A 230,686-nucleotide genomic window follows, 5' to 3' on the forward strand; every position below is an offset into this window, starting at 1 on the left:
AGGTATGAACCGATGTGCTGATGTCCACTAGCATATTGTGGATTTTCAAATGACCGATACTGAGAATACGGTCTTTCTTTGGGTCTAACCCTGTTGTTTCTAAATCGAATACTAAAAACTCCAGCTCATTTAGCTTGGTTTCTGGCAAAGGGTAAGGTTCGCTCAGTAATTCAGCAATGGGTTTAGGCAGCTTGCCTTCTTCGACTAAGGCCGCACGCTTTTTTTCGAGCTGATGAATGGGGTGAAAACGATTGAATAAATTCTTCACAAAAATTAAGCCCCACTGAATTTAAGTTTGGCTGCATCTTGCAGGTTAGAAATAATGCGGAACGCGTCTTTTAAGTGTGTGCGTTCAAAGCTACCAAATGATTGAGGGTCGATATTGCTGTTTGGTTCATCGCCATTTTTGAGTGCTTCAAATTGGTGTGTGAAACGTAGCTGACAAATAAAGCGATAAGTACCAATGATGTTTTTCAACGCGTCTTCGCTGAGGACTTTCTTTTTATGAGCGAAGCGGAATCGCTCTTCTGTATTGGTTGAGGTGCAGCCTACGGAAATGCCGTAAATCCTCGCCAAATCCACCACCAAGGTAATGGCGTATTTCTTGATGTTGAGTGTGTTACTGTTCTCGCCGCCTTTTTCCAACACCAAATTGTTGAAAATACCTAAAGGTGGAGACACAGACGTTGCATCGTTAATGAGAATGCTCAAGAAATTTTTGTTTTGACTAATGAGTTTATGAAGGTGTTGGTGAAGAGTCTCACAAAATGATGGCTCACCATAAATACTGCGAGTTTCCAGAAATACGCTGGCGTTCAATAAAGTGTTGTGGTCTGGCGTTGTAATCCATTCCTGATAGTATTTTTTCCAAACACTGAGCTTTTGCATCCATTTTGGATTAGACGCCATAAAGTTCCCAGAACACAGGGTAAAGCCGCATTTTGCGAGAGACTGACACACAAAGTCTGCCATTTCTCTGAAGTACTCTAAGTCTTCTTCTGTAGCGGAGTCTTCGATAATCAACGCGTTGTCTTGGTCGGACGAAATATGGATTTCATTTCGAGCATGAGAGCCTGCGACAATCCAAGAGTATTTGCAGGGCGCTGGGCCAAATTTTTCTTCTGCGATTTGTAGAATGCGACGGTTGTAGGCGTCGTAAATCATCGCCATAACCTGGCCGATAATTTCTGAACGTACTTTACCTTCGACCAAGGCTTCAAAAATAGCTTGGCGCTCAGACGTCAGTTCTGCCAGTTTCTCAATGGTTTTGGTGCGCTTCATTGTGTCGATAAGGAAGATCGCTTGAACGCGGTTTTTTTGCACCATATCAAAAGGTGTTATCAAACCGTGAACCTTGTGACCACTGACAACCGGAAGGCTACGAATGTTGTTTTGCATCATCAAAGACGCTGCTGTTAGCACTAAGTCATTTGGACCAACAGTCAGTGGGGATTTTGTCATTACGTCGCTAATAGGGCGATCAATGCTGACGCCTTCGGCAATCACTCGTTTCGTTAAATCTCGGTCAGTGATAACACCGACAATTCGACCTTTATTCTTGATGACTGCTGTGGAGGTTCTCACTACGTTACGCATTTCATGGGCGACTTCTTGAATTGTCATATCAGACGTCACAACGGCTGGAAATGTCGTGGAGATTTCAGAGACTTTTTTTACAAACAAGCCTTTGTCGTTGTCAGACCAGACAACATTTAGAGCATTTTGAATCCGTATTTGTGCTTGTGATGCGAAGTGTTCTGCGTATTCGGGGTGTTCTTCCAATAGCTTTTGCAGCGCTTCATGGGGAATCAAATAAAGCAGAGTCGATTCAGCGGCAATCGCGCTGTAGCTTTCTTCGCCGTCGGCATGATCATCTAAGAAGGTAAAACCGAATAAATCCTGTGGGCCAAGCTTTGCTCGTAATACGCCATTTGGCTTTCGCTGCTCCATAACGCCAGTACGAATAATGTACAAATAACGCTTTGGGTCACCTGGGTAGAAATCGATCTTTTCACCACGGCTCAAGTAGCTAATGCTTACAGAGCCTGCGATTTTCATTTGTAATTCGGGAGGTAATTTATCGAATGGATCTATGTTGTGTATGAATTCAAGGATATTAGGCAGTAGAGATTGAATCATAAAAGGCACCAGATGACGGCCATTTCGAGACCATAATGTTATTTGTATGATGATATATACTATACCTAAATGGCGGAATCATCATCTAAATGATTGTTACAGTTTGCGTTCATTTCCTCATCCAGTGTTTCCATTTTCCTGTTATTATATTGGGTTCTTTTTAGCGCCATTTTTATGCTCCTTTTAATCAAGGGTGTGGAAGGTGGTTGCTTGTATTATCCGAATTGAATAATAGGTAAAAATAGAATGATCTGCGGTTTCGATTATGGAACATCTAATTGTGCGTTGGGGTTATCTCAAGACGCGGCAATTAAACTCGTGCCTTTAGAAGGGCAACACACATTTTTACCTTCTACCTTGTATGCGCTAGACCGTGATTTGATCACGGAATTTGTAGGCCGAAATATGCAAGAACAAAGCGCCCGCCAAGCCTTTGTTTCATCTCGCCAATCGGCTCTTGCTCGTGCCCAAAGAGCACGTCGTGAAGAAGACATCAGTGACAGTGATCAAACCTTGTTTTTTGGTCGAGCAGCGTTTGAAGAATATTTTGAATGGCCAGAAGACGGTTATTTCGTAAAGTCACCTAAGTCTTTTTTAGGCGCAACTGGATTACGTACCGAGCACATTAACTTCTTTGAAGATGTTGTTGCAGCCATGATGCAAAACATCAAACAAAGGGCAGAACAGCACCTTGGCGATGAGGTGACTCACACTGTGATTGGCCGTCCGGTGAACTTCCAAGGCATCGACTCCGAAGCCAGTAACCGACAAGCATTAGAAATACTGACCGCCGCAGGAAAGCGAGCGGGCTTCAAGGAAATAGAGTTTCTGTATGAACCTATCGCTGCGGGTTTGGATTTTGAAACCAAGTTAGAAGAGAATAAAACAGTTTTGGTTGTGGATATTGGCGGTGGTACAACCGACTGTGCCATGGTCAGAATGGGGCCGGAATATCTTAATAAAGAAGATAGATATGCAGATTTCTTAGGTCATACAGGTGAACGAGTGGGCGGTAATGACTTGGATATTCGTATCGCGGGTAAACACCTTATGCCTTTGTTTGGTATGGATTCTTTGCTGAAAAACGGTTTGCCAATGCCGACGCAGCTCTATTGGAACGCCGTAACAACCAACGATGTATCCGCCATTGCTACATTCAACAGCATGGATACAAAGCATCAGATTGAGCAGCTGCGTTTAGATGCGGCACAGCCTAAGTTGATTGAACGCTTTTTACGGATGCGAGAAGAAAAACACAATTATCATATTGTGCGAAACGCCGAAGAAGCCAAGATTGCTTTGTCAGATACCATGAATCATAAGGTGTTGATGGACTACATTGAATCAGGATTAGCGCAAGAGATTAGTCGAGGCGGACTAGCAGCTTCGATTGAGCCACCGCTTGAAAAGATGTTGAAGTTAATGACATCGGCGATTGAGCAAGCGGGCGAACAACCTGATTTGATTTACATGACAGGTGGTTCGGCTAAGTCTCCTGTTATTCGTGATGCGATACAAAAACGCATTGGTGATGTGCCTGTTTTGGATGGCGATCACTTTGGCAGTGTTGCTGCTGGTTTAACGGTTTGGTCTGATCGAATTTTTAGGTAAACCTAAGATCTTTTTAGTTAGCGTCTTTTGAATCAGGATTTTGGTTATCTTGCGGTGCTTTTTCTGGCTTTCCGTATAACCAACCCTGATGGTATTTGATGTCGATCAAGTCCAGTTTTTTCTTATCTGCGTCGTCTTCTACACCCTCTATGATGCAAGGCATTTTTAAGGTGTTGAAGACTCTTACTAAGGATAAGAAAAACTCTGTGTTTTCAAACTTCAATACGCTCTTGTCAATTTTGATGAAATCAAACTCAAACTCGAAAATATAAGAGAAGTTTGAAAAGCCCGCGCCAAAGTCATCGAGTGCAAAGCGATATTCTAGTTCTCTCAGCTTTCTCATGGCTTCTTTCACTTTAAGGCGATGTTTGAAAAGGTCTTCATCTTCGGTGATTTCAATGATGATTTCTCTTCTAGAAGCGGTCGCAATTTTAGATAAATAATTGATGATCTTTTTGTCTGTAAGGTGCTTAGCTGACAAGTTGACTTGGAAGTTTTGACAACCCAATTGCGCTTTTTCTTCTTCCAGTTTATCCAGTTGTCGTAACGTGTGCTCAACATGAAGGTTATAGTGCTTTATGCTTTTTATAATGCTGAGGGCATTATCATGGCCTTTTGCTCTGGTGAAAATTTCATAGGAAAAAATCTCACCGTTGCTGGCGTCTATGATGGGTTGATACACATTAAAGAAATCTCCTTGCATGATTCTTCTTTTGAGATTGGATTTATCAAAAGTAAATATCAAATAGGGGATAATCAGTAATTGAAAGAGCGCAAAGGAAAGAAGAAAGGTCGAAGCGTAAAATAAGCCAGAAGTATTCACTACCGCTTTGTATTGATAAACATAGGAAAGGTTAGAAATGAAATTGGAAGGTGTTTCTTTCTCCATTGGCCCTAATGACAAGTTATTAGAAGCAGTTGAGAGTTTGACACTCTGTAATAGGTTTTTGGTCGATGGTTGTTTGATTAAAGCGTTGAACTCATAATCGTCCACCGTTTTTTTGATGACAAATATTTTCTCATCGTACATGTTTGAAGTGTGAGGGCCAGAAAACAAGAATCCATCATGGCTCTTTGGTTTTTTCATTTTAAAACTGTCATTTCCCCAAGAGTTGCACACCAACATACCTTGGCTACCTTCGCTCTGAATAATGCCCAGCTCTATGACACCATCAATATTGAAAATAGACTTTCTCATGAACATCTTTAAATTGTCTGAACAGGCTCCATTGTAGAGTGTTGCTGTTTTATTAAGGGTGAGAGTAATGGATTGGAAAAGGTTTTCTAGGAAGTCGATCTGCTTTTGATTCTTTGCCATTACCAAACTGGATTCGTTTGATGACAACCGTCTGCTTTCAGCTTCTCCGAGCAATAGCGACAGCATTAAAGCGCAAACTAGGCTTATGATGAGGATTTTCACTCTTTTCAAAGGCATTATCGCTTCCATAAGATAAATAGCTTATTGATTTGTCTTAATACAAAACAATATCGCTTTTGCCGTTCTAATGAAATGTAAATTTTTCGAGAGTTTCAATTTTTTACATCTTTTAACTGCTTAATTTGAAGCAATAGGACTCAATCGCAATTAGGTTCATAAGTGTGCAGATTGAATTGCTTAAATACCGTTTAAAAAGTATTCTTCTTCGATTGACTGATTAGCTGTTTGCTTAAGGTCAACTCTTGTAAAGGTGTCAGTTTTTTACTGGTGAAACGGGAAATAGGTGCGTTCTTAACAAAGCCTATACTGCCCCCGCAACGGTGTGTAAGTTGTGTGTTTTTAGCTTGGTTCCACTGTTTTTAATGGGAAGGAATGAAGTGTTTAAAACACATGTTGAATGCTTATGAGTCCGGAGACCGGCCTTTATTGATTAGGATATTTCACTTATTGAACTGAGTGAAATATCCGCTAATTTGATTTGTACGGGTGAGTATGAGTCCTATTCGGGAAACACATTATGCATATTGAACCAGGCGTCGTTGACGGCGCAAAAATTGTTTTAAGCTACGCAACTGCTTTGGCTGCCCTTGGGCTTTCCGCGAAAGCATCGATCGAGATGATCAAAAAAGACGGCCTTATGTCTTTAATTGGGCGCAGTGCTCTGACGACTTTACTTGTTTTTGTTTTCTTTGAAGTCTTACCACACCATGCTGTTGGTGTATCAGAAGTTCACTTTATTTTAGGCTCGACGCTATTCTTGATGTTTGGCCCAGCGGCCGCTGCGATTGGCTTGAGTTTGGGCTTATTGGCGCAGGGTGTGCTTTTCGCCCCTTTCGATTTGCCTCAATATGGCATGAATTTAACAACCTTGTTATTGCCTTTGTTTGCTATGGGCGCGGTTGCGCGTCGTACGATTGCCGAAAACACCGCCTATGTAGACATCAGCTATAAGCATGCATTGCAATTATCCTTGACCTTCCAAGGTGGCATCATTGCTTGGGTGGCTTTCTGGGCCTTTTACGGACAAGGTTTTGGCGCAGAGAATATGAGCTCTGTTGCGACCTTTGGTTTGGCTTACTTGAGCGTGGTATTACTTGAGCCTGTTTTGGATCTTGCTGTCCTTGCAGGAGCAAAAAGTTTGAATCGCTTTAAGTCTTCGTCATTGCTTGAAGCGCGCTTGTTTAATTAAGTGATAAAACGCTTTTAAAACGGCCAAGCGATTCGATTGCTTGGCCGTTTTTTTATGGTGTTTATTCGCTCTTTCCATGCTCACTCACGAACTCTAAAAAGGCTTGGTTTGCCTTAGAAAGGTAACTGTCTTTGCGCCATGCGATACCTAGGTCTAGCCATATTGGTGGATCAAACGATCGCGTGATGAGTTGGTCATCCTCGTCGATAACCATATTGAGCAGAGTTGATACACCAAAGCCTTGCTGAGTAATAGATTTGATCAAAGGTATAAGATTGGTTTCAAAGCCAATCTTGGGTGTCATGTTACATTTTTTTGCCAATTTATCGACAATCCGACGGTGAAAGTAACCTTCCTTAAACATGACTAATTCTTCTTCGAAAAAAGCTTCTGGAGACACTTTTTCTAAATGACAGAAAGGGTGGTCTGTCGCCACGGTGACAAGCATTTCTTCTCGAATTAGGGCTTGCGTTTGCAAGCTGTCTGGTAAAGTTTCAGCAACAATGACACTCAAGTCTAACTCGCCGCTTTCTAACATTTGTTGCAGTTGCCATGTTCCGCCTTCAATCACTTTTAAGGTGATGGTTGGGTAGCGGTGTCGAAAAGCCATGAGAATGGGCGGAAAGTAATAAGAGCCAAGCATGCTTGGAATACCAACACGGACTTCGCCTTGATTTAAGCCCTTTAACTCACTCATTTCTAATAGTGCTTCATCCATAGATTGAATGATCTTTTCTGCATGAATGAGGAGCTTTTTACCTTCGTCCGTTAGACCTATGTTTCTGTCTGCTCGATGAATTAGCGTTAGCCCTAAATCAGCTTCTAGCTTTTTAATTGCCATGCTAACGGCTGGTTGAGCGACATTGAGTTGCTGGGCTGCCTTTGTAAAGCTTTCGGTTTTCGCAATGGCAATGAGATAGCGGAGCGGTTTTATCTCCATCATTAATCCTTATGGATTTGATAAGTTAGATATATTTTATTGATAAAAACGCTGGGCGTATAGTAGGCGGACAATATTGGTTTGTTTCGAATTATCTCGATGGAGTTTGTCTTGATTGAAGTAGGTGGTGTGGCATTTTGGCGAGGGACTTTGGCTCTTGTTATTGGCTCTTTTATGGTGTTTGCGAATGTCTATGTGACTCAGCCTTTGTTGCCAATGATTGCAAATGAGTATGCGATTAGCCCGCTTAAAGCCAGCGCCAGTTTTACCATCACCACATTAACCTTGGGAATCTCTCTGCTTTTCTATGGGCCAATCTCCGACGCCATTGGCCGCAAAGGTATTATGGTGATGACCATGGTCGGAATCACCATCACGACTTTTTGTCTTTCTTTCGTACACAGCTATGAGTATTTGCTGGCTTTACGTGGGCTGCAAGGTTTCTTTCTCGCGGGTTTACCGGCCATCGCCGTTGCATATTTGGGCGATGAATACACACCAGAAGCCTTAATGGTCGCTGTAGGTTTGTACATTAGCGGTAACAGTTTAGGTGGAATTGGCGGTCGTTTGATCGGCGGATTTTTTGGAGAGTGGATAGGGCACTCAGCGACCTTTGCTGTAATGGGTGGCATCAGTTTGATTTGCCTTTTAGTGTTCTTCTTTTTGTTACCTGCATCTCAGCACTTCGAACCCAAGCCGTTACGGATCGGCCATATTGTGAACAATATGAAAGGTCATATGCAGAACCGTCGCTTATTAACCAGTTACCTAATTGGTGGCTTTAGTTTTTTCATCTTTGTGAATCAGTACAGTTACATCACCTTCGTGTTAGAAGCGGCGCCTTATAATTTATCCGCGAAATATGTGGGATTGATCTTTCTGACTTATTTATCTGGCACTTTGGGTTCCGCGATTTCAGGTAAGCTCGCTAAGCGTTGGGACCAACCTAATATGATGGTGTTAGGAACCTGTATCTTAATGTTGGGTTCATTGGTGACTCTTGGTGATTCCTTATTTTTCATTCTGGCAGGCTTGTTGATTAACAGCTTTGGGTTCTTTTTAGGCCATTCTACAGCTAGCAGCTTTGTGAGCCGAAATGCGAAACACGCCAAAGCCAGTGCATCTTCATTGTACTTGGTGTTCTATTATCTTGGTGCGAGCTTAGGTGGGTTTTATCTTGATCCATTTTGGCAAGCGGGTGGCTGGACAGGCGTTATCATTGGTTCTTGGCTGGTGTTGGCTTTGGTCGCGTTGGCGGGTATGAGTTTAATCAAAGACAAGAAGCGGACGCTACAAGTAGAGGCTTTTAAATAAATATTGTAAAGTAGCGCCTTGTATTTCGAACGATACTCCCTGGATCAGCAGACAGGGTATAACTGAGCTGGCTATTTGATTAAATCATCATTCAAAGGAGCCTGTTTATGTTTGATAACACTGCCGCCAAAAAAACACCTCAACTTTCCCTTTCAAACGCCAATAAAAGAATCTGGATAAAGCATCCTTTAGCCTGTTTTACGGGCAATGAGTCAGACGCTCGCGGCGGCATAGTCGTTCAAGGCTCAGTGATTAAAGAAGTGCTTAGCTTGGGACAGTCGCCATTAGAGCCAGTCGATGAAGTGTTTGATGCTCGCGAGCTCGTGGTTTTACCTGGTTTGGTGAACACTCATCATCACTTTTATCAAACCCTGACACGAGCTTGGGCGCCTGTGGTTAATGTACCGCTTTTTCCTTGGCTCAAAACCTTGTATCCAGTTTGGGCGAAATTAACCCCTGAAGCCCTTTCACTTGCCACTCAAGTTGCGATGGCGGAGTTACTTTTATCAGGTTGCACAACAGCGGCTGACCATCATTACCTTTTCCCAACAGGTATGGAAGACGCTATTGATGTGCAAGTGGAAGTGGTACGCAAACTTGGCATGAGAGCCATGCTGACCCGTGGGTCGATGAGTTTGGGTGAAGACGAAGGCGGTTTGCCTCCACAACACACAGTACAAAATGGCGACACTATTTTGGCAGACAGTCAGCGTTTGATTCGCCAATATCATGAGCGAGGAGAGGGCGCACAAGTACAAATTGCTTTGGCGCCTTGTTCACCTTTTTCTGTGACCCGTGAAATTATGATGGATAGTGCTGCGCTTGCTAAACAAGAAGACGTTCGCTTACACACGCATCTGGCGGAAACATTGGATGAGGAAAACTTCTGCTTGAAGATGTTTGGGTTACGGACGGTTGATTATCTAGAAAGTGTCGGTTGGTTAAACGATCGAACTTGGCTAGCTCACGGGATTCACTTTAATGAGGAAGAGATCAAACGGTTAGGTGCCGCGGGAACAGGGATTTGCCATTGTCCGGTTTCTAATATGCGTTTGGCGTCTGGGATTTGCCCAACCTTAGATTTAAGTCAAGCGGGCGCTACCATTGGTTTGGGTGTTGATGGATCAGCGTCTAATGATGCTTCCAATATGATGTATGAAGCGAGACAAGCGTTATATCTGCAACGACTAAAATACGGCGCTGAGAAAATCACCCCAGAGCTTGTATTAGGTTGGGCGACAAAAGGTTCGGCTCGTCTTCTTGGTCGTTCTGATATTGGTGAAATTGCCGTGAACAAACAAGCGGATATTGTGTTTTATAAAATGGACGAACTGCGCTTTTCAGGTAGTCATGATCCTATTTCTGCCTTGTTATTGTGTGGCGCAGAAAAAGCAGAGTATGTGATGATCGGCGGGCAATGGCGAGTTCAAGAAGGGCGAATTGTAGGCTTGGATATTGAGAGCTTGATTGAAAAACATAAGGCGCTTGCGAAAGCTTTAGTCGCAAACTAAAGCCTGAGCCTAAGTTGGACATGGTGTTCAACTTAGGCTTTTTGTTTTTGTCGTTATGACTTTGTCGGAACTTGCTGTGTAATGCAGTGAATATTGCCGCCGCCCAATAGAATATTGCGAGTTGGAACACCAATAACGTTATGATCTGGAAAGGCTTTTTGCAATATGGCTTTGGCCTCGTCATCATGCTTTGGATCAAGTAAGGGAAATATCACCCCTTGATTACTGATTAAAAAGTTTGCGTATGATGCGGCTAATCGTTCACCTGCTTGGCGCTCCATTGAGTCGCTAGGCGCAAGTCCTTGAGCTTCTTCAGGAGCCACATAAAGAGGCCCTGGCATAGGCAATTTGATGACCTCCAAAGATCGTCCCTTTGCATCTTTTGCTTGGCTTAATACCTTGTAAGCCACTTGGCTAATGGTGTATTGAGGGTCTTCTGGGTTATCGCAATAGGTTAAAGCAACAACGCCAGGGCGAACGACATGCAAAATATTGTCTATATGGCCATTGGTTTCATCATTGTACAAACCTTGTTTCAGCCAAATAATGGTTTCGACATTGAGATAATCTTTTAGCAAGTTTTCAATTTCAGCTTTGCTTAGGTTTGGGTTCCTGCTCGGGTGAAGTAAGCATTCTTCCGTTGTATAAAGCGTGCCTTCGCCGTCTACATGTATGGAGCCACCTTCCAGAATAAGCGGTGCATCATAGAAATCATCACCTGTGACTTCAGCCATTTTTTGGGCGACTTCATTGTCTAGTTCCCAGTTGTCATAGAGGCCGTCTAATTCTCCACCCCAAGCATTAAACTGCCAATTTATTGCGCGACGTTCGCCGTTATTGTTAATGACGTAAGTGCCACCAATGTCGCGCATCCAGCTGTCGTCTGATGGTATTTCTATCAGGTTGATGTTTGCAGGAATGGCTTGGCGGGCTTGCTCAAAATCGTTAGGCCCAACAATAAAAGTCACTGGAGTAAACTTAGAGATAGCGGATGCTACATCGATAAATTCCTTTTGAGCATATAAACCCTTATGTCGCCAATTGTCCCTTCGAACAGGCCAAGCCATCCATACTTGGTCTTGAGGCTCATGTTCACCTGGCATACGAAAAACGTCAGTTTTAGGTGTTGTGTCTAATGTTTTGCTCATTATTTATCCAGTTTTAACGTGGCATTGGGTTTTGCCGAAAGTGTATCCATGAACATAGTTGAAGAAAAGTGAAATTCCTAATGATTTATTGGTGATCATGCCCAATCGGCGTCAATGTACTTCATAATAAATAAGATTGTTTAAAGCATAAAAAATTAATTGATTTAGAGAGGCAAAATGAGCACTTTAAAAGAGCAAACAGAAGCGAAAGTAGCGGCTGGCCGCGCAGCTAATCCTGAATTTATGAAAGGCGTTGATGAAGCTATTGAACGCGCCAAACAATTTGAGCAAGGTGCTGATGCTCTTGCATTAGGAGCAACGGCACCTAATTTTGAATTGCCGAATCAAAGTGGAGAAGCAACATCTTTGGCTACTTTATTGGAAAAAGGCCCTGTTGTGGTGACTTTTTACCGTGGTAGCTGGTGCCCATACTGCAACTTACAATTACGAGCGCTGCAAGCGCGTTTAGGGGAATTCAATGACTTGGGAGCCGAGTTGGTAGCTATCAGCCCACAAGTGCCAGATGATTCATTGAGTAAAGACGAAATCAGCCAAATGGCATTTCAAGTCTTGTCTGATCAAAGTGCAAAAGTCGCTGTGGAATATGGTGTCGCTTGGGAAGTTCCAGAATATCTAGTAAACCACATGAAAGTTGACCGTGGGCTGGATCTGGAAGCGATTAATAACGGCAATGGTAACGTGTTACCTATTCCGGCTACCTTCGTTATTGACCGCGATGGAAAAGTCGCATGGCGCTTTGTAGATGTAGACTACAGAACTCGTTCTGAGCCTGAGGACATCATCGAAGCTTTGAAAAAATTGGCTTAGATTCCGCTCTTTTGAGTTTCCCTAAAGGTGAAAGTTATTTCACTTTCTCCCTTTAGGGATAATCAAAGGTGTGTTGGAAATAGGGTCATTTATGATCAAGCAAGGTAAGCCAAATACGCTTTCGATGAGTTCTTCATTTACGATGTCATTTGGTGTGCCTGTGGCAATAATTTGTCCTGCTTTCATGACAATTAGGTTGTCTGCATAACGGCAAGCATGGTTTAAATCGTGAAGTACCGCGACGAGTGTGTGACCTTGTTGGCGGTTCAAATCTTGAAACAAGTCCAATAATTCAATTTGGTGAGCGATGTCTAAATAAGTTGTTGGCTCATCTAACAAGAGTAACGGTGTTTGCTGAGCAAGTGCCATAGCCACCCAAACTCGTTGTCTTTGCCCACCTGAAAGCTGATCAACATTATGGAAAGCGAACTCTTCTACGTTTGTTGATTTCATCGCGGCATTAACAGCATTTTGATCTTCTTCTCGCCAAGGTTGAAACCATTTTTGGTGAGGGAAGCGACCACGAGAAACCAAATCCACGACCTTAATTCCGTCTGGTGCAATGGCACTTTGAGGTAAAAGCCCTAACTTCTTGGCAACCTCACGGGTGGCGAGACCGTGAATGTCTTCTCCGTTTAGTAATACTCGGCCAGGTTGAGGTGCAAGCAGTCGGCTCATGGCGCGTAATAAAGTCGACTTACCACAACCATTTGGCCCAACAATGACGCTAAACTTTCCTTCAGGAATGTGAACGGAAAGATCTTTGGCGATGACATTTTGATCATAACTTAGAGTGACGGATTCTGTGGCGAGTGAAATGGCCAATTTTGATGTCATAACTTACCTTCTCGCATAATTAAATAAACCAAATAAATGCCACCTAAGCTGATGGTGACTAAACCGACAGGCAAAGTGGAGCCTTCCCAGCCATGTTGTGCGATAAAGTCTGCACAGAGTAACAAGAGAGCACCAACAAGTGCGGAAGAACCCAAAGAGACATTGGTGCTCTTTTCTAATCGACGAGCAATTTGTGGTGCTGCCAAAGAGATAAACGCGATTGGGCCTGTGACGGCCGTTGCGACTGCTGTTAAAGCGACACCGACAAACATCAACACAAGGCGAGATCGGTTGACCGATATGCCCAATGCGGCGGCTGTGTCATCGCCCATTTCGAGTAATCTCATTCGTGTGTTCATGAGAAAAGCACAGACAATAAAAACACTGATTAAGGCCGCTGCGGGCAGCACACGAGCCCAAGTCATACCGTTTAACGTACCCGCACTCCATAAAGCAGCTGTCATGGCGGTTTCCAATGAAACGGTGAGAGACAACCATTGATTGAATGCAGTCAGAGTCGCGCTGATCGCAATGCCAACTATGATAAGACGGAAGCCAGAATGACCATCTCGGTACGCGAAAATATACACAAGAATGGCAGAAAAAAGTCCGCCTAAAATCGCTCCCAAAACACTCATCCAATATAGGTTGCCAAAAAACGCGATTGATATGAGAACGCCCGTAAAAGCGCCTACATTAAAACCAGTGATATCTGGGCTACCTAATGGATTGCGAACTAAAGATTGAAAAACCGCGCCGCTTATACCGAGTCCAGCACCAATGATTAACGCCGCAAACAAGCGAGAGGCTCGCCATTGCCACACCACGATAGATTGATAACGATCAGCTTTGCCTGTCAGTAAAAGCCATATATCTTGCTGACTTTTAACAAGGTGATCTCCAATGAAAAGAGTGGCGAAAACTAATAACAGAGTGAGCAATAATAAGATGATTTTAGATGGTTTGATCATCGTGCTTTTGCTTGCCTGATGCTTGATAGACGCATGGGGAAGTGTGGTTTTCATAAGCTGGAGGCTCCTTTCCTACGCACGAGATAAATCAAGATAGGTGCGCCAATAAAAGCCGTCACAATAGAAACTCGGAGTTCTCCAGCAATCACAACTCGTCCGATGATATCGGCAACCAATAAAAGACAAGGCGTGAGGATAAAACTAAATGGAACGATCCAGCGTTGATCTGGACCTACCATCCAGCGGGCAATGTGCGGCATCATTAAACTGACAAAAGCAATGGGGCCAGCCGCTGCGGTGGCGGCGCCACACAGTAGGGTAATCGCCAATAAACCCAGTAATTGTACGCGAGCAGGATTACTGCCAAGCGCAGACGCTAAGGAATCTCCCAAGCCAAATGCGTTTAATGCCGGTGTGATGGTGATCGCTAATAAACAGCCAAAGAGCACGACAGGAGCAATGAATAATGGGACGGATAATGTTCGAATGTCTAAGCTGCCAACCACCCAAAAACGGATTTGATCAAAGGCGTTAGGGTTAAACAAAGTAATAGCCGAGCTTAAACCGCCGAAGACAGCGCCAATGGCAATTCCTGCCAGTGTAAGTTTCAGAGGGTCGGTTTTGCCTCCACCAATGCTGCCAACAAAGTAAACCAGTAAACTAGCGAGCAGGGCGCCGAACACGGCATAAACGAAAAATTCAGAAAGTTGTGTTGCACCTAAAAATACAATCGCAATGGAAACCGCTAAGCTGGCACCCAAATTCACGCCTAATATTCCAGGGTCCGCAAGAGGATTTCGAGTAATGGCTTGAATCAGAGCACCAGAAGTTCCTAATGCCATTCCAACAAATAAACCATTTAAGGTTCGAGGCAAGCGGCCTTCAAGAATGATGGTTTCCGCAAGGCCATGTTCTTCGCCCATCAGCACATTCCACAGAACTTGGGTTGACAGTGGTTTTGCGCCGATGCATAAACTGGCGATCATGATCAGCAATAGCAGACTAATAGAAACCAATAACCAGATGTATTTCTTTTTAGCAGAAACGTATTCGCTATTGGCCATTTTCGGAACGTCCAAAAAGATTCTGCAAGCGTGTTAGCAAATTACTGGCGCTGTAATAATCCAGTCGGAATGTGTCATTACCCACAGCGAAAACTTGGTTGTTTTGAACCGCGCTGGATGACTGTAAATAGTTATTGTTTTTGAGTGCTTGTTCTCTTTCTTGAGAAGCTGAGAAGAGTAAAACTGAGTTGCCATTCACTGCGTCTGGGAAGCGTTCGCCTGTGGCGATAATAATATCGTCACGTAATCCCATGCTGATGTTGCCTTTTACTGATTCTGGCACTTCAGCCAGAGTAAATCCTAGCTCTTTTAATAAACGACCTTGAGCCGATTTGGTTGTCCAAATATTTCCGCCTGTATCGTCTCGATAATAAACCATGGCCGTGGTCGGTTGAGGTGGCAGGGTAATTCTACTTTTTGTATCTGCGACTTTTTGCTCAAAGTCTTGAATCACGCTTTTTGCTTGTTCTTCTAAGCCTAATAAATCTCCAAAGATTTGAGCCAATTGCATCCAGCTTTTGTTGTCATAACCTATTACTAAGGTTGGTGCGATGTCTTTTAGTTGATCGTACAGCTTCATGGCAGAGTCGCCACCTGTTGCAGAAATAATGATCAATTCTGGGTTGGCTTTAATAATGGCTTCGGCGTTTGGCTCGGTTTGGTAAAGCGGAATGACGCCTCGCGTTTCTGCGATGGAAGCCCATTGGCGCATAAAGCCTTGTCCTGATGCCACGCTTGTATTTGGCATAGTGGCACCGGATGCGATTAAAGGCGCGTCAATGGCAAGTAAAGTGCCGGAAAGAGTAACGCTGGTGGAAACAATTCGGCTTGGGGCTTGTTCAAGCGTTAATAAGCCTTGGCTTGTCATGATGCTTCTTGGCCAACCTTCAGGGGCTTTTTCGACTTGATCGATGGCCAGAGTGTTATTTGAAGAGGTATTATCCGTCGAGGATTGAGTCTCTTCCGGCGCCTTGTCACAGCTTGCTAAGGCGAGTGCAGCAATAAAAATAATAAAGGCTCGACCAAAATAGGCATAACGGCGGATCATATTGAAGACCTTAAAGACAAAGAAATGAGCGCGCTATTATATATAGGAGATGAGTTATTTCATACTATTGATAATCATTTTCAATAATTGATAGTGGGTTTACACTTCAAAGCACCAGAAGTTGATGCTGTATGGGCTCACAATGTTGAGTTTTGAAAGCTTGGGAAAGTCTTTTAGTTTTACTTTTCCTTGTCTAAATTTTGGGCGAACACTGTTGATTCGAATTTTCTTAGAAGTAAGGGAGTCGGCAGTGATTTCAAAACGCTTTTTCTTTAGGCCAAACTCCTGACAATTAATGATTTTAGGGCTGGCGGACATATTGATAATTAACAAAGTACATTTGCCTTCTTTCTTTGCGCTGTGACAATAGGTTTGTACGAATGGGTCATTGCTTTGAACTTCGAAGACGTTCTCTCCCATTAATTTCCCCCACAACCAGCTGACCCAATAATCAGGATTCGGTTTGAGTGTTTGTCGATTAATGAGTGCGTAATCTCCGCCAATTAGGCTTTGTCTTACCATGACTTTTTGACCAGATTTTGCGCCTCGCCCTAATTGATCTGCCCACCAAAAGCAGGATACGAATCGATCTGAGAGTTTGGCTTGTCCTCCGCATTGTGCCGAGCCTGTTTCTCCTGTCCAGAGCTGTGCTTGGGGCTGATGTTGGTCCCGTAGTTTCCTAAGTTGTAAGGCGTATTTTTCGTAATATGTGAGAGAGTTTGGTGAAAGAATATTGTCGAGTGTCGCCGCACGAGTTCGAACAGGAGAGCGGCTACTTTGGAAAGGATAATAATGCCAATCAATAATGTCGATTTCTTCTTTTAAATGCTCCAAAAAAGGCGCAGAAATGTTACTAATAGGCTTAACGGCTTCTCCAATTCTTGGCCAAAAAGCACTGCCAGGGCCTGCAACTAAACTGTCTGGACTGTATTGGCGGACGCAACGAATGAAGGTGTCGTAATCTTTTGCGAGATTTTTAGCGCTGGGCTGTGAGGTAAAACCGTGGAAAGCCCAATAGGCGTTGAGTTCATTTCCGAGCTCAAAAATGTCGATTTTTTGCTGATTAGCTTGGCAATATTCTAATAAGGCTTCGACTTCATTGGTTTGCCAGCCGCCTTGTTTACGACGCTCAAAGAGGCCATATTTCATAGTGAACATCAACGCCAAATCATTGCGCTGACAAAATCTGTGAAGCTGATTCCACATCTCTTGTGTGAGTTCTAAACTATCTTCTGATGCAGGTGTTGCACTGGTAAAGTAATGGACTTTGTCGGCTTCCGAGCCACCAACACGCACATAAGCAGGGCCAAGAGCATTGACGAGATTATCTAATGCCGGTTGACTGAGGTCTAAAGGTTCAACTCGTTGCGTACCCAATCCGCGCTGAGTGCCTTTGCTGCCTTCCCACCAAAATCCGCCAGCCAACACGGAAATATCAATGGAGAAGGAAAGAAATCGAGCATCGACTTTCGCAATAGGCGAAGCCTTGTTCAGGCTAATGGAAACCGTTTTGTGTTGTCTTTGTCGGTTTCTTCTATTCCAAGGTCGGACTAATCTATAACTAAACAAGGCGCGTATTCTCAAGTTAAAGGTATTAAAAGCTTGCATCATAAATGTGACATTGTTGTTGCAGCTTCCCTAGACTAGATTGAACTTAAACAATGGAAGGTATTCGTATGAAATACATAGTTTGGCTTATGTCGGCGTTATTGATTGGTTGTACCAGCGCTCCTAAAGATATTGACCCAGTGACTGAGTTTCAGGTGGAGCGCTATTTAGGAACTTGGTATGAGATTGCTCGCCAAGATCATGCTTTTGAAGAAGGTTTGTCGAATGTGACGGCGACTTACTCAAAACAGGATGATGGTGGAATAATGGTTTTAAACCGAGGTTATTCCGCCGAAGATAAAGAGTGGCGTGAGGCAAAAGGCAGAGCCTATTTTGTTAACTCATCTGACATTGGGCATTTAAAAGTGTCTTTCTTTGGGCCTTTTTATGGGGCTTATGTGATCTTTGAGTTGGATAAAGAGAATTATCAATACGCCATGATAGTTGGCCCAAGTCGTGAATTTTTCTGGTTATTATCAAGAACGCCAACGATGCCGGAATCCGTTAGGAATCGATTGCTCAACAAAGCGGAGTCTCTGGGTTTTCACATGGATAAACTCGTTCTTGTAGACCAAGACAACACGTAATCCTTACATAACCACAGGTGTTGTAATCCTTTAAAAAAGAGAACAAGCGATGGTTTCCTTGTTTTCTTCTGTGAGACACACGGCGCTATATGCTTCGGCATTTTGAATGAAAGCATAGTGAGTGTCAGAGTCTCGGCAAAGAGCGAGAAAGTTCGCTTGCTTTGTATGGAAATTGGCTTGATTGATTTCATACGTGAGATTGGATTCGTCTCTGTTTAGCGCAAAGTCGGCTGTGTTTTCTTGCTCTTCAATAAGCCTATTTAATTCATTGTATTGTCTGCGAGTTTGATGGCAATAAGCGCTGTTCGGCGTGGTCTCTGCGCATTCTGTTATGGCTGTTTCTAAGCGTGCTTTTTTATTCTGATAATAGTCCAGATTTTCTTGTGCTTGATTGGCCTTGATGCGGTTCAGGTTCTTAGTTCGTGCGAGCTGGTCTAATCTCAGCTTCGCCTTATTAAGCTGTGCTTCCTGTGCCAAACACTGATTTCCAAAGTGAATCAAATCATTGCCATGAGCCAAATTCATTATGAAGCAACTGATGATGAGAAAACTGTATTGAATGCTTAAACGAGAAGTCATTTAAAGATTGCCTGTTTAAAAATGTATTAAAGGATAATAAGGTATCTCAGGTTGCTTTAAAAAGTTGGTAGAAAAAGAGACAAATCTAAATAAAGCTATCTATATAGTCTAAATGGCTATATTATGCAGTCGCAAGCTAGAAAGAAGTCTCTAAATTAAAAACTCTGTAATACGTTGTTTTATTCATAAATCTTCGTTCTGAAGTTTCTAACTACCAGTCTATTTTTTTGCATTTTCAGCCTTTTTAAGGCTACTTATATTTAAAAATCAGGTGATTATTTATGTCTAATAAAGTTAAAGGTACTGTTAAATGGTTCAACGAAACTAAAGGTTTCGGTTTCATCGAACAAGAGAACGGTCCAGACGTTTTTGCACACTTCAGCGCTATTGTAAGCGATGGATTCAAAACTTTGGCTGAAGGCCAACAAGTAGAATTCGTTGTAACTGACGGCCAAAAAGGCCCTCAAGCGGAAAGTATTACTGCGATCTAATTCGTAAGTAAGCATATATTAAGAAAGAGTAAGTTCCTTTGGAACTTACTCTTTTTTTTGCCTTCAAAAAGGAGAGGAGCGCTTGAGAGGCCATTGTTTTGCCACGAAAAGCAAATTACAGAATATAAAGTAAGGTGAATATTATGAATCGTCGACATTTCCTTGTGAGCGCAGCTTGTGCCGCAGCCGGTGCAAAATACTTTTCTCCATCATTGATTGCTCAAGAAGCAGATTCAACATTCGAAGTGGTTTATACCAAAGAAGAATGGCAAGCCAAGCTAACCAATTTCGAATACAAAGTCATGCGAGAAGAAGGCACAGAGCGTCCGGGCAGCAGTGATTTACTGCATGAAAAACGAGTGGGTGTTTATGATTGTAAAGGCTGTGATTTACCGCTTTATGATTCAAGCACTAAATACGACAGCCGAACGGGTTGGCCAAGCTTTTATCAAAGCCTACCAAACGCCGTGGAAACAAAAGCCGACAACAGCTTCTTTATGAGCCGTACGGAAGTGCATTGTCGTCGTTGCGGTAGTCATTTAGGTCATATTTTTAACGATGGCCCACAACCGACGGGCAAGCGTCATTGTTTGAACGGTGTTTCTTTGGTTTTCCGTCCTGCTTAATGCACTGAATTTATCTAAGCCAAATGGCGACTTCATTGAGAAGTCGCCATTTTTCCTTGTAACGTGGCCATTAACGTAGCCGCTAAAATACAAGCACCACCGATTAATTGCATAGTGGAAAAGCTTTCACCTAACCAAATGAAAGCGAACAGAGCGCCAAACGCGGGTTCAGATCCAGTAAGCAGTGCGACTCTAGATGATGTTGTGTGCTTAACACTATAATTCTGTGCGAATAGGGCAAAAATAGTACAGAAAATTACCAGATAAAAAGCCAATACCCAAAAGCTTCCTTCTGCCGGAAAGAGGTCTTTCAGCGATGCATCACTCATGACAAAAGCAAGCAAAGCACCCACGGTTACCACATTGGCTTGAATGCTAGTAATGTTTAATGCGGAAAGGCGTTTGCCTTTTAATAATACTTGAGTCGAAACCACTATGCAGGCGCGTAATAACGCCGCCAATAAAATACAATAATCCCCAATATTCAGTGTCAAAGATCCCCAGCCAAGCTCATTCTGAGTTAACAACAGCACACCAATGACAGACAACAAGGCGAATCCTAACACACTTCTGTGAGGCCATTGTTTGTGGGAAATCGCTTCTATGAAAGGCGTCATCAAAACACAAAGGCTAATCAAAAATGCGGCTTTCGAAGCGGTTGTATGGAATATTCCATAGGTTTCCGCAAGGAAAATGGAGAGTAAAACAAGGCCAGTTGGCAAGGCGTATTTCCAATCCTTTGTTAGGCCTTTTTTGTGATCTCTCCAAAAATTTGGCAAGAGAATAAGCGAGGTTAAGCCGAAGCGAATCACGATAAAGGCCAACACACTGGTATAGATAAGCGCTTCTTTTGTGATGCCGTAACTGGTTCCCCAGAAGATCGCGGTAAGCAGTAAAGACAGTTCAGCGACTGGAAGGCGATTGAAAAGAGAAGGAGTCGTTAATGTTTGAGCTTTCATGTTTCCTCACACGCCTCAAGTAAGTGGCGTACAGCTTGATAAATGGATAAAAAATTCGCTTAGGAGTTAAGAGAGGAAGTATGCTAACTTGTGTCTTATGTTGTGATAATCCTTCCAAATAGAAAAAGACTTATGACTCATGGACACAAATAAACTCATTGCCTTGTTGCCCGATATGGCGGCTTTTGTGGCGGTTGTTGAAACAGGCAGCTTCACTAAGGCCGCTGAAAAACTGGGCATTACGCCTTCAGGCGTCAGTCGCCAAGTGTCTCGTATGGAAACTCAGCTTGCAGCGATATTGGTAGAGCGCACCACTCGACGACAAACCATCACGGCCGTTGGCATGGCGGTTTACGAGCAATGTCGGAACATGTTGGACAGCGCAAAAGAGGCGGTGATTGCGTCTGAAAGCAACACGACAGAAGCCAAAGGGCGTTTACGCATTGCTGTACCAGACGCATTTGCCAAGCAAGTATTAGAGCCTTTGTTATTAGAGTTTATGGCGCTGTATCCAGCCATTTCATTGCATGTTCAGGTGACGGATTTACGCCTTGATCCAGCGTATCAAAATGTCGATTTGGTCTTTCATATTGCGGAACAGCCTCATGAACATCTGGTCTGTAAACGCTTAGGAAAAGTTCGTTCTATTTTATGCGCCAGCGCCGAGTATCTAGCCGAACGCGGCACACCCAAATCGCCTGACGATTTAGTCTCACACGACTGTTTACCACTTGGTTTTTTCGATGGCGATAATGTTTGGAGCTTTACCCAAGGAGATAAAAAAACGCAGATCACCGTAGATGGACGCTACATCATCAACGATGCGGATATGCGCTTAAAAGGTGTGAAGCAAGGTTTTGGTATCGCGCTGTTTCCAGATTTCGTTGTGCAGGAGTCACTGGAAACAGGCGAAGTGATTGAAGTGTTAAAAGACTGGCAACTGAAAAGTGATTTTCAAGGCGGGGTTTACATGCAATTTCCCGCCATGCGATTTATGCCCAATAAACTGCGCGTGTTTATTGATTTTATGATGGCGCGTTGGCATGCTCATTAAGCCTTCATCAGGCGTGTTCAGTAGCTTGCTCTTCTTGTCTTAGAGTCAGCACTTCGTAGCCCGTTTTTGTGACCAGAATCGTGTGTTCCCATTGTGCTGATAACTTTTTATCCGCGGTAACCACTGTCCAACCGTCTTTTTTGGTTTTAGTTTTGGCCTTTCCTTGGTTGATCATCGGCTCAATGGTGAAAGTCATGCCTTCTTTTAAAACGAGACCCGTTCCTGCTTTACCATAATGAAGGACTTGCGGTTCTTCGTGCATTTCTCGGCCAATGCCATGACCACAATATTCTCTGACGATAGAATAGCCTTTACCTTCGGCCAAGCTCTGAATAGCTGCACCAATGTCGCCTAACGTTGCGCCAGGTTTTACCTTTTTTATGCCGGCCCACATGGCGTCGTAGGTGGTTTTTACCAAACGTTTGGCCATAGGGCTGGCGTTACTCATTACATAGGTTTTACTAGAATCCGCAATGAAGCCACCTTTCTCTAGAGTGATGTCGATATTAACGATGTCCTTTGCTTTGAGAACCTGAGTCGCCTTTGGTATGCCATGGCACACCACATCATTGATCGAAGAATTCAGCACAAATTCATAACCGTATTGACCTAAACTCGCAGGGCGAGAATGCAGTGTATTTCGAATGTAATCTTCTACTTTATCGTTGATTTCTAAAGTCGAAATACCTTCTTTTACGAAGTCATCGAGCATATGAAAAACTTGCGCTAAAAGCTTTCCCGATGTTCGCATTAATTCAATTTCTTCTGCGTTTTTGATTTGCACCTGCATATTACTTTACCGACTTGAGAGGTGTTTCGTCGTTTGCATTGGCAAGTTCTTGAGCAATGATTTCAGCAAAAGTGAGCGTTGGATTGAGTTCAGCCAAGCGACCCATCTTCATCCAGAACTCAGCTTGAGCATTGATAGAGCGAGACATGACTTGGCAGCTTTTGCGCACGTCATCGTGAAGATCGTCGGAGATTTTGATAATACCCATAATATATGATCCGTATATGTTTTATGTATAAATTATGTGTGGATCATATGTTGAGGGTTTTATTGTTTCAAGCGGTATTTATTCGAATAGGTTTTTTATCAAGCTAATGCTGTACTGACAATAGAAACTATTCTCGCTTTTCATCATGCTTTTAAATGAAGATAGGTGTGATAGATGGGGGAAATAGTTTTCTTTGATTAGGATAGAGGTGAAAGAGTCCAAGCCACTTTTATGTGGCTCATTTACTTATTAAATTTATCCAATAACACCTAAATATTCACCAATAACTGCTAAATCTTCTTCGGGGTTGTCTAAGATTATTGGCGAATAGCCAAAGGCATTGGTATCGGGCTTTAGGGTTATTCGGGTGTTGATTTGTTCACCATCGATCGCTGTTTTTTCACTATGGTAAAGTTTAATGGTATAGCTCCCGCCGTGATCTGGGTCTTCTATTTCACGATGTTGAACCAGTACTATTTTTCCGTTTCGAGTGCCAACGGGATTTGCTCTAAATAGACACCAAGAACCATTGGCGATTCGACGATTCATAGATTCACCCACCACACGCATAACAAACATGTCATCTTTGATATTTATATGATCAGGGAGTTCAACCCAAGAACACTCTTCTAGGTTCTGCTGCTCGCTAAAGCCTCCAGCAGCGGCGTATAAATCATAAATGGGAACGTGTGTTTTGTACGGCATGGCGTTATCGAATGAGGCGATAGGTAATTCTAAGTCCTGATAGGGTTCTGAGGTAGTTTCAGTTTCTTCTTTTCTTGCGGCTAATTGTAGGAAATAGTCTCGGGTTTCAGGGTCTGTGCAAAATAGATAGCAGCCCTTTTGTCCACGAGTCATAAGGGTTCGATATGTATTCTTTATGATTTCGCCTGTTATTTTTCTAGCTTTGTCAGGCGTTTCTTTTAAAAGCTTTTTAAATCCCCGAATAGAACGGTCATTAGACGATCGGTTATTTGCGTCTGTAACGGCGATTCCATCCCGAATGACAAAATCGTCTCCTATGATGACGCCAATATAATCAAGCTCTAACCCTTGGCAGGTGTGGATACAGCCAACTTGCTCGACTGATTTTTCTGCGATCATCCATAAACTGCCGTCTTCGGTTAAATTCCATTGTGCTTCGAAATTGTATTCAGGAATAACAATATCAGAGGCCGATTTATCTTTTTTACTATTCCAATCCCAGCAATAACCTGCGACGAGTCGAGCCTTATTTGTAAGGCGATTTTTATCAACGATGGCTGCACGAAGCACGTTAGGGTCATCAAAGACTTGCACATCATAATCGATGTCATCCAAGGTTGGATTGGCGGTTTCTCTGATTTGCAGACAATTATCGACCCAAGATAGATAACCATCCGAACCATTACAGCGAAATTGTGACACCAGACTTAACTCGGTGACTTCGGACTCTAATTTCTGGGCCCAGTTTTTAATTGTCTCTACATTGCCTATGTCTTGCAGCGTAACGCGTTGAGCTTCATCAATAAAAAATATATTAAATCTTGAACCAAAAATAAGCTCTTTGATTTGGTTTTCGCCTAAGTTGCCGTATAAACCGGATTTTTCATTGAGCCGATGAGCTTCATCGATAAGCAAAGCGCCAAATTGATTAGCTTCCACCTCAGTATAAGCGCCTGATCCTTTAAACATTTGGTCGATATGAGTTTTCTTCTTACTGCCAGTGAGCTTCTTTTTAAACACTTCGCGAGGGGCTGCATTTTTAGAAACATACTGTACTAGCATGTCACGCTTGGTGAGTTCTGAGAGCAGGTTAATGGCTACTACTGATTTTCCTGTTCCCGGACCACCTTTAACAATCAAAGTTTGTTTCTTTCCTTTTTGAGCGATATGAGCGAGGCTAATTGCCGTTTCATAAACGAGTTTTTGCTCATCAATCATTAAGAATTCTGAATTACCATTTAGCATGGAAGCCAAGGCATCCGCTAAATTTTTGGAAGGTTTAATCACCCCATGCTCGATGCGATACATAATATTATCGCTGTCACCAAACTTGACGTGACGCTTCAAGAACTCAGAAAGCTTTAATGCATCTTGCGAGATGAAAACAGGTGCTTTTCCTGTGTGGTGAGAATAAAAAGGGTCATTTAGTACATCACCAGATTTCATATTATGAAGATAGGCGCAGGGTTGTAGTCGTATGGATTCCTTGCGTACGGTTTCGTTGTAATCTTCGATTAAAGCTGAATAAGACCAAGCTTGATATGATGGGTGATTGGTTTCTTTTTCACCGTGTTGAAAGCGGGTTTTTACAATGGCATCTTTATCGGTTTTCTTCGCTTCTTGCCATTGTTTCAGCTCAATAATAACGGCTGAATCATTACGATTATGATCTTTACCTGTCAGGATAAAATCTACCCGTCGATTTGTCATTGGTAGATTGTATTCTATGGAGACACCGGCTGAGGCTGGGATGTTCTCATCCCAAAGTACTTGAGACATATATTGTAGTGAATTCTCCCAAGATAAAGTTTCACTACGAGGCGAGTTGCGATTGAGCTTTCTTAATACTTCATTTTCTATAATTTCAGCAATTTTATTGGAACGGACATCATCAATAAATTCTCTCTTTGTCGCTGAATACACAATCACTGGTATTTTCCTTATTCGTATTTATTGTATTTTTTCGCACTGCCTCGTACTTTATCAGCAGGGTATTTCATTTCGTTCTTTTTCATTTTCTGCTCAACAGCATCTTGGATATTAATACCAACTTTATCGGCTAGGCGAACAAGATAAAGTTGAACATCAGCAACCTCATCGATTACCGCAGCAAGTTGATCTTCATTGAGCGAAGACGATTCTTCCTCAGTAAGCCACTGAAAGCACTCCAACAATTCACTGGCTTCGACGCTTAATGCCATAGATAGGTTTTTAGGTGAGTGGAACTGATCCCAATCGCGAGCCTTGGCAAACTCACGCATGCGCTGTTGAATAATGTCTAAATCCTGCATAAAGGTAATCCATAAATCAGTATTAAGTGAAGATGATATAAAGAAAAGCTAAGAGTTGAATAGTAAAACTTTCAGTAAATTTGATTGTTTTCTTAGCTATGATTAGGTCAAAACTTATTTAATAATATTTATTAAATTATTAGGCTTGTAAATAAAGTAATCCATTTAAACATTTTTGGAGTAGTTTAGAGGCAGATATTTTATTATCTACTATAAAATAGCGCCCCGAGAGGGATGTAAAACATCTGTCTCGGGGCTCTGTGTAGATTGTTGGTGATGCTTGGTTTAAATCAACCACAGAGACCGTAACCTTTGATTTTTGGTCTAACCTATTTCGACCTGAGTGCGATCGTCGTTTCTGGCAAACCAAAATGAGAACATTATTATTTAATGCTAAAAGTCCAACCTGTAAAGCATTTCAGAAGACCGTACGAGAGTTGAATGATTTCAGGAACAGAATTGCATATCAGCCAACTCATAACTGCAATTGGCGGATGCATTAACTGAGCAAGCTTTGTAAACATATAACCAAGGATGGTGAATTATGGCTTATGATCGCCCATGGAAGTCGTTTGAGGAGCAACTTAACTTGCTCAAACAACGAGGCATGTCCGTTACAGATGAAGTCGCCGCTAAAAACTATTTAGAACGTGTTGGCTATTATCGACTCAGTGGCTATTGGTATCCTTTTCGACAGTTCTCCATTCATCAAGACCCGAAAACCAAAGTCTTGCAGACTAATGTCAGCGATCAGTTCCATTTGAATACGCATTTTTCTGATGCGGTTGAACTGTATTTATTCGATAAAAAACTGCGCTTGCTTGTATTGGATGCCTTAGAAAGAGTAGAAGTCGCATTGCGTGTTGATATTGCCTACTTGTTAGGTCAGCGTAGTGCTTTTGCGTATCTTGATCAGCAGCAGTTTCACCCAAAATTTTCCAATCGAAAGTTCAATGGTGTTGCTGCATTTACAGCGTGGCAAAATAAATACCTAGGATTACTCAGCCGCTCTAAAAAGAAGGAAGAGTTTGTCAAACATTACCTTAGTACCTATGGCGAAAATTTGCCCATTTGGGTGGCCATAGAAGTATGGGATTTTGGTGCACTGTCTCAGTTGTTTGCGATGATGAAGGTGCCAGATCAAGAGAAAATTGCTGCTAAGTATAGGGTAAAGGATTTTAAGGTTTTTGCCAGCTGGCTTCGCTCATTGAATCATTTACGTAATATAGCGGCACATCACAGTCGTTTATGGAATCGTAATATCGTTGATCAACCAAAGTTACCTGAATTGGGTGAGATAAGGTGGTGTGATGATTTTATCGGTAAGCCAGACTTAATTGCGAAGCCTTTTCTTCTGTTTGCTATATTGCGTCATATTGTACGAGAAATTTGCCCAAATACTCAGTGGCATCAGCGATTAGCCTTGCTTTTAGATGATTTTCCAATAATACAGTCAGACAATAAGCGAACCATTGCTGATATTGGTGTTGTTGAGGGTTGGAGTACTTGGTGGTCTGATGTGGAGTGAAGCAAGGAATAAAAAACCCCCGCGTAATCTCAAAGAGACAAGAGGCAGGGGCCGTATTGAGATCAATACTAAAGTCGGTACCAGTAATGAGTCAAGCATTAACATAGACACTTAGGCTATTTTTTGTATTGGACGCTGAATAACTATGACTTAGGCATTCTAGACAGTCGAGTCTTCAATATCCTAAAAAAACAGTAACAAGGAAAGGCAGACCTCGCCCTCTGACGAGGGCGGTGTCGTAACTCTTTCTACACATGGCAGATGAGATGAGTGAATCCTAGGTACCTGAGGATATACTTGCAAGTAATAAATCGTTATTTCTATTAATTTTTTGGCTCCCAAGTATTCAAGACGTCTTTACGCATTTGAGATTTCTCAGCTGGCGATGCGCCCCAGTTGCCTTTGTACACTTTGCCTTCCCAGTCGCCGTAAGATGGGTTTGGTAGTACGATGAATTTTGTACCAAACAAGTCTTTGTTTTTCTCAACGGCTGCGTGGCTTTCTTCGATTGTTTCTACGCGGAAGTCGCTTGAGAAGTCATTCAAGTTATCACCTACGAAAAGTGCAATGTCGTAGTTTTCCGCAATAATTTCACGACGAGGTTCTTTGTTGCTGCTGGAGGTTCTTAGCATCAAATGTGCGTCGTCAACATTTGGGAAGCCTAGTTCAATAAGGTTTTTACGAGTGCCTTCTAAACCAACGATTTTACGGTTCGTCACGTAAAATACTTCACCGCCATTGTCCGCTACGTAGTTTAGGAAGTCTTTCGCACCCGGCATGGCTTTCGCTTCACTGGCTTCCATCCATTTCGCCCATGTTGAACTTGAGTAGCCGAAGTCTTTACCGATTAGCCAAGTTTGGTAAGCGCTGTTGTCGATAACGGCTTCATCCGCGTCAACCACAACGGCAATTTTTTTGCTGCCAGTGTAAGAATCAGAGAAGGCGTCGAATTGCATTTTCGCAAGGTTAAAGGCTTGGTATGACAAGGCTTTAAACTCGCCAGATGATTGCATCCATGTAGCGGCTAAAACGGACTGTTCATTTAAATCTTTGTAGGTGTATTCGTCGTGGGCTTGTGCCGATAAGGAAAAGCTACCCGCCAGAAAGACAGCAGATAAAGCCAAAGTACGTAAGCTAGAGTGAAGCATTGTAGAACTCCTATTACATTAAGGTTTGGGTTGTTGAACTTTAAAAAAACATCCGTAATCAGGTGATTAGCCAATGATAAATGCATAATGCGCTTGGGAATATATCAGGTTTTATTGCAATAGGTTAGAGAGAAATATTGCGCGCTCGGACTCGCCAGTGAGTAAGATAATGAGATTTGATGTTCTGTTATTTCCATTCATCCATATTCTGCACACATTTATTTTACCTAGCTTTACCCGCTGTTTTCTTGTTGCTTGCTTTTCCTCTCCTATAAAATTCTGGCCACATTAACCTTCGGTGTTTAAAGGGATAGATATGAATCAGTTTGTTTATAAAAGTGCGCTTTTTTTGTTTGCTGGCGCCAGTGTTTTTACGAGTAATGTTTATGCTCATCATGGTGTAAATGGTCAATTTGATGAATCCGTTACCATCAAAGTAGAAGGTGTTGTGACCAAGAGTCGTTTGGTGAATCCCCATGCTTATATTTATTTTAATGTTTTGGATGCGCAGGGTGAGTCTAATGAGTGGCGTTGTGAATTAGGAACCGGTAGCACATTAAAACGTGCTGGTTGGACATCGGGAACTTTTGCGAAAGGTACGCATATTAAGGTTGTCGGCTCTCCAGCTCGCAGCGAAGACAACGCTTGTTATGTGCATACGATTACTTTTGACGATGGTGTGACCATTAAACGTAATTCGATTTTCGATAAAGCAGGACAACTTGTGAAGCAACCAAGACAAACTGTTTTGGCTGATGGTACGCCGAATATTGATGGTACTTGGGTGGCTGAGCGACCTAAACGGGGCCCGATGCCGCCTCGTCGTGCAGAGGGTGATTCAGAAGGTAAGCGTCCAATAATACCGCCAGAAGGCGCACCAAAATTGGCGGATGGCGAACAGCGTCCACCGCGTGGCGATCGTCCTCCAATGGGCGAAGGTCGTGTGCAGTTTAATCTGACAGAAGCTGGCAAAGTTGCTGTGGCAGATTATGATTTTGCTAACTCTCCTCGTTTGCATTGTACAGCGACGAATATTATTGACGATTGGACCTTCGATCAGTTGGTCAACAAAATAGAGCAAACGGAAGAGGATATTGTGCTTTCTTATGGCTTCATGGACATCACTCGAACCATTCATCTTGATTTGGATAAGCACCCAGAAAACCTAGAATTGACTCGCGAAGGTCATTCAATTGGTCATTGGGAAGGCAAAGTATTAGTTGTCGATACGGTTGGCTTTAAACCAGGTTACATTCATGCGCCGCCAGTAAAACAAGGTGCCGCGATGCACAGCGACCAATTGCACATGGTTGAACGTTTTTATCTGAGTGACGATGGTTTGACGCTTTACCGTGAGTACACAGGAGAAGACCCTTTGTATATAGAAGGAAGTTTCTCTGGTAAGGACGAAGTGAAGTTGACGGAAGGGCATTATGAGCCTTATGACTGCGCTGATTTAACCACTGAAGTTCGCTAAGTAAGGTCGACTTGTGGACTTTTTAAACTGGGCTGAAATGTCGCCCATTGGTGAATGGGTATCTACTTCTCTTTGGGGATACCCAATTGCCTTAACCTTGCACACGATTGGCATGGGAACGCTGGTAGGACTTGCGTTGATGATTTGTTTTCGAGTGTTGGGGCTTGGTCAAGGCATGTCTCCTCGGCGATTATTGGTTTATTGGAAATTGGCGTTAATAGGCTTTGTGATTAACCTTGCTTCCGGTACGGCGCTGTTTTTCGGCAGCGCGACTACTCTTTGGGAAAGCTGGCCGTTTCGGGTAAAAATTATTTTTATCGCAGCAGGCTTAGTGGGAACTCATTACTTAGTGAAAGGCCTGACAAGAACAAAGCGTATTTCAGTAGGAAATATGCCGGAGGGTTTGATCTCATTGGGGCGAATGTCGGTGGGGCGGTGCATAGGAAAACAGAAAGCCTTGGCGTTACTTGTGATTGTTATTTGGATAACGGCTTTAGTCGCAGGGCGCTTGATCGCGTATATCTTTTAAGGTGGTTTTTACTATGCAAATCCAAACGATTGTTCAGTGGATGAGTGATACTGCGCTGAATCACTATATTGTGAATCACAGTTATGTTTGGCCAACATTAGAGAGCTTGCATTTCATCGGCTTGTGCCTACTGTTTGGGTCTTTATTATTGATAGATTTACGAGCGTTAGGCGTCGCTTCTACTGTTCCATTTTCAGCCGTTGAAAAGTTTATTCTGGTATCGATATCAGGTTTCGTTATCAACCTAACAACAGGCATTGCCTTTCTCTTTGGTGATCCAGAGAGATATTTCGAGAATCCATCATTTCAGCTAAAAATGCTGTGTATATTGTTAGCCTTGTTAAACGCCTTGTATTTTTCATGGCGATTGAAGAAACGAAGCGACACTGAAAAGTTCTCAGCAGATATGAAATTTGCTGCGGGATTCTCGCTTATTCTTTGGGTTGCTGTGATTGTCTTTGGACGTTTGATTCCATACGTTGAGTGACAATCACCCAAGACGAGACTTTTTTGAATCAAATTGGCGAAGCCGTTGCGTATCGGCTTCGCCATTTTTATTTATGTTGCAGGGTTTTCATTAGATGTTTCGTCAGAACTTTCAGTTAAACGTCCTTTTTCCGCCCAGTACATTATGCCTAGCGCAATGCCTCCCATCAGAACAAAATTCCCTGAAATAGGGACTAATGTGTTGTTGTACATTTGACCAACAAGCGTTCCGATGCCCATAGACATAAGAGAAGATATAGAACCGATGACCGCAGAGGCAATGCCTGCAACGTGTCCCATTGGTTCCATGGCTAATGAGTTAACATTGCCGAACAGCAGACCAAAGCAGAAAAAAATCACCGCCGCATAAATCAAGAACATCCATAAGCTGATGTCTACAAAAGCATGCAGAATCAAGAAAACCAGAGATGCTAAAACAGTGACTGTCATGGCTTTGAACGCGATGATTTTCGCTCCGTGTTTCTCAACAATTCTTGAGTTCATTAAAGAGGAAAAGCCGAGTACCAAAGCCAATAAACCAAAGTAAACTGAGAACATATTGCCGGTTTCAAATTGCACCTGAAAAATTTGCTGTGAAGAGTTCAAATAGCCAATAAAGCTACCAAAGAATAAGCCCATACAAACGGTGTAACTGGCGGTGATTCGATTGGTTAGAACTTCTTTAAAACCATCTAAAAAGCCTTTTTTGGAAAAGGGGATTCGATTTGATTTGGGCAAGGTTTCTTTTAATCGGAAGGCAACCCAGACAACAATCAAAATCGCATAAAACATGTAGAATTCAAAAATACTGCGCCAGTCAGCAATGAATAAAATACCTTGGCCAATGGTCGGAGCAAAAGCCGGTACGAGGACAAATATCATCATAACCAATGACATGATGCGTGCCATTTGAGCGCCATGAAACAAGTCTCGAACTAATGAAATAGCCGAAATATAAGGGCCTGCGACACCTAACCCTTGAATGAAACGGCCAAACATTAAAACTTCCAAGGAGTTCGCTTTGTAGCAAATGACGGTGCCAACAATATACAGAGCAAAACCACCAAATAAGATTGGACGTCGTCCTAGTGCGTCAGACAATGGACCACAAATTAATTGCCCTAATGCCATGCCAAGAAACAGCATACTAATGAGTAGCTGCGGTTGGTTTGCTGTTGTGGCATTCAGGTCAGAACCAATGATGCCTAAAGCTGGCAGAAGTGCATCAATTGAAATCGCAACAATCGACATTAATGATGCGACTAGGATAGTGAACTCGGTTGGTGATATTCCAGAAGAGGTCGTGTCGTTGTGAGCATTTTCCATATGATATCCAAACTAGAATGAGCCTTATGAAGGATAGCGAGCAAAATCGAATCCCTTGATGTCGCGCATTATACTTAGGCTTACTTTGTATTAGTTTGTTTCAATGTGCACAAAATAAGGAAGTGAGTTGAGGGAAATATGGAGAAAGGCTCAATGCTCTCTAGCGGAGTTATTTTAAGAATATAACCAAAATAGCTTGTGGTTAAATATAGTCGCTATGAAAATTATAGATGTGGTAAATATAAGTACGGTGACACAAGAAGCAGGCTATGTTGTCCCATTTCAATTTAGTAAAGAGCTCAAAGGTATTCACATTCCTACTCACACTTGCCTTGATAGACTGTTTCTCAGACTTCAAAAGACTTAATCGCACCTTCCCTAGGCGAGTCATTCTGAGTAGGCATTTCTTTACACATCTTTTCCTTGAAAAATATCACTAATCAGTCATGAAACTGACATGTTGGCCAGTTAACCTCTATTACGTTTCAATGCACGCGCGTGCAATCGACTGCAAACTAGACGAACTAATACGAGGAATACTCAATGTTTCGACAAACACTTATGACAGCGGCTCTTGTTGCCTCGACGGCTGGAGCAATAGCAGGCGAACTTACTATTGCGGGTCGCGATAGTGGCTATGGACAAGCCATGCAATACGTTGTGGATGAATATCAAAAGTCTCATCCCGATGCTGAAATCACTTTAGTAAAGCGCCCAAGCAAAGGCCTTTATGAAAGTGTTGTACTTTCTATGCGTGAAAAAACAGGCAACTACGACGTCATCTTAATGGACGATACTTGGGCGACGGAGTTTCTTTCTAATAACTGGCTAACACCGCTTTCTAAAAAAGTAGAAGACAAAGACTTTATCAAAGCGCCTTTTGATATTGGCCGTTACCCAGATGCTAACAGCCCAGCTTATGCTTTGCCGATGGTGGGCAATGTGGCGATGTTCGCTTGGAATAAAGCGGAGTTTAAAAAGCAGGGTTTAAGCCAACCAAAAACATGGACAGATGTACTGAACTCGGCCAAGAAAATCAGTCAATCTGGTGATGTAAATGGCCTTGTGTTCCGTGGCGTAAAAGGCAATCCAATCGTGACTGGCTTCCTGCCAATTCTTTGGGGTCACGGTGCCAGCATCATTGATGAAAATGGCAAAGCGGCGCTGGATACTCCTCAAGCAAAACAAGCTTTGGAAACCTTCTTGGCGATGAAGCAATACGCGCCACGAGGTGTGGATGTGTATAACGCAGACGAAGTGCGTGACTCTTTGCAAAAAGGCACAGCCGCAATGGCGATTGAAGTGTGGCCTGCATGGGTGCCAAACCTAGATAACCCAGAGGTTTCTAAAGTGGTGGGTGATATGGAAATTATGGCACCGCCAGCAGAAGTGGGTTTGCCATCGCCAATGTTGGGTATTTGGCAATTGGCTATTCCAGCGGATGCGAAAAACAAAACCGAAGCAGAGCGTTTCTTACAGTTTGCGACCAGCAGTGAAATACAGAAGACACTGGCTGTCGATTTCGGAATTCCACCAACTCGTAAGAGTGCTTACTACGACAAAGGCGTGGTAGCGAAATATCGCTGGTACCCACAGCAAGCAGCCGCATTGGAGACAGGTAACCCACGTCCAAGAATCCGTAACTGGGCTGAGGTGGAAAGCACGTTAGGTGATTATCTGCAATTGGCGATGACTGGACAGTTATCAGCGGAGCAAGCATTGAAGCAAGCACAACGCCGTATCAATCGCATTGTGAAGCCTTGATCTAGCTAGTTTCTGATCTATCTACGGCACTGCAAGTAATTTGCAGTGCCTTCTCTTATTGGATCTGATTATGTTATTCGAAAATCGAAAACAGCTGACTCTCTTACTGACACCGGCGCTGATTATCTTGGGTTTGCTGACGGTGTATCCGATTGTGTCTGTTATTTATAACGCTTTTGGTGAGGTGGATTTTGCTGACAAAAGCTATCGCTTTGTTGGGCTGAGTAACTTCGCCTTGTTATTTGACGATTTCTTTTTTGTGTCGGCGATCAAAAACACCTTTGTTTTCACGCTGGTGGCGTCTATTGCTCAAGTGCTTTTGGGTCTGTGGTTGGCGTTGTTGTTTAATCGCCAGTTTGGTGGTCGTCGTTATGCGCTTTCCGTAATCATTTATCCCATGATGATTTCTACCTTGGTGTGTTCCTCTATTTGGCGTTCTTGGTATCACTACGATTACGGTCTGTTAAATACGGTGCTTACTTCTATCGGTTTGCCTGCCCAAGAGTGGCTGTTTGACCCTGATCTGGCGCTACTTGCTATTGCTTTAGTCGATACATGGCAATGGACACCAATGGCCTTTTTAATCATCTTGGCAGGCTTGCAATCTGTACCAAAAGACATTGGTGAAGCGGCCATGGTGGATGGTGCAAAAGGCTGGCGAGCGTTCTTTTACATCACTCTGCCATTGATTCAAAAACAAGTCATGTTGGCTTTTTTACTGCGCTCAATCGACACCTTCAAGCTGTTCGATAAAGTCTATGTGATGACAGGCGGAGGGCCGGGTAATGCTACCGAAACCCTGTCGATGTTTGTGTACAAATACGGCTTCCGTTTCTTTGATCTGGGCATGGCAAGTGCGTCTGCGCTGGTGATGTTAGTCATCTCGTTAACCATGACATTGTTCTATGCACGTAAGGTTATAGGCAAAAAAAATGACGGGGGAGCAAAATGAACACTTATATTCACAGAGCGAGTGTCTGGCTGGCTGTTGCTTTGTTTATCATGCCGATTATTTGGATGTTCAGCACGGCGTTTAAACCTCCCGGTGAAATTTTAACGGCGGGTGCTAGCCTTTTCCCACAGCAGTTTAGCCTGCATTCTTTTCAGGCTTTGTGGCAAGGGGATCTACTGCGATTAATTGGTAATACGCTGATTATTTCTCTTTCAGCCACAGCGGTTTCTGTCATCATTGCGTTCTTTTCGGCCTATGCCTTAGTGCGTTACCGCTTTCCAGCCAAGCTAGATAATGTGTTTTTACTTGGTGTACTGATCATCAAGATGATGCCGCCTATTGTGGTTGCCATCCCTCTGTATTCTTTGATGAACCAATTGGGTCTGCTCAATACGAAATTCGGTTTGATACTCGCCTATCAGGTGTATACCTTGCCGTTTTGTATTTGGATGTTGTTGGGGTTTGTGCGTGATATACCACTTGAAATTGAAGAGGCTGGGGCAATGGATGGGGCGTTTTTATTGAAACGTTTACGTTATATTGTTTTCCCACTTTGTGCGCCTGGTTTAGTGGCGACGTCGATTTTTGCCATGATTCTTGGTTGGAATGAGTTTCTCTATTCGCTCTTGTTCCTGCACACACCAAACAACTTCACCATTCCGCTTTTTATCGCCAATTTCATGACCGAAGACGGCACCGCTTGGGGAGAATTAATGGCCATGGGCATTATTTCCTCGTTGCCAATGTTGGTATTAGCGGGTTACATGCAGCGTTATTTGCTGCGCGGTTTTTCTATGGGCCTCAAATAGGAAACAAAGACAATGAATAAACTTGTATTGCAAAACATCCACAAAGCCTATGGCGAAACGACCGTTATTCCTGATGTGAACTTAGCGGTGAACGATGGGGACTTTGTGGTATTTGTCGGTCCTTCTGGGTGTGGTAAGTCTACTTTGTTACGCATGATTGCTGGCTTGGAATCCATCACAAAAGGGATGATTGAACTCAATGGAAAAGCGTTAAATAAAGTGCATCCATCACAGCGGGAAGTGGCGATGGTGTTTCAATCTTATGCCCTTTATCCGCATATGTCGGTAGAAAAAAACATGGCGTTCCCGCTGAAAATGGCAGGTGTCAGCCAAGCGGATATTGATGAGAAAGTGCTCGAAACCGCCGAGAAGCTGCAACTTACGCCACTGTTAAAACGCTTACCGGGTGCCTTGTCTGGTGGACAAAGACAGCGCGTTGCCATCGGCCGAGCTATTGTCCGTGACCCAGAGCTTTTCTTGTTTGATGAGCCGTTATCAAACCTAGACGCTAAGTTGCGCAGTGAAATGAGACTCTACTTAAAGCAACTGCACCAGCAGCTTAATGCCACCATGATTTATGTGACCCATGATCAGGTGGAAGCCATGACATTGGCGGATAAGATTGTTGTGCTGAACAAGGGGCGAATAGAGCAGGTTGGCTCACCAGAAGCGCTTTATAACCGACCTCAAAATCAGTTTGTGGCGTCTTTTATTGGTTCGCCTGTGATGAACTTTATGGACGCTCAAGTGCTGAGTCAGTTTAGCCCAAATGCATTATTGCCTGATGGCGCTGCTACCGTTGGCATACGACCTAATCAAGTGGTGGTTGATGAGAGCACAGCTGACTGCCACATGACGATTACCCTTGTTGAGCCGCTGGGTCACGCAAGGCTTTATTACGGCACGTTAGATAGCCTGACGTTTATTGTTGAAAGCACAGCGGATTATCAGGTGGGCGATAAGCTGCCATTGAACTTGGCGAAATCTGTTTTACATTGTTTTGATGAGAAGCAACAACGTATTGACGTGGCTGGGGAAGTCGATGCCGCCTAAGCAAGAAATGCATAGAAAGTGCAATACGGATAGAGCGTTTCAGGTAGAGGTGATTGGCTGTGGTGATGCGTATGACAGCCAGCACACTAATGCCAGTGTGTTGATCAGCGAAGGGGAAGTGGACTTATTAGTCGACTGTGGCCCAACCGTGCCATCTGCGCTCTTTGCACGGGAAATGGTAGCGGAGCAGATAGATTTTATCTACCTGACTCATGCGCATCCAGATCACTGCCTTGGGTTGACTACCTTGCTGAATTGGATGGACTCGAAACAGCGCAATAAGCCTTTGACGATCATTGCTCCCAAAAGCCAATGGGCTGTGATTGAGCCACTGATTAGTTTTGCTTATTGGCCTAAGTCCTCTTTAGGTTTTGACATACACAGGCAAGACAGCGAGCGGTCTTTCTCTTTAGGGCCGTGGCAGGCGAAAACCTCGAAGACACGCCACGCTGTGCCGAATTTGAGTTTGCATCTGACCAATGATCAGGGCGCTCAGTTGTTCTATTCTGGCGATGGTTTGCTTTCTCCCGCAGGGGAAGTGCTCGCGGCGAATAGTGACTGTGTGTTTGTTGAGTGTGAGACGCTGACACATCACCCCAGCCACGGTTCATGGGAGGATATTCAGCCACTGGAGCGTAAGCCTTCTAGCCAATGGTGGGTGTATCACATTGACCCAAGTGTTCGAACATCATTATCTGAATTAACGGATGGTATCGAGGGAATATCCTTGGCTAAAGAAAGTGCCATTTTGTCTATAAAGGAGTAAATCATGTCGACTAAACAAGCGTTTTCTGAGGTCAGTAATGCCATTTTAGAGCCGACTCTGGACATCGCCCGACAGGCTGGAGAGATTGCGCTGGAATGGTTTAATAAAAGAAGCTCCCTCACCATTGATAGTAAAGGTCATCAAGATTGGGTGTCCGAAGCGGACAAATCTGTGGAGCAATACATCCGAGATGCTTTGCAACGCGAGTTCCCACAGCATCATATGTTGGGCGAAGAAACGGGTGGCGACTTTGCGCTGCCGTGTTGGGTGGTGGACCCGATTGATGGCACCACCAATTTCCTATACGGACAGGCGGATTTTGTGGTCAGCATTGCCTTGTACGATGAAGCTGGCCCAGCTTTGGGGGTGATTTATGCGCCAGCACATGGACGATTGTTTTATGGGGCCAGAGGTGTGGGGGCATTTGAATTGGTGGCAGATCAAGCGGTTCCGTTACAACCACGTAAGACGGCAAAAGAAGAGTTGGTTGTCGGGCTTAATCTGAATTATCAAGAAGGTATCGCTGAAAAGTATCTGGCGCACAGCCAATGGTTAATCAATCAAGGGCATCAAATACGCGTATCTGGTTCAGCGGCTTGGACGCTAACCCAAGTGGCCAGTGGAGAGTTAGACGGTTGTTACCTTGGCAATGTGAATATCTGGGATGTGGCCGCTGCACAAATATTGTGTGAACAAGCGGGGCTAGAAGTCAGCCTACACCTAACAGAGCGCATGGCTGGCCCTGCTTGGGCGTGGCCGTTGCAATCGCCTTTAAATGTGTTGCAACAGGATGATGAGTAATAAGTAATGCCTAATGATGAGGCCTAGGCTGTTCGTCGGCGTACCAGCGTCGGTTCTAGCTTGGTCATTACGGCGATATTTTCTTCTTCATCCCACATGGCTTGGAGTAGTTCCATGACAGTGTCGGCAATCTGTTTCACTGGCTGGGCTACAGAGGTGAGTTGATAACCTTCCCACGCCCCTTGGGGCACATTGTCACAGCCGATAATTCGGAATTGCTCAGGTATGGTGAGATCCGTGTGGTCACGACAATAATCGAACAGCCCCATTGCCAGTGCATCAGAAGCACAGAAAATACCTTCCAATTTGAGTAGTTCATTTGCCTGCTGTCGGCCTGTTTCAAAGCCAGCACTGTAGCCGTATTTGCCAGCTTCAATTACCACGGGTGGCGTTAGACCTTGTGCCAAAAGAGCGTTGTTAAATCCTTGGAAGCGTTCATTGGACGCCACACCATCGGCGCGACCTGCGAGAAAACCTAACTTGGTTAAGCCTGCCTCAATAAAGTGCTGGGCGGCTAATTCGCCCGCTTTAATATTGTCTGTTTGTACGGAAGGAATAAGCCCGCGTTTGTCAGCCCGCCCAAGAGTAATGAGAGGCAGAGCCAATTTAAGGCATTGGTTAAACTTCTCTGCGGGCAGTGAACCCATTACCGCAATCACTCCATCGACCTGATAACCAGACAAACGGAAAATCAGTTCATCCACATCGTCGACGTCTTTCACATTCAGCAGCATCGGCTGCTTGTTGTTGGCCTGTAAAACAGAGGACAGCTCTTCAAATAAATAAGATTGGTAAGGGTTGGAAAAATCACTAATCAGGATGGCCACAAGGTTAGAACGCTTACGTGAGGATGGTGTGCTCAAGGTACGAGCAAACACATTGGGCTGATAGCCTAGCTCTTTCGCGGCGGCAATAATCTTGGCTCTTTTCTCTGGGGCAACACTGGCACCCTCTGTAAAGGCTCGGGACACGGCGGAACGTGATACGCCAACATGAGCGGCAACATCGGATGCTGTAATTTTTTTATTCATAATGTCTACATTAAAAATCATGTTTAAACGATTGTTGCTCATCATACAGGGGAATTGTGTTGAGTTTTAGAGGAAGGTGCTGATGAGGCATTATAAAAAAATAAACGTCCACTATTCTCAATAGGTTAGAATAAAAGCCATAACAAACAGTGATAGTAGAGATAAAACGATGGCGAGAGGAAGACCCAGTAAAAAGGCACATATTATTGATGCGGCTTGTGGTTTATTTTCTAAACAAGGTTATCAAAGCACCAGTATTGACCAAGTTGTGTTAGCAGCAGAGGTATCAAAACCGACGGTTTACAGTAATTTTCCAACAAAACTTGTCTTGTGGGAAACTGTGCTTGAGTCTCTAATTGAGCGTGCCAAGGAAGACATGAATGCTTGCTTACATCGTTTACAAGAAAGTAATGATTCGACCTTCACAAAAGGTTGGGTAAGTCTTTGGCAAGTCTGGATTGAGAAACCTGAACGTTTGGCTGTGTATCGGGTTTTATTAGGTGAACAGCATAAACTGGAAGCGTCAACGATTGCGTTGTTTGATCAATTTGAAACGGTGTTAGAGTCCATGTTGAAGCGCTGGATTGAAGCCTGTCATGTGTCGCAAGACTCATTATTTTTGTTGAAAGCCATCAGTAAAGAGGCGCTATTAATGCCTGTGTTGTTGAACCAAAATAGTATGAGTTCAGAGCAGCTTACTCTGCTTGTCGAAAAGGTGATTGCTACCAAATAGTAAGGTTTAATGATAGTTTTATGGTGATCCTAATAGAGAGTGAAAGCGGTTTCATTACTTTTGAGGAGCCATCATGCATCATAGTGAAAAAGAGAAAATTGCGTTAGAACATGACGCCGCCAAATTGTTTATGCGTTGTTATGAGCGTAATACGAACAAGCCCATTCGCCATATTTGGCACAACGATCCTATGCGTCCAGATGTTTCTTGCTTGTTTGAAGGTGAGCGTTTGGACATTGAAATTGCTCATCTGTATGGCTCAGAAGAGGAAGCCATGGAAGTGTTAGGGCGAGATCTCAGTGAGAAAACCAAGCAAATATTAGCCCAGCTCAAAGAAGAACCTGCCGATGAACGACTGCTTAAATCTTTAAACCGCATTTTAGAAAACAAGTCGAGCAAACGTTATAAAACAGAACGTGTTTGGCTAGTCATCCGCAATACCCACCCAGCTTGGAAGCAAGAAGACATCAAAGCTTTAGAACATCTTATTACTATGCCAGAGCCTCATGTATTTGAAAAAGTCTGGATACTCGGTGACATAGAAGGAAAAAGCGGCATCGTTCGTATTTATCCTTAATTTAGTTAGATCATTTATGATTGATGAAATGAAATGTCGACCCTAGATGGCCTTGTTATTATCTAGCCAAAAAGGGAGTGATAACGGCTAAACTCCATTTGGGGTTAAGCGTTATCATGTTATGTCCCATTTTTTCAGCTTTAATATGCACGGTTTGTGCTGGCATTTTAGGTTGGTGATACTGCTGCTGAAATTCATAGCCAAATACACTGCATTCGCTACTTATCATCATGAGTTCGCCTTGATAATCTAATAGGCCATTGGTTAAGTCATGGGTGAAGCGTGCTGGATGACTCATAATTGGTTTGAGCATGGTATTAAAGGCTTCAAAGCCACCTCGAATAAAGGCGTTTTTAGGCATGGATTGACCTTGACACTGATAAGGTGAATTCGGTTTGTTCTGATTGAGTATTTTTGTCATTACATAGTCAAAACCTTCATCTCCATCTAGTTTTTTTACAAACGGATAAACACTCATGTGTTTAATTAGAGTAAAAAAATCAGCAACAGATTGAGTCCTTTTCATGACTTTTACAAATTCGTGAGCGGCTTCAGGGTAGAGCATTCCAGGTTCAATAATCACAGCATGTGATACTTTCTCTGGATGGGTAGATAGATAACCAGAAACCAGCATTCCTCCCCAGGAATGACCAATAAGCTTTACTTGGTTTCCCATAGAAAAATGATCGACCAGAGCATTAAGGTCATCAAGGTTTTGCTCCACTGTCAGTTGAGATTTCTTCACTCTAGGAGATAAACCACTGCCTCGTTGGTCATAAAAAATCACTTTATGGTTCTCAGCTAAAGCGCTCAAGGATCTAAGGTATTGAAAGTCACCACCGGGCCCTCCATGAACAACAATAACAACTGGGTTTTCATCTTTTCCTTTTATTAATGTGTGAAATGAGTAGCTATTTATGTTGGTAAAAGAGAGGGTGTTGTCATGAGTGACTGTTTTGGGGATTTTGACACAGGCAACTAAGTTGACGCCCATCAATAACGTTGTTAATAGCTTATTCATTTTTAATCCCTATATGAATCACGAAGAAAATTTATTGATTGCACCATGTTTAAATAGACTGAGTTGTTGATTGTAAGCGGCTTGTATTTCCTCTAATGGATTTTTGTGAAACATTATTGAAACGGAAAAAAAGGTGGCTGCCAAAGACACAGTTAAGGTTTTTATATCACTGTTATTGGGAAGTTCATGGTTTTCAATGGCTTGTTGGATAGTGATGGACAGTAGTGTTGTTAAGTCTTCTGTCATTACCGTTTCGATACCCTGATAGTTAGGGTAGGCGACTAGCTTATCTTCCTCGTTTAATGGTGGAAGATGGATGATTTTTGAAGCCTTGGCTTGTAATACAAGAATCTCTGCCATGAGTTGTGGTTGATTAGCACATATTTTCGCAGTGAGATCGAACAGTGCATCGATAGCGCTTAAACCTACAAGTTTTTGTTTTGTTAAAATTTGCCAGTGCATATCAACTACCCACAATTGAATGTAATAAACGAGAATGTCACTTTTCTGTGGGAAGTAGTTGTAAAAACTTGCCTGAGAAATATTTGTATCGAGGCAGAGGTCACTTATTTTAATTTTCTCAAATGCTTCTTTATGCATTCTTTGTAATAAACATTTGAGAATGGCTTGTTTGTTTTGTGCTGTTTTAGTTGCGCGTTTGTTCATTGCTTCATCTCATTTAAAATTGTAGTCAGCTATAAGTTTAATGTATCTTCGAATAATTTTAGAGTCAACTATAAGTTTAAATTGTGCGAATAGATAAATGGGCTAAGTCAAAAAATTGTGTAAGGAATGACAATACGAAATTGTGCTAAGTGGGTTTTGGAGTTCGAACTATTGCAATGCCAGCTTCCATAGCTGATTACATTAATAGAAAATGAGTGACTAAAGTCTTTCTAGTGAGAGAGACGAAGTGCAAGTGATAGACAGGACAGTCATTAATAATTAACAATGTATAGGTGTGAGATGTTATCTAAAAACAATTTAGAAACAATGGACGTTAATATTTTATTGAGTGTCGTAAATATGAAACTACGAAATGACTTTGGCTCGCTTGAATCGTTATGCTCAAGCTTTGAGGTAGATAAGGGGCAGCTTGTGGCGAGACTGAAAAAAGAAGGGTATGTGTATGATGAAGAGCATAAGCATTTTTATCATCCAGAAAAATAGAGTCAGGAACAGACATATTTTAGATTGTCTTCAGCCACTAGTCCGCCTTTTATAACGATTACACCTTTAATTCCATATTCATTAATGGCTTCAGCTAAATGTAGAGAAATGGTGAAGCCTTCTTTAACGACTTCTTTGGTTGGGTGTCGTATTTTTTGTGTAGCTTGCCCACTAACTTAACAATATCGAATGTATCCATTCAATCAGTTACTTGTCCTGTAGCGAATGCATTGGAGCCTTTTAAATACAAGAATGAAGAAACAAGAATATGACCCCGTAAAAGTGGTTTATATCTAAATCTGTTTAAGTTATCTGGAAAGGAATATGAGCCAAAGCATAGTGTTTGTATTATTACAAAACACAACATGATGAGACACTTACCGTACGCTAAAAGACTACAACTATACCTTGTTTTGTAAGACTATTTCACTTAAGAAATACTGAAAAACTCAGAGTGGAAAGAAATATGATGAACAACTTTAAAATAGTGCACAAAATATCTATGTTGACGCTAGCTCAAATCATAGTAGTTATATCTCTGGGTTGGATAACCTTGTCTCAAATGAAAAATATCGGCAAAGAGATCGTTGATATTGCAGAAATTGATGTTCCTTTAACCAATATACTTACTCAAGTTGCTGAACATCAACTTCAGCAGGTTATTTCATTTGAGAGAAGTGCTTTTGAAGCCTCTTTGGTTTTGGTTGGCAAAAGTAAGCAGGAAGCCGTTTTAAGTGAGATTGAGAGATCTAAAGCACTTTCTGCCAGTATTGAAAAAGAATTGCATGAAGCAAATACATTGGTGGAGAGAGCGATTGGTTCAGCGCAAACCCAATTTACGGCAGATAAGTTTGCTGATTTTAGTCAGGTTTTAAAAACCATTGAAGAGCATTATGTCACTTTGCATAGTGAAACTGTGGTGATTCAGGAAAAAATAGCAAAGGGGCAAGTTCTAGAGAGTGTTAATGAAATTCATTTGCTTGAAAAGCATCAGACAGAATTCGATCATGAATTGTTAAATGCTTTGCACCAAATTCAAGAGTTTACAGCAACATCGGCGAAGCATGCAGAAGAATACGAGCTGACAGCGATTTATCTGATTTCAGTAGGTTTGGTGATTTCTGTGATTGTTTCCATTTTATTAGGTGTTGTGATTGGGCGAACGATTGCGAAACCTATTAATGAATTAAAAGATCAGTTAGAGGAAGTGTCTAATGGAAATGGTGATCTTACTGTTCGTCTAAATAAAACGGGTAAAGATGAAGTGGCTGCGGTTTCTCGGTCTTTTGATAGATTTGTCGAAAAATTGGCTGTCACCATGTTGCAAATTGGATCGTCTAGTGTTGCTTTGCAAGAATTGTCTAAGATCTCTGTTGATCTAATGAATCAAAATGAAAAGAACATACAAGAGCAAGGTCATGAAACAGAAATGGTTACCCATGCAGTGACAGAAATGAGCCTTGCGACGGATGAAATATCACAAAGTACTACGCAAGCCTCAAATCTTGCCGAGAGAGTAAAGCACAGTGTGGAAGAGGGTAAAAATAGCGCTGCTACCACGCAGAAAATTATTAATGAAATGGCAGCTGAGGTGTCTAAAACATCAAACGATCTAGAAGCTTTAGCAGAAGAAACAGAAAACATAGGGACGGTTTTAGAAGCGATTCAAGGGATTGCCGAACAAACTAATTTATTAGCTTTAAATGCAGCGATTGAAGCGGCTCGTGCTGGTGAAACAGGCCGAGGTTTTGCCGTTGTGGCAGATGAAGTTCGCACTCTGGCTCAGCGTACTCAAGAGGCGACAGTAAGTATTCAAGCTCTAATTGAAAAATTACAATTAGGTGCAAAAGAGGCTGTTGCTAGTATGTTAGCAGGTAATCAAAAAACGGAAGAATGCCTTCAGTACAGCAATGAAACTGTTAGCATCTTTAATGAGGCCTTTACTGCTGTGAACAGTATTTCGGATTTGAATATACAAATTTCTGCGGCGGTTGAAGAGCAATCTCAAGTGGCGAAAAATATTCATAAAAGTATCGATAATATTCAAGAAATTTCGATAAATACGACGAAAGGTACGCAGAAGTGCTCTGAAGCGAATGGTAGCATGGCGATCAGTATTGACGAGTTAAATCAAAGCATACAGCAATTTAAAGTATAAATTATTCAACAACATGTGAAGACATTGTCTTCACATGTTGTTGTGTTTTGACCTCAGCGTTTATGTACGCACTGTCCTGCAGAGTAGGTGGCTTGTATGGCTCTGTCATCGCCAATGGTCATGAGGACAAACAAAGACTCTTCAATGCCTTTCGAAAGTGCCAAACGCGATTCCAATAATGGCGTGCCTTTGGTGTCTAAAATAAGAAAATCCGCTTCTGTTCCCACCGCAAGGTTACCAATTTTATCTTCCAAACGAAGGGCTTTCGCGCCGCCTAATGTGGCAAGGTAAAGGGATTTAATTGGGCTGAGGTTTTCGTTTTGTAATTGAATCACCTTGTAAGCTTCATTCATAGTTTGCAACAAGGAGAAACTGGTTCCGCCGCCCACGTCTGTGCCTAATCCTACGTTAACCTTATGTTCTTCAGCTTTGTTTAGCTTAAACAATCCGCTACCAATGAATAAGTTGGATGTTGGGCAGAAAGAAATGGCTGAGCCTGTTTCATGCAGTCTGTGGTATTCGCTGTCACACAGGTGAATGCCGTGAGCAAAGACTGAACGTTCACTTAGTAGCTTGTGCTGATCATAAACGTCTAGGTAGTTTTTGCTGTCAGGAAACAGCTCTTGTACCCAAGCGCATTCGTCTTTGTTTTCAGAAAGGTGTGTGTGAAGATAAACGTCGTCGTATTCGCTTAGTAATTTACCAGCAAGTTGCAGTTGTTCGTCTGAGCTGGTGGGCGCGAAACGCGGTGTAATGGCGTAGTGCAAACGGCCCTTGTTGTGCCAAGTATCGATGAGCTCTTTGCTTTCTTGATAGCTGCTTTCTGGCGTGTCCGTTAAGTAATCTGGCGCGTTGCGATCCATCATGACTTTGCCACAAATCATGCGAAGGTTATGCACTTCACTGGCTTCGAAGAAGGCGTCTACAGAAACTTTATGAACTGTGCCGAAAACCAGTGCGGTGGTTGTGCCGTTGCGCAACAGTTCTTTTAAGAATCGGTCTGCTACATCGCGAGCATGAGTTTTGTCGCTGAATTTACTTTCTTCAGGGAAAGTATAAGTGTTCAGCCAAGTTAGCAGTTGTTCGCCGTAAGAACCGATCATATCGGTTTGAGGATAATGAATGTGAGTATCAATAAACCCCGGTGTGATGATGGCGTCTGGATGATGCTCAACCACAAGGTCGTTTGGCAAATCGGCTAACAAGGTGTTGGCATCGCCAAGGGCGTGGATTGTATCGTCTTCAACGACCAATAAACCGTCTTCGAAATACTCATAAGCCGCTTGGATGCCGACGTCTTTTGGGTCTGCGATGCAATGAACAATGGCGGCGCGCCAGGCTTTTAGTTGGCTCATGATGTCTCTCTTTGATGTTTTGTAAAATAGAAATTTGACCGAGTGGTTATACTTTATCAGTTCTTTCCAATGCTTTCATTATGACAGAAAGCAAAGTGTACGAAATTTCTATTTTTCTATTGTTTGATGGGTAAGCGAAAGCTACTTCAATGAAGGAAATCGAGTCAGAATAAATCTAATAACAAAGACAATGGCAACGCCTAAGGCATCGGCATAGAAATCAAGCCATTCACCGTAACGGTTAACACTTGGTTGTATCAGTTCAATCGCACCGCCCCAAAAGATGATCAACAACGCCATATAAGTGAAACGCTTTATTGGGCCGAAAGCACACATGAGCGTCCAGCCACCGAAGCCAATGATGTGATGAAGCTTATCTGATCCTGGGGCAGGCGGGAGATTCTCCGCAGGTAAAAGCGTTGCCAAACTGATGATAAGCCCACCAAGAACAAAACCGGCAGTTTGCACTGCCGGAGAGCTGAACCATCGATAGAAACGGAAGAGTGATGCTTTATCCATGACCATAAAGCCGTTTAGCGTAAAATACGCGCGCGAATATTACGGCCTTTGATTTTCTTGTTTTCCAATTCTTTGACGACTTTTTTAGCAACATCATTATCGACAGAAACATAAGCGCGGAAATCGAAAATATCAATTTTACCTACTTGGTTTTTATCTAAACCGATACCTGCTGTGAGCGCGCCAAGAATATCACCAGGGCGTAGTTTATTTTTACGACCCGCATCAAATGATATGGTGGTTTTCTGTGGAATTAAACGATAGTGAGCGTCTGCTTGTTCAAGTTCAATAAAGTTTGCTGTAGTGGAAAAGCGCTCTTCAATGTCACGAACTTTGTAATCGTCTTTTGATGTTACCAAGTTAACGGCAACACCTGCTGCGCCAGCACGACCGGTTCGGCCAATGCGATGAGTGTGAACGTCTGTGTCGCGTGTTGTGTCATAGTTCACCACAAGGTCCACTTCTTTCACGTCGATACCGCGAGCAGCAACATCGGTTGCCACTAGAACACAGCTACTTTGGTTACTGAAACGAACCAATACTTGGTCACGGTCTCTTTGTTCAAGATCGCCATGAATGGCTTGCGCTGCAACTTTGTGATCAACCAGCCAGTCTGCGACCGCTTGGCATTCTGCTTTTGTGTTAGAGAAAACAATCGCTTGGCGTGGTTCAAAATGTTGTAGCGCCGCTAATAAAGTTTCGCACTTATCTTTGTTCTCACTACGAACAAAAAATTGTTCTATGTTGGGTTTTAAATCTTCGTCAGCTTCAACCTTGATGCTGATCGGATTGTTTTGGAATTCTGCACTGATGGCTTCAATGTCGTCCCCATAGGTGGCAGAGAATAACAAGGTTTGGCGATTACTTGGTGTTAACTCAACCACTTCACGAATGCTGTCGACAAATCCCATGTCTAACATGCGATCTGCTTCATCCAGCACTAATGTGTTTAGTGCATTCAATCGTAACGTGCCTTTACGAAGGTGTTCCATCAAACGTCCTGGTGTGCCAACAACAATGTGCGCACCGTGTTCCAAGGAGCCAATTTGTGGGCCAAAAGGCATGCCGCCACACAAACTCAATACTTTGATATTGTCTTGAAAGCGCGCCACCTTGCGAATTTCTTTAGATACTTGGTCTGCAAGTTCACGAGTCGGACACATTACTAAAGCTTGTACACCGAAAAAGCGTGGATTGATTTTCAGTAATAAGCCAATGGCAAAAGCAAGAGTTTTACCGCTGCCTGTTTGAGCTTGGGCAAGAATGTCTTTGCCATCAATAATAGGCGGTAAGCTTTGTTCCTGAACAGGCGTGAAAGAAGTGAATCCCATGTCCGATAGCAAAGCAGTCAGTTTGGTTGGGAGGAGTTTGGTTAAAGTATGGTTAAATTCGGTCACAAAATGCCTGTCTAGAATAAGAGTTGATGGGCGAAGGATAACAGAAATACACAGTAAATACTTTTCTTCACCATTTATACCGTGTTGGAGGAGAACTTTTTAGGTAAAGTAGTTGTTAAGGGAATGAAACAGTCACCCAAGTATTTTATTTAATAATAATGAGTCAATAATGATTACTTTAAAAAATTGCGTAAAAAGCAAAAAAGCCCATTATATGATTTTTCTTATTGTACTTTTGTGTGGCGTATTCAGCAGCCTTGGTATCTATTTCGAGTCTGCAAATCACATAGAAAGAGATGAAAAGTTTTCTAGCATGGCCTTTACTCGTCAGCTAGATGATGAGCTACAAAAGTATTCATCTTATGCTTCCGCTATTGCTTCTTTAATGCAATCTACTCGAGAACAAATCACGCCAGAGCATTTTGCTCATTTTACTCAAGGCCTATCAGCCCCTTCCAGCATTGGTTTTTATTTTGCTCAATATGTCCCGAATAACAAACGAGCTGAATACGAGAGCTCGCAAAAAAACATATTAGGAAATGACTTTACGATTCACCCTGAAGGCGATCGTAAGGAGTATTTGCCAATCGCATTAGGCTATCCGGATAAGCTTTCCTACGGCTCAGATATTTTGTCTCCTCTACATAAATATCTGGGGGCGGTAAAAGCGTCACGAAGCTCTCTTACTTATACCTTGTCTGAACCCATGATTGTGTCTTTCCCTGGTTGGGCTGAAAGCGCATTCTCTGATACTTTGGTAATAAGGCTGCCAGTATATTTGCCTGTCGGGTTACGTGCAGGGAAAATGACCGATCCATCAGGCTTTCATGGCATAGTTGGTGTGTACTTCAGAGTAGGTACGCTTCTTAACAGTTCCGGTGCGTTAAATAGCCAAGATTTGCTTTATCGTATTGCTGATGTGACATCAAAAGGAGATCCAGTTTGGTTCTCGAGTTCGGCAAATGTTGCAGAAACTACTTGGAATGATGACGAGTACAATACGGACTATCTTTCTTTTGCTGGTCGTCAGTGGCGAATTGACACACTTTATTCCGCTGCTGCGAGACCTAATGTTTCATGGGGATATGTTATCAGCCCCTTTGTTTTCTTTATGGTGCTTGCGTGCATTCTGGCTTTTTATACTCGAAAACTCTCTCACATCTACCATTCAGCCCTGGCAGCGGCAACTCAGCGACTTGAGATTGATGAACTGACAGGACTGTTGAGTCGTTATCGAGTGCAACAAGTTCTTGATGAGTTAATGGCTGACTGTCAGAAAGAGGATAAATGGTTAGCGACTCTGGTATTAGATTTAGATCATTTTAAAACGATAAATGACGCCTTTGGTCATGAAGTGGGCGATAAGTTGTTGGCAAAAGTGGCACAACGCTTGACGGCTTCTCTGCCAAATGAAGCGATTATTGGCTATTTAGGAGGAGACGCTTTTCTTGCTATTGTCACCGAAGATGATGCTCAAGATACAGTGAAACTCAAAGAGTTGGTTAAAGAGGTTATATTACAAATTAGTCAAAGCTATTTTGTTGACAGCCGTACTTTGAATATAGGTTGTTCGATAGGTGTGGCGTTGGCTCCAGACTTTGGTACCGATGCTGTCACCTTGATAAAAAATGCTGATATGGCGGTTTATCAAGCGAAGAATTCTGGGCGAGCAACCTATCATTTTTATGATGGAGAAATGGGTAAAAAGCTAGTTCGCAACGTACGAATTGAATCTCGCTTGAGGCATGCCTTAGCAAACGAAGAAATTGAATTGCACTTTCAGCCTAAAGTAGACATCGTGACTGAGCGCTGTGTTGGAATGGAAGCACTATTACGTTGGAATGATGAAGAGTTAGGTGCGGTATCCCCGGCTGAGTTTATCCCTCTAGCTGAGCAAACCGGTATTATCCTTCCTTTAGGTGAATGGGTTATTGAACAAGCACTCAGACATATTGTTGAGTGGCAAGAGCAGGGTATTTGTGTACCGCCAATTGCAATTAACTGTTCTGCGGCTCAGTTGAAAAGAGTCGATTTCCTACCTAAATTATTAGACTTATTAGACAGATATAAAGTAGATCCAGGCTTATTAGAAATTGAAGTAACAGAATCTATTTTGATTGAAGATGCCGAAGGCTGTGCTGAATTGCTACGACAAATTAGCCGCTTAGGAATCAAATTAGCAATTGATGATTTTGGTACTGGCTATTCAAGTTTGAGTTACTTAAAAGATCTTCCTTTCGACTATATCAAGATCGATCAAGTCTTTATTCGGGACATTATTGAAGACCATAATCACGCGGCGTTAACGCATGCGATCATTGTTTTAAGCCATAACTTGAATTTAAAAGTGATTGCAGAAGGCATTACAAATATCGACCAACTAATCATGCTGCAAGAGTTTGGCTGTGACATTGGCCAAGGTTACTTCTTTAGTAAAGCATTAGGCGCTAACTCAATGGGCACAGACCCTATGATACTTGCTTTGAATCAACAGGATTCCCTTTAGTCTAAGAGCTTCTTTCCGTCACTAAGTGACGGAATACTAAAGACTTACAATGAATTATTATTCCGTACTTTTTCTTTTAATGCTTCCCAGAATTGGGTGAGATTTGGGTTATGGTTTAGCTTGGATCGATACAAACGAATCTCTAGCGGGATATGCCAATTCTCTTCTCCTGCAATGGCAATCTTTCCATAATTTAAAGTATCCGACATAAGGCGTTGTGGAATCCAGCCAATGCCATAACCTTCTTTCACCATGGCTTTTATGCTGACTGAATGATAATTCTCAGACAAAGTTTGTAGTTGCGGTATGTCTCTTTGTCTTTGTATGTGGTGATGGATAACAGGCTGTAAAAATGAGTTTTCATAATAGCCAATATAAGGAAGAGGCTTGCGTTTTGTGCCTGGTAGGGGGAACTTGGGCTCCCCGGAATCATCTGTCGCGCTGCATGGGATAAGCGTTTCCTGTGCTATAACAATGTGCTCATATTGTTCGTCATCAAGAGCGCGAATAAAATTGATAGCAGGATGCCAATAACACAGCATGATATCGCATTGCTGATCCATTAATGAGTTAATGAAGTCGATACCTAACCATGAACTTGACTTCATATTGATGTCTAAATCCATTTCTATAGACTGGCAAAATGGCTCAATCACTTCTTTATAAAAACTCAAGAAGAGAGTTTGTGTGGTCACAAAGCGTACTTGAGACTCTTCTTGTTTTTTTATTTCCTGACAACGTTCTTTCGTGTCTCTGATTTGTCGAGTGATGAGCTCGGCACTTTGCAAAAAGACTTCGCCTGCTGGTGTTAGTGACAAAGGCAGAGTGTTTCGGTCAATTAGAATAACGCGCATTTCTTCTTCGAGTAATTTAATACGTCGACTAAATGTTGGCTGCGTTACGTTCTGTTCGTCAGCTGCACGAGAAAAATGACGTGTTTTTGCGAGTGCAATAAAATCCTCAAGCCACCTTATTTCCATGTGACCTCCTTACGGCAAACAAGAGAAAACAAATGAATCATATTCTCTCCTCCTCAACAGCATGGCAGGCGACACTGCTAGAATCACTCTGAAGGAGCATGTTTGGAGACTCTTCATAGCAACGTTGGTTCGCATAAGGACAGCGGGCTTGGAATACACATCCAATAGGCTTTTCAATTGGCGTTGGGACTTCACCAATTAATTTAATGGGTTGTGTCGCGTTGCTATCTAAGCGTGGAATGGCGGATAAAAGTGCTCGAGTATAAGGGTGCTTAGGGCGGCTAAATAAGTCATTTGTTGACGCTAATTCACATATTCGCCCCAAATACATAACCGCAACGCGGGTCGCGAAATGCTCCACAACAGCAAGATCATGGGTGATAAAAAGATAGCTGAGGTTATGTTCTTCCTGCTTGTCCATCATTAGATTTAACACCTGAGCTTGAACAGATACATCTAATGCAGACAAAGGCTCATCAGCAACAATGAAATCAGGCTCCACTGATAGGGCACGAGCAAGACTAATGCGTTGGCGTTGTCCTCCTGAAAATTCATGAGGGTAGCGATCTGAGCTTGATGCTGAGATACCAACTGACTCTAAGAGAGCATCAATTTTTTCATCGATTTCAGTTCTTGTGAGCTGAGGGTTATGAAATGCAATAGGCTCGTTTAGTGTCTGATAAATTGTCATTCTTGGATTTAATGACGCATAAGGATTCTGAAACACCATTTGCATGCGTCGGCGGAAAAGCATGCGTTGTTTATTGTTTAAGTGATCAATGCGTTGATCAAGATAATGAATTTCACCTGAAGTAGGTGTTGTCAGGCCCATAATAGTTCGGGCGAGAGTAGATTTACCGCAACCAGTTTCACCCACGATACACAAAGTTTCACCTTGATAGATAGTCAGGTTGACGCCATTCAAGGCATGTATATTGTCTTTGTGGTGTCTAAATTTACCATTTTGAAAACGCCATTGTTTGAGCCAACTGTCGTTGCTAGCGAATGCTTTTTCGAGGTTGCTGATTTGGATTAAAGGTTGGTTCATTCGTTAACCTCCAAATCCTGAGCAGAAAACTCATTCACCATATCTTCTACAAGAAAGCAGGATACGCTAGAAACTCCGCTGTGAATAAAGTTTGGTTGCTCTTGTTGGCATTTCTCTGTGGCATAAGGGCATCTTGGGTGAAAAGCACAGCCCGTTGGACGCTCTGTTAATGAAGGCATGCTGCCTTGAATTTGGTTCAAGCGTTGCCCTGGTAACGTCATTTGTGGCAAAGCATTCAATAAACCTTGCGTATAAGGGTGTTGGGGGTCGTTAATGATCTCTAACGTAGGCCCTTCTTCAACAATTCGTCCTGCATACATAACCAGCGTTCGTTCAGCTACTTTAGAAACTACGCCGAGATCATGGCTGATTAATATCAAAGCGACACCATTATCATGACAAATATCCAGTAGTAGCTGGAGTATTTCTGCTTGAATGGTGACATCCAATGCTGTGGTTGGCTCATCTGCAATGATGATATCTGGGTTGAGTAGAAGAACAGACGCGATGATAACCCTTTGTCTCATACCGCCAGACAACTCATGTGGGTACTGGTCAAAGCGTTTTTCTGGCGATGAGATTTGGACATGCTGGAGCTTTTTGATGGCAATGTTTCGGGCATCTTTGTAGGTGATTTTCGTATGACTACGAATGGTTTCTACTAGTTGGTCGCCAATGGTGATGACAGGGTTTAATGTCATCATTGGGTCTTGAAATATCATTGCGATGCGCTTGCCACGGACTTCTTGTAACTGGCGCAAATTCATTTTGGTGATTTCTTTTTTTCCAATTTCACAGAGCCTGACTTGATAAAACCAGGCTTGCTGATGAGATTTACAATAGAGAAACCTAATATAGATTTACCAGCTCCAGATTCACCTACAATAGCAATACGTTCTCCTCGATTCAGAGTGAAGCTGACGTCAATTAAAGCCGCGAGTTCTCGCTTTTTTACTTGGAAGCTGACGTGTAAATGGCTAACGCTAAGTAGATTCATATTAATCTTTATACACCTTTGGGTTTAGGTGATCACGAAGCCAATCTCCAAGCATATTCATTGCCAGAATTAAGATAATCAGTGTGGCGCTTGGAATAACACAGATCCACCATGAACCAGAGAACATGTAGGTGAAACCATCAGAAATTAGTGAACCAAGTGAAGGCTCTGTAACAGGCATGCCTAAGCCAAGAAAAGATAACGCCGCTTCAGCGACAATTGCGTTGGCAATTTGAACAGTAAAAATCACCAGAATAGGTGACAAGGTATTGGGTAAAATGTGACGGAACATAATACGTTTAGAGCTGATGCCCATGACTCTGGCTGCATCCACGTATTCTTGCTGCTTCTCTGCCAATACTGAAGCTCGGACAGTACGAGCAAAAAGAGGCCATTCGCTTAATCCAATTACCAAAATGAGGATGACCATAGCAAGCTGTTGGTACATGGCAATACCAAAGATGGATTGGAAGATTGCTAAGAATACAATAGCGACCATCATGTTTGAAAAAGACAGCTGAATGTCGGCACAACGCATTAAGAAATTATCGATACGTCCACCTAAATATCCCGCTATTAATCCAATACATATACCTAACGTGGCTTGTATTGCTACGGCACATAAACCGATAGTCAATGAAAGTCGTGTACCGTACAAAATGACGGACAGTAAATCTCTCCCTTGCGCGTCTGTACCTAACAGAAAGCGGTAGTCGTGGCTAATCCAGCTTGGTGCAATTTCCGAATTAGTCAGATCTATAAATGTGAGGCTATTAATGTCGAATGGCGCTAATAAAGGAGCGAGAAAAGACACTAAACAGTAGAAAATAAAAATAAGCAGGGCAAGTACCGCTAGTTTATCACCGATAAAACCAGACCACATATGGCTCAAGCGACTGCCTGAAATAGGGTGATGGATAAGGTCTTTTTTAATTTCTCTCATGATCCATGACTCGCTAAACGTACGGTTGGGTTTACTAAACCGTAGATCACATCCACCAATGTATTGGTAATAACAAACATGGCACCGACAACCATTAAATAGGCAGAAATAAGTGGAGTATCAACCCGACTTACAGCATCCATAAAGAGAAAGCCCATACCGGGCCATTGGAAAATAGTTTCTGTCAAAATGGTATAGGCAACCAGCGTTCCTGCCTGTATTCCGCCGACGGTGATCACTGGTAACATGGTGTTCTTAAGCGCATGAATAAAATAAACTCGCGGAGCAGAAAGACCTTTTGACCAAGCAAATCGAATGTATTCAGATTGTAAAACTTCCATCATTTCTGCTCGAATCAAACGAATGAATATGGGCATTAATGCGATGGCGAGTGATAAACTAGGAAGCAATAAATGATGCAAACCATCTTTTGTGAACAGCCCGCTATCCCAAATAGCAAATACTTCTGTGGTTTGTCCTCGGCCAAAACTGGGCGCTAAACTCCATTCAATGGAGAAGAAATACACCATAAATATAGCCACAATGAAAATAGGTACTGAGAGCCCGATAGAACTGATGATCATAAGTAGCCTGGATACTGGATGCTTGGGTTTGATTGCTGCTAAAACACCACAGGGCGTTGCCACTAATATAACTAATATAATGGCACAAAAAGCCAGCTCCAATGTGGCAGGGACTTTTTGAAAAATCACTTCCAGTGTTGGTTGTTTATAATAATATGATGTACCCAAATCGCCTTGTATTGCGCCTTTTGCAAAGCGAAAATATTGACTTAAAAAGCTATCATTGAGGCCAAGCTCTTCACGTAACTGATTTCGTTCATCTTGTGAAACAGTCAGGCCAACCATTTGTTGAACAGGGTCACCTAGTCTGTCTTGTACGGCAAAGCTGATCACACTGATGCAGATCATCACAAAGCAGGCCTGCATTAATCGACGGAGTAAAAAAATCAGCATTAGATGACAGTGTTCCCATTTAATATTGGAGTCATGTTGTTTGTGATAGGTTTATTAAAGCACTCTTTGCTTCTATTCGTCTTCAATGACTAAATCTCCCAAATAAGGGTGGTTCATATCGTTAATGATATCTTGGATTTTAACTTTGTTTTTTGCGGCCCAAGTAAGAGGCTGCCAATATAGAGGAACAATAGGCGAGTCGTCATACAGTGTCTGCTCGATTTCTTGCAATAATTGTTTACGTTTCTCTGGAGTCATTTCACGATTTGCTTGTTGGATTTTTTGATCAATACTAGGGTTGCAATAACCGCTAGCATTATAGACACCTAACCCTGTATTAACATCCGAGCAGGCAATAATAAACTCAAATGGATTGTTAGCGTCCATGGTATCTGATTGCCAGCCAAGCATCATAATATCTGCGCTTCGATTATCAAACTCTTTAAAGTATTGAGCTTTGGGTAAGGTTTTTAAATCCACTATGATGTTGATTCTAGCGAGCATTGCGGAAATGGCTTGAGCCACTTTTTCATCGTTTAAATAGCGGTTGTTGGGCGCCATCATACTGATACGAAAGCCCTGCTCGTAACCCGCTTCTTTCATTAATTTAAGGGCTTTTGATAAATCGTAGTTTGGTTCTACGCCTTTTAGATGACCGACGAAGCTGTCAGGAGTGAGTTGTCCAGCGGGTGTACCATGTCCTTTTAATATTTTTTCTACGATGAGCTTTTGATTAATAGCTAGGTTAATAGCTTGTCTTACTCGGATCTCTTTGAACTCTGGGCGTCGATCTTGGTTCATGTGTAGCAAGATGGTCCGCGTACTTGGAATGGTGACCACTTGAATTCCGGGAGTTCTTTCTGTGCGGGCAATATCAACGGGAGAAATTGGGAAGATAAAATCTACATCGCCAGAAAAAAGCGCTGACAGCCTAGTCGAATCGGCACGAATCGGCGTTAATATTACTTGATCAACATTGCCTTTCGATTTTGTATCCCAATAATTTTTATCACGTACTAGTTCCATTCGATTTCCCAATTTTCGATCGACTAGAATAAAAGGGCCTGTACCGGAGACATGCTCAGAAGCGAAAGAATTGCCGTGTTTAATAATTTCGTCTCGCCCTTGGTAGAAGCTTTTATCCATTGGAAAAACATATGTCATGATATTAAGTAATAAGGGGTTAGATGTGGTTGTGTGTACATCGATTGTATGATTATCAATGATGCTGGTTGACTCAATCGAATCGTACATAGCTCGAAAGTCAGGTGACTTTTTTAAGCGATTAATCGTATAAGCCACATCCTCTGCAGTGAAGGGATTGCCTGAATGAAAGTGAACATTTTCGCGTAAGAAGAAACGAATGGTACGGGAGTCGAGACGTTGCCATTTGGTTGCCAATCTGGCTTCTAATTCACCTTGTCTATTCCATCTTAATAAAGGATCAAACACCCAATGGGAAAACTGCAAAGTACCTTCTGAAAGGTGTTCATGTGGATCTAATGAAACTGGGTCTGCATCAAAGGCCATACGTAATGTGGTTGCAAAAGCACTATTCCATATGATGGAAGCCAAACAGCAGACTATAATAGCTTTTATATTCATGTGTATCGGCCTTGTATTCTTGGCTCTTTATAATGAAGCGGTCTTTAACAAAAAGGAATGAGCGCTGCTGCGCATACTCTCTTTTGATATTCATGCTGACCACTTAGACGAAAAATCATTTTTACAAAAAATTGAGTAAAAAGACAGCAAGATGGGTTGATTTAGATATATTGCGTCGTGATTTATGTTCTATTGAACCCATTCAAATCATATAGATAAGCAGTTATGAATTATTTTGCGCATTTACATATTGCGGCTGAAACAGACACTTCTTGGTTAGGGAATTTACTAGGTGATTTTCCTGTTGATCCTTCATCGTTAGATGAAGACTTACTCATGGGGTGGTGTTTGCATCAGCAAGTGGATGTGATGGTTGACCAGCATGAAGCGAGTTTGGCGTTTCGTTCTATGCCTAGAAAAGGGCGACGTCGATTTGCAGGCATTGTTCAAGACATAGCAATGGATTACTGGTTGATTCAATATTGGGATCGGTTTAGCTCTGTGCCTTTGGGACGTTTTTGTGATCAAGCGGTAGATGAGTTGTCCAAAGACAAAGATCGTAGCCCAGAGCGCTTATTCAATATGATTAGCTCATTAGAGCAGCATAATTGGTTGTCTAGCTTGGGAACGCATGAAGGGGTAGAAAAAGCCATTTGCTCTATTATGAGAAGGTGGCAGCACGGACACTACTTGCAAGATTTTCTTGACGAATTACCTGACGTAATTCAACAAGCCGAAGAACCTTTTTTAAGCTTGTATCCAGATTTACTCGATTTTGTTGCTGAAGAAACGAAAAGTGGAAAGGGCAAGTGATATTGTGAAAAAAGCCAGGGCCACACGCAGCCCTGGCTAACAGGTCACATTTAAGAACAACTTAATAATAGGAAATAGATGCAGATTTCTAATGCCTATTAATTAAGCCATAGAGAGTGTAAATCTTTTGTTGGGATTCACCTTGACTTAAGTCAGGAGGAAATCTATCAGTGAGATATACGTAGTATTTACTCTATCTCGTCAGAACTTGTGGTAGAATCCGCCACCGCAAAAACTTGGTCGAACTGATTTAAGGAAGGTACGAACAAGTTCACTGGCTTCAGCGTGTGGATAAACCTTTCTTAACACTCGGCCATAAAGGTAATCATAACAATAGGGGGAATTAGGTGGGCGTTCAGTGGTATCCAGGGCACATGAACAAAGCGCGTCGAGAAATCGAAGAAGTCATGACGCAAGTGGATATAGTCATCGAAGTATTAGATGCCCGTATTCCTGATTCTAGCCAAAACCCTATGTTAAGTACCTTACGAGGCGATGTTCCTGTCCTTCGTTTATTAAACAAAAAAGATTTGGCAGATAAAGCGCGTTTAGACTTATGGCTTGACCATTGGCGAGGTAACGACCGCATATTGGCGCATCCATTTTCTACTTTGGATAAGTCAGATGTCGCTAAAATTAGCCAATGGGTTGGGCAAATGGTGCCCCATCGTGGAACGGCTGAAAAGCCGATTAGAGCCATGATTGCAGGGATTCCCAATGTAGGTAAGTCCAGCTTAATGAACGCCTTGCTAGGTCGCCGTGTGGCGAAAGTCGGCGACGAACCTGCTGTTACTAAAGCGCAGCAAAAACTGAAAGTAACCAACGGTTTTCAACTGTTAGATACTCCCGGTATTTTGTGGCCTAAAATAGAAAACCCAGATGCCAGCTACCGTTTAGCCGTTACTGGCGCTGTACGCGATACCGCAATCGACTATGAAGATGTGGCTTTAGTTGGCCTCAAATTCTTTATGGCAGATTATGACGAAGCACTTGCTACTCGCTATAAACTAAAAGAAATCGCTTCAGATCCTTATGATGTATTGAAGGTGATTGGTTCCAAGCGTGGCGCTTTACGTTCTGGCGGTAAAGTTGACATGCATAAAGCGGCAGAAGTTTTTTTAAATGATGTAAGGACAGGCGCGATTGGTCCTTATGTTATGGAAACCCCAGAAATGATTGCACGAGAAGAGCTTTTAGTCGAAGAGGCAAAAGCAAAGAAAGAAGCAGCAAGGCAAGCAAAATTAGCGGCGGCCGTGCCTCAGCGACAACGTGCAAATAATCGAGCTTATCGTGATGCCCAATCCGGTAAGTCAGGCGAGAATTTAGATGACAATCAGTGAGGTTCAGGGTCATGGATTATGAAATTGCCTTTGATCAGGACGAAAGCATTTACCGCATTTATACCAGTTACGAGTTTGCCGCGATCGGTGAATGGGTATCTGAGTATGTGCGTGAATTAGAAAGCATACAGCGCGTGTTAATGGCGGCGCGATTGGCTGAGTCTGAAAAAGAAACAACGGAATTTAAACACGGTCCTTTTAGCGTGATTTTGAGTGAAGAAGGTGTTTCTGTAATTCGACAAGTGGACATGGATTCCGCAGAAGAAGAAATAAAAGCCATGTTTGACTCTCAAGAAAGCTTTTATCAAACATCAACCGATGGTATTCAAGCTGAATGTGGTTTAGATGATTTGATTAATATGATCGAAAATTGGTATGAAGTGCTGCAATAGTTGTTCCTTGCGCTGGCTGGGTTTACACTAGCCAGTATTAATTTAAATGTTTTTTTAGGGAGCCGATATGCTCATCGAATTGGAAAAAGCCCGTACTCGAAATAATGTTGTTCGCATTTTTCGTGAAGACTTAGACGGACCAGATAGTTGGACTGACGGCTTTGTTGTAGATGCCAACGAAGAAATGGTTTTGCTCCAATTAGTGGATGACAGTGTTCGCCTTAACGGCTACCAAATCCTATTTTTAGAAGACATTAGTGACTTTGCACACCCGGCGCCTTTTAATGATTTTCAGAAGAAAGTATTAACGCTTCGTGGTGAAGAGGTCGTTGACCCAGAAGTTGATTTAGACGACCTTGCTGTTTTGTTGATTGATATCAGCGAAGAATTTGGCTTGGTGACATTACACCGTGAAGAAGTTGAGCCAGATAGCTGTGAAATAGGCCGCGTAATACGTGCTGATGCAGTGACGTATGAGCTAGAAGAAATAGGCTCTGATGCTCGTTGGTTTGATGATACTTTTGAATACGATCTATATGACATTACGCGTATCGAATTTGGTGGAGCTTATGAAGAAGCATTGATGCTTGCCAATGACGATATGGGCGATGATGCTTACGAGTTGTCTGAAGAGTATCCAGATGATTTTGTTGGCGAGATCGAAGAAGACGAATCCAAGTAGTCAGCTTTAAAGCTGCTATTTCTTTCTAAAAACGCCTTTATAGGCGTTTTTTTATATATAGCTTAAGCTTGTATTGATGGCTTTTTAGTCGTTATTTTCCAACACGCTCAAATACTCCAGATAAACCAGCAAAGAGGTTTTTATTGTGTCTCGGTGGATCATTCTTGTTTTTACATTCTTGCTGGTGTCTGGTTGTGCTGTCTATGCAACACAACAATTAGACTCTGTTTTTGGGTCGCAAAGCGTTGAAAACCGTATTGTTGAGACGAGTGAAAGCGATGTCGCATTTTACAATAATGAAGTGAAGCCTATTTTAGACAGTCGCTGTGTTTCTTGTCATGCCTGTTACGATGCGCCCTGTCAGTTGAAATTAACTGCGCCTAGCGGCATCGAGAGAGGCGGATCAAAAGATTTGGTTTACGATGGCACTCGTTTATTGGCGGCAACACCTACGCGATTATTTATTGATGCAAAAACGACGGATGAATGGCGCCAAAAAGGCTTTCATCCCGTCCTCAATGAGCGAGCGCAATCGCCTGCAGCGAATCTACAAGGCAGTGTTTTATATCGAGCCATTGCTTTGCGTAAACAGCAAGGCGCTTTTACTCAGGACGTTTTACCAGATGAGTATGACTTCTCATTGGCTCGAGAGCAGCAGTGCTCCAGTATTGAAGAATATTCAGGCGTAGAAAAGAATCACCCCAGTTTAGGAATGCCTTATGGTTTGCCCGCTTTGAGCGCAAGTGAATACGATGTATTGACTCGTTGGTTGGCGAAAGGCGGCAAAATGCCAGAAGCGAAATCCATACCGGAAACCCTTCAAAAGCAAGTGGATTTGTGGGAGTCTCGATTAAATAAAGATGACCTAAAAGGTCAGTTGATATCTCGTTACATATATGAGCATTTGTATTTATACAGTTTGTATTTGGATGATGGTGAAGAATTCCGTTTTCAGCTTGTTCGTTCCAAAACGCCGCCAGGTGAACCGATTGATTTAATTGCAACGCGCAGGCCTTATGATGCTCCAGGTGTGAGTCGAGTCTATTATCGACTTTGGGCAGACCCAGAAGTTAAAGTACAGAAAAACCATATTCCGATGCAATTAGATGAAGCGCGTTATGCTCGCTGGCAGTCTTATTTTTATGGCGAAGAGTATCAAGTCACAAAAGATCCAGGTTACGCGCCTAAAGTTGCAACGAACCCTTTCAAAGCATTTCGTGAAATCCCTGCTCATGCCCGTTACCGCTTTCTATTAGATCATGCGCAAAATACCATTATGGCTTTCATTAAAGGCCCTGTGTGTCGCGGGCAAGTTGCTGTGAATGTGATTAATGAGCAGTTTTGGGTGTACTTTTTAGATCCTGAGTTGGGTTATAACAAAGGCTCTGCTGATCTGCTTGAAGACCAAGTGCAAGAGCTTGATTTGCCTGCAATTGAATCAAGTAATGCATTGCCTTTGGCATCTTGGGTGACTTTCTCTGAGCAGCAAAAATCTTATTTGTCTTCAAAGGCTAAGTTGATTGAGAGTGAAATAGGCAGAAAAGTGCCATTAGGTCTCAACGTAATATGGGATGGCGATGGTGTAAATACCAATGCGGCACTGACGATTTTCCGCCATTTCGATAATGCCACCGTAGTAAAAGGTATGGTTGGGCAGCATCCCAAAACAGCTTGGATAATTGATTATCCACTTTTAGAGCGTATTCATTATTTGCTGGTGGCGGGTTTTGATGTTTATGGCAATGTTGGGCATCAATTGGTCACTCGCTTGTATATGGATTTCTTGCGTATGGAAGGTGAAATGAATTTTTTACTTTTATTACCAAAAGAAGACAGACAAAAAATTCGTGAGTTCTGGTATCGAGATGCAAACCAATCCATCAAAAATTATATTTTTAGCGATTACATTAAAGTGGATCGTCAATCTCAGGTGTCTTATGAATCCAATGACCGACAAGCTGAGTTGTACGAAAAGCTGAAGGTGAAGCTTTCTAACGTGCTGGACCATAGTTACGACTTGGAGCAGAGTAAGCTTTCTGCTGAAAATGTCGCAGGGCTGTATGAACTGCAAAAAGTGCGCGGAAAAGGGCTGTCTTATTTGCCGAATGTTGTCATTGTTCTGGTGAGTAATAAGGGTGTGCCAGTAGATGTGATTAGTGTGATTCACAACAAAGCTCACGCCAATATATCGAGTTTATTGAACGAAGAAGCGACACGGTTGCCGGAAGAAGATGGCATTACTCTGGTGAAGGGAGTATTGGGAGATTATCCAAACGTCTTGATGCAAGTAGAAGAGGCAGAATTGCTTGTTTGGGCGAAGCAAATGTCCCAGTTAAAAAATAAGTCAGATTATATTGAGCTGCTGAATCGTTTTGGCATTCGTCGTACGAACCCAAACTTCTGGTTCGTCAGTGACTCGATTGCGAATTTGAACAAGCAAGACCGACCAAGAGAAAGCGGTATATTGGATTATAACCGCTTAGAAAACCAATAATAAGTTACTGGAAGTGGCTGTAAACAAAGCAGAGAAGCGCTTCTGCATTCTCTGCAATATTGGCCACTTGTATCTTTAGGAGTGAAGCCCAACTAACAGGGAATACTCTATATTGTTGGAAAATATTATGGTTCCTTTTTCTATTCTTGATTTAGCGCCCGTTGCAGAGGGTTGTTCTGTTGCGGATTCCTTCGCAATGAGCCGTAAAATGGCCATTGCAGCAGAAGAAAATAATTATCTGCGTTTCTGGTTGGCGGAACATCATGGCATGGCAGGTGTTGCAAGCTCTGCCACTTCTGTTGTTTTATCTCATCTTGGTTCAGCAACAAATACGATTCGATTAGGTTCTGGTGGTGTTATGCTGCCGAATCATTCGCCTCTGGTGATTGCCGAGCAGTTCGGCACTCTGGCTGAGCTTTATCCGAACCGAATTGATTTGGGCTTAGGGCGAGCGCCGGGTACGGATATGCAAACGGCCAGAGCGTTACGACGTAATATGGATGCGGCTGTCGATAGCTACCCTGAAGATGTTTTGGAATTACAGCGTTTGCTTGGAAATGAAAGCCAAGGGGTTAAAGCTGTGCCAGGCTTTGGAACGAATGTGCCTTTGTGGATGCTTGGTTCTAGTTTATACAGTGCACAAGTCGCGGCTGAATTTGGTTTGCCTTACTCTTTTGCTTCTCACTTTGCACCAGATCAATTGATTCAAGCTTTAACCCTTTACCGTCGCCACTTTAAGCCATCTGAACAACTGACTAAGCCTCATACCATGGCTGGTGTCATGGCGGTTGTGGCGGATACAGATGAAGAAGCGAAATTTCTATTTACGTCGGCTCAGCAGCAGTTTGTTAACTTGCGCCGAAATGGCAACAAACCTTTCCCAAGACCAGTGGATTCAATGGACACTATTTGGTCGCCAAGTGAGAAATACATGGTCGAACATATGCTGCAATATGCTGTTGTAGGTTCTAAAGCATCCGTGGCCTTTCAGCTGTCGAGCTTTCTTGATACGACTCAGGTGGATGAATTGATTGTTTCAATGCCAATTCATGATTCAGAAGCAAGATTGAAGTCATTAAAACTAATGGCGGAGGTTCGGGATAGTCTAGTGAAATGATTCAAAGAGCCCCATCGAAATGAATTTGATGGAGCTTCTTTATATGTGAACGATTTTTAATAAGGAGAAGGTGTGCCTTTTTCTTTTTGAGTCTTGAAGCGACGGTGTGCCCAAAAATACTGCGGTTTCTTAGGGTTGATGCTTTCTTCCATTAGACGGTTAATCGTCGTTGCATTTTCTATATCATCTGGCGTTGGGAAGTTTGGTACTTCTGTAAATGTCAGGTGGTAGCCATTTTCTGTGCGGCCGTAGTCGTACAGAACAACTGGAGCATTGGTCATTTTTGCAATGCGTCCAATGTGCGCTATGGTTGCACATTCACGACCATAAAAAGGGGCAAAAACCGAATCTCTTCGACCGTAGTCTTGATCTACTGCGTACCAGACGGCTTTATTTTTCTTCAGTGATTTAAGCACTTCACGCATATTTCTACGTTCAATCGTTTTTGAGAAAATTGCCTTGCGTTGGCGCTCCATAACCCAGTTTACAACAGGGTTTTTCTGCAGTTTATAAATAGGGTGAACGTCAAGAATACGTGGTACTTGGCTGCCGCAAATATCAAGAGAGGAAAAGTGACCACTGATTAGGATGCAGCCTCTACCTTTAGCCAGTACTTGATCAATGACTTCTTGTCCTTCAAACACAACTCGTGACGCGAAGCGATTTTTATCTTGAAACCAAGAAGCGAAGGTTTCTAACGTGCCTTGTCCCATGCTCTCAAAGTGTTCTTTAGTGAGCTGCTTTCTTTCTGCTTTGGTCATTTCTGGAAAGCAAATCTTAAAGTTCACATTACAAATATGTCGGCGTCTAGGCGATAATGAATAGAGAAGTCGCCCAAAAACCTTACCCACTGCTTGTAAGGCAGACCAAGGAAGAAAGCTAATTAAAAAAGCGGCCCCCATTCCTAACCAGCTTAGCCAGTGTTTTGGACTGATAAACTCTTTAATGCTTTTATCTAATGTGCTTTGCTTAGCCATGGTATCCCTCTAAAAAAGCCTGCCATTGCTTTTCTGATACATAAAAATTTGAAAATTTGCTCGACTCTTTATCCAGTGAGCGTTTTAGTCGATCAATATTAGACTGCATCCAGCTTGGGTCTGGCGCTCTTTGTTCGCATTTATCGAAGTCAATCACCCATACTTTGCCTTGTTTATCTATCATGATGTTATGACAGTTCAAGTCAGAGTGATAAATGCCGCTAGTATGAAAGCGCTTAATGACCTTGCCAACCTCTTGCCATGCAATTTGATCTTTTTTGTCACTTTTGATGAGATCAAAAAGGTCTTCTGCATGATCGATGGTCTCAGTTAGTAATTCGGCTTGGTAAAAGCCTTTTTTAAGAGTATAGAGTCCACCAACGGGTTTAGGGACAGGTAAGTCCAGATTACGCATATGTTCCAATAAGCTGAGTTCAAGCCAAGGGCGAGTGTTTTGTTGGCCTGTAAACAGAAAACCTCGTTTATTAAATTTTGCGATTAAGCCGCCGCGACGGTAGCGGCGTATGACGAAGCGCCCAAATTCACTGTTAATAAACCACACTTCACCACGACCGGTGCCAGTGCCAGTTAATGCTTCTTGCGATTGCCAGAATTCAGGATCAAACCATGAAGCAGTGAGTGGCTGGTTTTGATCACTTTTTAAGAGAAAAGTGTTCGATGATACTTTGATGGGCTGTGGCATCTTGCTCGCTTCGTTATTGTGTTCTTTCTTATGTCTATAAAGTTGGACACATTCAATGGTGTCTATTCTATAATACTTGTTCTGTTTAAGCAGCCCTAGAGGAAGAGATGGAGCAAGAGAAAATTCAGCATTTAGCCGTGGTAAGGTTATCTGCATTAGGTGATGTGTGTCACGCTATGGCTGTGGTTCAATCTATTATGATGCGTTATCCAGACATGAAAGTGACTTGGGTGACTTCGCCATTAGAAGCAAATTTGGTTCGTTTGTTGAACGGTGTGAATGTGGTTGAGTACGATAAAAAAAGTGGATTTTCTGGGTTATTAACATTGCGGTCTTTATTAAAAGACCAGACGTTCGATGTTTTGTTGCATTTGCAGTGGTCGCTACGAGCAAGTCTTGTTTCTCGTATGGTGAAAGCTAAACGCCGTGTTGGTTTTGCTTTATCTCACTCTAGAGAAAAGCAGCATTGGTTTGTTAATGAGTACGCGCCGGAACCAAAGGGCGAGCATGTTTTAGATTCTTTTTTGTCTATCGCAAGTGTGTTGGGAATTTCAGAACCAAGCTTGCCGTGTGAATTGAATTTACCTGAGACAACTTTCGATTTGCCGAGTCGCTATGTGGTTTTGAACCCTTCAGCTTCTAAAGCTGATCGAAATTGGACACTGGAAGGTTATCAGGCGGTCATGTCATATTTTTCAAGTAAAGGTATGACTGTAGTTATTACGGGTGGGCCATCATCGGAAGAGAAGTCTTTCGCTCAACACATCATTGCAGAACAAACAGATTCTGTTATCAACCTTGTCGGTAAAACAAAACTAGACGTTATGTTGAGTGTTTTGAAAGGCGCAGAATTGGTCATCAGTCCAGATACTGGGCCTGCTCATATGGCAACTTTGGTTGGAACGCCTGTATTAGGTTTGTATGCGCATTCCAATCCAAAACGAACTGGACCATATCGAGACTTGGATAAAGTGGTCAGTGTGTATGAGCAATTGGCTGAAAAAGAATATCAAAAGCCGGTGGCAGAACTGCCTTGGTCAACGCGAGTGCATGATGCTGAAGCCATGCAACATATTCATGTTGACCAAGTTTTAGCGGAAATAAAGCGCTTTATCTAAAGCGCTTGTTCGGCAAGTTTTAAGTCCAGTGTGGCTTTCAATAGTTTGTACAATTGAATGGACGCGTCTATCTCTTCTTTTCTATTGGTTAAACTTTCAATGTTTAAGCCAAGAGGAACGCCAAGAGGTAGCGCAATCTCAATAATTTGCTCCAAGGCATTACGGCAAATTTTGATAGATTCAGCCAATGGTGTTGCAGAATCCAAAATACGATGCTTAGTGGCATCAGGGACAGAAATGCCTAACCATTCCATGAATTCCAGCGTCTTGGCACTGCCGCACGGCGTGAAAGTCAAGATAATGCGCTTCGGCTCTTCACCGTGATCTCTACATTCTCTGGCATAGCGACTGATTAAGTCTGCCGTTGCTTGGTGATTATAAACCGCTTGAGAGATGAAAAACTCACAGCCAGCATCAGACTTTTTCATGATGCGTAAATGCTCATCTCCTTTTTTAGCATGACGTTCAGCAATGGTGACGCCACCCAAATTGAAGGCATGAGGAGAGGCTTTTAGAGTGTCGTACGCTTTTGGCAAAGGTAGCTTGATGTCGCCGTCCGAAGAAGGAGAGCCAACCAAAACTAAATCACGAATACCAAAATCTTCCCAAGCTTCTGTCAACCAGCCTGAAAATTCTTCTGAGCTACGAGAGGAAACAGACTTATAAGTAATAACTGGCTTGCTTGATTGAGTATGAAGGCGTTTTGACCAAGCTCTTGGATCATGCGTTTCCATAAAAGGGAAAGGGCGAGGCTTATCAATTCGGCTGGTTTCATCTTGAATGTCGTAGACGATTAAACCATCGGCTTCAACGCCAGCTAAGCGATCCAATAATTTGTTGCTGATTTGTTCCAACTGCTCTTCTTCAACAGAGGAGCGAGGTGGTGTTGTGCCGATGAAGTACACACCTCGGTTAGGATCTTGGAACTTTCTTGCCAATTCGGATTTCATAATGTCACACTCTAAGTCGTCGAGGCAGATAATCTTGTTCTGCGCTTCGGTATATTTATTTGATGTGGTTATTCTAACAGTGAAACGAATTCATGGCCTTCTCTATAAGTTGAATAATATTGTAGATGAAGTGAGAATGGCTAATTCGCTCAATACTTCATCGCTTGCCATAAAATTAACAGGAAGCTCTCTATGTCTTATATTGCTTTAAAAGGCTTAAAAGAAGTCACGACTTCTTCATTACCGCCGGTTCATTTATGGAAGCCTGACTTTTGTGGCGATATGGATCTAGTCATAAAAGCAAATGGTGATTGGATACATGAAGGTGGAAAAATTCATCGTCCCGCCATGGTGAATATGTTCAGCCGCATTTTATGGTTTGAAGAAGGGGAGTATTTTTTAGTAACGCCTGTTGAGAAAGTACGAATCCAAGTTGAAGACGCGCCTTTTTTGGTGACGGAATGGAATTGGATAGAGACGGAGCAAGGACCAGCTATTGAATTTACAACACAAACCAAAGATGTTTCAGTTCTTGGTCTAGACTGTGATATGTGGGTGTCTCCTTTTGAGAATGAAGAGCGTCCTTATATTTCGATGCGTTACGGTATGAAGGCATTATTAAGCCGAAATGTATTTTATGCCTTAGCGGAAAGCTTGGCACAGGTTGAAACCGAAAAAGGAGCCGGAATGGGCATAATCAGTGCCGGTAAATCGTATCTTTTAATGCAAGATAAATGAGGAACTGGGTTATAATGCGCGAATTATACGTCGCTGTACGTTTTCTTATTTTGTCGTTTTAAAGGGGTGTTTTTTTGTTATTCGAAGAATTTGGTTTTGATAATCGCATTTTGAAGTCCATCGGCCATTTGGGCTTTGATGAAGCAACCGAAATTCAGTCTCGCGCTATTCCAGAAGCTATGGCTGGTCGAGATTTATTGGCGTCGTCAAAAACCGGTTCAGGGAAAACATTGGCTTATCTTTTACCTGCATTACATCGTGTGTATAAGAAAAAAGCACTCTCCAAACGCGACCCTAGAGTAGTTGTTTTAGTACCAACGCGTGAATTGGCGAAGCAAGTTTATGGTCAGTTGCGTCTTTTGCTTGCCGCTAGTCGTTTTACCTCTACTTTAATTCAGGGTGGAGAAAACTTTAATGATCAGCATAAACAGCTGCAAAAAGATCCGCATTTTATTGTGGCAACACCTGGGCGTTTGGTTGATCACTTGAAACAACGTCATGTGTATTTAGAAGGTCTTGAACTGCTTATTCTAGATGAAGCTGATCGTATGTTGGATTTGGGTTTTGCGGATGCAATGCGTGCCATAAACGAAGCCGCTAGTCATCGCCAACGTCAGACATTGTTCTTTTCTGCAACACTTGATAATACGGAAGTCAGCGCTATTGCAGGGGAATTGTTGAAAGAGCCTTCTCGTGTGGCAATTGGTCAAGGCTTTGATGAGCACAAAGACATTTCCCAACATATTTTGCTTTGTGATCACCTTGATCACAAAGAAGCCCTGTTAAAGCATGTTTTAGTGAATCAAACGATTAAACAAGCCATCGTATTCACGGCGACAAAAAATGACACAGTACGCCTTGCTGAGATGATCGCCAGCTGGGGATTAACCACTCAAGCTTTGAATGGCAACTTGTCACAAAGTGCTCGAAACAAAGCCATGGAAAGTTTTGCTAAAGGGCAATTTGAGGTTCTTGTGAGCACAGATGTGGCGTCTCGCGGTTTGGACATTGCGAGTGTTTCTCATGTATTTAACTTTGACTTGCCTAAACAAGCCGAAGAATTTGTTCACCGAACGGGTCGAACTGGTCGTGCAGGTTTTAAAGGCGATGCGTATTCTTTGGTTGGGCCAAAAGATTGGGTGAACTTCAAAGCCATTGAAGCATTCTTACAAAAGACGTTTGAAACAGAAGTCATTGAAGGCCTAGAGCCGAAGTTTAAAGGTTTGGCGCCAGCGAAACCAACTCGCCCAACGGTTAAGAAAGCGCCGAATAAAAAGGCGAGTAAATCTCCTAAGAAAGTGGCTAAGAAACCGCAAGGTAAAGCGCGCTTTCATGACAATCAGCAAGATGGCTTTGAGGCTTTTAAATTGCCTTCTAAGCGAACAGAGAAGCCAGCGAATCTTGGTGATGAAGACGAGTAATATTTGACGGCCTGTGAATTTGACTGTAGGTGACGCTTTATTTATTGACAGGTGAATTATTTTCACTATATTGATTAATCTTTCTTATCTATTGGAGACGAGCTTATTAATCGTTTGCCCCCATTAAACTCGCTTAGATGTTTTGAGTCAGCAGCACGCCATGGCAGCTTTAATAAAGCGGCTAGAGAGTTGTCTGTGACGCCTTCGGCGATTAGTCATCAAATTAAAGGCCTAGAAAGCTTTCTGGGTATTGAGCTATTTCGTCGAACTAAACGGAAAGTGATATTAACGGAAGCTGGCGAATCCTATTTAAAGCCTATCAGAAGCATTTTTGAGCAGCTAGAAAACGCCACGTCTGAGCTGAAAAGCCAGCAAAAAACGGGGTCATTGAGATTGGCTGTGGCGCCGGCTTTTCTGACTCGTTGGTTGATGCCGAGAATGGAAAGCTTTCAAGAGCGTTATCCTGATATTCAAATTGAAATAAGTTCGTCTTCTGGTTTAGTCGACTTCTCTGCCAATGACATTGATATGGCGGTGTATTTCGGAAATGGTGATTGGGACGGTGTTGAAGCTCATTATTTACGTGCCGCTCGACTTGCGCCTGTATGTAATCCTAGATTAATCAAAGCCGATCAACCTATTAATACGCCTGAAGACATGCGCTTTTATCCTCTTTTGCACGTTACAAAACGCAAAGACGAGTGGCATGATTGGCTTCAGCAGCATGATTTGGATGCAACGCTTTTTCGACGAGGTTTGATGTTTTCGAGTGGCTCTTTAACCGCAGGCGCAGCCGCTCAAGGTTTGGGTATCGCTTTGTCTGACCCTGAATTGGTTATGCCTGAAATACAGGCCGGTACCTTAAAAATATTGTTTGATCAGCATTTGATTACGAATAAATCTTTCTATCTTGTTTATGAGAAACGTCGATCGGTGACATCTGCAATGATGGCCTTTAAAGAGTGGATCATTGAGCAGATGGCAGGTAATGAAAATGGTTGAGTGTGTTTCTTATCCTCTTTTGGAAAAAGAAGGCTCTTTTTTAAAATATCAGTGAGAAATGTTTTATGAGTACAGAGTTAACAGTAAACAGCTACTTTAATGATCAAGTGAAATCCATTGCATTAGACAATGCTGAAGGGACATCAACTGTTGGTGTTATGGCGATTGGTGAGTATGAATTTGGTACGAGCCAAAGAGAATACATGACGGTTGTTTCAGGTTCATTGACTGTACTTTTGCCAACAGAGACAGAATGGAAAACCTTTGCGAAAGGCGAGACTTTCATTGTTGAAGCAAACCAGAGCTTTCAAGTAAAAGTGGCTGAAACAACCGCTTATCTTTGCCGTTACGAATAACAGCAACCCAGTAAGCCAGTAAAGTAAGCTGATCATAAAAAAGGGCCTGTCTTAATCAAGATAGGCCCTTTTTTTAGGAGTGGTAGAACGAGTAACCGTTTGCTTAACCACCTACAACATTGATTAATAAGGTTACTTTGTCACCTGGCTGAACATACTTTTGGCTGGCCACTTTCGGGTTCCAACTTCTAATATCATTTACAGACACTTTGAATTTATTGGCAACCAGTGCCAGCGATTCGCCAGAACGGATGGTATAAACTACTTTCTTCATCACACTGCGAGTGCTGTTGGTGTTTGTAGATTCTTTAGGTTGCAACCAAACAACCAGCTTCTGACCCGGCATAAGTGGGTCAGCAAGTCCCATGCTGTTCCAGCGAGCAAGAGTTTTGCTGTCTGTTTCATACTTATTGGCGATGAGCCATAAACTGTCACCGGACTTTACTGTGTAGTTTATTTTGATTCGATTTCTAGTCGGCGCACGAGATTGCTTCGCCAGCAAACGTTGGTGAGAGCTGAGTGTGTAGCTTTCAATATTGTTACCAGCAACTGGAATCATCAACTCTTGTCCAACGCGAATAAGAGAAGAAGAGATCTTATTTACATTTTGTAGAACACCAGCGGTTGTGTTGTGCTGTTTTGCGATGAGCAACAGACTATCACCCGCTTTCACTGTGTAACGCACCCAAGTAACTCGGTCTTGAGGCGGAATCTCAGCCAATTTTGTTCTGAACTGCTTCGCTTTACCCACTGGCATTAATAGTCTGTGAGGACCATCTGGAGATGTCGCCCACTGGTTAAAGCCTGGGTTCAACAAATACACTTCATCAATGCTAACACCAGCCATTTCTGCAGCTTGAGCTAAATCCAACTGACCGCCGATATTCACCACATCAAAGTAAGGCTTATTCGGGATGAAGTAAGTCGAGTAGTTGTACTTTTCTGGGTTTTTAATGATTTTTGCCAAAGCAATTAGCTTGGGAACGTAGGCACGCGTCTCTTTTGGTAAATCAAGTGACCAAAAGTCGGTTGGTTTGCCTGCTTTTCTATTCTTTCTGATGGCGCGCATTACAGTGCCTTCGCCAGAGTTGTAAGAAGCAAGGGCATGATACCAATTGCCATCAAACATTTTGTGTAGACGAGTTAAGTAAGCAATCGCGGCTTGAGTAGAACCAATGATATCGCGGCGTCCGTCGTACCACCAAGTCTGATCCAAACCATACATCTGACCAGTGGAAGGAATAAATTGCCAAGGGCCGGATGCTCGACCGTGACTGTAGCCAAAAGGGTCAAAGCCACTTTCAACAATTGGTAAAAGCGCTATTTCTGTTGGAATACCTGCTTTTTCCAATTCATCTACAATGTAATAAAGATAGCGTTCGCCACGCTTTGATACACGATCTAAATAAGATGGGTGAGAGCTGAACCAACGTAATTGAGACGATAAACGAGGGCGATCAATGTCTAAATCTAGCTGATAACCGGCTCTGATTCTGTCCCAAATATCATCAGGAACTTTTGGCTTGCTAACAGCAACGACAGGCTCTTGATCTGCTGCTTCTTCTGTATTGACTTCTGGGTCGGTAGACTCTTCGAGAGAGGAATCGATAACGGGAACGCTGTCAATAAAGCCTAAGCGTTCAGGGTCAGCATCGACTATGTCAGCTTCCACTGCATCAACTGTTTCTAATGAGCTAGATGAAGCATCAGTGTCTATTTTGGAGGCCGTTTGACAGGCGCTTAGGGTAAGACTTGTCAAGCAAATCCAAAAAATTCTATAAATCATGAAACTCACTAAATTGAATAAAGTTTGGTCATTTTAAGGGTGTAGCGAAAGAGGTCAACTAAAAGTGTCTTTGGCGCGTCTGACTTGACTAAAGGATTCAACGGAATTTGTCGCGACTTCTTCTTTAAGTTGTTGTGCCGCATGGGTTTTCAAAGAAGGGTTGTGAGAACGTAAAAAAGGATTAGTTTTTTTCTCTAAATCCAAATTTGAAGGCAAAGTCGGCTTGTTTTGTTCTCTTAGAAGAGTGCTCGCAAGATGGCTTTCAATTAAATCTGTATTATCAGGCTCCAAAGATAATGCAAAACGATAATTGGCTAATGTGTATTCGTGAGTGCAATAAACGAGTGTGTTGTCAGGAAGAGCGGATAGTTTTTCCATGGCCGCGAGCATCTGCTTTGGTGTGCCTTCCATAATTCGCCCACAGCCACCTTTAAATAGTGTGTCGCCGCTAAATAGAATGGGTGTTGCTTGATCAGAAAAGTAGCAAAGGTGATCTAAAGTATGTCCTGGTGTTTCTAAAACAGAAAAGACTCTTGTAAAAACAGCGATTTCATCGCCTTCTTTGACAGGATGTGTTACCAGATGTTTTAGATGCTTTGGACCGTATACAAGGCAGTTTGTTTGTTCCTTCAGCTTAGCAACGCCACCAGTGTGATCATGATGATGATGAGTAATGAGAATGCCCACGAGGTTTTTTTCATGCTGAGCGCAGTACTCAATGACAACCTTAGCGGAACCTGGGTCTACAGCCCAAATGTCCGAACTATCTTTATCTTCGATTATCCAGATATAATTGTCTTGAAAGGCAGGAAGCGGAAGTAAGTTCATGTGTTGTCTACTTTATATAAGAATGATTAGATTACACATGACGAGCCGATAACCAAAATAAATACATCGCCATGCCGTTTTTATAGAGAATTGATTTTATGTCGGATAATCAATCAAGACAATTTTTTCAGACTTGGTATCAGAGTAACCTCGGCAATAGTGTGCTTCAGCTTGAGTTGAAAGAAATAGAAGCTACGCTAGATTCCACAGTTGGCTACTACTTAGTGACGCAATCACCGCTGAGAAAAATAGCGTTTCATAATCATCGCATCCGAGAAAACATTCTGATCGCGCCAGCGTTAGAACTTGGTGCTTCGAGTTGTACCATAGTTGCAAAATCGAATGAGTTGCCCTTTGAAACAGATGGTATTGATGTGCATATTTTTCATCACACATTGGATACATCCGCTACGCCTCATGATGATTTACGGGAAGCGGCTAGAACCTTATTACCAAGTGGAAAATTAATTGTCGTCGGTTTTAACCCTTGGAGCTTATGGGGCTTTTGTCGGTTGTTTTCTAAGCGAGCAAAAGCACCTTGGTGCGGTCGTTTTATTGCTCATCAACGCCTAGAAGATTGGTTGAAAGTAGCGGGTTTAACCTTAGAAACAAAGCGTTTTATTTACTACGAACCGCCTATTCAAAATGGCAATTGGCGATTACGTTTTAAATGGCTAGAAAAAATGCTGCGACCGCTCAAGTTACCTTTTAGTGGCGTGTATGTCATGACAGCCACAAAACAGGTAAAACGTTATACGCCGATAAAACCACATTGGACAAAAGCGCGTGTTCGCGTGCCACCATTAACTAAGCCCACAGCAAAAGAGATGAAAGAGTGAAAGACGTAATTATATATACAGACGGTGCCTGCAAGGGCAATCCAGGAATTGGTGGCTGGGGCGCTTGGCTAACATTTGGTGAACATGAAAAACGATTGTGTGGTGGCGAACACGACACAACCAATAATCGAATGGAGCTTATGGGCGCCATAGAAGGGCTTCGTGCACTAAAAGAAGAATGTAATGTGACACTTTATACAGACTCTTCTTATGTACAAAAAGGGATTACTGAATGGATGGCAGGTTGGAAGCGAAAAGGTTGGGTAACGGCTTCTAAGCAGCCAGTAAAAAACAAAGATTTATGGCAAGCACTAGATGAAGCCTGTCAAAAGCACCAAGTCACTTGGAAATGGGTGAAAGGTCATGCCGGCATAGAAGGCAATGAAATTGCCGACGACTTAGCCAATCAAGGTATTGAAGAGTTGAGGGCATCAGCATGAGACAAGTCGTACTAGACACAGAAACAACCGGTATTGACCCTAAACAAGGGCATCGAATCATCGAAATTGGTTGTGTGGAAATGATCGGGCGTAAGCTTACGAATCGTCATTTTCATGTCTACATAAACCCTGATCGAGAGGTCGAAGAAGAAGCCTTCCAGGTACACGGCATCAGTAATGAGTTCTTGGCAGACAAACCTCGTTTTCATGAAGTCGCCCAAGAGTTTTTTGATTTCATCAAAGGCGCTGAATTAATTATCCATAACGCGCCCTTTGATATTGGCTTCATGGATCACGAATTCGCCCGCATCGGAGGCTACCCAAAAACCGCGGAAGTCTGTAGCGTCTTCGATAGCTTGGTGTATGCGCGTAAAAAGCATCCAGGTCAGAAGAATAACCTTGATGTGTTATGTCGACGTTATGGAATAGATAACTCGCATCGTGAATTACACGGAGCCCTGTTAGACTCCGAAATTCTAGCCGATGTGTACTTGCTTATGACGGGTGGTCAAACCAGTTTAGGTTTGAGCAACGGCTCTGATGGCGAATCGAAAGAAGATGGTTCTGAAGAAGTGATTCGTAGATTATCAGCAGATCGTCCTCGTCTAAAAGTCATTAGACCAAATGAGCAAGAGTTAAAAATGCACGAAGAGCGTTTGGATTTGATTGATAAAAAATCCGGCCAATCTCTGTGGCGAAAGCCTGAACAGCCTCTTAATTAAGAGGCTTTTTTGTCAGTCTTAGAAAACCCAATGACACTCTGAAATCATAAATTGGTTCATTGTCTTGTTTAGCCAATGAACAGTCTTCTGTGAGAAACATGAAAAAATCGGATAAAAAAATAGAGAAAGCCCTTCGTGAAGCGTTAACTCAAGTATGTGAAAGCGCTTTGGGAGACGTGTCTGGCTTTGTTTGGTTGACACATTTGGTGAATTTCAATCACTTCCCAGGTTCGCTTAAGATTATTTGTGTGTTTGAAAAAGACGAAGACTTAATCTCGGCTCGAGAAACTAAGCAAGATGAGTATTTTGGTCGATTGATCGCGGACGAATTAAACCGAGCTGGCTTATCGATTAAAAACCTAGGTCAATCTATTCTTTTCGATACGGAAGAAGCCTGTGAGCGCTCACACAACGGTAAGTGGAATGAGCGTTTACATTGTTTGACTATCCATTAAAAGCCTTTTGGTAAAAAGCCTTCTATCATCTCAATGTTTCTAAACGACTCAGCAAGCCTGAGTTTTTGCTGCTCAAGTTTGATATTTGGGGCGCGTGATTCATCCACTGAACAGTTATGTTCTGTGATGAGTTGCTTGCCTTTTTCATCCAGTTTGTTGGATTGAATAAAGCGCGTGTTAATGGAAAACTCACCAATTTGTCGTAAGTCGTGTTCTCGGCTGAAGCGATTAAACCCGTTAAATTTAAAATGCTTCTCCACATAGCGATCACTTAATTGAATCAGAGTGTCCATTAGAGCGTACAGTAGCTCATTAGTGGACGAGGTGTTCAAAATTAAAGTGGTTTCTATGCCGTGAAGCTCAGAGAATTCGATGTTCTTATCTTGCTCTTTGTCGCCAATATTGAACATCACATCAACCAAGACTTTGCCATTTCTGCGATGAACAAGATCAACACATTGGATTTTAGTTTGATCAAATCTGAGTGTGTCTAACAGCTGCTGTACAGACTCAATCGTGAAGCTTTGTGTGGTTTCAGATAATTGAAATAAGCTCCGGCATTCTGCCATTAAAGGCAGATCATGATGGCTGTTAAAAGGTGTGCTCACTTTTTGTCCGTCTATAGATGACAAAGTGACCAATTCTCGTATTTCATGTTCTCGAGCTTTTTTTAATGCAAGGAAAACGGTTTGGATAATCTCTGACGTAGGTAAATTCGGCTCAACACGCCATTTTCGACCGTAGACAATTTTCTTCGATCGGGCTGGATTGTTACGTTGGTAGTTTTCTCGACCAATAATCCCCACTTGAATGAAAAGTCCTTGGTCATCTTCAGCGCAAAAAATAGGATAGTGATTGGAAAATTGGATGTGGTTCAAAATGGATTCAACACTTTCTAAATCATGGTTGTAGCCATAAAAATGCTGAGGAACACAGCTTTCGCCATTGGGTAGATTAACGGTTGGCGCAGAGATTAAACAGTATTCACCAAGGGCAATGTAACTGCCCGTATCCTGTTGGGTTTTATGTGTGTTCATTTGAATCTCTAAGTCAAAAATTACGTGGTCTAAAAGTCGAGTTATAACATCACTTTATGAAAGTTTTTAACCAGTTCAGATAACTTACGAAATAATTGACATATTGGATGACACCGAAAAGCAAAAAATAAAATAATTTCTGAAAAATGCTCTTATTTTATTGTTTGCAGACCGGTTCACCCAATGAGAGAGGCTAGGGAAGGCACGAACAAGTCCATCCACTGGCTGAAGCTCAGAAGACTTATTCGCACCTCCCTAGTCAGCGTCAGTTTGATTGAGGATCTTTTGCATCTTTTCTTTTAGTTGAGGGTTCTTCTCTTCTAGGTATTTACGAAGACGTTGAATGAACACCTTATTTTCATGGAAAGGCACACCAGTTTGATGAGCGTCTGCCACATCGACCATTGACTTTTTGTCATGTTGACTGAAGACCTCAACCATTTTTTCTGCTTTTTCTGTTGAAATACCCAAGGCTTCAAAGGCAGAGCGACCCATGCGTAAGCTGCTGTCAAAGTTCTCACGAATAATGTCTCGACAACCGTAAGCCCAAAGATCGTAAACGTGGTTGTTATCAAAAGCTCGCGCTATGACGTGTAGATCTGGGTAATTTTCTCTGACGTATTTCACCATTTTTATGGTTTGTTCAGGATCATCAATGGCAATAATCAGCAGTGAGGCTTCATCAATACCTGCGGCGTGAAGTAGGTCTGGACGAGTAGCGTCGCCAAAGTAGTTTTTCACGCCAAAACGCTCCAGTGCTTCGAGTCGCTTGACGTTGAAATCAATCACGGTGGAATGAAAATTCGCTAGGCGCAGAATGTTATCTATGGTGGCTCCAACACGACCAGAACCTGCGATGATGATTTTATTATCGTCTGGTAAGTCGTCATATTTGCTTGAAGAGTGGTCGTTCGCGTAGCGAGGAGCAATGACTTTATCGTACAAGATAAACAACATAGGAGTGAGCAACATAGACAATGCTACAACCAAGAGTAAGACGTCGGCTGTGGCCTGAGAAATCACCGCATTACTGACAGTGAAGGAAAGCAAAACAAAGCCAAACTCACCTGCCTGAGCAAGCGCTAGAGCAAATAACCAACGGTTTGATCCTCGGATATTGAAGATGCGCCCAAGTATGAGAAGTGTAGCGATTTTAACGAGAATAAGGCCAATGGTAAGACCAAGGATGGAGAAAAAGTCGCTAAACAGAAGTGAAAAGTTAATCCCAGCACCCACTGTCATAAAGAACAAACCAAGCAACAATCCTTTAAAAGGAGCAATGTCGCTTTCCAGTTCATGCCGATAAGGAGAGTTCGCTAAAACGACGCCGGCTAAGAAGGTGCCAAGCGCAGGTGAAAGTCCTACAAGCGTCATGAGCAATGTAGTGCCAATAACAAACATAAGCGCTGTCGCCGTAAACAGTTCTCTTAATTGCGCAACGGCGATAAAACGGAAAATGGGTGTGGTTAAAAAATGGCCGCCTAGCACGACAATAGCGATTGCGCCTATGGTTACCAAAGTCACTTGCCATGTTTTCAAATCGGCTAAGAAGGAGAGTTTATCTGAGTGACCACTGGCGCTTGTCAACTCGGTAGAATGACTTAAAGCGGCAATCAATTCTGGCGTTGCTAAAAGGGGAATAAAGGCCAGAATAGGAATCACCACAATGTCTTGCGCGAGCAAAACAGCGAAAGAAGACTGTCCACCATCGGATTTCATCAAGCCTTTTTCCGTTAAGGTTTGAATCACAATGGCGGTAGAAGATAAGGCCAACACCAAGCCAATGGCCAAACTCGTGCGCCACTCTTGATCTAAAAGCATACCCAGACCCATGACGAAAAGGGCGGTAAAGGCAACTTGCCCTCCACCTAATCCTATGAGTTTGGATTTTAAAGCCCAGAGCTTTTTGGGGTTTAATTCTAGCCCTACTAAGAAGAGCATAAGCACCACGCCAAGCTCGGCAACATGCTGAATGGATTCGATATCGACTTCGAACACAGTCAGCAAAGGACTAATGATAATGCCAGCGAGCAAATAACCTAAAACGGAACCTAAACCAAGGCGAGCTGCAATGGGGACAGAAACAACCCCAGCAACCAGAAAAATAAAGGCTAATAGTAAAGCGTCGGTCATTTCTTTATTCCTTAAAAAAGGCAGATCTGTAAAAGTATTGTGTTGAGTTATACGTGAGCGATAAGCAAATTATAGCGTGTCGATGGAATACGCGAAGGTTTGCACGCTTTCCCAATCTGTGAACTCTTTAACCGTCGTTGGATCTGTCGGTCCTTTTGTCATCCACATGATGAAACGGATCATATTACGGTCGATGAAACCGTATTTAGGATAATTTAATTTACCCGCAAAAACGCCTTGTAGGCTTGGTTGCCATTCTAATTGAGCTAAGAGCTTGATGATGTAAGGGTTCGTGTCTGGTTGGCACTTTTCAGGCTTACGAGCAACAAGGTTCACCGTATAAAAGGCACTTGGTTTGCTTTCTAATAAGACCTTGTGCTGAGTGATGAAATCAACCACCTGTTTTTGGTGTTTGCCATAACGTATGCTGGCGCCGATCACAATTTTATCCTGTGTGTTTAGCGTCTCTTGGTTGGCTTCTTCAATGGGCAGCAAGCTAACAGAATTACCTAATTGTTCGATTGTTTCCTGTAACTTTTGGCTGATTTTCTTGGTGTGACCGTCTGTAGTAGAGAAAAGAATTAAAATATTAGACATAGTGATTCAGAAAGCCGCCTCTGTGGATTGGAAAGAGCAAGATGCTATTAGTGGCACTTGTTATAAACACTCAAGGACAGAGTGTCAAAGCTCAAATCTATTTTTGAAGGCGGATGACATTTTTATCCAACTTTTAAGAAAGACAGAGGCTTGATCTGTAACTAAAAAAAACGGCTCACAACATATCGAGCAAAGCGTATGTCATGAGCCGTTTTATAGAAAACCTAGTTCTAGTTTATTCAGCTGAGCTGTGTTTTCTCGCTCGGATATCTGATTGGGCGCTGCGGTAAAATTTTTCCTGTGGTTTGGATTTCTGTTTTACATCGCTGTCATTGTCTTCATTTTTAAGCAATAAAAATTCTGCCACCCGTTGAGCGTCGACTTCTTTGTTATCAAGTGCCTTTTGAATGGCGCAGCCAGGTTCACCTTGGTGGTGGCAATCACTGAATCGGCAATGATCTTCTAGCGAGATAAGGTCAGCAAAGTTTGCGATCGTGCTGCTATCAAACTCTTTCACTTGAAGCTCTCGCATTTCTTGAGTGTCGAGCAGTATCGCGCCTGATGGCATAATTTTTAGCACACCAGAATCACCAATCATTTGAACTGGGTTGGCGTCATCTTCTGTTTTCATCAAGGTATTAATGAGCGCTGATTTGCCAGAGCCAACTGCACCAAGTAAGGCGATGGTTTTGCCTTTTTTAAGGAACGGCGTCAAAACGCTCAGACTATCAGAATTAAGAGCATTGACTGTTTCAACAATCAGAAGAGGGTCTAATTTTTCGACTTGAGCACGCTTTTCTGAGGCATCATCACATTGATCCGCTTTTGTTAGCACTACAACCGCATCCGCCTGAGCGTCATGAGTGAGAGTTAAATAGCGCTTTATCAAAGCCAGATTAAAGTCTTGGTTTAATGCACACATGATAAAAACGGTGTCGATATTGGCCGCGATTGAATCAAAGCTTGAGCTGGCGTCGAGTGTGCGTAGCAAACCATTGTCTGCATCGGTAACGACCCAATCACCTACAAGCATATTAGGCGTGTCTAAAGACTTGTCTAAGGTAAACAAACCAAATTCACTAATCAGCTCATATTGGCTGTCATTATGAGAGCAAATACGTGCAATACGATTAGATTCTAAATCATCCAGTGATAACTGTTGTTGGAAATACGCTTGCCAGCCTAAATCCAATAAAGTGAACGAGGAAGTCATTACTATTACCCCAAGCGAAATACGCTCATCATAAATAAGAAGCAAAAGGCTTCAATGAGTGCCGAGAATGAGAGGCAAAACCGCCATCTTTATATCGACCAAAATATAACAACTCTGACCTTTCTTATGTGGTGATTTCTAGCTTCATTTGAAGTCAAAAACCACCATAAAACCAGTGCGCTATTTTGCGAGATTAGCACAGACTGAGACCACCACAAATAGAAATATGAGCGTCATAATAGAGGTGTAGTCTTGATGCTTTTATGTGGTGTTTTTTCTTTTCTTCACATTTTTTTGTGGCGCTTAAAAGAGCGTATTTGAATCGTCATTTTGCTTCTCTTTGGAGGGCGTCCTTAGTGTTTTCATCTTTACAATTACTTGGCGGAAATAGTTACCGAGTGTTTTTGTAAAAGTTACTTGAATGCTTGATTGAAACTTAAGGTATTAAGTGTCTAAAATTTAATAAATTTGTTATTTATCAATATTTTATGTTTATTTTAAAAAGTTGGCATGGCCTTCGCTATAGGGTAACTGACATCAATGATTAGCGCCTTAAATTGCTGATGATTGAATTAAGTCTTTGGGATGCTGGCGACTTACGCAAAACAGCAGCCAATCTTTTAATTAAATGGAGGTTACCATTATGAATATCAAAAAAACGCTATTAAATACGACTCTTGTTCTTGTAACGGCAGCGACATTAGCCGCATGTGGTCAGGAATCAGAAGAAACCAAAGTAGAAGATACTTTGTCTAGCGCAGGTGAAACAGTTGAGCAGACGTTTAACGATGCAGGTGCTGCGGTAGATCAAACGATCGATGAAGCAGGTGAAGCTTTAAACAATGCAGGAAGTGAACTTGATGACATCATGACAGATGCCGGTAACACTGTTGAAGACACATGTGAAGAAGTGAAAGAAGGTATGGATGCAACAGACACAAACTGCTAATGGTTTGTGGCTAGGGAAGGTGCGAATAAGTCTTCTGAACTTCAGTCTTATCAGAGAAACGAAACGGTCTATCAAGGCAAGAGTGAGCAGGAATGTTAATACCTTTCAATCACTCTTAACGCAGAGAGGCCGTTTCTCTGAAAGACCCGAAGGGCGTGGGCTAAACGTTTTTTATTCTTTGTTAAGCTTCTTGCCAATATGTTCATATTGGACTGCGAAGCTTGCCTCGAATAATAAAGGTTTATCCACACGCTGAAGTCAGTGGACTTGTTAGTACCTTCCCTAGGTTAGGATGACTTAGTTTGTCCTCGGTGTTGATGAAGTACTTTGCTTGTCATCACCACCGAGGAGCATTTAGGGCATAAGAAGGTAACGAATATTACTCGGCTGCTTTTTGTGCAGATAAATGGCTTTCGTATCTATCTAGCTTGTTGTAGAGGGTTTTGATGCTAATTCCAAGCTGTTGTGCGGTATCGGTTCGGTTGCCATTATTCTCTTTTAGTGTTTTGAGAATGGCAATTTTCTCGATTTCTTCAAGGCGCATACCAGTAGGAATGCCAGCTGATTGATCGCTTGAAGCACTATAGTCGGAATCGTTGGTGATAATGTGCTCAGGTTGGATGATTTGATCCGATAGAATATAAGCTCGCTCGATCGCGTGTTTTAGTTCTCTGACATTACCTGGCCAATGATAGTGCTTTATTTTGTCGAGACTAGATTCAGATAACTGCTTTTGCAGACCGTCTTGACTGTTTCGATAAGCTAAAAAGTGCTGAGCCAAGCCACATGCATCGCCTTCTCTGTCTCTAAGTTTAGGGGCATAAATAGGGAATTGAGCTAAACGAAAGTACAAATCTTCACGGAAAAGTTCGTAGCGGATTGCTTCACTTGGGATTCGGTTAGTTGCCGCAACAATACGGACATTGGCTATTTTTACGTGCTGGGAGCCAACGGGTTTGTATTCACCGCTTTCAAGGACGCGTAGTAGCTTAACTTGGTGTTCATAAGGCATTTCGGTGACTTCATCCAAAAAAGAGTGCCGCCTTCTGCTTGTTCGAAAACCCCTTGGTGATCTTTGTGAGCACCGGTAAATGCGCCTTTTACATGGCCAAATAATTCGCTGTCGATTAACTCTGGACTGAGCGCGCCACAGTTAATGGCCACAAAAGGGGCTTCAGCTCTTGGGCTAACGACATGCAAGGTGTTTGCAATTAACTCTTTGCCTGTACCACTCTCGCCAATAATAAAGACATTGGCCTTGGTGGCTGCCACTTTGCGGATGGTTCGATACAAAGAGTGCATGCTAGGTGAGGAGCCCACTAAAAGCCCAAATTGATCAAGGTAACTGGTTTGTACATTGTTGCTTTCTTTTGTGAGATTTAGCTCACGAAAGATCTCTTGAAGTGAAGCGTCAATTAAAGAGAAATGGTAGGGTGCACGATAATGAAAACCAGCGCCTTTCTTAATTAAATGGTCGAGCGTTGGATCAGGGCTTCCGGTACTGAAAAAGATGAATTCGGTTTGGCACAAAATAGGGCTATTAATAAGTTCTTTTAATGCTTTGTCGTGACATGAACCCACTTCAATAAGCGCCACATCGCACTTCTTTTCAGTCAGTTGATCTAGCCAGTCTTCTGTTTGTCGGCTAACACTCAATTCATATTGGCAAAGACTTTGCAAAGACAATAAGTCCGAAGCTAATGATGGATCTTTAATATGCATAAATAGCTTTGGAGAAGGCATTATCATTTTCCCTAATTAGATCAAAATTTATATTAGGGCTATGAAATCACAGGGTTGTAGAGTGTCATAGGTTTACCAAGGGGACTTTTCAGTAAACCAGAGCTTAATCATCCTTATTTGCACAAAGTTCACTGTTTTTTGAAAGGAGATGGAGCATGACGACTTATAAAGAGGCACAAACGGAATTGGCTCAATTGCCTGATACTCATCTTTTATGGGATATGCTTTCCATGTGCCTAGACGGATATTCAGCAAATGCTAAGTCTCATGAGCGAGTGAGCAACACTTTAGATCGACATGTATTTAAAACGGTTTCTGTTTTATATCAGCAGTTGGCTGAAAGGTTGCTAAAAGGAGTTGATGAGTTACCAGAAGACACAGGCACTATGAATCCAGAACCGGGTTACATTGCGATTGCGTATATATCGGCACTGAATGCGTCAGATAGGTTTCTTTCTACTCGTGTGATGTCTGTAAATTGCCAAGTGATAAAACGCGTAGGAAGGTTGGTTAAAAAGCTGAATAACCGAGTGTTTGCGAATGGTATTATTGATTATTTGGCGCGTATTCAAGTGGTATTGGATAATACCGAAAGCAGACGAAAAGCAGCTAAACTCATTAAATAAATAGAGCTTAGCTGCGTTTCTGAAACACTATTTATTGCCTTCTATTCGATAGTCCAACTTACCAATAATCTTGCCCAAATTATCTTGTGTTGGCACATTAAAGCTAGCGCTGTTTTTCTCTCTGTTCGGGTTAACTGTGGCGATCACTTGTTGATTCACAATAAGCTGATAAGTCTCAGAGAAAGTAATAACTAAATCTTCTGACTTTGGATTCTCAAAGAAGATATGGTCTTTTAATCGAATGACTCTGGTTTCTCCTCTTACCCATTGGCCAACAAGTGGCTGAGCTTTAAATTCTTGTTCTGCATGGTTAATCGTCGCTTCAGACAAAAATACGCGAATTAAGTCACCATTGATCGCCATTGTCTGGCGATCCGCCACACGGGCATTCAGTTGCGCAATCTCTGTATTGGTTTTGCTTGTGTAACTGCGAAGCTCTTGGATTGCAGTATCAATATTTTGTTGGCTGGTATTTGTATTGATTAATAGCTTCGGAAGATTGTCTGCTTTGCCTACGCGGCTTTTAAGTTCCTCATAGTTTGCTTCCGCCAGTTTTTTCTGGTCGTTATATCTTGTTAGTAATTCGTCATAAGAGGTGCTGTTGATTGTTTCTACAACTTCTTCTGTTTGGCCTTGAAGGTTTGGAATCAGTAAATCGCTTGATTCTGCATTGGCTTCTGATTGAGCCTTGTCTTTTTCTGACGAAGTGCTTGACGATAAATTGTCTAATATTGGCATCGAGCAGGCGCTAAGTAACAGCGTCGCAAGTAAAAGGCCAGTACGAAATAGAGACATGGTGTTGTCCTGAGGTGAAATACAAAAAAACAAGTATGAAGTATGGCGTGATTGATGTCGAGATGAAGCCTTCTTTACTTACTACTGTATTTGTTTAAAGAATAGGTAAAGATGAGCAAAAACCACAAAATGAAGGTGTTTATTCAAAAAGAAGCGAGGGTTCACACCAAACGCTTCTTTTTTGATTGGCTTGAGCTGGCTACTTTTGTGTTTGATTCCACAAAATGCATTCATCCAAAGTGACGCCTTGCCCGCCAAAAATATCCAACGCGCTGCCAATGGTTAAATCCACAAGACCGTTTGATAATTCATGCACACGTTTTAAATCTGCCAAGGAACGAGCGCCACCAGCATAGGTAATATCAACAGGGCAAGCACTGCTACCTAATAGACGCACTAAATCTTCGTCGATTCCTGACTGTAAGCCTTCTACATCAGCAGCGTGGATTAAAAACTCATCACAGTGATCAGCCAGCTCAATTAAGTTTTCTTTGTTGATTTTCGTAGAAGTAACCGTTTGCCAGCGGTCAGTCGCAATGCTCCAGCCGTCTTCTGTGCGTCGACAACTCAAATCTAATACAAGGCGATCTGTTCCTGTTTCACGCTTAATTTTGTCTAAGCGATCCCAAGAGAATTCGCCATCTTTAAATAAGTAAGACGTTACAATAACGTGAGAAGCGCCAGCTTCTAAATAACTCGCAGCGTTGCTACTTTTTACACCGCCACCAAATTGTAAACCGTTAGGATAAGCACGCAGGGCGCTTAATGCCTCATCTTGGTTGCCTTTACCTAATGCAATTACGTGGCCGCCCGTAAGGCCATGCTCACGATAAAGCTTCGCGTAATGCTCTGCGTTGTAATCGCTGATAAAGTTTTCAGTAGCGCCTTTGTCGTTCAAGCTACCACCTACAATTTGTTTAACCTTGCCTTGATGTAAATCGATACAAGGACGAAACTGAGTCACAAAACGCTCCTATTACTGCTAAAAATGGCTGCTTATGGAAAGCAGCCAAAAATAATACGCAAAAATGAACATGGCTGAAATGCCAAAAAAGCAGTATAGCCGATAAATTCCTGAGAAACGATGCGTCAGAGAAAACATTCAGGAAGCCTGTTATAATCACAGCTTCCTTCTTATCATAGAATTTTCAAAGAAACCCTATGTTGCAAATCTCCGTCGCAGTAGCGATCCCAGACCACGAAATAGAACTTACTGCTATTCGAGCCCAAGGAGCGGGTGGTCAAAATGTTAATAAAGTCTCTTCTGCGATTCATCTTAGATTCAATGTGGCTCAATCTTCCTTGCCTGCGTTTTATAAAGAGCGACTTTTAGAGCTTAAAGATTCTCGCCTCACGAAAGACGGCGATATCGTGATCAAAGCACAACAACACAGAACTCAAGAGTTGAATAGGGAAGACGCATTAGCGCGCCTAAAAGCCTTAATTCAAGAAGCTGTTCGAGTTCAAAAAGCCCGTCGTCCAACCAAACCGACACGATCTTCCCAGAAAAAACGAGTTGATCAGAAAAAGCAAAAAGGGCAAATCAAAAGCCTAAGACGCAGTAACTGGGATTAGATTCATCTTACTTTGTCTTCTCTAATAGCGGCTTTGAGCCGCCTTTTCCATGACATATATCTACAAATGAAAGACTTTCCTGTGGCTTTTTAAACACTCTGTTTTTTGGCTTTCTGACATATTCTTTTCACTCTCTTTATCTTGATCTAACGCAATGTTTTAAAACGCAACACCTCTCATAATCTGGCCTTATAGTAGCCTCAGATGGGTGAGGCTTCGGTGGGCGTTAGATAATAAGAACACTCAATTAAATGAATTTAAGTGTCTACAAGCGTCTTTTTTCTCAATCAAATGAATGGGTTGAAGTTATATGATTAACGAAGCTGTAGTGGAATTATCGCGGTTTCAGTTTGCTTTCACTGCTCTGTACCACTATTTGTTTGTCCCTTTGACATTAGGGATGGCTTTCTTACTCGCAATCATGGAATCAGTCTACGTGATTACCGGTAAGCAAGTTTACAAAGACATGGTTAAGTTCTGGGGTAAATTGTTTGGTATTAACTTTGCGCTTGGCGTAACAACGGGTTTGACGATGGAGTTCCAATTCGGGACTAACTGGTCTTATTACTCTCATTATGTTGGCGATATTTTTGGTGCACCTTTGGCCATCGAAGGTTTGATGGCTTTCTTCCTAGAGTCCACTTTGGTTGGCTTGTTCTTCTTTGGTTGGGATCGTCTCAGCAAGGTAAAACACCTAATGGTGACTTGGGGCGTAGCGTTAGGTTCTAACTTATCTGCTCTATGGATTTTGATTGCCAACGGCTGGATGCAAAACCCAGTCGGTTCTGAGTTCAACTACGAAACCATGAGAATGGAGTTGGTTGATTTCAGCGCTTTGATCTTTAACCCAGTGGCGCAGGTGAAGTTTGTTCATACGGTTTCTGCAGGTTACACAACGGGTGCCATGTTCGTTCTAGTGATTTCAAGCTACTACTTACTAAAAGGTCGTGATCTTGCCTTTGCTCGTCGTTCTTTCGCCATTGCTTCTGCGTTTGGTCTGGCTTCTATTTTGAGTGTGATCTTGCTAGGTGATGAATCTGGTTACGAGATTGGTGAAGTTCAAAAAGTGAAATTGGCTGCCATTGAAGCGGAATGGGAAACTCAGGAAGCACCTGCGGATTTCACTCTGATTGCTTTCCCAAACCAAGAGCTTGAAGAAAACGAATACGCAATCAAGATTCCGGGCTTAATGGGTTTGATTGCAACACGTTCTCTTGATACGGAAGTAGAGGGTATTCAAGAACTGAAAGAGCATAATCGCCAACGAATCATCAATGGTATTTATGCGAACCAGTTGCTTGAGCAATTACGCGAAGGCTCAACAGATCCTCTTGTGAAGTCTAACTTCGAGAAAGTGAAAGACGACCTTGGTTACGGTTTATTGGTGACAGCCTTCAATGAAGACATCAATAAAGTAACGTCAGACGAAATTGATCTAGCGGTGGAATATTCTATTCCTCAGGTTGCGCCTTTGTTTTTCGCCTTTCGAATTATGGTGGGATGTGGCTTCCTAATGTTGATCGTGTTCGCAGCGGCTTTCTATCAAAATGCTCGTCGCCGAATTGGTAATAATCCTACTTTCTTGAAATTCATTGTGCTGTGTTTGCCGTTGCCTTGGATTGCGAACGAAGCCGGTTGGTTTGTTGCAGAATATGGCCGTCAACCGTGGGCGATTGGTGAAATCTTACCTGTTCACGTTGCAGTATCGAGCCTAACAGCAACCGAAATTTGGATTACGATCGCTGGCTTTGCCGTCTTGTATACCGCTTTCTTGATTGCCGAAATGTATCTAATGATTCGTTTTGCAAAGCAGGGGCCTTCTAGTTTACACACTGGTCGCTATGCACTTGAACAAGAAACTGCTCAGTTAAAGCAGGAGGTATAAGATGGATTACGAATTATTAAAAGTAATTTGGTGGGTATTGATCGGTGTTTTACTGATTGGTTTCGCCGTAACGGATGGCTTCGACATGGGCGTTGGGAGTCTACTAAACATAATCGGTGGAACGGATTCTGAACGTCGTATCATGATCAACTCGATTGCGCCCCATTGGGATGGCAACCAAGTTTGGTTTATTACCGCGGGTGGTGCTTTGTTTGCGGCTTGGCCTGTGGTGTATGCGACGTCTTTCTCTGGTTTCTACTTTGCCATGATGTTGGTGTTGGCGGCGTTATTCTTCCGCCCGATCGGTTTTGACTACCGTTCAAAACTAGAAAACACAAAATGGCGCAACAGTTGGGATTGGGGAATTACTTTCGGTTCAGCTGTGCCACCTATCATCTTCGGTGTGGCGTTTGGCAACTTGTTGCAAGGCGTACCGTTTGAGTTCGACCAGTACCTACGTGTGACTTACACCGGCTCTTTCTTTGCCTTACTGAATCCATTTGCAATTCTGTGTGGTTTGGTTAGCTTGCTGATGCTGATGACACAAGGCGGCGCATGGCTACAAATGAAAACCGATGCTGCATTGTTGAATAAAGCGAGTCGTATTACGGCCATTACAGGCGCATTAGCTGCTGTTTTATTCATCCTTGCTGGTGTTTGGTTGGCTTACGGCATTGATGGTTATGTTTTAACAAGCGACATTGACGGTAACCAAGTCATGACTCCGTTAATGAAAACAGCAGAAGTACAAGCGGGCGCATGGTTAGCGAATTACGAGAAAGTGCCAGCGCTTATCTTGGCGCCTATTGTTGGAATCGCAGGTATGTTGTTTGCTGCCATTACTAGTGTGATGAAAAAAGGTGCTTTGGCTTTCTTGAGTTCATCATTAGGTATTGCTGGCATCATAGTGACAGCGGGTGGTTCTATGTTCCCATTCTTAATGCCTTCTTCAAGTTACCCAAGCATGAGTTTGACAATGTGGGACGCCACTTCTAGTCAAAACACCATGATGATTATGTTTGTTGTGGCGTGCATTTTTGTGCCGATTGTTTTGGGTTACACCTTGTGGAACTACTTTGTCATGTACGGTCGTTTGACTAAGAAACACATTGAAGAAAACAACCACTCTTTGTATTAGAAAATTGTATTGAGTTGGTTATGCAAAACGCTAGGGCTCACGAGTCCTAGCCTTAAGCAACAAATGAGAGGAAGAAAATATGTGGTATTTTGCTTGGGTTCTTGGTGTTTTATTAGCTTGTTCTTTCGGCATTATCAATGCTGTTTGGTTGGAATTCAGCGGTTATGAAGGTGAAGAGGAGCAGAAGTAAACTTGATGACAAAGAGCAAGAGAGCAAAAAAAGAAAGGCGTTCTGCTGGTCGAATTAAGACGCCAGAAGCGCAATTTTTAGGAGAATTAGCCAACCAAGAGTCTGCAAAATACCGGCTTGCTCAAGGCTTTGGTGTGTTGTTTTCCGTGTCTTTGGTTATGCAGGCGTGGGCGTTGGCGAATGTCTTCTCGGATATGGCCTTGTATCAGTCTTTCTCTCTGCCTCTTTTAGCTATTGGTTTGTTTGCTTTGTTATTGCGTGCTTTGTCTAACTTTGGACGAGAACGTATTTGTACCAGCGCAAGCCGTCATATTCGTTATGGCTTGCGCAGTAAATTGGTGTCGCATCTGACGAAACTGGGCCCAGCTCGGTTACGAATAGAAGAAGATGCGGCGCTGTCTACCCGCGTTTATGAACAAGTAGACGCGTTAGACGATTTCTTCAGTCGCTATAAACCTCAAGTCTTTATGGTGACTCTTATTCCCTGTGTCATTCTGTTGTCTGTTGTTTCTATTTCTTGGATCGCCTTTTTTGTATTTATGATGACCGCGCCTTTGGTGATCATTTTTATGATTTTTGTTGGTCATAAAGCGGCTCAAGCCAATCGACGCCAGTTTAGCGTTTTGGCCATGTTATCCAATCAGTTTATGGATTTGAGCCAGGGCTTATCCGAATTAAAACGTCTGAATCGTACCGGCGAAGCCAGAGCACGTTTATCTGACAGCTCAGGTGCGTATCAAAAAACCACCATGAATGTACTGATACTGGCTTTCTTATCGACTGCTACTTTGGAGCTGTTTGCGTCACTTTCCATCGCTATGATCGCCTTGTATCTTGGACTTGGCTTGTTGGAAATACTACCTTGGCAAGTTGGCTCGTCGCCTGTGACCTTAACGCAAGCGATGTTTCTTTTATTACTAGCGCCAGAGTTTTATTTGCCTTTGCGCCAATTAGGTAACGATTACCACGCGAAGCAAAAAGCCGAAGCCGCAGCGACAGATTTGTTAGAGGTGTTAAACACTCACATTCATGAGTCGATGGCAGACGAAAACGAACAAGCTACACAATCAGTCACAAAAACAAAGGCTGATTCAGACAGTTTTATTTACTTTGATCATTTGAGTTGGAGCGAAGCTGGTCGTTATCGCCTTGCGCCAATTTCAGGCGAGATTGCTCAAGGTGAACGAGTTTGGTTGAGCGGTGAATCTGGCGTAGGTAAATCCAGTTTATTGCATCTTTTACTGGGTTTTGAAGAAGATTACCAAGGTCAGTTATTCGTTAAGGACCAATCGTTTCAGTATATCGACTTAGCTGCTTGGCGAAGCAAACTGGCTTGGTTGCCGCAAACACCAGAATGGGTGAACGGCAGCATTCGTCGTAACTTGCTTTTAGGTTTGGAAAGCCGTGAAGGCTTCCAAGCGCCAAATGAAGAAGATATCCAATTAGCTTTGCAAAAAAGCCAATGTGATGACTTTATCCAAGCTTTACCAGCGGGATTGGAAACTAAGCTAACTGAGTTAGGTTCTGGCTTATCTGGCGGACAAATGCAGCGACTTTCTATCGCACGGGCTTTGTTGTCTCAAGCGGATGTTTGGTTGCTTGACGAGCCTTGCTCTGGGTTAGATGCAGACACAGCGCAAGCTGTGCTGTCCACATTGGAGCAGGTTTCCAAAGGCAAAACCTTATTGATCGTGAGTCACGATACACATCCTATTGCTTGGGCTGATAAACACTGGCCACTGACGCAAGGAGGTTTGCATGAGCAAGGTCAAAACAAACAAGCTGTCGCTTAAAGGTCTTTTATTTGCTAACCCTTGGGGTTTTATTATTCCTCTTCTTACCGGCGTTGCTGCAAGCTTGGCAGGTGTTGCGCTGTTGGGGATTTCCGGTTGGTTTATTTCGGCTGCTGGGTTAGCAAGCGCCGTCGGTGCAGCGTTGGTGTTCAACTACTTAACGCCAGGTGCAATTGTTCGTGGTATGGCCATTTTGCGCACAGCGGGGCGTTATGGTGAACAAGTGTCTGCTCATAATCATTTATTAGGCTTGTTACGTGTTTTACGCCTTTGGGTGTGGGATCAGCGTGTTGCCAAAGACGCTGCGAACTTACATGAACAAAGTCGAGGGGATTTATTACAGCGTTTAGTAAGCGATCTTGATCAGATTATTCGCTGGCCCTTGGTGGTGTTTTTACCTTGGCTATACGCTTTCTTAAGCTATGCGGCTGTGTCCGTTCTGGCGTATTTTATCTTGCCTGTTTTGCTTTGGCCTTTGGCTGTTGCGGCTGTTTTACATACTGTGGTTGTGCCATATTTTTGTGGTTATACCGCCAGTCACGCGGTGCATGTTGGACAGATTTTAGGCGTGCATCGTCGCAGTCGTTTTGTTAGTTTGTTTTCTGCCTTGATTACTTTAACCATTCGTGGTCATTGGCAAGACTATGCCCAACGTCTTGATCAGTTAGATGAGCGACAACGCAAAACTGAAATCAAGATTCAACAAGCCGTCAGCCTAGGTCGTTTATTGTCTTATGCTATCACCATTTTGCTGCTGCTTTGCAGCTTTTATTTAGTTAGCGATGTGCAAGCTGAAACAGGTCGTTGGATGCTGGTGGAGGGCGTACAGGGCACTTGGTTTGTGGGCTTTGTGTTGTCTTTATTGGCCGTGAATGAGCTAGTTTTGCCTTTGGTGCAATCTTTCGTGGCGCAGGGACAAACTCAAGTTGGTTTACGTCGCTTGAATCAATTACATCAAGAGGAGACATCGCAGCCTGTTATGGCAGATAAAGCGATTCAGTCTATAGGATTTAAACGCTGGCGAGGCTTTCATGCGTCTAGCAATATGGGCAATCAACCAATTGATCTGCAAATAAACTCGGGCGATTTAATTTGGGTTCGTGGTGCCAGTGGTTCTGGTAAATCGACATTATTGGCTGCGATAGCCGGTGATTGTTTGTCGTCTGGCGATGCTTTGGTTAACGGTAAAAAACAAGATTTATACGGCAATCAAGACTACCAAGACAAAATAAGCTATTTACCTCAGTCGCCTTATATTTTCCAACAAAGTATTGCAGCCAATTTACGACTGGGTAATCCAGGTGCAACCGATGACGAGTTGTGGAACGTGCTCGACGCGGTTTCGTTAGGATACTGGGCGCGGAATCTGCCAAATGATTTGGCAACACTACTAAGTTCTCAAGGACGTAATTTATCCGGCGGGCAACGTAAACGTCTTGCCTTGGCACGTTTACTTCTCAGAAAGTCACCTGTGTTACTTCTAGACGAACCATTCGACGGGCTTGATAAAGCGACCATAGAACGTATTTGTGAGTCTCTGAAAAATGACTACAAACCTGAGATTCTCATTCTAGTCAGCCACGTCGAGAGCAGTCTTGCGGATGATTCGAAAATTGTCGAACTTTAAAATTCTTTCCTAAGAAGTTTTTTGAACTAAAACTCAAGCTGCTGCGTAAAACAGATCAATTCATTATCTATGAGAATTCATAATGGCATTGTCTGAAGAAAATAAATCGCGAATTATTGAGATGGCGTGGGAGGATAGAACGCCATTTGAGGCGATCGAGTCACAATTTGGTCTTAATGAATCGGGTGTGATTCGCCTTATGCGTAGCTGCTTAACACCTCGTAGCTTTAAGTTATGGCGCTCAAGAGTTTATGGGCGTTCGACCAAGCATTTGAAGCTAAGAAATCCTGAGGTTTCAAGAGCCTATTGCCCTACGCAATATAAGCATAAATAGTGCTGTCTCAGTGATTTATGCTCATTTATCTATGTGAAGGGGCTAAAGCTGCTCTCGATTGGTTGCAGCAAACTCTATGAGTGTTTAACCCCTGATACAAGACGGTGACTCGGTTTGAATATATAAAGCGTAAAGCCGTGCTCTAAAAGTTTTTACGAACACCAATGACAAATTCAGTGTTTGAATCATCTTGGTCGTTTGTGCCACCAAATGGTGTGCTGTCGCTAATAAAATCAATCGCTGCGTAAATGTCCACGCCATACAATTCAGGAAAATCTCGTCCCAATTCTGTACGTACGGTAAGGGCTGTATCGTTAGAATCGTCTGGCATCCAGTAGCCTATTGAGGCATCTAAATACAATCGATTACTTAAGAGTGCTTCATAGCTTAGTTCTGGGTACCAAGTTTTCTTTTTCACGCCACGGTAAAGAGCGAGATCTAAATTGTTACCGAATGAGGTGCCGATTTTGAATTCAGTTTCATCGCCTTTTTCATCGACAAGATAGTTATAGGTGATGACTTCTAGGTCGATATTAAATCCATCAAATTGGTTGTTATAGCCAAAGCGGACGTCCATTTCGACAGGTAAGCCTTCTGCGTCGTCGGATGTATCAATGTTGATCAAGTGAATGCCGCCATAAGCATTACCAACTTGCTCTGTGGCTTTGAAATAGGCAGCAAGGTTGTTATCCGTTTGTGTAATGCCGCGGAACAAATAGTCAGTCATGAGGCCAATTTGTTTAGTGGTTTGAGCATGGGCTCCTGTAGCCGCAAAACTAATCATTGTCAGGGTAATAAGTTTTTTCATTGTTTGTCCTTTCTCGCTGAGTCAAATAACCTCATTTAAATCCGATGATGTAAACAAGGGCATCTGCATTGTCGGCTGAGAGTAGAGGGCTCTGATTATTGGGTCAATTGGCGGTACATAGTTTCTAGACGTTTCTTACACACCTTATGTTCTCTTGTCTTCTTTTCTCCTTTTTCCGTGTATTTCTTTACGCAGTTGTAGTGGTGTTTTTTCTTGTTTTGTTGTGGATGTTTAGTCAAAAAAGCGAGGAAGAGAAGAGCGATAAGGCTTAGATTGGTTTTCTATTATCTGTTGGGCTGCCTGTTTATGTTTATTAATAATGGAGAATTTTGGGAGGAGAAATATTTAAGTCTAAAATTATGTGGAATTTATTCGATATAAATCAAAAAGACTGGATTAACTTACTGAAATTAAAAAGATTTTAACTTCCACCTAGATACTATTTTATGGCCTTTTAGACATTTTTTGAGCCATTCTAGCTATTCAGATGAAAAAATTACATGGATTCGGTGTGTGTCTGACGCCAAAAAGGTGTATATTCTCACGCTCTAGTGAACATATAATAATACAATTGAGTTTTTTTAGGAGTTATATATGACTAAACCAGTTATTGGTTTCATCGGCCTTGGTCTTATGGGCGGCAACATGGTTGAAAACCTACAAACTCGCGGTTTTCAAGTAAACGTAATGGATCTTAACAAAGACGCTGTTGCTGCTGTTCTTGCTCGTGGTAACGCTTCTGAAGCGGCTACAGGTAAAGAATTGGCTGAAAAAAGCGATATCGTAATGCTTTGCCTAACTACTTCTAACGTAGTTGAAGCAGTTGTTTACGGTGAAGAAGGTATCTTGGCTGGTATGTCTGAAGGCAAAACATTAATTGACTTCGGTACTTCTATCCCTGCTTCTACTAAGAAAATCGGTGCTGATCTTGCTGCTAAAGGTGCTGGCATGATTGACGCTCCTCTAGGTCGTACACCAGCTCACGCTAAAGACGGTCTATTGAACATCATGGCCGCTGGTGATGAAGCTACGTTCGCAAAAGTTAAACCAGTTCTTGACGAGCAAGGCGAAAACGTTTTCTACCTAGGTGCACTAGGTGCCGGTCATGTAACTAAGCTAGTTAACAACTTCATGGGTATGACGACTGTTGCAACTATGTCTCAGGCATTTGCTGTTGCAGAGCGTGCTGGTGTTGATGGTCAGCAATTGTTTGACATCATGTCTGCTGGTCCTTCTAACTCTCCATTCATGCAGTTCTGTAAATTCTACGCTGTAGACGGCGAAGAAAAATTAGGTTTCTCTGTTGCTAACGCAAACAAAGATCTTGGTTACTTCCTTGCTCTATGTGAAGAGCTAGGTACTGAATCTTTGATCGCTCAAGGTACTTCTAAGAGCTTGCAAGCTGCTGTTGACGCTGGCTTGGGTCAAAACGATGTTCCAGTTATCTTTGATTACTTCAAAACTCTAAACAAGTAATCTTAATAACCTAAAAAAACCACGTACTGTCTTTTGATAGTACGTGGTTTTTTTGTTTTTGCGCTTTGTTTGTAAGCTTTTAATTACTTAGCTTTCGTCCAAGCAAACTGTTGGAACATTTCATCAACAGGTGTTTTAGCAACATGGTTAACGTAGTTACTGATCACTTTTTGAGAGAGGCCTAGAATAATTTCTAATACTTGCTTTTGAGCATAACCAGCAGCGTAGAAAGCTTCCAATTCTGCATCCGATGCAAAACCACGGTTACGAACAATAGACAAAGTAAGATCTTGCAAAGCTTGTAGCTTAGGTGTTGGCATTGGTTGGCTATTGCGTAATGCTTCTGTCAGTGCTGGATCTACTCCCATCATATTGGCAATCGCTGTGTGCGCAGGAACACAGAAATGACATTCATGCTCAACATTGATGGTTTGCCATACCACTGTTAATTCTTCCGCATTAAAAGAAGTGTTTGTGAAAGCTTGATGCAATTGCGTGTAAGCCGTCAAAATTTCTGGTGATTCCGCCATAACGGCATAAAGACCTGGGATTTTACCCATTTGCTCAACTGCGCCTTCGAGGATTGCTTTGCTACCTTCAGGTGCTGTTTCAAGAGAGTGGAATGTAAATTCGCTCATAATTCGTATCCTTTATTTCATGATGTTAAGTATTTGTTAAAAGGTTTTTCCTTTCAATGAAGAGCAATTTATCTGGATTTGAACGTTCGTTCAAGATATATTTGAACAATCGCTCAATTATTTTTTGTCATAAGGTTATGTCATGAGTAAAAAAGCCAAGTTTGATCGCCAGCAAGTGATTGAAAACGCAACGAATCTTTACTGGGAAAAGGGGTATCACGCGACCTCTATGCGTAATTTACAAGACGCGATAGATTTGCGACCAGGAAGTATTTATGCCGAATTTGGTAGTAAAGATGGTGTTTTCAAAGCGTCATTAGAGCATTATGCTGAGCTGGGTTTAACGGAGTTGGAGAATTTACGCGTACAGTCTTCTTCGCCTGTAGAGGCTCTAAAAGATTTTATTAAACAAGTGGTTATTGACTCTCAAAATGAAGCGCCAAGCTGTATGTGTATGCTTGCCAAGACGGTTGCAGAGCTGACAGATGATCAACCTGAATTGTTAAGTGTCGCGAAAAACGCTTTAAAGTCTGTAGAGAATAAGTTCGCACAACTTATTGTAGAGGCGCAAAAGAAAGAGGAAATGGATACAAGTAAAGACCCACAAGAACTGGCGCGTTTTCTACAAATTCAAATTACCGGTTTACGTGTTTACGCTAAAACCAGTGATGATAATGGTCCGTTAGAAAAGATGATCGATGAGTTGTTTGATCATCATCCTTTCCAATAAGTCTTCTGACTCTCGTCATTTATTTGCCTTGATTTACGAGTAAAATGTTAGGAACTGATTTCTGAAGGGAGTAGAGGAAGATGAAGTTTTTGGTATTTCTAGGTACGGTTCGTAATAGCACGCCACCAAAGCCAGCACGTTTAGGAGAGAGAGTCGCTCAAGCTTGTATGCTTTGTTTGTCTGAGCGATTTTCTGATCATGATATTGAGCTGGTGGATGCGCTTGATTACCCTTTAGAAACGGTTTTTAAGCCTCAGTTTGCTTATGCAAAGGGACGCGCGCCAGACGCTTTGGACTCTTTGGCTGGGAAAATCGCAGAGGCAGATGGGTTTATTATGGTAAGCCCAGAATACAACCATTCTATGAGTCCAGCGCTCGCTAATTTATTGAATCACTTTGGTAGCTCGCTATTTTCCTATAAACCGAGTGCGATTGTGACCTATTCAGCAGGGCAGTGGGGTGGCATGCGTGCAGCAGTTGGCATGCGTACTTTTCTTTCTGAACTGGGGTGTTTATCGGTTTCCGCTATGATTCATGTACCAAAAGCTCAAGAAGTGTTTGATGAACAGGGTCAGGTACAGGAAGGCGAAGATAGAAGTGCTTGGTTTGACTATTTTGGTCGTACGTTTCATCAATTGACTTGGTGGGCACAGGCCACAAAACAGCACAAAGAGGAAGTTGATCCCTTTTCGTTGGCTAAAGAATTTGTAGCCGATCCTTCACAACGTAACGCGCCCTGATAGAAAACACCTTCATTTATTTCAATCATAAAAAAAGCGGATTAACTGATTAGTGAATCCGCTTTTTTGTTGCCTGTTAACTGACTCGATTAGAAATCGTAAGAGGCTTTTAAGTAAATACGACGGCGTTCACCGACGATGGCACCAGACTCAGTGGTAAAACCTGCAATCGCATATTCTTTGTCAAACAAGTTTTTGATGTTGGCTTGGAATTTCCAATCTTGCCATCTTGTTTGCCACGAAAGGTCATAGATTGTGTAAGGCTTGATAGTGTTTTCATCACGATCAGTTTGCTCGCTTACATAATCCATACCAAAGGCGATAGAAGAGTCAATACTAGGGAACTCATAGCGAGTCCAAAGGCCTAGTTGATTGTAAGGAGAGTTTGATAGAACTCTAAGTGCGTCATCATCATCTTTCACCTCTAAATCAGTATAGGTGTAGCTGATGTTAGCAACCCAGCGTGGTGTAATATCAGCAAGGATGTCTAACTCAAAACCTTGGCTGCGAATTTCACCAATGGCAACATTATAATCATCGTCATCAGGGTCTTCCGTTAAAACATTGTTTTTAACAATGTGGAAAAGCGCCATATTTAGATTTAATTTATTGTTTGCTAAATAAGTTCGAGCACCAACCTCAAACTGTTGGTTTTCTTCAGGGTCAAAAAGGCTACCATCTTCAGATGATAGTTGGTCCGATGCGCTTTGTGGTGTTAATCCAGTAGAGAATGATGTGTACGGCTTAAACTGAGAGCTCATGTTGTATGTAGCACCAATTCGAGCGGAATAGCCAATATCATCATAGGAAGCGTTGTCGCTGCCATCATCATTGTCTACAACATCTTCTTGAATATAGTCTAAACGTGCACCTGTAACTAAGTTGATTTTATCTGTGGCACGCCATTGCTCTTGTACGTAAATACCTACTTGATTTAGATCTGTACTTCTATCACGGTTCAGGCTCATATCATAAGCGCTTATATCATCGTCATAGCTCGGATCTGTAAGGCTTAATGCAGAAGGTGTAGAGCTTGTTCCATCCGTTGTTCCAGAATAATAAAAGAGCTCATCTTCACTGGCAAAGTGGTAGTCTGCACCGGTAACGATTGTGTGCTCTCCAAGGTCTGCAACGAAGTAAGACGCTAGATCAAAACCTTTGTAGATACGAGTTTGATCACGGTATTGACGTGTCACTGCATCATCAACCCCATCAGAATCTGTGTCGGTTAAAGCGCGTGATTGATGGTATTTCTGAGTTTCTTCTGTTTCGTAGTAACGAAATGTGAAGTTACTATCCAACCAGTCATTAATAGAGTGCTCTAAGTTGGCCTGGAAAATATCAGATTCAAATTCTTGGTAATCATCCGGTTCGTTACTGTTCCAAGATAAATCCGCTAAGAAATTTCCATCAGAATCAATAGGTACACCACGAACACGCTCGCCCAGCTGATAGAAGTGTGTGTATTGAAGTGTTAGCGTGCTGTCATCACTTAAATCCCAAGCATAGCCCAGATCAATGATTTCATTGTCTTCTTCCACATTGTTTCGATAGGAGTCTTCGCTGCTTGAGTAAATGCCAACACGATAGCGTTGTGTCCCGTCTTCATTGGCTGGACCGGAAGACTCAACACTGCCACTCAAGAAATCTTTATTTCCTGCGGCTAATTCAATCGTGTTTTCTTGCCCGTAAGTCGGCTTCTTGGTCACATAATTGATCACACCGCCAGCTTCACCTGCACCATACAGTGCTCCTGTTGGACCTTTCAGGGTCTGCACTTCTTCGATATTAAAGAGTTGAGGGATGGTAAAGGTGCGGAATGGGTCGCCTTTAACGCCATCGTAAAGCACTTGGCTTTCTTGCTCAAAACCACGCATTTTGATGATGCCATAGTTGAAATAAGAAACACCTGACATTGAGCGGAATAGGTCAGTTACTTCATTTGCAGCCTGATCTTCAATTAATTCCTGTGTAATCACTTGAACTGACTGAGGTGTTTCATCAATTGGGGTGTTTGTACGAGTACCTACACTTGCTTCATCTTCTTTGTAAAGTGTAAGAGCACGACCTTCTACTTCAATAGACAGTACATTGTCTGATGACGTTTCTGCTAAAGCGGCAGTGGAAAAAGCAAGCGCTCCGAAAGCTTGCATCATAATGAGGGATTTTTTTAAGCGCATAATAACCAATCACTGTGGGAGAAATGAAAGTGCATATTAATGATTTTGAGAATCACTTTCAATTGAAAGTGCAAGGAAATGGCATAAAATCTACAGTTTTTGTTGTAAAAGTGAGGATAAGGTCGAATAAATTATAAAATAAGCAGAAGTCTAAACAATGAAGAAAGCGTTGAGATGTTGTTAGAAGAGCGTCGCTGAGTATAAACAAGACAAAATGGCCACTAAATTCAGTTAAGTATTTAGTGGCCATTTTTTATATGAGGTGACTACTTGATGTTTCAGTTGTCTGCGTTAAGACAAATTAGTCCGTTTCGTCGTTTCGTATCTGGTTACGTCGGGATGTAGACCAGGTCTGATCTGTGACTTTAAACTTGCTGATTTTTTGCATGATGGTATCGCCGAGCTTGGTGATGTCTTTACCCACGAGCATGGATTCTTCCGTTGATAGTTGGGCTTTCTGGAAGCTTTCCCCCATAACTTCATAGGTGTTGTTGATTTCCATAAAGCTTGATTGCTGGGCGTTTATTGCTTCGGATATATCATGAACTCGTTCAGATATAGCAGTCATGGCCTTCTTAACATGATCTAGCTCTTGCGTGGCTTGAGCAACATTATCAGAGGAACTTGCGGCATTTTTTTGGCTATTATCCATCAGGTTTACAACAGATTTCGTACTCGATTGAATGCTGTTTACCATGTCGGTTACTTCATCTGTTGATTGGCGTGTTTTGGATGCCAGTGTTCTTACTTCGTCTGCAACCACAGCAAAACCTCGTCCAGCTTCACCTGCTCGTGCAGCTTCTATTGCTGCGTTTAAGGCTAATAAATTAGTTTGTTCGGCTATGCCATTGATGACATCAATAATGCCAGATATACGGTCTGTATCTTGCGTAAGCGTGTTAATGGCTGCTACCGCTTCAGATATGTTGTTAGACAAAGCTTTCATGGTCTTATTGATATCTTCCACTGCGCTGGAGCTATTATCAACTACTTGGTTACCGCTGGTGGCAGCGCCATGTATCTGTTCAAGTTTGTCGTTTACAAGTTTGGCTGCTTCATTTGTTTCATTAAGCTGTTTATTGATTTCATCTGAAAAGGATTTCTGCTCTTGAGATGCTTTGGAAATTTTTTCATTCACATTCGCGATGTCTTGAGAAATAGGGATAAGGCGAACAACTGAGTTCAATATGGCGGAAAAAGTCTCGTCAATATTTCCAATAAAGGTATTGATGCCATTAGCAAGAGCAGCTGTTTCGTCTTTACCTTTAACGTCCAAGCGTTGGGTTAAGTCGCCTTCACCTTCGCCTATTCCGTGTACAGTCGTTATGACTTGATTGATAGGACGAGTGATAATATAAGCCAATCCCCAGCCTAGTAAACCACCCAAGACTAAAAATCCTGCAACAAAGTATAAGATCTGAGATGAAAGCCTTTTCTCAAGCAGCTTGACCTCTCTGAAGGCTTCCTCTTGTGTGATTTCACTCATGATTGCCCAATCTAAACCTAAGATTTTTAGTGGTTTATAGGCAGAAAGCACCATTTGGTTATGGGCATTATTATAAGAAGCGACCCCTGATTTCCCACCTAGAGCGCTTTGAACGCCTTGCGTATCAACTGTCAGTAAGCCAATGGTGTTGTCTTTAGTATCAAGTGTTTGAATCTTTTGAGCGGATACACCAGATTTAGTCAGCACGTCCAAGTATTCTTGCTTATTTTCTATTAGCCCTCGCGCATTGCTGCGCATGGTTTTATCTGAGCCAACCAAATAGGTTTCACCTGTTTCACCAAGGCCGCTATTTAGCCAATCATTATGGTGGTTCATAACATTGTTGATTTTATCTACTGGCATTTGGAAAATCATTACGCCTATTTTTTTGCCTCCATCGAATATAGGGGACGATATAAAAGAGGCTGAGCCATTATAAGACGGCTGATAAGGTGCGAAGTCAGTTAAAAAGGTTTGGTCTTTATCGGTTGCTGTTAAAGCCTTTTTATATGCTTCTCCAATCCCTGAATTTGCGTAAGGCCCGTTTTTTAAGGAGGTAGCGAAGTCCAATTCCTTAAACACACTGTAGACAATATGACCTGTCTCTGCATCCACAAGGAAAATATCGTAATACCCAAAAAGCTGCTGATATTGCGTTATGGAAGGGTGAAATTTTGCATGCAAGCGAGAATAGTCATTATCTAATTTGGTATCGATTAGCTTATGCTTTTCTCCGAGAGGGTTTTGATTGCCACTGATATATAAAGACTGCATGACCCAAGCTGATTTTCCTGCTTCTTGATACAGATTGTCAGGTGACGATGTTTTCCCACCATTCAATGATTGGTACTGCTTATCGAACTGGTTTCGATAGAAACCCAATAACTCTTGTTTGGTATTGGCTAATTCACTGTCTGGTGTTTGATTTACATATTCATGGAAGGCTGGTGCGAAGCTTTTCATTGCTTCAATAATCATCAGATTACTGGAATAAGTGATGAGTTGGTCATTAATGAAATTTAAATAATCTTGAATGTTAACTGAGGTGACATCTCTTAAGGCAACCAGTTTATTGCGAGCGTCTGCTTCTATTATGGTGGAGGCGTCTTTTATAGCAGCATTTTTGATTAATAGACTTATTATTAATGCAGGGATAAACGCGAGAACAGTCCCTAATAATATAAGGCGCATTTTTATGCTGATATTCATCTTTGCGGCTCCTAGAAGATAAATTTACATGTTTTGTAACACTGATTTTTTTATAAGAAACTGAGTTATATCATTAATTTAGCCGTTATTTGAGATATGTCTAGTATTCCTTTGTTGGCCGACTGTAAAAAAAGCCTTTTAATGCGTTATGTCATAACTTTTTGTTTTATATCCAGATTTAAATTTAGGTGGCACAGATCCTTGACGTTTTATTCGTCTGGTTATGCCATTTGGAATGGATTATTTTAAAAAGGGCAGGGAGCAACAAAGGCTAGCCACGCTTGAGTAAACGGATGACGAAACTCTAATCGATAAGCATGAAGTAAAAGGCGTGATTCATTAGTATATTGATCATCGTAAAACTCATCGCCAATGATGCCATGACCAAGGCTTTGCATGTGGACACGAAGTTGGTGTGATCGTCCTGTGAATGGAGTGAGACGAACGCGAGTTGTTTGTCCTTCGTAGGCCATTTTCTCCCAGAAAGTGATGGAGTCTTTGCTCCATTCATCGGTACAAACGATCTGTCTTGGTCGATTTGGCCAATCACATCTTAGAGGTTTTCGTACTTGTCCTGTGTCGCCTTTGAGGTGACCGCGCAACAAGGCGCGGTACTCTTTTTTGACTTCTCGTTCACGAAAATGCGCATACATGCGTTTCTGGCATTCATGGGTTTTCGCGACAAGAATCAAGCCGGAAGTAGCTTCATCAAGGCGATGTATTGCGAATGCTTCCCCAAACAAACACTCTGCTCGATGCAAGATAGAATCGAGCTTGTCTGGCCCACGACCGGGTACAGACAAGCAGTTGGCTGGTTTGTTAATAACTGCAAACCAGTCATCTTCGTAGAGTATGTCTAATGTTGCTTGTTTGTTTAGGGTTGCTTGCTCGTCTCGCACGGAGTTTTATTCCGGCTTAGTGGTTAAAATAATACGGATGGCATCGAGGCGAATTTGGTGTTCATCAATTCGTACCAAGCCTTCCTGCATATTGTTTTCCAACAACTCAATGTCCTCATCACGAATCGCGCTGTTAAAGGATTTCAATTCGATCAGACGATCAATTTCATTCTGACAGCGATGTTGATAAGACGTTTTAGCCGCTTGAACGATTGGGCGAGCTTGATCTTGAGCATTTAACTGATGAGCTTGTAATACTTCAATCAAGTTTTTACGCAAAGCAGCGACCCATTGTTCAGCCACTCGGTTTGGCACACCTTTGAGTTTTTCAGCCCATTTATCCGCCGTGAATTGCTGGTGGAGGAATTTGCCGTTGGAGTCAGACAGCTGCCACATTGGCGTCATTGGCAGTGATTGGGCCAGCTTCAGACGCGGATGCGCTGTTGCTTCAATAACAAACATACTTTCAACCAATACTGTTCCTTCTGGAAGAGCTGAGATCGGAAGGATTGCAGAAGTCAGTTTGCCAGAATCAAAGCCTTGAACTTCGTCCATCAGCATAGCGATAAGAGGGTGCTCCCAAGTAGCGAAAGCAACGTTCTCACGTTGACTCGCTTGGCGACGATCCAGCATTAACATCTTGCCTTCTTCTTCGATACCCGGAAGCGCTTCTAGCATCATGTCGGTAGAAGGGCGTAAGAACCATGCGGCTTTTTCTGGTGTGTCGTCCATGCATTCTGCATAAATATTGAATGCGTGAGTGACTTGTTCGATGTAATGATGCAAACCTTTGGTTGCTTGGTGATTAATCTGGTCGATTAAATCTCGCGCCTGTTCAGGTCGGCACGAACTCATTTCAAGTAATCGATTTCGGCCTTCTTCCATTTGCTTCAACAGGGCTTCATGGTAAACGCGGGCTTCGTTGAGTAAGTCTGCGTCGTCATCTTGTCCATGAAGGTAAGCATGTAAGCTGTCACCAAATGCTTCTTCTACTTTATCGCCAGAACCTGTAGTGCGACAAAAAGCATTTAAAGCGTGGTGATACCAGTTGAACAGACGCTCTTGCACGCTTTCTTTAATGAAAGGTACGTGAATTTGTACGTCGTTTAATTGTCCTAGGCGATCCAAGCGCCCAATTCGTTGCTCTAATAAATCTGGGTGCTCAGGTAAATCGTACATAACGATATGATGGCTGAATTGGAAGTTTCGGCCTTCACTGCCAATTTCTGAGCAAACCAATACTTGTGCACCGTCTTCATCGGCAAAATAAGCTGCGGCTCTGTCACGGTGAATCAAAGGCATTTGTTCGTGGAAGTCGGCGCTTTGGAAGCCAGCAAAAGTTAACTGATCATTTAGCCACTGTGCCATATCGGCGGTATGACAAATTACCAGTACTTTATCTGCTTGGCATTCTAGGAACTCTTTTAACCATGACCAGCGAGGGTCTTTTTCCCATAAGCCATCTGCCACGTCTGTTTCTGGCTGAATATGGTGGCTTGCCGAAGCAAAAAACTCATTGTTTTCTAGAGGGTAAGAATGCAAGTATCGATTAGGGAAGCCGCCAACTGCCGCTCGCGTGTTACGGAACATTTCACGGCCTGTACCGTGGCGATCAATCAGCCAACTAATGGCTTCTTGAGCCGCTTGTGCAAGGTCTTTGTTCGAGCTATCAGTTAGAGCAATAAACCAATCTTTGGCTTTTACTTCATCCAAATAGTCAGCGAATAAACTTTGCCAATCAAGCGGTTTAGAAAGGCTTTCTTCTTGCGTGAATGGCAATAGGGCTTCTGCTAGTTCGGCTGCTTGCTTGAATTCTTGCTGTTGAGCTAAATAACGATCGAAATCGTGATAATGGTCAGCATCTAAAAGCTGCAAACGAGAGAAGTGTTCTCGTTCACCTGTCTGTTCTGGAGTCGCGCTTAATAGTAAAAGTGATTCTGTTTGAGCGGCGAGACGGGCTACAACTTGGTAGCCAATACTTGGTGTTTCTGGGTGCCATGCTAGGTGATGAGCTTCATCCACAATAACCATGTCCCATTCGGCATCCAGCATGTGCTGAGTGGCTTTCGGGTGTTGGCTTGCCCAATCGATAGGCGCAATTACAAAAGGCTGCTGCTCGAATGGGTTGTCGTCACCTTCCATGAAATCTTCGTATACGGATTCATTGATAAGAGAGAAAGGCTGATGGAATCGGCGCAGCATCTCAACCAACCATTGGTGTTGCAAGTTGGTCGGTGTCAAAATCAGAACGCGTTTACACAAGCCGTTCAACAGGCGCTGATGCAAAATCAAACCCGCTTCTAGCGTTTTACCCATACCAACTTCATCACATAAAAGCGCGCGTGCTTTAGGACGGTTGGCAATTTCATGGGCAAGATAGATTTGGTGAGGTAAAAGCTCGGCTTTTAAGCCCATTAAGCCACGAACTTGTGAAGCGGCATTTTCAGCTTGATGTTCTAAAGTGTGGCGACGAAGGTCAAACCACATACGGCGTGCAGGAGATAAAGCCAATAGCGAATCTAGCTCGTTTTTGTCGTTACGTGGGAATTGAATTAAAGACTCTTCTAGCCAATCTTCGTCATCGCTAATGCGGTATTCAATAAGGTCATCAACGTCTTCTACTTCTAGGACAGTATAAGTTTCGCCTTGAAAATGGAGTTGGTCGCCAACGGTCAATGTGCGACGAACAAGGCTAGTTTGGTCGTATGAATATAAACGATCGGTTTCTGCATCAGGGAAGTGCAAGGTAAAAGATTTGTTTTGTTTGTCTACTATCATGCCTACGCCGAGATCAGGCTCGTTGCGGCTGCTCCATCTTTGTCCAGTTTGATACATGGTTATGCTTTGTCCGATTCAATTAAAGTTAAGCTACCTTGGCACAAGTCTGTCAGTATGACTTTTTGTTCTGGCCAAGTACGTTCAATGACAGCAAGATCAATAATAATGTCGTCACTGTATGTTTTGTTGGTGATTTCTATGTCACTTTGTTCTAGCCAATATTCAACCTTACCTAACAAAGGATAGGTTATTTTCAGTTGAACAGGGCTACGTGGGTAAACACTTTCATAAATTGTTTGCGAAAGAGCTTCTTGCACCGCTTGACTGTAAGCCCTTACTAATCCGCCAGCCCCAAGTTTGATGCCACCAAAAAAGCGCGTTACCACAACCGTTGTTTCGCCAAAATCGGAATGTTGTAAAACATTCAACATGGGTTTTCCTGCCGTTCCTTTTGGCTCACCATCATCACTTTGATCCCATAAATGCGCATTGTTTGGCGCACCAGCAATAAATGCCCAACAATTATGATTAGCGTCTGGGTATTTGCTTTTCATTTCATCAATGAAGGCTTTAGCCGCAGCACGACCTTTTGTTCGGCTTACCGTTGTAAGGAACTGGCTGTTTTTTATTTCTAGATCAAAGCGTTGCGTGTGTGTTGGGCTTAGGTAGTAATCCATGTAAACTTGCTTAACGGTTGTTTTCTCTATAAAAAATAGCGAGTTTTAATTTATATGGCAGATTGGCTTTCACAATCAGTTTGGGTGTTATCGGGCTTTTGCATTGGCACGATTCTTATTTCTGGCGTTGCTGCCGTTATTGTACAGGCTATGCGTCGTCAGTGGCAGCAGGCAGAAGAAAAAATGCAGCAACAAAATGAGGAATTACTGCGTCTTTTAGAACAATCGAAAGATCAAATTCATTATTTGGAGAAAGAGTCTCTGACGTTAGAGCAACAATTCGCCGCCGCGCAAAATGTATGGCAGGAAAAAGAAGCTTTTTATCGTGAGCAGAAAAAACAAAATGAGACAGAGTTTAAGCAACTAGCTCATGAAATTATGACCCAACAAGGTCAGCAGCTGGCGAAAGAAAACGAGCGTCAACTTGGAACCTTGTTAACGCCTTTGGGTTCACAAATTCAGAAATTCCAAGAAAGCGTTGAAAAGAGTTATCAAGAGGAAGCCCGAGAACGCTTCTCCTTGGTAAAAGAGATTAAGGGCTTACAGCAACTTAACCAGAAAATTAGTGATGATGCGGTGAGTTTAACGCATGCGCTCAAAGGCCAAAACAAGTTACAAGGTGGTTGGGGCGAAGTGATTTTAGAGCGTATTTTAGAGCGCTCAGGATTAGAAAAAGGCCGTGAATATCAAATCCAAACGTCTTATCAAACAGAAGAGGGCCGTCGTTTACAACCCGATATTGTGATCCATCTTCCAGAAGGCAAGCAAATTATTGTTGATTCGAAAATGGTCTTAATCAGTTACCTTTCTTACATGGAAGCGGAAACGGATGAAGACAGAAATCGAGCGTTGAAACTGCATTTAGACGCGATACGCCGTCATATGAAAGATTTAAGTTCCAAGTCTTACCATGATTTACCCGGTGTGACCTCATTGGATTTTGTGCTTCTCTTTATTCCAATCGAAGCGGCGTTTGGCCTAGCGTTACAAGCGGATAACGGTTTGTTCAGTGAAGCCTTTGAACACAACATTATTATTGTTGGACCATCGAATTTATTGGCGACATTGCGAACCATTCAGAATATTTGGCGAAATGAAAAACAAAGCCAAAACGCCATTGAAATCGCTCGCCAAGCAGGTGCCATGTATGACAAGTTTTCTGGCTTTGTTCAAGATATGGATGACATTGGCAATAAACTAGAAGCGGTAAGTCGCAGTCATGATTCGGCGTTGAAAAAATTGACAGTAGGACGCGGCAATCTTGTGTCGCGAGCTGAGAAGCTCAAGCTGATGGGAGCAAAAACCAGTAAAGCTTTGCCAACAGAATATTTGAATGATGGCTCTGCGGAAGAATAAGGCAGGGTTTTACTGAAGCGAAAATGAAAAAGCACCTTCTTGAATCATGTTGAATTGATCCATAAAGGTGCTTTTTTGTGATGATTAGCCAGCAACGGCGGCAATGCATTCCACTTCAACACGAGCGCCTAGAGCAAGGCCGCTACCAGCAAAAGCGCTTCGAGCTGGGTAGTTTTCAGAAAAATATTCTTTGTATACGGTATTAAAAACACCCCATTCTTTTATGTCTGCAAGCATTACGGTGCATTTTACGACATCACTCATGCTGTATCCGTGGTTTTCTAGGGACGCTTTAATATTATCCATGGTTTGAATGGATTCTGCTTTAATCCCGCCTGGAGCCAGCTTTCCAGTTTTGGAATCCAAGCCAATTTGCCCAGATAAATAGATGGTATTTCCTACTCTGACGCCTTCTGAAAAAGGGTATCCCTTAGATTTATAAAAGTCGTTGCTTAGAAATTCTATTTCTGAACTGGCAAGTGCTTGAGCGCTCAAAACGGACGAAAGTACGCCAACCGTTAGAATATTTAAAAGTTTCGCTTTCATTTGCATTCCCTCATTGTTGATGTCGTTTTATATAAGCAAGACTTATACCAGACACTTTTGAAGAAGAGCGTTACCAAAAGGGGAAGCTGATTTGTTCAACAATGAAAAGTGATTTAAACAGAAAGTACTTTAACTATTAAATCGCCACAAAACAGTGGCTGTTTGAATGTATTTTGCTGTTTGTAAATCCAACAAAATACCGGCCGTTAGTCGTTTTAAATCGGCTCCTTCGGGAGCTTTCTCAGAGTGAGCAATGATTTCTAGATTTAAATGGTTGTTCAAATAGTGCAATCGGGTGTTTGGAATATCCACATAGCTTGTATGTTGACGTAACAAGAAACCTAAGTCCGCCAATATTTGGTGGCGCGCTGGCAATTTAAGTAAAGGTGGCTTTTCTGATGTGGATTCTTGGATAAAACTGTCTGTTTGGATTTTTTCATCCGTGTCTATGTGAACCATCACATCTTCAACTTGAGGATGTGCTTGCTTAATAGTGTAAGCTACTAAATCACCAAGATAGTGGCCTTCACTGACACTGGCATGGCTAGGTACATGAATGTGCATATCGAGATAAATTTTGCCCGCCATAGACCTAGCTCTCATATCATGAGGTGCCATGACGTGTTTTAAACTGTTGGCTGTCTCCTTGATTTGCTCCATCAGTTTTGGGTCTGGTGCCGTATCGACTAATTCTGCGAGGTTTTCCCAAACCATGCTGACAGCCATTTTACCAATTAATAAAGCCACCGCGATGGAAGCAATCATATCAGCCCAAGTGTAGCCAAAATAAACGCCAACTAAGCCAATCAGTACTGCAATAGAAGACAGTGCATCGCTGCGGCTATGCCAAGCATTTGCAACGAGCATTTTGCTGCCAATTTGATCACCCGCTTTTTTCGTGTAATGAAAAATGGCTTCTTTTACTATGATGGTAAGCAATAGAGCGGCTAAGCCATACCAAGTAAATTGTGCTTGTACGCCGTCTGTTTGTGCTCCGATGGATTCATAAGCAATGCCAATGGCCACAATGATTAAAACCATGCCTAAAAAGACAGTAGTGAGCGTTTCAAAGCGAAGGTGGCCGTAAGGGTGATTCTCGTCAGGACCTTGGCGAGAGTTCGCCGATGCAAAGTAAACAAATACGTCGGTAACTAAATCAGATAATGAGTGAATACCGTCAGCCATGAGTGCTTGAGATTGGGAAAAATAACCAGCAAAGATTTTAGCGAAGCCTAAAATGGCGTCCCAAATTGCACCAACGAGAGTTACGCGTTTTGCTATGTCTTGTTCTTGCTTAAGTTTTGACATTTATCCACTCAGTAATGCTAAAAAAGCTTAATGGCTCATAGTGTTTGTTGTGTAAATATTGTGGCACTTAGGAGACATTACCGCTGTTATTGGCTTAGAGAATGTTCTCCCCAAGCTTATCCACGACATCTGTGGAAAAGCTTTCTGTCTCTTTTTGATCAGTCGATTTCGAACCACTGGCAATAAGAAGCAAAGAAATCTCTCATCGTTAGCGACATGATAGAAAAGTTTGCATCCATGTCGGACAAACCACCGCCTTGGGAATCATTGAAAGCGGCTTCTTTTAGCGCATCATCAAACTTTATTTTGCGCAAGGTTAAGTCTTCATGAAGCACAAAACTCAGCTTGTCTGTCCAGCGAAGGGCCAGATTTTTAACCGCCATGCCTTGTTCTAGGTGGCGTGTCACGTCTTCTGATAGTGGCTCTAATGCTTTAAAGCGAATAGTGGCTTTGTCTTCAGAAGCGTCTTGAATTTCACATTCAGCGCCTGTTTCTAAACTGGCTGGAACTTCGTTTTTAATGAGCCAATCTGTCATCACAGAAGCAGGAGAAACTTGTGCTTGCAGTGGTGTCATTGGGAAACTGCCAAGAGTCGTTTGCAGGTGCTTGAAAAGCAGTTCAGTCATTCCAGCATTGGTGCTGTTGAGAACCAATATTTTTGCTTGTAAATCAATGTATGCCCAGATATCGGTGCGTTTTGAGAAAGCTTTGGGACGTAATGTGAAAACCAATTCGTCCTTCATATCAGATTGTTCTTTTCGGCCAACTTTTCGGCCTTCGATTAATTCGATTTCAGCAACCTTGGCTTCTAGTTCTTCTCGAACCACTGAACTTGGTAAAACTTTTTCTTCTTTGCCTGCACGAAATAATAGACAGCGATCACTGGCGAGACTCCATTGTTCACTGTTGCGAATAAGAGGCATCCAGCCGAAAGAGAACTCATCTTGTGATCCACATTCTTTCAAAGGAAACTCTGGGATTTTTTTGATCAGTTCGTTTGTATCGAGTGATTCTGTGTCTTTTAATTGGAAGATCTGGGCATTCTTGAACCACATAGTTAGTCTCTCACGGCTTCTTTAAAGTGTTTACGGCAAACAGATAGATAGCGATCATTGCCGCCAATTTCTACTTGTGCGCCTTCCTTAACGGGAATTCCTTGCTCATTCATTCGGATAACCATTGTTGCTTTGCTGCCACAATGACATACGGTTTTTAGTTCAATCAATTTATCAGACCAAGCGAGAAGGGCTTGGCTGCCTTCAAATAGTTCGCCTTGGAAATCGGTGCGAATACCAAATGCGAGAACAGGAATATGCAGGTTATCAACAATTTCGGACAAATCGTAAACCTGTTCTTTGCTTAAAAACTGAGCTTCATCGATAAGAATGCAGCTGAGTGCATTGCTTTCGTTTCTGCTTTTTACTAATTCAGGAATGTTGGTGCTTTTATCAAACAAGCTGGCTTCTGCAGAAATACCAATTCGTGAGGCAATTTTGCCTGTTTCAAAACGGTCATCAATAGAAGCGGTTAATAATAAAACGTCCATGCCTCGCTCTTGGTAGTTATGAGCGGATTGCAATAACACAGTCGATTTTCCTGCGTTCATTGCAGAATAGTAATAGTACAGTTTAGCCATATTTGGTCTGTTTATTTCGGTTGCTTGATAAATTGGCTGGTTAGTATATCAAATCACTATTCTGTGTGGGATTTTTTCATGTCCAGCGCCTTGTTATTAGCGAAGTGCTGAATGCTCTTGATAGGCGGTGTGTTTGCTTAGTCTTTTTTAGCGGATTTCATGGTTTTGCTTATTTGCTGAGTCAGCCATTCTACGCGTTTGATTCCCTGTTTTTCACATAAGAAATCCAGATGTTCGAGGGTATTTTGATCAATGACTAATTCGAGTCTTTTTAGGCCTTGAGCTTTTTCTTTTTCTCGTTGCGCGCGTTTGTTAATTTTTAATTGTTCTTTTCGGCTCAGCATGTGAGTGCGAGGACGGCCAGGTGTTTTGCCAAATATGTCGATTGTGTTTCGATCTGAGGATGCTTTTGCCATAGTTATATGAAATTCGTATAGATGAGAAGGGCGATAGATTTGATTGAAAATAGCGAAAAGCCGCCTAATGGGGCTTTTCGCTATTGAGCTTACTTCTGTGCTGTTTTGTTTGCCGCTTGTTGTTCGGCCATTTGATTGGTTGCAATGAAATCAAGCAAGATTTCAGACGCTTCTTTTGCGTAAGTATCTTCTTCAACAGGTTCAATATCATCGACTGATGTTAGGAGCTCTAAACCAAGCGCTTCACGTCGAGCGTTTTCGCGGTCAAGTTCTCTTTGGGTGCTTTCTTCTCTTTGCTGAAGGCGAACGCTTTCTTTCAAGGATAAGTTTTTATAGATTTCGATTTGAGTTTTGAACTCATCAATCTGATCATTTATCGCAATAAAGTTTGGGTCTTCCGCCATTCTCGCTTGATGGCGAGGTTCTAGAATAGGCAAGTAAGCAGGAATATTCCAATAAACAGGGTAGCGTGTTTCATGGATTTTATCCCAAGGAAGAGGGTTATCTAAGGCGCTTTCACCCACTTCTTCTTTATCAATAAGGGAAGGGAATAATATGTCTGGCATAACGCCTTTATGCTGTGTGCTTTCTCCAGATATACGGTAGAACTTGGCTTGTGTGGCTTTCAGTTGACCTTTGTCTACTTCCTGTAGAACTTGCACTGTGCCTTTACCAAATGTTTGGTCACCAAGAATCAGGGCGCGACCATAATCTTGCAGCGCACCAGCAACAATCTCGGAAGCAGAAGCACTCATGCGGTTAACTAAGACAGCCATAGGACCGCTGTAAGTTATGCTTGGATCGGAATCACCTAAAGGCGTTACTCGGCCGCTTTGGTCTCGTATTTGCACAACGGGGCCAGACGGTATGAATAACCCTGCAAGAGAGTTAGCTTCTTGTAATGAGCCACCGCCGTTGTTTCTCAGGTCAAGAATCAGCGCAACAATGTCTTCTTTGCGTAATTCTTCAATGAGTTTCTTGGTGTCTCTCGTTGAGCTTTTATAGTCTTTATCACCAGCTTGAATCGCTTCAAAGTCAGAATAAAAAGTTGGCAGACTAATGACGCCTACTTTGTAGGTTTCTCCATCACGCTCTACTTCAACGATTTCTTTCTGTGCGGATTGGTCTTCAAGCTTTACTTTTTTGCGGACAATACTGATCAGTTTGCTGTTCTGTGTGTCGCCTTTACTTGGTGTGACTTCAAGGATAACTGTGGTATCTCGCTCTCCTCGAATCATATCGACAACGTCATCAAGGCGCATGCCAACAACGTCAATCATTGGCTCGCCTTCTTGTCCGACAGCTACAATTCGGTCGTTAGGAGAAAGCTCACTTTGAGTTGCTGCAGGGCCACCAGGAACAAGTCGAACAACTTTGGTGTAGTCATCGTCCATTTGTAAAACAGCACCAATGCCTTCAAGTGACAAGCTCATATTAATATTGAAAGTTTCCGATGCACGAGGCGCAAAGTAACTAGTGTGAGGATCTAAAGCTGCTGTTACAGAGTTAGCAAAGGTTTGAAAGATATCAATCGCGTTGGTTTGGTCAACTTGTTTAAGCTGATTCTTGTAGCGACGTTCAATGGTTGAGATGATTTTTTCTTCATCTTCTCCATTAAGCTTAAGAACCAAAGCGCGGTTTTTAATACGCTTGCGCCAGTAGTCATCAAGTTGCTCTTCTGTTTTTGCCCATTCTTGGGTTTCTGGGTCGCCATTTAACGTTTCGTCTATTTCATAATCGAAGCTTTTTACCATTTCTGGCAAGTTCTCTTGAAGATCAAGTAGGCGCTTTTCAAGACGTTTTAAGAAAAGATTATAGATGACGTAAGCGACTCTCGTGTCGCCGTTTCTTAGGGCATCATCGAAGCTGTATTTGTAGCGGGACAGAGTTTCTATGTCGTTTTTCAGGAAAAAACTTTTTGTCGGATCGAGTGAATCAATGTAGTAATCAAAGGCTTTCGCTGAAATAGTATCATCGATCTGCGGTCTGTTATAATGAATGCTTTCTAGCATCTCAACGAGTTCTTTTGAGACTTGGTCATATTCATGAGGTGGTTGTAATTCCTCATAAGCAGACACAGAATTAGAAGCAAAGGCGTAGCCAGTTAAAAGGCAAAGCAAAAAGCGTTTATAATTCATCCAGTATGGGTTCTCTTTGTCTATTTAATACGTCATTAGTAAAATCATATTAGACACTGGGCTGGAAGGCTAGCCAAAGTGTTAAAAAGTCACTTTTTTACAGCATTTCGCTAAATAGGAATTTATGGAACATTTAACTTTTAATGATGAGTTATTGTCATTTTTACAAGCCTCTCCAACGCCGTTTCATGCAACTGACAGTATGCGTAGTGCTTTGTTATCAGAAGGCTTTGTTGAATTATTTGAAGAAGATGACTGGGTGATCGAAGAGGGTGGTCGCTATTTTGTTACTCGAAACGAGTCTTCGTTAGTTGCTTTTACAACACCGCAACTTAATTTCAGCCAAACTGGTTGGCGAATGGTGGGCGCTCACACTGACAGTCCTTGTTTGAAACTTAAGCCAAATGCACAAGTTGATCGCTTTGGTTACCACCAATTAGGCGTTGAGGTTTATGGTGGTGTGTTATTGCACACTTGGCTGGATCGCGACTTATCCATTGCCGGTCGTATTACACTGAAAACAAAATCAGGGGATATTGTGAGTCGTCTGGTTGATTTTAAAGAGCCAATTGCAGTGGTGCCTAACCTTGCTATTCACTTGAATCGAGGTGTGAACGATGGCTTTTCAGTGAACCCACAAGAAGAAATTTTGCCTATTCTATGTGGTGCTGAAAACGAATTTGATCTTCATCAACTGCTAAAAAAACAATTGGAAAGTCAGTATCCGGAACTGGCTATTGATACTCTTTTGGATTTTGAATTGAGTCTATATGACACGCAACCTGCCGCTTTAGTTGGGTTACACAAAGAGTATATTTGCTCAGCACGTTTAGATAATTTACTGAGCTGTTTCGTCGGTTTGAAAGCCTTATTGGCGGCACCAGATGTTCGTCCTAGTTTGCTGATTTGTACTGACCATGAAGAGATAGGTAGCTTGTCTGCATGCGGTGCCAATGGTCCATTTTTAGACGATGTTTTACGACGTTTGTCTCCAAACCCTGAGCAATATGTTCAAGCGATGCAGCGCTCTATGTTGGTGTCTGCTGATAATGCCCACGCTTTGCACCCAAATTACGCGAATAAGCATGATAAACATCATGCTCCGGCTATTAATAAAGGTGCGGTAATAAAAGTAAATGCAAATCAGCGTTATGCGACGAACAGTGAAACGGCGAGTATTTATCGTGACGTCGCAGCGGAAGAAAATTATGACGTACAATGCTTTGTTGTGCGTAGCGATATGGCTTGCGGTAGTACGATTGGTCCGATTACTTCTGGTGAAATAGGGGTTCCAACCATCGACATTGGTTTGCCAACATTCGGGATGCATTCAATTCGTGAATTGGCCGGCAGCCAAGATGCTTATGGTTTGTATAAAGTATTGGCTCGCTTTAATCAGCGTGACAAGTTGATCACACGTTGATTATTTGAGTTTTAGACATAAAAAAGCCGCAGTAAAGAATAAGCTGATCATTCTGTACTGCGGCTTTTTTGTAGATAAAAAACTAATTAGATTTTAACAACTAACCATTTATCCAATTCTTTGATTTTCTCTTCTGTCAGATCACCTGTTGCTTCTAACAAGCTCAACTTAGTTAAGATAAAGTTGTATCTGTATTGCTCATAAGTATTTTGAGCATCGTAAAGGTTTGATTGCGCATCTAGCAATTCGACTAGGTTACGTGTTCCAACATCGTAACCCGCTTTGGTTGCTTCCAAGGCGCTTGTACGAGAGCGAATCAATTGCTGCTGTGCTGAAATTTGAGCCACTGATGTTTGTAAATCCAAGTACAAACTACGGATGTTCAACTCGATTGCTTGTAAAGAACTGGCTCTTTGCTCAATCGCAGATTCCGCTTCAGCCGATGCTTGACGAACTGATGCATTGATGGAACCACCGCTGTAAAGCGGAACGCTAACGCCTAATGCGATAGAAGCCGCATTGGTTACGCCATCAAGGTAAGATGTCGATACAATATCGTAATCATTGTCTGTACGAGACAAAGACCCTGTAATCGCAACAGTTGGTGTGCGGCCGTTGGCTTTTTGGATACTGATATTGTTTTCTGCACTTTCAACAGAAAGGCTCAATATACGCAATTCTTTATTGTCACGACGAGCTTTTGAAATTAGAGAATCGACCGTCATATTTGGATCGACGCTAATCGGATAGTCTTTAGACAGTTGTGGAATGCTCGTAAGCTCTTTACCTGTTCTTTGGTAAAGCGCTTTTTGTGCGTAGGAAACATCGGATCGAGCGCTAAGTTCTGTCACGCGCACCGCATCGTATTCTGCTTGAGCATCTTGTAGATCGGTTACAGACGCTAGACCCACTTCGTATTGTTTTTTCACTCTGTCTAACTGGCTTGCTGTACTTTTCACCAATGCTTCAGTTGTTTGCAGTGAGGATTGTGCGATAAGTAAGTTGAAGTATTCGTTTAGCGTGGTTAGAGCCAAGTCTTCTTCGGAGTTACTGAAACTCACTCCTGCGCTTTCTGATCCTAACTCGACAGCATCAACAGCATAATCCAAGGCAGGTGAGTAAATAGGGTAATCAAGTGATAAAGCCAGAGTATTAGATAGATCACCGTAAGCGACAGATGGGCTATCTACTTCATCGTATCCAAGTTCGGCACTAAAACTGATGCTCGGGTACAGGCTGCCTTTGGCAACTGAAACGCTTTCTCTTTGGGCTTTGTAAGTGGCTGCTGCGGCTCTTAAACCTGGGTCATTTTGTTTAGCAAGTTTGTATACTTCGTAAATGCTTTCTGCATGAAGTGTTGCACTGCTCAACGCAGTTGCTGCTATCAGTGATGGTATAATATGCTTTTTCATAGATCTCTGTGGGCTCGTAGTATGAAATATAGTTATAATAGTACCTCAAGTTTTTTACTTGCGGCAGTGCCGTTCTTGCTATATCTATTATGACTGTTGACCATATCATAACGGAATACTTTAAATAGGCTCGAATGTGGAAAATTAATGCAAGTAAAGCGCCGATTTAACCTATTCCACTTCTAATTGTTCAATTTTATTTTGTAGTGAAGAGTTTTCTCACTATTCGCTTCAATCTTTCCTGAAAGTTTTAAACTATTTGCTGATGTTTGATTTACTTCATCGCCTTCTATAATCGTTAAAATACCATTGGTATTTTGTTCAATAGAATAGTTCTGCGCTTGATTTGAGTGATTAATGATGGTCGCTTCCCACGTTTGTGTGCTTGGGTATTTTTTAGACGAAGCATTTATTAAAGTTAAATGACCTGTTAAATCTTGGCTTTTATTTGTAGTAATGCTTGTCGAGTGACCCGCTCTTACTGTTTCTAATGTCACTGTATTTGCAGGAATCAACAGCTTATCTTTTTTCCAAAATATCTTGTATTGTCCCGGTAAACCGTCTTGCTCAAATGTGAAGTTAATCTGATGCTCAAAGTTTAGCTTAATCTCTCCTGTGCTGTGGTTATGAGTATAAATATTAGCCACTTGTTTTTGGTTGCTTATTTTACTTTTACTGCTTGGTAAAGCGTAAAGCAGATTTGAATAGGGGGGCAATGTTAGGTTATTTGTCTTGAGAGGAAAGAGAATCTCGTTGTCCTGATAAGTGACAGCAGCCGGTTGCAGAATCCATTGCTAAGCTCGCTCTCTCAACTTTCAAAAATTGTGGTGATTCTGTACGAGAATAATGCAAAATACTGTCTTCAAGTGTGATTTTTGAGTCAGAGCGATTCTGTAACATAGCTTGCTGAGATACTGAAACAGAGCCATTTTCTAGCACTAGGTTAAGTTGTGGCGACCATGAAAGTTGATTGCTCTGATAGCTGATAGGAAACGTCGCGCTACTGGTGCCTTCTTTTTCTGAATCTTGCTCATTAGGAATCAAATAGAAATCACTTAAAGGCAAGGTGGTTAATTTGCCATTAATGCTGATAGAAAATGAAAGGGTATTTTGTTCCAGTTTCACCAGCCTTCCGGTGTAACTTAAATCTCTCTGTTTATGTTCAATTCTGACTTTTTTGCCTATTTCATTCAGCCAATTCCCATATGCACCCGATTGAGGATAAATAATAGGCGAAAAGTTTTCTTGTAAAGGAAGTAATGTCCCTTCATTTGGCGTTAAGCTGATGGTTTGATTGTTTTCTATAATTTGGCTGTTATCTAATCCAATAACAGCGCTAATAGGAGCAGATAGCAAGGGCGATGCGACCAATAAACCAATAACTCCGAAATAAACTTGAGACTGTTTCATTAAATAGATTCCTTTTGTTTTGCTATCCACAACACTAATTATCGTGCTGAGCCTTTCCACATGTTAACCTAATAATTCAACGAGACAATCAGTGAATCAAGAAAAGAAAAGGGTTTGGCGTGGATAAAAAATTACTCATTATTGACGGTATGAATTTGATTCGACGACTTTATGCGGCGTTGGATGCTGAGCCTGATTTGTCTCGTCGAGTTGAGCGAACACAAAGTATTGCGATTGATGCTTTAGCAAAACTGACGACACAATTTAAGCCGTCATATGTGGTTGTGGTCTTTGATTCCAATGGCAAAACATGGCGACATGAAGTGTACCCAGAATACAAACTGGGGCGAGTGCCGATGGACGATCAATTATTAGAGTCTTTGTCAGAGTTCGCGAAGGTGTTTCGTTTTAACGGTTTGCATTGCTTGAGATTAGATGGCTGGGAAGCGGATGACTTAATTGCCACCTTGGCGGTCAAAGCGTCTCAAAATCACATTAAGTCGTACATTGTCTCGACCGATAAAGGTTTTACTCAATTGCTAGGTGATGAGCAGATTTATCAATATGATTACTTTGCAAAGTTAGGTTATGACAAGGCTTGGGTTCCCGGAAAATATGGGGTAGAACCCGATCAGCTTGTTGATTACTGGGCACTGGTTGGTGACACAACAAACCGTATTCCAGGTGTAAAAGGCATTGGGCCAAAAACAGCCATGGGCATCATCGAAGATTTTCCGACGATAGAAGATATTTACGCCAATTTATCTTCTTTCCCTGAGCGAATTCAGAACATGCTATCAGGCGGCCGTGAGCAATGCCTTTTGTCCCGCTCTTTGGTGGCTCTCAAAACAGATGTCAATATTGGCGTTCGCCTCTCACAGCTTCGCTATTTTCCAAAAGCTACTGTATGAAAACTTCCTAAAATAACTTCTTAATGTCATTGATTGTGGTTTTTAAGGTTTCAAACTCAACATGAATCACGCCAAAGAGCTGATCAATCACCTTTGTGGCTTCTTGAAAAAGTGTGTCTGGGCTTTGTTGGCTTAACTGCGATTGTTGAATATCTCGCTTAATTTTTTGGGTAAAGTCAGTTAGGTGCTTATAGGTATCTGCAGGCAGCGGCGTTGTTAAGTTCTTACAGTGCTCTTCTATTTTTTCAATAGTGAATAAGAGTTGTAGTTTTTTATCTGGCGTCATTTCTTGCTTTGAAGCCACTTGAACGGACAAGGCTCTTATTTGGCCTAGAGATTCTGTAAGCTCTGGTAAGGTTTTTATAAGCTGCTGAGCAGGGGTTCGGACTTCAATATTGTGATTTGAGGTTAGAGAAAACTCGTCAGACATGTCCCATAGAGCGTCCAGTAAGCGAGCAATGATGCCGGAATGAATGCGGAAGCTTTCTGCGCTGTCTATCGCATTGTTATTGAGTAATCGTTGCCATTGTTTAAAAGGGTAGTGTGCGCTCAAATTCTCTGGGTACGAATGGTTTTTTTCGAACTTGAGTAAGTCTGTATAATACTGATCAATACTGGATTCTAGTGTGGTTAGCTTTTCTTTAAATTCCAGTTTTCCATTTAAAAAGCCAGAATGCATTCCTCTATGTTGTTGAGTTAATTTTATTAGCTCTATATAAACCGAAACGCCTAGAATACCATGAATAGAGCGTTCTTTATCGGCTTTTTGAGACCAAATGAGTCGTCCTAAAGCCAAGGCAATAATGGTCAGGCAAGCAATAACAAACACACTAATCAGCATCATAATTCCATTTCCTTTTGCTCTAGTCGAGAAGACAACCACTCCATGTATTTCACCATGTCTTTGGTGTCTTTACTTGCTTGATTGTGCTGCTCGCTTACCATAACGATATTTTGTAAACGCTCGCACATATTTGTGTTTTCACGACCAAATTCAGTAATTATTTGAGTTGAATGATCTATTTCTTCTTTTGTGGATTGTGCTGCCTTGTGAATGGAAACAAGCGACTCTGTCGCTGTATCAGACCCAGAACTTGCACTGGTTGCGAGCTCAATTAGCTTTAAGCTGGTTTGCTCGGATGTTTTCACTTGTGAGGCAATAGAAGCGACTAAACGGCCAATATCTTGAGCGGCATTGTCGGTATTTTCTGCAAGCGATCTTACTTCATTGGCAACCACTGCAAAGCCTCGGCCTGCATCGCCAGCTCTGGCTGCTTCTATTGCCGCATTGAGTGACAGTAAGTTGATTTGTGAAGTTATCTGCTCAATTGTGCTAACAAAATCGCTGATGTCTTGTGCGGTTTGAATTAATTGAGTCATTTGTGTTTGGTTATGGGAAACACTGGTTTGTATGGCATGTACTTGTTCTTTTAAATCTTCTAATGCGGTTTGTCCTTCTTCAGACTGTTGGCTTGTTAAATTTGCCATTTCCGATGTTAATTCAATTCTTGAAAGGATGTTCTTGATGGTTTCACTCATTTCTTGGCTTGTTAAAACCAATGCATCTAATGCGAGGTGTTCTTTTTGTGCGCCTTCAGCAACAACATTTGACGAGTTTTGTAGCTCGGTTGCTGTGTAGCGAGTTTCTTGAGCGCAGCTTTGCAATAAATGTTCTTTCCTGTTGAGAGTTCTCAGTAGCGTATTTATATGATTAGCGAGTTTATTAAACTCTTGATCGTTGTAAGTTAAGTTTACAACATCGGTATTCTCGAAGTTTTTTAAATGTTGGGTGAGCTCATTTATACGGCGTCTGGTGAGTTCGCTGGATGACATAGCAAAATAGACGAGTAAAGCGGTTGCTAGTGAAATAGCTACTTCTGAGCGAACAAAGAAATCAGAAATAAAAACGGCTGAGATAGTCAGTGCACCTAAAAGTACGACAATGATTAGGCGTGCATAATAGGGCAGCGAGGCTATTAATATGGTTCCTGGCGTTAGTAGCATAGCGATTCCTTTAAATTATTAATTAGCACTCTTGCAGAGTTTAGTAAGGCTATTCGTGCTTAATATCTTTTTATATGTAACAACAGGGTTCAATAAAAATTAAATTAAGAGAGTCTTAGAAAAGGAAGTTATATGAACAGGCAATAGCTCCCTTTAGGCTCTTTAATTACAAAGAATCCTAATTTGGTACTACTGTAAAATCACAGCAGTGGGCGACGTTGCCTTGAATGAAGTTAACCGACGTTGGTGAACTCTTTATTACTATACAAAAAAAGTGCCAAGAACCGCTTTAGTTAACCGCATGAATTTCAAGTAAAAAAATGTAAAACACAGTTTTGCAATGCACCAAAATGACCTTTTCTTCCAATTAATTCCAAAATGGTGCGTATTAAGGTGGTGCAAAGTCCTTACTTTTCTGTATTGATTTGACGATCTATCTCAAAATATTTCTAGAGACTCTTACCCATGAGCCGCGAGAGGCTTATAATGTCGCTATTTTAAGACAACAGACAAATGAGAGTGTTATGTCAGAAATAAGAACACGTATTGCGCCGTCACCAACAGGCGATCCACATGTTGGAACCGCTTACATTGCCTTGTTTAATATGGCATTTGCCCGAAAAATGGGTGGTAAGTTTATTTTGCGTATCGAAGATACGGACCAAACTCGTAGTACACCAGAATCTGAAAAAATGATTCTAGACGCTTTGCGTTGGTTGGGACTTGATTGGGCTGAAGGTCCAGACGTAGGTGGTGAATACGGGCCATATCGTCAAAGTGAGCGAGGCGATATTTACGCACAATACGCTCTTGAATTGATTGAAAAAGGTCATGCTTTTTATGCGTTTGAAACGCCAGAAGAGCTTGATCAAATGCGTATTGAACAAAAAGAACAAGGTCTGCCACAAAAGTATGATGGACGAGCATTAAAGCTAACACCAGAAGAAGTTCAGGCTAAGCTAGATGCCGGTACACCGTATGTTGTGCGTATGAAAATCCCAGAAGAAGGAACGTGTGTCGTAGAAGATATGCTACGTGGCACGATTGAGATCGACTGGGCTCAAGTAGATATGCAAGTTTTACTGAAAGCGGATGGCATGCCGACTTATCACTTGGCAAATGTGGTTGATGATCATTTAATGAAAATTACCCATGTTATTCGTGGTGAAGAATGGATCAACTCTGCGCCTAAACACATCTTGCTTTATCAGTACTTTGGTTGGGACATGCCTACTTTATGTCATATGCCATTGCTGCGTAACCCAGATAAATCCAAACTGTCTAAGCGTAAAAACCCAACCAGTATTCTTTACTATCAGCGTATGGGTTACATGGCAGAAGCGGTTATTAACTACCTTGGCCGTATGGGCTGGTCTATGCCAGATGAGCGTGAAAAGTTCTCTTTAGATGAAATGGTTGAGAATTTTGATATTCAACGCGTGTCATTAGGTGGGCCGATTTTCGATGTAGAAAAACTGAGTTGGCTAAATGGTACTTGGATTCGCGAAAACCTGACACCTGAAGTGTTTGCTCAAAAATACGTTGAGTGGGCATTGAATCCTGAATACTTGATGAAGATTCTACCTCTTGTTATCCCGCGTGTTGAGACTTTTTCAGATGTTGCGGATGTTGCAGGGTTCTTCTTGAAAGGTATGCTGCCAATCACAAAAGAAGACTTCGCCTCTGTGAAAATGGAAGAAGAAACACTTCGTAAGGCGATGCAATTTGCGTTGTGGCGCTTGGAAGCGTTAAGTAAGTGGGAAAAAGACGAAATTTTCAACGAAATGAAAACCCTGGCGCAAACGTTAGAGATTAAACCAAAAGAATTCTTTGCTCCTTTGTTTGTTGCGATTTCAGGAACGACAGCATCTGTTTCTGTATTCGATTCTATGGCTATTCTTGGTTCTGATATTTCTCGTGCGCGTATGCGTACTGCGGTAAATGTCTTAGGTGGACCTTCTAAGAAAGAAGCAAAACGTTGGGAAAAAGAGTTCGCAGCTCTTTAAGCTAAGAGTGTTTTGAAAACAAAAAATCGGCCTATTGGCCGATTTTTTGTTTCTAGGACTTTGCTATCCACTATGATGAGTAACGTTTACTTTGTGGTGAATAGGCTGGTTTTCTTATCTAAGTTTGCTACCTGACTGTGAATATCGCTGGTATTTCCTTCGATACTGTTAATGTAGTTATTGTCTCGCTGAAGTTGTTGAGCGATCTTATCCATTTCCTCACTCATATGAATAGCCGTTTTAGCCACTTCTTGAATAGAGCGAGCCATATCAATAGAGGAGGATGAGCTTGTTTGAGCATTTAATTCAATTTCACGAATAGCAGACTCCGCTTTTTCGCTAAACTCTTCAATCGCATGCAAACTTTCTTGACCGTTGTGCATGGTTTCGATGGCTGCTTGGGTTGAGGATTGAATCGTGCTGACGATGTCCGTGATCTTCGCGGTCGCATCGACTGTTTTCTCTGCTAAAGATCGAACTTCATCCGCTACGACAGAGAAACCTCGACCGGCTTCGCCTGCTCTTGCTGCTTCAATTGCGGCATTCAGCGCGAGTAGGTTGGTTTGATTGGCCAAGTCGTTAATCATGCTGATAACGCTATCAATGTCTTTTGATAGCTGACCCAATTCATTTAACTGCTTGCTGGTGGTGTTCACAACATCAATTGTATTGGAAAGATTAGACAAAGCGCCTTTAATGGTCTCTGAACCAACTTTGGCTGATTCATAAGTGTTTTGCGATTGCTTGCTTAAGTCTTCCGTTGTGTTAGATATACTGGAAATAGTAGTTGATATTTCTTCCGTTGCCGTCGCTAGGGAGTTGGTTTGTTCGCTAACTGAACGGTTGCTGTGTGCTATGTTGGTCACAGATGTATTGAGTTCAGTAACCATGTTGTTGACCCCTTGAGTGGTGTCGACAACTTCTCCAATGACCGAACGAAGGCCAGTGGTCATTTCATTGACTGAACGGCATAGGGAATCGAATTCATCATTACGTTTGTGATTAACATGCAGGCGAGCAGTTAAGTCGCCATCTTTTACTTTAATGAGATCAGTAATAATTTGAGAAAGAGTGTTTTTAACATTACGCCCAATCCCAACAACCATTAAAGCAGACAAAATAGCCACAATAGCACTTACAACGATAAGGCCAAATCTGGCTTGTGTTGCACTTGCTTTAGCTTCTTCACGAGCTTGTTTAACCACATTCTGCATGTAGTCAACGGTGTCTTTACGAGTTGCATTGAATGCTTCTCTTACACTTAAAAAGGATGATTGTAGGTCGTTAAGCTTTTGGCTTTCTTTATCAAAGTTAGTGATGGACGAAAAGTACGTGTCTAAGTCCGCGCCAAATTGCTCTAATAAACCAAAAGTGCTTACTCTTTCATGGAATTTTTCATACCTTTCCATGAAGATTTGTTTGTTCTCAGCAGAAGGTTCAAATATAAAAATATTCTCAGCTTCACGCACGGGTAGGAATTCTTGTTTGATTAAGCTAAGGAAGGACACAAGAGAAAGTGTGCTTTCTCCAAGAGTCGTTACCTCAGCTTTTAAACCAGAAGAAGAACTGAAGCCTACTTTTTGTCTTTGATTGATAACGAGTGTGAGTGCATCGTGATATTGGTTTAAAGCTTCAGTGATGTTTTGCAGATTCTTTTGTGTTTCCGTGTCGTCGATTAGTTGAATATCAGACGAGAGTGTATTCACTGACTCTTGGTAGTTTGTGTGCATCTGCTCCATAAAACCGGAATAGGTTTGGTCGTTTATGGCCGACAGCGATTCGTATTCATCCATGAGTGCAAGAACAAGAGAGGATAGATTTTTATCTACACTGGTAAGTTGTTCGAATTTTTCGGAGGAGGATTCTTGTGTTTTTAAGCCTTGTAATGACACTGCTGTCACTATTAGGCAACCAAGAATACTGGTTAAAAGTAGGTATAGGAGTTTTGTGCGAAAACTGATATTAGCTAACATATTGTTATCCCTATAGTAGAGCTTTATTTTTGTTATAATTTATTAAAGCATCTAAATATAGAGATAAGCAATCTGTTCTGATTTATTTTAGAGGGTATTTGTATTCCAATGTTTTCTTTAATTTATCGGATAACGAAGACGCTGGTTTTCTTATCCAAGTTGTCTGTTTGGTTGTAAATGTCTCTAGTGTTTCCTTCAATGCTATTAATGTAACCATTATCACGTTGAAGTTGTTGAGCAATCTTGTCCATTTCCTCACTCATATGGATGGCTGTTTTAGCTACCTCTTGAATAGAGCGAGCCATATCAATAGAAGAGGATGAGCTGGTTTGGGCATTCAGCTCAATTTCACGAATGGCAGCTTCTGCTTTCTCACTAAATTCTTCAATGGCGTGTAAGCTTTCTTGTCCATTATGCATGGTTTCGATCGCAGCCTGAGTTGATGTTTGAATCGTACCAACGATATCTGTGATTTTTGCGGTCGCATCGACTGTTTTCTCTGCCAAAGAGCGCACTTCGTCTGCTACAACCGAGAAGCCTCGACCAGCTTCACCTGCTCGTGCAGCTTCTATTGCGGCATTAAGAGCGAGTAGGTTAGTTTGATTGGCTAAGTCATTGATCATGCTGATGACGCTATCAATGTCTTTCGATAATTGACCCAGCTCATTGAGCTGTTTGCTGGTTGTGTTTACCACATCAATCGTACTGGAAAGGTTAGATAAAGCACCTTTAATCGTATTTGAACCAACTTTGGCAGATTCATAAGTGTTTTGAGACTGCTTGCTTAGGTCTTCTGTTGTATCGGAGATACTTGAAATTGTCGTAGATATCTCTTCTGTTGCTGTAGCCAAGGAATTCGTTTGTTCACTGACCGAGCGATTGCTTTGCGCTATGTTGGTCACCGACGTATTGAGCTCGGTGACCATATTATTAACGCCTTGAGTGGTATCGACCACTTCGCCAATAACCGAGCCTAGTCCTTTTGTCATTTCATTGACTGAGCTACAAAGGGAGTCGAATTCATCGTTACGTTTATTGTTTACATAGAGTTGAGCAGTTAGGTCGCCGTCTTTAATTTTGTTTAAGTCTTTGATGATTTGGTTAAGTGTTTTCTTAACGCTGTTGCCAATACTGACCATGATCAAAGAAGCTAAAATTGCCACAATAATGCTGACAATAATCAGGCTAGCGCTGGCTTGCTGAGAACTGCTTAAAGCTTGTTGGCGCGCCTCAATAACGGCTGTTTGCATATGTTCTACAGCAATAGCACGAGTTTCATTGAAGTGAGCCTTCTTTTCATCAAAGGAAGATTGTAGGGCAATGAGCTGCTGGTACTCCTCATCAAATTGCTCCACTGAAGCAAGGTAGGTTTGGATAACATCACCAAAGCGCTCAGCCAGTCCAAAACTTTCCACTGTGTTATAAAAAGTCTCATAGGCAGATAGGAAGATTTGTTTGTTTTCTGGTGTTGTTTCAAAAGTGAAATTATTTGCCGCTTCACGTGCAGGTACGAATTCGTCTTTTACTAAGCTGAGGAATGAAATTTCACTAAGAACTTTTTCCCCTAACTCTGAAATATTTGCTTTCAGACCTGATGCGGCATTAAAACCGATTTTTTGTCTTTGATTGACTAACAAAATGAAGGCTTCATTGTATTGATTTACGGAAGCGATAATGTCGTTTAAATTTTTCTGAATAGTCTGGTCTGTCACTAAGCCCAAATCAGATTGAAGTATCTCAATGGATTCTTTGTGAGTAGTGTCTAACCTTTCTAGGAAATCGTTGTAATTTGAATCGTCTAATCCTGATAATGATTCATATTCCTCCATCATAGTTATAACAAGAGAGGCTAGATTTTTATCAACAGTAGTTAAACGTTCATATTTGGAAGAGGAGGTTTCTTGAACTTTTAGGCCTTGTAACGCGACAAGTGTCACGAGAATAAAGCCAAGAATAGCAGCTATAAGTAGAGATAGAAGTTTGGTACGAAAACTCAGATTAGCTAACATTTTTCACCCTTTCTTAATGATACGCAGAATATCAATTTGCTTACTAGGTAAGCTCGTGTGGCGTATTTTGTGTGTTCCCTAACAACGGCTATTCATAAATATTATGAAATAGTCGTTTTCATTCTATTTCTACTAGAACCTATTTTGCAATTTATTGATATAAAAATAAGATGATAAAAATTCAAGAATTTTATTTAGGTGCTTTTAATGAAAGGTTAAAAGTCGTGAGGACTCAACCAAATGTCTTGCTGTCTATTACCAAGATAATGGATTTCTCCGGAGTAGCGGGCAATACCACTTGAGCTAAATTCGAACTTATAGCTTCGCTTGATTTTGATTTGGCCTTGATGCCATACAGGCTTCCATTTTATGCCAGCAACACTGCCATCTAAAAGTTGAAGATTGAGAGATTGGCAATGCTTTTTAGCTCTGAGGAGGGCTTGTTCTCTAATTGAAATGTTACGCCACCATGCATACACGCATAGTCCAAAAAAGAGAAAAATAACGATATCGGAGAGTTGAATGTTCATGCTGCCAATTATCTATAGTGGAATTAATGACATCATAACGAATAGTGACTGAGAAAAGAAATACGTGACTACCTCCAAGCAGGAGAGAAAGGAGAGGTAGTCACGTTCTTCACGCATTGCAGAGCAACTTACATATATTATCTCATTGAAAGAAAGCTAAATTTGGCATTCGGGGCAGCAAATGTATGGGTCCAAATTTGAGTCGTTTGCTTAAATTCTATGGCCAGTCAGGGTGATAATTTATGCAGCTTCTACAGCTCTCTCTGCGTAAAGTTGGATAACCCACTGTTCGATACGTTCGTCAGTGAGTTCAAACTGTTGATCTTCGTCTATGGCTAAACCAATGAAGTGGCTCTTGTCATGGACACATGCTCTTGATGCTTCAAACTCATACCCTTCAGTTGACCATTGGCCAATAAAAGTGGCATTTGTTGGTAATAGTTTCTCGTATAACCAACCAACTGCATCAACGAAGTAATCACCGTATCCGAATTGATCTCCTAATCCGTAAAGGGCAATTGTTGTATTTTCTAAAGCTAGTTCGCCTAAGCTGTCGCCGATGTCTTCCCAATCAGATTGGATTCCACCAAAGTCCCAAGTAGGGATACCCAAAATGAGAGTAGAGTATTGCTCTAATGTGCTAAGTTCGATGTCTTTGATATTGAAAATATCAACACTTTCCCCTAACTCTTCCCATTGTTTTGCGATCTTATGACCAACTTCTTCGGTATTGTTTGTATCAGTGCCGTAAATAAGGGCTATAGATGATTGAGCCATGTTGTACGTGTATTCCTGTAATCTAATGAATTTGTCCGTATTGGTGACTGCTGACACCAAAATGCTGAATAAAAGCGGCCTCGAACTGTGCTTCTGAGAAACCACTTTGAGCGACAATATTACCTTTTTCTGTTGGGTTTTGTCTCAGTTTTGCTGCAGCAAACTTGATTCGACTACTTTGCCAGTAACTATCTAGTGGTTGTCCGACAATAAGATAGAAGCCAATCGCAAGTGCTTCAGTGTTTAATCCAACACGTTGTGCTAAGTGTTTTAGGTCCAATGCTTCATGCTCTAGCGCTTCAATTAAGTTCTGCGCTTGAAAAAGTTTTCTTTGGCAGCTTTCGCATTCGGATAAGTGATTTAGCATTTGTAGCTGCTCAATCAAGTTAAAAATAACAGCATAAACCTGACCCGCTAAACTAATAGAGTGTCCGTTATGAGAAAAAATAGGTTGGCTGATATTGGCCATTTTTTCTGTAAAAGGAAGTTGAATGACACCGTTATCGTTTCCTAACTTTTCTTTCATCAAAGAGAAATGCTGAATAACGTGATCTTCTGTTTCTCCAAGAACCGAAGCCAGATGACTCGGAGTAATACGTATTTGTAGCAAACTCAACTGATCATCTTTCTTCATGGCCAAACTTCCATGAAGGTTTTTTGGTTGATACGAAATCTGAACCGATTGAATGTCTTGTATGCTGTTTATAGGGCCTGTTCCTAGAAATGAGAAATAAAGGCCTGCTTGAGCTTCTTCTTCAATGACGATGTCGGTGCTGCTATGCAAATGCTGATTGAGTAATTGTAGGTTAGGTAAAAGGGCGCTCAGGTACTTATGGCCAGTTAAGCTAGCTGCCATTTCCGCTTTCACCTTTCCTTTACTGTCATACAAATCATGCATGTTTAACTGCATTGCATGTCACCTCTAATCTGATAATGGTTATCATTAAAAACATTTTTTAAGAGTAATGCAAGTGATTCTCATTAGAAAGACAAAAAACTTACTTTTATCAAACATAGAGCAAGTAATGAGGAGCTAACCGCAGGTGGTTAGCTGGGGTCTCTAAATAGATGTTGGGTGTTTAAATAGAAAAAGAGTTGAGAGGAAGACCCGAAGGGCGTGGGTTAAACACTTTTTATTCTTTGTTAAGCTTCTTGCCAATATGTTCATATTGGACTTGTTCGTACTTTCCCTAGATTAGGTTGAAGCTTCTTAACAGTGTGACACCAATGCTGGTTGTGATCAGAGAGGCGATTGTTGTGATAACAATGATGTTGGCAGCCAGTGCAGAGTTTCCATTCATAGCACGAACCATGATGTAACTTGCTGATGCAGTAGGAGCAGAAGACATAAGGAAGAGGACACCTAGCTCCATTCCACGATAGCCTAATAAATATCCCCCAAAAGTTAAAATGATAGGGATAAAAATCAGCTTGCCGACAGACGCAAGTAAAGAGCCAAACAGTCCATTTTTTAATGAGCTAAAACTCAATGACGCACCTGCGCACAGTAGAGCTAAAGGCAATGTCATTTGCGCAAAGTAATCCCCCGCTTTATAAACAGTAGCGGGTAGTTTTAAGCCTGTTATAGAAGTGACGAACGCTGCGAGAATGGCCAATATTAGAGGGTTCTTGGCAATACCTTTTAGTATGCCAAAAGCATTGATATTGCCGCCTAAGCCACGGCTCAAACCAATGACAGACAATATGTTGAATAAAATAGTAACACCGCCTAAGTAGACAGATGCCACAGCATAAACATCATTGCCATATGCATTCACGCAATAGGCTAGACCAATAATGCCCATGTTGGAGCGAAAAGCCCCTTGAATTAACACCGCTCTTTCTGCTTTATCCTCCACCCAAAATTTCATTAAAACTTCAAGTGTTAGATAGGTAGCTACAACGGCAGCCATAGCATAAATAACTAATGAAAAATCAGTTTCACTTGAGACATTAGTTCGAGAAATACTGATGAAAAGTAATGCTGGAAGGGTGACGTTAAACACCAATTTAGAAGCTGTATCAATGAAGTTGTCATTGATGAGTTTCACCTTGTACAAAACAATCCCTAACCCCAATATGAGAAAAATTGGCATGGTTATAGAAAAGGAAAATGCGAGTACATCTAAAAAATTGTTCACGTCAGCCCTTATAGCAGAAGCTCTAATTACTCATTGTTTTCGAAGCGGTAACCGGCACCATAAACAGAATGAATAACATTAAGCTCAGGCGCAACAGCAGAAATTTTCTTGCGCAATTTTTTGATGTGGCTGTCGATAGTGCGGTCACTTACTACGCGGCTGTCAGCATAAATGCTTTTCATAATAAGGTCACGACCAAAAACGCGGCCAGGCTCTTTTATCAATAATTGAAGTAGTTGGAATTCGACTGTTGTTAAATCGATCAATTCACCTTTGTAAGTGGCACGTAGGCGATCTACATCTAAGTCAAAACCATCTGTTCTTGGTGATTCGGTTTGGTCTAACTCAACTCGACGTAAGTTCGCTTTAACGCGAGCCACGATTTCACGAGGACTAAATGGTTTACATACGTAATCATCAGCACCCATTTCTAAACCGATAAGGCGATCGATTTCTTCTGCCTTAGCTGTCACCATGATAATAGGAACGCCGCTAAATTGACGAACTTGCTTACATACTTCTACACCATCTAAACCAGGTAGCATAAGGTCTAATAGAACAAGGTCTACTTGGTTGTTTTTGATGTAGTTTACAGCAAGGTCACCACGGTCAAGATGGTGATAGTCATAACCTGCTTGCGTTAAGTAAGCAGCCATCAATTCAGCCAATTTTGGTTCGTCTTCGATAATCAGTACTTTACTCATAATATGATTTGTTCCGTATTAATTTAAAGGGAATTCTATTTGTATACCTAAGCCACCATCCTGAGAGTGGTAAGCACTGATCGTGCCTTGGTGTCCTTCCACGATATTAGAGCAAATAGTAAGGCCTAGACCTCGACCGCCGGTTGCTCTGTTTCTTGAGTTTTCAACTCGGTAAAACTGTTCAAAAATTCTGTTCTTATCTTCTTCACTGACACCAGGGGCTGAGTCTTCAAAAAGAATAACCGCTTTCTTATTGGTCGATGATGCTTTGACGCTTAATTTCCCTGGAGCATTTGTGTATTTTAGCGAGTTATTCATCAAATTTGAGAACAACTGATACAAACGATCAGAATCGCCTTTTATTACAATAGGCTTTTTCTGAGTGTATTCATATATTAATTCTAGTCCAGCTTCTTGAAATGGAAGAGTCATGGATTGAGTGGCTTGCTCAAGAATCTCATTTAATGACACTTCTTCCATGTTGTAATTCAAACTGCCTGTGTCATGCATAGATAACTGGTTTAAGTCATCAATCAAGCGAGCCAAGTGCAAGGTTTCTTGCTGTAAAGAGGATAGACTATCTGGCGTTACCTTAATAATGCCGTCCTGCATGGCTTCAATTTCGCCGCGTAAAATAGCAACAGGTGTTCTTAATTCATGGGCTGTGTCTGCTACCCAGCGTTTACGAGCTTCCCGAGTGTTCTCCAGTGTGCTCGCAAGGTGATTAAAATTACAACTCAAGTCTGCCAATTCATCAGAGCCTTTTACGGCGATTCTTGTCTCGAACTTCCCTGCGGCTAGTTTTTTGGTCGCCACCTGCATAGAGCAAAGAGGGCGACTTAACCACTGAGCCAGAGGCCATGTTAATAATGCTGCAATGGCGAGCATAAATGCTGAGATTAAAAGAAAAGCTTCCCCTTGTTGTCGCACAAAGCGCAGTGTTTGGTCTTGAACTAATTCTCGGATGGAGCGTAAGCCAACAAAACCAACAATCTTTTTATTGACCGTGACAGGGTGAACTTCTGCATCTGTAAAACGAACCTTGCCTATAATTGGGCGCTGTTGCGCATCAAACAGAAGGAAGCGTTGGCGATAATATTGAGACGGATAAATCAAATCCAAATTAGGTGTGCTTGGAGGTGGAACAAGGTCACGCAAATTTTCTAGTTTTGCTTGATACCACTCTCTTTCCATACGACTCTCTTGTACAAGAAAGTACCAATCATCGTAATAGATGTAGAGATTAGCGGTTCTATTCGCCATCTGCTCTAAAAAGTCTCGATCACGTTCTGTTGCATATGATACAAAGCCTCGGTCAAAGCTCCATTGGAATACTTGCCACATAGAAACAATTAGCAGAATGTTACTTAAAACAAAAACCGCAAAGAGTTTGTGGCGAATTTTTAACCCTTTTGGGATGGTCATGGTTGGAGATGAGATCCTGTTTTATGTCCTGTTTATATAAATATGACAGGCTGTAGTTATCAATGTAGGCATAAAAATGCAAATCTTATCTTTACTATATAGTTTTTACAGGAAACTTGGCTACTTGGCTGTGGTGCAAATAATGAGGATTTCCCATATTTGGATCTCTTTAGGGAAGATACGAATAAGTCTTCTGAGCTTCAGTCTTATCAGAGAAACGGTCTATCAAGGCAAGAGTGAGCAGGAATGTTAATACCTTTCAATCACTCTTAACGCAGAGAGGCCGTTTCTATGAAAGACCCGAAGGGCGTGAGCTAAACACTTTTTATTCTTTGTTAAGCTTCTTGCCAATATGTTCATATTGGACAGCGAAGCTTGCCTCGAATAATAAAGGTTTATCCACACGCTGAAGCCAGTGGACTTGTTCGTACCTTCCCTAGTACTATGCATTAAATTTATATCTTTTGGTTTTAGTTATGCGTTTCATTTCTCTATTCAAAGGTTTGTTTTCTTTTTTCTTAATCGCCTTAAATACCACGCTTTGTTTTATTCCTGTTATGGTTTTGGCGTTATGCAAAATTGTATTGCCGTTCCCTAATGTCCGTGCTGTTTTAAATGTCATACTGGATAATATTGCGACAATTTGGATCGCGATAAACAATGTTAATCAAAAGTGCATTGGGCGATCCAAAATTCATTCCTCGGGCGACCAAGAATTATCGGCTAAAGATTGGTACATGATTGTGTCTAATCATCAATCTTGGGTGGATATTTTAATCTTGCAGCGCATGTTTAACCGAAAAATTCCTTTTATTAAATTCTTCTTAAAACGCGAACTGATTTGGGTGCCGTTTATTGGTTTAGCTTGGTGGGCTTTAGAGTTTCCTTTTATGAAGCGTTACAGTCCTGCGTTATTGAAAAAGCGACCAGAGCTTAAAGGCAAAGACATTGAAGTGACGAAAAAAGCCTGTGAGAAGTTTCAGTATTTTCCGGTTTCAATCATGAACTTTTTGGAAGGAACGCGTTTTACGTCGCAAAAGCATGAACAGCAAGTGAGTCATTTCAAGCACCTTTTATCCCCTAAGGCTGGCGGTTTGTCTTTTGCTTTAAATGCAATGGATGGAAAACTGCATTACTTAATTGATGTGACCATTGTTTATCCTGAAGGTATTCCAAGCTTCTTTGATTATCTGTGTGGCAAGGTATCTGAAGTGAAGGTTCATACTCGGATGTTGCCAATAGACGATTCATTGCTTGGGGACTATCAAAATGATGCGGAGTATCGCGCTTATTTCCAAGAATGGGTGAACGAACTTTGGCGAGAAAAAGATCAGAAAATCGATCGCCTTTTGAAGTAAGGGAGTGTTTAAAAAGGGTTTTATGCGATTTATCAGAGGCTAGCAGTTCCTTCTTTTTGAGTGACACGTTAGAATCTGATTTTTAAGATTTTATAGAATAGGAATATGTAATGGGCAGAGCCTTTCAAAACCGCAAAGAGTCCATGGCAAAAACGTCTGATCAAAAAGCCAAGGTTTATAGTAAGTACGGCCGTGAAATTTATGTTTGCGCAAAATCCGGTGGTATCGATCCTAATGGTAATTTGGCGTTACGCTCAATGATCGAGCGCGCGAAAAAAGATCAGGTGCCAACGCACGTTATCGATAAAGCAATTGATAAAGCGAAAGGCGGTGGCGGAGAAGATTTTGATACTGCTCGTTATGAAGGCTTTGGTCCTGGTAATACTATGGTGATTGTTGACTGTTTGTCAGACAACCCAAACCGTACTTTTGGTGATGTTCGTACTTGCTTTAACAAAGTTAAGTGTAAAATTGGTGGTCAAGGCAGTGTTAGTCACATGTTTGATCACAGTGCGATTTTTGTTTTTGCTGGTGATGATGAAGAAGCTGTTTTAGATGCTCTTATGATGGCTGATGTTGATGTAACAGACATTGAGCTAGAAGACGGTAAAGTGACTGTTTTTGCACCAAACACAGATTACGGTAAAGCAAAATCAGCATTAGTAGAAGCGCTTGGTGATATTGAATTCGAAGTTGATGAAATTCAATTTGTCCCACAAAATATGACTGAAATCAGCGGTGAAGAAGTTGAACAGTTTGATCGTTTTCTTGATCTTTTGAATGATCTAGATGATGTCCAACGTGTTTACCATAACGCTGAATACTAAAATTTATAAAAGGCGCAGTGGTATAAAGCCACTGCGCCTTTTTTTATTGAAGTGTAATTAAACAAAAGTAGGGAGTAATTTGTGGGAAAAGCCAAGCCTCAAGTGCAGTCTCCCTGTATTCATATTTGCTCTTTGAACGAAGAAAATGTCTGTACCGGGTGTTACCGGACGGGCGAAGAAATTAGTTTGTGGGGAAGTATGGATGAAGCTTCTCAGCTTGCAGTTATGAAAAAAGTTCGAGAACGCGAAGCGAAAAGTCCATTCGTCAGTAATTAATCTGCCCCATCTTTTTCAATAGGCCAGTCCTTGGCTATTTCAATATTATTTTTCCGTCAGTTTGTTTTTTAATTCAATCCATTGGGACATGTATTGCGTGCTTTTCAAGCTGTGGTGTCTGAGCATTAATCCCAAAAAATGTTTTTTCCGTAAGCTGTTTTTGAGTTGGTTTTGTACGATCAGCCGTTTTGTTAAAACAGACTCCCACTGCGCTGCTTGATAACGGTATTCTAGGATTCGATTGCCGTTTTGTTGCATTAATTTCCAGCTTCTTTTGTCTTCATAAAGAGAAACAGCCGCGTCGACAAAGGTGTCATTGTTGTCTGCGACCACACCGTTCCAAGGTAAATTGCCATGCATGGATTCTGACCCGATAGGTGTTGTAATGCTTGGTGTGCCCATTTGCATGGCTTCAACCAGTTTGCCTTTTATGCCGGCGCCAAAGCGTAAAGGAGCTAAACAAATTCGCGCGTTTTGCATGACTGCTTGAGCGTCTTCTGCCCAACCTTTCACTAAGAAACCTTCCTTTGCATTATGTAATTTTGTGGCTTTGGGTGGCGGATAAGCACCATAAATATGGAGCTCAGCGTTTGGTAAGCGTTTGCGAATTTTTGGCCAGATTTCAGTTTTCAATTTCAGTACAGCATCCCAATTCGGGGCGTGACGAAAATTACCAATGCTGATGAAATGTTCCCGTTCTTCAAAAGTTGGCAATGTGCTCATGTCGTTTGGTGCGTCGAGCATAAAAGGCAGATGCAGTAGATGTGTTTCCGGAACTTGAAATTCATCCATTAAAAGCTGGGTTTCAGTCTCGGAGATCATCAGAGTAAGGTCGCAACGGTGAATAGCGGCAATCTCTCGAATACCATGATCGCTGTAAAGGTCTTCTAATTGAAACTCTCGATTTTGCTTTAAGGCTAAGTGCCTAGCTTGTCGCAATGAGTGAAGGTCCTCAGTGTTTAAAACTCGCAAAGAATCTGGACTAAACTTTTCTACTCGCCAACCAAATTGCTCTTCCATCATGAAGCGATCAAAGATCACGATGTCTGGCTTTTTATCGGCAATATATTTGTCGAATGAGGCGTCATTCAAATCAATATGGTCTGGAGTAATGCCTAACAAAGATAAGTCCGCCATGTGCTCCGTTTGTTGAGCCGGGCTTGCAAAAGAAATTTGCCACTGGTTCTTATGGAAGCAGTTGAGTAGTTGCATCATGCGGCTGCCAGCGGCAGAAGAGTTTGGTTCTGGCCAGACATAGCCAATGATTAGTAAGTGCACAGTGCTCTCTATTTAAGAAAAGAATTAAAGAAAAAAGGCTTTTTAGATTCAGGATTTAAACGAGAATCAGGACATATTCGTTTGGCTATTGTATCATGGCGAACAGATTTGTGTTGCCTGCCTCGTTTGTAGGGATTGTTAGGCAAGACGTAAGCAAAACATGACGTTGAGAATATAATTATGATCATCAAACCAAAGATTCGTGGATTTATTTGTACAACAACACACCCAGTGGGTTGTGAGCAGAATGTAAGAAATCAAATTGCTTTTACTAAGGCTAAAGGCAAAGTTGAAAATGGCCCTAAAAAAGTACTTGTGATCGGTGCGTCTAGTGGTTATGGATTGTCTTCTCGAATTGCCGCTGCCTTTGGTTCTGGTGCGGCGACGATTGGTGTTTTCTTTGAAAAGCCAGGTACTGAGAAAAAAACAGGTACAGCCGGTTGGTACAACTCTGCCGCTTTTGACAAAGCTGCGAAAGAAGAAGGTTTGTACTCTAAGAGCATTAACGGCGACGCTTTCTCAAACGAAGCTCGTGATAAAGTGATTGAATTGATCAAAGAAGATCTTGGTCAAGTTGATATGGTGGTTTATTCATTGGCTTCTCCAGTGCGTAAAATGCCGGAAACAGGTGAAGTTATTCGTTCTGTTCTTAAGCCAATTGGCGAGCCGTACAAATCTACTGCGATTGACACAAACAAAGATGTGATCATCGAAGCGGAAATCGAACCTGCGACAGAAGAAGAAGTTGCCGCAACGACAACGGTTATGGGTGGCCAAGATTGGGAGCTTTGGATGTCTGCTTTGCAAGAAGCGGGTGTTTTGGCGGATGGCGTTCGTACGGTAGCGTATTCTTATATTGGTTCTGATATCACTTGGCCAATATACTGGCACGGCGCACTAGGCAAAGCAAAAGAAGATTTAGATCGTGCTTCTGCAGCGATTGATAGCAAGCTTGCTGCAGTGAATGGCGGTGCGAATGTTGCTGTATTGAAATCTGTTGTGACACAGGCTTCTTCTGCTATTCCTGTTATGCCTTTGTACCTTGCGATGGTTTTCAAAGTGATGCGTGAAAAGAATATCCACGAAGGTTGTATGGATCAGATTTACCGTATGTTCTCTGAGCGTTTGTACAATAATCACAACATTTCTGAACTAACGGATGATATGAATCGTCTGCGTTTGGATGATTGGGAATTGCGTGAAGATGTTCAGCAGGCTTGTCGTGACCTTTGGCCACAGATTACAGACGCTAATTTGTTTTCTGAAACAGATTACCAGCTTTACAAAGATGAGTTTTTGAAGTTGTTTGGATTCGGAATTGATGGTGTTGATTACGAAGCGGATGCTGATCCAGTCGCAGACTTTGAAGTTATTACTCTTTAATTTCTACTAAGGGGTAATGAAAGAAAGGAGTTTGGCTTAGGCTGAACTCCTTTTTTAATGTCTGTTTATCTCTTATAGTATATGAATTCGTACTTGGGGTGATTATGAAGCGATTTTGTTGGTTACTTGGTGTTATGTCTGTTGTGGTGAGTGCTCAAACAATTGAGCGTAAACCTGTGGACATTATTTATGGTAATCAATTAATACGCTCTGAACATCAGGTGGTTTTAAGTTCCCCTGATGCGGTTTCCGTTATTCCTGTTGAGCAGGTAGAACAAACTTTAGGTCCAAATGTTGTGATTGCTGCTGATGGCAGCGAGCTGTCTTATTTGGAAGAGAATGATATCGCAAAGCGTGAGCAAGAAATTTACGACGAGGTAAATCGCCGTACGGAAGAGGCGCCATTTACTGTGTTGTTTACAGGTAATATCCCCGAAAAAATCCAAGAAAGACGCTTGAGGATGATGCCTGAAATAGGTGTTGTTAACGAGAGTGTTCCTGGCCCATCAAGCAATCCTCTTGATGTTGGTGCTTTTTCCCCTGTTGGTCAGGGTGTGAATTCATCAAAAAACTCAAATGCATCCGCAAAAGAGTTAGAAAAGCTTGATGCGCTAATTGGTGGTTGAGCTTTCTTCTATTCTCGTTGTTTCATCATGTTGTGGCTTTGATTCACTGTGAGAATCTAGAGTCTCTGCTGACTGCCAATCGGTAAGTTCAGATGGAAACGCTTTGTTGTGAATAACAATTCTAGTGCTGTCTACAGAGTCTAATTTCTTTTCCATGAATTGAATGAAATCTTCCTTTTGTATCGCCTCTACTGCTTTTATCCATTCTTCATCAAAATCAAAGTTAGGTTCTTTTTGCGCGATTTGTCGCCATTCGCTGAGTGCATTATCACTAAGGTTTTTTGCTTGGATCTTGAGTTGATTTAAAAGTGTGCTTTTGGCTGCGTCGAAATCTTCTTCTGCTAGTGTACTGAGTTGACTTCTTTGCTCTAAAAGGAAAGTGTCGATTGCATTGACCAGCGTTAAAGTATCTTTGTTAGGTGACTGTATTACTAAGCCTAATATTGGGGTATTACGTGTGCTCAGATCCTGCGTGCCCACAATGTAGCCAAGTTGCTGGTTGGTTCTTAGGTCCTGATAAAAAGGGCTGTTTATTATTTTTCTCATGATCGAGAAATAAGCCTTTTGCGTTATTGTGTCATCGTCTTCAAGATCTTGGGTGCTTGTGTCTATTAGAGCATATAAAACAGCGCTGTCATCACTACTTGAGTCAAATTGATGGTGCAATTTCTGTTGTGTTGGTAGGGCTTTTGTTTGTATTGAGATGCCTTCTCTGTCTGTTAATCTTCCATCAAATCTTTCATACAGTGTATTTGCTAGTTTCTCTGTTTGTTCTTTGGTTAAGTTGCCTGTGCTGTAGCCAACCACACTAAAGTTGTTACGTGCATTCTTGGTAAATTCCTGCAAATCGCTAAGTGAAATTGCCGTAAGCGCTTCTTTAAGTTGTTTGGTGGTGAAGCTGTTCTTTGTAATAAGAGTATTTAATGCGGAATTAGCGCCTTGATAAGCTTGTTTGCTCGTTTGGTTTGATAGGTCTTTTTGTAGTTGCTGCTTGGCAAGTTCAAATCGATCAAATGTGGGGCGAAATAGAAACAGTTGATCAATCAGCCAGATTAGATAGTTGTTTTGTTTGTCTGAATAGCCGTTTGTTCGTAGGGTTACGCCATTTACATGAGGATAAAAGTTAAAGCCTAAACCTGCGAGATAAGGGGAGTATGTGTATTCACTTACGCTCTCATTAAATAGTCGACTCCAAAGTCGATTGAGTAGTGTGTTTTTGGCTGTGTCAGCGGCATTATCAAAGCGCAGAGCCAAAAAATTCATCGCAGTGGGTTTGTGAAAGCTGGAGTCTGATTTATGCCAGTAAGAAAAGCCTTCTTTTTGGAAGACGAGAGATGGGGCTTCATCTTGTTCGTTAATCATGGTTAATGATTCAGGGATGAAGTTATTTCTGTCCGGTAGAGTGACGAGTGTACTTTTCACGGCTAAGTTCATTAGGTCGAGAAAGGGTTGGCTGAAAAAATTGTTGCTGTATTCACTTTGATACCAAGGTTCGATTTGCCATTCTGGTATGTCTTTCGCCCAGTGATTCGGCATTTCTTTATTGGATGTGACTTGGATGAGCAGGTTTTCAGTATTAAGTTGTTGGAGAAGGTGGCTTATATCTTCTTTGTTGGCCATCTTGTCTATTCTGAAGCTACTCAATAAGTCTTCCGTTGGTACTTTAAGTGCTTTGGCTGACAAGGCGCGAGCCAGGTTTTGTGGATGTACATAACTTTGATGATTAAACATCATTTGGCTTAACTTGAGACCTTCCTCTAAATAAATGGGGTTAATGGGGGAGGATCTCAGTAGATTTATTGTGGCAAAAAAACGTTGTGCCACTGTGTCGATTTTTTCCATTCCCGCTTCAGTTAATCTCATTTTGACGGTAAAGAAAGCATTGCTTCCATAATCTGAGCTGGTGCTGGCCGAGATGCTATTAATAAGTCCTTCAGATTTTAACGAGGCATAGAGTGAGCCTTTATTTTCATTCCCTAAAATATAAGACAGATACCTTGTGGGCTGTGTTTTGTAGTTGAGTAACTGGGCGTCTATTTGGTAGTAAAAATAGAGCGTGTCTTTATCGATAAGAGGACGAATAAATTGCAGGCGAGGTTTGTTAATTGGGATGAGTGTCGGTGGCAGTGCCTGAGTGGGTTCTGTTTGCCCTAGTTGGGTTTGTTCTGGTTGAGCTTGTTCAGACTGTAATGATGTCTCATCTGGAGTCTTTTGAGTGGGTGCAGGTTGGCTTTTTATATCAGAAAAGTATTCAGTGGCAAGCCTCGCCATTTCTTCATAAGAAAGGTTGGCGACCATAACTAGTGCCATGTTTTCTGCATAATAGTTTGCTTTATACAAAGACAGTAATTGCTCTCTTAGAGGATTATTTGGTCGGTCTTTAAGAGTGTCTAAATTGCCGACAGTGAATCTATTGTATGGGTGGTCTTGGTTGATAAGTGTTTTGAAGGCTTGGTTGTTGCGTCGACTCTCGTTTTTAAATTTTGCTTTATATTCTGCGTCGACTGCATTTTTTTCCCTTTGAGTGAGTGATTCACTGAATAAAGGCGAGATGAAAAATTGTGCGAAGCGGTCGATGGCGCCTTCATAGCCAGAAGGTTTTATGTCAAAGAAGAAGTTTGTTGTGTCTGTGCTTGTATAAGCGTTATGCGTGCCACCATGAGTACTGATATAAGATTGATAATTGCCTGATTCTGGGTATTTTTCTGTGCCTAGAAAAAGCATGTGTTCCAAGAAGTGAGCAAGCCCTTGTTGGTCTTTAGGGTCATTAAAGCTGCCTACATTTACAGATAAAGAAGCAGAGAATCGCTCGGCTTGAGGGTCGTTTATCAGTATTACTTTCAGCTGGTTTGGTAATGTGATTGTGTAGTAGCTATTTTGATCCGTTAGGCTTTTATTTGGAATAATGGTAGCGGTAGGAATTGGAGGTGTGTGATCTGTGTCGTTTTGGCTCATTGATTCATCTGTCTCTGAATTTGTAGAAACTTTGACTTCATCCGCTAGGATGGGAAATGACGCGAGTGCAGTAAGCAAAGCGAAAAAGGGAATGAGTTTCTTAATAATCTGAATCATTGATTCAGATTAACTGAAGCTTATGAGTAGACGCAATGGATGCTTTTACTTTCCATTGCGTCAAAGTAAAGAATTTATTGAGCATTAATGGATTGGCCGTTGATTGTAAGGCTGTCTTTACCGATTAAATACAAGTAGAGCGGCATGATATCTTCTGGCGTTGGGAGTGTTTGTGGGTCTTCTTCTGGGAATGCCTCGGCTCTCATGCTGGTTCTCGTTCCGCCAGGGTTGATCGCATTTGCGCGTATGTTTGGAGATGATGTTGCCAGCTCGCCCGCAAACAGTTGCATCATGGCTTCGGTAGCGAACTTGGAAACAGCATAAGCACCCCAGTTTGGCCTTGCAGTGCGACCGACTCCGGAAGACGTAAAGATAATGGAAGCCTCTTTGGATTTTTGTAAAAGTGGCATGAGAGCTTGTGAGAGCAGTAATTGGCTGGTGACGTTCACTCGCATGACTTGTTCGAATAAAGTTGGGTCGTAGCTCGCTAAAGGTGCTCTGCTGCCAAGTAAGCTGGCATTGTGAAGGACACCATCCAAATGGCCGAATTCATTTTCAATAGTGTTGGCTATTTCTAGGTAGTCGTGTTCCGCAGCGCCATCCAGGTTGAGCGGAATGATCGCTGCTTGCGGATAGCCGAGATCTTCAATTTGGTCGTAAACGGCTTCGAGTTTTTTTGTAGTTCTACCTAACAAAATCACAGTTGCGCCGTATTTTGCGTAGGTGATGGCTGCGGTTTTTCCAATGCCATCACCTGCGCCAGTTACAAGAACGATCTTGTCTTTGAGTAGTTGATCTGGAGCTTGATAAGTAAACATATCTCCTCCTTTTGCCTAATTGAGGCTTAGGGTTTTTGAGTGTGCATTAGGTAGTTTACAGACACGTCTTTGTCGTTCAGTTTGTAGGCCTTAGTGAGTGGGTTATAGGTCATGCCTGTCATGTGTTTTACTTCTAGTCCTGCCTGTCTTGCGTAGTTGTTTAGTTCGGCAGGTTGGATAAATTTAGCGTAATCGTGAGTGCCTTTTGGAAGCATGTTTAAAATGTATTCTGCTCCGATGATGGCAAATAGATAGGCTTTAGGGTTTCTATTTATAGTAGAGAAGAAAACATGGCCGCCGGATTTTACTAGTGTCATGCAGGCTTTAATTACGGAAGATGGGTCTGGAACATGCTCAAGCATTTCTAAACAAGTAACCACATCGTATTGGCCTGCTTCTCGTTGAGCGATTTCTTCTGCTGTGATTTTTTCGTAGTCGATATCAAGCTGAGATTCTTCTAAGTGTAGTTTGGCGACAGCAAGAGGAGCTTCGCCCATATCGATGCCTTTTACATTGGCGCCAAGTTTTGCCATGGCTTCAGATAGAATGCCGCCGCCACAACCTACGTCGATCACTTTTTTGCCGGAAAGTCCGCCTGTGTTTTCGTCTACATAATTTGTGCGCAGCGGGTTGATGTCATGTAAGGGTTTAAATTCATTTTCTTTGTCCCACCAACGACTTGCAAGCGCTTCAAACTTTGCAACTTCATTTAAATCTACATTGTTTTGTTGTGGGTTGGTCATATGTATTTTTCCGTATTTGTCTGTCGCTAGAGAATTGAGAGCTTACTCGATGTGCTGAGTTAGTGAGTGTGTTTTCTAGTATAACGCCAACCATGAGGGTGACCAATAGCTAACTCATATATTAGGTACGAGCAGATTTCTTGTTTGGTTTTCTTTGATATTCGACAAGAAGGTAAGAAACTGAGAATCAAATGCAATTATGAGCAACAAAACATACAGCTTGAAGGAGTGTTATTTATTTCCTTATGTTACAATGCAGCGCTTATAAAAAGAGATGATGAAGTCTGTCAGGCTTCCGAGGCATAAGGATCGATTGTATCTATGGGTGAATTAGCCAAAGAAATTATTCCCGTCAGTATCGAAGATGAACTTAAGGGATCTTATCTAGATTACGCAATGAGCGTAATTGTAGGTCGAGCATTACCTGATGTACGTGATGGGTTAAAACCTGTTCACCGTCGCGTTCTATTTGCGATGAATGAACTTAAAAATGATTGGAATAAACCATACAAAAAGTCGGCACGTATTGTCGGTGATGTAATCGGTAAGTATCACCCTCATGGTGACTCTGCTGTATACGATACGATTGTTCGTATGGCTCAACCTTTCTCAATGCGTTACACGCTGGTGGATGGTCAAGGTAACTTCGGTTCTGTCGATGGCGACAGTGCGGCAGCAATGCGTTATACCGAAATCCGCATGGCAAAAATTTCTCATCATTTATTGATGGATCTTGAGAAAGAAACAGTTGATTTTGTGCCTAACTACGATGGCACAGAGTTTATGCCAGAAGTATTGCCTGCACGTGTTCCTGGTTTGCTTGTAAATGGTTCTGCTGGTATCGCCGTTGGTATGGCGACCAATATTCCACCACATAATTTAGGTGAAATTATCGATGGTTGTCTTGCGGTAATTGATAACGCAGACGTCACTATTGATGAGTTGATCGAACACATTCCAGGGCCAGATTTCCCAACAGGGGCCTTTATTAATGGTCGTGCTGGTATTGTTGAAGCCTACAAAACAGGGCGCGGTCGTATTTACATGCGCGCTCGTCATCATTTTGAAGACATGGAAAAGGGCAATCGCCAAGCCATAGTCTTTACTGAAATTCCTTACCAGTTAAACAAAGCGAAAGTCATTGAGAAAATTGCCGAGCTTGTGAAAGAGAAAAAGCTGGAAGGCATTAGTGAACTTCGTGATGAGTCTGACAAAGACGGCATGCGTATTGTGATTGAGCTGCGTCGCGGTGAGAACCCAGACGTTGTTGTTAATAATATCTTTGCTCAAACCCAATTGCAGTCTGTGTTTGGTATCAATATGGTGGCCTTGGTTGATGGTCGTCCACAACTACTAAACCTGAAACAGATTCTTGAATGCTTCGTGAAACACCGTCGTGAAGTAGTGACTCGTCGTACGATTTTTGAACTTCGTAAAGCGCGTGAGCGTGGTCATATCCTTGAAGGTTTGGCTGTGGCTCTAGCAAATATAGATCGCATTATCGAATTAATTCGTACTTCTCCAACGTCTGCAGAGGCAAAAGAGAAGATCGTTGCTGAATCTTGGCAGCCAGGAAATGTTGTTGCCATGCTTGAACGTGCTGGTGCTGACGCTTGTCGCCCAGATGATCTTGATGCAGGTTACGGCTTCGTTGATGGTGCTTATCACTTGTCACCAGATCAAGCGCAAGCGATTCTAGATTTGCGTTTGCATCGTTTGACTGGCTTAGAGCATGAGAAATTGCTTGGCGAGTACAAGGCTCTAATCGAGTTGATCGCTGAATTGCTGAACATTCTTTCTAATCCAAATCGCTTGATGGAAGTGATTCGTGAAGAGCTTGAAGAAGTTCGTGATAGTTTTGGTGATGCACGTAGAACGGAAATTATCACTTCTCGTCAAGATCTAACCATTGCGGATTTGATCGATGAAGCGCCAATGGTTGTGACCATTTCGAATACAGGTTATGCGAAATCTCAGCCACTAGAAGAGTATCAAGCTCAACGTCGTGGTGGTCGTGGTAAGTCTTCGGCTAGCATGAAAGATGAAGACCATATTGAGCATCTTCTTGTAACAAGCAGTCACGATACCATCATGCTTTTCAGTAACTTTGGTAAAGTTTATTGGTTACGTGTTTTCGAGATTCCAGTTGCGAGCCGTGGTGCCAAAGGTCGTCCAATCGTCAACTTGTTGCCTTTGAGTGAAGGTGAATCTATCTCTGCTTTGTTGCCTTTGCCTGTTGTTGAAGACACAGATAAAGAAGAAGGTGATGAAGACGTTGCTGATGAAGCAAATGTAGAGTCAAGCAGTTACATCTTTATGGCGACTGCGAAAGGTACCGTTAAGAAAACAGCGATGCAAAACTTCGCTCGACCTCGTTCTACTGGCTTGATCGCATTGAGCCTAGACGAAACAGATGAACTGGTTGGCGTATCTGTTACTACAGGCGAAAACGACATCATGTTGGTTTCTTCTTCTGGTAAAACGATTCGCTTTAAAGAGTCAGATGTTCGTCCAATGGGTCGTACAGCGGCAGGTGTTCGAGGTATTCGATTGAGTGAAGGTGCGAAAGTGGTTTCTCTGATCGTTCCTGAAGAGGGTTCTGCTGTATTGATGGCTTGTGAAAACGGCTTTGGTAAGCGTACGGCAGTGGAAGACTTCCCAGTTTATGGTCGTGGTGGTCAAGGTGTTATCGGTATCCAAGTGTCTGATCGTAACGGCCCAGTTATTGGTGCGGCTCAGGTTGAGGAAACGGATGAAATTATCTTGATTACTGATCAGGGTACCTTGGTTCGTACTCGAGTGACGGAAGTGTCTTGTCAAGGTCGAAATACACAAGGTGTCACCTTGATTCGTCTGACTAATGACGAGCACCTCGTTGGCATTGAGCGTGTCGTGGAAAACGATGAAGGTGATATCGAGATTGATGAAGCAGATGATGCGGTTGTCGATCAAGCGCCAAATGATGGCGACGAATCTCCTGATATCACAGAAGCTGATACGGAATAGTAAATAAGCGGCGCACCTAGGTGCGTCGCTTTTATTGTAGATGGGTCCTGAATACTAGAGGTAATAAGCAGGATGAACCGAGTATATAATTTTTGTTCTGGTCCGGCAGCGCTTCCAGAGGCTGTTTTGAAAAAAGCACAAGCTGAGCTATTAGACTGGCATGGCGCTGGTGTTTCCGTTATGGAAATGAGCCATAGAAGTACTGAGTTTATGTCTATTTTGGCTTCGGCTAAAGCGCGTTTAGCTCGTTTGCTTGATGTTAATGATGATTATGAAATTTTGTTTGTTCAGGGTGGTGCATCGACTTTATTTTCCCAGATCCCTGCCAACTTAGTGAATGGTTTTGATTCTGCTTGCTACTTAGATACAGGTGCTTGGTCTTCTAAAGCGATTAAAGAAGCAAAACGCTACACCAAAGTAAATGTTGTTGGCTCTTCTAAAGAACAAAACTATTCCACGGTTCCTGATTTTTCTAATCTTGAGTTAGATGAAACTGCTGCCTACTTACACCTTTGCCCTAATGAAACAATTGGCGGTGTAGAGTTTTCTGATTTGCCTGAAACGAATTTGCCGATTGTGGCAGATTTGTCTTCGACTATTTTGTCGAGAAAAATTGATGTTAGTAAGTACGGCATGATCTACGCAGGCGCGCAAAAAAATGTTGGCCCTGCAGGTGTGGTTATTTGTATTGTGCGTAAAGATTTATTAGCTCGCTCTAGCGATGAACTGCCTTCCATTTGGAGTTTTGCGAATCTAGCTGCGAACGACTCCATGATAAATACGCCTCCTACGTTTGCTATTTATTTGGCCGATCTTGTTTTTGAGTGGCTTGAAGAGCAAGGCGGTGTCGAAGCGATTGAGGAAATAAATATTCGTAAAGCGCAAGCTTTGTATGATTTTATCGATTCTAGTTCGTTCTATTCAAATCCTGTTGATCTAGCGTTTAGATCTCGTATGAATGTGCCTTTCATTTTGGCAGATCAATCTTTGGATGCTTTATTTATTGAAGAATCAGAAGCGGCTGGTTTGCGCACGTTAGCAGGTCATCGTTCTGTAGGTGGGATGCGAGCAAGTATTTATAACGCCATGCCGATGGAAGGTGTGCTTGCCTTAATTGATTTTATGCGCGGTTTTGAAGAGCGTCACGGGTAATAACAATATGTCTAACTCTAAAGAAATAGTGCCTGATACATTGCCATTGTTGCGAGATCGTATTGATTCGATTGATTCACAGATCCAGGTGCTTATTAATGAACGTGCTCGCTGCGCTCAAAAAGTAGCCGAGGTGAAGCTTGCTGAACAATCTGATGATGTTGTTTTTTATCGCCCAGAGCGTGAAGCACAGGTTTTAAGACGTGTAATGGAGCGCAATGAAGGGCCTCTTGGTAACGAAGAAATGGCGAAGATTTTCCGTCAAGTGATGTCTTCTTGTCTTGCCTTAGAGAAACCCATGCGCATTGCGTTTTTGGGGCCGGAAGGTACCTTTACTCAACAAGCAGCATTGAAGCACTTTGGTAAATCTATCATCAGTGCGCCAATGGCAGCTATTGATGAGGTTTTCCGCGAAGTGGAATCGGGCGCGGCGAATTATGGTGTTGTTCCTGTTGAGAATTCAACAGAAGGCGTTGTAAATCACACTTTAGACAGTTTTCGCGACTCGCGTTTGAAAATTTGCGGGGAAGTGGAAGAGCGTATTCATCATCATTTGTTAGTTAGTCCGAATATCAATTCGGAAGATGTGACGCATATTTATTCCCATCAACAATCATTGGCACAATGTCGAGCTTGGTTAGACCGTTATTGGCCGCACGCTGAGCGTGTTGCTGTTAGTTCTAATGCGGAAGCAGCTCGTCTTGCTGCTGATGCTGGTCGAAGTGGTCGTGCTGTGGCTGCGATTGCCGGTGAAGTGGCGTGTGAATTGTATGGCTTGATTAAAGTGTCGGCGAACATTGAAGATCGCCCAGACAACACGACACGATTTTTGATTGTGGGTAATCAGGATGTGCCACCTAGTGGTAAAGATAAAACGTCTTTGTTGATTAGTGCTAAAAACGAACCTGGCGCCTTATATCATCTGCTTGAGGCATTTGAGCGTCACGGTGTCGACATGACGCGATTAGAAACTCGTCCATCATTGATGAGTCGCTGGGGATATATTTTCTACATCGATTTTGTTGGCCATTATTTGGATGATGCATGTTGTGCTGTGATTGATGAATTACGTGAAAAAGCATCTGAAGTGAAAGTATTAGGGTCTTATCCTGTTGCTGTTTTGTAGCTTTTTTGGATATATGGCTCGTGTTTGCGTTTTGATAGATAAGAGTAAGTTTTAGATGACTCTGGGTAGTATGCCTCAAGAAAAGAAAAAATTTGGCAATGTCATGATTATTGGTCTTGGCATGATAGGTGGCTCTTTCGCAAAAGCCCTGAAAGACAGAGGGTTGGCGACATTATATGGTGCTGATCGTCGAGAAGGTGAATTGGCGCTAGGTGTGTCTACTGGAGTGATCGATTATCCAGCTCAACTTACTGAAGAATATATCGCTAAGATGGATGTTATCGTTTTAGCAACGCCTGTCCGAGCCATGGAATCTGTTCTACAAGAGATTAAACCTTTTCTTTCTGTTGATACTTTGGTGACAGATGTTGGATCAACAAAAGGGAGTGTGGTTGAGTCTGCGCGTCGAGCTTTTGGCGGTTTACCGTCTAACTTTATTCCCAGTCATCCAATTGCGGGAGCAGAAAAGAGCGGTGTTTTAGCGGCTAATCCTTTGTTGTTTGAAAAGCACATGGCGATCGTGACGCCTTTACCGGACAGCAATCCTCTTTTGCTTGATCGTTTGCATCGTATTTGGCGAGCCATTGGTGCAGACGTTGTGAGTATGGATGTCGAGCATCATGATCATGTTTTAGCGTCTTCTAGTCATTTGCCTCATTTGCTGGCCTATACCTTGGTTGATGCGCTTGCAAATAGTGACCGCAGTCAGGACGTATTCAAGTTTGCCGCTGGCGGTTTTAGAGATTTTACTCGTATTGCTTCTAGTGACCCTGTCATGTGGCGCGATGTTTTTCTGGCTAATAAAGAAGCCACATTGGCGACATTAGATCATTTCACCGATCGCCTTGCGGACATGCGTGCTGCGATAGAGCAAGGTGACGGTGCGAGTATGTTTGGTGTGTTTACCCGAGCTAAGTCTGCGCGAGATCATTTTCTTCGTTTGTTAGAGCAACGTACAATGGGCTCGACAAAAGAAGTGCGACCAACTTCGGTTTCAGTTTTACCTGCTTCAGTTATTAAAGGTGATATTTCTTTGGTGGGTGACAAATCTTTGTCACATAAAGCCATTACCATAGCTGCGCTTTCGGAAGGGGTGAGTGATTTACAGAATATTGATCTTAGTGTCGATGTTCGAATTACTATGCAAGCCTTTCGAGATATGGGTGTTGTCATTGAAGAGGTTGCATTAGATCGTTTACGAGTACATGGTGCCGGGCTTCGTGGTCTTAAAGCACCAATAGCGCCCATTAATATTCATGAATCTCGGGAGAGTTTGTATCTCTTGTTGCCAGTGTTGGCGGGACAATCATTCGTAACCTCTGTTGTTGGTGAAGGTGAGCTGTTAAAACAACCTATGAGTGATTTGTTTTCGGTTGTTCGTGAAATGGGCGGGAAAATTGCTTCTGATGTGGAGGATTGTTTGCCTATCGTCTTGACGCCAGGGCAAGTAACAGATGTTTCTATCAGCTTAACTAGTGGATCTGAGCGTCTTAAAATGTCGGCTTTTTTGGCTGCTTTATATTCACCAACAATGGGGAATGTAAGGCCACTAATTGCTGAATTGTCTCATTGTGAAGTTTTATTGCGTCAATTTGGGGCGGTTGTTTCTGAGTGCGATGGTAGTTTTCAAATAGTCTCATCATCATTATCTGGTGTAGATATCGTGCTTTCCGGTGATGTGCATGAAGCTATGTGGTGGGCATTACTGGCCAGTTTGCTTCCAGGTTCTGAACTTAATGTGAAGAATGTGGGTCTAGACTCTGTTTCGTTTGATTATTTGTCGTTTCTGCAATCTATTGGGTTGGATGTGTCTGTGCCGCCGGAAAGTGTATTGGGGACAGGGTTGCGAGAAGGAGAAATGCATGTTGTATTTTCTGAATTGCAGTCTTTCACATTAAGTGCAGCACGAAGTTATCGATTTAGAGAGATGTTGCCGCTTTTGTGTGTTGTAGCTGCATATGCTAACGGTGTCACTCATATAAATGGTGTTAACGCATTACCTTATTACCATGAGGATAGAGTATTGGCTCTAGTTGACGCGCTTGAAAAAGTGAAAGTGCGTTGTACTTATGAAAATGGTGAATTAATTATTTATGGCTCTGTCCCGCAAGGTGGTGAGCTAGATTGTGCTGGTGATGATCGTTTGGCGTTGGCCATGCTGGCACTTGGTGCGAGAAGTAAATCGACCACAGTCGTCAATGACTGTCAAAAATTATTAGAAGAATTTAATGAGTTGGAGAGCATTGCTGGGCAATTGGGTTTCCATTGTTCGGTAGTGCAGTAGTTTTTTAAGAGGAATAGTTATGATTAACCAAGGCCCAGTTATTACAATTGATGGTCCAAGTGGTGCTGGTAAAGGCACTGTCAGTCAATTAATTGCAGAAAAACTGGGATGGCATATATTAGACAGCGGTGCTTTGTATCGACTTCTTGCCCTTGCCGTTTCGCATCACGGAATGTCTGTTGAGGATGTGGAGACGCTAAAAGTATTGGCGGAGCATTTGGATATACAATTTCAGCAGGTGGAGCTAGGTAAAGTTGAAATTATCTTAGAAGGTGAGACTGTTACTCAGGCAATTCGTACTGAAGAAGTGGGAAATAATGCTTCTAAATTGGCTGCGATTCCTGAAGTCCGTGAAGGTCTATTACTGCGTCAAAGAGCATTTTCACAGTTGCCGGGCTTAGTTGCTGATGGCCGCGATATGGGTACAGTTGTTTTCCCTTCCGCGCAAGTTAAGGTGTTTTTAACTGCTTCTGCAGAAGAGCGTGCACAACGTCGCATACAACAATTGCAGCAAAAAGGCGAAACTGTTAATCTTGATCAATTAGTAAAAACGATTAAAGAGAGAGATGAGCGAGATGCTAATAGAGCGATCGCTCCTCTTGTGCCTGCAGCAGGTGCCTTAGTAATCGATAGTACAGATTTAAGCATTGAACAGGTTGTCGAGATGATTTTTACTGAAACAGTAAAAGCAGGTCTTGCGTAGCCTGTTCTTTTTCGTGTCTGGAATGTGCTAGAATAGATTAAATTTTATCAAAGTCGGTAAAGGTGCCAGCAAGCCTTTATCGCATCATTCAAAAATTGACCCACATTTGCTGGCAATGTGGATAGGGTTTAGTTTACTAAACCAAACATATAGGAAATACAATGACTCAAAGCTTCGCAGAACTGTTTGAAGAAAGCCTTTTAACCGTCGAAATGGCGCCGGGCTCAATTGTTACTGGTATTGTTGTTGATATCGACAGCGAATGGGTAACTGTTCATGCAGGTCTTAAATCTGAAGGCGTAATTCCTCGTTCTCAGTTTCTAACGGAAAGTGGTGAATTCAACTTAAACATCGGTGACGAAGTTAAAGTTGCACTTGACGCTGTAGAAGATGGCTTCGGTGAGACTAAATTGTCTCGTGAAAAAGCGAAACGTGCAGAGACTTGGTCTGTGCTTGAAAAAGCTTACGAAGAAAATGCCATTATCCACGGTGTAATTAACGGTAAAGTTAAAGGTGGCTTCACTGTTGATATCGCTAACATCCGTGCCTTCTTGCCAGGTTCTTTGGTAGATGTTCGCCCAATCCGCGACACATCACATTTGGAAGGTGTTGATCTAGAGTTCAAACTTATTAAGCTTGATCAAAAACGTAACAACGTTGTTGTTTCTCGTCGTGCCGTTATGGAAGCGACTAACAGCGCTGAACGTGAAACACTTCTTGCTTCTCTTGAAGAAGGTCAAGAAGTTAAAGGTATCGTTAAGAACCTTACTGATTACGGTGCGTTTGTTGACCTTGGTGGTGTTGATGGTCTTCTTCACATCACTGATATGGCTTGGAAACGTATTAAACACCCAAGCGAAATCATTGCTGTTGGCGATGAAATCGACGTTAAAGTACTTAAGTTTGACCGCGAGCGTAACCGTGTGTCTCTAGGTCTTAAGCAGTTGGGTGAAGATCCATGGGTAGCAATCAAAGCTCGTTACCCAGAGAATACTAAAGTAACGGCTAAAGTTACTAACTTGACTGACTACGGTTGCTTCGCTGAACTTGAAGAAGGCGTTGAAGGTCTAGTTCACGTATCTGAAATGGATTGGACTAACAAAAACATCCACCCATCTAAAGTTGTTCAGATCGGTGATGATGTAGAAGTTATGGTTCTTGATATTGACGAAGAGCGTCGTCGTATCTCTTTGGGTATCAAACAGTGCACTATGAACCCATGGGAAGAGTTTGCTACTTCTTTCAACAAAGGCGACAAAATCTCTGGCGCAATCAAGTCTATCACTGACTTTGGTGTGTTCATTGGTCTTGACGGCGGTATTGATGGTTTGGTTCACCTATCTGACCTATCTTGGGAAGAAGCTGGTGAAGAAGCCGTTCGTCAATATAAGAAAGGCGATATGCTAGAAACTGTTGTATTGTCTATCGACGCTGAGCGTGAGCGTATTTCTTTAGGTGTTAAACAACTTGAAGAAGATCCGTTCCTTGCTTTCGTAGCTGAAAACGACAAAGGCGCTATCGTTAACGGTACCGTTTCTGAAGTTGATGCGAAAGGTGCAGTAGTTGCTCTTGCGGAAGGTGTTGAAGCTACTTTGAAAGTATCTGAAATCAGCCGTGACCGTGTTGAAGATGCAACATCTGTATTGAAAGAAGGTGACAAAGTAGAAGCAGCGATCATCAATGTTGATCGTAAAGCTCGTACTATTGCTCTTTCTATCAAGCAGAAAGATGCTTCTGAAGAGAAGACAGCGTTGAAAGCTCACTCTGAGAAACAACAAGCTGAAGCGAATGGTCCTACTACTATCGGTGATTTGATCAAAGCGCAACTTGAAAACCAAAACTAAGTTTTGATTTTCTGAAAGCTATAAAAAGCGGACTTCGGTCCGCTTTTTTTTGCGTCTATTTTTATTGAATTTATTGACAAGAAAACTATACACAGAACATGTGGATAACTATGGGTATAGAGTTTGTGTATGTTTTTAGCCTAATGAATTGAGAAAGGTTTGGATATCTTCGTCATCCCAACTTTCTTTTTCTAACAAGCTTTTGAAAGCATCGCTTTGCTGGACCTTGTTGAAGTTTTTTTGGAATTTTGCGTAATGGAAGTCTTTTATTAGGCGCTCATCGTGCTCTGATCGATAAAGTGATGCTTGCTCAGTTTTTTTGGTCTTATCTTCGTCCAGTGAGTCGATTTTTTTATATGTGTTCAAAAAGTGTTTTTTGTTCATATTTCGATCTCTGTTGCATGTTCTATTTCTAGTATCTCAAAATGATCACTTCTTGCACACCATTTAACATTTATGTCCCAGAGTCTAATTCCATGCTCTCTATCTATTTGATCTGATAAGTAGGAGGGTCTTGGGTCTTGAGCAATAACCTGTTCAATCAAACTTATAATTGATTTTTTGTTTTCGGTTTCGTATTTCTCACATTGTAGTTTAGCTTTCGCTGAGAATTGCACTTCATAGGTTGAAGATTTTGTGTGTGCGAATCCGCCTTTTGCTTCCGAGATATTATCCGCATAAGGTAGGTAAGGTTTGATATCTAATACTGGTGTGCCATCGAGTAAATCTGCGCCGTGCAGATCAATAAATACTCTTGTGTCTTCTTTATAGATGCGCCCCATTTTAACCACAGATAAGCCAATAGGGTTGGGTCTATGGGTTGCTCTTGTGGCAAATACGCCCATTTTTTTCTGCCCGCCTAAGCGTGGAGGGCGAACCTTTGCTTTCCAGCCTTCTTGCTGATTTGCATGAAAAATGAATTGAATCCAGATGTGTGAGAAATCACTCAAGCCATCTAATGTGTCGAGTCTATTGTAGGGAGCAATAAGTTCTAAGCGGGCTGTTGCTTCTGTGACTAATCCAGGTTGTCTAGGAATGCCAAACTTTTCTTTATAGCAGGAGTGTATTATGCCAATGGGGGAAAAGGTGTATGAATGAGAACTGGGCACCAAGTCTTCCTTCTTCGTATAAATCTGCACTAAATGAATGAAATTATTATGTTAGTATACTGGCTTAGTTGAATTGGTCGTGATTTATTTTGCCGCCTTTTGTTTGTGCTTTTTACTTTTATTAGAGATTAAAAATGTCTTTAGAATCTTATATGAATCAAATAGGTCAGCAAGCTAGAGCTTCTTCTCGCTTACTTGCTAAAGCTTCCACTCAGCAAAAAAACATGGCGTTATTTGCTATGGCAGACGCTTTAGAAGATGCACGACCTCGATTGATAGAAGCAAATTCGAAAGATATGGAAGAAGGCCGAGCAAAAGGTTTGGATGCGGCTTTATTAGACAGATTACTGCTTAATGACGCTCGAATCGATGGCATGATTGAAGGTCTGAAACAGGTTGCTTCTTTGCCTGACCCAATTGGTGAGGTTTCAGGAATGGTGTATTTGCCTTCTGGTATTCAGCGTGGACAAATGCGAGTGCCTCTTGGTGTTGTGGGTATTATTTATGAGTCTCGTCCTAATGTAACTATTGACGCTGCGAGTTTATGTTTGAAGTCAGGTAATGCAACTATTTTGCGTGGTGGCTCAGAAGCGTTTCATTCAAACCAAGCTATTGCTGAAGCAGTATGTAAAGGCCTTGAAGTGGCTGGCTTGCCTGCAGATGCCGTGCAAGTGTTAAACACAACTGATAGAGAAGCGGTTGGAAAATTAATTACTATGCCTGAGTATGTTGATGTCATTGTGCCTCGTGGCGGCAAAGGCTTAATTGAGCGTATTAGCAAAGATGCCCGAGTGCCTGTTATCAAGCATTTGGATGGTAATTGTCATGTGTATATTGATGATGAAGCCGACTTTGATAAAGCCTTCAAAATTGTAATTAATGCAAAAACACGTCGCTATGGTGTGTGTAATGCAATGGAATCCATGCTCGTGCATAAATCGGTTGCAGACGACATGCTTCCAAAGTTGGTTGCGGCTTTTGAAGAGAAAGGCGTTGAACTTGTTGGTTGTGAATTGTCTCAATCTATATGCTCTTCTATTGGTGTAGCGACAGAAGAAGATTGGTATACGGAATATCATGCTCCTAAACTTTCGATCAAAATTGTGGTCGATATGGATGAGGCAATTGCTCATATAAATAAATATGGCTCGCATCATACTGATGCCATTGTTTCTCAGAATTACAGTAAAACTCGTGCCTTTATGACAGAGGTCGATTCTTCATCTGTTATGGTGAATGCTTCAACATCCTTTGCAGATGGTTTTGAATATGGGTTTGGTGCAGAAATTGGTATTTCGACAGATAAGATTCATGCTCGCGGTCCGGTTGGGCTGTTAGGGCTTACCAGTCAGAAATACATAGTGCTGGGTGATGGTCATACTCGTGACAATTAAGCAGCAGAATGAAATAAAGCGATCTGGTTTGGCGATTATGGGAGGGACATTCGACCCGGTTCATAATGGCCACCTTAGAACGGCGGTTGAGGTGCTTGATAAGTATCAATATTCAGCACTGAAGTTGATACCTTGCTTTCAGCCTGTTCATAAAGGTCAACCAGGTGTTACCGCTCGTCAGCGTTTGGAAATGGCACAGTTGGCCGTTTCTAGTCACCCAAGGTTAAGTGTGGATTCTCGTGAAGTAGAGCGAGAAGGGCCAAGTTATAGTGTAGACACCTTACGAGATATTCGTGCTGAAATAGGCCCAGATGAACCATTGATTATGGTGTTGGGTATGGATAGCTTTTTGTCGCTTCCTACTTGGCATGAATGGCGAGCGCTAACTCAGTACGCTCATCTTTTGGTGGTTTCTCGTCCCGGTTGGGAGCCAGATTTGATTTCGGAGCTAAATGCATTTTGCGAAAACTATCGTGCCTCTGCATCGCATGAGTTACAATGCGCGCCCTCGGGATTAGTCTGGTTTGAGACATTAACCCCACTGGGAATATCTTCTAGCATGATTAGATCGCTGGCTCGAAAGAATGAGTCAATTGCCTATTTATTGCCAGAGCCCGTTCAAAAGTACATAGAGCAACATCAATTATATCGATAGGATAACGTAATTATATGAGTCAGATTAACCTCACAGCAGATCAAATTTTAGCATTTGCTGTCGAAGCATTAGAAGATGTAAAAGGTGACAAGATCACTGTGTTGAACGTTGGAAGTCATACAGACATGATGGATTACATGGTGATCTGTACTGGTACTTCTAAGCGCCATGTTAATGCTTTAGGGCAAAATGTTTTTGAGCATCTTAAGCAACAAGGTTTACAGCCGCTAGGTTCTGAAGGACGCGGAATGGGAAGTGACTGGGTGCTTGTTGACCTACATGATGTTGTTGTTCATGTGATGACAGAAGAAGCTCGAGCATTTTATGACCTTGAGAAGTTGTGGGATATAAAACCAGAAACGTTATAAGGTCTTTATAATGCGAGTTCGTTTGATTGCTGTTGGTAACAAAATGCCCAAGTGGGTGACTCAAGGTTATGATGATTACGCTAAGCGTCTGCCAAAGGATTTTTCGCTAGAGCTTGTTGAAATTCCGATGTCGCCTCGTGGTAAAAATACGGATATACCAAAAGCCATTCGTAAGGAGGGAGACGCTATGCTTGAATCGATTCCTTCTGGAGATAAAGTCATTGCTATGGAGGTGCTTGGTAAGGAGTGGTCTACTGAGCAGCTTGCAGATCAAACGGAAAATTGGCGTATGGATGGTTATAACGTGAGTTTACTGGTAGGTGGGCCAGACGGATTAGATCCAAGATGCACGGCTCGCGCAGATCAAGTTTGGTCTCTATCTCGTTTAACGCTTCCACATCCTATGGTGAGAATTATTTTAGCTGAGCAAATTTATCGTGCTTGGACTTTAATGAATAATCACCCATATCATAGATAAGGTGTGGTGAGTGAACAGCAAACATCAGGCATTTCGAAATTATCGAGAAGAAAAGAAATTAACTCAGCGACGAGTTATTGCTGCAGCGATTTTTGTCTTGTTTTTGGCGACTGTTTTGATGGCTCGTTTGTTTTATCTGCAAGTGATGAACTATGAGCTTTATCAGACTAAGGCAGATGAAAACCGAGTCATGCTGGTAACAGACCCACCACCTAGAGGGTTAATTTACGATCGTAATGGCGTAGTGTTAGCAGATAATCGTCCTATCCACAGTTTGACAGTAATTCCCGAACGGGTTGCTAATTTCCCTGAGTTGAAGCGAGAGCTTTCTGGCATCCTTGATATAACTGATAGTGAATGGGAAGACTTTGAAAGCCGCCTTAAAGAATACCGCCGACCTTATCAGTCCCTTACTTTAAAGTCTCAGCTAACGGATGAAGAATGGGCTAAGGTTTCTGTTGATTTATATAAATTAGACGGTGTTCAGGTTGAAGCTCAGCTAACTCGATACTATCCATATGGTGAGGCATTTGCTCATGCAATTGGCTATGTTGGGCGAATCACATCAAGGGACTTAGAAAGAGTTGATAAGCTTGCTTATCAAGGCGCTTTGTTTATTGGTAAAACAGGAATAGAGGGCTTTTATGAAGATACTTTGTTTGGTGAAGCTGGACTTAGCAAGGTAGAAGTAAACGCTCGCGGGCGAATTATGTCTGAGTTGGAGAAACAAAATCCAACACCAGGGAAAGACCTACATTTATACTTGGATGCCCGATTACAACAATATGCTTACGATTTATTAGGTGATTATAAAGGCTCCGTAGTTGCTATCGATCCGGATACAGGTGGCATACTGGCACTAGTGTCTAAACCCGGCTTCGACCCTAATTTATTTGTCCGTGGTATCTCAGTTCAAGATTATTCGTCTTTACGGAATTCGAAAAAACTTCCTCTTTTTAACCGAGCTTTACGTGGCGGTTATCCTCCTGCATCAACCATTAAGCCTTTTATGGCTTTAGCTGGTCTCGAATATGGATTTTCATCTTGGACAGAGCGCTACTTCGCAAAGGGCTATTACCAAATAAACCCTGATGGTCGACGCTATCGAGACTGGAAACGAACTGGTCATGGTTGGATAGATTTAGAGCGTTCGATTATTGAATCGGTTGATACTTATTATTACCAGCTTTCAAATAAGATGGGGATTACCCCCATTCATAACTTCTTATCGAGATTTGGCTTCGGTCAAAATAATTTACTTGATTTAAGTGGTGGTAGTGTTGGCTTGTTACCTTCTAATGAATGGAAGAAAGCCAAATATAATGAGCCTTGGTACCCTGGCGACTCGGTTAACGTAGGTATTGGGCAAGGGTTTATGGTGGCGACACCGGTACAAATTGCTGCAGCCACTTCTGCGTTAGCTGGTAGAGGGCATTATTATTATCCTCGTATGGCGCAAAGTGTCGGTGACGAGCCTGTAGAGTTTCCTGATGGGCGTGGCGGTGATCATCATATCGTTCTCAAAGATCAGCGTAATTGGGAACGTATGGTCGTTGCAATGCGCAAAGTAATCACTGATTCAAAAGGAACGGCAAGACGCTTACAAGGAGCGGATTATCTTATTGCGGGTAAGACGGGTACGGGGCAAGTATTTAGTTTACAAGAAGACGAAGAGTACGACTCCGAAAAGTTAGACCAGCGTCTGCATGACCATGCATTGTTTATTGGCTTTGCACCTGCTGAAAAACCTAAAATTTCAGTTTTTGCTATTTTTGAAAACGGTGGAAGCAGTTCTAAGCCTGCCGACTTAAGCAAAAAGCTATTTGATGCCTATCTTTATAATGACTATCCAGCCGAATACGACAATTTAAAAGGGAAAGGTGATGACTGAGAGCTTTTACCGTAGAGCATTGTCTTTTACCAATGCTCGTTTATGGAAGTTGGTGCACATTGATATTCTATTAATTGGCTCTTTGTTGTTGTTAATTGGTGGTGGCTTATTTGTTTTGTACTCTGCTTCTGGTCAAAATGTTGCAATGGTTGATCGACAGATATTTCGCCTAATTGTTGGTATGTGTGTGTGTCTGTCTCTTGCTCAACTGCCGCCAAAATACATGCGTCGAGCTTCTCCTGCTTTATTTCTCTTCTTGGTCATTTTGCTTGTTTGTGTCTTGCTGTTTGGTGTGGGCGCCAAAGGGGCTCAGCGTTGGTTATCATTGCCCGGAGGGCTGCGTTTTCAACCTTCCGAAATTATGAAAATAGTCATGCCTATGATGGTGGCTTGGTATTTTTCTAATCGACCATTGCCTCCGACGTTTAAAGAAATTGTTGCTGTCCTCGGCATCATAATATTGCCTGTTTTAATGATAGCGAAGCAGCCTGACTTGGGAACTTCCTTGCTTGTTGCTGTCTCAGGTATTTTTGTTCTATTTTTGGCTGGCTTAGGTTGGCGCTATATTTTAGGTGCCGCAGCCTTTGCACCTATTGCTGGTTATGTTTTGTGGCAAGTGATGCATGATTATCAGCGCCAGCGAGTGTTAACTTTTTTAAATCCTGAAAGTGACCCTTTAGGATCAGGCTGGAACATTATTCAGTCTAAGACAGCGATTGGATCTGGTGGTGTCTATGGTAAAGGCTGGTTAGAGGGAACCCAAGCTCAGTTGGATTTTTTACCTGAAAGCCATACTGATTTTATCATTGCTGTTCTCGCAGAAGAGTTTGGGATGTTGGGTTGTGGTCTGCTTATTTTGGCGTATTTGCTGGTTATTGCCCGAGGTTTATACATTGCCGCTAATGCAGCAGATAACTATGCACGCTTATTGGCAGGTAGTCTGACGTTAACTTTCTTTGTGTACATGTTTGTAAATATTGGCATGGTGTCGGGTATTCTTCCGGTTGTTGGGGTTCCCTTGCCACTTATAAGTTATGGTGGTACTTCTATTATTACCATCATGGCAACATTTGGAATTTTGATGTCGATACAAACTCATAAAAGGGCAATATGATGATTAAACAGATAGCAGTCGTTTTTTGGACGCTCGGTCTAATCGCTTGTAGTAATGTAGATCATTCCAATTCAGGTGTAAGTGACTCTTTATTAGAAAATGAATTGGAAAATGTATCAGACTCATATGCCGCTAACCCTGAAGTTCAGTCGTTTATAGATAAACTAGTGAAAGAGCATGATTATGATAGAAATACTCTTGAATTGGCTTTTTCTCATATAAAAGTGCGACCTAATGTTATTGAAAAGTCAGATAACCAACCAGAAGTGCTTGTTCCATATTACGAATACAAGAAGCGCTTTGTTACAAAAGCAAGAGCGCAGTCTGGTCGTGAATTTGCAGAGCGCAATCAATATTGGTTGCAAAAAGCAGAGCAAGAGTTCGGTGTGGAACCAAATATCATAGTGGCACTTATTGGTGTTGAAACGTATTACGGTCGTATAACGGGCTCTAAAGATGTGTTCACATCGCTCACCACTTTGGCTTTTGATTACCCAAGACGTAAAGAGTATTTTCAAAGTGAGCTAGAGGCTTATTTATTACTTGCCCGTGAAGAAGAGTGGAACATTGGCGCTACAAAAGGGTCTTACAGTGGGGCGATGGGAATGGTTCAATTCATGCCCAGCAATTACCGTAAGCTGGCGCTAGATTATGATAAAAACGGTCACATTGATTTATGGAAATCAGAAGCAGATGCAATAGGCAGTGCTGCTAACTATTTAAAACATCATGGCTGGCAAAACAACCAACCTTGGTTTGTTACCGCTCAGGTAGCTGATCCTGTAAAAGTAGAAAAAGAGATTAATCGTGGCCGAAAAGCAGACACTGAGATGAATGTCTGGTCTTCATATAATGTCTTGCCGACACAGTCTTTTTCGCCTGAAAAAACGGGGCTGGTTGCATTGCGCACAGGACCTGAAGAAGTTACCTATTGGTTAGCTTACGAGAATTTTTTTACCATTATGGATTATAACCCTAGCCGAAGATATGCAATGTCTGTATTGGAATTGGCGCAGAGTATAGGTAAATATGAGAGTTATTAAGGTACTGTTTTTTGTTGTTTTGTCCTCCTTATTACTAAGTGGTTGCATGAGTACGCGTCACGTTTTGGGGCAGGATGATATTGATTATGATAAAGCGTCCGGTGGTGGTCGCTATTCAATTTTACAAGATCATGCGCCAACTGGAGATATCAAGGTCGACCATCTTCCTGATTTGGTTCCTAAGTGGGAGCCAAAAAGCCGAGGAGGTAATAAAAGCTCCTATGAAGTTTGGGGAAAAACCTACCGAGTAATGGATTCTGCAGAAGGGTATGTGGCAGAAGGAACAGCATCTTGGTATGGCAATAAATTTCATGGCCATAAAACCTCAAATGGGGAAATATATGACATGTATAGCTTTTCTGCCGCACATAAATCCTTACCTTTGCCAACGTATTTAAAAGTAACAAACTTGGAAAATCAGCGTTCTGTTATTGTGCGAGTCAATGACCGAGGTCCATTCCATGGTGATCGACTAATTGATCTTTCTTATGCTGCTGCAGCTCGTTTGGACTACCATAAGAAAGGTTTGGCCAGAGTTCGAATTGAAGCCATTACTCCAGCGCAAGGACAAACTTATAATCCAAATGCAACGGTAGTTAATAATACAGCTAATGTCGTTCAGACTCCGGTAGCTAAGGCTTCAGCGCCTTCTAGTGTAAGTGTTGCAACTTCCTCTGACTTAAACTTTACTCATTTACAATTAGGAGCTTTTAGCTCAGAAGAGTCAGCAGAGCGCTTGAAGCAAAAGCTATTTGAAGCCTTTGATACGAGTATTAAAATAACGGCAAATAAACAGGATGACGGCCTCTATAAAGTGTTGGTTGGGCCTTATGATGACGCCAATGAGTTATCAAATTGGCAGAAAAAATTGCAGCAGGAGGGATTTGGAAATCCAGTCAGAGTTATTTTACTACCTTAGTTATTTATTTGTTGGGCTAGAGATTCATAGAGTGCTCTAGTATTATTCATCCACATTTTTAAGAAGACGATATTTTTGAGCATGAAAACACTCCTAGTTTCTTTATTTTTCGCACTAAATATTTTTGTCGGCTCTGTATTTGCCGCTTCTCCGCTGATTCCTGCTCCCCCACAATTATCTGCAAGCAGTTACATCCTAATGGATGCTTATACTGGAGATATCCTAGTAGAGAACAACGCTGATGAAGCTTTGCCTCCAGCAAGCCTAACAAAGCTTATGACGGCTTATATCATTGAGTATGAACTTGCTCGTGGGAATTTGACTCTAGAAGATCAAATTAGAGTCAGCGAAAAAGCATGGCGCATGGAAGGTTCCAGAATGTTTATTCGTGAAGGAACTTATGTATCACTAGAAGATTTAATGCGTGGGATTATCATTCAATCAGGTAACGACGCGAGTGTTGCTGCAGCGGAACATGTTGCAGGCAGCGAATCAGCATTTGCTGACTTGATGAATCAGCATGCACAGCTTTTGGGAATGACGAACACAAATTTTGTGAATTCAACCGGCTTCCCTGCAGAGAATCATTACTCCACTGCTTATGACATTGCGAAGTTATCTCGTGCAACCATTTTGCAATTCCCAGAAAATTACAAAATGTATTCGGAAAAGTATTTCACTTATAACGACATCCGTCAGCCAAACCGCAACAAATTACTATGGCGAGATAAAACAGTAGATGGTCTGAAAACAGGTCATACAAACGAAGCGGGTTACTGTTTGGCTGCTTCAGCTGTACGAAATGGCACACGTTTGATTGCTGTTGTAATGGGGACGAAATCCGATGAGGCTCGTGCTGCAGAAGCTCAAAAACTACTGGATTACGGCTTCCGTTATTACGAAACACGCAAACTTTATAGCCGTGGCCAAGTGTTGAATAACGCTCACGTATGGCGCGGCAGCCAATCTACTGTAAAAGTAGGTTTTGCTGAAGACGTACTTGTGACCATTCCTCGTCAGCAAGGTGCTTCTATTCCAGCGACATTAGAAATGCAAGAAGAGATTACCGCTCCTATCGCAGTTGGAGATATTCTAGGAACCATCGTTGTTGGTACTGAAGGAAATATTTTATTGGAGCGACCAGTTGTTGCTTTGGAAGCGGTTGAAGAGGGCGGTTTCTTTAAACGCCTATTCGATAGTATTAAGCTTTTCTTTATGAAGCTGTTTTAAGCTGAATAAATAGGTAAATTAATGGCATTAATTACAAAAGATGGTGATCAGGCTGAGAATGCAGTAGATGCACCTAAAATAGAATTTCCATGTGAAAACTATGTTATAAAAGTTGTTTCCCTTGAAGTGGAAGGCATTCATGAAACGCTTGCTGAATGCTTCAAGGTGCATGCACCAGAAATGGATGCTAATGCAGTGAAAGTAAACCGATCCAGTAAAGGGCGTTTTGTCAGCTACAGTTTCCGTATTTTGGCTCAAAATGAAGGGCAGTTATCTGCTCTTCACAGTGATTTAATGGCAATAGACGCTGTTAAAATGGTCATGTAAATGGGGCTTGATTTAATTTGTCGTGATTTGGGTGTCGTGAAGTATTCCGATACTTGGGATCGAATGAAAGACTTTACTCAGACGCGCACCAAAGAAGACGCTGATGAAATTTGGCTTTTGGAACATCCGCCTTTATTTACACAAGGGCAAGCGGGTAAACAAGAGCATCTTCTTGCTCCTGGTGACATTCCGGTGATTCAGGTCGACCGTGGTGGTCAGGTCACGTATCATGGCCCAGGGCAGTTAGTGGCTTATGTGTTAATTGATCTAAAACGTTTAGGAATAGGCGTTCGTGATTTGGTTAATGTATTGGAAAACTCCGTTGTTCAAGTGTTGGCGAAAAACACAATAGAAGCCTACCCAAAACCAGATGCACCAGGTGTTTATGTTGATGGGCAAAAGATTGCATCACTCGGGTTGCGAGTGCGCAGAGGTTGCTCATTTCACGGACTTGCATTGAATGTAGACATGGATCTCACACCTTTTGATCGTATTAATCCATGTGGCTATCAAGGCCTGAAAATGGTTGATATGAAGCGCCTGAATAGCAATGTAGTTTTATCAAATATCAAAGTTCAGTTGGCGAACCAGCTAGCTGAGCTGCTCGGGTATAGTTATCCGACTATCCAACAAGGGTGGAAATAAAATGACAGCAGAACGCAAACGCGTTGTCCAAGGGGAGAAGTTACGTGGCGCTGATAAAATGGCACGTATCCCAATTAAGATTGTTCCAACAGAAGAAATTCCAAGAAAGCCAGATTGGTTGCGTGTTCGCATGCCTGCATCGCCTGAGATTGCCCGTATTAAGAGCACTTTGCGAGAGCATAAACTGGCATCTGTTTGTGAAGAGGCAAATTGCCCGAACTTAGGCGAATGTTTTAGTAACGGTACAGCTACCTTCATGATTATGGGCGAGATTTGTACTCGTCGTTGTCCTTTCTGTGATGTGGCTCATGGTCGTCCAAACCCTTTGAAAGAAGACGAACCAAAAGAGCTAGCTGCCGCTATTCGTGATATGAAACTGAAGTATGTGGTTATCACTTCTGTAGATCGTGATGATTTACGTGATGGCGGTGCGCAGCATTTTGTTAACTGTATTAATGAAACGCGTGCAGCAAGTCCTAATATTGAGATTGAGACTTTGGTACCAGACTTCCGTGGTCGTATGGAAGTGGCTGTTGATACCCTTTCTTTAGCACCACCAGATGTGTTTAACCATAACTTGGAATCTATTCCACGTTTGTATCGCCAAGTAAGACCAGGTTCTGATTATCAGTGGTCATTGGATTTGCTTAAAAACTTTAAAGATCGCTGTCCAGATGTGCCAACTAAATCAGGCTTGATGGTTGGTATGGGCGAAACGTTCGAAGAGATTGTTGAAGTCTTAAAAGATTTGAGAGCACACAAGGTAGATATGTTGACGATCGGTCAGTATTTACAGCCTTCTAAGCATCACTTCCCTATGGCGAGATTTGTACCGCCAGAAGAATTTGCTCGTTACGAAGAAGTCGCAAAAGAATTAGGCTTTAAGCATGCCGCTTGTGGACCTTTGGTTCGCTCGTCTTACCATGCAGATAAACAAGCTCATGGTGAGCATGTTTCTTAATTGCTTAAAAATTGAAGTAAAAAGCGGAGTTGAGATTTTTCTTAGCCCCGCTTTTTTTTACTCTTGAGAATAGACTAGTGCCAGTATATTGTGCGGCATAAGTATTTATTGGCTGTTGTAAAAACAGTCGTTTAGTTTTGGAGATGATATGAAGCCTTGGTCCATTAAAGATTCAATGGAACTATATAATGTGAGTCATTGGAGTAGTGGCTTTTTTTCCATTAATGACAAAGGCCGTGTTGTTGCCTTACCTGATAGAGAAAACAAGATAGATCTTACTGAGCTGTCTAGCGCACTTAAGGAGCAAGGGATTCCTTATCCATGCTTGGTTCGCTTTCCTAATATTTTGCATTCACGTATTGAGAAAATAACAAACTCCTTTCAGCAAGCGATAGCGCATTATGATTATCAAGCCAAATACGCCATTGTTTATCCAATTAAGGTAAACCAACAGCGCCGTGTGGTAGAAGAAATAGCGGGCTGCCAACCTGACAACCTATCGACTGTTGGCCTAGAAGCGGGCAGTAAACCAGAGTTAATGGCTGTGCTCGCGATGCATAAAAATACCGACGGTATTATTGTGTGCAATGGATACAAAGACAGAGAGTTTATTCATCTTGCTTTGATGGCTGAAAAAATGGGGCATCAGGTTTTTCTCGTCGTTGAGAAGATGCATGAACTGGATTGGATTTTGGAAGAGGCCGAGAAAATCGGTGTCCAGCCTCGTATTGGTATACGTATTCGATTGGCTTCCACATGTACCACTCACTGGGGAAACAGTGGTGGTGAAAAGTCTAAATTTGGACTAACCACTTCCCAGTTATTACGTGCTGTTGATCGATTGCGCGAATTAGGTTTGTTGCATTGTTTGGAATTGATTCACTTTCATTTAGGCTCTCAAATTACACGCATTCGAGACATTCAAAACAGTTTGAAAGAATGTGCTCGTTATTACGCTGAACTGCATCAAATGGGTGTAGAAGTGAAATGGGTTGATGTTGGTGGTGGTTTGGGCGTCGATTACGAAGGTACGCGTTGTCAGAACGATTTTTCCGCGAACTACAGTATTGGTGAATATGCGAATAATGTGGTTTTTGCTTTCCACAATGTTTGTGAACAATACGACCTTCCTCACCCTCACTTGATTTCAGAATCAGGCCGAGCGGTGACGGCGCATCATGCCATGATGATTGCGGATGTGTTTTCTCATGGTGCAGAGCTTTTACCAATAGAAGAGCCTAGTGAAACGAGCGAACTTGAGTTGCAGCGTTTGTGGGCTTCTTATCAGAGTTTGAAAAGTGAAAGTGATGATGAAAGCCGTTCATTGGTGGAAATCTATCATGATTTATTGGACGATTTTAATGACAGCTTAACTTTGTATAATCATGGTCAGCTCAACCTTTCCCAAAGAGCTCAAGCTGAGAATTTATTTTTATCCGCTTGCCGTAATTTATTGCCTAAACTGGATAATCGTAATCGTGGTCATCGAGCGGTCATTGATGAGCTAAATGAGCGGTTGGCTGAAAAGTTGTTTGTTAATTTATCGGTTTTCCAATCTATGCCAGATGCATGGGGAATCAATCAGCTTTTCCCTGTTTTGCCATTACAAGGTTTGGAGCAAGCACCATCTTTTAGAGGTAAGATTCAAGATGTTACTTGTGATTCAGATGGTTGCTTATATAGCTATGTGGATGGTCAAGGTATCGAATCGTCTTTGCCTTTGCCTCCGCCGCCCGCAAAAGGGGAAGACTATTTAATGGGCTTTTTCTTGGTGGGGGCTTATCAAGAGACGTTAGGAGATTTGCATAACTTATTCGGCGATACTTGCTCTGTTGACGTCTATTTAACCGAAACGGGTTTCATGATTGATCATGTTTTAAAAGGTGATAGCGTCCAAGATGTTCTGAAATATGTTAGCTATGATGAGCAGGTGTTGCTAAATCGCTATCAGGAAAAAATTGCTTTGAGTCCATTAAGTGAAGATGAAAAAGTAGATTTATTTGCCCTATATAAGAAAGTTTTGAGTGGTACAACATACTTGGCGTAAGCTGATTTAATAACCATTTTGGAAGGATTGATTGATGAGAAATGTGAAAGTAGCCTGTGTTCAAATGTCAGTTGGTACTGATTTTCAGGCAAATTTAGATAATGCTGTTGCGCAAGTGAAAGAAGCTGCGGCGAATCAGGCCAATATTATACTTTTACAAGAGCTTTTCATGGGGCCGTATTTTTGCATTGATCAAAAGCCAGAATACTTTGACTGGGCGCAACCTGTGAATGACTGTTTGGCGATTCAAACCATGAGCACACTTGCGAAAGAGTTAGGTGTGGTTTTGCCTATTAGCTTCTTTGAGCGAGATGGAAATGTATTTTACAACTCTCTTGTGGTCATTGATGCTGACGGTGAGGTGCTTGATCTATATCGTAAAACTCATATTCCAGATGGCCCAGGTTACCAAGAAAAGTACTATTTCACGCCTGGCAATACGGGCATTAAAGTCTGGGATACAAAATTTGGACGTATCGGTTGTGGTATTTGTTGGGATCAGTGGTTTCCTGAGCTAGCACGAGAACTGGCTTTAAAGGGCGCGGAACTGATTTTTTACCCAACCGCGATTGGGTCTGAGCCACCTTACCCAGAATGGGATTCTAAGGATCATTGGCAGAGAACAATGCAAGGACATGCAGCAGCAAACATGGTGCCTGTGATCGCGGCGAATCGAGTAGGGCGTGAAAACGGAGAGAATAGCTTTATACAGTTTTATGGTTCATCTTTTATGACAGATGAAATGGGCGCAATGAAATGCGTTGCTGATAGGGATGAGAGCACCATTCTGTATTCTGAATATGATTTAGACTTTATTCGTAAGGCGCGTCAATCCTTCGGTTTGTTTCGAGATCGACGCCCTGATCAATATAAAGCGATCACTTCTGGAGCAGGTTCTACTTGGGAGAAGTAAAGCTCTGTTTGCTTTAGCTCTAAAAGCAACGAGACAAAAAAATGCCCGTTCAAGAAACAAAACGGGCATAAAGCTTTCCATATCCTTATTGATTAGGGGGTGTCTCAATAAGGGCGATCTATTCGTACGGGATAAATCATTTAATTTCGTAGGGCCTGTACGAGAGTTTGGCGGACATATAAGGCGAATGTTGGGCTCTTATATGTTGGATCTTCTGGTTAAATGTGTTCGCCATGTTAGATCGGTCCGTAGAGGTTAATTAACTATAGTCTTAAATTTCGATAGGGGCCGATATAATTTATACCCTTAACATTTATTTAATATTCATATTTTTATAGAGTCTGAATGAGCGTATTTAGTTCCCCAAAAAAATTGCCTTATTTTGCAATCACTCTATCGAGTCGTTTAATTCTTGATGATCTTATTCATCGAATAATGATTGATAAGATGATTGCTTTAGCAGCAGAGCAACCTGGTTGCCTCGGTGGAGACGTTGGCGGTGGAGAAATTGGCTTTGTGGTGACTTATTGGCAAACTAAAGAAAGTGCCGAAGCCTGGCTTCAGCACGATATGCACCGCAGAGTCTTGTCTTTGGGGGAAAGTTTTTGGTATGAAGAATATTCGTTGAAGTTGTCTGAAGTGTTAAGTGATATGCCTTTCAAAGCGACAGATCAAAATTTGTGTAATACGCGTTTTCCGAGGATCGAGACCCCACATGGTGTGTTAAAAATTCTTGATGAGTCAGAAGTTGCTCTTTTGCATCAATATATTGTTGACGAAAAGGACTTTCATGAGCCATGGGAGCCTGCTCGGAGTGAAAGCTATTACTCGTTGGAAACCTGCTTGCTACGTGTGCGAGAGATGAGAAGAGATTTCTTGGAAGACAAAGGTGTTGTGCTTTGTTTGCTTTCACCTAATGAAGATAAAATGCTGGCTTATACAAATTATTCGAATATTGTTCGTGGCGTCTTTCAAGGCTGTAATTTGGGTTATAGCTTACGCCAAGACGAACAAGGTAAGGGGGTTATGCATGAGACCCTGAAGGCTGGAATAGACTATTTGCAAAAAGAGTTAAATATTGAACGTATACAAGCCAGCTATATGCCTAGAAATAATAGAAGTGCTGCCGTTTTAAAGAAAATGGGGTTTGAAAAAGAGGGTGTTGCACGAGATTATTTGAAGATTAATGATGTTTGGGAAGACCACATTTTGACGGCTTTAATCTTGCGTTGAGTTTTTTGCCTTTTTGGTAAGGAGTAAAACGCGCCCTTTAGTGTGTGACGTGGTTACTAATAGAACAATGATGCTATCAGCGCTTGGGTTTGATATGGCTCTTGGTTCTTTTTTCAGTAAGACCTTTCCTAAGCTATCGCATGCTTGGTGCTCTTTTGTGTTGTTTGCTATATAAGCCGTTCCACTAAGCGGCAGAATATATTGTGTTGCGATTTTTTGATAATAAAGTGTTTCATGGTAATGAGCAGTGTAAAGCTCAAGGGAAATACTGCCTGATTCTCCTTGCCATAATGGCCAAACCTTAATGTGATTTCGTCCTGATTCTGATTCCACCGTACCTGAAGACACTTTTTCTAATGGCTTCGCTTCTTTGTTTTTGGCTTTATTGAAGTGGATAAAACAAAGCTCAACTTTTGGTGTTAGTAGCGTTACTGTACTCAGATTGTGAGCGTCTAGCCAAATCCCCTGATGCTTTTTTACGCTCGTTTCTTGTTTGCCTTTCTGTAAAAAAACTTCGCCTTGAATGATGAAGCAAAATGTATCCACTTGGTTTTGATAGAAGCGAGTTGGAGTGCCATCTTGAAAAAGGTGTTCATGAGTAATACATAAGTCATCTTGTTGGTGAATAATGATTCGCTGACTCGATGATTTGTCTAGGCTGTAATGTATTGGGTAAAACATATTTTGATTAGTCATATTTGATAGCATGGCTCTTTTTCATCATCTAGCCTATTGAAGCATGAGAATAAGGGACTTTCCATGCTAATCTTGTGCAGAGTATTGCGGAGCATTGATGAGTTTCTTTATAGTTGAGCCCATCATCATAGTTTGTGGAATATTCATGTGTGATAATAGGCACATGTAAACGTTTGTAGAAGGAAAGGTTCCTTGAGTGAGTTGTCAAATTTCGAGTCAAATGAAACCCTTTCATTAAAAGACTATACGGAAAAAGCGTACTTGAATTATTCCATGTACGTTATTTTAGACCGAGCCTTACCTCATATCGGTGACGGCTTAAAACCAGTACAGAGACGTATTGTCTACGCGATGAGCGAGCTTGGATTAAAATCCAGTGCCAAGTATAAAAAGTCGGCTCGTACAGTCGGTGATGTACTGGGTAAGTTTCACCCGCATGGCGACAGTGCTTGTTATGAAGCCATGGTTTTAATGGCGCAGCCTTTTTCATATCGCTATCCATTAGTGGATGGTCAAGGTAACTGGGGCGCACCAGATGACCCTAAATCCTTCGCTGCTATGCGTTACACCGAATCCCGCCTTTCTAAATATGCAGATGTACTGCTTAAAGAAGTAAGCCAAGGGACAGTGGATTGGGTGCCAAACTTTGATGGCACTCTACAAGAGCCTTCTGTATTACCTTCTCGACTTCCTAATTTATTGCTTAACGGCACGACAGGTATTGCTGTTGGTATGGCAACAGATATTCCGCCACATAACTTACGTGAGGTTGGTGGCGCTTGTATTCACCTTTTGAATAATTCTAATGCGGATTTAGACGAGTTATTGAACTATGTTCAAGGGCCGGATTTCCCAACTGGTGGTGAAATTATTACTCCTAAAGCGGATATCGTGAAGCTTTATGAGACAGGCAAAGGTCAGATCAAAGCGCGTGCTCGTTTCACCTTGGAAGAGGGTGAAATTGTTGTTAATGAACTGCCACATCAGGTTTCGGGTAGCAAAATCCTAGAGCAAATCGCCGCGCAAATGCAGGCGAAAAAGCTTCCTATGGTCGTGGATCTACGAGATGAATCAGACCATGAAAACCCAACACGTTTAGTTATTGTACCTAAATCCAATCGTGTTGATGTTGACTCGGTGATGACTCATTTATTTGCGACAACTGATTTGGAGAAATCCTACCGCGTCAATATGAATGTCATTGGTTTGGATGGTCTACCTCAAGTTAAACCGCTAAAGAACTTCTTGTCAGAGTGGCTGCGTTTCCGTATTGATGTGGTTCGTCGCCGACTTCAGTTCCGTTTGGATAAAGTATTAAATCGTTTGCATATTTTGGAGGGCTTGTTAATTGCCTATCTGAATATCGATGAAGTGATTGAAATCATCCGAACAGAAGAAAAGCCGAAAGTTGAGTTGATGAACAGGTTCGGGTTAAGTGATCTTCAGGCTGAATCTATTCTTGAGTTGAAGCTTCGTCATCTTGCCAAACTTGAAGAGATGAGAATTAAAGGTGAGCAAGATGAATTGGAAAAAGAGCGTAAGCAATTAGAAGGTTTGTTATCTTCTGATCGTAAATTGAAAAAGCTTATTTCTGATGAAATCCAAGAAGCCATTGATGCGTTTGGTGATGAGCGTCGAACGCCTATTGTGGCGAGAAAAGAAGCCCAAGCCTTCAGCGAAGAAGATCTTCTATCGAATGACCCAATTACCGTTGTGATTTCAAAACAAGGTTGGATACGTGCTGCGAAAGGTCATGATATTGATGTGCAGGGCTTAAGTTATAAGTCTGGTGATGAGTTCTTGATTAGTACGAAAGGTCGCTCAAATCAGACGCTAGTCTTGCTTGCTTCCAACGGTCGAACCTACTCGATTAAGGCGCATACTTTACCTTCTGCCAGAGGCCAAGGTGAGCCGATTACAGGACGGATTTCATTAGAGAAAGATGCGACGATTGTGTCAGCTGTTCTGGATAATGAAGATGCGTACTACTTGATTGCAAGTGATGCTGGTTATGGCTTTGTCGCTCAATTAAAAGATCTTTTTGCTAAAAACAAAGCCGGCAAAGCAACGTTAAGTTTGCCAAATTCTGCGCAAGTTATGACGCCAGTACTTGTTCAAGACCCTGAACAAGGTCGAGTGGTTGCGGTAACAAACGAAGGTCGTATGCTGGCTTTTGATATCGCGTCTTTACCGAAGATGGCAAAAGGTAAAGGGAATAAAATGATTAGTATTCCTACTGCCCGTGCTGCTGACAGAGAGGAACTCATGGTTGCTATGGCGTGTATTCAGCCTAATGACCTTTTGACGGCTTATGCTGGCAAACGCTTTATGTCCTTCGTTCAAAAAGAATTAGAAGAATATATTGGAGAACGTGGGCGAAGAGGTTTGAAACTTCCTAGAGGTTTCCAACGTATAGATAGCCTTGAGGTGAAAGCTGGAGAAGGTAAATTAGCTAAGCCTGATGATGCTCCGGCGCAAGATTTATTTTAAATAATGGCTAAATCATCGTTGTGATCATAAACTTACCCGTTAGATCGCAATGATGATTTGAGAGAATGCTGACTAGAGATGTATATGTTCTAGGCAAAGCAGGTTTGTGAGCAAGTAAGTAGAGGAAATGAAAATGAAAGGTAGTCAAAAAGTAATCGACAGCTTAAACGCATTGTTGGCCAATGAGTTAGCTGCGATCGACCAATATTTTATTCATTCGCGTATGTATGATGATTGGGGCCTAAACAAATTATATGAGCGTCTGAACCATGAAATGGAAGAAGAAACTCAACACTCTGACTGGCTAATTAAGCGTATATTGTTTTTGGAAGGTGTGCCTTGCATGACAAAGCGTCGTGATTTGCTAATTGGTACAGACGTTAAGTCTATGATGAGTAATGATCTGACTCTTGAGTTAGAAGTAGTTAGCAGTGTGCGTAGTGCTATTGCTATTTGTGAGTCTGAAGGGGATTACCAAACTCGTGAAACGCTTGAAAAACTACTGTTTGATACTGAAGAAGATCATGTTTATTGGTTAGAGCAACAGCTTGGTCTAATGGAAAAAATCGGCATGCAAAACTACTATCAATCACAAATGGGTAACTAAGGGGATTCTTTATGAAAGGAGATCGCGAGGTTATCGCCAGTCTTAATAAAGTATTGGCTAATGAATTGGTTGGAATTAACCAATATTTTCTTCATGCACGCATGTTTAAAGACTTTGGTTTTAGTGCGCTAGACAAAGCGGATTATAAAACCTCTATCCAGAAGATGAAAAATGCTGATCGCTTGATTGAGCGTGTTTTGTTTTTAGAGGGTTTGCCAAACCTTCAAGATCTTGGTCGTCTTCGTATTGGTGAGAATTGTGAAGAAATGATTGCCGCGAATATGGATTTTGAGCAGGACACACTGCCAGCATTGAAAGACGCTATTGATCTATGTGAGAAAAAACTCGATTTCATGAGCCGAGATGCATTGGAAAAAATTCTAGAAGAGCAGGAAGAGCAGATTGATTGGTTAGAAACTCAGCAGCACTTGATTGAAGTGTCTGGGATTGAAAACTACTTACAATCACAAATGTAAGCAACTGTTCGCTTATTGCTAAGCGACCTGGTATTGACTGTCAGCGATTTTTATCAATTCACTATTGAGGACTTGTTTCGCGCATTGGCAGCACTTTCCGCATTGACTACCTATGTTGTGCTCTTTATACAGGGCGCGCATAGTAGTCGCCCCTTCTTGTATAGAGGCTTTAATGTCTTTGTCTGATACTTTGTTACATATACAAACGTACATAAATGAAAATCACTCGCACTAATATTTCTATAATTTGATTCTATTTTTAATGTGAATGATTATCAACAGATATAAATTTATCTATTTTGGGTATTTAATAGTTTTTATAAAGAGAGTTGATAGGAGAAAGTAAAAAGACTTAATCCTATCCATTGAGAGACAAAGAGAAGGGGTTTATTTATTGCTACTTTTGGGCAATGTCCGTAAGCACTTTTAAGAATGATTCTGGATCATGGGCGCCATGAATCATGTATTTATCATTAATGACATATGTTGGAGCTGAATTGATTTCTAAGCCACGTAAATGTGTGAGCTTCTTTTCTGTAATGGTTTTGGCTTTTTCGCTTAAAGCGTATTCAACATCTACTTCTTGCATACCGACACTCAGTGCTGCGTCTTTAAGCACGCTTTGTAATCCTATGTCTTTGCCGTCGGTAAAATAAGCGTGAAATAAAGCAAGAACAAAAGGTGTTGCTAAATTTGCTTTTGTGGCCGCAAGTACAAATTGATGTGCTAGTTTGGTGTTTGGCACTCGATCTTTTTCTGAAAAGTTAAATTGAATGCCTGCATCAATGCCAACTTGTTGCAGGGCATGAGTCGCTTCATTAAGCTTTTCTGGGCTGCCAAATTTTTCCCCAAGGTAAGTATCACGATCTGCGCCTTCTATCGGCATGTCTGGGTGTAATTCAAAAGGCTGCCAGCGGATGTCGATACGATAATCATCACCTAGTTGCTCGATGGCTTGTTTGAGGCGTGAATAGCCTAAGTAACACCAAGGGCATATTACATCTGAAATTATGTCGATGCGTAGATCGGCCATGTCTTCTCCTGCATGATTTCTAATAAATAATAAGTTGTTAGTTAACGCTTAAAGCGATGCACTGGCTGATTTCTGTATAAGAACGACCACTTTCTTTGTGCCAATGATTAAATGCTTCTTGAGTGGCTTTTAAGGCGGATTGAGTGTCCCTTCCAGTGCTAATGATTTCATTTAAACGCAGATAGCCTTCAACATCTTTAGTGAGTAAGAACGAGTCCTTACCCATTGCTCGCAGTGTATAAGGGCCAGTATTTCCGCCTAGGCGAGCGCCATGTTTCTTTAAATAAGCCCACAAGCCAATAATGTTGTCACTAGGCCAATCTGCAATAAAGCGAGCAAAAGAACCATGTTTTGCTTGGCAGTCACTGATCATTAAAGCGTTTTCTCTAATGGTCATAACTTTGCCAAGGTGTCTTATGATTCGAGTGTCTTTGGCTTTTTCTTCCCACATCTCATCATGAATTAGAAGCATCTTTTCAATGTCGAATTGAAAGAACACCTCTTCAAAGCCTGGCCATTTATTTCGTACCACTTGCCAACTGATGCCAGATTGGAAAACTTTTTGTGAAAAAGCCGCTAGCCATCTGTCATCTGTATGCTGCTCTAATTCTATTGAACTTAATGGACGAGCAAGCCTTTGTTCAAGGTGTTTTGGTCCACCATGTCGCAGCGCGGCACGGTCATAAATTGATTGAAAGAGTTCGTATTGCATCTTGGACTCCTATTTTGTTGGGCGCAGTTTAACATAAGCCTTCCTTTATAGGATGGATGAAGGGAGTATCTTGTTTGGTATTTTAGTGATTGAAATGGTTGATTTGTCTTATAATGCTCGCAAATGACCTAACCGAGATAAGTGGAATGACACATTTAAGCGTAAATCTGAATAAAATTGGCTTGCTCCGTAATTCTCGAGGAAGAGATTACCCAAATATGGTGGATATGGCGGAGCGTACTCTTAAGTTAGGCGCATTCGGTATTACGATTCACCCAAGACCGGACCAGCGCCATGCAACTTATCAAGATGCGTATGACATAAAAGAACTACTCAAGCGTTTTCCTGGTGCAGAGCTAAATATTGAAGGCTTCCCTGATGCGAAGTTTTTAGAAGTGGTTTTGGAAGTTGAGCCAGACCAGTGTACGCTGGTTCCTGATGATCCAAACCAACTGACATCCGATCATGGATGGAATATTGCTCGTGATCAAGATGCTTTGCGCCCAGTGATTGCTAAGCTAAAAGCAAAAGGGATTCGAGTTGTTTTGTTTATGGATCCTGACCCTGAGAACATGGCGTTAGCAAAAGAAATTGGTGCAGACCGCGTTGAGTTATATACCGAAGAGTATGCCAATGCATTTGGTAAAGCGGGTTTTGAAGGTGTTCTTGAAAATTACCAAGATACAGCACAAGCTGCTTTAGACGTTGGTTTAGCCGTTAATGCAGGGCATGATTTGGATTTAAATAATGTTCAGGCGTTATGTGAACCTGGTCGAATTATGGAAGTTTCAATTGGGCATGCGTTAACCGTCGAAGCATTGGATCTTGGTTGGGACAATGTGGTTAAAGCGTATCTTGAAAAACTCGTCTAACCTATATGAATTAGGTTGGTCTGGGTTATGAAGGTAGATAAGCGAGCTCGTTGTCATGGTTGCCGTTTTTTAGTTGAGCAGTGTGTTTGCCGATGGATTCCTAAACTGGAAACAACATTAAAAGTGTTGGTTATACAGGACCCTAAAGAAGCTAAACATGCTAAGAATACGGTTGCATTACTGCGCTTGGGATTGTCATCAGTAGAATGTATTTCTATCGACAATCGGAACCTCCTAGAAGCTAGTTTGTCTGAATTAGAAGTAAGTAAGTGGCGATTGGTGTTTCCTTGTGACGACGCTGTTGCTGTTGAATCCATGAGTCGAGATGACTTGGCGCAAATTGAAGGCGTAATTTTACTGGATGCAACATGGCGAAAAGCCAAGAAGATGTATTTCACCGAGCCATTGTTAAATAGCTTTAGAGCGATGACATTTTTACAGCCGCCAGAAGGAAAATATGCTATTCGTAAGTCGCCTAATGATGTATCAGTTTCTACTTTAGAAGCCTGTGCTTATATTGTTGAGCAAATCACGGAAGCGAATATGCAGCCTTTACGTGACTTCATGGTTGTTGCGCAAGATTGGCAGTGGCGAAAGCAGCCTGCGGAACATCGCCATAACAATGGTCATTAATGATTTTAAATAAAGAGATTGAATGCATGAATAATCAAACAGAAATTGAAGCCGCTGTACTTCGTCGTCTTTTGAAGCACTTAGATGATAATAAATCCGTTCAAAATATTGATTTAATGAATTTAGCAGGCTTCTGCCGTAACTGTTTAAGTAAATGGTACATGGCGGAAGCCGAGCAGCGAGGCGTATCTATAGATTATGATGCAGCTCGTGAATATGTTTATGGCGAGCCTTATGACGACTGGAAAGCAAAGTATCAGCCAAAAGCAACGCCTGAACAGTTAGCTGCATTTGATGCAAAGTTTCAGTCTAAAAAGTAATGATAAAGTGAGAAAACGATTGAATTCGTTTTTGGGCTTTTTTAGAGGTGCAAATCGTTTTGTTTTGATACTTCTGATTGTCTTTCTTGTACCGCAGTGGTGGTTGTACGCTGACGTTTCAAGCAAATATCAAAAGTTAGCCAAACAAGCAGGACTGGTTTATGGGCCTAATGCGGAAAAGCGCGTTTTGGCGTGGCGTCGACTTATTGAAGAGAGTCGATCTCTTTCTGTCGTTGAGAAGTTAACTAAGGTAAATAACTTCTTTAATCAGATGGAATTTGTTGATGATGATATTTTATGGGCGAAAGAAGATTATTGGGCAACACCGATTGAGTTTCTAGGTATGCAGGCTGGCGACTGTGAAGACTTCACAATTGCAAAATACTTTACTCTTCGTGAGTTGGGCGTGCCTGACGAACAGTTGCGTTTGGTTTATGTTAAAGCTTTAACCTTGAATCAGCATCATATGGTACTTGCTTATTATCATAAACCGACTTCCATTCCTGTCTTGTTAGATAATATCGATAAAGAATTGAAACCTGCGTCCAGACGTAATGATTTATTACCTATCTATTCCTTTAATGCTGAAAACTTATGGTTATCTAAAGAAAAAGGGCGTGGTGTGCTAGTAGGGGGCTCATCACGATTGAGCTTGTGGACAGATTTAAATGATCGACTTAATACGATTACCAATTAGGAGAACCTAGATGACGCTGTTCCGCCAGTTAATGATGACGATTATAGCCATCTTTTCATTAATGCTTGTGGTTGTTATGGGCATTAACTTCAATACAACAAAGGGCTATTTGATCGGGCAGCTGGAATCGACAACACAAGATTCAGCAACGTCATTGAGCATGTCAGTTTCTGATTTTATGGCTTTTGAAGACTACGCCTCAGTTGAAAGTAGTATCAATGCTGTGTTTGATAGCGGCTACTTTTCTGAAGTACGGATACATGTTTACGATGGTGACAGAAATATTGCTCGTTCAAATTCGGTCACTGTTGATGGTGTTCCTACATGGTTTGTGAAGCTGATTGATTTCAGAGTGCCTGTTGCGAAAGCCGTTATTTCAAACGGCTGGAGTGAATTGGGTCAGGTTTATATTACAGGCAGTGCTGGTTATGGATACCATCAGCTTTGGCTAGCCACTCGAGATTTGCTGATTTCCTTCTTTATCATAGGTTCCATAACGCTTGTGTTGGGAAGTATTGCTCTACGCTATTTATTTAAGCCTTTGGTTGAGCTAGAAAAACAAGCCGAAGCGATACAGCAAAGGCGTTTTGTAAAAATGCTTAATGTGCCCAAAACTCGTGAGCTTAGGTCTGTCGTTCTTTCTATGAACAGAATGGCTGAAAAGTTAGAAAAAGAGTTTGCTGCTGAAGTGGAAACGGCCCAGTGGTTACAATCCAAAGCCTTTAAAGATCCTGTGAGTGGATTAGGTAACAGGCACTTTTTTGAGAGCCAAATGAAATCGCACTTTTCTGAACGGGAACGCGGTTTTGATGCGTTAGCACTGATTAGTCTTGCTGATTTGGCAAAACTTAATAACGAACAAGGGTATGAGTCTGCAGACCTTTTCATTCAATCTGCGGCTGAGATATTGTCTAAAAAGGTATCGGCAGTATCTAGCTTTGCCACTTTGGCTCGTCTATCTGGTGCAGATTTTGTCTTGTTAATTCCTAATTTTGGTCGTAGTCAGCTTGAGCTGATCGTGTCTGAAATCATGGGCGAGTTAATGGAGCTTCATACCGCAGAGATCAGTTATTCTGAGTCTGTTGCTAATATTGGTGCGGTTATTATCGATGGGAGTGTGGATCGATCTAATGCTATGTCTCAGGCGGATGAGGCGTTACGTGAAGCCAAGCGACAAGGGATTAACACTGCCAAAGTCTTAGGGCTTCAGGGGGCTCAAAGTGTGGCTATCAATCGGACGAAATGGAAGGGAATTATTGAAAATACAATACTCCATCGTTCTTTTAGTCTTAAAAAGCAAAAAGTGGCTTCAATCAATCAATCAACCCCTGAGGTGCTTCATGAAGAAGTCTTTATTGGGTTGGAATATGAAGGGAAAAATTACCACGCTGGGTATTTTATTGGCTTAGCGAATCAGTTTGATCTATGTGATCAGCTAGACCGAGTCATTATTGAACGGGTGATTGACTTTATTAAATCTAGAAATTTAGAGAAGCCTTTGGCCATTAATTTGTCTGCTTCATCCTATGCTAAACCAGAATTTATTTCGTGGTTGGATAAGGTGCTAAGTCAGACCGAAGAGGGTGTTAAGAACAAATTGATCTTTGAAATATCGGAGCAAAGTGTTTTGGCTGAAGAGTCGCAGACTCAAGTGTTAGCCGATCTATTGAAAAAGCATAACGTTGTGTTTGGTATTGATAATGTTGGGAAGCAAATTTCTGCTTTCCAATATTTGCAAATGTTGATGCCAGATTATGTGAAAATTGATTCTTCTTATACGCGTATGGCAGCGGGTAAAGAGTCTGAATCCTTCTTCATGCACACTTTATGTAAGGTGTTTAGTAGCTTGAATATTGATGTCATTGCGACAGGTGTAGAGCATGACAAGCAATTGAAAGCATTGGCTCGTTTTGATGTTGCTGGAGCTCAAGGCTATTGCGTCGGCCGAGCTCAAGAAATGTAACCGCTAATCTGTTGCCTGGAGGCTCTTTTTATATCAAAGAGTCTCCATCAGTGTTTTGGTTCTCTATCATTAGATCGTCTTCACCATTGTGAACACGGCGAACCCATTTTCTACCCAATAATTTTTTCTGGGCAGCCAGAGGAAGTTCAGTAAATTGGATAAGACGCTTTTCCGTTAAGAGGTCGATTAAATCCTCGATGATACGCATCATATCGTTATCGGAATTGGCTAATATTTGTTGGGTGCTGGTGTTTTCTGAGGTGAATTTCTTTTCTAATATCGCCGCAACGGCTGGCTCATTTGGAGCGACCAGTAGGTGATATTCATCCGTTTGAGATGCTGAAACGTCAATGATAACGCCTTCATCGTTCACTTTTGCGTATAGCATTATGGTATCCTCAGTGTGTAAATTTGTATTTCATGCCTTAGTGAGCTTTCTATATTACTTAATAAACACTATTCTAGACAGATACATTATAGATTGGTTTGTAAATAAGACTTTCGGTAGTTTAGGAGAATATAGAGTATGTCTGACTCTGATCAACCAGAACAGAACTCTTCGTCACCTGTAGGAAATGATTCTTATGAAAAAGATAAAGTCATGAATGCCCAAGGCGAAACGGAAAAGACCACGCCAGATCAAGAAGAGTTAGCAAAAGCTGCAGATCAATGGGATATGCAGAGTGCTTCTTTGGAATATCCAAACCCGCTTTTGGATTGCTTGGTGTTACTAAGTAAATATTTCCATAACCCTTATACGGCAGACAGTATTGCCGCTGGATTACCTATTACTGATAACGCAATGACGCCTGAACTATTTCAGCGTGCGGCTAAGCGTATCGGCATCAGTACTCGTTTTGTTAAACGACCTTTAAACAAAATCCCAGATATGGTTTTGCCTGCTGTCCTACTGCTAAAGGATAAGCAGGCTTGTGTTTTATTGGAAATTGATCGAGCTAAAAAAACGGCAAAAATTTTTCGTCCAGAATCTGGTGAAGGTGAGGTGATCCTTTCTTTAGAGGAACTGGAGTCTTCTTTTACTGGTTATAGCTTTTTTGTTCGTCCTTTGTATCAATTCGACAAGCGTTCGACAAAAGCTGATGAAACTGAGCGTAAAAAAGGACATTGGTTCTGGGGAACTATTGCAGGCTCTTGGCGCATATATCGAGATGTGTTTATTGCCTCTCTGCTCATTAACATTTTTGCTGTGGCTAGCCCGCTGTTCGTGATGAATGTTTATGATCGAGTTGTACCAAATAATGCGTTTGACACTCTTTGGGTTTTAGCAATTGGTGCTTCCGTAGTTTATCTATTTGACTTCTTGTTGCGTAGTTTACGATCTTACTTTATTGATATTGCAGGAAAAAAATCAGATATTCTTATCTCGGCTTCTATCTTTTCTCGGGTGAGTAATATCACGATGGCCTCGCGGCCTAAGTCTGTTGGTGCTTTTGCAAAGAACCTCCAAGAATTTGAAAGTATTCGCGACTTTATCACATCGGCGTCCATTACTACTTTGGTTGATATTCCTTTTATGTTTTTGATCATTGGTGTGATTTGGCTGATCGGTGGCCCTGTGGGTTACATTCCGATCATCACCATTGCTCTGATTATCTTGTATAGCTTGATTGTTCAAATTCCACTACGTCGCTCAATAGAAGAAAGTCAGAAAACGGCATCACAAAAGAATGCGGTTCTTATCGAAAGTCTTTATAACGCAGAAAGTGTAAAACTGAATAATGCTGAGGGTGTTTTCCAGACTCAATGGGAGAACGCTGTCGGTAACATTGCTGATTGGGGAGTGAAAACTCGTCAGCTGTCTCAGTCTTGCTCTGCATTTGCTATGGTTGCTCAACAATTGACCACAGTTATTATTGTTATTGTTGGGGTTTACCAGATTTCAGAAGGCCTAATGAGTATGGGGGCGCTAGTTGCTTCCGTTATGTTAACTGGACGAGCGCTTGGTCCTATGGCGCAAGTGGCGAGCTTGGCAACACGTTACAATCAGGCGAAATCTGCTTTCAGTTCATTGAATGAAATTATGTCTTCACCGGTAGAAAACCCAGATGATGTTAAGTTTGTACATCGTCCAGTGTTCAAGGGTGACTTCCAGTTTGAAGCCATTAATTTTTCTTACCCTGACCAAGAGCAAGCTGCGGTTACGGACGTTAATATTAATATCCGACAAGGTGAGAAGGTTGCGATTATTGGGCGTATTGGTTCGGGTAAATCCACATTAGGTAAGTTGATGACTGGCTTGTATACACCAAGCAGTGGAGCAATACGTATTGATGGTGTAGATATTCGACAAGTAAACCCAACAGATTTGCGTCGCAACATTGGCTCTGTTTCTCAAGACGTCAATCTATTCTATGGTTCAATTAAAGACAATATTGTGATGGGTGTTCCATATATGGAAGACGATGCCATCATTCGAGCGTCCGATTTATCAGGTGTTTCGGAGTTCGCTAACCGTAAGCCAAGCGGACTAGACAGCATCGTTGGTGAGCGTGGTGCATTGCTTTCTGGAGGCCAAAGGCAAAGTATTGCGATTGCTCGAGCGCTTTTGTTTGACCCACCAATTTTGATTTTAGACGAGCCAACCGCCTCAATGGATAATACGACAGAGTCACGAATGAAGCGTCGTTTAATGGAAACGGTAAAGGACAAGACTCTTATTTTGATTACACACAAAGCCTCTATGCTGGATATGGTTGATCGCATTATTGTTATGGACAATGGTCGACTCATTGCGGATGGTCCAAAAGCACAAGTGCATGAAGCGCTCCGTCAAGGCAAGTTGAAGGTTAGTTAATAATGAGTAACAAAAATCAAATATCTCAAAATGACTTAGAGTATTTAACAGACCGTAATGCGGCTCTTATGCTTAGAACCCCTAGAGGTGGGCGCATTATTCTCTGGGTTATTTTTATCTTTATCGCAGTTGCGCTTGTTTGGGCGAATTACACCTCATTAGATGAAGTGACGGTTGGAGAGGGTACGGTTATTCCTTCGAGCCAAGTACAGCAAATCCAAAACCTTGAAGGTGGTATTCTAAAAGAGATTAATGCACAAGTTGGCCAAGTGGTGGAAAAAGGCCAAATCTTGATGACAATTGAGAATACAGAAGCACTCTCTACTTTGCGTGAACGACAAGCCGAATATATTAACTTGCAGGTTAGAGCAACTCGACTTCAAGCTGAATCTTACGGTGTTGAGCCAGAATTTGACCAAGATGCGTTAGAGCAATATCCCTTAGTTGTCACGCGAGAACTGGACTTATACAAGAACAAAATAGAGTCGTTGCGAACGAATCAGGTGAGTTTTCAGCAGCAAATAGAGCAAAAGAAACAAGAAATAGTTGAATTGCAAGCGAAGCTAGACAACTTAAGACAAAGTTATGCCTTTTCAAAGGAAGAGTTAGATTTGACTCGCCCTGCGTTTGAGCAAGGTGCCGTTTCTAGAGTGGAATTGCTTCAACTTGAAAGGGAAGTGAATCAGCTTAAAGGGGATTTAGAAGCGACGGAGTTGGCTATTCCTCGAGCAGGTTCTGCACTTAAAGAAGCACAAAGTAAATTAGCGGAAAGTGATGCGCAGTTTCGAACGGAAGCACAAGAAGAGTTAACCAGTGTACGAAGTAAGTTGGATCAATTAAGAGAAAACACTGTATCACTTGAGGATAAGGTATCGAGAACTCAGGTACGATCACCAGTTAAAGGAATTGTAAAACAAATCCAAACCAATACGGTTGGTGGTGTTATTAAGCCGGGCGTCAATATGATGGAAATTGTTCCAATTGAAGATTCTCTATTGATTGAGGCGAAAGTTCGACCAGAAAACATTGGTTTCATTCAACCTGGGTTTAATGCGGTTGTTAAGCTTTCTGCTTATGACTTCGCTATTTTTGGTGGTTTAAATGGTGTGGTTGAAAACATCAGTGCGGATACAATTTTGGATGAAGAAGGAAACAGTTTTTACCTTGTTCGCGTGAGAACAGATAAAAACTATTTAGGAAGCGATGATTCAAAACTCTCTATTATTCCAGGTATGCAATCTACTGTAGACATTATTACGGGTAAGAAGACCTTACTTGATTACCTATTGAAACCAATATTGAAAGCCAAGAATAACGCCCTTAGAGAAAGATAATTACAAAAATAGAATTTGTAATTCTTAAGCTGTAACAAATGTTAACAATGGCAATGCTTTCTACTGGTTAGAATCATTTTAGTTGGAACTGATAACACAACGAGATCTGCTTTGAAAATATTATGTTGGAATACAGATGACGCCGTATGGACACATTGGAATCAAATAGTTAATACCAATGTAGATTTATTTCGAGTTAAAAGTGGAGAAGAAGTTCGTCGATCATTACAAAGCCTATCCACAGATTTTCATTATTGCTTTATTTACTTAGCAGATGATGGGTTTGCGAAAAATGTAGAGGATGTCGTTGCTTTGCGTGCAGAGTTTCCACATCAGAAAGTCATTGTTTTTCCTAATCAATCGAGTCAAGCGGCCGCATTAAGACTTTTTTCTGTTGGTGTTAGTGGCCAGTGTGCTCCTTATATTGGTGAAGAACAATTGTCTCTGGTTTTGTCGGTTGTTGATTCCGGAGAAATTTGGGGTGGAAAAGCTTTTATTCAACAATTGATTTCGCAGTCTGCTGCCAATGCTGTTTATGAAAGTGAGCTTGAGGGGCTATCTGATAGAGAGTTAAGTGTGACGCAATTAGTTGCTCAAGGATTGTCAAATAGAGATATAGCAAATGAGATGGGGATTACAGAACGAACAGTAAAAGCTCATTTGACATCTATCTTCAAAAAAACCAATACAAAAGACAGATTAGCTTTGGCTTTGCTAGCTCAAAACCAATAACAGCGCACCCCAATTTGGAACTTCAGCTTAAATCTCTTGCACCAAATTGGGTCTTTTATTTTCTTTAGATTTCTATTTCTCCCTTTATTTTTTATATATCCCTGTTAATACAGGGATTTTATGAAATATTGTCTTTCTTTTTAGGCTTTAAAATGGCGCATATCTTGCAGTATATAAAAGTATATTTTTATATTTTTTAAGAGAGTGCACTATGTCTGCGCCCCCAGAGAAAGAGTTAACCGTCATGCTTGTTGATAATGAGCCTGCCCGAGCAGCTATTGTAGAGCAAGCAATGACAGACAGTGGCTATCGTGTCATTAGGCGTCTTGAAAATGCCAAAAACCTAACGGAAGCCGTTAATCAATATCAACCTGATATGGTTATTATTGATATTGAATCTCCTGATCGAGATATATTGGAAAATATGTCTCGCCTTACTCAAGATAACCCTCGTCCAATTGTTATGTTTGCCGAAGAAGATGACTCCCGACATGTTGAGGCAGCCATCAGAGCTGGTGTCAGTGCATATGTAGTTGATGGTGTTAATAGCGGAAGTGTCAAAGCACTGTTGCAAGTTGCTATTGCGAGGTTTCGTGAATTTCATGCCTTAAGGTCGGAACTGGAAACAGTTAAAAGCCAATTAGAAGACAGAAAACTTATTGATAAAGCGAAAGGTTTAATTATGAAACATCAGCAATGTGATGAACCCGCCGCCTACAAAGCATTAAGAAAGTTAGCCATGGACCGCAGCCAACGTATGACAGATGTCGCGCGTAACATTATATCGGTAATGGAACTCATGGGAGGTGCAAAGTGAGTCAAAAACAAGAGAATACGACACCTTTGCATAACGGGACTGTTCGTATTGGATTTATTCCATTAATAGATTGCGCTCCTTTTGTTATCGCAAAAGAGAAGGGCTTTTTCGCTTCGGAGAGTGTCGATGTGGAGCTCTCTAAAGAGGCATCTTGGGCGAGTATTCGTGACAAAGTCGCGTTTAATGTACTTGATGGTGCTCATATGTTGGCTTCTATGCCGATAGCAGCCACGTTAGGAATAGGTACCATCAAAAAAGCGATGCAAACCAGCTTTACTGTAAGCCATAACGGAAATGGTATCACCATTGGTAATGCTCTTTATGATCAGCTTCAGCATTATTCTGAGTCAGCTGCAGACATTCGTACGGGGGCAGCGCTCAAAAAACTGATTGATAATCGAGACAGGCAAGATACACCTCTGCGTTTTGCGATTGTATATCCTTATTCATCGCATAATTATCAATTACGAGATTGGTTGAGCCGTGTAGGTATTAACCCAGATGAAGATGTACAAATTACTGTTGTGCCACCAGTGAAAATGCTCGATGCACTTAAGTCAGGTGAGATAGATGGTTATTGTGTGGGTGAGCCTTGGAATAGCCTTGCTGTTGAACAGGGCGTAGGTCATATGTTGGTGACAGGTTATGAAATTTGGGGAAGTACGCCGGAGAAAGTATTTGGTGTGAACTCCTTGTGGGCGGAGCAGAATGAATCAGCTCATTTAGCCATTATTAGAGCGTTAGAAAAAGCATGTGCTTGGGTAGATGAAGCGGAAAATCAAACCGAGCTATTAGAGATATTAAGCCATCCGGATTATTTAAACAGTACAGTTGAACAATTGGTTTACGGCTTTAGTGCGATTAAGCCTAAAGGTCAATTCGATTGGCCGATGGAAGCTTATCAGCGATTTTCTGGAAGTGAGATTAATAAGCCATTACCAAATTACGCGTTGTGGGTGATGGCGCAAATGCACCGTTGGCAGCAACTAGAAGAGGTTCCTTCATTGAATGAAGTGGCTGAGCAAGTGTATCGCAAAGACCTTTATTATAAAGCGTTAGGACTTGATGTAGAGAAAGATGATTCTTGGCGTTTAAGTTCTTCAGCAGAGCCCAATTGGTTAGAAGCTGTATCGACAGGAAATGTTTCTTTGCACCCGGAAGGTATTTTGAAAGGCTTTAGTGAATAACGTGTCTTTTTATGGTGCGGAGTGCGTAAGAAATGAGCACGGTTTAGTGCTTTTTTTATTAAAAGCTGCATGTTTTTCGCTTTAATTCTTTAAAAAGCGTTGTATATCAATAGCTTGTGGTTTTTGGCATATAAAGTGCTTTCTATTTATATATCAAGTTTTAATAAAATTTTGGTGAAGTTGGCAACGATGCCTAACTGTCACCCACATTATTAGCAGTTCAATGTAGAGCTGTTTATGAATGGCAAAGGCGCCTGTGGACACATTAATTGTGATTCGCATGCGCCTTTTTTTGTTTTTTACGTTTCTCAAGTGGAGCATAGTTATGAGTATGAGATCTTTGAAAACGGTTTTATCTTTGCCGGAATTAGTACGTTCAACTAAGAAAGCCAGTGTCTCTTTATTGGTTGGATCTGCACTTTTGTCTGGGGTTGCTCATGCTGAGCTTGGTTACCCAGAAAAAGAAGAGCTGAAGTTTGGGTTTATTAAATTAACCGATATGGCTCCATTAGCAATTGCATATGAAAAAGGCTATTTCGAAGATGAAGGTTTGTATGTCACGTTAGAAGCACAAGCAAACTGGAAAGTACTATTAGACCGAGTGATTGATGGTCAGTTGGATGGTGCTCATATGTTGGCGGGTCAGCCTTTGGGTGCGACGATTGGTTACGGAACCGAAGCTCATATCGTGACGGCTTTCAGTATGGATTTGAATGGTAACGGCATCACAGTTTCCAATGATGTTTGGGCTGAGATGAAAAAGAACATTCCAAATGGACCAGATGGAAAGCCTGTTCATCCAATTAGTGCCAGTGCTTTAAAACCTGTTATCGATGGTTATAAGGCAGAGGGTAAACCTTTCAAAATGGGAATGGTGTTTCCTGTTTCTACTCACAACTATGAATTACGTTATTGGTTAGCAGCTGGTGGTATTCATCCTGGTTACTATGCGCCAGCGAAAGGCGACACAAGTGGTCAGATTGATGCAGATGCCTTGTTGTCAGTAACACCGCCACCGCAAATGCCAGCAACAATGGAAGCCGGAACCATTCACGGTTACTGCGTGGGTGAACCTTGGAACCAGCAAGCAGTATTTAAAGGTATTGGTGTTCCAGTTATTACCGATTACGAAATCTGGAAAAACAACCCAGAGAAAGTATTTGGTGTGAGTGGTGATTGGGCAGAAGAATATCCCAATACACACATTCGTGTTGTAAAAGCCATGATTCGTGCAGCGAAATGGTTGGATGAAAATAACAATGCTAACCGTCCTGAAGCAGTAGAAATATTGTCTCGTAGTGATTATGTCGGTGCCGATTACGACGTTATTGCTAACAGTATGACAGGGACCTTTGAGTATGAAAAAGGCGACAAGCGCGAAGTGCCTGACTTCAACGTATTTTTCCGTCATAACGCAACTTACCCTTACTACAGTGATGCGATCTGGTACCTGACTCAAATGCGTCGTTGGGGACAAATTGCAGAGCCTAAATCAGATGAATGGTTCATGAACGTAGCGAAAGAAGTGTACCGTCCAGACATTTATGCTCAAGCGGCCAACGCCTTGATCGAAGATGGTTTGATGGTGGCATCTGAGTTTCCAGATTTTGAAACAGAAGATGGCTTCAAAGCGCCGCAAAGTGACTTTATCGATGGTGTTACTTATGACGGTAAAAAACCAAATGATTACTTGAAAAGCTTTGAAATTGGTTTGAAAGGCGACGACCAAATATAAGTAAAGCGAATAATAAGGCAGTCAGTCAGGCTGTCTTATTTTGTTAAACAGAGTGAGAGAGAAATATGAATATACCGAGCTTATCCATAGCGTCATTGAAAGACAAAGTAGAAAGCATTTCATTGAAAAGCTTGTTACTTCCTCTTTTTGGGATTTTGGTTTTTATTTCGTTATGGCAGGTTGGTGCAAGCCGAGTTCATACTTCTTTAGGGGAGTTCCCTGGGCCATCTGTTGTATACGAGCAATGGAATAGCCTTGTGGCTGAACATCAAAACGAACGAGTTAAGGAAGAAGCGTTTTACGAGCGCCAAGAAAAACGTATAGAAGCGCGCCAAGCGAAAGATCCTAGCTATGTTGGTAAGTTAAGAGATTACACAGGTAAGCCCACCTTTTTTGATCAAATATTTACAAGCCTTTATACCGTATTGGCAGGTTTTGGATTAGCGAGTCTTATCGCCATTCCACTTGGTATTTTAATTGGTCTTAATAGTTCAGTTTACAGTGCTCTTAATCCGGTTATTCAAGTATTCAAACCGGTTTCACCGCTTGCCTGGTTGCCTTTGGTTACCATGGTTGTGAGTGCGACCTATGTTACGGACGACCCAATGTTTTCGAAATCTTTCCTAACCTCCATGTTTACGGTGACGTTATGTTGCATGTGGCCGACTTTGATTAACACGGCCGTTGGTGTGGCAGCGGTAGAGAAAGACTTGTTAAACGTGTCAAAAGTATTGCGCCTGAATTGGATGACTCATGTCATCAAGATTGTTATCCCTTCTGCTATCCCATTGATGTTTACCGGACTTCGTTTGTCTTTAGGTATTGCTTGGATGGTTCTTATCGCAGCAGAGATGCTGGCTCAAAATCCAGGTTTAGGTAAGTTTGTTTGGGATGAATTCCAAAACGGTAGTTCAAACTCGCTAGGGCGAATTATGGTGGCGGTGTTGATGATTGGTTTTATCGGATTTTTATTAGACCGAGCCATGCTTGTAGTTCAGCGTTTTGTCTCTTGGGATAAAACACAAGTATTACGTTAATGGTTAACTAGATAAGGCTAAGTAGGAGAGAAATATGTCAACCCATTTGGATATCAGTAAAGTTTCTATCGAGTTTCCAACCCCAAAAGGTTCGTTTAAAGCGCTTGATAATGTCAGTTTAAAAATTAATAAAGGGGAATTTGTTTCCCTGATTGGTCACTCTGGTTGTGGTAAATCTACTGTTCTGAATATTGTTGCCGGTCTTTATGATGCAACCGAAGGCGGTATTTTACTCGATGGAAAAGAGGTAAAAGGCCCAGGTCCAGAGCGTGCGGTTGTTTTCCAAAACCACTCATTGTTACCTTGGTTGACGTCATACCAAAATGTTGAATTGGCGGTTAAGCAGGTTTTCAAGAAGACAAAATCTAAAAAAGAAATGCATGAATGGATTATGCACAACCTAGAGCTTGTGCATATGACTCATGCGGCAGACAAACGCCCTGATGAAATTTCAGGTGGTATGAAGCAGCGTGTAGGTATTGCGCGTGCGTTGGCAATGGAGCCAAGTGTTTTATTAATGGATGAACCTTTTGGTGCACTGGATGCTTTAACGCGAGCACACCTTCAAGACTCTTTGATGGAAATTCAAAAAGACCTAAATAACACCGTCATTATGATTACTCATGATGTTGATGAAGCTGTCTTACTGTCTGATCGTATAGTCATGATGACGAATGGTCCAGAGGCGACCATAGGCGAAATTCTTCATGTGGATTTAGAGCGTCCACGAGACAGATTGGCATTGGCTAATGACCCTAAATATGTCGATTACCGTGCACAAGTACTGACTTTCCTATATGAAAAACAGCGCAAAGTTGAGCCTATTTCTGCTGCGAAAGCGAAAAAAACAGCAGACACAAATGCAGCGGCGAGCGCTTAATAATATGCGTCAGGCAGGCTGCGTTCGCATTGTTATTGTTGGTGCTGGAATGGCAGGCAGCAAGCTGGCGTTTGATTTGATGCAGCAAAAAAATGCGAATTATTCTATTACCTTGATTGGTGAAGAAGCTCAGGTTGGATACAACCGAATCATGTTGTCTTCCTTGTTAGCCAAAGACATCTCGGATCATGAAATGTCTTTGGTGGACACGGCAAAAATGCAGCAAGAAGGTGTGTCTATTATTGCTGGTGATGGGGTTGAGAGCATTGACCTTGAGGCGAAAGTGGTTTGTTTGGCCAGCGCTAAAGCCATTGGCTATGACAAATTGATTATGGCAACAGGTTCACGAGCAAGAATCTTACCTATCGATGGGGCGAAGGCGTCAAATGTGATGGGCTTTCGTACCTGGAGCGATGTCAACGTTATGGCGAGCCTTCAAGACAATCAGTCTGTTTGCGTGATTGGTGGCGGCTTGCTGGGATTAGAAGCGGCTGTTGGACTGGTTAAGCGAGGTCATAAAGTGACTGTTTTTCATCGCTCAAAATGGTTATTGAACCGACAGCTAGACGCTGAATCTGCTGCTTTGTTACGTAGCCGGTTAGAGCAGATGGGAATTGAGTTTCGTCTGGGGGAATCGCCATCTTCTTTTATTCAATCAGAAAACGGTCTCGTTAATCAGGTTGTGCGCGCGGATGGTGAGCGAATGGCGGCTGACTTAGTTGTTATGGCAGCAGGAATTTCACCAGAAATAGCTTTGGCAAAGTCGGCAGGTTTAAAAACTAATCAAGCGATTGTAGTGGATGAAAAAATGCAGACGTCCCATCGAGATGTTTTTGCATTAGGCGAATGCTGTGAATTTGACCAGCAAACTTTTGGTCTGGTAGCTCCTATTTGGGATCAGATAAAAGTGCTAATCAGTGTGCTGAATGACAAAGACGCCAGCTTTTCAATTGAACCAACGCCAACCAAATTAAAAGTATCTGGTGTGAATCTTTTTTCAGTCGGGAAGATTCAAGCCGATCCGGAAGACTCGTGCATCTTCTTTAAAGATGTAGGAGCCAATCATTACCGCAAACTGATCGTCAACGATGGCGTATTAGTTGGGGCAATTCTTTATGGCAACGTTGCCGATGGGAGCTGGTATTTCCAGCTAATTCAAAACAAAACTAATGTCTCTGACATGCTTGAACTACTGGTGTTTGGGGAAGCATATTGCTGCCCAAAAGTTGCCTAATTAAGCGGTTTTAGACGTTGCTAGTTAAAAGCAAGGGGAACACGATGACATCTAATATACCTCTATCGGCCAATAAACCACGTCTTGTTGTAGTGGGGAATGGCATGGTCGGCCACCATTTTGTTGAACAAATTATTGCCCAAGGTGGTCACGAAACTTTTCATATTACGGTATTTGGTGAAGAGCCACATTTAGCCTATGACCGTGTGCATCTCAGTGAGTATTTTACCGGTAAAGGCGCAGCTGATTTGGCTATGACGGACGGTACGCTATATGACGACAATGGCGTTCGTTATTTTACAAACAGTCTTGTCACCGAGATTGATCGCGAAACCAAAACACTACTCTTGCAAAATGGTGATTCATTACCGTATGACAAGCTTGTTTTGGCCACGGGCTCTTATCCTTTTGTTCCGCCAATTCCGGGTCACAAACGTGATAACACCTTTGTTTATCGAACATTAGAAGACTTAGATGCCATTAGAGATTGTGCCAAGAAAGTGACTCGTGGCACGGTTGTTGGTGGTGGTTTGTTAGGTTTGGAAGCTGCGAACGCCTTAAAGAATCTAGGGTTAGAAACCAGCGTTGTGGAGTTTGCTCCTCGACTTATGCCTGTTCAGCTAGATGAAAAGGGCGGTAGTGTTCTGAAAGGAATGATCGAAGCCTTAGGTGTGAAGGTTTATACCGACACAGCGACACAAGAAATTGTCGATGGAGAAGCGGCTTTCCATCGCATGAATTTTGCCGATGGCACACACCTTGAAACAGATTTGATTTTGTTCTCTGCAGGTATTCGACCTCAAGACGCATTGGCGAAACAGTCTGGTCTAGAAATGGGCGAGCGTGGCGGTATCACTATTAATAACCAATGCCAAACCAGCGATGCAGATATTTACTCGATTGGTGAGTGTGCGCTTTGGAATAACCGAATCTTTGGTTTAGTTGCACCAGGTTATACCATGGCGAAAGCGGCGGCAGGCCATTTGATGGGCGATGCTGGCTTGTCATTTACTGGCGCAGATATGAGTACCAAGTTGAAGCTGCTTGGTTGTGATGTGGGATCGGTGGGTGATGCTCATGGCACTTCACAAGGCTGCAAAGTTTTTGTTTATCAAGATGAGTTGAGCCAAAGCTATCGTAAAATGGTTGTCTCAGAAGACGGTAAAAAACTGTTAGGCGCGGTGCTAGTCGGTGACAACAGCTATTACGATACCTTGTTGCAATACTATTTGAATGCGATTGATCTGCCTGAACAAGCGCAGTCTTTGATTTTACCAGCAATGGATGGCGCACCTGCTGCATTGGGTGTTGATGCTTTGCCAGCGACAGCGTCAATTTGTAGTTGTCACAACGTATCGAAGCAAGATATCAGCGATGCTGTCTGTGGTGGTGCTTTGTCTGTTGGTGATGTGAAAGGAGTGACAAAAGCCGGAACGGGTTGTGGTGGCTGTGCAGCTTTGTTAAAAAAGGTAGTCGACAATGAACTGCTTGCGCTAGGGGTTGAAGTCAGTACAGATATTTGTGAACACTTTGCCTACACGCGTCAGGATTTATATAACATCATCAAAATAGGCAAGATCAAAAGCTTTGACGAGTTATTAGAAAAACACGGCAAAGGCCACGGTTGTGAAATATGTAAGCCAGCAGTTGGCTCTATCTTAGCCAGTGTTTGGAACGAATATGTTCTGAAAAAAGAACACATTATCCTGCAAGACACTAATGACCGCTTCCTAGGTAACATGCAGAAAGACGGTACTTATTCTATCGTTCCTCGTATTCCAGGCGGTGAAATTACACCAGAAAAATTGATTGTGCTTGGTGAAGTGGCTAAAGAATATAAGTTGTACACCAAGATTACAGGTGGTCAGCGTATTGATTTATTTGGTGCGACTTTACCTCAATTGCCAGAAATCTGGGGTAAGTTAGTCGCTGCGGGGTTTGAGACGGGTCAAGCCTATGGTAAGTCATTACGAACTGTTAAGTCTTGTGTTGGTAGTACTTGGTGTCGTTATGGTGTGAATGACAGTATGACCATGGCGGTTGATTTAGAGAACCGTTACAAAGGTTTGCGCTCTCCTCATAAGATTAAATTTGCTGTGTCTGGTTGTACTCGTGAATGTGCAGAAGCGCAAAGTAAAGACATTGGTGTTATTGCAACAGAAGGCGGTTGGAATCTTTATGTCTGTGGTAACGGTGGTATGAAACCTCGTCACGGCGACTTATTTGCTACAGACTTAGATGACGAAACACTCATTAAATACATTGATCGCGTACTCATGTTCTACACAAAAACCGCGGATCGACTACAGCGAACTTCGGTTTGGATGGATGGTCTTGAAGGCGGTCTAGAGTATCTAAAAGAAGTGGTTATAGAAGATAAATTAGGTATGTGTGACGAGCTGGATGCGGCGATGAATTATGTTGTTGATACCTTCCAGTGTGAGTGGAAAACAACATTGGAAGATCCAGAAGCACTGAAAACATTCCGTCAGTTTGTTAACTATGATGGTGTTGATGACAATGTTGTTTTCGTTGAAGAGCGTGATCAAATTCGCCCTGCGACAGAAAAAGAAAAGTTAGAATTGATTGCGAAGGTGGGTTAATAAGATGGCATCACAATGGAAATTAGTTTGTAAACAAGGTGATCTTATTAGAGGTGCTGGGGTAGCGGCTATGGTCGATGGTCAGCAAGTGGCACTTTTTTATATTCCTGAGTCTGATGATAAGGTGTTTGCTATCGGTAATTGGGATCCATTCGGCAAGGCGAACGTTTTGTCTCGCGGTTTAGTTGCTCACCTCCAAGGTAATTGGACGGTTGCTAGTCCTTTGTATAAACAACACTTTGTGTTGTCTTCTGGAGACTGTCTGGAAGACGACGCGGTTCGAATTCCTTACTGGAAAGCGAAACTAGAAGGAGATGAGGTGTACATTTCTGAGCCTTAATACGCATAGGTTGCATTGTTTTGGTGCGAAGGCTTTGAGGTCTTATAGTGTCAGTAAAAGGTAACTTGTCCATTTATAGGGAATTGGTAACGAATACATGGATTTAATGCCTTTTATCAAAATTGGCTTGGTTATTGCTTTATACAAAGTAACTGATGCACCGTAAGTCGACGAAGGTTTACACATAAAGCAATCAGATATTACAAAAGGCAACGAGGCCCAACTGCTTTTCCAGAAAAGCGGTTGGGCCTTTTTTTGTTTTTGGATAATGGGTTTGAGGAATGATCATGACAGCACGAATTGAGAAAACGACTTGTCCATATTGTGGCGTAGGGTGCGGGGTGAATTTTACTGTACCAAATGCCGCGACTGACCCTGTTGAGCCTGTGTCTGGAGATCGTGATCATCCTGCTAACTTTGGTCGTCTGTGCGTGAAAGGCAGTAGTCTTGCGCAAACCATTCAATCTGACGATAGATTGTTGACTCCTATGGTGAACGGTGAGTCTGTTGCTTGGCAAACAGCGGTTGAGACTGTCAGTGAAAAAATTGCTCAAGTGGTGAAGGAACATGGCCCTGATGCTTTTGGCTTTTACCTTTCTGGGCAGATTTTGACAGAAGATTATTATGTGGCGAATAAGTTAGCCAAAGGTTTCATTGGAACGGCTAATGTCGATACCAACTCTCGATTGTGTATGGCGTCAGCGGTTGTGGGCTATAAGCGTGCTTTTGGCTCTGATACTGTTCCCTGTAATTATGAAGACTTAGAGTTATGTGATTTGTTAATCATGGTGGGCTCTAATGCGGCTTGGACGCATCCAATTTTATTCCAGCGTATTGCAGAAGCTAAAAAGCAACGCCCTAACATGAAAGTGGTGGTGATTGATCCAAGAGAGACGGCCACTTGTGATATTGCAGATTTGCACTTGGGGATTAAGCCTGGCAGCGATGCGGCGATCTTCTCTTATTTGTTACAGCACTCTGTTCAGGCGAATGTGCTTGATCAAGGTTTTATTTCTCGTCATACCAATGGTTTTAAAGAGGCTCTAAATCAGGCGAATGAGTCAACACCGACTTTGGCTTCAGCGGCGGAATTCTCTGGAGTAAGTGAAAAAGATTTAAGTTTATTGGCAAGCTGGTGGACAGGAACGGCAAAAACGGTGACTTTTTATTCTCAAGGTGTGAACCAGTCTTCATCGGGTGTCGATAAATGTAATGCGATTATTAATTGCCATTTAGCAACTGGGCGTATTGGAAAGGAAGGTGCTGGACCGTTTTCGATTACAGGTCAACCGAATGCGATGGGCGGACGAGAAGTGGGCGGATTAGCGAATCAGTTAGCTGCACATATGGATTTCGCTACGCCAGGTGCTCAGTCATTGGTTCAGCGTTTTTGGCAAGCACCAAATATGGCAACAGAAAACGGTTTAAAAGCCGTCGACTTATTTCAAGCCATGGAAGAAGGTAAGGTAAAAGTGGTTTGGATTATGTCGACTAATCCCATGGTGAGTTTGCCAGATACGGCTCAAGTGAGAAGAGCGTTAGAAAAGTGTGAGTTGGTCATTGTCAGTGATTGCAAGGCGCATACTGATACCACTGCGATGGCAGATGTCTTATTTCCGGCAACAGGTTGGAGTGAGAAAAATGGCACAGTGACAAATTCAGAAAGAAGAATCTCACGCCAACGCGGTCTTTTGCCGGCGCCAGGTGAAGCCAAACATGATTGGTGGGCGATTTGTGAAGTGGCGAAAAGCTTGGGATATCAGTCAGCGTTTTCTTATCGAAATGTTCATGAAATCTTTGTTGAGCACGCGGCGCTATCGGCTTTTGAAAATAATGGCAAACGCGATTTTGATATTGGCCACTTTAGTCAAATGACAAAAGAAGAATATGATGCTTTAGTTCCTGTGCAATGGCCTGTTCCAAAAGGGCGACCAGAAGGAACGGCTCGTATGTTCGAAGATGGTCGATTCTTTACGCCAGATAATCGAGCTAAATTTGTTCCTATTGTGCCTCAGTTGCCTGTTAATCAGTTTTCTCAGGAATGGCCATTCACGCTTAATACAGGACGTGTTCGTGATCAATGGCACACCATGACACGAACAGGCGATGCGGCTTTATTAACCAAACACACTGACCAGCCTTATGTAGAAATTCATCCAAGAGATGCAAGAGCGCTTGGTATTGAAGACAAAACGCTTGTGCGCCTTACTTCTTCGCATGGGGAAGCTTTGTTGAAGGCAAAAGTAAGTCGAGGCGTGGCTCCGGGGAATGTTTTTGCGCCAATCCATTGGACGCAACAATTTTCCAATGCATCTGTTGTGTCAAACCTTATTCCTCAAGTAGTTGATCCTCTGTCAGGGCAGCCGGAATCGAAACATGCGCAAGTTAAACTTGAAGCTGTAAAAGATGTTTCTTATGGTGTGGTTGTATCTTCAGAGCCGCTTGAAGAACTGGATTTCACTTATTGGTGTTATGTGCCATCTGAGCATGGCTATCATTACGAAGTGGTGTGGCCAATTGGCGAAAATGTGTCTTCGATTCAGGCTTTGTTAAATCAGAATGGTGCGTCAACAGGCGAGTGGCTGGAATATACTAACCCTGTTACAGAGCAAATTAGGCTGGCGTATATTCAGGATAAAAAGCTTTCTCTTGTTGCGTATTTGCATCCGACACCTGAATCCATTTCGTGTGATTGGTTAGAATCAAAATTAGCAGAGCAAGAACCTTTATCTGAGTTGGATCGTATGGCGATATTAGTCGGATTGCCAGCGAATGTTGAAGATAAAGGCGCTATAATATGTACTTGTTTTCAAGTCGGTAAAAAGCAAATAGAACAAGCAATTACTGATGGTGTTTGTTCAGTCGAAGAGCTCGGTTCATTATTAAAATGCGGAACAAATTGTGGCTCCTGTATTCCTGAACTCAAACACTTTATCCCTACCATAACGGAGCTTTCTGCATGAGTAATGCGTTTACACAGTATGTGAAAATTTTAGGGCGCGGTAAAAAAGGCTCTCGTAGCTTGACTACTGAAGAGGCAGATCATGCAATGTCTCTTATTTTAAATGGCAAAGTTGAACCAGAGCAGCTAGGTGCTTTTTGGATGCTGATTCGTATACGTGAAGAAACAGTGGAAGAAACGGTTGGGTTTACTGAGGCCACACGTCAGTTTTTATCAGAAAAAGATCCGTTAGAATTTCACGTAGATCTTGATTGGCCTGCATATGCTGGTAAGCGTAATGAGTTACCTTGGTTTTTGCTTGCTGCGCTTGCTTTGGCAAATTATGGAAAGAAGGTAGTGATGCATGGTCATGCATTTGAAGGTGAAGAAAGAATATTTGTAAATGAAGCTATTAGACGTTTAGGCTTGCCCATTTCCCATACTCGTCAGGAAGTAAAGAAGAAGGTTGATGAAACTGGTTTTGCGTATATCTCTCTTGAAAGTATCGATTCTACCTTAAGTGACATGATGGACTTGAAATACACATTGGGGTTGCGGTCACCAGTTAATACAGTGGTACGCATGATGAATCCATTTCAAGCTGATCATAGTGTACATGGTGTCTTCCATCGTGGTTATGATGTATTGCATATCTCAGCTTGTGAGCAATTAAATGATCCTTCTGTCTTGGTATTTCGAGGTGGTAATGGTGAAGCCGAGGTGAACCCAGAAAGGGAAGTAACCTTATGGAAATGGCAGAAAGGGGTTGCTAGTTGGACGAGTTGGTCTAAGGCTGAGAAGGAACATAAGCGTCTTAAGCATAATTTAGATCTAACTCGTCTGACGGATCACTGGAGTGGGTTGCAGGTGGATCAGTTTGGAGAGCAAGCAGTTCGTCAAACACTTGCTTCTGTTGCTGGACTTATGTTCGGAATTGCCTCTCACGAAGAGTGTTTAAGCTTAGCCGATGATATCTGGTCTAAACGCGACAAAAGTTGGGTTTCTAAACTAATTTAAATGAGCTTTTATGGCACTTACATCTCTATCTAGCGCCGTATTGGCCGGTGGAAAAGGCACTCGAATGGGAGGTCAAGATAAAGGACTTCTGCTTTTTCAGAATGAACCTATGATCATGCCGATTGCTCGTGCATTAAAGTCCATTTCTGGCTCTGTCTTTGTGAATGCCAATCGGCATGTAGAAGAATATTTAGCATTAGGTTTCGAGGTTGTTTCGGATCATCAGGCTTATTCTGAGAAAGGGCCTCTTTCTGGTTTATTGGCTTGTTTGATGCGAGCCGATTCTTCTCATTTACTTGTTTCACCGTGTGATACACCTCGTATTACAGAGCGCGCTTTTATGGCGCTTATAGAGGCAAGTCGCATATCTCCAGATAAAATTCATTATTTAGCAGGAGCGTCTGGTAATCAGCCATTGCATGCAATTTTGCCTGTTCAATCTGCCCTAGATAAATTAAAAGGCTTTTTTGATGGGGCAGGGAAGTACAATGTGATGGCTTTTTATGAAATGTTTGGCTGTAAGAGTGTATTTTGGGATAAAGATAACGATTTTTTAAATGTAAACACGCCAGCCTCTTTATTCTAAATCTGGTGATGTTTTATTGATGAAAGCGTTATTTAACAGATTCTATGTTTAGGCGATAAGACTCACCATCTTCCTTGTGTTCTAGCTTAACAAGTAAGTAGTCAAATTTTGGAGCAAACCAAAATGAAGTTTGTTTACCTTTCGCTAAGTTGTCCGTTCGAATAACTTTAATTGTCGATACTTTGCCAAGTTTGGTGTCTATGGTTTCTAAGCTACTGCGCTCGAAGATCCAGTTTTTAATACGGCCGCCATCGGCTACTTGGTAATCAAACTCGCTTTTGCCTATCTTCAGATCTTGTCGGATTTGCAGTTGTATGGAAAGTTTGTCTAGGGTATCTGGGTTGATTGCAAGATTCCAAGGTTTATCTTTTATGTCGTTTCGAACCAGCATTTTTTCCCAATCAAACGTCAGCGTTGCTGTTCGCTTTTTACCAAGTGCGACACTTTTGTATTGGTATTTTGTTGGGATTATTTGGTGGTTTTCGACGTAAAAATTGGAAACTTCATTCAGTGAGGCAAACATATTGTCGGCTGAAAACACAAACTGCCAAAGGTTATTGGATTTTTTTGATAAGGTTTGTGTCCCTTCTACTTTGAGGCTGATGCCTTTTTTCCAAATGGTGCTGTAGGTAGCAGAATAAGGTAAAAGAAAGGCATCGTTGGCTGCCTCAGAAGAGAAGGTAGTGGTAGAAAGAACACTCATAAAAAGGCCAATTATATAGATTGAAATTTTACGAGTGATCATTCTTTCTCCCTGTTTATATCAATTCTTGATGATAACGAATACCGCATTCTGGAATGACCTTGCCATCTAAAATAGCTTGGCCGTTATCATAGCTCAGCCTGTTCTCACTGAACCATTTTACCGCTAGTGGGTAGATTATGTGTTCTAGTGAATGAACCTTGGTTGCCAGTGTGTCTGCTGTCTCGTCGTTTTCTATCTTGGTACTAGCTTGGAGTATTACCGCGCCAGCATCAAGCTCTGAGCTAACAAAATGCACAGAAACTCCATGTTCTGCTTCTTTTGCGTCAATGGCTCTTTGGTGCGTATTCAACCCTTTGTATTTAGGCAACAATGATGGATGAATGTTTAACATTCTACCTTCAAAATGTTTCGTAAAAGTTTCAGTGAGAATGCGCATGAATCCAGCGAGTACAACAAGCTTTGGTTGATACTGATCGATGATTTTTTGTAATTCTGCATCGAATTCTTCGCGGCTATCAAAAGACTTATGGCTCAGGGCGTGAGTAGCAATACCTGCGGATTTTGCACGCTCTAATCCATAAGCATCTGCTTTGTTACTGATAACAGCACAGATATTGATATTTAATTTACCTTGCAAGCTTTGATCAATCAAAGCTTGCAAGTTGCTGCCGCTGCCAGAAATCAAGACAACGATAGGGTAGCTCATGCTTCAGTCTCTAGATCAGAGATAAGCACGTCCTTTCCATTATTACGTGGGCAAATTTCACCAATGATCCAAGCTTCTTCACCTTCTGCTTTTAAGATAGAAAGTGCTTGTTCTGCTTTATCTGCATCAATAGCGAGAACCATGCCGACGCCACAGTTTAGTACGCGATACATTTCTTCTTGTTCAACATTACCTTGCTCTTGCAACCAATCAAATACAGCAGGGCGTTTCCAGCTAGTTGCATCGATTTTAGCTGCAGCGTCTTCTGGAAGTACGCGAGGAATGTTTTCCAATAAACCGCCACCTGTGATGTGGGCTAGAGCATTAACAGAAATGCTTTCCATGAGTTTCAGGATAGATTTCACATAGATGCGAGTTGGTGCCATCAAAGCATCTTTTAATACTACGCCATCAATGGTTTGTGTTAGATCAGCGCTATTCACTTCTAAAATTTTACGGATAAGAGAGTAACCGTTGGAATGAGGGCCTGATGAACCTAGCGCGATTAATGTGTCGCCAGACTTTACGTTGCTGCCATCGATGATACTGTCTTCTTCAACAACGCCAACACAGAACCCTGCTAAATCGTAATCGCCATCATGATACATGCCTGGCATTTCAGCTGTTTCGCCGCCAACTAATGCACAGCCAGCTTGTAAGCAACCTTCACCTATGCCTGTAACAACATTTGCAGCAACATCAATGTCTAGTTTGCCTGTTGCATAGTAATCAAGGAAAAGTAATGGCTCTGCGCCTGCAACCACAAGATCGTTAACACACATGGCAACCAAGTCGATACCAATAGTATCGTGTTGATTTAAATCCATCGCTAGACGAAGCTTGGTGCCTACGCCATCCGTGCCAGAAACAAGAATTGGATTTTTATATTTTGTTGGAAGACGTGTTAAAGCGCCAAATCCGCCTAAACCGCCCATAACTTCAGGTCGACGAGTTTTTTTGCTAACGCCTTTGATGCGTTCAACAAGTTGGTTACCTGCGTTGATATCTACGCCAGCGTCTTTGTAACTAATTGATGGTTTATCTGACTTGGTCATTGCCTATGCCTTATCATGGTACGAGGAAAAAATGCATTTTAGCATAGTGACGCATTAGGGCTATGGTTCTTTATCATTATGGCAGTAGAATAGACAAATAAACGAAGGAAGGGCTATGAATTTTCGTATTTTATTATTACTTATTAGTGTTTTTTCAGTTTCATTTGTTCAAGCGGTTACTGTGAAGGGGCTTTATGACGCTGAAATCAATTTACCTGTTACTCAATCTGAGTCGAGAATGTTAAATGAAGCATTTGGTTTGGCTGCAGAAAGAGTATTAATTAAAGTCTCTGGCGATAGAGCCGCAATTACTGGCGATGTGTTGGCGCAGGCTAAGAAAAATGCTTCGACTTGGGTGGCTCAGCATTCAGTGGCATCTTTGAGCGAACTGCTTCCATCTGATAATGGCTTGGTTCCGGGCAAGCAAGTTAAGGTGACGTTTTATCAAGCATCTATTGATAGCTTTTTATCGCAAAACAATTTACCGGTTTGGGGAGATAATCGTCCTTCCGTTTTAGTTTGGGTAGCAAACGATAATAATGGTGTTCGAGCGTTATCAGGCTCGAAATCACCTTCTAGTGTCCTTAATCAGTTTGCGTATTTTTCCAACATGGTTGGCGTGCCTATTTATGCTCCTTTGTTGGATGATACGGACAGAAGTAATATTAGTGCGGCAGATGTTTGGGGCTTTTTTGAAGATACTATTACGAATGCTAGTAAGCGATACCAGACTGATGCAGTCGCCGCTTTGAGAGTGAGTAGTTACGTAGGACATGTGGGTGGAAGTTTATTGGTGCTGCTTAAAAATGGAGAAACAGAGCGTTTTGTTTTAAGTGGTGAGACGCCTGATGACGTTGTTGAGCAAGCAAGTACTCAACTGGCAAAAGTGTTTTCTTCTCGGTATGCCTCTGTTCGCAATAGCAATTCAGTTAATAAGCTAAACATCCAAGTAACGGGCGTAACAAGTTACAATGTTATGAAGAGAACTCAATCCTATTTAGAAACAATCGGTGTGGTAAGAAACGTGGATTTAGTGCAGGTTGATGGTGAAAAAGTTGAGTTCTCAGTTGAAATTGATGGCGATAAGCAAAAACTTTTTAATTCTATTTCATTGAGTCACTTGCTAGTAAGTGTGCCATTAAACGCATTAGATCCTGATGCAAATCGCGTGGTTTCTTATCAATACAGTGGAGCGAAATAATGACAGATTTATCAAATGATCAAGTCGTAGAGCGAGATTTTTACGCACGATCAGCAGAAGAGCAAAAAGACTTTTTATCTCAGACTTGGTGTAATGCTTGTGGTGAAGTGGATTTGGGTATGATTAACCCTAAAGAGTTCGAAACACCTGAGCGAGTTTGGATAGAAGGTGACTGCGTAGAATGCGGCCAAAAGACGATTACAGAGATAGTGGAAGAAGATGAATGATCTTTTCCTGACTCTAAATTTAAACAAAAAAATCGCGCTATAAGCGCGATTTTTGTATCTATCAAAGATTACTACTTGTCAGTAGGGTAATCTCTTTGTGGTTGACCCACATATAATTGACGTGGACGGCCAATCTTGTAAGGTCCAGAAATCATTTCATTCCAGTGTGAAATCCAACCAATTGTACGAGACATAGCAAAAATTACTGTGAACATACTTGTTGGGATTCCGATCGCTTTCATGATGATGCCTGAGTAGAAGTCCACGTTTGGATAAAGCTTACGCTCTACAAAGTATGGGTCTTCAAGAGCGATTTGCTCTAGGCGTTTTGCGATTTTCAATAATGGATCGTCAGACATGCCAAGCTCAGCTAATACTTCGTCACACGTTTCACGCATTACTTTAGCGCGAGGGTCGAAGTTTTTGTAAACACGGTGTCCGAAGCCCATTAGACGGAATGGATCGTTTTTGTCTTTTGCTTTGGCGATAAATTCGTCGATGTTCTCAACATCACCAATTTCTTCAAGCATTGTCAGTACTGCTTCGTTAGCACCACCGTGAGCTGGCCCCCAAAGTGTTGCAATACCTGCAGCGATACAGGCAAATGGGTTAGCGCCAGATGAGCCTGCTAGACGAACAGTGGATGTAGATGCATTTTGCTCGTGATCAGCATGTAAGATGAAGATACGGTCCATTGCTTTAGCGAATACAGGGTTAACTTTGTAGTCTTCGCAAGGTGTAGCAAACATCATGTACAAGAAGTTCTCAGCGTAAGAAAGGTCGTTACGTGGGTACATAACTGGCTGATCTTTTGAGTACTTGTAGCAAATAGAAGCCAATGTTGGCATTTTTGAAATTAAGCGAAATGCTGCAATTTCACGGTGCTTAGGATCGTTGATATCCATGTTGTCTTGGTAGAAAGCAGATAACGCACCTACAAGACCACACATGATTGCCATTGGGTGAGCGTCATTTCTGAAGCCATCAATGAATTTGTGCATGGATTGGTTGACCATGGTGTGTTTGTTAACCATGGCATCAAATTCTTCTTTTTGCTTCTTATCCGGTAGTTCTCCGTAAAGAAGTAGGTAACAAGTTTCTAAGTAATCTGAATGTTCAGCAAGCTGGGCAATTGGATAGCCGCGATGCAAAAGAATTCCCGCTTCACCGTCTATGTAAGTAATAGATGATTCGCAAGAGCCAGTAGACATAAAGCCTGGATCATAGGTGAATACACCGTTAGCGCCTAAGCCACGAACATCAATAACGTCTGTGCCTAAGGTACCTGAAAGAACAGGAAGTTCGATAGTTTTATCGATCCCATCCACTTTGAGTGTTGCTTTTTTATCAGCCATTTATGGTCTCCTTCGTATTCTGGTCCGGGGCTAAGGGGTCTTAATTTGACTCTCCTGGCCCAGAAGGTGCGCAAAAAATACTGTTTCTACACTATAAAAGTCAATCTTGTTCACTTACACAGTATTTACATTGTAGAGACATATTTCGTAATTATATGACAAAATCGCAATAAGGTCTTTTTCTATTTCTATATGGATTTGACTTTATCTTATTGATTACAAAGAAAATTAAAGTGATATATATTTGTTTATTTTATGTAATTTTATACCATTATTGTTTCGGCTTATGCCTACATTCATTTGATGAATGGTGATCATTGAAAACCTCTTGTTCAGTCTATTTGTCTTAGTATTTTTCACTGGTCTATAATTGCCGTCCCGATGATTTCATTGATTTGCTGACGTAAACTAATAAAAGAGAGTCGCTTTTAGAAAGTCGTTTGCAAATCGATGAGATTTTCAAAGCAGGCCTATGATGTGCTTTGTTGCTCTCTGTATATTTGTAGTGAGTACAGTACATATAGATATTGGGTCGTGATTGACCATTCAATCGTTAAGATGGTGTAAATGTCGTGAATAAAAAAAGACCAGTCAACCTTGATATTTCTACAATATCAATGCCAGTCACAGCAGTCGTTTCTATTCTTCACCGCATAACAGGAATCATTCTTTTTGTGGGTTTGGTGTTCTTGTTTTATGCGTTTGACCTTTCTTTGCAGTCACAGGAAGGTTTTGACCAAGTGGTGAATGTTTTTCAGACAAGTTTTCTTGCGAAATTCATTATTTGGGGTGTTGTCTCTGCATTAATGTATCACCTTGTGGCAGGAGTGAAACATTTGTTTATGGATTTGGGGCATTTTGAAGAGTTGGAGAGTGGACGCAATGCTGCTGTCGCTAATTTAGCAATTGCCGCGATTTTGATCGTGCTAGCAGGAGTGTGGATATGGTAACTCAGATTACAAGTTTTGGCCGTTCTGGACTTTATGATTGGATGATGCAGAGAATCTCTGCTGTTGTCTTATCTTTATATACAGTATTCATTATTGGTTATTTATTGCTGAACCCAGATCTTACATACGACCAGTGGAGTGCTTTGTATGAAGCAACATGGATGCGTATTTTTAGTTTGATGGTTCTTTTGTCGATTGGTGTTCACTCATGGATTGGTTTGTGGTCTATTTCTACGGACTATATTAAAGCCACTGGTGCACGTTTTTTCTTTCAATCTATATGTGGCCTTGCGATGTTCGTCTATATCGTATGGGGCGTTCAGGTTATTTGGGGACTATAAGTAATGGCGAATATTCGTACTATTTCTTTTGATGCCATTGTTATTGGCGGTGGTGGTGCAGGCATGCGTGCTGCACTTCAGCTTACTGAGTCTGGTTTAAATACAGCTTGTGTTACTAAAGTATTTCCAACTCGTTCACACACAGTTTCTGCACAGGGCGGTATTACTTGTGCCATTGCAAGTGACGATCCAAATGATGATTGGCGCTGGCACATGTATGACACCGTAAAGGGGTCAGACTATATTGGTGATCAGGATGCAATTGAATATATGTGTTCAGTTGGTCCACAGGCAGTTTTTGAATTGGAGCATATGGGGCTTCCGTTCTCTCGTACAGAACAAGGTCGTATTTATCAGCGTCCATTTGGTGGTCAGTCTAAAGATTTTGGTAAAGGTGGTCAGGCGGCTCGTACTTGTGCTGCTGCTGACCGTACAGGTCATGCTCTATTGCATACTCTTTATCAAGGTAACTTAAAAGGCGGCACAACATTCTTTAACGAATGGTATGCAACCGATCTTGTTAAAAACAAAGAAGATGCAGTAGTTGGTGTTATTGCGATTTGCATCGAGACAGGTGAAACCGTTTACCTAAAAGCGAAAGCAACAGTTATCGCAACCGGTGGTGCAGGTCGTATCTTCCAGTCTACAACCAATGCGCACATCAATACAGGTGACGGTGTTGGTATGGCATTGCGTGCTGGTTTCCCAATGCAAGATATGGAAATGTGGCAGTTCCACCCAACTGGTATTTATGGTGCTGGTACATTGGTAACAGAAGGTTGTCGTGGTGAGGGTGGTTACCTGATCAATAAAGACGGCGAACGCTTCATGGAGCGTTATGCTCCAAACGCAAAAGACCTTGCTGGTCGTGACGTTGTAGCACGTTCTATGGTTCTTGAGATTCTAGAAGGCCGCGGCTGTGGTCCAGATGGCGATCACGTTCTATTGAAACTAGATCACTTGGGTGAAGAGACTCTTAATAAGCGTCTTCCAGGTATCCTAGAGTTGTCTCGTACTTTCGCACACGTTGATCCAGTGAAAGAGCCAATTCCAGTTATTCCTACTTGTCACTATATGATGGGTGGTATTCCAACAAATGTTGGTGGTCAAGCGATTAAACAGAATGAAGCTGGCGAAGACGTTATTATCGACGGTCTTTATGCTTGTGGTGAAGCGGCTTGTGTATCTGTGCATGGTGCTAACCGTCTTGGTGGTAACTCATTGCTTGACTTGGTTGTATTTGGTCGCGCTGTTGGTCTTCACGTTAAGAAATCTTTGGATGAAGGTTTTGATTCCTTGGATGCGAGTGAGACAGACATTGAGACAGCAATGGCTCGTTTGAATCGTCTAAATACGACAACTGGCGGTGAGAGTGTTGCTAAAGTTCGTGAAGATCTTCAGCGCGTTATGCAGCTTTATTTCGGTGTATTCCGTGATGGCGATGCGATGCAAAAAGGTCTTGCTCAACTGCAAGAGATTCGTCAGCGCGTTGAGAATTTACACCTTGAAGATAAGAGTCAAGCTTTCAACACAGCTCGTATTGAAGCTCTTGAACTTGAAAACTTGTTAGAAGTTGCAGAAGCTACCGCTGTTCCTGCTGAATTCCGTAAAGAAAGTCGTGGTGCCCATGCGCGTAATGACTTTACAGAACGTGACGATGAGAATTGGCTGAAGCACTCTTTATTCCATCCAGTAGATAAGAAAGTGACCAAGCGTGATGTGAACTTTGCGCCTAAAACAATGGAAGCTTTCCCACCTAAAGTTCGTTCGTACTAAGGAGTTATGTCAATGTTAGTTAGTATTTATCGCTACAATCCTGAGAAAGACGACGCTCCTTACATGCAGGATTACGAGGTTGCTTTACCTGAAGGTAAAGACCTTATGGTGCTTGATGTTTTAAACTTGTTGAAAGCACAGGATCCTAGTATTTCTTACCGTCGTTCATGCCGTGAAGGTGTGTGTGGTTCAGATGGTATGAACATGTCTGGTAAGAATGGTCTTGCTTGTATTACACCAGTTTCTGAAGCTGTAAAAAATGGTAAGTTGGTTCTTCGTCCGCTTCCAGGTTTACCAGTTGTGCGTGACTTGGTTATCGATATGGCGCAATTCTACAAGCAATATGAGAAAATTCGCCCATATTTGATCAATGATGCGCCGGCTCCTGCGATTGAACGCTTGCAAAGCCCGGAAGAGCGTGAAAAACTTGATGGCCTTTACGAATGTATCTTATGTGCATGTTGTTCAACAGCTTGTCCGTCTTTCTGGTGGAACCCAGATAAGTTTGTTGGTCCATCTGGTTTATTGCAGGCATATCGCTTTTTGGCGGATAGCCGAGATACAGCAACACAAGAACGCCTTGGTGATCTAGATGATCCGTTTAGCGTTTTCCGTTGCCACGGTATTATGAATTGTGTCAATGTTTGCCCGAAAGGTCTGAACCCGACTAAAGCAATTGGTAATATTCGTACCATGCTTTTACAGAGAGCAACTTAATAATGCTCTGTGTGGTCTTTTCTTCAAATTTATGTGACCACTAAAAAGTAGGCGGCTTGGATAAATGTTCAATGCCGCCATTTTTGCATGCTTTAGCAATAGAAAATGTAATAAAAAGAATTTAAAATTTGACCTTTGCGCACACGGATGTACAAAGAAAAACGATTAACTTTGTGATGATGGATTCAGAGTTTTCTTTATTGAACTACTCTTAATCGTTTAGTATTGATCGTGAAGGGCAAAAGTAGCTGTAAATAAACAAAAAAATCGAGGCTTTATAGCCTTACGGGCCTGATTAATTGATTGATCTTAATAATAGGTTGATGCCGGGACCCCGGTGGCTGGCTCGAACATAAGGGTGATCGAGAATGCACGAAAGTTTAATGGAGTTGCTGTGGAGCACTTCTCATTTCTCAGGTGGAAACCTGGAATATGTCGAAGGGCTTTTTGAAAGCTACCTCGTCGATCCGAACTCGGTATCGGAAGAATGGCGCAAATGTTTTGATCAATTGCCTCGTATAAGCGAAGCGCAATCAACTGATCTTCCTCACTCCGTGATTCAAGAGCAGTTTTTACAAATTGGTAAGAATAAATTTCGCTCTATGCCTGTTTCTTCAGGTACGGTTGCGACATCTGACCATGAGCAAAAACAAATTAATGTTTTGCAATTGATTAATGCTTATCGAGTACGTGGGCATCAACACGCAACACTTGATCCACTTGGATTACAGAAACGTGAGAAAGTTGCAGATCTAGATCTGGGTTACCATCAATTAACAGGTGCCGATTTAGACACTGAATTTAATGTTGGCTCTTTGTTCTTCAACAAAGAATCAATGAAGTTAGGTGACATAATATCTGACCTCGAAAAAACCTACTGCAATAGTATTGGTTATGAGTTTATGCACATTGTTGATACGCAAGAAAAAGCGTGGTTACAACAACGTGTTGAATCTGTTAGATCCCGTCCTGAGTATTCCCGAGAAACTCGTGAAAGCTTACTAGAGCGTTTAACCGCAGCGGAAGGCTTAGAGAAATATCTTGCTAGTCGTTACCCTGGTGCGAAGCGCTTTGGACTTGAGGGTGGCGAAAGCTTAATCCCAATGGTTAATGAATTGATACAGCGTTCTGGCTCACTTGGAGCGAAAGAAGTTGTTATCGGCATGGCTCACCGTGGTCGTCTTAACGTCTTGGTGAATACCTTAGGTAAAAACCCGAAAGATTTGTTTGACGAGTTTGAAGGTAAGAAGCTTGTTAATACATCTGGTGACGTTAAATACCACCAAGGTTTTTCATCTAATGTAATGACGTCTGGTGGTGAAGTTCATATCGCTTTGTCATTCAACCCATCTCACCTTGAAATCGTTTCTCCTGTTGTTGAAGGGTCTGTACGTGCCCGTCAAGATCGCCGTAAAGACACATCAGGTAAAACAGTGGTTCCTATCTCTATCCACGGTGATGCCGCTTTTGCAGGGCAAGGTGTTGTGATGGAGACATTCCAGATGTCTCAAACTCGCGCTTATCGTACCGGTGGTACGGTTCATATTGTTATTAATAACCAAGTTGGTTTCACAACGAACCGTCAAGAAGACTCGCGTTCTACTGAATATGCAACAGATGTTGCTAAGATTATTCAAGCGCCAATCTTCCATGTGAATGGTGATGATCCAGAAGCGGTGTTGTTTGTTACTCAGTTAGCACTTGATTACCGTTATGAGTTTGGTCGTGATGTTGTTATCGATATGGTTTGTTACCGTCGTCGTGGTCATAACGAGACCGATGAGCCTTCTGGTACACAGCCATTAATGTACAGCGTAATTAGTAAGCTAAAAACGACTCGTACTTTATATGCTGAGCGTTTGATTAATGAATCTGTTGTTTCAAAAGAAAAAGCAGACCAATTAGTAAGCGAAAACAGAGAAGATTTGGATAACGGTCGCCATGTAGCGAAAAGCCTTGTTTTAGAATCTCAAACAGGTTCTTTCGTAGATTGGAAGCCTTACCTTGGTGTTGAATGGACAGATGCTGGTGATACGACTTATCCATTAGCAAAACTTCAGGAAGTGGCTAAGAAATTAACCGTTATTCCTGATGGAGTAGTGGTTCAGCGTCAGGTTCAGAAAATCTACCAAGACCGCGATAAAATGACAGCTGGTGCATTGCCTCTAAACTGGGGTTATGCAGAGACCTTGGCTTTCGCAACTTTGCTTGAGCAGGATTACCCAATCCGTATCACAGGTCAGGATTCTGGTCGTGGTACTTTCTCTCACCGTCATGCAGTTATTCATAGTCAAAAAGACGGCAGCACTTACATTCCTTTAAAACATTTGTCTGATGATCAACCTACGTTAGATCTTTATGATTCTTACCTGTCAGAAGAAGCAGTATTAGCATTCGAATATGGTTATGCGAGCACTTCTCCAAAAGGTTTGGTTATTTGGGAAGCGCAATTTGGTGACTTTGCCAATGGCGCGCAAGTTGTTATCGACCAATTTATTACAAGTGGTGAACATAAATGGGGCCGCTTATGTGGTCTGACTATGTTGTTACCGCACGGTTATGAAGGTCAAGGCCCAGAGCATTCGTCAGCACGACTAGAGCGTTTTCTGCAGCTTTGTGCAGAATACAATATTCAAGTTTGTGTTCCGACTACGCCGTCACAAATCTTCCATATCATCCGTCGTCAAGCGATTCGACCTATGCGTCGTCCGCTTATCATTATGTCGCCTAAGAGTTTGTTGCGTCACAAGCAAGCAATTTCGACATTAGAAGAATTGGCGGAAGGAAGTTTCAAAACGGTATTACCTGAATCTTCTGAAACTGTTACTGCGGATAAAGTAAAACGCATTGTCCTTTGTAGCGGTAAAGTTTATTACGACTTGATCAACCGTCGTGAAGAGCTACAAAAAGAGGATGTTGCCGTGGTTCGCTTGGAGCAATTGTATCCGTTCCCATACGCTGACCTTGAGTCTGTGTTGGAACAATACAAAAATGTTGAGAGCTTGGTTTGGTGTCAAGAAGAGCCGAAAAACCAAGGTGCTTGGCATGCCAATCGTCACCGCATGAATCGAGTATTGGAAAAACTGTATCCTGAATTGAAAATCCGCTTTGCGGGTCGAATTTCTTCTGCTGCTCCTGCAGCAGGTTACATGTCTATCCATGTTGAAGAACAAGAAGCACTGGTCAACGACGCACTAGTTGGTTAGTACCATAGCCTGTCAGAGAGATAAGGGTATAAAATGAGCATTGAAATTAAAGCACCTACTTTTCCAGAATCTGTAGCCGACGGAACCGTTGCTACTTGGTACAAGCAGCCAGGCGAAGCCTGTGCACGTGATGAGCACATCGTAGACATCGAGACAGATAAAGTTGTCTTGGAAGTCGTTGCACCTGCTGATGGTGTATTAAAGGAAGTTTTGAAAGCAGAAGGTGACGTTGTCCTTAGTGATGAAGTCTTAGCTGTATTTGAATCTGGCGCAGCAGCTTCTGCTGCACCAGCGGAAAAAGCAGCGGCACCTGCTGCTGCGGCTCCAGCGGCAGCGCAAGAGTCTGTACAAATTAAAGCTCCAACTTTCCCAGAATCTGTTGCAGAAGGTTCTGTTGCTGCTTGGCACAAACAGCCAGGTGAAGCATGTACTCGTGACGAACATATTGTTGATATCGAGACAGATAAAGTTGTACTTGAAGTCGTTGCACCTGCAGATGGTGTGATTGGCGATATTTTGAAAGCGGAAGGCGACACTGTTTTAAGTGATGAAGTGTTAGCAAACTTCCTAGTAGGCGCATCTGGTGCGGCGGCAGCGCCAGAAGCTGCAGCACCTGCCAGCGCTGCAGAAGAAAGTGACGAAGATGGTGTTGCTGGTCCTGCTGCTCGTAAAGCCTTGGCAGAAGCTGGTTTAACAGCAGCCCAAGTAAAAGGCACTGGTAAAGGCGGCCGCATCACGAAAGAAGATGTTGATGCTGCAGTAAAAGCGAAACCAGCTGCTGCTCCAGCAGCAAAAGCAGCTGCGCCAGCAGCGGCGATGCCAGCCTTGGGTGCAGATGGTCGTGTTGAAAAACGCGTACCAATGACTCGTCTACGTGCGACGATTGCGAAGCGTCTTGTTGAAGCGCAACAAACAGCAGCTATGTTAACAACGTACAACGAAGTTAATATGGGACCAATCATGGAGATCCGTAAGAAATACAAAGATCAATTCATGAAGACTCACAATGGCACTAAGCTTGGTTTCATGTCTTTCTTTGTAAAAGCTGCGACAGAAGCGTTGAAACGTTTCCCAGCGGTTAACGCTTCAATCGATGGCAATGACATGGTTTATCATGGTTACCAAGATATTGGTGTTGCTGTTTCTACTGACCGTGGTTTGATGGTTCCAGTATTGCGTAACACAGAAGCAATGGGCTTAGCTGATATTGAATCAACTATCATGGACTTTGCACTTCGTGGTCGTGATGGCAAATTGGGTATGGATGACATGCAAGGCGGTACTTTCACTATTACTAATGGTGGTACTTTTGGTTCTTTGATGTCGACTCCTATCATCAACCCGCCTCAAACAGCAATCTTGGGTATGCATAAAATCCAAGAACGTCCAATGGCTGTAAATGGTCAGGTTGTTATCCAGCCTATGATGTACTTAGCACTTTCTTATGACCACCGTATGATCGATGGTAAAGAAGCTGTGCAGTTCTTGGTAACAATTAAAGACTTGCTAGAAGATCCAGCACGTCTGTTGCTTGAGATCTAAGTGCTTGAAATTTGAGTATTCGTACCAATAATTAGGTATGAATTGATCCTGTAGCGATGTTTAAACAAAACATCGCTCAGTTTGACTGAAAAATATGGAACTTCTTATGTCTGATAAATTTGATGTTGTTGTAATTGGTGGTGGCCCTGGTGGTTATGTCGCTGCAATTCGTGCTGCTCAGCTAGGTTTGAAAACAGCATGTATTGAAAAATGGTTAGACAAAAATAACAAGCCTCGTTTAGGCGGTACTTGTTTGAATGTTGGCTGTATCCCATCTAAAGCTTTGTTGGATTCTTCTCACAAATATCATGATGCTAAAGAAGCTTACGGCGTACATGGTATTTCTGTAGGCGACGTTGCGATGAACGTTGACACAATGGTTGATCGTAAAGATAAAATCGTTGACCAACTAACAAGTGGTATCACTGGTCTTTTCAAAGCGAATGGCGTTACTAGCCTTGAAGGTTTTGGTAAAGTTCTAGCCAACAAAAAAGTTGAATTCACAGCGCACGATGGAACAGTTACTGTTATCGATGCTGAGAATGTGATTTTGGCAACAGGTTCTGTTCCTGTGAACATTCCACCTGCACCACGCACTGGTGACATCATCGTTGATAACGAAGGTGCATTGGATTTCCGTGAAGTGCCTAAGCGTCTTGGCGTAATCGGTGCTGGTGTTATCGGTCTAGAACTTGGTTCTGTATGGTCGCGTCTTGGTTCAGAAGTTGTTGTGCTTGAAGCACAAGACTCTTTCCTAAGTGTTTGTGACCAAGACATTGCTAAAGAAGCAGCGAAAATCTTCAAGAAGCAGCACCTAGATGTGCGTTTGGGCGCTCGTGTAACGGGTAGCCAAATTAACGGCGAAGAAGTTGAAGTGACTTACCTTGATGCTAAAGGTGAAGAGCAGAAGCAAACTTTCGACAAACTTATTGTTGCAGTTGGCCGTAAGCCATTCACTCAAGGTTGTTTCTCTGACGATTCAGGCGTTAAGCTTGACGAGCGTGGCTTCGTATTCGTTGACGAGCAATGCCGTACTTCTGTACCAGGTGTTTACGCGATCGGTGATATCGTTCGTGGTCCAATGTTGGCACACAAAGCATCTGAAGAAGGTGTGATGGTTGCAGATATCATTGCTGGCCATAAAGCACAAATGAACTACGACTGCATTCCTTCTGTTATTTACACACACCCAGAACTAGCTTGGGTTGGTAAGAGTGAACAGGAACTTAAAGCGGAAGGCGTTAAATACAAAGTGGGTAAATTCCCATTTGCTGCATCTGGTCGTGCTATGGCTGCTAACGATACAGATGGTTTTGTTAAAATCATCGCGTGTGAAGAAACAGATCGTATTTTAGGTTGCCATATCATTGGTGGTCATGCGGCTGACTTGATCGCACAAGCGGTTATTGCTATGGAATTCGGTTCTACAGCAGAAGATATTGCTTTGACAGTATTTGCTCACCCAACAGTAAGTGAAGCAGTACACGAAGCAGCGTTAGCAGTAGATGGCCACGCTATCCATATTGCAAACCGTAAAAAGCGTTAATAGAAATTTAGATTTGCCGGCTTAAAGCCGGCAATTTCTGTCTTAACAGGCAGAGCTTATGTCAATCATTCAGATGAGCGGAAGAATCAAATGAACCTACATGAATATCAGGCTAAACAGCTTTTTGCTGAATACGGCCTGCCAGTATCTACAGGGTACGCAGTAGACACGCCTGAAGCGGCGGTGGAAGCAGCGAAAAAAATTGGTGGTGACAAGTGGGTTGTTAAAGCTCAGGTTCACGCAGGTGGTCGCGGTAAAGCGGGCGGTGTGAAACTTGTTGATTCTTATGAAGAAGTAGCAGCATTTACAGAAAACTGGTTAGGTAAGAACTTGGTTACTTACCAAACAGACGAAAATGGTCAGCCAGTTGCTAAGATTCTTGTTGAATCTTGCACTGACATCGCGAACGAATTGTACCTAGGTGCCGTTGTTGACCGTTCAACTCGCAAAGTTGTTTTCATGGCGTCTACAGAAGGCGGTGTTGAAATCGAGAAAGTTGCTGAAGAAACTCCAGAGTTAATTCACAAAGCGATCATCGATCCTTTGGTTGGTGCTCAGCCTTACCAAGCTCGTGAAATGGCATTTAAAATGGGTCTTAACCCAGCTCAAATCAAGCAGTTCACTAAGATCTTCCTTGGTTTGTCTCAAATGTTCCACGACTACGATTTCGCACTTCTAGAAATCAACCCATTGGTTATCACTGATGAAGGTAACCTTCACTGTCTAGACGGCAAAATCAACATCGACAGCAACGCTGTATACCGTCAGAAGAAAATGCAAGAGTTCCACGATCCATCTCAAGAAGATGAGCGTGAAGCGCATGCTGCACAGTGGGAGCTTAACTACGTAGCTCTTGATGGTAACGTAGGTTGCATGGTAAACGGTGCCGGCCTAGCAATGGGTACAATGGACATCGTAAACATTCACGGTGGCAAGCCAGCTAACTTCCTAGACGTTGGTGGTGGTGCGACTAAAGAGCGTGTTGCGGAAGCATTCAAAATCATCCTATCTGATGACAATGTTAAAGCCGTATTGGTTAACATTTTCGGTGGTATCGTTCGTTGTGACATGATCGCTGAAGGTATCATCGGTGCCGTTGAGCAAGTAGGTGTTAACGTACCTGTTGTTGTTCGTCTTGAAGGTACAAATGCTGAACTAGGTCGTGAAGTTCTTGCGAAATCTGACCTAGATATTATTGCTGCAGCAAGCTTGAAAGACGCCGCTGAGCAAGTTGTTAAAGCTGCGGAGGGCAAATAATAATGTCTGTCTTAATCAACAAAGATACTAAAGTAATCTGTCAGGGTTTCACTGGTGGACAAGGTACTTTCCATTCTGAGCAAGCGATTGCATACGGAACAAAAATGGTTGGTGGTGTTACTCCTGGTAAAGGTGGTCAAACTCACCTAGGTCTTCCTGTATTCAACACAGTGAAAGAAGCAGTAGAAGAAACAGGCGCTGAGGCATCTGTTATCTACGTTCCAGCACCTTTCGTTAAAGACTCTATCCTAGAAGCAGCGAACGCTGGTATCAAACTAATCGTTTGTATCACTGAAGGTGTCCCAACACTAGACATGCTTGACTGTAAAGTTGCATGTGACGCTCTTGACGTTCGTCTAATTGGTCCTAACTGCCCAGGTGTTATCACACCAGGTGAATGTAAGATTGGTATCATGCCAGGTCACATCCACTTACCAGGTAAAGTAGGTATCGTATCTCGTTCAGGTACTTTGACTTATGAAGCGGTTAAGCAAACAACTGATGCTGGCTTCGGTCAATCGACTTGTGTCGGTATTGGTGGTGACCCAATCCCAGGCACTAACTTCATCGACGTATTGGAAATGTTCCAAAACGATCCTCAGACTGAAGCGATTGTTATGATCGGTGAAATCGGTGGTACTGCGGAAGAAGAAGCGGCTGCTTACATCAAAGCAAACGTGACTAAGCCTGTTGTTTCTTACATTGCGGGTGTTACTGCTCCTGCTGGTAAGCGTATGGGTCACGCTGGTGCAATCATCTCTGGTGGTAAAGGTACAGCTGATGAGAAATTTGCAGCTCTAGAAGATGCGGGCGTGAAAACAGTTCGTTCTTTGGCTGACATCGGTGCTGGTCTTAAAGAAATCACTGGCTGGTAAGTCGTTTTAAATAAACGCTTATTAATAGCCAATAAAATCCCTGCTTCGGCGGGGATTTTTTTTGCATGAAAGATACAGTTTTCTAAGTGAGTAAATATGAACTGTCCGTTTTGCCATATAGATAATCGTTGTTCTGTCAGTGAAGAGGGGCCTTGTTGGTGTTTTACAATGGCAATTCCAAATGGCATGCTTGAACTCTTGTCAGATCAAGATAACGGTAAAAACTGTGTTTGTCAGGATTGCATCGAGCTTTACAACGATGATTTTGACAAGTTCAGTCGTCTTTATCATGTATATCTGAACTCAGTGATAAGCAACGACAATTAAGGAAGGAAGGGCAATAAAGGTGTCGAGCGCATCAAAAAATAACTCTAAGTATGATATTGCTGTAATTGGAGCAGGTATTGTTGGTCTATCGACTGCTTGGCAATTATTACAGCGTTACCCAGACTACCGTATTGTAGTGATTGAGAAAGAAGACGATGTTGGCTTACATCAGACTGGTCATAATTCTGGTGTTATACATGCGGGTGTTTATTATGCGCCAGGTAGTTTAAAAGCTGACTTTTGCCAAAGAGGAGCAACTGCAACTAAAGCTTTTTGCCAAGAACATGATATCGATTTTAATGAGTGTGGTAAGTTGTTGGTCGCAACAAATGATGTTGAATATGAGCGTATGAATGCTTTGTTCGAGCGGTGCCAAGAAAATGATTTAGAAGTACATAAACTGGATCAAACACAATTAAAAGAAAGAGAGCCTAACGTAAAAGGTCTAGGAGCTTTATTTGTTCCATCTACAGGCATTGTTAATTATCGTGAGATTTGCCAGAAGTTAGCCGAAATTTTCATTCAAAAAGGCGGAGAAATTCGACTTAGTAGCCAAGTGGTAGGGCTTGTGGAAACTCATGAACAAGTGATTATTACATTGAGCAGTGATGTCATTAGCTCATCCTATCTTGTTAGTTGTGGTGGGCTAATGGCTGATAGGTTAACCAAGATGTTAAATATCCCGACAGACTTTCAAATCATTCCCTTTCGTGGCGAATATTATCGGCTGCCAGCCAAACATAATTAAATTGTAAACCATCTGATTTATCCAATTCCAGATCCAGATTTACCTTTTTTAGGTGTTCATCTTACTCGTATGATTGACGGCTCCGTTACTGTTGGCCCAAATGCGGTGCAGGGATGGAAGCGAGAAGGCTATGGCTCAGTAAATATTAGTCTACAAGACATAGTTGAAATGATGCGCTTCTTAGGTTTTTGGAGGCTGCTCAAAAAATATTGGCGGACGGGGCTAATTGAAACCAAAAACTCTTGGTATAAGCCTGGCTACCTGGCTCAAGTTAGAAAGTATTGCGACCAAATTAGTTTGGATGACTTACAGGCTTATCCAGCTGGAATAAGGGCTCAAGCAGTTCTCCGTGATGGAACTTTAGTACACGATTTCCTATTTGCTCAAAGCTCAAGAAGCTTACACGTTTGTAATGCACCTTCACCAGCGGCGACCAGTGCTTTTCCTATTGGTGAGCATATCGTGCAAAAATTAGAGCAACAGATAACATTGAAATAAAAAGAAAAAGGAGCCGTTTTAGGCTCCTTTTAGGTCTACATTTTTAAATTTAGAAAGTGTAGTTAGCTGTTAGCATAAAGTTGCGTGATTCACCGTAGAAGTTGAAGTTTTCTTCGCCACCAACGCGAGAGTAATATTTTTCATCTAAAATATTATTAATATTCAAAGTGACTTTTAAATTATCATTAACTTGCTTGATAACGGCTGTATTTAAGACAGTATAACCAGGAGCAGTGACCGCATCATCAGTAGAAGAGAAGCTACTTACTGATGTGACACCAGCACCGATGGACATTTCGTTTAGGATGTTGTTAGCTGAGTCACCAAAGTTATATTTTGTCCAAGCATTGAAAGTATGACGAGGCATTAGATAGAAGTATACGTTCTCTCCACCGCTTAAGATTTCTGTATCCATATAGCTATAACCTAGAATGGCGTCCCAAGAACCAAATTGACCACTTAATTCAGCTTCAAAGCCACGAACTCGAACACTGCCAGTGCCCTCATATGCTCTATCACCATCGCTGTCATATGGACGGTTTTCATCAGTCAATTGATAAACAGTTAAACGGCTATTTAATAGTCCGCCAGCATAAGTACCTTTTACGCCTAATTCAAACTGTTCACCTTCCCTAGGGTCGATAATATCGCCATCTTCAAATGTATTTGTTTGTGGCTTGAAGACTTCAGAGTAGCTAGCATAAAGAGCTTGGGAATTTGTCACATCATATACTGCACCAGCATATGGTGTGAAATGGGATCCAGATGAGCTAACTTCTGTGTCACTAGCATTGTTGTAGCTGCTAATTTCATAGTGGCTAAGACGAGCACCTGTAATTAAGGCAAGGTCCTGTATTGGTCTAAATGTGACTTTACCGTATACAGCTTGCTCTTGTTCTGAAGTGTCGGTATCACCTGATCTGAAGGCTGTTGTAAACATGGATTGTGTTAGTGAGGAGGTATCAAAGTCGTAGATATTCCAACTACCAGTGGTTGTATTTATTTCATAATCAGTGTGGTTGTCTTCTTGCTTGTGGTCAAAGCCGACAATGTACTCACTAACATTTCCCATTGCTGCGAATGGTTTGCTATAGCTTGCATCAAAGGCAAAAGATTGCTCATCTGTTTCACCTTCAAAGTTAGCGAAATTGTCAACATCACCATTGCTATCAGCAGCATTGTTCGTGTAAGCATAGTTCCAATCAGATGAGCTATCGGAGAAACGAGCTGCAATACGACCTCGGCCGCCGTTATTGAATTGGCGAGTTAGATCAGCAAAAAGGTTTGTTGATTCTGAATTAAAATCATTCCAATCACCACCAAGGAAGGTTGAGCTATCTAAGTCAAGAAGATTGCCATCGCTGTCCGTAGGAACACCGTTGTTTGGTGTGATGTCTTTAGTTTGATTTAGTAGGCCAAGAGATAAAACAGTGTTTTCATCTAGGTCCATTTCTACGGTGGCATAGACACTTTGGCTAATGTTGTCATTACCATCTATTTGGCTAGAAGCATCACTTTGATCAATGACTAAGCGACCGCGTACACTTCCGTCTTCATTTAGAGCGCCAGAGACATCTGCTTGTGCTTTATAGCGCCCCCAACTACCTACGCCCGCAGTAATAGATGCTTGAGTCTCTTCTGTTGCACGTTTACGTACTAAGTTGATGATGCCGCCCATTTCACTGGTGCTGCTGAATAGACCTGAAGGACCACGCATAATTTCCACTCGGTCAAAAGCACTTAAAGAAGGTAGTGTGCCTTGTCGGCTACCAACAGGTGCCGTTAATCCGTCTATTAATAAGTCATCGTATTCGTAACCACGAGAAAAAATTGAAGAGCGACCGCTGTCATTAGCCAGAGTAACTAATCCTGGCGTTGTTTTAGTTATTTCATCAAGATACACCGCGCCACGGTCTTCAATATAGTCATTCGTTAAGACAGTGATAGACTGCGGAATGTCTTTTAGGGTTGCTGGTGTTTTTGTACCGACGCTAACGGCATCAACATTGTAGCCAGTCAATTCTTCACTAGACGCCGCATCATATAGAGCGTTACCTTCAACGGTAAGCGTTTCCAAAGACGTTGCATTTGATACTTCTTCCGCTAGCAGAGTCTTAGGGAAAGGAGCCAATATAAGTGCAATGGATGCAATTTTTAGTGACTTTACTAGGATATCTTTCGTGCCTTGTTGAGCTGGCATTGTTTGACGATCTTGCATTTTTAGCCTCAATCATGTTTCAACGAAGAAATTCTCATTTATATATCGAAATGCAAATGAGAATAAATTGTATTTAATGTATCTGGAGCGTATTATTCCACAAACTTTATGTAAAGTTCTTATGCACTTTAATCAATCTTTTATGAGAACCGCTCAAATGTGAGGTGAAAATGTGTTTTTTCGTCAAACATGCAAATATTAGTTTCATTATTAGGGGTCGCTATCATTTATGGAAAATTTAGACTTGGAACATAACGCCAGATTTCTAAAGCGTTACAAACTAAACGTTACTAAAGAAGAGCTTGAAAACGCTTCTAAGTCAGCCCGTCATCCTTCTGCTTTAATGGACGGGATGATGATGACTGAAAAGCTAAAGTCTGGGATGACGTTTCATATGGTAGATGCGAAGGCTCTGCATGAGTTTGGATTTGAGGCGGAATTTGCTCCTAACTTTAAAATTGCCTTGTTGTTTGCTGGCGATATGCGTTTTCAATTTGGGCAAAAAAAGAAGTACATGGAAGAGCGAAAAAAAGTCGCTAAAGTAATGAATTTCAGTGAAGTAGAGACTTGTGCATTAAGCGCAAGAGCAGAAGAGCATAGATCCGCTCTTTATCTTTCTGTTGAGCCGAATTGGTTTGAACAAAATGGCATTGAATCTCCTGAAATGAAGCAGAAGTTAAGCCAGCATCTTGCACTAAAAGATTGGACTTTACCTAATGTCTTATGGTTGCAGGGACAGCAACTACTTAATCAGCACGATCAAAGCTATGTCAGCCGCATGGCGAGAGAAGGTTTTTCTTTGTCATTAATGTCTTCTTGGCTTGAAACATTAGATCAAAAAGAGTCAGCTCACTTAAAACCTGAAAGTCGTCGTATGAATCAATTTAAGGAGCTTATGAACAGTGATGAAGTGCTAACCATGAGCCTAGGTGAAATTAGTAATTACCTTGGTATGAGCTCTGCCACTTTACAACGCTATGCTCATGAGCACTTGAACATGAGTCTGACGCAATATCTTAGAAAGCGCCGATTGGACTTAGCAAAGTTCGCTTTACATCAAGACGGTGTGTCTATTATCGAAGCGGCTTTATTGGCGGGATACAATCATTCAAGTAATTTCACGACGGCTTTTAAACGCCAATTTGGTGTTTCGCCTGCGGAATCCCATCGATTAATCGTATAAGTAGGCTGTTTTTCTTTAGTCTTGTGAAAGCATTATGAAAAAAGAATGCTTTCATCTATTTTACCTGTGGGTTTCAAGATAAAGTAAATACACTTTATGACCTGCGAGGAAAATACGATGGCACATACGAACGCTCTTCTTGGGACTCGCTCTATACTGAACCTGTCAATGTTGAAGCGCAGCCTTGTGGTTGCTTTAATCTCGACTCAAATCACAGCTTGCGGGACTTTGCTTTATCCTGAGCGAAGAGGGCAAACGACTGGTCAAATAGATGTCGGTGTTGCCGCTTTAAACGCTGTGGGGTTGTTGTTCTTTTTCGTGCCTGGTGTTGTTGCATTTGGAGTTGATTTTATAACAGGGGCAATTTATCTACCCAGTGGCGGTGTGGCCAAGCTAACTCAAGATGAGCTTGAAGCTGTTCGAAAAAGCTCAAATGAGATCGATATAAATAAACTAAAAACCGTTATGGCGCAAAGAACGGATATATCACTTCCTAAAAACGCTTATACGGAAACATGGCAAGCTTCTTCCATGAATTCTCCTCGTGATCTACAAACGGCATTGTATTTATCTAAAGAGCAAATTGCTTTTAAATAAAGTGAAATACGAATCTTAGTTATAAATGATATCCTGATAATCAAATCAGGGAATAATTGCATTTTCTTTTTATGATGAAAGACATATAAATATTGTTTTTCATCATTTAATCTCTTATCTCTCGTTCGACTCTTGTATACAATTATCTAGTATCTATAAAAATTTAAAGCGTTTAATAAATTAAACCTTTTAAATGATTCAATGCCTTTAAATAGATGGAATAACCATGAATTATAAAAATAAAATTGTTCGTTTTACTTCAAATCGTGTTTGGCGTACTTACACTGGCGGCAAAATTTTAGATCAACTAGAGCAGAAAGCAGATCCTCAAGATTCGCATTTCCCTGAAGATTGGATAGGCTCAACGACGCAAGCTGTGAACTCTGGTAGAGAAGAGGTTGTTGAGGGGATTTCTCATGCGATTGTTGGTGAGGAAAATGCTCGTTTCGATGAGTTATTAGCGTTAGATCCTAACTACTTTTTAGGTGAACAACATACCAAAGCATTCGATGTCAATCCGATGTTACTGGTTAAGTTTTTAGACTCTTCAGTGCGGTTACATTTTCAAGCCCATCCTACGGCTGAGTTCGCTCGAGAACATCTTAATAGTAATCATGGTAAAGCAGAAGGTTATTATATTTTGGACGTTCGTGATGGAACAGAGCCTTATGTTTATGTTGGATTTCAACATCCACCTTCCCGTGACGCCTTCAAAGAAATGATAGAGACTCAGAACATAAGCGCCATGGAAGAGTGCTTTGAGAAGGTCGCTGTGAAGCCTGGTGATTGCTTATTTATTCCAGGTGGTTCACCTCATGCGATTGGTGAAGGTATTTTGATGGTTGAAATCATGGAGCCTTCAGATTGGGCGGTTCGTTTTGAATTTACTAAAGCGGGTTACATCATGCCTGAGGAAGCACGTTTCATGAAGCGTGATCTTGAATTCTGCATGGATGTTTTTGATTTCACTCAGCTTTCCGTTGAAGAGGCGATTGATAAGTTCTATCAAAAGCCAAAAGTCGAGCGTCATTATTCAGAAAGCTCTTTTCAAGAAAGTCTCATTGATGGAAAAGTGACGGATAAATTCAGAGTGAAAAAATCCACTATTACAGGAAGTGTAGATAAATCCGAGGACGACTTTTACATAGGTATTGTGGTATCTGCTGAATGTCAGCTTAAAATTGGTGACGAGGTGACTCATCTTAAAAAGCTTGACCGATTCTTCTGCCCAGCTGGTGTTGAAGTAGTTAATATCACAGCCGAATCTACAGTAGAAATTTTAGAGTGCTATCCTCCGCAAGTTTGATGAAATAAATGGCAGAGCTCTTACTTAGAGCTTTGCCATTATTGAGCAGTAAGTTTGGATTAACATGATGAGTTTTCTGAAATAAAGGCGTGATGAACATATTCATCACGCCTTTATTTGTCTATGGGGTTTGCTTATTTGTGTTAGTTAAACGAATTTGGCATCAGTTTACCAGGAAGCCATAACGCTATTTCTGGGAAGATGATGACCAGCAACAATATAAGCAACATAGGAAGCAGGATGATAGCTACTTGCTTCAATACGCTGATGACATTCATTCCACCAATGGACGCTGAGATCAGAAGGCAGAGACCATAGGGCGGCGTAACCAGTCCAAAAGCTAATGAAATAATACCTATAATTGCAAAAACAATCGGAGAGATATCTGCTTGTAATGCCACTGGTAATAAAACTGTTCCTAAAATAATGATTGTAGGAATGGCATCAATGAATAAACCAAAGAATAGAAATAAGAAGGCAATCACCAAAGCGGTTCCAAAACTGCTCAGATTCATATCTGTGATTAATTCAATGATCAGACGTGGCACATTGTAATAAGCCAACAACCAACCAAAGATAGAAGCAGTACCAATTGCAAAAAGCGAAATGGATGCGAAGCGGCCCGTGTCATATAAAATCACACCGACTTCCCGAGGCGTTACGGTTCTATATACAACCATACCTAAAAACAAAGAGTAAGCTGCGGCAATAATGGCACTTTCTGTTGGTGTTACGATACCAGCAACAATACCGAAAATAACAAAAACAGGTGTGAGCATAGCCAGTGCGGCACCTTTAAAAGCTTTTATTGCTGAAGAGAAAGTCGGCTTCATTGCAATAGGGTAGTTATACACTTTGGCGAAACCATATACTGTCGCCATTAATGCACAACCAATCATTAACCCAGGCACTGCGCCCGCTAGAAATAGAGCGCCTACTGATACTTGCATGACGCCACCCCAAACAATCATCAAAATGCTTGGTGGAATAATAACGCCCATAACGGAAGAGCAAGCTGTGATGGCTATGGCAAAGCGTCGATCGTAGCCTTCCTTTATCATAGCTGGGATTAGAATCTTGCCACAGCCAGCAGCATCAGCAGTAGATGAGCCAGAAATACCAGCGAATAGCATTGAAACTGCCACGTTAACATGACCTAAACCACCAGGCATCCAACCAGTTAGCACCCTTGCTAGATCAATTAGCCTATCGGTTATTTTCCCTGAATTCATCAAGTTGGCAGCCAATAAAAAGAAGGGCACAGCCAGTAAAATAAAGGAGTTATACGACTGAAACATACGGTCGATAATGATAAATGGCGTTAATCGAATATCGAGCGCCACAACGGGGATAGTTGCCAAACCCAATGCAAATGCAACAGGAACACGCAATATAACCAAAAGAATAAAGCCGCCTACTAATAAAGAGCAAGCGAGTCCAGTAGTAAGGATCATAGTGTAGCCCTTTTAGTAGAGAGATATTGAGTAAACGCTTCGTATAGACGGTATAAACAGAACACAGCCCATAATAATCCCGCGATTGGAATGGTGATGTGGGTCACAATCAAGTTGGCGTTCATCATTACTGAATGCTGGATTAAGCCAAATTTCGCATATTCAATACCGTACCAAGCGAATAGGGCGCCAAAGAGACCCACAAGGAGTAGAACCAATGCCTTTTGGAAGAATAAAAGTAGCGGATTCGCACTTTCAGGAATGACTTGAACATCAAAATGCGCACCATCCCAAACGGCAACAACAGAACCTATCATGACAATCCATACAAAGATGAATGTAGCGAGTTCTTCAGTCCAAAGATAAACAGGAATAATACCCGTGTAACGAGCAATAACTTGCATGGCGACAGGGATAATCAAGGCACCGACTAAGACCGCTAACAGTACCCGCAAAAGGTTACATAGCGATTCTAAACTGCGTTTAATCATAAAAAAGCCTTTAAGATAAATTATGTCTAACTATAAAACATCCCTAAGGCCAACCTCGGCCTCAGGGCTGTTAAACCAGAAAGTAACGCGATTGATTACTTGCTACGAATTGCTTCAAGTAATTCTGTTGCGCCAATGCTTGCTGCAAATTTATCTTGTACAGGTTTAACCATGACTAGCAATTTCTCACGGTTGGCAAATTCAGATACTTTGATCTGACCTGCATCTGCCATTTGCTTAAGTTTGATTGCGTCTTCACGGGACTCAAGTTCACGACCGTATGCACCGGCTTCTTTGCCTGCTTTTTTGATAGCAGCTTGAAGGTCAGCAGGTAATTTACGGAAGCTTTTACCACTAAATACGATAGGACGTACTGTGATGGTATGAGCTGTTTTTGTTACATGTGGTGCTACTTCATAGAACTTAAGGTTTTGGATACTTGCGGCTTCATTTTCAAGACCGCTCACTACGCCAGTTTGAATCGCGTTATAAACTTCGTTATAAGCAATTGCAGAAGGTGCTGCGCCGATTGCATTAAAGATCTGGGCCTGAATCGGAGCACCCATTACACGCATTTTATGACCAGAAAGCTCTTCAAAGTTGCTGACTTTTTTACTAGAAATTAGGTTGCGAGTACCACCGCCAGCATAACCAACAATCACTATGTCTGCTTTATCTGACAGTTCTTGTTCAAGAGGAGAAAGAATATTGCTGGATAAAACCGCATTCCAATGATCGAGATTACGGAACAAGAATGGCATATCCATAAGAGGAATAGAGGGTGCGAAGCGAGCCATATTGGATGGGGCTAAGATGGTGTAGTCGATAGCAACACCTTGATTCAAAAAAGTCACATAATCTTTTTCAACACCAAACTCACCGTTCAAACGCAAATCAAAGTCAACGTCACCTTTGTAATACTGGTTTACAAGGTCACCGAATTTAACCATGGTTTTTGTGAAGGTGTGATTGTCATCGAACATGCTGGCACCACGAAGTGTTACCGCATTTACAGGAGCGATTAGTGCTGCGAATGTAGCACCAACCAAAGTAGCTTTCATGATTTTTTTAACATTAAATTTCATCATTTTCTTATCCTTATTATTATGATTGTGTTTTAAAGTAACAATTGTCATGCAATAGCACTTAAACACTCAAATTTACTATATTGAAAACGAATCATACTGTTTATGTATGACTTTATATATTTGTCTAATATATTTTCCTCTTATTTTATATGTTTTTAATGGTTATCTATTTACTTGAAAATAATTAACATATTGAAAATTCTTTCATTTTTGTTAATTATAATTTTCAAACAGTATGATCGACTATTTGAAACTAAATATAATTATTTTATATTTTTATCTGAACGGGATTAGAGCTAAATAAATAACCATCAAAATTTGGTGATTGGTGTTCAGATAATAGTAATAAGGTATCTTTTACATTTTCTAAATGTCGCCACATGGCATTGCGTGCCGCTTCAGGCTTCTTTTGTTGAATAGCTAATAAAATGTCTTCGTGATCCACAAGCCATTGTTTTCTGTATGTTTGGTCTATTATATGGCGGTGTAATTGTTTCCACATGGGGCTTTTTTCACGTCTTTCCCAGAGACTTTCCACCAAATCGACCAACACACTGTTTTGAGTCGCTTCGGCAATCGCGAGGTGGAAAAGCTTATCTGCATCATGATTATTATCTGGTACTTCGATACTTTGTTTTTCTAGCTCTAATGCGTCACGCATTTTTATAATGTCTTTCTTGGTTGCTTGTGTTGCTGCAAATTCAGCCACATGGCTCTCAAGTAGCTGCCTTGCTTGCATCATTTCAAAAGGCCCAACATCATCTTTATCTACAGAAGATTCAAACTCTTTTTCTGGCAAATTTTCTGTTGGTTGTTTGATTAAATAGATACCACTGCCTTTTCTAACTTCAACAAGCCCCATTAGTTCTAGCATGATTAAAGCTTCTCGCACGACTGCGCGACTTACACCTAAGCTTTCTGCAATATCTCGTTCAGGAGGCAGCCTGTCGCCAACACTAAAACGGCTATCGCTCAGTTCTTCGTATAGTTTCAATCCAATTTCTTGGTATAGGCGTTTTGGCTTAGTAAATGTCTCTATCATTAATCTAAATCTGCTTATTGGCTCATCTGAGCATTTGGTATGAGTGTTAATCTAAAGGCATAACAAAAACTGGTCAACCAATTTTTATTTGGTTGACCAAAAAAATCTTTGGTTCAATATGTTGCTCATATTTTAAGTTGTTTGTTCGATTGGCATATTGAATGTAATGAAGGTGGCAGTGTGAAAAGCTTTATGACAGAAGATTTTTTACTAACAACGGAAACCGCTAGGCGCTTGTACCATGAGTATGCCGCTGAGCAGCCGATTTATGACTACCATTGCCACCTGAATCCTCAAGAAATTGCTGAAAATCGCTGCTTTAATGATCTTGGTGAAATTTGGTTAGAAGGCGATCACTACAAATGGCGAGCAATGCGTGCTGCTGGTGTAGAAGAGCGGCTAATCACAGGTGATGCGAGCTTTAAAGACAAATATCAGGCTTGGTCACAAACGGTCCCACAATGTATTGGTAACCCGATTTATCACTGGACGCATTTGGAATTGCGTCGTCCTTTTGGATTGTCTAATTTGATTTTTTCACCAGATACCGCTCCTGAAATTTGGGATCAATGTAATGAAATGCTGAAACAGCCGACGTTTTCAGCGCGCGGTATTATGCAACAAATGAATGTAAAAATGGTGGGTACTACGGACGACCCTACGGATGATTTAGCACATCATAAATTTATCGCCAATGACGAGACGTTTGATATAGAAGTCACACCAAGCTGGCGACCGGATCGTGCCTTTAAGGTGGATCATATTGGTTTCAATGATTACCTGAGCAAGCTTGGTCAAGCTGCAAATATAAACATTTTGCGCTTTAGTGATTTGATTGATGCTTTGGCGAAACGCCTTGAGGTGTTTGACGCTCATGGTTGTCGCAGCGCTGATCATGGTATTGAAATCATGCGTTATGCCAATGAGCCAAAGGAAATAGATTTGGATACTATTTTATCCAAACGAATGAATGAACAACCATTAACCGAGCTTGAAATTTCACAATTTTCGAGTGCAGTTCAAGTGTGGTTGGGTAAACAATACGCCAAAAAAGGTTGGGTAATGCAACTGCATATTGGTGCACGTCGCAATAATGCCTCACGAATGTTTAAGTTGTTAGGTGGTGATTCAGGGTTCGATTCAATGGATGACCGTGCTTTTGCTGAGCCTTTATCTGGTTTTCTAAATGCACTTGATGCAACGGATGAGCTGCCTAAAACCATCTTGTATTGTTTAAACCCGATGCATAACGAAATGCTAGCAACCATGGCGGGTAATTTCCAAGGCGGTGGTGTTGCAGGTAAGGTGCAGTTTGGTTCTGGCTGGTGGTTCAATGACCAATTGGATGGTATGCAAAGGCAGCTTACCAGTGTGGCGCAAATGGGATTACTCAGTCAATTTGTTGGCATGCTGACGGACTCTCGTAGCTTTTTGTCCTATACGCGCCATGAGTATTTTCGCAGATTGTTGTGTGAAATGATCGCTGGTTGGGTAGAGCGAGGTGAAGCGCCTGCGGACCTAGCGTTATTAGGTAATATGGTGACAAAT

Annotated in this window: 206 protein-coding genes, 3 pseudogenes and 1 riboswitch (2 of these 210 running past the window's edge); of the genes and pseudogenes, 120 read left to right on the forward strand and 89 right to left on the reverse strand. The window is 42.0% G+C overall.

Annotated elements, in window-relative coordinates; translation table 11 throughout:
* Both AC0L46_RS13510 and AC0L46_RS13515 read right to left on the reverse strand, forming a co-directional pair.
* Positions 1-268: the start of a 3'-5' exonuclease gene (locus AC0L46_RS13510; RefSeq protein ID WP_414681056.1), read on the reverse strand. 449 nt of this gene lie to the left of the window's left edge; 268 of the gene's 717 nt are visible here — the first part of the coding sequence; its start codon is at positions 266-268; its stop codon lies beyond the left edge, outside the window.
* Positions 269-273: 5 nt separating this feature from the next.
* On the reverse strand, positions 274-2,139 hold the full coding sequence (locus AC0L46_RS13515; protein ID WP_414681055.1) for a DUF294 nucleotidyltransferase-like domain-containing protein: 1,866 nt from the start codon (positions 2,137-2,139) through the stop codon (positions 274-276).
* A gap of 246 nt (positions 2,140-2,385) precedes the next feature.
* Here AC0L46_RS13515 and yegD point away from each other — a divergent pair, with 246 nt between their 5' ends.
* Positions 2,386-3,750, forward strand: coding sequence for a molecular chaperone (gene yegD / locus AC0L46_RS13520; protein WP_473504293.1), 1,365 nt, complete (start codon positions 2,386-2,388; stop codon positions 3,748-3,750).
* Between the two features lie 13 nt (positions 3,751-3,763).
* Here the strand turns inward: yegD and AC0L46_RS13525 are convergent, their stop codons facing one another.
* On the reverse strand, positions 3,764-5,185 hold the full coding sequence (locus AC0L46_RS13525; protein ID WP_473504295.1) for an EAL domain-containing protein: 1,422 nt from the start codon (positions 5,183-5,185) through the stop codon (positions 3,764-3,766).
* A gap of 234 nt (positions 5,186-5,419) precedes the next feature.
* A riboswitch (cobalamin riboswitch) is annotated at positions 5,420-5,627 on the forward strand.
* Positions 5,628-5,705: 78 nt separating this feature from the next.
* Here AC0L46_RS13525 and AC0L46_RS13530 point away from each other — a divergent pair.
* Entirely contained in the window at positions 5,706-6,377 is a 672-nt protein-coding gene (locus AC0L46_RS13530; RefSeq protein WP_473504297.1) for an energy-coupling factor ABC transporter permease, read from the forward strand.
* A gap of 61 nt (positions 6,378-6,438) precedes the next feature.
* Here the strand turns inward: AC0L46_RS13530 and AC0L46_RS13535 are convergent, their stop codons facing one another.
* A complete protein-coding gene (locus AC0L46_RS13535; protein ID WP_473507152.1) occupies positions 6,439-7,317 on the reverse strand; it encodes a LysR family transcriptional regulator in 879 nt (292 codons plus the stop codon).
* Positions 7,318-7,428: 111 nt separating this feature from the next.
* Between AC0L46_RS13535 and AC0L46_RS13540 the strand changes: the two genes are divergently transcribed.
* Together AC0L46_RS13540 and AC0L46_RS13545 are read left to right on the forward strand one after the other, a co-directional pair.
* Complete coding sequence (locus AC0L46_RS13540; protein WP_473507154.1) at positions 7,429-8,631, forward strand: MFS transporter; 1,203 nt, start codon at positions 7,429-7,431, stop codon at positions 8,629-8,631.
* A gap of 107 nt (positions 8,632-8,738) precedes the next feature.
* On the forward strand, positions 8,739-10,142 hold the full coding sequence (locus AC0L46_RS13545; RefSeq protein ID WP_473504299.1) for an 8-oxoguanine deaminase: 1,404 nt from the start codon (positions 8,739-8,741) through the stop codon (positions 10,140-10,142).
* Between the two features lie 53 nt (positions 10,143-10,195).
* Here the strand turns inward: AC0L46_RS13545 and aguA are convergent, their stop codons facing one another.
* Positions 10,196-11,290: an agmatine deiminase gene (gene aguA, locus AC0L46_RS13550; protein WP_473504301.1), complete on the reverse strand. Its 1,095-nt coding sequence runs from the start codon at positions 11,288-11,290 to the stop codon at positions 10,196-10,198.
* Between the two features lie 177 nt (positions 11,291-11,467).
* On the opposite strand from aguA, the gene AC0L46_RS13555 reads away from it, so the two are divergent.
* On the forward strand, positions 11,468-12,118 hold the full coding sequence (locus AC0L46_RS13555) for a peroxiredoxin-like family protein (RefSeq protein WP_473504303.1): 651 nt from the start codon (positions 11,468-11,470) through the stop codon (positions 12,116-12,118).
* 39 nt (positions 12,119-12,157) lie between these two features.
* Here AC0L46_RS13555 and AC0L46_RS13560 read toward each other — a convergent pair whose 3' ends face one another.
* From AC0L46_RS13560 to AC0L46_RS13580, 5 genes are all read right to left on the reverse strand, one after another.
* On the reverse strand, positions 12,158-12,955 hold the full coding sequence (locus AC0L46_RS13560) for an ABC transporter ATP-binding protein (RefSeq protein WP_473504305.1): 798 nt from the start codon (positions 12,953-12,955) through the stop codon (positions 12,158-12,160).
* Entirely contained in the window at positions 12,952-13,980 is a 1,029-nt protein-coding gene (locus AC0L46_RS13565) for a FecCD family ABC transporter permease (protein WP_473504307.1), read from the reverse strand. Before AC0L46_RS13565 ends, AC0L46_RS13560 begins: the two co-directional genes overlap by 4 nt.
* Entirely contained in the window at positions 13,977-14,990 is a 1,014-nt protein-coding gene (gene fepD / locus AC0L46_RS13570; protein WP_473504309.1) for a Fe(3+)-siderophore ABC transporter permease, read from the reverse strand. The genes AC0L46_RS13565 and fepD overlap by 4 nt, the downstream gene beginning before the upstream one ends.
* Entirely contained in the window at positions 14,980-16,038 is a 1,059-nt protein-coding gene (gene fepB, locus AC0L46_RS13575; protein ID WP_473504311.1) for a Fe2+-enterobactin ABC transporter substrate-binding protein, read from the reverse strand. Before fepB ends, fepD begins: the two co-directional genes overlap by 11 nt.
* A 99-nt stretch (positions 16,039-16,137) precedes the next feature.
* Complete coding sequence (locus AC0L46_RS13580; RefSeq protein ID WP_473504313.1) at positions 16,138-17,649, reverse strand: glycosyl hydrolase family 79 N-terminal domain-containing protein; 1,512 nt, start codon at positions 17,647-17,649, stop codon at positions 16,138-16,140.
* Between the two features lie 65 nt (positions 17,650-17,714).
* Here AC0L46_RS13580 and AC0L46_RS13585 point away from each other — a divergent pair, with 65 nt between their 5' ends.
* Positions 17,715-18,233, forward strand: a complete 519-nt coding sequence (locus AC0L46_RS13585; RefSeq protein WP_473504315.1) for a lipocalin family protein — start codon at positions 17,715-17,717, stop codon at positions 18,231-18,233.
* A gap of 30 nt (positions 18,234-18,263) precedes the next feature.
* Here the strand turns inward: AC0L46_RS13585 and AC0L46_RS13590 are convergent, their stop codons facing one another.
* Positions 18,264-18,812: a hypothetical protein gene (locus AC0L46_RS13590; RefSeq protein WP_473504317.1), complete on the reverse strand. Its 549-nt coding sequence runs from the start codon at positions 18,810-18,812 to the stop codon at positions 18,264-18,266.
* A gap of 281 nt (positions 18,813-19,093) precedes the next feature.
* Here AC0L46_RS13590 and AC0L46_RS13595 point away from each other — a divergent pair, with 281 nt between their 5' ends.
* Both AC0L46_RS13595 and msrB read left to right on the forward strand, forming a co-directional pair.
* Positions 19,094-19,303, forward strand: a complete 210-nt coding sequence (locus AC0L46_RS13595) for a cold-shock protein (protein ID WP_347982812.1) — start codon at positions 19,094-19,096, stop codon at positions 19,301-19,303.
* A gap of 143 nt (positions 19,304-19,446) precedes the next feature.
* Positions 19,447-19,929 (forward strand): peptide-methionine (R)-S-oxide reductase MsrB, encoded by a 483-nt coding sequence (gene msrB, locus AC0L46_RS13600; RefSeq protein ID WP_473504319.1) that lies wholly within the window; start codon positions 19,447-19,449, stop codon positions 19,927-19,929.
* Between the two features lie 32 nt (positions 19,930-19,961).
* Here the strand turns inward: msrB and AC0L46_RS13605 are convergent, their stop codons facing one another.
* A complete protein-coding gene (locus AC0L46_RS13605) occupies positions 19,962-20,888 on the reverse strand; it encodes a DMT family transporter (protein ID WP_473504321.1) in 927 nt (308 codons plus the stop codon).
* 139 nt (positions 20,889-21,027) lie between these two features.
* Here AC0L46_RS13605 and AC0L46_RS13610 point away from each other — a divergent pair, with 139 nt between their 5' ends.
* A complete protein-coding gene (locus tag AC0L46_RS13610; protein WP_473504323.1) occupies positions 21,028-21,942 on the forward strand; it encodes a LysR family transcriptional regulator in 915 nt (304 codons plus the stop codon).
* 7 nt (positions 21,943-21,949) lie between these two features.
* On the opposite strand, the gene map is transcribed toward AC0L46_RS13610, so the two are convergent.
* The 4 genes from map to AC0L46_RS13630 form a co-directional block, all read right to left on the reverse strand.
* Positions 21,950-22,732 (reverse strand): type I methionyl aminopeptidase, encoded by a 783-nt coding sequence (gene map, locus AC0L46_RS13615; protein WP_473504325.1) that lies wholly within the window; start codon positions 22,730-22,732, stop codon positions 21,950-21,952.
* A 1-nt stretch (position 22,733) separates the two neighbouring features.
* Positions 22,734-22,940, reverse strand: coding sequence for a ParD-like family protein (locus AC0L46_RS13620; RefSeq protein ID WP_473504327.1), 207 nt, complete (start codon positions 22,938-22,940; stop codon positions 22,734-22,736).
* Between the two features lie 255 nt (positions 22,941-23,195).
* Positions 23,196-25,574 (reverse strand): DNA/RNA helicase domain-containing protein, encoded by a 2,379-nt coding sequence (locus tag AC0L46_RS13625; protein WP_473504329.1) that lies wholly within the window; start codon positions 25,572-25,574, stop codon positions 23,196-23,198.
* 11 nt (positions 25,575-25,585) lie between these two features.
* A complete protein-coding gene (locus AC0L46_RS13630) occupies positions 25,586-25,936 on the reverse strand; it encodes a nucleotide pyrophosphohydrolase (RefSeq protein ID WP_473504331.1) in 351 nt (116 codons plus the stop codon).
* A gap of 544 nt (positions 25,937-26,480) precedes the next feature.
* On the opposite strand from AC0L46_RS13630, the gene AC0L46_RS13635 reads away from it, so the two are divergent.
* Positions 26,481-27,464: an Abi family protein gene (locus tag AC0L46_RS13635; protein ID WP_473504332.1), complete on the forward strand. Its 984-nt coding sequence runs from the start codon at positions 26,481-26,483 to the stop codon at positions 27,462-27,464.
* A 323-nt stretch (positions 27,465-27,787) separates the two neighbouring features.
* On the opposite strand, the gene AC0L46_RS13640 is transcribed toward AC0L46_RS13635, so the two are convergent.
* On the reverse strand, positions 27,788-28,612 hold the full coding sequence (locus AC0L46_RS13640) for a 5'-nucleotidase, lipoprotein e(P4) family (RefSeq protein ID WP_473504334.1): 825 nt from the start codon (positions 28,610-28,612) through the stop codon (positions 27,788-27,790).
* A 316-nt stretch (positions 28,613-28,928) separates the two neighbouring features.
* Here AC0L46_RS13640 and AC0L46_RS13645 point away from each other — a divergent pair, with 316 nt between their 5' ends.
* From AC0L46_RS13645 to AC0L46_RS13655, 3 genes are read left to right on the forward strand one after another with little or no spacing between them, the layout of a single operon-like run.
* The gene (locus tag AC0L46_RS13645) at positions 28,929-30,089 is read left to right on the forward strand and encodes a DUF6152 family protein (RefSeq protein ID WP_473504336.1); all 1,161 of its coding nucleotides are present in this window, start codon (positions 28,929-28,931) and stop codon (positions 30,087-30,089) included.
* A gap of 13 nt (positions 30,090-30,102) precedes the next feature.
* Positions 30,103-30,618 (forward strand): hypothetical protein, encoded by a 516-nt coding sequence (locus tag AC0L46_RS13650; protein WP_473504338.1) that lies wholly within the window; start codon positions 30,103-30,105, stop codon positions 30,616-30,618.
* A 13-nt stretch (positions 30,619-30,631) separates the two neighbouring features.
* Positions 30,632-31,105, forward strand: coding sequence for a hypothetical protein (locus AC0L46_RS13655; RefSeq protein ID WP_473504340.1), 474 nt, complete (start codon positions 30,632-30,634; stop codon positions 31,103-31,105).
* Between the two features lie 71 nt (positions 31,106-31,176).
* On the opposite strand, the gene AC0L46_RS13660 is transcribed toward AC0L46_RS13655, so the two are convergent.
* On the reverse strand, positions 31,177-32,430 hold the full coding sequence (locus tag AC0L46_RS13660; RefSeq protein ID WP_473504342.1) for a multidrug effflux MFS transporter: 1,254 nt from the start codon (positions 32,428-32,430) through the stop codon (positions 31,177-31,179).
* Positions 32,431-32,973: 543 nt separating this feature from the next.
* Between AC0L46_RS13660 and AC0L46_RS13665 the strand changes: the two genes are divergently transcribed.
* From AC0L46_RS13665 to AC0L46_RS13690, 6 genes are all read left to right on the forward strand, one after another.
* The gene (locus AC0L46_RS13665) at positions 32,974-34,194 is read left to right on the forward strand and encodes an ABC transporter substrate-binding protein (protein WP_473504344.1); all 1,221 of its coding nucleotides are present in this window, start codon (positions 32,974-32,976) and stop codon (positions 34,192-34,194) included.
* 70 nt (positions 34,195-34,264) lie between these two features.
* Complete coding sequence (locus AC0L46_RS13670; RefSeq protein ID WP_473504346.1) at positions 34,265-35,146, forward strand: carbohydrate ABC transporter permease; 882 nt, start codon at positions 34,265-34,267, stop codon at positions 35,144-35,146.
* The gene (locus AC0L46_RS13675) at positions 35,143-35,955 is read left to right on the forward strand and encodes a carbohydrate ABC transporter permease (protein ID WP_473504348.1); all 813 of its coding nucleotides are present in this window, start codon (positions 35,143-35,145) and stop codon (positions 35,953-35,955) included. The genes AC0L46_RS13670 and AC0L46_RS13675 overlap by 4 nt, the downstream gene beginning before the upstream one ends.
* A 12-nt stretch (positions 35,956-35,967) precedes the next feature.
* Positions 35,968-37,008 (forward strand): ABC transporter ATP-binding protein, encoded by a 1,041-nt coding sequence (locus AC0L46_RS13680; RefSeq protein ID WP_473504350.1) that lies wholly within the window; start codon positions 35,968-35,970, stop codon positions 37,006-37,008.
* Positions 36,998-37,774, forward strand: coding sequence for an MBL fold metallo-hydrolase (locus AC0L46_RS13685; protein ID WP_473504352.1), 777 nt, complete (start codon positions 36,998-37,000; stop codon positions 37,772-37,774). The genes AC0L46_RS13680 and AC0L46_RS13685 overlap by 11 nt, the downstream gene beginning before the upstream one ends.
* Positions 37,775-37,777: 3 nt before the next feature.
* A complete protein-coding gene (locus AC0L46_RS13690) occupies positions 37,778-38,575 on the forward strand; it encodes an inositol monophosphatase family protein (protein WP_473504354.1) in 798 nt (265 codons plus the stop codon).
* Between the two features lie 23 nt (positions 38,576-38,598).
* Here AC0L46_RS13690 and AC0L46_RS13695 read toward each other — a convergent pair whose 3' ends face one another.
* Positions 38,599-39,606, reverse strand: coding sequence for a LacI family DNA-binding transcriptional regulator (locus AC0L46_RS13695; RefSeq protein WP_473504356.1), 1,008 nt, complete (start codon positions 39,604-39,606; stop codon positions 38,599-38,601).
* 169 nt (positions 39,607-39,775) lie between these two features.
* Here AC0L46_RS13695 and AC0L46_RS13700 point away from each other — a divergent pair, with 169 nt between their 5' ends.
* Together AC0L46_RS13700 and AC0L46_RS13705 are read left to right on the forward strand one after the other, a co-directional pair.
* Positions 39,776-40,339, forward strand: coding sequence for a TetR/AcrR family transcriptional regulator (locus AC0L46_RS13700; protein WP_473504358.1), 564 nt, complete (start codon positions 39,776-39,778; stop codon positions 40,337-40,339).
* 73 nt (positions 40,340-40,412) lie between these two features.
* Positions 40,413-40,916 carry a hypothetical protein gene (locus AC0L46_RS13705; RefSeq protein WP_473504360.1) on the forward strand — a complete coding sequence of 168 codons (504 nt, stop codon included), beginning with the start codon at positions 40,413-40,415 and terminating at the stop codon, positions 40,914-40,916.
* A gap of 58 nt (positions 40,917-40,974) precedes the next feature.
* Here the strand turns inward: AC0L46_RS13705 and AC0L46_RS13710 are convergent, their stop codons facing one another.
* Both AC0L46_RS13710 and AC0L46_RS13715 read right to left on the reverse strand, forming a co-directional pair.
* Positions 40,975-41,937: an alpha/beta fold hydrolase gene (locus AC0L46_RS13710; protein ID WP_414680205.1), complete on the reverse strand. Its 963-nt coding sequence runs from the start codon at positions 41,935-41,937 to the stop codon at positions 40,975-40,977.
* 18 nt (positions 41,938-41,955) lie between these two features.
* Positions 41,956-42,603, reverse strand: a complete 648-nt coding sequence (locus tag AC0L46_RS13715) for a TetR/AcrR family transcriptional regulator (protein ID WP_473504362.1) — start codon at positions 42,601-42,603, stop codon at positions 41,956-41,958.
* Between the two features lie 300 nt (positions 42,604-42,903).
* On the opposite strand from AC0L46_RS13715, the gene AC0L46_RS13720 reads away from it, so the two are divergent.
* Positions 42,904-43,107, forward strand: coding sequence for a DUF4250 domain-containing protein (locus AC0L46_RS13720; RefSeq protein WP_414680203.1), 204 nt, complete (start codon positions 42,904-42,906; stop codon positions 43,105-43,107).
* A gap of 466 nt (positions 43,108-43,573) precedes the next feature.
* The gene (locus tag AC0L46_RS13725; protein ID WP_473504365.1) at positions 43,574-45,265 is read left to right on the forward strand and encodes a methyl-accepting chemotaxis protein; all 1,692 of its coding nucleotides are present in this window, start codon (positions 43,574-43,576) and stop codon (positions 45,263-45,265) included.
* 53 nt (positions 45,266-45,318) lie between these two features.
* Here AC0L46_RS13725 and guaD read toward each other — a convergent pair whose 3' ends face one another.
* The 3 genes from guaD to dbpA all read right to left on the reverse strand — a co-directional run bounded on the left by guaD (position 45,319) and on the right by dbpA (position 48,536).
* A complete protein-coding gene (guaD, locus tag AC0L46_RS13730; RefSeq protein ID WP_473504367.1) occupies positions 45,319-46,620 on the reverse strand; it encodes a guanine deaminase in 1,302 nt (433 codons plus the stop codon).
* 141 nt (positions 46,621-46,761) lie between these two features.
* Positions 46,762-47,139 carry a VanZ family protein gene (locus AC0L46_RS13735; RefSeq protein ID WP_473504369.1) on the reverse strand — a complete coding sequence of 126 codons (378 nt, stop codon included), beginning with the start codon at positions 47,137-47,139 and terminating at the stop codon, positions 46,762-46,764.
* 14 nt (positions 47,140-47,153) lie between these two features.
* Entirely contained in the window at positions 47,154-48,536 is a 1,383-nt protein-coding gene (gene dbpA / locus AC0L46_RS13740) for an ATP-dependent RNA helicase DbpA (protein WP_473504371.1), read from the reverse strand.
* A 169-nt stretch (positions 48,537-48,705) separates the two neighbouring features.
* On the opposite strand from dbpA, the gene AC0L46_RS13745 reads away from it, so the two are divergent.
* Entirely contained in the window at positions 48,706-51,042 is a 2,337-nt protein-coding gene (locus AC0L46_RS13745; protein WP_473504373.1) for a bifunctional diguanylate cyclase/phosphodiesterase, read from the forward strand.
* Positions 51,043-51,086: 44 nt separating this feature from the next.
* On the opposite strand, the gene AC0L46_RS13750 is transcribed toward AC0L46_RS13745, so the two are convergent.
* The 6 genes and pseudogenes from AC0L46_RS13750 to AC0L46_RS13775 form a co-directional block, all read right to left on the reverse strand.
* Positions 51,087-52,022, reverse strand: coding sequence for a LysR family transcriptional regulator (locus tag AC0L46_RS13750; protein ID WP_414680197.1), 936 nt, complete (start codon positions 52,020-52,022; stop codon positions 51,087-51,089).
* Between the two features lie 37 nt (positions 52,023-52,059).
* Positions 52,060-53,070, reverse strand: a complete 1,011-nt coding sequence (locus AC0L46_RS13755) for an ABC transporter ATP-binding protein (RefSeq protein WP_473504375.1) — start codon at positions 53,068-53,070, stop codon at positions 52,060-52,062.
* A pseudogene (locus tag AC0L46_RS13760) lies at positions 53,067-54,067 on the reverse strand (ABC transporter ATP-binding protein). The gene AC0L46_RS13755 and the pseudogene AC0L46_RS13760 overlap by 4 nt, the downstream one beginning before the upstream one ends.
* Position 54,068: 1 nt before the next feature.
* The gene (locus tag AC0L46_RS13765) at positions 54,069-55,010 is read right to left on the reverse strand and encodes an ABC transporter permease (RefSeq protein WP_414680194.1); all 942 of its coding nucleotides are present in this window, start codon (positions 55,008-55,010) and stop codon (positions 54,069-54,071) included.
* Positions 55,007-55,987: an ABC transporter permease gene (locus AC0L46_RS13770; protein ID WP_473504377.1), complete on the reverse strand. Its 981-nt coding sequence runs from the start codon at positions 55,985-55,987 to the stop codon at positions 55,007-55,009. The genes AC0L46_RS13765 and AC0L46_RS13770 overlap by 4 nt, the downstream gene beginning before the upstream one ends.
* A 72-nt stretch (positions 55,988-56,059) precedes the next feature.
* Positions 56,060-57,592 carry an ABC transporter substrate-binding protein gene (locus tag AC0L46_RS13775; RefSeq protein WP_473504379.1) on the reverse strand — a complete coding sequence of 511 codons (1,533 nt, stop codon included), beginning with the start codon at positions 57,590-57,592 and terminating at the stop codon, positions 56,060-56,062.
* Positions 57,593-57,817: 225 nt separating this feature from the next.
* On the opposite strand from AC0L46_RS13775, the gene AC0L46_RS13780 reads away from it, so the two are divergent.
* The 6 genes from AC0L46_RS13780 to AC0L46_RS13805 all read left to right on the forward strand — a co-directional run bounded on the left by AC0L46_RS13780 (position 57,818) and on the right by AC0L46_RS13805 (position 64,430).
* A complete protein-coding gene (locus tag AC0L46_RS13780; protein WP_473504381.1) occupies positions 57,818-58,405 on the forward strand; it encodes an acyl carrier protein phosphodiesterase in 588 nt (195 codons plus the stop codon).
* Between the two features lie 347 nt (positions 58,406-58,752).
* Positions 58,753-59,745, forward strand: a complete 993-nt coding sequence (ylqF, locus tag AC0L46_RS13785; protein ID WP_473504383.1) for a ribosome biogenesis GTPase YlqF — start codon at positions 58,753-58,755, stop codon at positions 59,743-59,745.
* Positions 59,746-59,756: 11 nt separating this feature from the next.
* Positions 59,757-60,137, forward strand: a complete 381-nt coding sequence (locus AC0L46_RS13790; protein ID WP_347983763.1) for a YacL family protein — start codon at positions 59,757-59,759, stop codon at positions 60,135-60,137.
* Positions 60,138-60,204: 67 nt separating this feature from the next.
* On the forward strand, positions 60,205-60,819 hold the full coding sequence (locus AC0L46_RS13795) for a hypothetical protein (protein WP_473504386.1): 615 nt from the start codon (positions 60,205-60,207) through the stop codon (positions 60,817-60,819).
* Between the two features lie 145 nt (positions 60,820-60,964).
* The gene (locus AC0L46_RS13800) at positions 60,965-63,313 is read left to right on the forward strand and encodes a fatty acid cis/trans isomerase (protein WP_473504388.1); all 2,349 of its coding nucleotides are present in this window, start codon (positions 60,965-60,967) and stop codon (positions 63,311-63,313) included.
* A 127-nt stretch (positions 63,314-63,440) separates the two neighbouring features.
* Positions 63,441-64,430 carry an LLM class flavin-dependent oxidoreductase gene (locus AC0L46_RS13805; RefSeq protein WP_473504390.1) on the forward strand — a complete coding sequence of 330 codons (990 nt, stop codon included), beginning with the start codon at positions 63,441-63,443 and terminating at the stop codon, positions 64,428-64,430.
* A gap of 56 nt (positions 64,431-64,486) precedes the next feature.
* On the opposite strand, the gene AC0L46_RS13810 is transcribed toward AC0L46_RS13805, so the two are convergent.
* Both AC0L46_RS13810 and AC0L46_RS13815 read right to left on the reverse strand, forming a co-directional pair.
* Entirely contained in the window at positions 64,487-65,407 is a 921-nt protein-coding gene (locus tag AC0L46_RS13810) for a lysophospholipid acyltransferase family protein (RefSeq protein WP_473504392.1), read from the reverse strand.
* Positions 65,400-66,110: a 3-deoxy-D-manno-octulosonic acid kinase gene (locus AC0L46_RS13815; protein ID WP_473504394.1), complete on the reverse strand. Its 711-nt coding sequence runs from the start codon at positions 66,108-66,110 to the stop codon at positions 65,400-65,402. Before AC0L46_RS13815 ends, AC0L46_RS13810 begins: the two co-directional genes overlap by 8 nt.
* Before the next feature lie 107 nt (positions 66,111-66,217).
* Between AC0L46_RS13815 and AC0L46_RS13820 the strand changes: the two genes are divergently transcribed.
* Entirely contained in the window at positions 66,218-67,228 is a 1,011-nt protein-coding gene (locus AC0L46_RS13820; protein ID WP_473504396.1) for a glycosyltransferase family 9 protein, read from the forward strand.
* Here AC0L46_RS13820 and AC0L46_RS13825 read toward each other — a convergent pair.
* Complete coding sequence (locus AC0L46_RS13825; protein WP_473504398.1) at positions 67,225-68,178, reverse strand: methylenetetrahydrofolate reductase; 954 nt, start codon at positions 68,176-68,178, stop codon at positions 67,225-67,227. The two genes, AC0L46_RS13820 and AC0L46_RS13825, sit on opposite strands and share 4 nt — an antisense overlap.
* Positions 68,179-68,370: 192 nt before the next feature.
* Here AC0L46_RS13825 and AC0L46_RS13830 point away from each other — a divergent pair, with 192 nt between their 5' ends.
* From AC0L46_RS13830 to ppnP, 4 genes are all read left to right on the forward strand, one after another.
* Entirely contained in the window at positions 68,371-68,916 is a 546-nt protein-coding gene (locus AC0L46_RS13830; RefSeq protein WP_473504400.1) for a DUF1285 domain-containing protein, read from the forward strand.
* 74 nt (positions 68,917-68,990) lie between these two features.
* On the forward strand, positions 68,991-70,337 hold the full coding sequence (locus AC0L46_RS13835; protein WP_473504402.1) for a DEAD/DEAH box helicase: 1,347 nt from the start codon (positions 68,991-68,993) through the stop codon (positions 70,335-70,337).
* 105 nt (positions 70,338-70,442) lie between these two features.
* Entirely contained in the window at positions 70,443-71,339 is an 897-nt protein-coding gene (gcvA, locus tag AC0L46_RS13840; RefSeq protein WP_414680775.1) for a transcriptional regulator GcvA, read from the forward strand.
* Positions 71,340-71,404: 65 nt separating this feature from the next.
* Complete coding sequence (gene ppnP / locus AC0L46_RS13845; protein WP_414680181.1) at positions 71,405-71,695, forward strand: pyrimidine/purine nucleoside phosphorylase; 291 nt, start codon at positions 71,405-71,407, stop codon at positions 71,693-71,695.
* 103 nt (positions 71,696-71,798) lie between these two features.
* Here ppnP and AC0L46_RS13850 read toward each other — a convergent pair whose 3' ends face one another.
* Together AC0L46_RS13850 and gloB are read right to left on the reverse strand one after the other, a co-directional pair.
* A complete protein-coding gene (locus AC0L46_RS13850; RefSeq protein ID WP_473504404.1) occupies positions 71,799-73,454 on the reverse strand; it encodes a lytic transglycosylase in 1,656 nt (551 codons plus the stop codon).
* Positions 73,455-73,535: 81 nt separating this feature from the next.
* Positions 73,536-74,309 (reverse strand): hydroxyacylglutathione hydrolase, encoded by a 774-nt coding sequence (gene gloB, locus AC0L46_RS13855; RefSeq protein WP_473504406.1) that lies wholly within the window; start codon positions 74,307-74,309, stop codon positions 73,536-73,538.
* A 98-nt stretch (positions 74,310-74,407) separates the two neighbouring features.
* Here gloB and AC0L46_RS13860 point away from each other — a divergent pair, with 98 nt between their 5' ends.
* The 4 genes from AC0L46_RS13860 to AC0L46_RS13875 all read left to right on the forward strand — a co-directional run bounded on the left by AC0L46_RS13860 (position 74,408) and on the right by AC0L46_RS13875 (position 76,765).
* Complete coding sequence (locus tag AC0L46_RS13860) at positions 74,408-75,148, forward strand: class I SAM-dependent methyltransferase (protein WP_414680178.1); 741 nt, start codon at positions 74,408-74,410, stop codon at positions 75,146-75,148.
* Positions 75,145-75,588 carry a ribonuclease HI gene (gene rnhA / locus AC0L46_RS13865; protein ID WP_414680177.1) on the forward strand — a complete coding sequence of 148 codons (444 nt, stop codon included), beginning with the start codon at positions 75,145-75,147 and terminating at the stop codon, positions 75,586-75,588. The genes AC0L46_RS13860 and rnhA overlap by 4 nt, the downstream gene beginning before the upstream one ends.
* Complete coding sequence (gene dnaQ / locus AC0L46_RS13870; protein ID WP_414680176.1) at positions 75,585-76,310, forward strand: DNA polymerase III subunit epsilon; 726 nt, start codon at positions 75,585-75,587, stop codon at positions 76,308-76,310. Before rnhA ends, dnaQ begins: the two co-directional genes overlap by 4 nt.
* Positions 76,311-76,408: 98 nt before the next feature.
* Positions 76,409-76,765, forward strand: a complete 357-nt coding sequence (locus AC0L46_RS13875) for a Fis family transcriptional regulator (RefSeq protein WP_473504409.1) — start codon at positions 76,409-76,411, stop codon at positions 76,763-76,765.
* On the opposite strand, the gene AC0L46_RS13880 is transcribed toward AC0L46_RS13875, so the two are convergent.
* The 4 genes from AC0L46_RS13880 to rsgA all read right to left on the reverse strand — a co-directional run bounded on the left by AC0L46_RS13880 (position 76,762) and on the right by rsgA (position 81,745).
* Positions 76,762-77,802 (reverse strand): hypothetical protein, encoded by a 1,041-nt coding sequence (locus AC0L46_RS13880; protein ID WP_473504411.1) that lies wholly within the window; start codon positions 77,800-77,802, stop codon positions 76,762-76,764. The genes AC0L46_RS13875 and AC0L46_RS13880 overlap by 4 nt on opposite strands.
* 255 nt (positions 77,803-78,057) lie before the next feature.
* On the reverse strand, positions 78,058-79,935 hold the full coding sequence (locus AC0L46_RS13885; RefSeq protein ID WP_473504413.1) for a cation:proton antiporter domain-containing protein: 1,878 nt from the start codon (positions 79,933-79,935) through the stop codon (positions 78,058-78,060).
* A gap of 69 nt (positions 79,936-80,004) precedes the next feature.
* A complete protein-coding gene (hemG, locus tag AC0L46_RS13890; RefSeq protein ID WP_473504415.1) occupies positions 80,005-80,532 on the reverse strand; it encodes a menaquinone-dependent protoporphyrinogen IX dehydrogenase in 528 nt (175 codons plus the stop codon).
* Positions 80,533-80,767: 235 nt separating this feature from the next.
* A complete protein-coding gene (gene rsgA, locus AC0L46_RS13895) occupies positions 80,768-81,745 on the reverse strand; it encodes a GTPase RsgA (protein ID WP_473504417.1) in 978 nt (325 codons plus the stop codon).
* Between the two features lie 643 nt (positions 81,746-82,388).
* On the opposite strand from rsgA, the gene AC0L46_RS13900 reads away from it, so the two are divergent.
* Positions 82,389-82,694: a hypothetical protein gene (locus AC0L46_RS13900; RefSeq protein ID WP_414680170.1), complete on the forward strand. Its 306-nt coding sequence runs from the start codon at positions 82,389-82,391 to the stop codon at positions 82,692-82,694.
* A 379-nt stretch (positions 82,695-83,073) separates the two neighbouring features.
* Here the strand turns inward: AC0L46_RS13900 and AC0L46_RS13905 are convergent, their stop codons facing one another.
* Both AC0L46_RS13905 and AC0L46_RS13910 read right to left on the reverse strand, forming a co-directional pair.
* Positions 83,074-83,238: a helix-turn-helix domain-containing protein gene (locus AC0L46_RS13905; RefSeq protein WP_473507156.1), complete on the reverse strand. Its 165-nt coding sequence runs from the start codon at positions 83,236-83,238 to the stop codon at positions 83,074-83,076.
* 102 nt (positions 83,239-83,340) lie between these two features.
* A pseudogene (locus AC0L46_RS13910) lies at positions 83,341-84,443 on the reverse strand (sigma-54-dependent transcriptional regulator); the annotation flags it as partial.
* Between the two features lie 149 nt (positions 84,444-84,592).
* Between AC0L46_RS13910 and AC0L46_RS13915 the strand changes: the two are divergent.
* Entirely contained in the window at positions 84,593-85,063 is a 471-nt protein-coding gene (locus AC0L46_RS13915) for a hypothetical protein (RefSeq protein ID WP_473504419.1), read from the forward strand.
* A gap of 27 nt (positions 85,064-85,090) precedes the next feature.
* Here AC0L46_RS13915 and AC0L46_RS13920 read toward each other — a convergent pair whose 3' ends face one another.
* Both AC0L46_RS13920 and hisA read right to left on the reverse strand, forming a co-directional pair.
* The gene (locus tag AC0L46_RS13920; RefSeq protein ID WP_473504421.1) at positions 85,091-85,858 is read right to left on the reverse strand and encodes a hypothetical protein; all 768 of its coding nucleotides are present in this window, start codon (positions 85,856-85,858) and stop codon (positions 85,091-85,093) included.
* 199 nt (positions 85,859-86,057) lie between these two features.
* Complete coding sequence (gene hisA, locus AC0L46_RS13925) at positions 86,058-86,822, reverse strand: phosphoribosylformimino-5-aminoimidazole carboxamide ribotide isomerase (protein ID WP_414680166.1); 765 nt, start codon at positions 86,820-86,822, stop codon at positions 86,058-86,060.
* A 197-nt stretch (positions 86,823-87,019) separates the two neighbouring features.
* Between hisA and arfB the strand changes: the two genes are divergently transcribed.
* The 7 genes from arfB (at position 87,020) to AC0L46_RS13960 (ending at position 94,400) form a co-directional block, all read left to right on the forward strand.
* Positions 87,020-87,433: an alternative ribosome rescue aminoacyl-tRNA hydrolase ArfB gene (gene arfB / locus AC0L46_RS13930; protein WP_414680165.1), complete on the forward strand. Its 414-nt coding sequence runs from the start codon at positions 87,020-87,022 to the stop codon at positions 87,431-87,433.
* A gap of 310 nt (positions 87,434-87,743) precedes the next feature.
* Positions 87,744-89,318, forward strand: coding sequence for a cytochrome ubiquinol oxidase subunit I (locus tag AC0L46_RS13935; protein ID WP_473504423.1), 1,575 nt, complete (start codon positions 87,744-87,746; stop codon positions 89,316-89,318).
* Between the two features lies 1 nt (position 89,319).
* Positions 89,320-90,456, forward strand: a complete 1,137-nt coding sequence (gene cydB / locus AC0L46_RS13940; protein ID WP_473504425.1) for a cytochrome d ubiquinol oxidase subunit II — start codon at positions 89,320-89,322, stop codon at positions 90,454-90,456.
* Positions 90,457-90,535: 79 nt separating this feature from the next.
* A complete protein-coding gene (cydX, locus tag AC0L46_RS13945; protein WP_072837837.1) occupies positions 90,536-90,646 on the forward strand; it encodes a cytochrome bd-I oxidase subunit CydX in 111 nt (36 codons plus the stop codon).
* A gap of 5 nt (positions 90,647-90,651) precedes the next feature.
* Positions 90,652-92,439: a thiol reductant ABC exporter subunit CydD gene (gene cydD, locus AC0L46_RS13950; protein ID WP_473504427.1), complete on the forward strand. Its 1,788-nt coding sequence runs from the start codon at positions 90,652-90,654 to the stop codon at positions 92,437-92,439.
* Positions 92,405-94,066: an amino acid ABC transporter ATP-binding/permease protein gene (locus AC0L46_RS13955; protein ID WP_473504429.1), complete on the forward strand. Its 1,662-nt coding sequence runs from the start codon at positions 92,405-92,407 to the stop codon at positions 94,064-94,066. The genes cydD and AC0L46_RS13955 overlap by 35 nt, the downstream gene beginning before the upstream one ends.
* An 82-nt stretch (positions 94,067-94,148) precedes the next feature.
* Positions 94,149-94,400 (forward strand): TIGR03643 family protein, encoded by a 252-nt coding sequence (locus tag AC0L46_RS13960; RefSeq protein ID WP_414680160.1) that lies wholly within the window; start codon positions 94,149-94,151, stop codon positions 94,398-94,400.
* Positions 94,401-94,542: 142 nt separating this feature from the next.
* Here AC0L46_RS13960 and AC0L46_RS13965 read toward each other — a convergent pair whose 3' ends face one another.
* Positions 94,543-95,208: a TorF family putative porin gene (locus AC0L46_RS13965; RefSeq protein ID WP_414680159.1), complete on the reverse strand. Its 666-nt coding sequence runs from the start codon at positions 95,206-95,208 to the stop codon at positions 94,543-94,545.
* Positions 95,209-95,802: 594 nt separating this feature from the next.
* Between AC0L46_RS13965 and AC0L46_RS13970 the strand changes: the two genes are divergently transcribed.
* Positions 95,803-96,684: an NAD(P)-dependent oxidoreductase gene (locus AC0L46_RS13970; RefSeq protein ID WP_317003355.1), complete on the forward strand. Its 882-nt coding sequence runs from the start codon at positions 95,803-95,805 to the stop codon at positions 96,682-96,684.
* A gap of 83 nt (positions 96,685-96,767) precedes the next feature.
* On the opposite strand, the gene AC0L46_RS13975 is transcribed toward AC0L46_RS13970, so the two are convergent.
* Positions 96,768-97,322, reverse strand: a complete 555-nt coding sequence (locus AC0L46_RS13975; RefSeq protein WP_473504432.1) for a carboxymuconolactone decarboxylase family protein — start codon at positions 97,320-97,322, stop codon at positions 96,768-96,770.
* Between the two features lie 142 nt (positions 97,323-97,464).
* Here AC0L46_RS13975 and AC0L46_RS13980 point away from each other — a divergent pair, with 142 nt between their 5' ends.
* Entirely contained in the window at positions 97,465-98,052 is a 588-nt protein-coding gene (locus AC0L46_RS13980) for a TetR/AcrR family transcriptional regulator (protein WP_473504434.1), read from the forward strand.
* A gap of 80 nt (positions 98,053-98,132) precedes the next feature.
* Positions 98,133-98,792: an NADPH-dependent FMN reductase gene (locus AC0L46_RS13985; protein WP_473504436.1), complete on the forward strand. Its 660-nt coding sequence runs from the start codon at positions 98,133-98,135 to the stop codon at positions 98,790-98,792.
* A gap of 89 nt (positions 98,793-98,881) precedes the next feature.
* Here the strand turns inward: AC0L46_RS13985 and AC0L46_RS13990 are convergent, their stop codons facing one another.
* From AC0L46_RS13990 to AC0L46_RS14010, 5 genes are all read right to left on the reverse strand, one after another.
* Positions 98,882-100,948 carry a TonB-dependent siderophore receptor gene (locus AC0L46_RS13990; protein WP_473504438.1) on the reverse strand — a complete coding sequence of 689 codons (2,067 nt, stop codon included), beginning with the start codon at positions 100,946-100,948 and terminating at the stop codon, positions 98,882-98,884.
* Between the two features lie 325 nt (positions 100,949-101,273).
* Positions 101,274-103,667, reverse strand: a complete 2,394-nt coding sequence (locus tag AC0L46_RS13995) for a methyl-accepting chemotaxis protein (RefSeq protein WP_473504440.1) — start codon at positions 103,665-103,667, stop codon at positions 101,274-101,276.
* 245 nt (positions 103,668-103,912) lie between these two features.
* Positions 103,913-104,566: an RluA family pseudouridine synthase gene (locus AC0L46_RS14000; protein WP_473504442.1), complete on the reverse strand. Its 654-nt coding sequence runs from the start codon at positions 104,564-104,566 to the stop codon at positions 103,913-103,915.
* A gap of 6 nt (positions 104,567-104,572) precedes the next feature.
* Positions 104,573-107,344 (reverse strand): RNA polymerase-associated protein RapA, encoded by a 2,772-nt coding sequence (gene rapA / locus AC0L46_RS14005; RefSeq protein WP_473504444.1) that lies wholly within the window; start codon positions 107,342-107,344, stop codon positions 104,573-104,575.
* Between the two features lie 59 nt (positions 107,345-107,403).
* Entirely contained in the window at positions 107,404-108,021 is a 618-nt protein-coding gene (locus AC0L46_RS14010; RefSeq protein ID WP_414680151.1) for a YigZ family protein, read from the reverse strand.
* Between the two features lie 54 nt (positions 108,022-108,075).
* On the opposite strand from AC0L46_RS14010, the gene AC0L46_RS14015 reads away from it, so the two are divergent.
* Positions 108,076-109,377, forward strand: a complete 1,302-nt coding sequence (locus AC0L46_RS14015) for a DNA recombination protein RmuC (protein ID WP_473504447.1) — start codon at positions 108,076-108,078, stop codon at positions 109,375-109,377.
* 84 nt (positions 109,378-109,461) lie between these two features.
* Here the strand turns inward: AC0L46_RS14015 and AC0L46_RS14020 are convergent, their stop codons facing one another.
* The 6 genes from AC0L46_RS14020 to AC0L46_RS14045 all read right to left on the reverse strand — a co-directional run bounded on the left by AC0L46_RS14020 (position 109,462) and on the right by AC0L46_RS14045 (position 115,421).
* Positions 109,462-109,923: a RidA family protein gene (locus tag AC0L46_RS14020; RefSeq protein ID WP_414680149.1), complete on the reverse strand. Its 462-nt coding sequence runs from the start codon at positions 109,921-109,923 to the stop codon at positions 109,462-109,464.
* Between the two features lie 129 nt (positions 109,924-110,052).
* The gene (locus tag AC0L46_RS14025; RefSeq protein WP_473504449.1) at positions 110,053-111,231 is read right to left on the reverse strand and encodes a cation diffusion facilitator family transporter; all 1,179 of its coding nucleotides are present in this window, start codon (positions 111,229-111,231) and stop codon (positions 110,053-110,055) included.
* 158 nt (positions 111,232-111,389) lie between these two features.
* Positions 111,390-112,286, reverse strand: a complete 897-nt coding sequence (locus AC0L46_RS14030) for a recombination-associated protein RdgC (protein ID WP_473504451.1) — start codon at positions 112,284-112,286, stop codon at positions 111,390-111,392.
* A 2-nt stretch (positions 112,287-112,288) separates the two neighbouring features.
* Entirely contained in the window at positions 112,289-112,867 is a 579-nt protein-coding gene (locus AC0L46_RS14035) for a thymidine kinase (protein ID WP_414680146.1), read from the reverse strand.
* A 137-nt stretch (positions 112,868-113,004) separates the two neighbouring features.
* A complete protein-coding gene (gene ybfE, locus AC0L46_RS14040) occupies positions 113,005-113,283 on the reverse strand; it encodes a LexA regulated protein (protein ID WP_473504453.1) in 279 nt (92 codons plus the stop codon).
* 89 nt (positions 113,284-113,372) lie between these two features.
* Positions 113,373-115,421: a carboxy terminal-processing peptidase gene (locus AC0L46_RS14045; RefSeq protein ID WP_473504455.1), complete on the reverse strand. Its 2,049-nt coding sequence runs from the start codon at positions 115,419-115,421 to the stop codon at positions 113,373-113,375.
* Positions 115,422-115,545: 124 nt separating this feature from the next.
* On the opposite strand from AC0L46_RS14045, the gene AC0L46_RS14050 reads away from it, so the two are divergent.
* Entirely contained in the window at positions 115,546-116,844 is a 1,299-nt protein-coding gene (locus AC0L46_RS14050) for a M18 family aminopeptidase (RefSeq protein WP_473504457.1), read from the forward strand.
* Between the two features lie 86 nt (positions 116,845-116,930).
* On the opposite strand, the gene AC0L46_RS14055 is transcribed toward AC0L46_RS14050, so the two are convergent.
* The 3 genes from AC0L46_RS14055 to AC0L46_RS14065 all read right to left on the reverse strand — a co-directional run bounded on the left by AC0L46_RS14055 (position 116,931) and on the right by AC0L46_RS14065 (position 119,666).
* Positions 116,931-118,256: a TolC family outer membrane protein gene (locus AC0L46_RS14055; protein ID WP_414680142.1), complete on the reverse strand. Its 1,326-nt coding sequence runs from the start codon at positions 118,254-118,256 to the stop codon at positions 116,931-116,933.
* Between the two features lie 182 nt (positions 118,257-118,438).
* Positions 118,439-118,903: a hypothetical protein gene (locus tag AC0L46_RS14060; protein WP_473504459.1), complete on the reverse strand. Its 465-nt coding sequence runs from the start codon at positions 118,901-118,903 to the stop codon at positions 118,439-118,441.
* A 76-nt stretch (positions 118,904-118,979) separates the two neighbouring features.
* Entirely contained in the window at positions 118,980-119,666 is a 687-nt protein-coding gene (locus AC0L46_RS14065; protein WP_473504461.1) for a hypothetical protein, read from the reverse strand.
* 119 nt (positions 119,667-119,785) lie between these two features.
* On the opposite strand from AC0L46_RS14065, the gene xni reads away from it, so the two are divergent.
* Positions 119,786-120,577 carry a flap endonuclease Xni gene (gene xni, locus AC0L46_RS14070; RefSeq protein WP_473504462.1) on the forward strand — a complete coding sequence of 264 codons (792 nt, stop codon included), beginning with the start codon at positions 119,786-119,788 and terminating at the stop codon, positions 120,575-120,577.
* A 7-nt stretch (positions 120,578-120,584) separates the two neighbouring features.
* Here xni and AC0L46_RS14075 read toward each other — a convergent pair whose 3' ends face one another.
* Positions 120,585-121,421, reverse strand: a complete 837-nt coding sequence (locus AC0L46_RS14075; protein ID WP_473504463.1) for a nitrate- and nitrite sensing domain-containing protein — start codon at positions 121,419-121,421, stop codon at positions 120,585-120,587.
* Positions 121,418-122,581, reverse strand: coding sequence for a methyl-accepting chemotaxis protein (locus AC0L46_RS14080; RefSeq protein WP_473504465.1), 1,164 nt, complete (start codon positions 122,579-122,581; stop codon positions 121,418-121,420). The genes AC0L46_RS14075 and AC0L46_RS14080 overlap by 4 nt, the downstream gene beginning before the upstream one ends.
* Before the next feature lie 524 nt (positions 122,582-123,105).
* Here AC0L46_RS14080 and gltX point away from each other — a divergent pair.
* Complete coding sequence (gene gltX / locus AC0L46_RS14085) at positions 123,106-124,587, forward strand: glutamate--tRNA ligase (protein WP_473504467.1); 1,482 nt, start codon at positions 123,106-123,108, stop codon at positions 124,585-124,587.
* Positions 124,588-124,673: 86 nt separating this feature from the next.
* Here the strand turns inward: gltX and AC0L46_RS14090 are convergent, their stop codons facing one another.
* The 8 genes from AC0L46_RS14090 to AC0L46_RS14125 all read right to left on the reverse strand — a co-directional run bounded on the left by AC0L46_RS14090 (position 124,674) and on the right by AC0L46_RS14125 (position 134,146).
* A complete protein-coding gene (locus tag AC0L46_RS14090; RefSeq protein ID WP_473504469.1) occupies positions 124,674-126,560 on the reverse strand; it encodes a methyl-accepting chemotaxis protein in 1,887 nt (628 codons plus the stop codon).
* A gap of 122 nt (positions 126,561-126,682) precedes the next feature.
* Entirely contained in the window at positions 126,683-128,569 is a 1,887-nt protein-coding gene (locus AC0L46_RS14095) for a methyl-accepting chemotaxis protein (protein ID WP_473504471.1), read from the reverse strand.
* Positions 128,570-128,784: 215 nt separating this feature from the next.
* On the reverse strand, positions 128,785-129,099 hold the full coding sequence (locus tag AC0L46_RS14100) for a DUF3301 domain-containing protein (protein WP_414680134.1): 315 nt from the start codon (positions 129,097-129,099) through the stop codon (positions 128,785-128,787).
* Between the two features lie 240 nt (positions 129,100-129,339).
* On the reverse strand, positions 129,340-129,876 hold the full coding sequence (locus AC0L46_RS14105) for a flavodoxin (protein WP_414680133.1): 537 nt from the start codon (positions 129,874-129,876) through the stop codon (positions 129,340-129,342).
* Positions 129,877-129,898: 22 nt separating this feature from the next.
* The gene (locus tag AC0L46_RS14110; protein ID WP_414680132.1) at positions 129,899-130,786 is read right to left on the reverse strand and encodes a helix-turn-helix domain-containing protein; all 888 of its coding nucleotides are present in this window, start codon (positions 130,784-130,786) and stop codon (positions 129,899-129,901) included.
* 280 nt (positions 130,787-131,066) lie between these two features.
* A complete protein-coding gene (locus AC0L46_RS14115) occupies positions 131,067-132,017 on the reverse strand; it encodes an AEC family transporter (protein ID WP_473504474.1) in 951 nt (316 codons plus the stop codon).
* A gap of 26 nt (positions 132,018-132,043) precedes the next feature.
* The gene (locus tag AC0L46_RS14120) at positions 132,044-132,721 is read right to left on the reverse strand and encodes a response regulator (protein WP_414680130.1); all 678 of its coding nucleotides are present in this window, start codon (positions 132,719-132,721) and stop codon (positions 132,044-132,046) included.
* A gap of 18 nt (positions 132,722-132,739) precedes the next feature.
* Positions 132,740-134,146 (reverse strand): ATP-binding protein, encoded by a 1,407-nt coding sequence (locus AC0L46_RS14125; protein ID WP_473504476.1) that lies wholly within the window; start codon positions 134,144-134,146, stop codon positions 132,740-132,742.
* A gap of 476 nt (positions 134,147-134,622) precedes the next feature.
* Here AC0L46_RS14125 and AC0L46_RS14130 point away from each other — a divergent pair, with 476 nt between their 5' ends.
* From AC0L46_RS14130 to AC0L46_RS14140, 3 genes are all read left to right on the forward strand, one after another.
* Positions 134,623-135,504 carry an acyltransferase gene (locus AC0L46_RS14130; RefSeq protein ID WP_473504478.1) on the forward strand — a complete coding sequence of 294 codons (882 nt, stop codon included), beginning with the start codon at positions 134,623-134,625 and terminating at the stop codon, positions 135,502-135,504.
* Between the two features lie 110 nt (positions 135,505-135,614).
* Complete coding sequence (locus tag AC0L46_RS14135) at positions 135,615-136,331, forward strand: YebC/PmpR family DNA-binding transcriptional regulator (protein ID WP_414680127.1); 717 nt, start codon at positions 135,615-135,617, stop codon at positions 136,329-136,331.
* Between the two features lie 81 nt (positions 136,332-136,412).
* Positions 136,413-136,607 (forward strand): DUF1289 domain-containing protein, encoded by a 195-nt coding sequence (locus AC0L46_RS14140; RefSeq protein WP_473504480.1) that lies wholly within the window; start codon positions 136,413-136,415, stop codon positions 136,605-136,607.
* 45 nt (positions 136,608-136,652) lie between these two features.
* On the opposite strand, the gene AC0L46_RS14145 is transcribed toward AC0L46_RS14140, so the two are convergent.
* Positions 136,653-137,885, reverse strand: a complete 1,233-nt coding sequence (locus AC0L46_RS14145; RefSeq protein ID WP_473504482.1) for a glycosyltransferase — start codon at positions 137,883-137,885, stop codon at positions 136,653-136,655.
* 180 nt (positions 137,886-138,065) lie between these two features.
* On the opposite strand from AC0L46_RS14145, the gene fabV reads away from it, so the two are divergent.
* Both fabV and AC0L46_RS14155 read left to right on the forward strand, forming a co-directional pair.
* The gene (fabV, locus tag AC0L46_RS14150) at positions 138,066-139,268 is read left to right on the forward strand and encodes an enoyl-ACP reductase FabV (RefSeq protein WP_473504484.1); all 1,203 of its coding nucleotides are present in this window, start codon (positions 138,066-138,068) and stop codon (positions 139,266-139,268) included.
* A 104-nt stretch (positions 139,269-139,372) separates the two neighbouring features.
* The gene (locus tag AC0L46_RS14155) at positions 139,373-139,894 is read left to right on the forward strand and encodes a hypothetical protein (protein WP_473504486.1); all 522 of its coding nucleotides are present in this window, start codon (positions 139,373-139,375) and stop codon (positions 139,892-139,894) included.
* On the opposite strand, the gene AC0L46_RS14160 is transcribed toward AC0L46_RS14155, so the two are convergent.
* The 3 genes from AC0L46_RS14160 to ubiG form a co-directional block, all read right to left on the reverse strand.
* Positions 139,880-142,966, reverse strand: coding sequence for an insulinase family protein (locus tag AC0L46_RS14160; RefSeq protein WP_473504488.1), 3,087 nt, complete (start codon positions 142,964-142,966; stop codon positions 139,880-139,882). The genes AC0L46_RS14155 and AC0L46_RS14160 overlap by 15 nt on opposite strands.
* Before the next feature lie 74 nt (positions 142,967-143,040).
* A complete protein-coding gene (locus tag AC0L46_RS14165) occupies positions 143,041-143,784 on the reverse strand; it encodes a YciK family oxidoreductase (protein ID WP_473504491.1) in 744 nt (247 codons plus the stop codon).
* 26 nt (positions 143,785-143,810) lie between these two features.
* The gene (gene ubiG, locus AC0L46_RS14170; RefSeq protein ID WP_473504493.1) at positions 143,811-144,527 is read right to left on the reverse strand and encodes a bifunctional 2-polyprenyl-6-hydroxyphenol methylase/3-demethylubiquinol 3-O-methyltransferase UbiG; all 717 of its coding nucleotides are present in this window, start codon (positions 144,525-144,527) and stop codon (positions 143,811-143,813) included.
* A 321-nt stretch (positions 144,528-144,848) separates the two neighbouring features.
* On the opposite strand from ubiG, the gene gyrA reads away from it, so the two are divergent.
* The 6 genes from gyrA (at position 144,849) to rpsA (ending at position 154,642) form a co-directional block, all read left to right on the forward strand.
* Complete coding sequence (gyrA, locus tag AC0L46_RS14175) at positions 144,849-147,533, forward strand: DNA gyrase subunit A (RefSeq protein WP_473504495.1); 2,685 nt, start codon at positions 144,849-144,851, stop codon at positions 147,531-147,533.
* Between the two features lie 72 nt (positions 147,534-147,605).
* On the forward strand, positions 147,606-148,685 hold the full coding sequence (serC, locus tag AC0L46_RS14180; protein ID WP_473504497.1) for a 3-phosphoserine/phosphohydroxythreonine transaminase: 1,080 nt from the start codon (positions 147,606-147,608) through the stop codon (positions 148,683-148,685).
* A gap of 7 nt (positions 148,686-148,692) precedes the next feature.
* On the forward strand, positions 148,693-149,811 hold the full coding sequence (pheA, locus tag AC0L46_RS14185) for a prephenate dehydratase (RefSeq protein WP_414680117.1): 1,119 nt from the start codon (positions 148,693-148,695) through the stop codon (positions 149,809-149,811).
* Between the two features lie 55 nt (positions 149,812-149,866).
* Positions 149,867-152,095 (forward strand): prephenate dehydrogenase/arogenate dehydrogenase family protein, encoded by a 2,229-nt coding sequence (locus tag AC0L46_RS14190; RefSeq protein ID WP_473504499.1) that lies wholly within the window; start codon positions 149,867-149,869, stop codon positions 152,093-152,095.
* A gap of 19 nt (positions 152,096-152,114) precedes the next feature.
* Positions 152,115-152,798: a (d)CMP kinase gene (cmk, locus tag AC0L46_RS14195; RefSeq protein WP_473504501.1), complete on the forward strand. Its 684-nt coding sequence runs from the start codon at positions 152,115-152,117 to the stop codon at positions 152,796-152,798.
* A gap of 161 nt (positions 152,799-152,959) precedes the next feature.
* The gene (rpsA, locus tag AC0L46_RS14200; RefSeq protein WP_473504503.1) at positions 152,960-154,642 is read left to right on the forward strand and encodes a 30S ribosomal protein S1; all 1,683 of its coding nucleotides are present in this window, start codon (positions 152,960-152,962) and stop codon (positions 154,640-154,642) included.
* Between the two features lie 135 nt (positions 154,643-154,777).
* Here the strand turns inward: rpsA and AC0L46_RS14205 are convergent, their stop codons facing one another.
* Together AC0L46_RS14205 and tsaA are read right to left on the reverse strand one after the other, a co-directional pair.
* Complete coding sequence (locus AC0L46_RS14205) at positions 154,778-155,026, reverse strand: hypothetical protein (RefSeq protein WP_473504505.1); 249 nt, start codon at positions 155,024-155,026, stop codon at positions 154,778-154,780.
* Positions 155,023-155,751, reverse strand: a complete 729-nt coding sequence (gene tsaA / locus AC0L46_RS14210) for a tRNA (N6-threonylcarbamoyladenosine(37)-N6)-methyltransferase TrmO (RefSeq protein ID WP_473504507.1) — start codon at positions 155,749-155,751, stop codon at positions 155,023-155,025. Before tsaA ends, AC0L46_RS14205 begins: the two co-directional genes overlap by 4 nt.
* 134 nt (positions 155,752-155,885) lie before the next feature.
* Here tsaA and AC0L46_RS14215 point away from each other — a divergent pair, with 134 nt between their 5' ends.
* The 15 genes from AC0L46_RS14215 to AC0L46_RS14285 all read left to right on the forward strand — a co-directional run bounded on the left by AC0L46_RS14215 (position 155,886) and on the right by AC0L46_RS14285 (position 170,969).
* Positions 155,886-157,145, forward strand: a complete 1,260-nt coding sequence (locus AC0L46_RS14215) for a glutamate-5-semialdehyde dehydrogenase (protein WP_473504509.1) — start codon at positions 155,886-155,888, stop codon at positions 157,143-157,145.
* Positions 157,135-157,800, forward strand: coding sequence for a nicotinate-nucleotide adenylyltransferase (gene nadD / locus AC0L46_RS14220; protein WP_414680110.1), 666 nt, complete (start codon positions 157,135-157,137; stop codon positions 157,798-157,800). The genes AC0L46_RS14215 and nadD overlap by 11 nt, the downstream gene beginning before the upstream one ends.
* 14 nt (positions 157,801-157,814) lie before the next feature.
* Entirely contained in the window at positions 157,815-158,168 is a 354-nt protein-coding gene (gene rsfS / locus AC0L46_RS14225; protein ID WP_347983848.1) for a ribosome silencing factor, read from the forward strand.
* Positions 158,169-158,178: 10 nt separating this feature from the next.
* On the forward strand, positions 158,179-158,646 hold the full coding sequence (rlmH, locus tag AC0L46_RS14230; protein WP_473504511.1) for a 23S rRNA (pseudouridine(1915)-N(3))-methyltransferase RlmH: 468 nt from the start codon (positions 158,179-158,181) through the stop codon (positions 158,644-158,646).
* 10 nt (positions 158,647-158,656) lie between these two features.
* Positions 158,657-160,537 (forward strand): penicillin-binding protein 2, encoded by a 1,881-nt coding sequence (gene mrdA / locus AC0L46_RS14235; RefSeq protein WP_473504513.1) that lies wholly within the window; start codon positions 158,657-158,659, stop codon positions 160,535-160,537.
* The gene (gene rodA / locus AC0L46_RS14240; RefSeq protein ID WP_473504515.1) at positions 160,530-161,651 is read left to right on the forward strand and encodes a rod shape-determining protein RodA; all 1,122 of its coding nucleotides are present in this window, start codon (positions 160,530-160,532) and stop codon (positions 161,649-161,651) included. Before mrdA ends, rodA begins: the two co-directional genes overlap by 8 nt.
* The gene (gene mltB / locus AC0L46_RS14245; protein WP_473504517.1) at positions 161,648-162,694 is read left to right on the forward strand and encodes a lytic murein transglycosylase B; all 1,047 of its coding nucleotides are present in this window, start codon (positions 161,648-161,650) and stop codon (positions 162,692-162,694) included. The genes rodA and mltB overlap by 4 nt, the downstream gene beginning before the upstream one ends.
* A gap of 46 nt (positions 162,695-162,740) precedes the next feature.
* Positions 162,741-163,613 carry a septal ring lytic transglycosylase RlpA family protein gene (locus AC0L46_RS14250; RefSeq protein WP_473504519.1) on the forward strand — a complete coding sequence of 291 codons (873 nt, stop codon included), beginning with the start codon at positions 162,741-162,743 and terminating at the stop codon, positions 163,611-163,613.
* A gap of 81 nt (positions 163,614-163,694) precedes the next feature.
* The gene (locus AC0L46_RS14255) at positions 163,695-164,843 is read left to right on the forward strand and encodes a D-alanyl-D-alanine carboxypeptidase family protein (protein WP_473504521.1); all 1,149 of its coding nucleotides are present in this window, start codon (positions 163,695-163,697) and stop codon (positions 164,841-164,843) included.
* Between the two features lie 21 nt (positions 164,844-164,864).
* Positions 164,865-165,170: a YbeD family protein gene (locus tag AC0L46_RS14260; RefSeq protein WP_317003414.1), complete on the forward strand. Its 306-nt coding sequence runs from the start codon at positions 164,865-164,867 to the stop codon at positions 165,168-165,170.
* Entirely contained in the window at positions 165,171-165,815 is a 645-nt protein-coding gene (gene lipB / locus AC0L46_RS14265) for a lipoyl(octanoyl) transferase LipB (protein ID WP_473504523.1), read from the forward strand.
* A 1-nt stretch (position 165,816) separates the two neighbouring features.
* Complete coding sequence (gene lipA, locus AC0L46_RS14270) at positions 165,817-166,776, forward strand: lipoyl synthase (protein WP_414680102.1); 960 nt, start codon at positions 165,817-165,819, stop codon at positions 166,774-166,776.
* 148 nt (positions 166,777-166,924) lie between these two features.
* Positions 166,925-168,823 (forward strand): biosynthetic arginine decarboxylase, encoded by a 1,899-nt coding sequence (gene speA, locus AC0L46_RS14275; RefSeq protein WP_317003417.1) that lies wholly within the window; start codon positions 166,925-166,927, stop codon positions 168,821-168,823.
* 34 nt (positions 168,824-168,857) lie between these two features.
* The gene (gene aguB, locus AC0L46_RS14280; protein ID WP_473504525.1) at positions 168,858-169,736 is read left to right on the forward strand and encodes an N-carbamoylputrescine amidase; all 879 of its coding nucleotides are present in this window, start codon (positions 168,858-168,860) and stop codon (positions 169,734-169,736) included.
* Positions 169,737-170,081: 345 nt separating this feature from the next.
* A complete protein-coding gene (locus tag AC0L46_RS14285; protein ID WP_473504527.1) occupies positions 170,082-170,969 on the forward strand; it encodes a GNAT family N-acetyltransferase in 888 nt (295 codons plus the stop codon).
* Here AC0L46_RS14285 and AC0L46_RS14290 read toward each other — a convergent pair.
* Positions 170,955-171,665, reverse strand: coding sequence for a hypothetical protein (locus AC0L46_RS14290; RefSeq protein WP_473504529.1), 711 nt, complete (start codon positions 171,663-171,665; stop codon positions 170,955-170,957). The genes AC0L46_RS14285 and AC0L46_RS14290 overlap by 15 nt on opposite strands.
* A gap of 192 nt (positions 171,666-171,857) precedes the next feature.
* Between AC0L46_RS14290 and parC the strand changes: the two genes are divergently transcribed.
* The 3 genes from parC (at position 171,858) to bfr (AC0L46_RS14305) (ending at position 175,238) form a co-directional block, all read left to right on the forward strand.
* A complete protein-coding gene (gene parC / locus AC0L46_RS14295; RefSeq protein ID WP_473504531.1) occupies positions 171,858-174,155 on the forward strand; it encodes a DNA topoisomerase IV subunit A in 2,298 nt (765 codons plus the stop codon).
* 133 nt (positions 174,156-174,288) lie between these two features.
* On the forward strand, positions 174,289-174,762 hold the full coding sequence (gene bfr / locus AC0L46_RS14300) for a bacterioferritin (RefSeq protein WP_347983862.1): 474 nt from the start codon (positions 174,289-174,291) through the stop codon (positions 174,760-174,762).
* An 11-nt stretch (positions 174,763-174,773) separates the two neighbouring features.
* Positions 174,774-175,238: a bacterioferritin gene (gene bfr, locus AC0L46_RS14305; protein ID WP_473504533.1), complete on the forward strand. Its 465-nt coding sequence runs from the start codon at positions 174,774-174,776 to the stop codon at positions 175,236-175,238.
* Between the two features lie 18 nt (positions 175,239-175,256).
* On the opposite strand, the gene AC0L46_RS14310 is transcribed toward bfr (AC0L46_RS14305), so the two are convergent.
* The 3 genes from AC0L46_RS14310 to AC0L46_RS14320 all read right to left on the reverse strand — a co-directional run bounded on the left by AC0L46_RS14310 (position 175,257) and on the right by AC0L46_RS14320 (position 176,983).
* Entirely contained in the window at positions 175,257-175,451 is a 195-nt protein-coding gene (locus AC0L46_RS14310) for a (2Fe-2S)-binding protein (RefSeq protein WP_317003421.1), read from the reverse strand.
* Positions 175,452-175,635: 184 nt separating this feature from the next.
* On the reverse strand, positions 175,636-176,271 hold the full coding sequence (locus tag AC0L46_RS14315; protein ID WP_473504535.1) for a DsbA family oxidoreductase: 636 nt from the start codon (positions 176,269-176,271) through the stop codon (positions 175,636-175,638).
* Positions 176,272-176,308: 37 nt separating this feature from the next.
* The gene (locus tag AC0L46_RS14320) at positions 176,309-176,983 is read right to left on the reverse strand and encodes a DNA-3-methyladenine glycosylase I (protein WP_473504537.1); all 675 of its coding nucleotides are present in this window, start codon (positions 176,981-176,983) and stop codon (positions 176,309-176,311) included.
* Between the two features lie 146 nt (positions 176,984-177,129).
* Between AC0L46_RS14320 and AC0L46_RS14325 the strand changes: the two genes are divergently transcribed.
* The 5 genes from AC0L46_RS14325 to AC0L46_RS14345 are packed head-to-tail and all read left to right on the forward strand — an operon-like array spanning position 177,130 to position 181,468.
* Positions 177,130-177,855 carry a pyridoxine 5'-phosphate synthase gene (locus AC0L46_RS14325; protein ID WP_473504539.1) on the forward strand — a complete coding sequence of 242 codons (726 nt, stop codon included), beginning with the start codon at positions 177,130-177,132 and terminating at the stop codon, positions 177,853-177,855.
* A gap of 27 nt (positions 177,856-177,882) precedes the next feature.
* Positions 177,883-178,488 carry a tRNA-uridine aminocarboxypropyltransferase gene (locus tag AC0L46_RS14330; RefSeq protein ID WP_473504541.1) on the forward strand — a complete coding sequence of 202 codons (606 nt, stop codon included), beginning with the start codon at positions 177,883-177,885 and terminating at the stop codon, positions 178,486-178,488.
* A 26-nt stretch (positions 178,489-178,514) separates the two neighbouring features.
* Positions 178,515-178,808, forward strand: coding sequence for a DUF1244 domain-containing protein (locus AC0L46_RS14335; protein WP_414680092.1), 294 nt, complete (start codon positions 178,515-178,517; stop codon positions 178,806-178,808).
* Between the two features lie 19 nt (positions 178,809-178,827).
* A complete protein-coding gene (locus tag AC0L46_RS14340; RefSeq protein ID WP_473504543.1) occupies positions 178,828-179,505 on the forward strand; it encodes a transglutaminase-like cysteine peptidase in 678 nt (225 codons plus the stop codon).
* A gap of 10 nt (positions 179,506-179,515) precedes the next feature.
* A complete protein-coding gene (locus tag AC0L46_RS14345; RefSeq protein ID WP_473504545.1) occupies positions 179,516-181,468 on the forward strand; it encodes a bifunctional diguanylate cyclase/phosphodiesterase in 1,953 nt (650 codons plus the stop codon).
* A 28-nt stretch (positions 181,469-181,496) separates the two neighbouring features.
* Here the strand turns inward: AC0L46_RS14345 and AC0L46_RS14350 are convergent, their stop codons facing one another.
* Positions 181,497-181,856, reverse strand: coding sequence for a hypothetical protein (locus tag AC0L46_RS14350; RefSeq protein WP_473504547.1), 360 nt, complete (start codon positions 181,854-181,856; stop codon positions 181,497-181,499).
* 138 nt (positions 181,857-181,994) lie between these two features.
* On the opposite strand from AC0L46_RS14350, the gene AC0L46_RS14355 reads away from it, so the two are divergent.
* The 14 genes from AC0L46_RS14355 (at position 181,995) to mobA (ending at position 200,726) form a co-directional block, all read left to right on the forward strand.
* Complete coding sequence (locus tag AC0L46_RS14355) at positions 181,995-184,283, forward strand: type I secretion system permease/ATPase (protein WP_473504549.1); 2,289 nt, start codon at positions 181,995-181,997, stop codon at positions 184,281-184,283.
* Positions 184,284-184,285: 2 nt separating this feature from the next.
* Entirely contained in the window at positions 184,286-185,617 is a 1,332-nt protein-coding gene (locus AC0L46_RS14360; RefSeq protein WP_414680087.1) for an HlyD family type I secretion periplasmic adaptor subunit, read from the forward strand.
* Between the two features lie 111 nt (positions 185,618-185,728).
* Positions 185,729-186,349, forward strand: coding sequence for a response regulator transcription factor (locus AC0L46_RS14365; protein WP_473504551.1), 621 nt, complete (start codon positions 185,729-185,731; stop codon positions 186,347-186,349).
* 211 nt (positions 186,350-186,560) lie between these two features.
* Positions 186,561-187,166, forward strand: a complete 606-nt coding sequence (locus AC0L46_RS14370) for an ANTAR domain-containing response regulator (protein ID WP_414680085.1) — start codon at positions 186,561-186,563, stop codon at positions 187,164-187,166.
* Positions 187,163-188,353: a CmpA/NrtA family ABC transporter substrate-binding protein gene (locus AC0L46_RS14375; RefSeq protein WP_473504554.1), complete on the forward strand. Its 1,191-nt coding sequence runs from the start codon at positions 187,163-187,165 to the stop codon at positions 188,351-188,353. The genes AC0L46_RS14370 and AC0L46_RS14375 overlap by 4 nt, the downstream gene beginning before the upstream one ends.
* A 325-nt stretch (positions 188,354-188,678) precedes the next feature.
* Positions 188,679-190,088 carry a CmpA/NrtA family ABC transporter substrate-binding protein gene (locus tag AC0L46_RS14380; protein ID WP_414680083.1) on the forward strand — a complete coding sequence of 470 codons (1,410 nt, stop codon included), beginning with the start codon at positions 188,679-188,681 and terminating at the stop codon, positions 190,086-190,088.
* A 65-nt stretch (positions 190,089-190,153) separates the two neighbouring features.
* A complete protein-coding gene (locus AC0L46_RS14385) occupies positions 190,154-191,125 on the forward strand; it encodes an ABC transporter permease (RefSeq protein ID WP_347983879.1) in 972 nt (323 codons plus the stop codon).
* Positions 191,126-191,159: 34 nt separating this feature from the next.
* Complete coding sequence (locus tag AC0L46_RS14390) at positions 191,160-192,005, forward strand: ABC transporter ATP-binding protein (protein WP_414680082.1); 846 nt, start codon at positions 191,160-191,162, stop codon at positions 192,003-192,005.
* Positions 191,986-193,239 (forward strand): NAD(P)/FAD-dependent oxidoreductase, encoded by a 1,254-nt coding sequence (locus tag AC0L46_RS14395; RefSeq protein ID WP_473504557.1) that lies wholly within the window; start codon positions 191,986-191,988, stop codon positions 193,237-193,239. The genes AC0L46_RS14390 and AC0L46_RS14395 overlap by 20 nt, the downstream gene beginning before the upstream one ends.
* A 44-nt stretch (positions 193,240-193,283) precedes the next feature.
* Positions 193,284-195,842: a nitrite reductase large subunit NirB gene (gene nirB, locus AC0L46_RS14400; RefSeq protein ID WP_473504559.1), complete on the forward strand. Its 2,559-nt coding sequence runs from the start codon at positions 193,284-193,286 to the stop codon at positions 195,840-195,842.
* A 4-nt stretch (positions 195,843-195,846) separates the two neighbouring features.
* On the forward strand, positions 195,847-196,182 hold the full coding sequence (gene nirD / locus AC0L46_RS14405) for a nitrite reductase small subunit NirD (RefSeq protein ID WP_473504561.1): 336 nt from the start codon (positions 195,847-195,849) through the stop codon (positions 196,180-196,182).
* Positions 196,183-196,469: 287 nt separating this feature from the next.
* Positions 196,470-199,145, forward strand: a complete 2,676-nt coding sequence (locus tag AC0L46_RS14410) for a nitrate reductase (protein WP_473504563.1) — start codon at positions 196,470-196,472, stop codon at positions 199,143-199,145.
* Positions 199,142-200,140, forward strand: coding sequence for a glycosyl transferase family protein (locus AC0L46_RS14415; protein ID WP_473504565.1), 999 nt, complete (start codon positions 199,142-199,144; stop codon positions 200,138-200,140). The genes AC0L46_RS14410 and AC0L46_RS14415 overlap by 4 nt, the downstream gene beginning before the upstream one ends.
* Positions 200,141-200,150: 10 nt before the next feature.
* Positions 200,151-200,726, forward strand: coding sequence for a molybdenum cofactor guanylyltransferase (gene mobA / locus AC0L46_RS14420; protein ID WP_473504567.1), 576 nt, complete (start codon positions 200,151-200,153; stop codon positions 200,724-200,726).
* Positions 200,727-200,754: 28 nt separating this feature from the next.
* Here mobA and AC0L46_RS14425 read toward each other — a convergent pair whose 3' ends face one another.
* The 3 genes from AC0L46_RS14425 to purM are packed head-to-tail and all read right to left on the reverse strand — an operon-like array spanning position 200,755 to position 203,193.
* Positions 200,755-201,429 carry a DUF3108 domain-containing protein gene (locus AC0L46_RS14425; protein ID WP_473504569.1) on the reverse strand — a complete coding sequence of 225 codons (675 nt, stop codon included), beginning with the start codon at positions 201,427-201,429 and terminating at the stop codon, positions 200,755-200,757.
* Between the two features lie 55 nt (positions 201,430-201,484).
* Positions 201,485-202,138: a phosphoribosylglycinamide formyltransferase gene (purN, locus tag AC0L46_RS14430; RefSeq protein ID WP_414680075.1), complete on the reverse strand. Its 654-nt coding sequence runs from the start codon at positions 202,136-202,138 to the stop codon at positions 201,485-201,487.
* Positions 202,135-203,193 (reverse strand): phosphoribosylformylglycinamidine cyclo-ligase, encoded by a 1,059-nt coding sequence (gene purM, locus AC0L46_RS14435; protein ID WP_473504571.1) that lies wholly within the window; start codon positions 203,191-203,193, stop codon positions 202,135-202,137. Before purM ends, purN begins: the two co-directional genes overlap by 4 nt.
* 115 nt (positions 203,194-203,308) lie before the next feature.
* On the opposite strand from purM, the gene AC0L46_RS14440 reads away from it, so the two are divergent.
* Positions 203,309-204,394 carry a DUF2066 domain-containing protein gene (locus AC0L46_RS14440; RefSeq protein WP_473504573.1) on the forward strand — a complete coding sequence of 362 codons (1,086 nt, stop codon included), beginning with the start codon at positions 203,309-203,311 and terminating at the stop codon, positions 204,392-204,394.
* Positions 204,394-204,621 (forward strand): hypothetical protein, encoded by a 228-nt coding sequence (locus tag AC0L46_RS14445; RefSeq protein WP_473504575.1) that lies wholly within the window; start codon positions 204,394-204,396, stop codon positions 204,619-204,621. Before AC0L46_RS14440 ends, AC0L46_RS14445 begins: the two co-directional genes overlap by 1 nt.
* Positions 204,622-204,692: 71 nt before the next feature.
* Here the strand turns inward: AC0L46_RS14445 and gltA are convergent, their stop codons facing one another.
* Complete coding sequence (gene gltA / locus AC0L46_RS14450) at positions 204,693-205,976, reverse strand: citrate synthase (protein ID WP_414680071.1); 1,284 nt, start codon at positions 205,974-205,976, stop codon at positions 204,693-204,695.
* Positions 205,977-206,548: 572 nt separating this feature from the next.
* Between gltA and sdhC the strand changes: the two genes are divergently transcribed.
* From sdhC to lhgO, 11 genes and pseudogenes are all read left to right on the forward strand, one after another.
* On the forward strand, positions 206,549-206,926 hold the full coding sequence (gene sdhC, locus AC0L46_RS14455) for a succinate dehydrogenase, cytochrome b556 subunit (protein WP_414680070.1): 378 nt from the start codon (positions 206,549-206,551) through the stop codon (positions 206,924-206,926).
* Entirely contained in the window at positions 206,920-207,267 is a 348-nt protein-coding gene (gene sdhD / locus AC0L46_RS14460; protein ID WP_414680069.1) for a succinate dehydrogenase, hydrophobic membrane anchor protein, read from the forward strand. Before sdhC ends, sdhD begins: the two co-directional genes overlap by 7 nt.
* Before the next feature lie 3 nt (positions 207,268-207,270).
* Positions 207,271-209,043 (forward strand): succinate dehydrogenase flavoprotein subunit, encoded by a 1,773-nt coding sequence (gene sdhA, locus AC0L46_RS14465; RefSeq protein WP_414680068.1) that lies wholly within the window; start codon positions 207,271-207,273, stop codon positions 209,041-209,043.
* Between the two features lie 12 nt (positions 209,044-209,055).
* Positions 209,056-209,760 carry a succinate dehydrogenase iron-sulfur subunit gene (locus tag AC0L46_RS14470; RefSeq protein ID WP_317003461.1) on the forward strand — a complete coding sequence of 235 codons (705 nt, stop codon included), beginning with the start codon at positions 209,056-209,058 and terminating at the stop codon, positions 209,758-209,760.
* Positions 209,761-210,128: 368 nt separating this feature from the next.
* Positions 210,129-212,966: a 2-oxoglutarate dehydrogenase E1 component gene (locus AC0L46_RS14475; RefSeq protein WP_473504578.1), complete on the forward strand. Its 2,838-nt coding sequence runs from the start codon at positions 210,129-210,131 to the stop codon at positions 212,964-212,966.
* 33 nt (positions 212,967-212,999) lie between these two features.
* A complete protein-coding gene (odhB, locus tag AC0L46_RS14480; RefSeq protein ID WP_473504580.1) occupies positions 213,000-214,508 on the forward strand; it encodes a 2-oxoglutarate dehydrogenase complex dihydrolipoyllysine-residue succinyltransferase in 1,509 nt (502 codons plus the stop codon).
* A 106-nt stretch (positions 214,509-214,614) separates the two neighbouring features.
* Positions 214,615-216,054 (forward strand): dihydrolipoyl dehydrogenase, encoded by a 1,440-nt coding sequence (gene lpdA, locus AC0L46_RS14485; RefSeq protein ID WP_473504582.1) that lies wholly within the window; start codon positions 214,615-214,617, stop codon positions 216,052-216,054.
* 90 nt (positions 216,055-216,144) lie between these two features.
* Positions 216,145-217,311: an ADP-forming succinate--CoA ligase subunit beta gene (gene sucC, locus AC0L46_RS14490; protein WP_317003466.1), complete on the forward strand. Its 1,167-nt coding sequence runs from the start codon at positions 216,145-216,147 to the stop codon at positions 217,309-217,311.
* Positions 217,312-217,313: 2 nt separating this feature from the next.
* Positions 217,314-218,186: a succinate--CoA ligase subunit alpha gene (sucD, locus tag AC0L46_RS14495; RefSeq protein WP_414680064.1), complete on the forward strand. Its 873-nt coding sequence runs from the start codon at positions 217,314-217,316 to the stop codon at positions 218,184-218,186.
* Positions 218,187-218,282: 96 nt separating this feature from the next.
* A complete protein-coding gene (locus AC0L46_RS14500; RefSeq protein WP_473504584.1) occupies positions 218,283-218,513 on the forward strand; it encodes a cysteine-rich CWC family protein in 231 nt (76 codons plus the stop codon).
* A 19-nt stretch (positions 218,514-218,532) separates the two neighbouring features.
* Positions 218,533-219,759: pseudogene (lhgO, locus tag AC0L46_RS14505) on the forward strand (L-2-hydroxyglutarate oxidase).
* Between the two features lie 49 nt (positions 219,760-219,808).
* Here the strand turns inward: lhgO and AC0L46_RS14510 are convergent.
* Entirely contained in the window at positions 219,809-221,977 is a 2,169-nt protein-coding gene (locus AC0L46_RS14510) for a TonB-dependent siderophore receptor (RefSeq protein ID WP_473504586.1), read from the reverse strand.
* Positions 221,978-222,206: 229 nt separating this feature from the next.
* Here AC0L46_RS14510 and AC0L46_RS14515 point away from each other — a divergent pair, with 229 nt between their 5' ends.
* From AC0L46_RS14515 to AC0L46_RS14525, 3 genes are all read left to right on the forward strand, one after another.
* Positions 222,207-223,160, forward strand: coding sequence for a helix-turn-helix transcriptional regulator (locus tag AC0L46_RS14515; RefSeq protein ID WP_473504588.1), 954 nt, complete (start codon positions 222,207-222,209; stop codon positions 223,158-223,160).
* 117 nt (positions 223,161-223,277) lie between these two features.
* A complete protein-coding gene (locus AC0L46_RS14520) occupies positions 223,278-223,757 on the forward strand; it encodes a hypothetical protein (protein WP_473504590.1) in 480 nt (159 codons plus the stop codon).
* 226 nt (positions 223,758-223,983) lie between these two features.
* Positions 223,984-225,063: a class I mannose-6-phosphate isomerase gene (locus AC0L46_RS14525; protein ID WP_473504592.1), complete on the forward strand. Its 1,080-nt coding sequence runs from the start codon at positions 223,984-223,986 to the stop codon at positions 225,061-225,063.
* A 143-nt stretch (positions 225,064-225,206) separates the two neighbouring features.
* Here AC0L46_RS14525 and AC0L46_RS14530 read toward each other — a convergent pair whose 3' ends face one another.
* From AC0L46_RS14530 to AC0L46_RS14545, 4 genes are all read right to left on the reverse strand, one after another.
* A complete protein-coding gene (locus AC0L46_RS14530) occupies positions 225,207-226,517 on the reverse strand; it encodes a TRAP transporter large permease (RefSeq protein ID WP_473496738.1) in 1,311 nt (436 codons plus the stop codon).
* Positions 226,514-227,008, reverse strand: coding sequence for a TRAP transporter small permease (locus AC0L46_RS14535; protein ID WP_473504594.1), 495 nt, complete (start codon positions 227,006-227,008; stop codon positions 226,514-226,516). Before AC0L46_RS14535 ends, AC0L46_RS14530 begins: the two co-directional genes overlap by 4 nt.
* Positions 227,009-227,103: 95 nt before the next feature.
* Entirely contained in the window at positions 227,104-228,096 is a 993-nt protein-coding gene (locus tag AC0L46_RS14540; RefSeq protein ID WP_473504596.1) for a TRAP transporter substrate-binding protein, read from the reverse strand.
* A gap of 268 nt (positions 228,097-228,364) precedes the next feature.
* Positions 228,365-229,138 (reverse strand): FCD domain-containing protein, encoded by a 774-nt coding sequence (locus AC0L46_RS14545; protein WP_473504598.1) that lies wholly within the window; start codon positions 229,136-229,138, stop codon positions 228,365-228,367.
* 192 nt (positions 229,139-229,330) lie between these two features.
* On the opposite strand from AC0L46_RS14545, the gene uxaC reads away from it, so the two are divergent.
* A protein-coding gene (gene uxaC, locus AC0L46_RS14550; protein ID WP_473504600.1) for a glucuronate isomerase crosses the window boundary here: on the forward strand, positions 229,331-230,686 show its 5' portion. The gene runs 39 nt beyond the window's last position; only the first 1,356 of its 1,395 coding nucleotides appear in the window; its start codon is at positions 229,331-229,333; its stop codon lies beyond the right edge, outside the window.

The sequence above is a fragment of the Marinomonas sp. 15G6-16 genome (assembly GCF_055809555.1).

Coding starts and splice junctions, on each gene's coding strand:
- hemG (WP_473504415.1), bottom strand. CDS start 80,532: ATGTCTAATATTTTAATTCTTTTCTCTACTACAGACGGTCACACCAAG.
- AC0L46_RS14105 (WP_414680133.1), bottom strand. CDS start 129,876: ATGGCTCAATCATCTATAGCCCTTATTTACGGCACTGATACAAACAAT.
- AC0L46_RS13585 (WP_473504315.1), top strand. CDS start 17,715: ATGAAATACATAGTTTGGCTTATGTCGGCGTTATTGATTGGTTGTACC.
- AC0L46_RS13655 (WP_473504340.1), top strand. CDS start 30,632: ATGCAAATCCAAACGATTGTTCAGTGGATGAGTGATACTGCGCTGAAT.
- AC0L46_RS13980 (WP_473504434.1), top strand. CDS start 97,465: ATGAGTAAAAAAGCCAAGTTTGATCGCCAGCAAGTGATTGAAAACGCA.
- AC0L46_RS14065 (WP_473504461.1), bottom strand. CDS start 119,666: ATGAAACAGTCTCAAGTTTATTTCGGAGTTATTGGTTTATTGGTCGCA.
- AC0L46_RS13795 (WP_473504386.1), top strand. CDS start 60,205: ATGCTCATCGAATTGGAAAAAGCCCGTACTCGAAATAATGTTGTTCGC.
- AC0L46_RS14535 (WP_473504594.1), bottom strand. CDS start 227,008: ATGATTAAACGCAGTTTAGAATCGCTATGTAACCTTTTGCGGGTACTG.
- AC0L46_RS13810 (WP_473504392.1), bottom strand. CDS start 65,407: ATGGCTAAGCAAAGCACATTAGATAAAAGCATTAAAGAGTTTATCAGT.
- AC0L46_RS14525 (WP_473504592.1), top strand. CDS start 223,984: ATGAATTATAAAAATAAAATTGTTCGTTTTACTTCAAATCGTGTTTGG.
- AC0L46_RS13630 (WP_473504331.1), bottom strand. CDS start 25,936: ATGCAGGATTTAGACATTATTCAACAGCGCATGCGTGAGTTTGCCAAG.
- AC0L46_RS14335 (WP_414680092.1), top strand. CDS start 178,515: ATGAATAATCAAACAGAAATTGAAGCCGCTGTACTTCGTCGTCTTTTG.
- AC0L46_RS14100 (WP_414680134.1), bottom strand. CDS start 129,099: ATGAACATTCAACTCTCCGATATCGTTATTTTTCTCTTTTTTGGACTA.
- purM (WP_473504571.1), bottom strand. CDS start 203,193: ATGACCAAGTCAGATAAACCATCAATTAGTTACAAAGACGCTGGCGTA.
- nirB (WP_473504559.1), top strand. CDS start 193,284: ATGACATCTAATATACCTCTATCGGCCAATAAACCACGTCTTGTTGTA.
- lipB (WP_473504523.1), top strand. CDS start 165,171: ATGGGGCTTGATTTAATTTGTCGTGATTTGGGTGTCGTGAAGTATTCC.
- sdhD (WP_414680069.1), top strand. CDS start 206,920: ATGGTAACTCAGATTACAAGTTTTGGCCGTTCTGGACTTTATGATTGG.
- AC0L46_RS14355 (WP_473504549.1), top strand. CDS start 181,995: ATGTCTGACTCTGATCAACCAGAACAGAACTCTTCGTCACCTGTAGGA.
- rsfS (WP_347983848.1), top strand. CDS start 157,815: ATGAGTCAGATTAACCTCACAGCAGATCAAATTTTAGCATTTGCTGTC.
- AC0L46_RS14135 (WP_414680127.1), top strand. CDS start 135,615: ATGGGCAGAGCCTTTCAAAACCGCAAAGAGTCCATGGCAAAAACGTCT.
- AC0L46_RS13685 (WP_473504352.1), top strand. CDS start 36,998: ATGCCGCCTAAGCAAGAAATGCATAGAAAGTGCAATACGGATAGAGCG.
- AC0L46_RS13780 (WP_473504381.1), top strand. CDS start 57,818: ATGAATTATTTTGCGCATTTACATATTGCGGCTGAAACAGACACTTCT.
- serC (WP_473504497.1), top strand. CDS start 147,606: ATGAACCGAGTATATAATTTTTGTTCTGGTCCGGCAGCGCTTCCAGAG.
- AC0L46_RS14050 (WP_473504457.1), top strand. CDS start 115,546: ATGGAACATTTAACTTTTAATGATGAGTTATTGTCATTTTTACAAGCC.
- AC0L46_RS13665 (WP_473504344.1), top strand. CDS start 32,974: ATGTTTCGACAAACACTTATGACAGCGGCTCTTGTTGCCTCGACGGCT.
- arfB (WP_414680165.1), top strand. CDS start 87,020: ATGTTGCAAATCTCCGTCGCAGTAGCGATCCCAGACCACGAAATAGAA.
- AC0L46_RS14515 (WP_473504588.1), top strand. CDS start 222,207: ATGGAAAATTTAGACTTGGAACATAACGCCAGATTTCTAAAGCGTTAC.
- AC0L46_RS14030 (WP_473504451.1), bottom strand. CDS start 112,286: ATGTGGTTCAAGAATGCCCAGATCTTCCAATTAAAAGACACAGAATCA.
- guaD (WP_473504367.1), bottom strand. CDS start 46,620: ATGAGCCAACTAAAAGCCTGGCGCGCCGCCATTGTTCATTGCATCGCA.
- AC0L46_RS14205 (WP_473504505.1), bottom strand. CDS start 155,026: ATGAACAAAAAACACTTTTTGAACACATATAAAAAAATCGACTCACTG.
- AC0L46_RS13790 (WP_347983763.1), top strand. CDS start 59,757: ATGGATTATGAAATTGCCTTTGATCAGGACGAAAGCATTTACCGCATT.
- AC0L46_RS13805 (WP_473504390.1), top strand. CDS start 63,441: ATGGTTCCTTTTTCTATTCTTGATTTAGCGCCCGTTGCAGAGGGTTGT.
- fepB (WP_473504311.1), bottom strand. CDS start 16,038: ATGATCCGCCGTTATGCCTATTTTGGTCGAGCCTTTATTATTTTTATT.
- speA (WP_317003417.1), top strand. CDS start 166,925: ATGAAGCCTTGGTCCATTAAAGATTCAATGGAACTATATAATGTGAGT.
- rlmH (WP_473504511.1), top strand. CDS start 158,179: ATGCGAGTTCGTTTGATTGCTGTTGGTAACAAAATGCCCAAGTGGGTG.
- map (WP_473504325.1), bottom strand. CDS start 22,732: ATGCAGGTGCAAATCAAAAACGCAGAAGAAATTGAATTAATGCGAACA.
- AC0L46_RS13530 (WP_473504297.1), top strand. CDS start 5,706: ATGCATATTGAACCAGGCGTCGTTGACGGCGCAAAAATTGTTTTAAGC.
- AC0L46_RS14130 (WP_473504478.1), top strand. CDS start 134,623: ATGCGTTTCATTTCTCTATTCAAAGGTTTGTTTTCTTTTTTCTTAATC.
- AC0L46_RS13775 (WP_473504379.1), bottom strand. CDS start 57,592: ATGAATATAAAAGCTATTATAGTCTGCTGTTTGGCTTCCATCATATGG.
- pheA (WP_414680117.1), top strand. CDS start 148,693: ATGTCTAACTCTAAAGAAATAGTGCCTGATACATTGCCATTGTTGCGA.
- AC0L46_RS13880 (WP_473504411.1), bottom strand. CDS start 77,802: ATGAACACACATAAAACCCAACAGGATACGGGCAGTTACATTGCCCTT.
- sdhA (WP_414680068.1), top strand. CDS start 207,271: ATGGCGAATATTCGTACTATTTCTTTTGATGCCATTGTTATTGGCGGT.
- AC0L46_RS14045 (WP_473504455.1), bottom strand. CDS start 115,421: ATGAATTATAAACGCTTTTTGCTTTGCCTTTTAACTGGCTACGCCTTT.
- AC0L46_RS14255 (WP_473504521.1), top strand. CDS start 163,695: ATGAAAACACTCCTAGTTTCTTTATTTTTCGCACTAAATATTTTTGTC.
- AC0L46_RS14080 (WP_473504465.1), bottom strand. CDS start 122,581: ATGCTACTAACGCCAGGAACCATATTAATAGCCTCGCTGCCCTATTAT.
- AC0L46_RS13560 (WP_473504305.1), bottom strand. CDS start 12,955: ATGACATCAAAATTGGCCATTTCACTCGCCACAGAATCCGTCACTCTA.
- AC0L46_RS13595 (WP_347982812.1), top strand. CDS start 19,094: ATGTCTAATAAAGTTAAAGGTACTGTTAAATGGTTCAACGAAACTAAA.
- AC0L46_RS14120 (WP_414680130.1), bottom strand. CDS start 132,721: ATGAGTAAAGTACTGATTATCGAAGACGAACCAAAATTGGCTGAATTG.
- AC0L46_RS13860 (WP_414680178.1), top strand. CDS start 74,408: ATGTCGGATAATCAATCAAGACAATTTTTTCAGACTTGGTATCAGAGT.
- AC0L46_RS13710 (WP_414680205.1), bottom strand. CDS start 41,937: ATGAATAAGCTATTAACAACGTTATTGATGGGCGTCAACTTAGTTGCC.
- AC0L46_RS14075 (WP_473504463.1), bottom strand. CDS start 121,421: ATGATGCTGATTAGTGTGTTTGTTATTGCTTGCCTGACCATTATTGCC.
- AC0L46_RS14055 (WP_414680142.1), bottom strand. CDS start 118,256: ATGAAAAAGCATATTATACCATCACTGATAGCAGCAACTGCGTTGAGC.
- AC0L46_RS13565 (WP_473504307.1), bottom strand. CDS start 13,980: ATGAAAACCACACTTCCCCATGCGTCTATCAAGCATCAGGCAAGCAAA.
- fabV (WP_473504484.1), top strand. CDS start 138,066: ATGATCATCAAACCAAAGATTCGTGGATTTATTTGTACAACAACACAC.
- purN (WP_414680075.1), bottom strand. CDS start 202,138: ATGAGCTACCCTATCGTTGTCTTGATTTCTGGCAGCGGCAGCAACTTG.
- AC0L46_RS13770 (WP_473504377.1), bottom strand. CDS start 55,987: ATGCTGATTTTTTTACTCCGTCGATTAATGCAGGCCTGCTTTGTGATG.
- AC0L46_RS13965 (WP_414680159.1), bottom strand. CDS start 95,208: ATGAAAAAACTTATTACCCTGACAATGATTAGTTTTGCGGCTACAGGA.
- AC0L46_RS13700 (WP_473504358.1), top strand. CDS start 39,776: ATGGCGAGAGGAAGACCCAGTAAAAAGGCACATATTATTGATGCGGCT.
- AC0L46_RS13515 (WP_414681055.1), bottom strand. CDS start 2,139: ATGATTCAATCTCTACTGCCTAATATCCTTGAATTCATACACAACATA.
- sucC (WP_317003466.1), top strand. CDS start 216,145: ATGAACCTACATGAATATCAGGCTAAACAGCTTTTTGCTGAATACGGC.
- AC0L46_RS13680 (WP_473504350.1), top strand. CDS start 35,968: ATGAATAAACTTGTATTGCAAAACATCCACAAAGCCTATGGCGAAACG.
- ppnP (WP_414680181.1), top strand. CDS start 71,405: ATGAGTACAGAGTTAACAGTAAACAGCTACTTTAATGATCAAGTGAAA.
- AC0L46_RS14395 (WP_473504557.1), top strand. CDS start 191,986: ATGCAGCGGCGAGCGCTTAATAATATGCGTCAGGCAGGCTGCGTTCGC.
- ubiG (WP_473504493.1), bottom strand. CDS start 144,527: ATGACCAACCCACAACAAAACAATGTAGATTTAAATGAAGTTGCAAAG.
- AC0L46_RS14260 (WP_317003414.1), top strand. CDS start 164,865: ATGGCATTAATTACAAAAGATGGTGATCAGGCTGAGAATGCAGTAGAT.
- bfr (WP_347983862.1), top strand. CDS start 174,289: ATGAAAGGTAGTCAAAAAGTAATCGACAGCTTAAACGCATTGTTGGCC.
- AC0L46_RS14545 (WP_473504598.1), bottom strand. CDS start 229,138: ATGATAGAGACATTTACTAAGCCAAAACGCCTATACCAAGAAATTGGA.
- AC0L46_RS13935 (WP_473504423.1), top strand. CDS start 87,744: ATGATTAACGAAGCTGTAGTGGAATTATCGCGGTTTCAGTTTGCTTTC.
- gloB (WP_473504406.1), bottom strand. CDS start 74,309: ATGAACTTACTTCCGCTTCCTGCCTTTCAAGACAATTATATCTGGATA.
- AC0L46_RS13920 (WP_473504421.1), bottom strand. CDS start 85,858: ATGTCTCTATTTCGTACTGGCCTTTTACTTGCGACGCTGTTACTTAGC.
- aguA (WP_473504301.1), bottom strand. CDS start 11,290: ATGAGCAAAACATTAGACACAACACCTAAAACTGACGTTTTTCGTATG.
- AC0L46_RS13900 (WP_414680170.1), top strand. CDS start 82,389: ATGAATATCAAAAAAACGCTATTAAATACGACTCTTGTTCTTGTAACG.
- AC0L46_RS14415 (WP_473504565.1), top strand. CDS start 199,142: ATGAGTAATGCGTTTACACAGTATGTGAAAATTTTAGGGCGCGGTAAA.
- gltX (WP_473504467.1), top strand. CDS start 123,106: ATGTCAGAAATAAGAACACGTATTGCGCCGTCACCAACAGGCGATCCA.
- AC0L46_RS13765 (WP_414680194.1), bottom strand. CDS start 55,010: ATGAGAGAAATTAAAAAAGACCTTATCCATCACCCTATTTCAGGCAGT.
- AC0L46_RS14540 (WP_473504596.1), bottom strand. CDS start 228,096: ATGATGAAATTTAATGTTAAAAAAATCATGAAAGCTACTTTGGTTGGT.
- AC0L46_RS13995 (WP_473504440.1), bottom strand. CDS start 103,667: ATGAATATCAGCATAAAAATGCGCCTTATATTATTAGGGACTGTTCTC.
- AC0L46_RS13690 (WP_473504354.1), top strand. CDS start 37,778: ATGTCGACTAAACAAGCGTTTTCTGAGGTCAGTAATGCCATTTTAGAG.
- AC0L46_RS13715 (WP_473504362.1), bottom strand. CDS start 42,603: ATGAACAAACGCGCAACTAAAACAGCACAAAACAAACAAGCCATTCTC.
- AC0L46_RS14160 (WP_473504488.1), bottom strand. CDS start 142,966: ATGATTCAGATTATTAAGAAACTCATTCCCTTTTTCGCTTTGCTTACT.
- AC0L46_RS14020 (WP_414680149.1), bottom strand. CDS start 109,923: ATGAAAGCGAAACTTTTAAATATTCTAACGGTTGGCGTACTTTCGTCC.
- AC0L46_RS14095 (WP_473504471.1), bottom strand. CDS start 128,569: ATGTTAGCTAATCTGAGTTTTCGTACCAAACTTCTATCTCTACTTATA.
- AC0L46_RS14390 (WP_414680082.1), top strand. CDS start 191,160: ATGTCAACCCATTTGGATATCAGTAAAGTTTCTATCGAGTTTCCAACC.
- AC0L46_RS13675 (WP_473504348.1), top strand. CDS start 35,143: ATGAACACTTATATTCACAGAGCGAGTGTCTGGCTGGCTGTTGCTTTG.
- AC0L46_RS13620 (WP_473504327.1), bottom strand. CDS start 22,940: ATGGGTATTATCAAAATCTCCGACGATCTTCACGATGACGTGCGCAAA.
- AC0L46_RS14385 (WP_347983879.1), top strand. CDS start 190,154: ATGAATATACCGAGCTTATCCATAGCGTCATTGAAAGACAAAGTAGAA.
- nirD (WP_473504561.1), top strand. CDS start 195,847: ATGGCATCACAATGGAAATTAGTTTGTAAACAAGGTGATCTTATTAGA.
- AC0L46_RS13720 (WP_414680203.1), top strand. CDS start 42,904: ATGTTATCTAAAAACAATTTAGAAACAATGGACGTTAATATTTTATTG.
- cmk (WP_473504501.1), top strand. CDS start 152,115: ATGATTAACCAAGGCCCAGTTATTACAATTGATGGTCCAAGTGGTGCT.
- gltA (WP_414680071.1), bottom strand. CDS start 205,976: ATGGCTGATAAAAAAGCAACACTCAAAGTGGATGGGATCGATAAAACT.
- AC0L46_RS14015 (WP_473504447.1), top strand. CDS start 108,076: ATGGCAGATTGGCTTTCACAATCAGTTTGGGTGTTATCGGGCTTTTGC.
- dnaQ (WP_414680176.1), top strand. CDS start 75,585: ATGAGACAAGTCGTACTAGACACAGAAACAACCGGTATTGACCCTAAA.
- AC0L46_RS14410 (WP_473504563.1), top strand. CDS start 196,470: ATGACAGCACGAATTGAGAAAACGACTTGTCCATATTGTGGCGTAGGG.
- mobA (WP_473504567.1), top strand. CDS start 200,151: ATGGCACTTACATCTCTATCTAGCGCCGTATTGGCCGGTGGAAAAGGC.
- AC0L46_RS14325 (WP_473504539.1), top strand. CDS start 177,130: ATGACACATTTAAGCGTAAATCTGAATAAAATTGGCTTGCTCCGTAAT.
- AC0L46_RS13695 (WP_473504356.1), bottom strand. CDS start 39,606: ATGAATAAAAAAATTACAGCATCCGATGTTGCCGCTCATGTTGGCGTA.
- AC0L46_RS13990 (WP_473504438.1), bottom strand. CDS start 100,948: ATGATGCAAGCTTTCGGAGCGCTTGCTTTTTCCACTGCCGCTTTAGCA.
- AC0L46_RS13670 (WP_473504346.1), top strand. CDS start 34,265: ATGTTATTCGAAAATCGAAAACAGCTGACTCTCTTACTGACACCGGCG.
- AC0L46_RS13905 (WP_473507156.1), bottom strand. CDS start 83,238: ATGCGCCTTGAAGAAATCGAGAAAATTGCCATTCTCAAAACACTAAAA.
- AC0L46_RS13605 (WP_473504321.1), bottom strand. CDS start 20,888: ATGAAAGCTCAAACATTAACGACTCCTTCTCTTTTCAATCGCCTTCCA.
- AC0L46_RS13975 (WP_473504432.1), bottom strand. CDS start 97,322: ATGAGCGAATTTACATTCCACTCTCTTGAAACAGCACCTGAAGGTAGC.
- AC0L46_RS13555 (WP_473504303.1), top strand. CDS start 11,468: ATGAGCACTTTAAAAGAGCAAACAGAAGCGAAAGTAGCGGCTGGCCGC.
- AC0L46_RS13875 (WP_473504409.1), top strand. CDS start 76,409: ATGAAAAAATCGGATAAAAAAATAGAGAAAGCCCTTCGTGAAGCGTTA.
- AC0L46_RS13610 (WP_473504323.1), top strand. CDS start 21,028: ATGGACACAAATAAACTCATTGCCTTGTTGCCCGATATGGCGGCTTTT.
- AC0L46_RS14370 (WP_414680085.1), top strand. CDS start 186,561: ATGTCTGCGCCCCCAGAGAAAGAGTTAACCGTCATGCTTGTTGATAAT.
- AC0L46_RS13955 (WP_473504429.1), top strand. CDS start 92,405: ATGAGCAAGGTCAAAACAAACAAGCTGTCGCTTAAAGGTCTTTTATTT.
- AC0L46_RS13820 (WP_473504396.1), top strand. CDS start 66,218: ATGGAGCAAGAGAAAATTCAGCATTTAGCCGTGGTAAGGTTATCTGCA.
- AC0L46_RS13915 (WP_473504419.1), top strand. CDS start 84,593: ATGACGACTTATAAAGAGGCACAAACGGAATTGGCTCAATTGCCTGAT.
- AC0L46_RS14350 (WP_473504547.1), bottom strand. CDS start 181,856: ATGCTATACGCAAAAGTGAACGATGAAGGCGTTATCATTGACGTTTCA.
- AC0L46_RS13580 (WP_473504313.1), bottom strand. CDS start 17,649: ATGATGCAAGCTTTTAATACCTTTAACTTGAGAATACGCGCCTTGTTT.
- AC0L46_RS13745 (WP_473504373.1), top strand. CDS start 48,706: ATGATTACTTTAAAAAATTGCGTAAAAAGCAAAAAAGCCCATTATATG.
- AC0L46_RS14285 (WP_473504527.1), top strand. CDS start 170,082: ATGAGCGTATTTAGTTCCCCAAAAAAATTGCCTTATTTTGCAATCACT.
- AC0L46_RS14290 (WP_473504529.1), bottom strand. CDS start 171,665: ATGACTAATCAAAATATGTTTTACCCAATACATTACAGCCTAGACAAA.
- AC0L46_RS14035 (WP_414680146.1), bottom strand. CDS start 112,867: ATGGCTAAACTGTACTATTACTATTCTGCAATGAACGCAGGAAAATCG.
- AC0L46_RS13660 (WP_473504342.1), bottom strand. CDS start 32,430: ATGGAAAATGCTCACAACGACACGACCTCTTCTGGAATATCACCAACC.
- AC0L46_RS13590 (WP_473504317.1), bottom strand. CDS start 18,812: ATGACTTCTCGTTTAAGCATTCAATACAGTTTTCTCATCATCAGTTGC.
- cydD (WP_473504427.1), top strand. CDS start 90,652: ATGACAAAGAGCAAGAGAGCAAAAAAAGAAAGGCGTTCTGCTGGTCGA.
- AC0L46_RS13640 (WP_473504334.1), bottom strand. CDS start 28,612: ATGCTTCACTCTAGCTTACGTACTTTGGCTTTATCTGCTGTCTTTCTG.
- AC0L46_RS14345 (WP_473504545.1), top strand. CDS start 179,516: ATGACGCTGTTCCGCCAGTTAATGATGACGATTATAGCCATCTTTTCA.
- AC0L46_RS14425 (WP_473504569.1), bottom strand. CDS start 201,429: ATGAGTGTTCTTTCTACCACTACCTTCTCTTCTGAGGCAGCCAACGAT.
- AC0L46_RS13635 (WP_473504332.1), top strand. CDS start 26,481: ATGGCTTATGATCGCCCATGGAAGTCGTTTGAGGAGCAACTTAACTTG.
- cydB (WP_473504425.1), top strand. CDS start 89,320: ATGGATTACGAATTATTAAAAGTAATTTGGTGGGTATTGATCGGTGTT.
- bfr (WP_473504533.1), top strand. CDS start 174,774: ATGAAAGGAGATCGCGAGGTTATCGCCAGTCTTAATAAAGTATTGGCT.
- AC0L46_RS14315 (WP_473504535.1), bottom strand. CDS start 176,271: ATGGCCGATCTACGCATCGACATAATTTCAGATGTAATATGCCCTTGG.
- AC0L46_RS13725 (WP_473504365.1), top strand. CDS start 43,574: ATGATGAACAACTTTAAAATAGTGCACAAAATATCTATGTTGACGCTA.
- AC0L46_RS13535 (WP_473507152.1), bottom strand. CDS start 7,317: ATGGAGATAAAACCGCTCCGCTATCTCATTGCCATTGCGAAAACCGAA.
- AC0L46_RS13960 (WP_414680160.1), top strand. CDS start 94,149: ATGGCATTGTCTGAAGAAAATAAATCGCGAATTATTGAGATGGCGTGG.
- aguB (WP_473504525.1), top strand. CDS start 168,858: ATGAGAAATGTGAAAGTAGCCTGTGTTCAAATGTCAGTTGGTACTGAT.
- AC0L46_RS14125 (WP_473504476.1), bottom strand. CDS start 134,146: ATGACCATCCCAAAAGGGTTAAAAATTCGCCACAAACTCTTTGCGGTT.
- AC0L46_RS13970 (WP_317003355.1), top strand. CDS start 95,803: ATGACTAAACCAGTTATTGGTTTCATCGGCCTTGGTCTTATGGGCGGC.
- gyrA (WP_473504495.1), top strand. CDS start 144,849: ATGGGTGAATTAGCCAAAGAAATTATTCCCGTCAGTATCGAAGATGAA.
- AC0L46_RS14475 (WP_473504578.1), top strand. CDS start 210,129: ATGCACGAAAGTTTAATGGAGTTGCTGTGGAGCACTTCTCATTTCTCA.
- rsgA (WP_473504417.1), bottom strand. CDS start 81,745: ATGACTTCCTCGTTCACTTTATTGGATTTAGGCTGGCAAGCGTATTTC.
- AC0L46_RS13830 (WP_473504400.1), top strand. CDS start 68,371: ATGTCTTATATTGCTTTAAAAGGCTTAAAAGAAGTCACGACTTCTTCA.
- AC0L46_RS14250 (WP_473504519.1), top strand. CDS start 162,741: ATGAGTACGCGTCACGTTTTGGGGCAGGATGATATTGATTATGATAAA.
- fepD (WP_473504309.1), bottom strand. CDS start 14,990: ATGGCCAATAGCGAATACGTTTCTGCTAAAAAGAAATACATCTGGTTA.
- AC0L46_RS14025 (WP_473504449.1), bottom strand. CDS start 111,231: ATGTCAAAACTTAAGCAAGAACAAGACATAGCAAAACGCGTAACTCTC.
- AC0L46_RS13885 (WP_473504413.1), bottom strand. CDS start 79,935: ATGACCGACGCTTTACTATTAGCCTTTATTTTTCTGGTTGCTGGGGTT.
- AC0L46_RS13525 (WP_473504295.1), bottom strand. CDS start 5,185: ATGCCTTTGAAAAGAGTGAAAATCCTCATCATAAGCCTAGTTTGCGCT.
- AC0L46_RS13815 (WP_473504394.1), bottom strand. CDS start 66,110: ATGCCACAGCCCATCAAAGTATCATCGAACACTTTTCTCTTAAAAAGT.
- AC0L46_RS13645 (WP_473504336.1), top strand. CDS start 28,929: ATGAATCAGTTTGTTTATAAAAGTGCGCTTTTTTTGTTTGCTGGCGCC.
- AC0L46_RS14520 (WP_473504590.1), top strand. CDS start 223,278: ATGGCACATACGAACGCTCTTCTTGGGACTCGCTCTATACTGAACCTG.
- sucD (WP_414680064.1), top strand. CDS start 217,314: ATGTCTGTCTTAATCAACAAAGATACTAAAGTAATCTGTCAGGGTTTC.
- AC0L46_RS14500 (WP_473504584.1), top strand. CDS start 218,283: ATGAACTGTCCGTTTTGCCATATAGATAATCGTTGTTCTGTCAGTGAA.
- rapA (WP_473504444.1), bottom strand. CDS start 107,344: ATGATAGTAGACAAACAAAACAAATCTTTTACCTTGCACTTCCCTGAT.
- AC0L46_RS14155 (WP_473504486.1), top strand. CDS start 139,373: ATGAAGCGATTTTGTTGGTTACTTGGTGTTATGTCTGTTGTGGTGAGT.
- AC0L46_RS14530 (WP_473496738.1), bottom strand. CDS start 226,517: ATGATCCTTACTACTGGACTCGCTTGCTCTTTATTAGTAGGCGGCTTT.
- AC0L46_RS14190 (WP_473504499.1), top strand. CDS start 149,867: ATGACTCTGGGTAGTATGCCTCAAGAAAAGAAAAAATTTGGCAATGTC.
- AC0L46_RS14165 (WP_473504491.1), bottom strand. CDS start 143,784: ATGTTTACTTATCAAGCTCCAGATCAACTACTCAAAGACAAGATCGTT.
- lpdA (WP_473504582.1), top strand. CDS start 214,615: ATGTCTGATAAATTTGATGTTGTTGTAATTGGTGGTGGCCCTGGTGGT.
- lipA (WP_414680102.1), top strand. CDS start 165,817: ATGACAGCAGAACGCAAACGCGTTGTCCAAGGGGAGAAGTTACGTGGC.
- rodA (WP_473504515.1), top strand. CDS start 160,530: ATGACTGAGAGCTTTTACCGTAGAGCATTGTCTTTTACCAATGCTCGT.
- AC0L46_RS14380 (WP_414680083.1), top strand. CDS start 188,679: ATGAGTATGAGATCTTTGAAAACGGTTTTATCTTTGCCGGAATTAGTA.
- AC0L46_RS14440 (WP_473504573.1), top strand. CDS start 203,309: ATGAATTTTCGTATTTTATTATTACTTATTAGTGTTTTTTCAGTTTCA.
- AC0L46_RS13735 (WP_473504369.1), bottom strand. CDS start 47,139: ATGGATAAAGCATCACTCTTCCGTTTCTATCGATGGTTCAGCTCTCCG.
- AC0L46_RS13825 (WP_473504398.1), bottom strand. CDS start 68,178: ATGAAATCCGAATTGGCAAGAAAGTTCCAAGATCCTAACCGAGGTGTG.
- AC0L46_RS14110 (WP_414680132.1), bottom strand. CDS start 130,786: ATGCAGTTAAACATGCATGATTTGTATGACAGTAAAGGAAAGGTGAAA.
- yegD (WP_473504293.1), top strand. CDS start 2,386: ATGATCTGCGGTTTCGATTATGGAACATCTAATTGTGCGTTGGGGTTA.
- ybfE (WP_473504453.1), bottom strand. CDS start 113,283: ATGGCAAAAGCATCCTCAGATCGAAACACAATCGACATATTTGGCAAA.
- AC0L46_RS14010 (WP_414680151.1), bottom strand. CDS start 108,021: ATGGATTACTACCTAAGCCCAACACACACGCAACGCTTTGATCTAGAA.
- AC0L46_RS13985 (WP_473504436.1), top strand. CDS start 98,133: ATGAAGTTTTTGGTATTTCTAGGTACGGTTCGTAATAGCACGCCACCA.
- mltB (WP_473504517.1), top strand. CDS start 161,648: ATGATGATTAAACAGATAGCAGTCGTTTTTTGGACGCTCGGTCTAATC.
- rpsA (WP_473504503.1), top strand. CDS start 152,960: ATGACTCAAAGCTTCGCAGAACTGTTTGAAGAAAGCCTTTTAACCGTC.
- AC0L46_RS13705 (WP_473504360.1), top strand. CDS start 40,413: ATGCATCATAGTGAAAAAGAGAAAATTGCGTTAGAACATGACGCCGCC.
- AC0L46_RS13545 (WP_473504299.1), top strand. CDS start 8,739: ATGTTTGATAACACTGCCGCCAAAAAAACACCTCAACTTTCCCTTTCA.
- msrB (WP_473504319.1), top strand. CDS start 19,447: ATGAATCGTCGACATTTCCTTGTGAGCGCAGCTTGTGCCGCAGCCGGT.
- AC0L46_RS14320 (WP_473504537.1), bottom strand. CDS start 176,983: ATGCAATACGAACTCTTTCAATCAATTTATGACCGTGCCGCGCTGCGA.
- AC0L46_RS13750 (WP_414680197.1), bottom strand. CDS start 52,022: ATGGAAATAAGGTGGCTTGAGGATTTTATTGCACTCGCAAAAACACGT.
- AC0L46_RS14510 (WP_473504586.1), bottom strand. CDS start 221,977: ATGCAAGATCGTCAAACAATGCCAGCTCAACAAGGCACGAAAGATATC.
- AC0L46_RS13755 (WP_473504375.1), bottom strand. CDS start 53,070: ATGAACCAACCTTTAATCCAAATCAGCAACCTCGAAAAAGCATTCGCT.
- AC0L46_RS14310 (WP_317003421.1), bottom strand. CDS start 175,451: ATGTACGTTTGTATATGTAACAAAGTATCAGACAAAGACATTAAAGCC.
- AC0L46_RS14090 (WP_473504469.1), bottom strand. CDS start 126,560: ATGTTAGCTAATATCAGTTTTCGCACAAAACTCCTATACCTACTTTTA.
- AC0L46_RS14360 (WP_414680087.1), top strand. CDS start 184,286: ATGAGTAACAAAAATCAAATATCTCAAAATGACTTAGAGTATTTAACA.
- cydX (WP_072837837.1), top strand. CDS start 90,536: ATGTGGTATTTTGCTTGGGTTCTTGGTGTTTTATTAGCTTGTTCTTTC.
- AC0L46_RS14445 (WP_473504575.1), top strand. CDS start 204,394: ATGACAGATTTATCAAATGATCAAGTCGTAGAGCGAGATTTTTACGCA.
- AC0L46_RS14330 (WP_473504541.1), top strand. CDS start 177,883: ATGAAGGTAGATAAGCGAGCTCGTTGTCATGGTTGCCGTTTTTTAGTT.
- odhB (WP_473504580.1), top strand. CDS start 213,000: ATGAGCATTGAAATTAAAGCACCTACTTTTCCAGAATCTGTAGCCGAC.
- AC0L46_RS14215 (WP_473504509.1), top strand. CDS start 155,886: ATGTCTTTAGAATCTTATATGAATCAAATAGGTCAGCAAGCTAGAGCT.
- AC0L46_RS14470 (WP_317003461.1), top strand. CDS start 209,056: ATGTTAGTTAGTATTTATCGCTACAATCCTGAGAAAGACGACGCTCCT.